At 63.3% G+C, this 176,065-nt stretch carries 152 protein-coding genes, 5 tRNA genes and 1 pseudogene; 88 read left to right on the forward strand and 70 right to left on the reverse strand.

All coding sequences use genetic code 11. The features are described 5' to 3' along the window. The 5 genes from PTE30175_RS15675 to PTE30175_RS15695 form a co-directional block, all read left to right on the forward strand. A partial coding sequence (locus tag PTE30175_RS15675; RefSeq protein ID WP_150698003.1) for an NAD(P)(+) transhydrogenase (Re/Si-specific) subunit beta occupies positions 1 to 141 on the forward strand: 141 nt, incomplete at its 5' end. Between the two features lie 238 nt (positions 142 to 379). Further along, the gene (locus tag PTE30175_RS15680; RefSeq protein ID WP_150698004.1) at positions 380 to 670 is read left to right on the forward strand and encodes a hypothetical protein; all 291 of its coding nucleotides are present in this window, start codon (positions 380 to 382) and stop codon (positions 668 to 670) included. 50 nt (positions 671 to 720) lie between these two features. Further along, positions 721 to 1,881, forward strand: coding sequence for a mandelate racemase/muconate lactonizing enzyme family protein (locus PTE30175_RS15685; protein WP_150698005.1), 1,161 nt, complete (start codon positions 721 to 723; stop codon positions 1,879 to 1,881). Positions 1,882 to 1,905: 24 nt separating this feature from the next. Next, the gene (locus PTE30175_RS15690) at positions 1,906 to 3,021 is read left to right on the forward strand and encodes a M24 family metallopeptidase (protein ID WP_150698006.1); all 1,116 of its coding nucleotides are present in this window, start codon (positions 1,906 to 1,908) and stop codon (positions 3,019 to 3,021) included. A gap of 11 nt (positions 3,022 to 3,032) precedes the next feature. Then, positions 3,033 to 4,463 (forward strand): amidohydrolase family protein, encoded by a 1,431-nt coding sequence (locus PTE30175_RS15695; protein WP_150698007.1) that lies wholly within the window; start codon positions 3,033 to 3,035, stop codon positions 4,461 to 4,463. Between the two features lie 78 nt (positions 4,464 to 4,541). On the opposite strand, the gene PTE30175_RS15700 is transcribed toward PTE30175_RS15695, so the two are convergent. From PTE30175_RS15700 to PTE30175_RS15740, 9 genes are all read right to left on the reverse strand, one after another. Further along, positions 4,542 to 5,639 carry a CobW family GTP-binding protein gene (locus PTE30175_RS15700; RefSeq protein ID WP_191629094.1) on the reverse strand — a complete coding sequence of 366 codons (1,098 nt, stop codon included), beginning with the start codon at positions 5,637 to 5,639 and terminating at the stop codon, positions 4,542 to 4,544. A gap of 7 nt (positions 5,640 to 5,646) precedes the next feature. Further along, complete coding sequence (locus tag PTE30175_RS15705) at positions 5,647 to 6,114, reverse strand: RidA family protein (RefSeq protein WP_150698009.1); 468 nt, start codon at positions 6,112 to 6,114, stop codon at positions 5,647 to 5,649. Positions 6,115 to 6,178: 64 nt separating this feature from the next. Beyond that, on the reverse strand, positions 6,179 to 6,940 hold the full coding sequence (locus PTE30175_RS15710; RefSeq protein ID WP_150698010.1) for a GntR family transcriptional regulator: 762 nt from the start codon (positions 6,938 to 6,940) through the stop codon (positions 6,179 to 6,181). Positions 6,941 to 7,730: 790 nt separating this feature from the next. Next, positions 7,731 to 8,768 (reverse strand): patatin-like phospholipase family protein, encoded by a 1,038-nt coding sequence (locus PTE30175_RS15715; protein ID WP_150698011.1) that lies wholly within the window; start codon positions 8,766 to 8,768, stop codon positions 7,731 to 7,733. 127 nt (positions 8,769 to 8,895) lie between these two features. After that, on the reverse strand, positions 8,896 to 9,510 hold the full coding sequence (locus PTE30175_RS15720) for an HD domain-containing protein (protein ID WP_224788801.1): 615 nt from the start codon (positions 9,508 to 9,510) through the stop codon (positions 8,896 to 8,898). Between the two features lie 29 nt (positions 9,511 to 9,539). Further along, on the reverse strand, positions 9,540 to 10,757 hold the full coding sequence (locus PTE30175_RS15725; RefSeq protein WP_150698013.1) for an adenylate/guanylate cyclase domain-containing protein: 1,218 nt from the start codon (positions 10,755 to 10,757) through the stop codon (positions 9,540 to 9,542). Then, a complete protein-coding gene (locus tag PTE30175_RS15730; RefSeq protein ID WP_191629095.1) occupies positions 10,754 to 13,234 on the reverse strand; it encodes an ATP-binding protein in 2,481 nt (826 codons plus the stop codon). Before PTE30175_RS15730 ends, PTE30175_RS15725 begins: the two co-directional genes overlap by 4 nt. A 125-nt stretch (positions 13,235 to 13,359) precedes the next feature. After that, a complete protein-coding gene (locus PTE30175_RS15735) occupies positions 13,360 to 14,349 on the reverse strand; it encodes a substrate-binding domain-containing protein (protein WP_224788802.1) in 990 nt (329 codons plus the stop codon). A gap of 413 nt (positions 14,350 to 14,762) precedes the next feature. After that, on the reverse strand, positions 14,763 to 15,794 hold the full coding sequence (locus PTE30175_RS15740; RefSeq protein ID WP_150698015.1) for an AraC family transcriptional regulator: 1,032 nt from the start codon (positions 15,792 to 15,794) through the stop codon (positions 14,763 to 14,765). A gap of 185 nt (positions 15,795 to 15,979) precedes the next feature. On the opposite strand from PTE30175_RS15740, the gene PTE30175_RS15745 reads away from it, so the two are divergent. From PTE30175_RS15745 to PTE30175_RS15770, 6 genes are all read left to right on the forward strand, one after another. Then, on the forward strand, positions 15,980 to 16,960 hold the full coding sequence (locus PTE30175_RS15745; RefSeq protein WP_150698016.1) for a quinone oxidoreductase family protein: 981 nt from the start codon (positions 15,980 to 15,982) through the stop codon (positions 16,958 to 16,960). 26 nt (positions 16,961 to 16,986) lie between these two features. Further along, the gene (locus tag PTE30175_RS15750; RefSeq protein WP_150698130.1) at positions 16,987 to 17,835 is read left to right on the forward strand and encodes a TauD/TfdA dioxygenase family protein; all 849 of its coding nucleotides are present in this window, start codon (positions 16,987 to 16,989) and stop codon (positions 17,833 to 17,835) included. 31 nt (positions 17,836 to 17,866) lie between these two features. Next, a complete protein-coding gene (locus PTE30175_RS15755; protein WP_150698017.1) occupies positions 17,867 to 18,922 on the forward strand; it encodes a beta-keto acid cleavage family enzyme in 1,056 nt (351 codons plus the stop codon). A gap of 149 nt (positions 18,923 to 19,071) precedes the next feature. After that, a complete protein-coding gene (locus PTE30175_RS15760) occupies positions 19,072 to 20,382 on the forward strand; it encodes an MFS transporter (RefSeq protein WP_224788811.1) in 1,311 nt (436 codons plus the stop codon). 37 nt (positions 20,383 to 20,419) lie between these two features. Next, the gene (locus PTE30175_RS15765) at positions 20,420 to 20,983 is read left to right on the forward strand and encodes an RBBP9/YdeN family alpha/beta hydrolase (protein ID WP_150698019.1); all 564 of its coding nucleotides are present in this window, start codon (positions 20,420 to 20,422) and stop codon (positions 20,981 to 20,983) included. 41 nt (positions 20,984 to 21,024) lie between these two features. Next, positions 21,025 to 22,152 carry a porin gene (locus PTE30175_RS15770; protein ID WP_150698131.1) on the forward strand — a complete coding sequence of 376 codons (1,128 nt, stop codon included), beginning with the start codon at positions 21,025 to 21,027 and terminating at the stop codon, positions 22,150 to 22,152. A 3-nt stretch (positions 22,153 to 22,155) separates the two neighbouring features. Here PTE30175_RS15770 and PTE30175_RS15775 read toward each other — a convergent pair whose 3' ends face one another. After that, a complete protein-coding gene (locus tag PTE30175_RS15775) occupies positions 22,156 to 23,061 on the reverse strand; it encodes a LysR family transcriptional regulator (protein WP_150698132.1) in 906 nt (301 codons plus the stop codon). Between the two features lie 107 nt (positions 23,062 to 23,168). Here PTE30175_RS15775 and kdgD point away from each other — a divergent pair, with 107 nt between their 5' ends. From kdgD to garD, 6 genes are all read left to right on the forward strand, one after another. Further along, a complete protein-coding gene (kdgD, locus tag PTE30175_RS15780) occupies positions 23,169 to 24,101 on the forward strand; it encodes a 5-dehydro-4-deoxyglucarate dehydratase (protein WP_150698020.1) in 933 nt (310 codons plus the stop codon). Further along, on the forward strand, positions 24,092 to 25,669 hold the full coding sequence (locus tag PTE30175_RS15785) for an aldehyde dehydrogenase (NADP(+)) (protein WP_150698021.1): 1,578 nt from the start codon (positions 24,092 to 24,094) through the stop codon (positions 25,667 to 25,669). Before kdgD ends, PTE30175_RS15785 begins: the two co-directional genes overlap by 10 nt. Positions 25,670 to 25,796: 127 nt before the next feature. Beyond that, complete coding sequence (locus tag PTE30175_RS15790) at positions 25,797 to 27,143, forward strand: MFS transporter (RefSeq protein WP_150698022.1); 1,347 nt, start codon at positions 25,797 to 25,799, stop codon at positions 27,141 to 27,143. 81 nt (positions 27,144 to 27,224) lie between these two features. Continuing rightward, positions 27,225 to 28,613 carry an enolase C-terminal domain-like protein gene (locus PTE30175_RS15795; protein ID WP_150698133.1) on the forward strand — a complete coding sequence of 463 codons (1,389 nt, stop codon included), beginning with the start codon at positions 27,225 to 27,227 and terminating at the stop codon, positions 28,611 to 28,613. A 76-nt stretch (positions 28,614 to 28,689) separates the two neighbouring features. Then, positions 28,690 to 29,991 carry a glucarate dehydratase gene (gene gudD / locus PTE30175_RS15800; protein WP_420819651.1) on the forward strand — a complete coding sequence of 434 codons (1,302 nt, stop codon included), beginning with the start codon at positions 28,690 to 28,692 and terminating at the stop codon, positions 29,989 to 29,991. 42 nt (positions 29,992 to 30,033) lie between these two features. After that, a complete protein-coding gene (gene garD / locus PTE30175_RS15805; protein WP_224788803.1) occupies positions 30,034 to 31,632 on the forward strand; it encodes a galactarate dehydratase in 1,599 nt (532 codons plus the stop codon). A 46-nt stretch (positions 31,633 to 31,678) separates the two neighbouring features. On the opposite strand, the gene PTE30175_RS15810 is transcribed toward garD, so the two are convergent. From PTE30175_RS15810 to PTE30175_RS15835, 6 genes are read right to left on the reverse strand one after another with little or no spacing between them, the layout of a single operon-like run. Continuing rightward, on the reverse strand, positions 31,679 to 33,151 hold the full coding sequence (locus tag PTE30175_RS15810; protein ID WP_150698025.1) for a flavin-containing monooxygenase: 1,473 nt from the start codon (positions 33,149 to 33,151) through the stop codon (positions 31,679 to 31,681). A 4-nt stretch (positions 33,152 to 33,155) separates the two neighbouring features. Then, a complete protein-coding gene (locus PTE30175_RS15815) occupies positions 33,156 to 34,580 on the reverse strand; it encodes a long-chain-fatty-acid--protein ligase (protein ID WP_150698026.1) in 1,425 nt (474 codons plus the stop codon). A gap of 18 nt (positions 34,581 to 34,598) precedes the next feature. Continuing rightward, positions 34,599 to 36,062, reverse strand: coding sequence for an acyl-CoA reductase (locus PTE30175_RS15820; RefSeq protein ID WP_150698027.1), 1,464 nt, complete (start codon positions 36,060 to 36,062; stop codon positions 34,599 to 34,601). After that, positions 36,062 to 37,288 (reverse strand): alpha-hydroxy acid oxidase, encoded by a 1,227-nt coding sequence (locus tag PTE30175_RS15825; RefSeq protein ID WP_150698028.1) that lies wholly within the window; start codon positions 37,286 to 37,288, stop codon positions 36,062 to 36,064. Before PTE30175_RS15825 ends, PTE30175_RS15820 begins: the two co-directional genes overlap by 1 nt. 9 nt (positions 37,289 to 37,297) lie before the next feature. Continuing rightward, positions 37,298 to 38,914 carry a thiamine pyrophosphate-binding protein gene (locus PTE30175_RS15830; protein ID WP_150698029.1) on the reverse strand — a complete coding sequence of 539 codons (1,617 nt, stop codon included), beginning with the start codon at positions 38,912 to 38,914 and terminating at the stop codon, positions 37,298 to 37,300. Positions 38,915 to 38,935: 21 nt separating this feature from the next. Then, positions 38,936 to 40,471, reverse strand: a complete 1,536-nt coding sequence (locus tag PTE30175_RS15835; RefSeq protein ID WP_191629096.1) for an MFS transporter — start codon at positions 40,469 to 40,471, stop codon at positions 38,936 to 38,938. Between the two features lie 234 nt (positions 40,472 to 40,705). Here PTE30175_RS15835 and PTE30175_RS15840 point away from each other — a divergent pair, with 234 nt between their 5' ends. After that, complete coding sequence (locus tag PTE30175_RS15840) at positions 40,706 to 41,887, forward strand: helix-turn-helix transcriptional regulator (protein WP_150698031.1); 1,182 nt, start codon at positions 40,706 to 40,708, stop codon at positions 41,885 to 41,887. A gap of 190 nt (positions 41,888 to 42,077) precedes the next feature. Here PTE30175_RS15840 and PTE30175_RS15845 read toward each other — a convergent pair whose 3' ends face one another. Beyond that, positions 42,078 to 43,016, reverse strand: coding sequence for a DUF6708 domain-containing protein (locus tag PTE30175_RS15845; RefSeq protein WP_150698032.1), 939 nt, complete (start codon positions 43,014 to 43,016; stop codon positions 42,078 to 42,080). Then, complete coding sequence (locus PTE30175_RS15850; protein ID WP_150698033.1) at positions 43,013 to 46,105, reverse strand: T6SS effector BTH_I2691 family protein; 3,093 nt, start codon at positions 46,103 to 46,105, stop codon at positions 43,013 to 43,015. Before PTE30175_RS15850 ends, PTE30175_RS15845 begins: the two co-directional genes overlap by 4 nt. Before the next feature lie 843 nt (positions 46,106 to 46,948). Between PTE30175_RS15850 and PTE30175_RS15855 the strand changes: the two genes are divergently transcribed. Both PTE30175_RS15855 and PTE30175_RS15860 read left to right on the forward strand, forming a co-directional pair. Next, entirely contained in the window at positions 46,949 to 47,293 is a 345-nt protein-coding gene (locus PTE30175_RS15855; protein ID WP_150698034.1) for a hypothetical protein, read from the forward strand. A 306-nt stretch (positions 47,294 to 47,599) separates the two neighbouring features. Beyond that, positions 47,600 to 48,403, forward strand: a complete 804-nt coding sequence (locus tag PTE30175_RS15860; protein WP_150698035.1) for an SDR family NAD(P)-dependent oxidoreductase — start codon at positions 47,600 to 47,602, stop codon at positions 48,401 to 48,403. Between the two features lie 239 nt (positions 48,404 to 48,642). On the opposite strand, the gene PTE30175_RS15865 is transcribed toward PTE30175_RS15860, so the two are convergent. Beyond that, positions 48,643 to 51,033: a cytochrome P450/oxidoreductase gene (locus PTE30175_RS15865; RefSeq protein WP_150698036.1), complete on the reverse strand. Its 2,391-nt coding sequence runs from the start codon at positions 51,031 to 51,033 to the stop codon at positions 48,643 to 48,645. A 171-nt stretch (positions 51,034 to 51,204) separates the two neighbouring features. Here PTE30175_RS15865 and PTE30175_RS15870 point away from each other — a divergent pair, with 171 nt between their 5' ends. After that, the gene (locus tag PTE30175_RS15870; protein ID WP_150698037.1) at positions 51,205 to 52,797 is read left to right on the forward strand and encodes an ABC transporter substrate-binding protein; all 1,593 of its coding nucleotides are present in this window, start codon (positions 51,205 to 51,207) and stop codon (positions 52,795 to 52,797) included. Between the two features lie 232 nt (positions 52,798 to 53,029). Here the strand turns inward: PTE30175_RS15870 and PTE30175_RS28985 are convergent, their stop codons facing one another. Next, the gene (locus PTE30175_RS28985; protein WP_191629097.1) at positions 53,030 to 53,668 is read right to left on the reverse strand and encodes a hypothetical protein; all 639 of its coding nucleotides are present in this window, start codon (positions 53,666 to 53,668) and stop codon (positions 53,030 to 53,032) included. Here PTE30175_RS28985 and PTE30175_RS28250 point away from each other — a divergent pair. From PTE30175_RS28250 to PTE30175_RS28255, 3 genes are all read left to right on the forward strand, one after another. After that, on the forward strand, positions 53,625 to 54,146 hold the full coding sequence (locus PTE30175_RS28250) for a hypothetical protein (RefSeq protein WP_191629098.1): 522 nt from the start codon (positions 53,625 to 53,627) through the stop codon (positions 54,144 to 54,146). The two genes, PTE30175_RS28985 and PTE30175_RS28250, sit on opposite strands and share 44 nt — an antisense overlap. A 483-nt stretch (positions 54,147 to 54,629) precedes the next feature. Continuing rightward, positions 54,630 to 55,439 carry a MetQ/NlpA family ABC transporter substrate-binding protein gene (locus PTE30175_RS15880; RefSeq protein WP_150698038.1) on the forward strand — a complete coding sequence of 270 codons (810 nt, stop codon included), beginning with the start codon at positions 54,630 to 54,632 and terminating at the stop codon, positions 55,437 to 55,439. A 171-nt stretch (positions 55,440 to 55,610) separates the two neighbouring features. Then, positions 55,611 to 55,772, forward strand: a complete 162-nt coding sequence (locus tag PTE30175_RS28255; protein WP_191629099.1) for a hypothetical protein — start codon at positions 55,611 to 55,613, stop codon at positions 55,770 to 55,772. Positions 55,773 to 55,819: 47 nt separating this feature from the next. Here PTE30175_RS28255 and prpR read toward each other — a convergent pair whose 3' ends face one another. Next, positions 55,820 to 57,883, reverse strand: a complete 2,064-nt coding sequence (prpR, locus tag PTE30175_RS15885) for a propionate catabolism operon regulatory protein PrpR (protein WP_150698039.1) — start codon at positions 57,881 to 57,883, stop codon at positions 55,820 to 55,822. 312 nt (positions 57,884 to 58,195) lie between these two features. Between prpR and prpB the strand changes: the two genes are divergently transcribed. From prpB to PTE30175_RS15910, 5 genes are all read left to right on the forward strand, one after another. Then, entirely contained in the window at positions 58,196 to 59,086 is an 891-nt protein-coding gene (prpB, locus tag PTE30175_RS15890) for a methylisocitrate lyase (protein ID WP_150698040.1), read from the forward strand. Between the two features lie 26 nt (positions 59,087 to 59,112). Then, on the forward strand, positions 59,113 to 60,276 hold the full coding sequence (gene prpC / locus PTE30175_RS15895; protein ID WP_150698041.1) for a bifunctional 2-methylcitrate synthase/citrate synthase: 1,164 nt from the start codon (positions 59,113 to 59,115) through the stop codon (positions 60,274 to 60,276). Positions 60,277 to 60,387: 111 nt separating this feature from the next. After that, positions 60,388 to 62,985 carry a Fe/S-dependent 2-methylisocitrate dehydratase AcnD gene (acnD, locus tag PTE30175_RS15900; protein ID WP_150698042.1) on the forward strand — a complete coding sequence of 866 codons (2,598 nt, stop codon included), beginning with the start codon at positions 60,388 to 60,390 and terminating at the stop codon, positions 62,983 to 62,985. A 75-nt stretch (positions 62,986 to 63,060) separates the two neighbouring features. After that, on the forward strand, positions 63,061 to 64,251 hold the full coding sequence (gene prpF / locus PTE30175_RS15905; protein ID WP_150698043.1) for a 2-methylaconitate cis-trans isomerase PrpF: 1,191 nt from the start codon (positions 63,061 to 63,063) through the stop codon (positions 64,249 to 64,251). Positions 64,252 to 64,330: 79 nt separating this feature from the next. Beyond that, positions 64,331 to 65,770: a bifunctional 2-methylcitrate dehydratase/aconitate hydratase gene (locus PTE30175_RS15910; protein ID WP_150698044.1), complete on the forward strand. Its 1,440-nt coding sequence runs from the start codon at positions 64,331 to 64,333 to the stop codon at positions 65,768 to 65,770. 26 nt (positions 65,771 to 65,796) lie between these two features. On the opposite strand, the gene PTE30175_RS15915 is transcribed toward PTE30175_RS15910, so the two are convergent. Beyond that, positions 65,797 to 66,960 (reverse strand): glycerate kinase, encoded by a 1,164-nt coding sequence (locus tag PTE30175_RS15915; protein WP_150698045.1) that lies wholly within the window; start codon positions 66,958 to 66,960, stop codon positions 65,797 to 65,799. A gap of 300 nt (positions 66,961 to 67,260) precedes the next feature. On the opposite strand from PTE30175_RS15915, the gene PTE30175_RS15920 reads away from it, so the two are divergent. The 4 genes from PTE30175_RS15920 (at position 67,261) to glpK (ending at position 72,083) form a co-directional block, all read left to right on the forward strand. Further along, positions 67,261 to 67,779 carry a hypothetical protein gene (locus PTE30175_RS15920; RefSeq protein WP_150698046.1) on the forward strand — a complete coding sequence of 173 codons (519 nt, stop codon included), beginning with the start codon at positions 67,261 to 67,263 and terminating at the stop codon, positions 67,777 to 67,779. A 74-nt stretch (positions 67,780 to 67,853) separates the two neighbouring features. Next, positions 67,854 to 68,687, forward strand: a complete 834-nt coding sequence (locus PTE30175_RS15925) for a DeoR/GlpR family DNA-binding transcription regulator (protein ID WP_150698047.1) — start codon at positions 67,854 to 67,856, stop codon at positions 68,685 to 68,687. A gap of 234 nt (positions 68,688 to 68,921) precedes the next feature. Then, entirely contained in the window at positions 68,922 to 70,496 is a 1,575-nt protein-coding gene (gene glpD / locus PTE30175_RS15930) for a glycerol-3-phosphate dehydrogenase (protein ID WP_150698134.1), read from the forward strand. Between the two features lie 90 nt (positions 70,497 to 70,586). After that, positions 70,587 to 72,083, forward strand: coding sequence for a glycerol kinase GlpK (glpK, locus tag PTE30175_RS15935; protein WP_150698135.1), 1,497 nt, complete (start codon positions 70,587 to 70,589; stop codon positions 72,081 to 72,083). Between the two features lie 704 nt (positions 72,084 to 72,787). Here glpK and PTE30175_RS15940 read toward each other — a convergent pair. Together PTE30175_RS15940 and PTE30175_RS15945 are read right to left on the reverse strand one after the other, a co-directional pair. Next, positions 72,788 to 73,495 (reverse strand): fumarylacetoacetate hydrolase family protein, encoded by a 708-nt coding sequence (locus PTE30175_RS15940; RefSeq protein WP_150698048.1) that lies wholly within the window; start codon positions 73,493 to 73,495, stop codon positions 72,788 to 72,790. Between the two features lie 46 nt (positions 73,496 to 73,541). Then, positions 73,542 to 73,964 (reverse strand): VOC family protein, encoded by a 423-nt coding sequence (locus PTE30175_RS15945; protein WP_150698049.1) that lies wholly within the window; start codon positions 73,962 to 73,964, stop codon positions 73,542 to 73,544. Positions 73,965 to 74,075: 111 nt separating this feature from the next. On the opposite strand from PTE30175_RS15945, the gene PTE30175_RS15950 reads away from it, so the two are divergent. Then, complete coding sequence (locus tag PTE30175_RS15950) at positions 74,076 to 74,963, forward strand: LysR family transcriptional regulator (protein WP_150698050.1); 888 nt, start codon at positions 74,076 to 74,078, stop codon at positions 74,961 to 74,963. On the opposite strand, the gene PTE30175_RS15955 is transcribed toward PTE30175_RS15950, so the two are convergent. The 9 genes from PTE30175_RS15955 to PTE30175_RS15995 all read right to left on the reverse strand — a co-directional run bounded on the left by PTE30175_RS15955 (position 74,882) and on the right by PTE30175_RS15995 (position 85,185). After that, the gene (locus PTE30175_RS15955) at positions 74,882 to 76,441 is read right to left on the reverse strand and encodes an efflux transporter outer membrane subunit (protein WP_150698051.1); all 1,560 of its coding nucleotides are present in this window, start codon (positions 76,439 to 76,441) and stop codon (positions 74,882 to 74,884) included. The two genes, PTE30175_RS15950 and PTE30175_RS15955, sit on opposite strands and share 82 nt — an antisense overlap. Positions 76,442 to 76,452: 11 nt before the next feature. Further along, positions 76,453 to 77,595: an ABC transporter permease gene (locus tag PTE30175_RS15960; RefSeq protein ID WP_150698052.1), complete on the reverse strand. Its 1,143-nt coding sequence runs from the start codon at positions 77,593 to 77,595 to the stop codon at positions 76,453 to 76,455. Continuing rightward, a complete protein-coding gene (locus PTE30175_RS15965; RefSeq protein WP_150698053.1) occupies positions 77,592 to 78,605 on the reverse strand; it encodes an ABC transporter ATP-binding protein in 1,014 nt (337 codons plus the stop codon). Before PTE30175_RS15965 ends, PTE30175_RS15960 begins: the two co-directional genes overlap by 4 nt. Further along, entirely contained in the window at positions 78,602 to 79,564 is a 963-nt protein-coding gene (locus PTE30175_RS15970) for an HlyD family secretion protein (RefSeq protein ID WP_150698136.1), read from the reverse strand. Before PTE30175_RS15970 ends, PTE30175_RS15965 begins: the two co-directional genes overlap by 4 nt. A 297-nt stretch (positions 79,565 to 79,861) precedes the next feature. Further along, entirely contained in the window at positions 79,862 to 82,219 is a 2,358-nt protein-coding gene (locus PTE30175_RS15975; RefSeq protein WP_224788804.1) for a DNA polymerase II, read from the reverse strand. A gap of 93 nt (positions 82,220 to 82,312) precedes the next feature. Next, positions 82,313 to 82,771 (reverse strand): nuclear transport factor 2 family protein, encoded by a 459-nt coding sequence (locus PTE30175_RS15980; protein ID WP_150698054.1) that lies wholly within the window; start codon positions 82,769 to 82,771, stop codon positions 82,313 to 82,315. Between the two features lie 34 nt (positions 82,772 to 82,805). After that, positions 82,806 to 83,561 (reverse strand): glucose 1-dehydrogenase, encoded by a 756-nt coding sequence (locus tag PTE30175_RS15985; RefSeq protein ID WP_150698055.1) that lies wholly within the window; start codon positions 83,559 to 83,561, stop codon positions 82,806 to 82,808. Between the two features lie 212 nt (positions 83,562 to 83,773). Beyond that, complete coding sequence (locus PTE30175_RS15990; protein WP_420819647.1) at positions 83,774 to 84,565, reverse strand: ABC transporter permease; 792 nt, start codon at positions 84,563 to 84,565, stop codon at positions 83,774 to 83,776. Further along, positions 84,562 to 85,185: an ABC transporter ATP-binding protein gene (locus tag PTE30175_RS15995; RefSeq protein WP_150698057.1), complete on the reverse strand. Its 624-nt coding sequence runs from the start codon at positions 85,183 to 85,185 to the stop codon at positions 84,562 to 84,564. Before PTE30175_RS15995 ends, PTE30175_RS15990 begins: the two co-directional genes overlap by 4 nt. A gap of 367 nt (positions 85,186 to 85,552) precedes the next feature. Between PTE30175_RS15995 and PTE30175_RS16000 the strand changes: the two genes are divergently transcribed. The 6 genes from PTE30175_RS16000 to PTE30175_RS16025 all read left to right on the forward strand — a co-directional run bounded on the left by PTE30175_RS16000 (position 85,553) and on the right by PTE30175_RS16025 (position 92,771). After that, a complete protein-coding gene (locus tag PTE30175_RS16000) occupies positions 85,553 to 87,028 on the forward strand; it encodes an amidase (RefSeq protein ID WP_150698058.1) in 1,476 nt (491 codons plus the stop codon). A gap of 41 nt (positions 87,029 to 87,069) precedes the next feature. Beyond that, on the forward strand, positions 87,070 to 88,428 hold the full coding sequence (locus tag PTE30175_RS16005; RefSeq protein WP_150698059.1) for a spinster family MFS transporter: 1,359 nt from the start codon (positions 87,070 to 87,072) through the stop codon (positions 88,426 to 88,428). A 202-nt stretch (positions 88,429 to 88,630) separates the two neighbouring features. Further along, positions 88,631 to 89,164 (forward strand): Csu type fimbrial protein, encoded by a 534-nt coding sequence (locus PTE30175_RS16010; protein WP_150698060.1) that lies wholly within the window; start codon positions 88,631 to 88,633, stop codon positions 89,162 to 89,164. Between the two features lie 64 nt (positions 89,165 to 89,228). Continuing rightward, positions 89,229 to 89,972, forward strand: a complete 744-nt coding sequence (locus PTE30175_RS16015) for a fimbrial biogenesis chaperone (protein ID WP_224788805.1) — start codon at positions 89,229 to 89,231, stop codon at positions 89,970 to 89,972. A gap of 133 nt (positions 89,973 to 90,105) precedes the next feature. Further along, positions 90,106 to 92,307 (forward strand): fimbria/pilus outer membrane usher protein, encoded by a 2,202-nt coding sequence (locus PTE30175_RS16020; RefSeq protein WP_191629100.1) that lies wholly within the window; start codon positions 90,106 to 90,108, stop codon positions 92,305 to 92,307. Next, the gene (locus PTE30175_RS16025) at positions 92,304 to 92,771 is read left to right on the forward strand and encodes a Csu type fimbrial protein (RefSeq protein ID WP_150698062.1); all 468 of its coding nucleotides are present in this window, start codon (positions 92,304 to 92,306) and stop codon (positions 92,769 to 92,771) included. The genes PTE30175_RS16020 and PTE30175_RS16025 overlap by 4 nt, the downstream gene beginning before the upstream one ends. A gap of 7 nt (positions 92,772 to 92,778) precedes the next feature. Here the strand turns inward: PTE30175_RS16025 and PTE30175_RS16030 are convergent, their stop codons facing one another. Then, positions 92,779 to 93,813: a cyclic di-GMP-binding domain-containing protein, MshE-related gene (locus PTE30175_RS16030; RefSeq protein WP_150698063.1), complete on the reverse strand. Its 1,035-nt coding sequence runs from the start codon at positions 93,811 to 93,813 to the stop codon at positions 92,779 to 92,781. 295 nt (positions 93,814 to 94,108) lie between these two features. On the opposite strand from PTE30175_RS16030, the gene PTE30175_RS29120 reads away from it, so the two are divergent. From PTE30175_RS29120 to PTE30175_RS16045, 3 genes are read left to right on the forward strand one after another with little or no spacing between them, the layout of a single operon-like run. After that, entirely contained in the window at positions 94,109 to 96,166 is a 2,058-nt protein-coding gene (locus PTE30175_RS29120; RefSeq protein ID WP_150698064.1) for a PepSY domain-containing protein, read from the forward strand. A 41-nt stretch (positions 96,167 to 96,207) separates the two neighbouring features. Then, complete coding sequence (locus PTE30175_RS16040; RefSeq protein ID WP_224788806.1) at positions 96,208 to 97,083, forward strand: hypothetical protein; 876 nt, start codon at positions 96,208 to 96,210, stop codon at positions 97,081 to 97,083. Between the two features lie 28 nt (positions 97,084 to 97,111). Beyond that, positions 97,112 to 98,140: an ABC transporter substrate-binding protein gene (locus PTE30175_RS16045; RefSeq protein ID WP_150698065.1), complete on the forward strand. Its 1,029-nt coding sequence runs from the start codon at positions 97,112 to 97,114 to the stop codon at positions 98,138 to 98,140. 26 nt (positions 98,141 to 98,166) lie between these two features. Here PTE30175_RS16045 and PTE30175_RS16050 read toward each other — a convergent pair whose 3' ends face one another. Further along, on the reverse strand, positions 98,167 to 99,069 hold the full coding sequence (locus tag PTE30175_RS16050; protein WP_150698066.1) for a LysR family transcriptional regulator: 903 nt from the start codon (positions 99,067 to 99,069) through the stop codon (positions 98,167 to 98,169). Between the two features lie 99 nt (positions 99,070 to 99,168). On the opposite strand from PTE30175_RS16050, the gene PTE30175_RS16055 reads away from it, so the two are divergent. Genes PTE30175_RS16055 through PTE30175_RS16065 form a run of 3 tightly spaced genes read left to right on the forward strand, consistent with a single transcriptional unit; the run spans position 99,169 to position 102,185 of the window. After that, a complete protein-coding gene (locus PTE30175_RS16055; protein WP_150698067.1) occupies positions 99,169 to 100,473 on the forward strand; it encodes a CitMHS family transporter in 1,305 nt (434 codons plus the stop codon). A 31-nt stretch (positions 100,474 to 100,504) separates the two neighbouring features. Beyond that, the gene (locus tag PTE30175_RS16060) at positions 100,505 to 101,866 is read left to right on the forward strand and encodes an acyclic terpene utilization AtuA family protein (protein ID WP_150698068.1); all 1,362 of its coding nucleotides are present in this window, start codon (positions 100,505 to 100,507) and stop codon (positions 101,864 to 101,866) included. A 1-nt stretch (position 101,867) separates the two neighbouring features. Continuing rightward, positions 101,868 to 102,185: an AtuA-related protein gene (locus tag PTE30175_RS16065; protein ID WP_150698069.1), complete on the forward strand. Its 318-nt coding sequence runs from the start codon at positions 101,868 to 101,870 to the stop codon at positions 102,183 to 102,185. A gap of 22 nt (positions 102,186 to 102,207) precedes the next feature. Here PTE30175_RS16065 and PTE30175_RS16070 read toward each other — a convergent pair whose 3' ends face one another. The 3 genes from PTE30175_RS16070 to PTE30175_RS16080 all read right to left on the reverse strand — a co-directional run bounded on the left by PTE30175_RS16070 (position 102,208) and on the right by PTE30175_RS16080 (position 104,497). Continuing rightward, a complete protein-coding gene (locus PTE30175_RS16070; RefSeq protein WP_150698070.1) occupies positions 102,208 to 102,675 on the reverse strand; it encodes a nucleoside deaminase in 468 nt (155 codons plus the stop codon). Between the two features lie 276 nt (positions 102,676 to 102,951). Continuing rightward, complete coding sequence (locus tag PTE30175_RS16075; RefSeq protein ID WP_150698071.1) at positions 102,952 to 103,440, reverse strand: GlcG/HbpS family heme-binding protein; 489 nt, start codon at positions 103,438 to 103,440, stop codon at positions 102,952 to 102,954. A gap of 274 nt (positions 103,441 to 103,714) precedes the next feature. Beyond that, complete coding sequence (locus tag PTE30175_RS16080) at positions 103,715 to 104,497, reverse strand: IclR family transcriptional regulator (RefSeq protein WP_150698072.1); 783 nt, start codon at positions 104,495 to 104,497, stop codon at positions 103,715 to 103,717. 285 nt (positions 104,498 to 104,782) lie between these two features. Here PTE30175_RS16080 and PTE30175_RS16085 point away from each other — a divergent pair, with 285 nt between their 5' ends. The 5 genes from PTE30175_RS16085 to PTE30175_RS16105 all read left to right on the forward strand — a co-directional run bounded on the left by PTE30175_RS16085 (position 104,783) and on the right by PTE30175_RS16105 (position 109,185). Next, positions 104,783 to 105,460 (forward strand): 3-oxoacid CoA-transferase subunit A, encoded by a 678-nt coding sequence (locus PTE30175_RS16085; RefSeq protein WP_150698073.1) that lies wholly within the window; start codon positions 104,783 to 104,785, stop codon positions 105,458 to 105,460. A gap of 39 nt (positions 105,461 to 105,499) precedes the next feature. Further along, positions 105,500 to 106,141: a CoA transferase subunit B gene (locus tag PTE30175_RS16090; RefSeq protein ID WP_150698074.1), complete on the forward strand. Its 642-nt coding sequence runs from the start codon at positions 105,500 to 105,502 to the stop codon at positions 106,139 to 106,141. 41 nt (positions 106,142 to 106,182) lie between these two features. Continuing rightward, positions 106,183 to 107,385 carry a 3-oxoadipyl-CoA thiolase gene (gene pcaF / locus PTE30175_RS16095; RefSeq protein ID WP_150698075.1) on the forward strand — a complete coding sequence of 401 codons (1,203 nt, stop codon included), beginning with the start codon at positions 106,183 to 106,185 and terminating at the stop codon, positions 107,383 to 107,385. Between the two features lie 225 nt (positions 107,386 to 107,610). Then, complete coding sequence (locus tag PTE30175_RS16100; protein ID WP_150698076.1) at positions 107,611 to 107,943, forward strand: hypothetical protein; 333 nt, start codon at positions 107,611 to 107,613, stop codon at positions 107,941 to 107,943. Between the two features lie 639 nt (positions 107,944 to 108,582). Then, a complete protein-coding gene (locus tag PTE30175_RS16105) occupies positions 108,583 to 109,185 on the forward strand; it encodes a hypothetical protein (protein WP_150698077.1) in 603 nt (200 codons plus the stop codon). Here the strand turns inward: PTE30175_RS16105 and PTE30175_RS29245 are convergent. Beyond that, on the reverse strand, positions 109,178 to 109,573 hold the full coding sequence (locus tag PTE30175_RS29245) for a type II toxin-antitoxin system ParD family antitoxin (RefSeq protein ID WP_420819648.1): 396 nt from the start codon (positions 109,571 to 109,573) through the stop codon (positions 109,178 to 109,180). The genes PTE30175_RS16105 and PTE30175_RS29245 overlap by 8 nt on opposite strands. Before the next feature lie 151 nt (positions 109,574 to 109,724). On the opposite strand from PTE30175_RS29245, the gene PTE30175_RS16115 reads away from it, so the two are divergent. From PTE30175_RS16115 to PTE30175_RS16130, 4 genes are all read left to right on the forward strand, one after another. Further along, positions 109,725 to 111,116, forward strand: coding sequence for an MFS transporter (locus tag PTE30175_RS16115; RefSeq protein WP_150698078.1), 1,392 nt, complete (start codon positions 109,725 to 109,727; stop codon positions 111,114 to 111,116). 71 nt (positions 111,117 to 111,187) lie between these two features. After that, positions 111,188 to 112,171: a LysR family transcriptional regulator gene (locus tag PTE30175_RS16120; protein WP_191629102.1), complete on the forward strand. Its 984-nt coding sequence runs from the start codon at positions 111,188 to 111,190 to the stop codon at positions 112,169 to 112,171. Beyond that, entirely contained in the window at positions 112,164 to 113,576 is a 1,413-nt protein-coding gene (locus PTE30175_RS16125; RefSeq protein ID WP_150698080.1) for an aspartate ammonia-lyase, read from the forward strand. Before PTE30175_RS16120 ends, PTE30175_RS16125 begins: the two co-directional genes overlap by 8 nt. A 369-nt stretch (positions 113,577 to 113,945) precedes the next feature. Beyond that, positions 113,946 to 114,170 carry a tyrosine-type recombinase/integrase gene (locus PTE30175_RS16130; protein WP_150698139.1) on the forward strand — a complete coding sequence of 75 codons (225 nt, stop codon included), beginning with the start codon at positions 113,946 to 113,948 and terminating at the stop codon, positions 114,168 to 114,170. A gap of 82 nt (positions 114,171 to 114,252) precedes the next feature. On the opposite strand, the gene PTE30175_RS16135 is transcribed toward PTE30175_RS16130, so the two are convergent. Next, positions 114,253 to 114,342, reverse strand: a tRNA-Ser gene (locus PTE30175_RS16135). 407 nt (positions 114,343 to 114,749) lie between these two features. On the opposite strand from PTE30175_RS16135, the gene PTE30175_RS16140 reads away from it, so the two are divergent. Beyond that, positions 114,750 to 116,483, forward strand: a complete 1,734-nt coding sequence (locus tag PTE30175_RS16140) for an acyl-CoA synthetase (protein ID WP_150698081.1) — start codon at positions 114,750 to 114,752, stop codon at positions 116,481 to 116,483. On the opposite strand, the gene hemW is transcribed toward PTE30175_RS16140, so the two are convergent. From hemW to rph, 3 genes are read right to left on the reverse strand one after another with little or no spacing between them, the layout of a single operon-like run. Then, positions 116,480 to 117,697: a radical SAM family heme chaperone HemW gene (hemW, locus tag PTE30175_RS16145; RefSeq protein WP_150698082.1), complete on the reverse strand. Its 1,218-nt coding sequence runs from the start codon at positions 117,695 to 117,697 to the stop codon at positions 116,480 to 116,482. The genes PTE30175_RS16140 and hemW overlap by 4 nt on opposite strands. After that, positions 117,694 to 118,302 carry an RdgB/HAM1 family non-canonical purine NTP pyrophosphatase gene (rdgB, locus tag PTE30175_RS16150; RefSeq protein ID WP_150698083.1) on the reverse strand — a complete coding sequence of 203 codons (609 nt, stop codon included), beginning with the start codon at positions 118,300 to 118,302 and terminating at the stop codon, positions 117,694 to 117,696. Before rdgB ends, hemW begins: the two co-directional genes overlap by 4 nt. Before the next feature lie 2 nt (positions 118,303 to 118,304). Beyond that, positions 118,305 to 119,042: a ribonuclease PH gene (gene rph, locus PTE30175_RS16155; RefSeq protein WP_150698084.1), complete on the reverse strand. Its 738-nt coding sequence runs from the start codon at positions 119,040 to 119,042 to the stop codon at positions 118,305 to 118,307. Between the two features lie 261 nt (positions 119,043 to 119,303). Here rph and PTE30175_RS16160 point away from each other — a divergent pair, with 261 nt between their 5' ends. The 4 genes from PTE30175_RS16160 (at position 119,304) to PTE30175_RS16175 (ending at position 123,714) form a co-directional block, all read left to right on the forward strand. Next, entirely contained in the window at positions 119,304 to 120,233 is a 930-nt protein-coding gene (locus PTE30175_RS16160) for a YicC/YloC family endoribonuclease (RefSeq protein ID WP_191629103.1), read from the forward strand. A gap of 6 nt (positions 120,234 to 120,239) precedes the next feature. After that, positions 120,240 to 120,905 carry a guanylate kinase gene (gmk, locus tag PTE30175_RS16165; protein ID WP_150698085.1) on the forward strand — a complete coding sequence of 222 codons (666 nt, stop codon included), beginning with the start codon at positions 120,240 to 120,242 and terminating at the stop codon, positions 120,903 to 120,905. A gap of 145 nt (positions 120,906 to 121,050) precedes the next feature. Then, the gene (rpoZ, locus tag PTE30175_RS16170; RefSeq protein ID WP_150698086.1) at positions 121,051 to 121,254 is read left to right on the forward strand and encodes a DNA-directed RNA polymerase subunit omega; all 204 of its coding nucleotides are present in this window, start codon (positions 121,051 to 121,053) and stop codon (positions 121,252 to 121,254) included. Between the two features lie 54 nt (positions 121,255 to 121,308). Next, the gene (locus PTE30175_RS16175; protein WP_224788807.1) at positions 121,309 to 123,714 is read left to right on the forward strand and encodes a RelA/SpoT family protein; all 2,406 of its coding nucleotides are present in this window, start codon (positions 121,309 to 121,311) and stop codon (positions 123,712 to 123,714) included. 32 nt (positions 123,715 to 123,746) lie between these two features. Here the strand turns inward: PTE30175_RS16175 and greB are convergent, their stop codons facing one another. Beyond that, on the reverse strand, positions 123,747 to 124,307 hold the full coding sequence (greB, locus tag PTE30175_RS16180; RefSeq protein ID WP_150698087.1) for a transcription elongation factor GreB: 561 nt from the start codon (positions 124,305 to 124,307) through the stop codon (positions 123,747 to 123,749). A gap of 172 nt (positions 124,308 to 124,479) precedes the next feature. Between greB and PTE30175_RS16185 the strand changes: the two genes are divergently transcribed. From PTE30175_RS16185 to PTE30175_RS16225, 9 genes are all read left to right on the forward strand, one after another. Then, complete coding sequence (locus PTE30175_RS16185) at positions 124,480 to 125,367, forward strand: pirin family protein (protein WP_150698088.1); 888 nt, start codon at positions 124,480 to 124,482, stop codon at positions 125,365 to 125,367. 66 nt (positions 125,368 to 125,433) lie between these two features. Continuing rightward, positions 125,434 to 126,285, forward strand: coding sequence for a thioredoxin (trxA, locus tag PTE30175_RS16190; protein ID WP_150698142.1), 852 nt, complete (start codon positions 125,434 to 125,436; stop codon positions 126,283 to 126,285). A gap of 15 nt (positions 126,286 to 126,300) precedes the next feature. After that, positions 126,301 to 126,888, forward strand: a complete 588-nt coding sequence (locus tag PTE30175_RS16195; RefSeq protein WP_150698089.1) for a P-loop nucleotide/nucleoside kinase family protein — start codon at positions 126,301 to 126,303, stop codon at positions 126,886 to 126,888. Between the two features lie 17 nt (positions 126,889 to 126,905). After that, on the forward strand, positions 126,906 to 129,320 hold the full coding sequence (locus PTE30175_RS16200) for a sensor histidine kinase (protein ID WP_150698143.1): 2,415 nt from the start codon (positions 126,906 to 126,908) through the stop codon (positions 129,318 to 129,320). Then, positions 129,313 to 130,023, forward strand: coding sequence for a two-component system response regulator KdpE (gene kdpE / locus PTE30175_RS16205; protein WP_150698090.1), 711 nt, complete (start codon positions 129,313 to 129,315; stop codon positions 130,021 to 130,023). The genes PTE30175_RS16200 and kdpE overlap by 8 nt, the downstream gene beginning before the upstream one ends. A 198-nt stretch (positions 130,024 to 130,221) precedes the next feature. Next, on the forward strand, positions 130,222 to 130,539 hold the full coding sequence (sugE, locus tag PTE30175_RS16210) for a quaternary ammonium compound efflux SMR transporter SugE (protein ID WP_150698091.1): 318 nt from the start codon (positions 130,222 to 130,224) through the stop codon (positions 130,537 to 130,539). A 125-nt stretch (positions 130,540 to 130,664) separates the two neighbouring features. Beyond that, on the forward strand, positions 130,665 to 131,261 hold the full coding sequence (locus PTE30175_RS16215) for a DUF4126 domain-containing protein (RefSeq protein ID WP_150698092.1): 597 nt from the start codon (positions 130,665 to 130,667) through the stop codon (positions 131,259 to 131,261). Further along, entirely contained in the window at positions 131,248 to 133,782 is a 2,535-nt protein-coding gene (locus PTE30175_RS16220; protein ID WP_224788808.1) for an ABC transporter permease, read from the forward strand. The genes PTE30175_RS16215 and PTE30175_RS16220 overlap by 14 nt, the downstream gene beginning before the upstream one ends. A gap of 40 nt (positions 133,783 to 133,822) precedes the next feature. Then, a complete protein-coding gene (locus tag PTE30175_RS16225; RefSeq protein WP_150698093.1) occupies positions 133,823 to 134,263 on the forward strand; it encodes a group II truncated hemoglobin in 441 nt (146 codons plus the stop codon). Here the strand turns inward: PTE30175_RS16225 and PTE30175_RS16230 are convergent. The 11 genes and pseudogenes from PTE30175_RS16230 to PTE30175_RS16280 all read right to left on the reverse strand — a co-directional run bounded on the left by PTE30175_RS16230 (position 134,260) and on the right by PTE30175_RS16280 (position 142,696). Then, complete coding sequence (locus PTE30175_RS16230; protein ID WP_150698094.1) at positions 134,260 to 134,772, reverse strand: DUF2062 domain-containing protein; 513 nt, start codon at positions 134,770 to 134,772, stop codon at positions 134,260 to 134,262. The genes PTE30175_RS16225 and PTE30175_RS16230 overlap by 4 nt on opposite strands. A gap of 143 nt (positions 134,773 to 134,915) precedes the next feature. After that, complete coding sequence (locus PTE30175_RS16235; protein WP_150698095.1) at positions 134,916 to 135,500, reverse strand: LOG family protein; 585 nt, start codon at positions 135,498 to 135,500, stop codon at positions 134,916 to 134,918. Continuing rightward, positions 135,500 to 136,165, reverse strand: a complete 666-nt coding sequence (locus PTE30175_RS16240; RefSeq protein ID WP_150698096.1) for a TetR/AcrR family transcriptional regulator — start codon at positions 136,163 to 136,165, stop codon at positions 135,500 to 135,502. Before PTE30175_RS16240 ends, PTE30175_RS16235 begins: the two co-directional genes overlap by 1 nt. A 133-nt stretch (positions 136,166 to 136,298) precedes the next feature. Continuing rightward, positions 136,299 to 136,691: pseudogene (locus PTE30175_RS16245) on the reverse strand (diacylglycerol kinase); the annotation flags it as partial. A gap of 66 nt (positions 136,692 to 136,757) precedes the next feature. Next, positions 136,758 to 137,795, reverse strand: coding sequence for a glycosyltransferase family 4 protein (locus PTE30175_RS16250; RefSeq protein WP_150698098.1), 1,038 nt, complete (start codon positions 137,793 to 137,795; stop codon positions 136,758 to 136,760). Positions 137,796 to 137,925: 130 nt separating this feature from the next. Next, positions 137,926 to 138,894 (reverse strand): UDP-2,3-diacylglucosamine diphosphatase, encoded by a 969-nt coding sequence (locus PTE30175_RS16255; protein ID WP_420819649.1) that lies wholly within the window; start codon positions 138,892 to 138,894, stop codon positions 137,926 to 137,928. A gap of 141 nt (positions 138,895 to 139,035) precedes the next feature. Then, positions 139,036 to 140,010 (reverse strand): esterase/lipase family protein, encoded by a 975-nt coding sequence (locus tag PTE30175_RS16260; protein ID WP_150698099.1) that lies wholly within the window; start codon positions 140,008 to 140,010, stop codon positions 139,036 to 139,038. A gap of 19 nt (positions 140,011 to 140,029) precedes the next feature. Beyond that, positions 140,030 to 140,605, reverse strand: coding sequence for an RDD family protein (locus tag PTE30175_RS16265; protein ID WP_150698100.1), 576 nt, complete (start codon positions 140,603 to 140,605; stop codon positions 140,030 to 140,032). 241 nt (positions 140,606 to 140,846) lie between these two features. Beyond that, a complete protein-coding gene (locus PTE30175_RS16270; protein ID WP_150698101.1) occupies positions 140,847 to 141,677 on the reverse strand; it encodes a DUF3106 domain-containing protein in 831 nt (276 codons plus the stop codon). A 24-nt stretch (positions 141,678 to 141,701) separates the two neighbouring features. Then, positions 141,702 to 142,130 (reverse strand): DUF3619 family protein, encoded by a 429-nt coding sequence (locus PTE30175_RS16275; RefSeq protein WP_150698102.1) that lies wholly within the window; start codon positions 142,128 to 142,130, stop codon positions 141,702 to 141,704. Beyond that, positions 142,127 to 142,696 (reverse strand): RNA polymerase sigma factor, encoded by a 570-nt coding sequence (locus tag PTE30175_RS16280; protein WP_150698146.1) that lies wholly within the window; start codon positions 142,694 to 142,696, stop codon positions 142,127 to 142,129. Before PTE30175_RS16280 ends, PTE30175_RS16275 begins: the two co-directional genes overlap by 4 nt. 436 nt (positions 142,697 to 143,132) lie before the next feature. Here PTE30175_RS16280 and PTE30175_RS16285 point away from each other — a divergent pair, with 436 nt between their 5' ends. From PTE30175_RS16285 to PTE30175_RS16320, 8 genes are all read left to right on the forward strand, one after another. After that, on the forward strand, positions 143,133 to 144,899 hold the full coding sequence (locus tag PTE30175_RS16285) for an acetolactate synthase 3 catalytic subunit (protein WP_150698103.1): 1,767 nt from the start codon (positions 143,133 to 143,135) through the stop codon (positions 144,897 to 144,899). 78 nt (positions 144,900 to 144,977) lie between these two features. Further along, complete coding sequence (gene ilvN / locus PTE30175_RS16290; protein WP_150698104.1) at positions 144,978 to 145,469, forward strand: acetolactate synthase small subunit; 492 nt, start codon at positions 144,978 to 144,980, stop codon at positions 145,467 to 145,469. Between the two features lie 20 nt (positions 145,470 to 145,489). After that, positions 145,490 to 145,735: a DUF4282 domain-containing protein gene (locus PTE30175_RS16295; protein WP_150698105.1), complete on the forward strand. Its 246-nt coding sequence runs from the start codon at positions 145,490 to 145,492 to the stop codon at positions 145,733 to 145,735. Positions 145,736 to 145,809: 74 nt separating this feature from the next. After that, entirely contained in the window at positions 145,810 to 146,826 is a 1,017-nt protein-coding gene (gene ilvC, locus PTE30175_RS16300; RefSeq protein ID WP_150698106.1) for a ketol-acid reductoisomerase, read from the forward strand. Positions 146,827 to 147,109: 283 nt separating this feature from the next. Continuing rightward, the gene (locus PTE30175_RS16305; RefSeq protein WP_150698107.1) at positions 147,110 to 147,745 is read left to right on the forward strand and encodes a phosphatidylserine decarboxylase; all 636 of its coding nucleotides are present in this window, start codon (positions 147,110 to 147,112) and stop codon (positions 147,743 to 147,745) included. A 74-nt stretch (positions 147,746 to 147,819) separates the two neighbouring features. Continuing rightward, entirely contained in the window at positions 147,820 to 148,716 is an 897-nt protein-coding gene (gene pssA, locus PTE30175_RS16310) for a CDP-diacylglycerol--serine O-phosphatidyltransferase (protein ID WP_420819650.1), read from the forward strand. Between the two features lie 60 nt (positions 148,717 to 148,776). Continuing rightward, the gene (lysM, locus tag PTE30175_RS16315; protein WP_150698109.1) at positions 148,777 to 149,262 is read left to right on the forward strand and encodes a peptidoglycan-binding protein LysM; all 486 of its coding nucleotides are present in this window, start codon (positions 148,777 to 148,779) and stop codon (positions 149,260 to 149,262) included. Between the two features lie 387 nt (positions 149,263 to 149,649). Then, entirely contained in the window at positions 149,650 to 151,194 is a 1,545-nt protein-coding gene (locus PTE30175_RS16320; RefSeq protein WP_150698110.1) for a 2-isopropylmalate synthase, read from the forward strand. 106 nt (positions 151,195 to 151,300) lie between these two features. Here the strand turns inward: PTE30175_RS16320 and PTE30175_RS16325 are convergent, their stop codons facing one another. Beyond that, entirely contained in the window at positions 151,301 to 151,846 is a 546-nt protein-coding gene (locus PTE30175_RS16325; RefSeq protein ID WP_150698147.1) for a hypothetical protein, read from the reverse strand. Positions 151,847 to 152,019: 173 nt separating this feature from the next. Here PTE30175_RS16325 and PTE30175_RS16330 point away from each other — a divergent pair, with 173 nt between their 5' ends. From PTE30175_RS16330 to PTE30175_RS16360, 7 genes are all read left to right on the forward strand, one after another. Beyond that, entirely contained in the window at positions 152,020 to 153,291 is a 1,272-nt protein-coding gene (locus tag PTE30175_RS16330) for a branched-chain amino acid ABC transporter substrate-binding protein (RefSeq protein WP_150698111.1), read from the forward strand. Positions 153,292 to 153,552: 261 nt separating this feature from the next. Further along, on the forward strand, positions 153,553 to 153,822 hold the full coding sequence (gene rpsO / locus PTE30175_RS16335; RefSeq protein ID WP_044456177.1) for a 30S ribosomal protein S15: 270 nt from the start codon (positions 153,553 to 153,555) through the stop codon (positions 153,820 to 153,822). A 283-nt stretch (positions 153,823 to 154,105) separates the two neighbouring features. Beyond that, complete coding sequence (gene pnp / locus PTE30175_RS16340) at positions 154,106 to 156,268, forward strand: polyribonucleotide nucleotidyltransferase (RefSeq protein ID WP_150698112.1); 2,163 nt, start codon at positions 154,106 to 154,108, stop codon at positions 156,266 to 156,268. Between the two features lie 178 nt (positions 156,269 to 156,446). Continuing rightward, positions 156,447 to 156,522, forward strand: a tRNA-Ala gene (locus PTE30175_RS16345). 171 nt (positions 156,523 to 156,693) lie between these two features. Continuing rightward, positions 156,694 to 156,769: transfer RNA gene (locus PTE30175_RS16350), tRNA-Glu, on the forward strand. A gap of 100 nt (positions 156,770 to 156,869) precedes the next feature. Further along, positions 156,870 to 156,946: transfer RNA gene (locus tag PTE30175_RS16355), tRNA-Asp, on the forward strand. Between the two features lie 110 nt (positions 156,947 to 157,056). Further along, positions 157,057 to 157,133 (forward strand) — tRNA-Asp (locus PTE30175_RS16360). Positions 157,134 to 157,420: 287 nt separating this feature from the next. Here the strand turns inward: PTE30175_RS16360 and PTE30175_RS16365 are convergent. From PTE30175_RS16365 to wrbA, 10 genes are all read right to left on the reverse strand, one after another. Continuing rightward, complete coding sequence (locus PTE30175_RS16365; RefSeq protein WP_150698113.1) at positions 157,421 to 158,776, reverse strand: MATE family efflux transporter; 1,356 nt, start codon at positions 158,774 to 158,776, stop codon at positions 157,421 to 157,423. A gap of 3 nt (positions 158,777 to 158,779) precedes the next feature. Then, the gene (locus PTE30175_RS16370) at positions 158,780 to 160,510 is read right to left on the reverse strand and encodes an ArnT family glycosyltransferase (RefSeq protein WP_150698114.1); all 1,731 of its coding nucleotides are present in this window, start codon (positions 160,508 to 160,510) and stop codon (positions 158,780 to 158,782) included. A 142-nt stretch (positions 160,511 to 160,652) separates the two neighbouring features. Continuing rightward, on the reverse strand, positions 160,653 to 160,913 hold the full coding sequence (locus PTE30175_RS16375) for a type B 50S ribosomal protein L31 (protein ID WP_150698115.1): 261 nt from the start codon (positions 160,911 to 160,913) through the stop codon (positions 160,653 to 160,655). A gap of 165 nt (positions 160,914 to 161,078) precedes the next feature. Continuing rightward, positions 161,079 to 161,918 (reverse strand): M90 family metallopeptidase, encoded by an 840-nt coding sequence (locus tag PTE30175_RS16380; protein WP_150698116.1) that lies wholly within the window; start codon positions 161,916 to 161,918, stop codon positions 161,079 to 161,081. Between the two features lie 115 nt (positions 161,919 to 162,033). Beyond that, positions 162,034 to 163,605 carry an MFS transporter gene (locus PTE30175_RS16385; RefSeq protein ID WP_150698117.1) on the reverse strand — a complete coding sequence of 524 codons (1,572 nt, stop codon included), beginning with the start codon at positions 163,603 to 163,605 and terminating at the stop codon, positions 162,034 to 162,036. Continuing rightward, the gene (locus PTE30175_RS16390) at positions 163,602 to 164,096 is read right to left on the reverse strand and encodes a MerR family transcriptional regulator (RefSeq protein WP_150698118.1); all 495 of its coding nucleotides are present in this window, start codon (positions 164,094 to 164,096) and stop codon (positions 163,602 to 163,604) included. Before PTE30175_RS16390 ends, PTE30175_RS16385 begins: the two co-directional genes overlap by 4 nt. Before the next feature lie 107 nt (positions 164,097 to 164,203). Continuing rightward, positions 164,204 to 164,548, reverse strand: coding sequence for a hypothetical protein (locus tag PTE30175_RS16395; protein WP_150698119.1), 345 nt, complete (start codon positions 164,546 to 164,548; stop codon positions 164,204 to 164,206). Positions 164,549 to 165,013: 465 nt separating this feature from the next. Beyond that, complete coding sequence (locus PTE30175_RS16400; protein WP_150698120.1) at positions 165,014 to 166,444, reverse strand: FAD-binding oxidoreductase; 1,431 nt, start codon at positions 166,442 to 166,444, stop codon at positions 165,014 to 165,016. Positions 166,445 to 166,502: 58 nt separating this feature from the next. Continuing rightward, positions 166,503 to 166,880, reverse strand: coding sequence for a DUF2069 domain-containing protein (locus tag PTE30175_RS16405; RefSeq protein ID WP_150698121.1), 378 nt, complete (start codon positions 166,878 to 166,880; stop codon positions 166,503 to 166,505). Positions 166,881 to 166,976: 96 nt separating this feature from the next. Next, positions 166,977 to 167,564: an NAD(P)H:quinone oxidoreductase gene (gene wrbA, locus PTE30175_RS16410; RefSeq protein WP_150698122.1), complete on the reverse strand. Its 588-nt coding sequence runs from the start codon at positions 167,562 to 167,564 to the stop codon at positions 166,977 to 166,979. Positions 167,565 to 167,681: 117 nt separating this feature from the next. Between wrbA and PTE30175_RS16415 the strand changes: the two genes are divergently transcribed. Next, a complete protein-coding gene (locus tag PTE30175_RS16415; protein WP_150698148.1) occupies positions 167,682 to 168,962 on the forward strand; it encodes a YihY family inner membrane protein in 1,281 nt (426 codons plus the stop codon). A 62-nt stretch (positions 168,963 to 169,024) separates the two neighbouring features. Here the strand turns inward: PTE30175_RS16415 and PTE30175_RS16420 are convergent, their stop codons facing one another. From PTE30175_RS16420 to PTE30175_RS16430, 3 genes are all read right to left on the reverse strand, one after another. Then, positions 169,025 to 169,351: an Mpo1-like protein gene (locus tag PTE30175_RS16420; protein ID WP_150698123.1), complete on the reverse strand. Its 327-nt coding sequence runs from the start codon at positions 169,349 to 169,351 to the stop codon at positions 169,025 to 169,027. A gap of 101 nt (positions 169,352 to 169,452) precedes the next feature. Further along, the gene (locus PTE30175_RS16425) at positions 169,453 to 170,268 is read right to left on the reverse strand and encodes an alpha/beta fold hydrolase (protein ID WP_150698124.1); all 816 of its coding nucleotides are present in this window, start codon (positions 170,266 to 170,268) and stop codon (positions 169,453 to 169,455) included. A 21-nt stretch (positions 170,269 to 170,289) separates the two neighbouring features. Beyond that, positions 170,290 to 171,582, reverse strand: a complete 1,293-nt coding sequence (locus tag PTE30175_RS16430; RefSeq protein WP_150698125.1) for an O-acetylhomoserine aminocarboxypropyltransferase — start codon at positions 171,580 to 171,582, stop codon at positions 170,290 to 170,292. Between the two features lie 234 nt (positions 171,583 to 171,816). Here PTE30175_RS16430 and PTE30175_RS16435 point away from each other — a divergent pair, with 234 nt between their 5' ends. The 3 genes from PTE30175_RS16435 to aroC all read left to right on the forward strand — a co-directional run bounded on the left by PTE30175_RS16435 (position 171,817) and on the right by aroC (position 175,559). Next, on the forward strand, positions 171,817 to 172,272 hold the full coding sequence (locus PTE30175_RS16435; protein WP_150698126.1) for a CBS domain-containing protein: 456 nt from the start codon (positions 171,817 to 171,819) through the stop codon (positions 172,270 to 172,272). Between the two features lie 195 nt (positions 172,273 to 172,467). Beyond that, on the forward strand, positions 172,468 to 174,378 hold the full coding sequence (locus tag PTE30175_RS16440; RefSeq protein ID WP_150698127.1) for an MFS transporter: 1,911 nt from the start codon (positions 172,468 to 172,470) through the stop codon (positions 174,376 to 174,378). A gap of 77 nt (positions 174,379 to 174,455) precedes the next feature. Then, on the forward strand, positions 174,456 to 175,559 hold the full coding sequence (aroC, locus tag PTE30175_RS16445; protein WP_150698128.1) for a chorismate synthase: 1,104 nt from the start codon (positions 174,456 to 174,458) through the stop codon (positions 175,557 to 175,559). Positions 175,560 to 175,605: 46 nt separating this feature from the next. Here aroC and PTE30175_RS16450 read toward each other — a convergent pair. Beyond that, positions 175,606 to 176,065 (reverse strand): 4Fe-4S dicluster domain-containing protein (locus tag PTE30175_RS16450; protein WP_191629104.1); only part of this gene is annotated, 460 nt, incomplete at its 5' end.

The following is a 176,065-nucleotide window of genomic DNA, read 5'->3' on the forward strand; positions in this document are numbered from 1 at the left end:
AAGACGATCATCGTGAACAAGCGCTCGATGGCCGCCGGCTACGCCGGGCTGGACAACGAACTGTTCTATCTCGACAAAACCATGATGGTGTTCGGCGACGCGAAGAAGGTCGTCGAGGATATGGTGAAGACCGTCGAATGAGAGAGGGCGGCCGGCGAGCCGTTCGCGCCGGCACGACTTCCAGGCCGGCGAGACAGTCGCGGCGCGACGTTGGCGGGGAAACGCCAAGGCAGCTCGGGAGCATCCCATGACCCTCGCGAACGCTACGTGTTGGGCATATCACAGCCAATGATGGAGGAGACAGAATGAGACGAGCGACAAGGGCACCGGCGCGGGTACGTGCATCGACCTGCAGGGTCCGCAGGTGGACGCGGGGCGGATGCATGCTCACCGTGCCGGCCATTGCAGCGATCTGCATGCCGGCGATCGCCACGGCGCAGACATTGGTGACGATGTTGTCTCCAATGTGCCGACCGACCCCTTCGTCCCCAATACGATCGCCGACGCCAACGGCTATGCCCTGTCCAAGCGCACCGAACTGTACGCGCTGGCCTCGTTTCTGCGTAACAACGCGGGCTGGATCTACAACTATTCGACCGACAGCGTGGGGCCTATTGGGCTCGGCGCGCGACTTAGCGGCTTCGGCGCCGGCATCGTGCATACGTCCTAGCGCGTTCCGGCATCGGAACGCAGCCGTCCTTTCATTGATGGAGAGCTATCTTGAGCAAAATCGCATCGCTTGAAACCATGCTCGTGCATTTGCCGACACGGCGCGAACACAAGTGGACCGGTCTGACAGAACCGATCGGCCGCTACGTCCTCGTGCGGCTGCGCGACGACGCAGGCAACGAAGGTTGGGGCGAGGCGCCCGCGCTAAAGGATTGGGGCGGAGAGTTCGGCCGTTACTTCGGCGAGTCGCCGGCGATCGCTCGGCTCGTCATCGAGCAATACCTCGCGCCTTCCATCCGGGGTCTTGAGGTCGGCAATATCGCCGAACTGCATCAACGCATGGACCGGGTGATCAAGGGCTATCCGTACGCGAAGGCGGCGGTGGACTTCGCGGCCTACGATCTCGCCGGAAGGCGTTTCGGTGTGCCGGTGCATACCCTCCTCGGAGGCCAGTCGCGCAAGCGCGTGGCTGTCACGCATTCGATCGGCCTGATCGAGATCGACCAGGCCGTCCGCGAGGTGGCGCAGGTGGCCGCCGAGGGCATTCGCACGATCAAGATCAAGGTCGGTGTCGATCCGAAACGCGACATCGAGATGGTCCGCCGCGTGCGCGAGGCGGTCGGGCCGTCGGTCGAGCTGTGCGTTGACGCGAACGAAGGCTACGAGACGGCCGGCTTGGCGATCCGCACGATTCGCGAGATGGAAGCCTACGGACTCAAGTACGCGGAGCAGCCGGTGATGGGCATTGAGCGGCTTGCAGAAGTCGCGAGGGCGATCGACACCCCCGTGATGGCAGACGAGAGTGCGTGGAATGCTCACGACGTGATCCAGATCATCGAGCGGCGCGCCGCCGAGATCGTCTCAATCTACACGACCAAGCCGGGTGGCCTGTATCGCGCCATGGAAGTGGCGGCGGTCGCCCGTGCCGCAGGCATCCTCTGCAACGTCAACGGCTCGGTCGAGACCGGTGTCGGCAATCTCGCCAACATCCATCTCGCGTCGGCGGCGCCGGCGGCCACCCTGTCTTGCGTGGTGCCGCTATCGACCCGTGCCGAGGACCTGGCGGGCCGCGTCGGCGGCATCTACTACAAGGACGACCTGATACGCACGTCGATGCGTATCGTCGACGGCGCGATCGAAGTGCCCGAAGGGCCGGGCATGGGGATCAACGTCGACATGGACAAGATCAACCAGTACCTCGTGCGCGATTGAGCGCCTAAGACAAGGAGAAGACACATGCGTGCAGACATCATCGCCCGGCAGGTTCGCGTGATGCAGGCCGAGGGCCTTGACGCCATCGTCGCGTCCTCGCCGGAGAATTTCGCGTACGTCACCGGCTTCGTCGTGCCGTCGCAGCCGCTGCTGCGCCATCGTCACGCCATGGCCATCGTGACGGCCGACGGTGGGGCGCAATTGTTCGGCGTGGACATGGAGGAGACGACGATCCGGCGCCAGGCGCCTGAGACGCCGCTGCGCGTCTGGGGCGAGTTTACCGATGACGCCATGGCGGTGCTGGCGTCGCAACTGACCGGCATGGGACTCGCCGCCGGGAAGATCGGCATGGAGATGGACTACTTGCCGGCCGGCGATTTCGCACGCCTGCAGGGATTCCTGCCCGGCGCCCGCTTCGTCGCGGTCGAACAGCGGCTCGCTCGCCTGCGCCAGTTGAAGACGCCGGACGAGATCGCGCGCCTTCGATCGCTATCGCGCATTGCCGACCAGGCCATCACGGATGCCTTCGCCTCAGTTCAGGCGGGCAGCTCGGAGATGGATATCGCCGCCGCGCTGACGCGTGGCGTCTATTCGCTTGGCGCCACGCACTTCAAGTTGATGATCGTGGCAACGGGCGAGCGCAGCGAGTTGCCGAACGTCGGGCCGTCGGAGCGGCGCTTGCAGCGCAAGGATGTTTGCCGCGTCGAGATCTTCGCCGTCAAGGACGGCTACCAGGCCGGCGTGTGCCGGACCGCTGTCGTGCAGGAAGCGCCTGAGCATGCGGAGGAGATCTGGGCCAAGCTGGTCGAGTGCAAGTACCAATTGCTCGACATGATCAAGCCCGGTGCAAGTTCCCGCCGGATCTACGAGGCCTTTCTCGCCAAGATGGCTGAGCTCAAGCTGCCGCCGATTTCGTTCGTCGGGCACGGCATCGGCCTGCATCTGCACGAGGACCCCTACCTCGGCATGTATTCCGACACCCCGCTGGAGGCCGGCATGGTGCTGGGGATCGAACCGCTTGTCTACCGCACCGGCTACGGCTATGGCATGCAGAACAAGGATATGGTACTAGTGACCGACACCGGTGCGGAACTGCTCTCCGATTACGCGAATACGGATCAATTGTTGCTTGTTCGATAACGAGGTTGGCAATGCGTACACTGCTTGAGAATCTGGAGTTTGCCCTGACGGTCGACCGACACGACACCGTGCTGAAACGAGCATCGATGGTGGTCGAGAACGACCGTATTGCGGCGCTTGGCCCGGCGGCGGAGATTGCCTCGCGCTATCCGCGCGAGGCGTTCGACGAGATCATCGATGCCAGCCGCTACGGCGTGGTGCCGGGGTTCATCGACGGTCATGTGCACCTGTCGGAAACACTCTCGCGCGCGGTCTTTCCCGACAACCTCAACACACGCGCCTGGGTTTTTCACTGGGCCAAGCCGTTCTACGCGCACGTCAACGGCGAGGACGAAGTGGTGGGGGCGAGGCTCGGCATGGCGGAAATGCTGCGCAACGGGACCACGTGCTTTCTCGACATGGGGGCGCAGAACGATGTCGGCGGCGTGGCGCGCGCGATCGACGCGATCGGCATGCGCGGCATCACCGGACGCCACGCGGCCGACGTGCGGCCCCAGCAGGTGCCGCACGGCTGGACCGAAGAAATGATGGACCACCATTTCTTCCCTGACGCGCAGACCGCGCTTTCCGTGCTCGAAGACACCGTCAAGGAGTGGCACGGGCGTGCCGGCGGCCGCGTGCGTTGCTGGGTCAACATCGAAGGCAAGGAGCCGTGCAGCCTCGAGTTGCACGTGGGGGCACGTGCGCTGGCGCAGAAGCTCGGCGTCGGCACGACCTATCACCTGGCCACCAGCGTCGAGGAAATGCGCGTGTCCGAGCGCAAGTACGGCAAGACGCCGGTGCAGCGGATTGGCGACGCGGGCGGCCTTGGGCCCAATCTCGTCATTGCGCATGCGGTGGCCGTCACCGAATACGAGATCGAGCAGATGGCCGAGCACGGTACCTCGGTCGCGTTCTGTCCGGCCACGTCGCTCAAGCTCGGCAAAGGCGCTGCCTCGCCCGGCGGGCGTTACCCCGAGCTGATCGAGGCGGGCGTGACGGTCGGCTTGGGCACCGACGGCGTGTCGGCCGGCGGTAACCTGAACTTGATGCGGCAGATGTACGTGGTCGCGGGCCTGTTCAAGGACGCGCGCGTCGATGCGACGCTGATCGGCGCGCGCAAGGCGCTGCGGATGGCGACGATCGAGAATGCGCAGATGCTCGGCTGGGACGACGAGATCGGCTCGCTCGAGGTGGGCAAGAAGGCAGACTTCCTGCTGTTCGATCTCGACCATTCGGAATGGACGCCGTATGGCGATCCACTGCAAGCGCTCGTCTGGTCGGCGAGTCCCGCCTCGTTGGCCCAGACCTGGGTCGACGGGCGCGCGCTGTATCGCGACGACCGGGTGACCACCATCGACGAGAAGCCGCTGCGCGCCGAGGCGCGAGAGCGTGCGGCACGCATCGTTGAGCGGGCGGGGTTGGGCGACGCCACACCGGTGGTGTCGACGACCTACGATTGAGACGGCTGGACAGAAGCAACAAAGGCCCGGGGTGATCCGGGCCTTTGTGCTTTTCCGCGTGGCGAATCCAGCGGGCAACTAACGCAGGATCGTGGCACGCACGTCGGTGAAATCCTCGAGCGAGCGTGCGATCGCTTGTGCATGCAGGCCGGTGGTGATGAAGACCAGTCGCGATCGTCGATCGTCCGATGGCCAGTCAGGTAAGCATTGTGGTGGATAGAAGACGTGATGGATTCCGTGGATCACCGTTGCGCCCGGCCTGCCACTGACGTCGAGCAAACCTTTGATGCGCAGGATGTCCTTACCGCGACTTACAAGAAGCAGACTTAGCCATTCCTCAAAGCGAGGCCAGTCGACCGGCGCGTCCAGCATGACGCAGAAGCTGCCAACGCGCATGTCGTGCCGCAGATAGCGCCCCTGCGCCGCATCGGGGGCGGCAGAATGGTCATTGTTGCCGATCGTGGCGTCATCCGAGTGCTTGGCAGCGTGACGCTCGGCTGCGAGCCACGCGAGCGCCGAGCCGCGTTTCGCATCCAAGGAAAAACGCAATGTCCCAAACAACGCGCGCGGCGAGGGCGGGGTCGACAGGGTGCTGCGATGTTGCACGGCCGACGGGTTCAGCGCGGCAAGCCGCTCTGCCAGCGTGTCGATGCTTGGCGCGGGCATGCAGTCGGTCTTGGTAATCACGATGACGTCGGCAAGCGCGGCCTGCTTGAGTGCCTCGGCATGCGTGTCGAGCTGCAATTGACCGTGCTCGGCATCGGCGGTAGCGACGAGACCGGCCAATGCGTAGTCGCGCGTGACCAGTTCCTCGGACATCAGTGTGAGCAGGATCGGCGCGGGATCGGCCAGCCCGGTGGTTTCGACGACGACGCGCGAGAATGGCGGGATGTCGCCGGCCCGGCGCCGCGCCGCCAGGTCGATCAGGGTCTGCGTGAGGTCGTCGCGCACCGCACAGCACAGGCAGCCCGACTTGAGCAGCACGATCTCGTCGGTCAATGCCTGTACAAGCAGGTGGTCGATCGCGACTTCGCCGAACTCGTTGATGAGCACGACCGTATCGTGCATGGCCTCGTCCGCGAGCAAATGCTGCAGCAGGGTCGTCTTGCCGCTGCCGAGGAAGCCGGTCAGGATGTGGACGGGCAGGCGGGCGCCCGGCGATGCCGTATCGGACATGGCGGACTCAGTCGATTTCGAAGATCGCATCGACTTCCACTGCGACGTTGCGCGGCAGGGCCGCGACGCCGACCGCCGCGCGCGCGTGCTTGCCGGCGACGCCGAGCACGTCGACCATCAGATCGGAGGCGCCGTTGATCACCTTGGGGTGCTGGTCAAAGGCGGGCGTAGAGTTGACGAAGCCTCCGAGGCGCACGCAACGCCGCACGCGCGAGGCGTCCCCTTCGACCGCGTCGTTCAGGTGCGCGAGGATATTGAGCGCGCACAGCCGCGCAGCGGCTTGTCCGTCCTCGATGCCGAATTCGTCGCCGAGCTTGCCGATATAGGCATCTTCGCCGTCGCGCTTGGGAACCTGCCCGGAAATGAACAGCAGGTTGCCGGTGCGTACCCACGGCACGTAGTTGGCGGCGGGCGTGCTGCAGTCGGGCAGTTGGAGGCCGAGGCCTTGCAGTCGGGCGGCGAGCGTATCGGACATGATCGGATCCAGTGGAGGGTCCGCGGCGAACCGCGGGAATTACCGAAAGCCGGACAGGCGCTGATCAGTCGTTCAAGCGCAACTGCATGATCGGCCCGCTTTCGGCGCGGAAAATCGACGACTGAAGCAGGTAGCGCGCCGTGCCGGCGATGTCCTTCTCGACGGCCTGACGAATGGCCACCGGGTCTTTCGCGGCGAGCGCGGCGAGGATTTCCTCGTGTACGGACGCGTCCCAATTGGTGTCAGGCGCCGACAGCGAGAAGTACATGATCGGGCCGGCCTGCAGCCAGAGCGTTTCGATTAGCGGGATCAGGACTTCGGACGGGTAGGCCCGGTACAGCGTGAAGTGGAATTCCTGGTTCTTCGACAGGCAGCCGAGGATGTCGCGCGTCTTGATCGCGTTCAGCAATTCCTTGTTGATTCGATCGAGCTGCTTGATCAGCTTGCTGCTTGAATACGCGACCGCCTCGGACGCCGCCATGCCCTCGAGCGATTTGCGCACGAGCGTGATTTCATTGAAGCGGGCCTCGGTCAGGCGCGGCACGCACACCGAGCCGTTGGGCTGGATCTCGAGCACGTTGGCGGTGACGAGCTGAGCGATGGCCTCGCGCACCGGCATTGGGCTGGTGCCGAGTGTCTGGGCGAGCTTGCGCAGGGTGATTGTCTGCCCGGGCACGAACGCGCCGATCATCAGGCCATGCTTCAGTTGGGTGTAGACCTTGTCCTGCAAGCCTTTGCGCCGCTTCTGCGGCTGCGCTTCCACGGCGGAGGCGGCAGCCGGGTCAAGCGACATTTCGCTGGTGGCGGTATTGTCAACGTGCGGCATGTTGGCTCTCGAGGATCAGTTGGGGTGCGACGGGTAGCCGCAGGCAAGACGAGTTCGCGAGGTGGGACGGGCAGCGCATTCAGATCAGACTGGCGTTTATTGTGATCACACATAGTAATCACAAAAATTCCGGTTGTCAATTCGAGGGAGGCCGCGCGCGGCCATCGCGCAACGCGCCCGATCGTCTATTTTGGGAATGCAATAGGAATTTCTCGTCTTCTGTGAGAAGAGTAGACGGCGCGTTCTCACAAAAGATGGCTAACCCGCTGCAATGCGGGGGCACTCTATTCTGTTGCATCCATCGGTTGAACCAGCAGTCGCAAGCAGACGTCGATTGACGGTGAGCCGATCCGCCGCTACAGGTACCTTTTGTCCGCGCTTTGCGAGATCCAGAACAGGCCTCGGAGGTCGTGGCTGAACGCCGTGAAATGGTTCATCTCGGGCGCGACCGAAATTTGTGATTCCGTGGCTTGCATCGGTACACATGCAGTACAGACGTCAGTTTTGCCAAACTTCGCTAAGTTACTGAAATCGCTGCTTTTTATTGCTACAGACTCCTCTCGCGGGCGCTTGATTTCTCTAGGCATAGCGCGTTACGGCCAAACTCATAATCCCTTGGTCGCTGGTTCGAACCCAGCACGGCCTACCATGCAGTACGAAAGCCCTTGGCGGTTGCGCCAAGGGCTTTTTTTATCAGGACAGGACTCAGCCCTTGATGGCCACTTAACCTTACCCGTCCAACTTTTTTAAGGTCAGTTCATTTCTGATTGGCATTTTTCGACGACTCTGCTCAAAGAAACGTCTTGGTAATGTCCGTGGACGACCGCTGCCCCAGCGCATCGAAATTCGCCTTCAGCCACGCATCAGCCCGCTCGCGACCGAGTGCGAAGAGTTCACATATGAACTTCCGATCGGCACTGAACTTGCTCGATACCCCCAACCGCGCCATTTCCTGTTCCGCATCGATGCTGTGAATGAACATGCGCCGGTATTGCGTGCGGTCCAGCGCGCCTTCGTCGATCAGGCGCGTAACGAAGTCGACGGCTCGCATCTCACGCATCAACGAGGAATTGAAGCTCAGCGTGTTGACGCGATCAAGAATCTCCTGTGCCGTGTTCGGCACATCAGGAATGCGAATCGGATTGAGGCGGATGATCAACACATCATTGGTGTCGGTTTCATAAATAAGCGGATAGATCGGCGGATTGCCCATATAGCCGCCGTCCCAATAATATTCGCCGTCGATCTCGACCGCCTGGAACAGGTGCGGCAAGCAACTCGACGCCATCACCGCCTCGATGCCGATCTCGCGATTAGTGAAGATGCGGATGCGACCTGTCAGCACGTTGGTCGCGCACAGAAACAGCTTGATGCTCGAACTGTTTTGCAACACGTTGAAATCGACTGTGTTCGACAGCATGTCGCGCAGCGGGTTCACGTTGCACGGGTTCAACTGGTACGGCGAAAAGAAGCGGGTGAGATAGTCGAACATCAGCCACATCGGTGACAGGTTCATATTGCCTCGCCCCATCATCCGGTCCATCCAGGTCGGTTGCAGCGGGCTGAACCGCGCCCATTCGGCAAGCTTGTGCCAGAACGCTTCGAGCGCGCGGCGCGCCGCTTCGCGTCCGCCGGAAGCGAGTCCGTAGGCCAGTACCGTGGCATTCATCGCGCCGGCGCTGGTGCCGCTGATGCCGTCGATCTCGATGCGGCTGTCTTCGAGCAGGCGGTCGAGCACGCCCCACGTGAACGCGCCGTGGCTGCCGCCGCCTTGCAGCGCGATATTGATGCGGCGGATCGAGTTCGAGGACGATGGCGTCGGCTTCATTCCGGTCTCCTCCGGGGGACGGTCCAGCGGCCCGCGACCGCGTTGGCCGCTGCAGTAAGCGTAGCGCTTGCAACTCTGACGTTGTGGGGCATGAGCGATTGATTCCTCGGCGATTTGCAGTGGGCGCTCAGCGCACTGCCGGCAGGGAGAGCCGCCAGGTCAGATTGCGACGGGCGCGGGCTTCGAAGCGGTCACGGAATATGTCGGTATGGTAAATCCGGGGGCGCTTCAGCAGGGCGCTCAGGAAGGAACGCTCGCGGGTGTCATAGGCGATATCGTCCAGATCGGTGCGCTCGGCCCGCAGGTGCGCCTCATCCCGTAAAAAACGCACGCGATCGTTCCCCAAGACCGCCAGGTCGATGTCGACAGTAAAGCAGGTATCGAGATCGGTTGGCGCATACAGATGCGTGGTCGCCTCGATCATCCCGGCGATATGCCCAGCCGCGGCGATGCCGCCCGCCGCCCGGCGCTCGAACCATTCGGCGCTGCACCGCTCGTTGTCCTTCGCGCCAGGGCGATAGACCACATCGTGGCACCACAGCGCCAGTTCCACGGCGTCGGGGGCGGGGATCGCCGCGCGCGCCCAGTCGAGGTCGCGCATGCAGCGACGCACGTGATGAAGGGTGTGATAGTGGCGCGTCGGCTCAGCGTAGTGAGCCGCCAGTTCGGCGTAGACATCATTTGCGTCGCTCCCGCCGCAGCGCGACCACAGCGCCAGGAAGCGCGCCTGGGTCTGGCTCACAGCCCCGCCGACGGATCGCGTGCCGGCGTTCATCGCGCCAACGCGCCCGCCCGGCCGACGAGGAACCAGGTGTGCAAGCGGCCCGCGCCCTTGGCCGCGATGCTGCCGCGCTCCTCGAGTTCGAACGCATCGCCGAGCAATTGCCGCGTGATCTCGGTGACCTGCACGCGCCCGGCCACGCCATGCGACTCCATGCGGCTGGCGATGTTCACCGCGTCGCCCCACAGATCGTAGATGAACCTGCGCTTGCCAATGACACCGGCCACCACCGCGCCGCTGTTGATGCCGATGCGCAGCTGCAGATTGAACCCGTTGCGCTCATTGAAGCGCGTCAGCGCGTCGATCATGTCCAGCGCCATGTGCGCCGCCCGCGCCGCATGGTCGGCCGCGGGGAAGGGCAGTCCGGCGGCGGCCATATACGCATCGCCGATGGTCTTGATCTTCTCGAGGCCGCGCATGTCGGCGATGCTGTCGAAGTCGGTGAAGATTTCATTGAGCAGCGCCACCAGACGCTCCGGGCTCATCCCCGCCGAAAATCGGCTGAATTGCACGATGTCGGCGAACAATACCGTCACTTCCGGAAAGCTGTCGGCGATGACTTGCAGGGAGCGGCCGGCAACTTGCTCAGGCAGCGCCTTCAGCCGCTGCGCGATCGGCGACGGCAGCAAATTGAGCAAGAGCCGCTCCGAGACCGCTTGCTCGACGACGATCTTGTCGTAGAGCGCCTTGAGCTCGTCACGCTGGCGGCGAATCATCTCATGGCTTGCGTCGAGCGCTTCCTCTGCCTGCCGGCGTTCGACGATCTCCCGCTGCAGTTGTGCGTTTTGCGCTTCCAACTGTTTTTGCATGCCGTGCAGATTCAACTGCGTGCCCACTCGCGCGATGACCTCGTCGATCGCCAACGGCTTGGTGACATAATCGACCCCGCCCGCCTTGAAGCCGCTCAGCTTATCTTCCGTTTCCGTCAGGGCCGTCATGAAGATCACCGGAATATCCCGCGTGCCGGGCAGCGCTTTCAAGCGCCGGCAGGTTTCAAAGCCGTTTAGCCCCGGCATCATCACGTCCATCAGGATGAGATCCGGCTGCGCGAAGGCGGCACGCTGCAACCCTTCCTCGCCGTCCTGCGCCACGATGACCCGGAAGCCGTGGTCCTGCAGACCTTCGACAACCACGCCCAGGTTGGCGGGCGTGTCGTCCACGATCAGAATAGTGTGGGCGGCGGGTGCGGGGGGCGAGGTCGCTGTCATGATGCCGCTCTCCGTTCCAGGAACTGTTCGATGAGGTTAAGGATGGCTTTGGACTGATACGCCTTGGCCAGCGCGCTCAACTGGTCCGCGAAGGGGCGATACTGCTCGCCGAGAGCGGGCAGGTGAGCGGCGCGCTGCGCGATGTCGCGCATGCTGCCCAGCAGGGCCAGGCGGTGCAGGATTTCCATCTCCTGTTGTGGAGGCGCGACCAAGGGCCCGTTCGTTTGCGCCCGCGCAGACGGCTCGGCCATCGGCACGTCGTAGGTCCAATCGAGCTTCAACAGCATGGCGATCTGCGACAAAAGCCTGTCCATGTCGATCGGTTTTGGTTGAAAGGCGTTGGCGCCGGCCGCCAGGCATTTCTCCTCGTCGCTGCCGGAAGTGCTCGCGGAGACGGCGATGACCGGTACCGCCTTGAAATCCGGTAGTTGGCGCAGGCGGCGCGTGGCCTCCAGCCCATCCATTTCCGGCATCACACTGTCCATCAGGATCAACGCGGGCCGCACGGCTTGGGCCTTCTCCAGTCCGTCGCGGCCATTCACCGCCTCGATCATCTCGAAGCCGAGCTGGCTCAACATGTCGACTGCCACGGCCCGATTCTCCGCGACGTCATCCACGACCAATAGGGTCTTGCGCGCACCCTTGTAGCCGGTCACGGCCCATACGGGCGGCGCCCCCGACACTTCGCCCGCGACGATCGGCACGTCCAGTTCAAACCAGAAGGTGCTGCCGACGCCTGGCTGGCTCTCGACGTGGATGTCGCCCCCCATCATGCGCACAAAGCGCCGGCTGATCGCCAACCCCAAGCCTGTGCCCCCGGGCCGGTGCCGCGTGTGTTCGACTTGCTCGAAGGGCTCGAAGATGAGATCCCAGTGCGCTTTATCGATGCCGACGCCGGTATCACGCACCTCGAATCGCACCCGGGCCGGCGGCAAAAAGCTGACGCGCAGACTCACACTACCGCGTTCGGTGAACTTGACGGCATTGGATAACAGGTTGAGCAGCACTTGGCGCAGCCGCCGCTCGTCGGCCTGTATCCCGTTGGGCAGGTCCGGCGCCATGTCGCAAGTGAACCCCAAACCTTTCTGGACAGCCTCGATGCTGACGATGTCGGCAATCACCCGCAGGAACCTGGGCAGTGGGATGCCGGTCGGATTGAGCTCCAGCTTTCCAGCTTCGATCCTGGCAAAATCCAGGATGTCGTTGATGAGCGCCAGCAGATGTTCGCCGCTTCGCTGGATCACGCCGAGCCCCTCGATTTGCCGTTCGTCCAGCGCTTTGTCGCGCCGCAGGACTTGCGCGTAGCCGAGGATGCCATTGAGCGGCGTGCGCAGTTCATGGCTCATGTTTGCAAGGAATTCGCTCTTCGCCCGATTGGCCGCTTCGGCCGTGAGCCGCGCATTCCGTTCTGCCGCAGCCTGTTTGCGTTCGGTCTGGTCGAGCACGAACGCCACGCCATGCCGTTGCGATCCCTCGAAAAATGTACCGCCGACCAGCACCGGGACGCGCGTGCCGTCCTTGCGGATGTATTCCTTTTCATACGGGGTGGAACCGCCGGTGCGCAGCACTTCCTCGATCGCCCGGGCGTCGGCCGCACGGTATTCGGGCGGGGTGAGATCCTTCCAGCCGATTTTCCCGGAGAGAAGATCTTCCCGGGAGTAGCCGACAATGCGCAGGAACGCATCGTTCGACTCGGCGACGTTGCCGTCGGTGTCCCAGAAGAACACGCCGATGATGTTCGATTCGACAAGCCGCCGAATGCGTGCTTCCCGCTCGCGCAGCGCCTGTTCCGCGGACTGCTGTTCCTCGGTGCGCTGCTGGACCCTCGCGCTCATCGCATTGATGCCTTCCTGCAGATGTCCGATCTCGTCGAGAATCGGCACGACGGGGATGCGCGCGGATAATTCCCCTTGCTCGATCCGGTTGACGCAATCGAGCGTCGTTCTGATACGCGTCACCAGACGTCGTCCATAAAGGCTGACGAGAATTGCGTTGAGGCAAAGGAGAATAAAGGCGATGCCGCCGATGGCGCGCAAAAAATCGGATCGCCGCGCCAGCATCTCCGTTTTGTCGACGGACAGACTGATGACCCAATCGATGGGATCGATCGTTGTGAAGGTAGCGTAGTACGACATGTCGCCCTGGGTGTATTCCATGACGCCCTCTTGCCGGCGAACCATTTCATCGATGAACGGGTGGTTGAATCTATCGCCCGGGTGAAGCACGGGATGGTAGACGACCCGGTTATCGGGGATTTCAACGATCGTCAACTGAGCACTTTTCAAGCCCTCTTTCTGCAGGAGCTGGCTTTGTAATTCGGCGGCCATTTCGGTGGCCGCTCGCACGCCGGCGCTATTCAACTCGCGCAGCAACGCCTGCCGTGCATTCGCCAATTCAAGCCGCAAGACCTGCTCTTGAGATTTGTAGAGAATGTCAGTGACGATAAGCGTACCCACGCCCAATACCAATGCTGTCATGATCAGCACAATCCCAAAAGACATGAGATTGAACCGAGTCATTATTTTCATGCGAAGACCTCGCCGTTTGTGTTCCGGGCAATCGATCCGGAGCTAGGGATATTCACACAAATAACAAACAGGCCCTAAAAGTGGTACTTGTCCACGTTCTCCTTGGTGAAGATCATGACCGGCAGCGCGATTTGCATATTGAAAGCGTCTTTGACGGGCATGAAGGTTCCCAATCTTCCCGCCTTGATCGCAACGCCGGGCTTCAATGCGCCGGTCGCCATTCGATAGGCGCAATAAGTCGTCAGATAGCCATGGTCGCGGGCGTTCCAGAGCACGACTGTCTTTACGGTGCCATCCTTGAGATAGTTGCGCATCAGATTCGGCGTGGAATTGCCGACCACCGCGATCTTGCCCGCCACGCCGGCATCCTTGACGGCCTTGGCCACGCCGGGGAGATTCGGGACCCCCAGCGCGATAATCCCCTTTAGTGACGGATAGGCTTTCAAGTAATCCTGGGTTATCCGGTAGGACTCCTCGGTGCTTTCGCCGGCGGGGCGGATATCCACGAGCTTGAGCCCGGGATACTTCAGGTAGATGTGCCTCTTGATCGCCTGAATCCAGCTCGACTGATTCGGTGCCGCGAAGGACGTGGTGACGATGGCGATTTCGCCATTCGGCCCGACCTCGTCTTTCATGGCTTCGACAATCTGCTTGCCGAATTCGTCGAAATTGACAAGATTGACGAAGAATTCGCGAAATTTCGTGTCGCCATCCCAGCTCATGACGTGGATGCCGGCCGCCCGGGCCTTCTTCAATACCGGGGCAATGGCGACGGGATCATTGGCCGCCACGGCAATCACATCCGGCCGGGTCGGGATGATTTTCTCGATCATCTCGATCTGCTTTTCCACCTGATTCTGGGACGGCCCGGACCAGATCACCTGCATCTGCGGAAGCTCGCCCGCGGCCTCATCGATCCCTTCTTTAACCGCGTCGTAATAGCTGATGCCGACCAGCTTGGGCATGATGACGACGCGATACTTTGCCTCGGCGGACGCCGTAAGCGGCACGCAGGCGGCCATCAACAGGAGCGCGGTGGCAAGCGCCTTCAGATATCTGCTCATTTCTCACCGTCCGTGGGTCCGCTCGCGTTCCGGGTTTCACGCGTCCTGCGGGCATGCCGGCGCGATCGACGCGGCGGTCGCGGTGGGGACTTGCGTCGCGATGTCTGGTGGCGGGCATATCGATGAGCGCTGCCGCCCCTCGGGCGCTTACGCTAACGTATTGAATGTATAGTACTTTCCGCCGCGGTTGTTTATAGGCGTTTCCCTTGAGTCCAATAAACCATCGATTTTCAAAAGGGGGTTCGTCTTCGGATGGCGGGGTCGAGCACTGCGGGCGTATTCGGGCGGAACGCGGGATTCGCTCGGTTCGGTACAGTAGCGGTACACTCGCTACGTGTCGCAGGGTGAGGTAAGTTTTCGTAAGTAATTGATATATAAGGTAGTGTTGCCTTTGCGGTGGGCATTTTTTTGCCCTATGTCCGGTGTGGCGGCGTCTGGGCAACGATTTCGCATGCGTCGGTGCGCCACTGTTTGGGGGGGCGACCATATTCACGCTTGAACCAGCGCCCAAATGCACTTTGGCTGGTATAGCCCAGCAGGATTGCGACATGCTCGACAGAGTATCGCTTGTTCATCAGATAGCGAACGGCGAGATCTCGTCGCAGCGTGTCAACGATATCCGAGAAGGACATCGCCTCGTCGTCAAGCCTGCGCTGCAAGGTCCTTACGCTCATGTGCAGGTGGTCGGCCACCTGGTCAATGGAAGCACGGCCCACAGGGAGAAGAAGCACAATCGCTTGCTGTACCGCAAGGGTGGTTGAATCGGGTTTGACATGCAGTCGCGCCTGAATACTCTGCTCAAGCTGCTCGACCATGAACGGATCGGCCAGCGGATTCAGGCCGTCCAGATCGCTGCTTGAACACGTGAACCCATTGAGCTCACTATCGAACTCCAGTTCACAGCCAAACACACGGTTGTGGAGCATCAGGTCCGAAGGGGACGAATGGGTAAAGTGCACCGACATGGGATGCCATCGTGCACCGAGCAGCATCCTGCATGCGTTGACCAACACCCCCATCGCAAGCTCCGTCGCCTGACGTGAGTATCGGCCAATCACGGGTAGTACCTCCTGACGAACGAGCACGACATTGCCGTTGTCCGTGATGTCGGTCACCAGCATCTCATTCAACAGTTGCCGATATTCGATCAGCGTCTCGATCGCGTCACGCAGCGTGCGCCGGTGCGGGAGAAGCATGCCTACGACGCCCAGCCCGGACGCTTTTCGCTCGTCAGCCATTCGCAGTCCGAAGTTTATTTTTCCTGTCCGCCTGGCGGATTCTTCGAGAAGCCAGACCATTGCTTTTGCCGGAACCAGTTGTTCTGGCGTCGCCAAAACAGTGGGGTTGATACCGGCCTCGCGCAGCAAGTCACGAGGACTGAAGTGAAGTGCCTGGGCGACTTCAAAATAGCCGGTAAGCGTCGCCGCACGAACGTGCAAATCCATTGCAAGACTCCTGGCATCAGTTACGCCACTTGTCGTTATACGGCTGCCGTCTACGAATCATGGCATGAAATGTCGAAAATATGGCGCCAAAAGTATAGCTCGCTTTTGCCGTTCGCGTAAGCTTCCTGGTAATCGCTACCGCGGCTTTCCATCCGGTAGCCCGGAAATATCCAGAGGAAGATGCCATGGCTCATATTGTTCGCTTTCACGAAACCGGCGGCCCGGAGGTCTTGCGCTATGAAGCGCGTGAAGTGGGGGACCCCGGTCCGGGCGAGGTCAGGGTGCGCCACGTTGCGGTGGGCCTCAATTTTGCCGATATCTATTTCCGTACCGGTCTCTATCCTGCGCCCTTGCCGTCAGGCATCGGTACTGAGGCTGCGGGCATCGTCGAAGCCGTCGGTGAGGGGGTAACGCATGTCGCCGTCGGCGATCGTGTGACCTACACGGGGGCCTATAACACCTTGGGCGCTTACAGCACCGAGCGGCTGATCCCGGCCGCGCCGTTAATCAAGCTTCCCGAAACGATCACGTACGAGACCGCAGCCGCAATGACCATGCGGGGCCTCACGTCAGCCTACCTGATGCGGCGCATCCATGACTTCATGGAGGGTGACACCATCCTGCTGCACGCCGCCGCCGGCGGTGTCGGCCTGATCGTCTCGCAGTGGGCCAAGTTGCTCGGTCTTACCGTCATTGGCACCGTGTCGAGTGAAGCCAAGGCCGAAGTCGCCCGCGCTCACGGTTGCGACCACACGATTGACTACAGCCGTGAAGACGTCGCGAAACGAGTCCGCGATTTGACCAACGGCGTGGGCGTCAACGTGGTGTTCGACAGCGTCGGCAAAGACACATTTGACGCTTCGCTCAATTCGCTAAAGCGCCGCGGACTGATGGTCTGCGTAGGAACGGCATCCGGCCCCATCGCACCGTTCAATCCCCAGATCCTGGCCATGAAGGGCTCTGTCTACCTCACCCGTCCGGCCCTGGCAGACTATATCGCCGATCCGTCGGAAAAGGCCGCGTTGGCAGAGGAACTCTTTGACCATGTGGGGGCAGGGCGCATTCGGATCGAAATCAACCAGCGCTACGCGCTTCAAGACGCGATGCAGGCTCACCGTGAACTTGAGTCACGAAAAACAACCGGTTCGTCGATTTTCGTGATTTGAATCCGGCCACGAGGAGCGACCAAACCATGCAAATTGAGCAATTAACCGCTTCGATCGGCGCCGAGTTGGTCGGCGTCAACCTGGCCGATGCCGTTCACGACGACGGCCTGTTTGCCGAAATCCGCGCCGCGTTGGTCAAGCATCGGGTTCTGTTCCTGCGCGACCAGGACTTTACGCGTGCGGCACATGTCGCTTTTGCCCGTCGGTTCGGAGACCTGGAGGATCACCCCGTGGCGGGGAGCGACCCGGAGCACCCCGGTCTCGTGCGCATCTACAAGACACCTGACCAGCCCAACGACCGCTACGAGAATGCCTGGCATACGGACGCAACGTGGCGCAACGCGCCTCCCTTCGGTTGTGTGCTGCGCTGTGTCGAGTGCCCGCCGGTCGGCGGCGACACGATGTGGGCGAACATGGTACTTGCCTACGAGAACCTGCCTGAGGACATCAAGCACCAGATCTCGGATCTACGCGCTCGCCACAGCATTGAGGCCAGCTTCGGCGCGGCCATGCCGATCGATAAGCGGCTCGCGCTAAAAGCGCAATTCCCGGATGCCGAACACCCCGTGGTACGCACCCACCCCGATACCGGCGAGAAGGTTCTGTTCGTCAACGCTTTCACCACGCATTTCACGAACTACCACACGCCCGCGCGGGTGCGCTTCGGTCAGGACGCCAATCCTGGCGCCGGTCTGTTGCTCAACTACTTGGTCAGCCAAGCCTGCATTCCCGAATACCAGGTGCGCTGGCGTTGGAAACAAAACAGTGTCGCCATCTGGGACAACCGCAGCACACAGCATTACGCCGTGATGGACTACCCGCCGAGCCACCGCAAGATGGAACGTGCCGGGATCATTGGCGATATTCCTTTCTGACCTTCGACCAGGCATGCGCCAGGAGTAAAATATGCAGTTTTTTGACGATTCCCTGCACCCCGAAAACCAGGACAAAGTGGTCATCACCGTCGCGCCTTACGGTCCTGAATGGATGCCCGCCGATTTCCCGGAAGACATCCCCGTCTCGATGGATGAGCACGTTCAGAAGGCCGTGGATTGTTACGACGCGGGTGCCACGGTGCTTCACCTCCATGTCCGCGAGCTGGACGGCAAGGGGTCCAAGCGCCTGTCCAAGTTCAACGAGTTGCTCGACCGGCTGCGCGTTGCCGTGCCGGATATGATTCTGCAAGTGGGCGGCTCCATTTCATTTGCCCCGGAAGACGACGGCGCGGCTGCCAAATGGTTGTCCGATGACACCCGGCACATGCTCGCCGAGTTGATGCCGAAGCCGGATCAGGTAACCGTTGCGATTAACACGGTGCAGATGAATATTACGGAGCTCATGAATCGTGAAGACATCAAGGGGACGTCGCTGAACGAACCCACCTACTGGGAAGCGTACCGGGAAATGACGGTCCCGGCCGGACCCGGCTGGGTTGAGGAGCATCTGAAGCGCCTGCAGGCCGCCGGCGTTCAACCGCATTTCCAGTTGACTGGCATGCATGCGCTCGAAACGCTGGAGCGCTTGATTCGGCGTGGCGTGTATCTTGGGCCACTCAATGTCACTTGGGTTGGCATCGGAGGTGGCTTCGACGGACCGAATCCCTATAACTTCATGGAATTTATCCGGCGTTGCCCGGACGGGGCCTGCATCACGCTCGAATCGCTGATGAAAAACGTCCTGCCGATCAACACGATGGCGATGGCCCTCGGACTGCATCCGCGCTGCGGCATCGAAGACACGATCATCGACCAGCATGGTAACCGCATGACGTCCGTGCAGCAGATTGAGCAGTGCGTGCGTATCGCACACGAATTGGGACGTGAAGTGGCCAACGGAAAGGAAGCAAAAAAGATCTACAAGATCGGAGAGCAATACCGGACCGTAGACGAAACGTTGACCAGGCTCGGCCTGCCGCCTAACCGCAAGTCAGGTGAAAGGAATGTACCGCTGCGTTCCTTGTGACATTGTGATTGTGGCGCCAGGTGCGGCAGATGTTGCCGCGTGACTAGAAGACTCCCCGGCAAGCACAGGAAGCGATCCGCTGTACTCGCGTGCAGAAGAGAAAGCCCGGACGCCGGAACGTGGAGGAGACGATTTTGGACGCTCATTGCATTGAGCCCGCTACGGGCAATTTCTCTGTCGCACCCGCAGTTCCGCGCACTTACGCCTGGGTTGTTTTCGCGCTGACCTTTGGCTTGCTGCTGTCGGACTATATGTCGCGCCAGGTGCTCAACGCGGTCTTCCCGTTACTCAAGAGCGCGTGGGGTCTCTCGGACACCCGGCTCGGCTCGTTGAGCGGCGTGGTGGCCCTGATCGTCGGTTTGCTGACGTTCCCGCTGTCGGTGATCGCTGACCGTTGGGGGCGCGTCAGAGGCATCGTTGCGATGGCGGCGGTCTGGAGTCTGGCGACGCTGGGTTGTGCGCTCGCGACGAACTTCGGTGAGATGCTTGTGGCACGCGCATTTGTGGGGCTTGGCGAAGCGGCTTATGGCAGTGTAGGCGTTGCGCTGATCCTGAGTATCTTTCCGATGCATCTGCGTTCCACCCTGACTGCGGCATTCATGGCGGGCGGCGCATTCGGCTCCGTGCTCGGCATGTCGCTCGGTGGCGTCGTCGCAGTACATCTTGGTTGGCGATGGTCGTTCGGGACGATGGCGTTGCTTGGCATTCTGCTAACTGCGGCGTTCTGGCTGGTGGTCACGGAGAAGCGGATCTGTTCGGACCATCGGAACGCCCATGAGCGAAGACCGAACGGGCAAGGCGTGTGCAGCAGTTTGCGCATGTTGGTCGCCGGACTCTTCTCCACGATATCAGTGGTATGCGCATACGTCGGGAGCGGCCTGCAACTGTTCATTCTTGGATCCCTGTTCGTATGGATGCCGAGTTTTCTCAATCGTTACTACGGCTTGGCACCCGACAAGGCGGGTGCGGGCGCTGCGATGTTCGTCATGATCGGCGCGGTCGGGATGGTCTTGTGCGGCATCGTGACCGATAGGGTCAGCCAGACGGTGCCGGCGCGCAAATGGGGGACCGCAATCGCTTATTGCCTGATTTCGTTCACCTTGCTCCTGATCGGCTTCCACGTGAAACCCGGCGCATTGCAACTGGTGTTGATTGGCGTCGGCATGCTTGTTGTTGCCGGGACATCCGGTCCCGCCGGCGCGATGGTTGCGAATCTCACGCCGTCGACGATTCATGCCTCGGCTTTCGCCACCTTGACGCTCGCAAACAACCTGCTTGGCTTGGCACCGGGTCCCTTCGTCACCGGTGTCGTTGCCGACCGGGTCGGCCTGCTTGGGGCACTGCAGTGGATTCCGCTGATGGCGCTTCTTGCTGCGGTGGCGTTTGCGATCGGCAGGTCGAACTACTCGAACGATTTGCGTCGCCTCGACGCGCTGCGTCGCGCGGCAAAAAAGTCATGACGGCGGCCAGGACACACGAATTCATAAGAGACGAGCGATGAAGACCCCGGTTTCAACCCCCACCATCCTGATAGTTCCAGGCTTGCGAGACCACGTAGAGGATCACTGGCAAACGCATCTGGAGCGCGCGCTGCCCAATGCGCGGTCGGTGCCCCCGCTGGAACATGACAAATTGTGCCGTGCATCGCGAGTTGCCGCGCTGGACGCCGCTGTGGCGCGGATCGAAGGTCCGATCATTCTTGTTGCGCACAGCGCCGGGGTGATGATCGTCGCGCATTGGGCGATACAGCACGACCGCGAAATCGCCGGTGCGTTACTGGCGACGCCGCCGGATTTGGAAGTGCCGATGCCCGACGGCTACCCGCGTCTGGATGATCTGCGTGAGCAGGGCTGGTTCCCGATTCCGCGTCAGGTTCTGCCGTTCCCGAGTATTGTCGCTGCCAGTACGAACGACCCGCTGGGACGCATCGAGCGCGTTGCGGAACTGGCAGACGCGTGGGGTAGCCGTTTTGTTGACCTCGGCGCCGTGGGGCATCTGAACCCGGCCAGCGGGTACGGCGTATGGCCGCGCGCCACCGAGTTAATCGCCGAACTACCGTGAGACAACGGAAAAGTTCAAATAAGTGGAGACAAGGAGGAGCGATGAGGTTGAAATGGTTTGTGGTACCAGCGATGGTTGCAATGGGGAGTGCGGCGTACGCGCAATCGTCGGTGACACTGTATGGCAACGTCGATGCCGGGGTGTTGTATCAAAGTACGGCCGCGGCAACGTTCAGTCCGGTCGCGACAAACCAGGGGAAACTCTATCGGTTCAAGGATGGCGGCATTTATGCGAGTAATTGGGGCATCAAGGGAACGGAGGACATTGGTGGGGGCTACCATGTCAATTTCAAGCTGCAGGGTTCATTCGATACCGGAACCGGCAAATTCGGCCTCGCTGACACCACGGGCGGGACAGCGATTTTCAACCAGGTAGCCACCATCGGTGTCTCCGGTCCGTTCGGATCCGTCAATGCGGGTCGACAGATTGTGCCGATGGCTTGGGCCATGGCGGAAACCGACGTTCGTTCAGCGCAGTACTTCGGAAGTATTCTGACCGCATGGCTGGGCATGAACCAGGCGGCGGGTTGGGCCGGCACCAACACCAACGCGCCGATCGGTGCGCTGTACGACAGCAACGCGATCGTCTATGAATCGCCGAAGTTCGGCGGCGTGTCCGCCGTGGTCGAATACGCGCCGGGCGGCTCGCCGGGCCACTTCCAGGGTGGCACGCGCGAGTCGGCCATACTCAAGTACTCGAATTATGGACTTGCAGTGTCAGCCGTCTACTACAACGCACATGACACCAACCCCGCAACCGGCTCACCGCTGATCGGCGTCGCCAACAACCGCTTCGTCTATCTGGGGGCCAAATATACGATGCAGAATGGTCTCTCGGCGTCCGCGTCATACAGCAACGGCAAGAATCCTTCGAATGCAAATGCAGTCAACATCGACATGTATTCGGCGGGATTGGGCTATCAGATCACGCCTGTGTTGCAGGTCACCAGCGGGCTCTATTACCTGAAGGACAAGAATAATTCGGCCAACCGCTCGACCGAGGTCGCGGCCGGAGCCGAATACCGCTTCTCCAAAACCACCATGATTTATGGCCAGGTGGGGCACGTGAATAACAAGGGGACGATGACCACGACGATTACCTACGGTCAGCCCGTCGCGCCTGGCACGGGGACAACGGCAGTCATGCTGGGCATGCGCCATTCCTTCTGATGATCAAGCGCGCCTCTCTACCCCCGCAACCGATTTGTACAGCACATCCTTGAGCGCGCCGAACGCCGGATTGTCGTTGTCCTTGCGGAACGTGAAGCACAGTTCGACCGGATGGGCCGGGCTGGTTCGAACGGGCCGATAGACCACGCCTTCAAACCGCAGCGTGGCGGCGGCAGCGGGAATCAGCGCGACACCCATGCCGGCGCGCACCAGTGCCAGCATCAGGTGGATCTGGCTGACGTATTCCACGATGTCTGGCTGCACCCCCGCGCTCTCGAAAAGCCGGGTGACGAGCATGTGAAAGTAGCGTGCCTCGTAGGGCGAGTACATGAGGAAGGGCTGGCGGTCGAACGCCGCCAGCGTCGGCGTGTCAGGCCAGTCCGTCGCCATCGCCTCCGGCAGCGCGAGCACCAGCGATTCCTGTGAGCACGGCAACACGGTGAGTTCCCCATGTTCGACCGGCGGGCGCAACAGGCCGAGATCGATCTGACGCGCGTCCAGCGCCTCAAGCTGCGCGCCGCTCACCATCTCCTTCAAGACCAGCCGCACCCCAGGGGAACGCGTGCGCACCTCGCGCACGAGCGATGGCAGCAAACCATAACCCACCGAGGCCGTAAACCCGATCGCCAGAGATCCGGCCGCGCCGGCGGCAACCCGCCGCGCCGTGGCGGCAGCTTCGTCCGCCAGGCGCAGGATGCGCGCCGCATCCGGCAGAAAGCTGCGGCCTGCCATGGTCAGCTTGACCGATCGGCTGCTGCGCTCCAGCAATTGTGCGCCCACCTGGTGTTCGAGCAGGCGGATCTGCCGGCTGAGCGGCGGCTGGGTCAGGTGCAGGCGCTCGGCTGCGCGGCCGAAGTGCAATTCTTCCGCCACGGCAACGAAGCAACGGAGTTGGCTGAGGTCGAACATCGATTCAATATATGTATTAATCAAGTCATTCGTTATCTTGGACTTGAATCGTTCCAGGTGCAAGAATCTATTCACGTTTTGACCACCGATGCCACCACCGAATATCCATGTCACGCTATACACCTACCGAATTCGCCCGCCAGATCGGCACTGGCCTGCTGTCGTTCCCGGTCACGCATTTCAAGGCCGACCTGTCATTTGACGAGGCGGCTTACCGCGCCAACCTCAACTGGCTGTTCAGCCACGACGCTGCGGGGCTGTTTGCCGCAGGCGGCACGGGCGAGTTCTTCTCGCTCACGCCGACAGAGGTCGACCGCGTGGTGCGTGCGGCGGTGGAGGAAACCGGCGGACGCGTGCCGGTGATCGCCCCGGCGGGCTATGGCACGGCCATGGCTCGCGAATACTGCAAGGCCGCTGAAGCCGCTGGCGCCGATGGCATCCTGCTGCTGCCGCCGTATCTCACCGAAGCCGCCAGCGACGGCGTGGCCGCGCACGTCGAGCAGGTGTGCAAGTCCACCCGACTGGGCGTGATTCTCTACAACCGCGCCAACCAGGTGCTCGACGAAAACGCACTGGCCCGCCTGGCCGAGCGCTGCCCGAACCTCGTCGGGTTCAAGGATGGCGTGGGCGACCTCGAACTGATGACGCGCATCTACGCGCGCATGGGCGATCGTTTCACCTACATCGGTGGCCTGCCCACCGCGGAAACCTTCGCGCTGCCGTATCTGGAAATGGGCGTGTCGACGTACTCGTCGGCCATCTTCAATTTCGTGCCGCAATTCGCGCTGGACTTCTATCAGGCCGTGCGTGCGCGCGACCATGCCAAGGTATTTGCCATGCTGAAGGCGTTCGTGCTGCCGTACATCGCGTTGCGCAATCGCAAGCGGGGTTATGCGGTGTCGATCGTCAAGGCCGGCATGAAGGTGGTGGGCCGCGATGCCGGCCCGGTGCGCACGCCGCTTACCGATCTGACCGAGACCGAGATCGCCGAGCTCGCGGCGCTGGTGTCCCGCGTGGCTGAGGTCGAAGCATGTCTCTGAGCGGCAATCTTCTGTTGGGCGAAGCGACGGTGCCGGGCGCTGCTGGTGCGCTGTTCGCCGTCAATCCCGCGACCGGCGAATCGCTGGAACCGGCCTTCACGCTGGCGGACAAGGCGAATGTCGCGCACGCTTGCGCGCTTGCCGCGTCCGCTTTTGACGCATACCGTGAAAGTGCGCCCGAGGCGCGCGCGGCTTTCCTGGAAACCATTGCAGCAAACATCGAAGCCATTGGCGATACGCTGATCGAACGAGCCATGGCGGAGACCGCGCTGCCGCGCGCGCGGCTCGAAGGCGAACGGGCACGCACCTGCCATCAACTCCGGCTGTTTGCGTCCGTCGTGCGCGCGGGGGATGCCACGGGCGTGCGGATCGATCCCGCGCTGCCCGAGCGCAAGCCGCTGCCGCGTGCGGATCTGCGCCAGCGACGGATTGCGCTGGGGCCCGTCGCGGTGTTCGGCGCGAGCAATTTCCCGCTGGCGTTTTCAGTGGCGGGCGGCGACACGGCGTCCGCGCTGGCGGCCGGATGCCCGGTGGTGGTCAAGGCGCATCCGGCGCATCCGGGCACGTCGGCGCTGGTGGGGCGGGCGATACAGGCGGCGGTCGCGGCATGCGAGCTGCCCGAAGGCGTGTTCTCGCTGGTGTTTGCGAACAACGACGTGGCTGGCACGCTGGTGTCCGATCCGCGCATCCAGGCTGTCGGCTTTACCGGCTCGCGCGCGGGCGGGCTGGCGCTGCTGAAAATGGCACAGGCACGTCCTCAGCCGATTCCGGTCTACGGCGAACTGAGCGCCGTCAACCCGATCTTTCTGCTGCCCGGTGCCCTTGCCAAGCGCGCGGGCGATCTGGGCAGGCAGTTCGCCGCATCGTTGACGATGGGCGCGGGCCAGTTCTGCACCAACCCGGGCCTGCTGCTGGCGGTCGATGGCCCGGATGTGGATGCCTTCATTGCGGCGGCAGGCGAGGCGCTGACCGCCTGTGCCGCGCAAACGATGCTGTCGCCGGGCATTCACGCGGCCTACGAGCAGGGGGCTGCCCGGCTCGCGGCGCATGCGCAGGTCGCCTGTGTGGCGCGCGGCGTCGAGCCGTCCGGCCCCAATCGCGGCCGCGCCGCGTTGTTTACGACCGATGCCGCCAGCTTCCTTGCCGATCCGGCTTTGCACGAAGAGGTTTTCGGCGCGAGTGCGCTGCTGGTACGCTGCGCCGATGCTGCCACGCTGCGGGCCATCGCCGAATCGCTGGAGGGGCAGTTGACCGCCACCCTGCATCTGGACGCGGCTGACGCCGCGCTGGCGCGCGCGCTGCTGCCGACGCTGGAACGCAAGGCGGGCCGGATTCTGGCTAACGGCTGGCCCACCGGCGTCGAAGTCTGCCATGCGATGGTGCACGGCGGCCCGTGGCCCGCGACAACGGATGCACGCACCACGTCGGTCGGCACGGCGGCGATTGAGCGTTTCCTGCGCCCGGTCTGCTATCAGGATTTGCCGCCCGAACTCCTGCCTGCTGCGCTGCGCGACGATAATCCGCTGCATCTGCGCCGGCTGGTGGACGGCCAATGGAGTGCACCCTGAGCCAGTCGCATTGACAGCAGGGCAATCCGTATGCGTGTGAAACAACACTGAAAAGCCGGGCCGATCAGAGCCCGGCGGTCAGCAGCCCGCGCGTGTGACCGCACCGCGGCGTGAACAGGAGGAGACGATGGATATCAAAGCCCCCGCAGTGGGTGGACAAAGCGTGCCGCGCACCGAGCGCATGAGCCGCGCCCGCTACATGATTCTCGCGATGTTGTTTATCGCGACGACGATCAACTACGCCGATCGCGCCACTATCTCGATCGCCGGATCGGCCATGCAGAAGGAGATGGGTATCGACGCAGTTGCGCTCGGTTACATCTTTTCCGCATTCGGCTGGGCGTATGTGATCGCGCAGATTCCGGGCGGCTGGCTGCTGGACCGCTTCGGATCCCGGCGCGTGTATGCGCTGAGCATTTTCTTCTGGTCGCTGTTCACGCTGGCGCAGGGGGCGGTCGGCTTCTTTACCGGCGCTGCGGCGATTGCCGTGGTTTTCTGCCTGCGCTTCCTTGTCGGCGCGGCCGAGGCCCCATCCTTTCCCGCCAACAGCCGCATCGTTGCCGCGTGGTTCCCGGCCGACGAGCGCGGCACGGCTTCGGCGATCTTCAATTCGGCGCAGTACGCCGCCACGGTGTTCTTCGCGCCGCTGATGGCGTGGCTGGTGCACAGCTTCGGCTGGCACACCGTGTTCGTCGTGATGGGCGTGGTCGGCATGTTGATGGCGCTGGCATGGAAGGTATTCGTTCACGATCCCAAAGACCACCCGCGCGCCAACCGCGCAGAGCTTGATTACATCGAAGCGGGCGGTGCGCTGGTCAACATGGATCGCGGCGGCGCAGCCAAGACGCAAGGGCCGAACCTCCGCTACATCAAGCAGTTGCTGAAAAACCGCATGATGATGGGCATCTACATTGCCCAGTACTGCATCAATGCGCTCACTTATTTCTTCATCACCTGGTTCCCGGTGTACCTGGTACAGGCGCGCGGCATGTCGATCCTGAAGGCAGGCTTCGTCGCCTCGGTGCCTGCGGTGTGCGGCTTTCTGGGTGGCATTCTCGGCGGCATCCTGTCCGATGCGCTGCTGCGGCGCGGCGCCTCGCTGTCTTTGGCGCGCAAGCTGCCGATCGTGCTGGGCATGCTGCTGTCGATGAGCATGGTGATCTGCAACTATGTCGATGCGCAGGCGCTGGTGGTCGCCATCATGGCGCTGTCGTTCTTCGGCAAGGGGCTGGGCGCGCTGGGCTGGGCGGTGAATTCCGATACCGCGCCCAAGCAGATCGCGGGCCTCTCCGGCGGGCTGTTGAATACCTTCGGCAATCTCTCAAGCATCACCACGCCTATCGTCGTTGGCTATATCGTCAATCAGACCGGGTCGTTCAACGGCGCGCTGGTTTATGTCGGGGCGCATGCGCTGGTGGCCATCGTCTGCTATCTGTTCATGGTCGGTGACATCAAGCGGGTTGAACTGAAATAAACGGTCGAAATCAGGAGTCTGGAAGTGGTATTTGAAGAAACAGGCGGCGGCACCCGAGCGGAAACGCCGGTGCTCACCGAGATGCAGGTGATTCCGGTGGCGGGGCACGACAGCATGCTGCTGAATTTGTGCGGCGCGCATGCACCGTTCTTTACCCGCAATATCGTGATCCTGAACGACAACGCCGGGCGCACTGGCGTGGGCGAGGTACCGGGCGGCGAAGGCATCCGGCAGACGCTCGAACGCGTGAGGCCGCTGGTGGTGGGCCGCGCCATCGGGCGCTACAACGGTATCCTGAACAGCATTCGGCACACGCTGTCGGGGCAGGGGCGCACGGCGCACCAGGCCACCGTGCATCAGGTGACGTCCGCGTCGGAGGCGGCGGTGCTGCGCCAGCCGCACGAGATCAACCTGCGCATGGACAACGTCATCACCGCCGTGGAAGCGGCGCTGCTGGACCTCCTTGGCCAATACCTCGACGTGCCGGTGGCCGAACTGCTCGGCAACGGACAGCAGCGCGATGCCGCACGCATGCTGGCGTACCTGTTCTACGTGGGCGACCGTCGCAAGACGGATCTGCCCTATCTCGACGGCTCGGGTACGCCGGACGGTTGGCTGCGGTTGCGCCACGAAGCCGCGCTCACGCCGGCTGAACTCGTCCGCCTGGCGGAAGCCGCGACGGACCGCTACGGCTTTGCCGATTTCAAGCTCAAGGGCGGTGTGATGGCCGGCGCCGACGAGATGGAGGCTATTGCGGACATCAAGGCGCGTTTCCCGCAGTCGCGCGTGACGCTGGATCCGAACGGCGCGTGGTCGCTGGCCGAAGCCATTGCGCTATGCAAGGGGCAGGGGCATGTGCTGGCCTATGCGGAAGACCCCTGCGGTCCCGAGGCGGGCTATTCCGGCCGCGAGGTGATGGCCGAGTTCAAGCGCGCGACCGGCATTCCGACGGCGACCAACATGATCGCCACCGACTGGCGCCAGCTCGGGCATGCGGTGCCGCTGCAGGCGGTCGATATCCCTCTGGCCGATCCACATTTCTGGACCATGCAGGGCTCGGTGCGTGTTGCGCAGCTGTGCGACGAATGGGGCCTGACCTGGGGCTCTCACTCCAACAATCACTTCGACATCTCACTGGCGATGTTCACCCACGTGGCCGCCGCTGCGCCCGGCGAGATCACCGCGATCGACACACACTGGATCTGGCAGGAGGGCGAAGCGCGCCTGACGCGCGAGCCGTTGCGTATCGTGAACGGCGAGGTTGCCGTGCCGCAGCGGCCGGGGCTTGGCATCGAGATCGACATGGACCGCGTGATGCAGGCCCATGCGTTGTACCAGCAGCTCGGTACTGGCGCCTCCCCCAAGGGGACTTCCTTCGGGGCGCGCGATGATGCGATGGCGATGCAATATCTCGTGCCGGGCTGGACCTATGACCCCAAGCGGCCCAGCCTCGGTCGTGCACCGGCCTGACAGACACTGCATCATGAAGGAGACAATCTTGAGCCAAACCCCCTTGAACCACGGCGACACGCCCGTGGTCACTTCAATGCGTGTCGTGCCGGTGGCCGGCCACGACAGCATGCTGCTGAACCTGAGCGGCGCGCATGGCCCGTTTTTCACGCGCAACATCGTCATTCTCGAAGACAGCGCCGGCGGCACCGGTCTTGGCGAAGTGCCCGGCGGCGAGAGCATCCGCCGCACGCTGGAGGATGCGCGAGCGCTCGTGATCGGGCAGCCGCTCGGGCGCTGGCAGGATGTGCTGGGCACCGTGCGCCAGCGTTTTGCCGACCGCGACGCGGGCGGGCGCGGCCAGCAGACCTTCGACTTGCGCATCGCCATTCACGCGGTCACGGCCATTGAAGCTGCCTTGCTCGATCTGCTCGGCCAGCACCTGAACGTGCCGGTCGCCGCCTTGCTGGGCGAGGGCCAACAGCGCGACAGCGTGGCAATGCTCGGCTACCTGTTCTACGTGGGCGACCGCAAGCGTACCGATCTTGCCTATCGCAGCGAGGCCGACGCCAGCGACGACTGGTTCCGCCTGCGCAACGAAGAAGCGCTGACACCTGAAGCCATCGTGCGTCTGGCGGAAGCCGCCCACGCCCGCTACGGCTTCCAGGACTTCAAGCTCAAGGGCGGCGTGCTGCGCGGCGAGGACGAGATCGCCGCGGTGACTGCGCTGGCCGAGCGCTTTCCCGATGCACGCATCACACTCGATCCCAATGGCGCCTGGATGCTGGACGAGGCGATCCGCCTGTGCAAAGGGCAGGGCCACGTGCTGGCGTATGCGGAAGATCCGTGCGGTGCCGAAGGCGGCTACTCCGGCCGCGAGGTCATGGCCGAATTCCGCCGCGCGACCGGCCTACCGACGGCGACTAACATGATCGCCACCGATTGGCGGCAGATGGGGCATGCCATCCAGCTGGGGTCGGTCGATATTCCGCTGGCCGATCCGCATTTCTGGACCCTGCGCGGCTCGGTGCGCGTCGCCCAGATGTGTGCGGAATGGGGCTTGACCTGGGGCTCGCACTCGAACAACCACTTTGATATTTCGCTGGCCATGTTCACGCACGTGGCGGCGGCTGCGCCGGGCAATATCACTGCCATCGACACACACTGGATCTGGCAGGACGGCCAGCGCCTGACGCGCGAGCCGCTGCGCATCGTGGGGGGGCGGGTTGCCGTGCCGCAGCGACCGGGGCTGGGCATCGACATCGATTTCGACGCACTCGACGCCGCACACCAGCTATATTGCAAGCACGGTCTCGGCAGCCGCGACGACGCGGCGGCGATGCAGTACCTGATCCCGGGCTGGATCTTCAACAACAAGCGTCCGTGCCTGGTGCGCTGAGCGCTGCCGCCATTGGACCCAGCGAAAACTACGGAACGTATGATGTCGATTGATTCCCCCGTAAGCGGCGCCACCGGCGTGGAGCGCGCGCTTTCCATCCGCGTGCATGACAGCGATAACGTCGCGATTGTCGTCAATGCGCGCGGCCTGCCGGCGGGCACGGCGCTGGACGACGGTACCGTGCTGATCGAAGGCGTGCCCCAGGGCCACAAAGTCGCGCTGCAGGCGATCGCCGAAGGGGCCGCCGTGGTCCGCTATGGCGAAATCATCGGCTACGCGGTAAGGGATCTGCCGCGTGGCGCGTGGGTGAACGAGCACGCGGTGCGCCTGCCATCCGCGCCTGCGCTGGGCGATCTGCCTCTGGCCACGCGCGCCGCGCCGGAACTGCCGCCACTGGACGGCTACACCTTCGAGGGCTATCGCAATGTCGATGGTACGGTCGGCACGCGCAACGTGCTCGGCATCATGACCAGCGTGCAGTGCGTGGCAGGCGTGACCGACTACGTGGTCGCGCGCATCAAGCGCGAACTGCTGCCGCGCTACCCCAACGTGGACGACGTGGTTGCGCTCAATCACACCTACGGCTGCGGTGTCGCCATCAACGCACCGGCGGCCATCGTGCCGATCCGCACCTTGCAGAACCTCGCGCTCAATCCGAACTTTGGCGGCGAGGTGATGGTGATCGGGCTGGGCTGCGAGAAGCTCGTGCCGGAGCGGCTGGTGCCGGAAAAGCTCGCGCCCGGCGGCCGTATTCCGATTGAAGTGGCGGGCACCGCGGAGTCGCCCGTGCTGCGCTTGCAGGACGAAGCCTTTGATGGCTTTGGCGGCATGATCGATGCCATCCTCGACATGGCGGAAAACCGGCTCGAGCACCTGAACCGGCGGCGCCGCGAAACCTGTCCGGCATCGGACCTCGTGGTGGGCGTGCAATGCGGCGGCAGCGATGCGTTCTCGGGCGTGACCGCCAACCCGGCGGTCGGCTTTGCGGCGGACCTGATCGTGCGGGCCGGCGGCACGGTCATGTTCTCCGAAGTGACCGAAGTGCGCGATGCGATCCACCTGCTGACGCCGCGCGCGATCAACGAAGACGTGGGCCGCGCCCTGCTGCGCGAGATGGCGTGGTACGACGACTACCTGAGCGGCGGTCAGGCAGACCGCAGCGCCAACCCATCGCCCGGTAACAAGAAGGGCGGGCTGTCCAACGTGGTGGAGAAGGCGCTGGGCTCCATCGTCAAGTCCGGCACCAGCCCGATCGTCGATGTGCTCAGTCCGGGCGAACGCATCCGACGCAAGGGCCTGATCTTCGCGGCGACGCCGGCCAGCGATTTCGTGTGCGGCACGCTGCAACTGGCGTCGGGCATGAACCTCCAGGTGTTCACCACGGGGCGGGGCACGCCATACGGGCTGTCCATGGCGCCGGTCATCAAGATGTCGACACGCAAGGCGCTGAGCGAGCGCTGGCATGACCTGATCGACCTCGACGCGGGCCGTATCGCTACCGGCGAGGCGACCATTGCCGATATCGGCTGGGAGCTGTTCCACCTGATCCTGGACGTCGCAAGCGGACGCAAGCAGGTGTGCGCCGACAAGCTCGGATTGCACAACGCGCTGGTGCTGTTCAACCCGGCGCCGGTGACCTGAGGCGCACGCCACTGCTCAGGCGCGCTTGCGCGCCTGAGTACCGCAGTTACTTGCGCATTTCAAAGGCATCCAGTTTGGGCGCCTTCATCGCATTCCTGAAGCGCTCGTAGTTCCATGGCCAGGTGGCGGGCACACCTTCAGCGTCCAGGTACCAGCTATTGCAGCCCGACCCGAAGATGGTGTTTTTTGCTGCAGCCAGGCGGGCCTGCTCGTATTCATCCAACGCGGCCTGCGTGACCGTGATCTCGCGGCACTCGCCGGAACTCAGCGGTTCGAGAAGCTGGGCAATATAGCCCCACTGGTTTTCCGCGACGTCAATCAGTGAGAAGTTCCCGACGGGACTCGTGGGGCCGTTGAGCATGAAGAAGTTGGGGAACTGGGGGATGGCCACTGCGAGATACGCATTCGGCCGCTTGGCCCACGCATCGTTGAGCGATTTGCCATGGCGTCCGATCACCTGCATCGGGCGCATGAACCGGTCTGCGTGGAAACCCGAGGCGAGGACAATGACGTCCAGCTCGTGCAGTTTGCCGTCGCGCGTCAGCACGCCATTCGGCGTGATCGTCTCGATGCCGTCGGTGACCAGCGCCGCATTCGGGTGCTGAATCGCCTGATAGTAATCCGGAGAAAAGATCAACCGCTTGCAGGCGGCGCGGTAATTGGGGCGCAGCTGCTCCCGCAGGACCGGGTCTTGTACGCTGCGCTCGAGGTTTTCCCGCACGATGGCTTCGATTGCCGCCATTTCGGGCGACTCGGCGTTGGCGACGGCCGTGGTGAAGCGTTCCACATTGGCCATATACGTTTCATCGTTCTGCATGCGCTTGAGCAGCGCCGGATCATCGCGTAATGCCTGCTTCTGCGCTTCAGTGAATGCGGGATTTTCCACCGGCATGATCCACTGGGCGGTTCGCTGAAAGTGCTTGAGCTTGCTGGCACGGCGCGCCAGTGCCGAAACAAGCTGCACACCGGTGGAACCATTACCCACGATGCCGATGCGTTTGCCATCCAGCGCTACGCTGTGGTCCCATCGTGCGCTGTGGAGCAGGCTTCCTTCAAATGTCTTCAGCCCGGGGATGTCGGGGTATCGCGGGTGGTGGAGAACACCGGTCGCGGCAATCACGACGTCGGCTTCGTCACGCAGTCCATTTTTCGTTTCCAGATGCCAGCGCCCGTCGACGAATTCGCAACGCGTGACTTCCTGATCGAACCGGATCAGCTCATCCACTTTGTACTTCTTGACGGTACGCTCGAAGTAGTCCTGCACTTCCGCGCCCGGGGGTAACTGGTGACTCCAGTCCGGATTCGGCTCGAATGAGTAGGTGTAGGCGTGGGACGGCACATCGCAGGTCAGGCCCGGGTACGTGTTTTCTCGCCACGTGCCGCCCGGCCGGGACGCCTTTTCGTAGATGGACACGTTGGTATAGCCGGCTTCCCGCAACTTGATGCCGCACAAGATGCCTGACATGCCGGCGCCGAGGACGACAACGCGCAGGTGCCGATTTGAAGGGGTAGGGTGCATTACGTTATCCATTTTGTGTTGAAGACAGGAGAAACTCGACCGCTCGATCATGTGCCTCGGGCGCACCCGCACAATTGATCTTGTCGACCCCTCCTTGCTTTTCGCTGTAGCGGCGTACGGTGCCGCTCAGGTAGGGGCCGTGCCGGCCGCATTCACACGGCGTATCCCAGCCGCTGATGGTGACCTCGTCGCCGCTGACCAAGCCGCCCCAATACGAATCGGGCAACAGGTCGAGATAGGCAAAGCGGCCGGTTTGGGTGCCCTCGCGCGGCAGTGCGCGGCCAGTGTCGGGATCGAGCACGAATGGCACCAGCACGGGAGGGATGTGATAATGGCCGTGCTCGCAACGAGGGCAACTCACCATCAGTTCGCTCATGCTGTAGAACTCGAACACTCGCTCGAAGCCGAGGAACGAGAAGATCTGCTCACGGTAGTCGTCGGGCAATACACGCCCCTTGCTGCCGCCACCGCTCATGAGGATGCTGCCCGGCCCGAAGGCCCGGCGCACACCTTTGGCCAACGCTTGCTCCGCCCATTCGAACAGAAGCGGCCACACCGCGAACAGGCAGATGTCCGAGCCGCCAAAGCGTTGCAGGGCGGCCTCCAGAAATTGCTTCATGCGTTCCGGGCGCTGTTGCTCGCGCGCGGCAAATTCTTCACGACGTGCCAGCAGCGACGCGGAGAGTTCCAGTTGGCCCTGCTCGCCGCGGGATTCGGCCGCGCGCAGACGCCCGGCCAGCGACGCGATATCGGCGCTGAAGTATTCGTTCGGATAGAGGAACAGGGCATTGGCGTCGCCCCCGGCCCATTGCGTCACCATCTGTTCCACGCCGCGGTAGGTGGCGCCGGCGCCGAACCGGTAGCCCGGCTGTACCATCGGCATGCGTGCGCTGAACAGGTCGGGGCCCGAACCCGGGCCATGCCAGTCGCGCACGCAGTGAGCGGTCAGGCGATTCGCCTCCACCCATTGCCGGGCGGTGCGCGGCACGAAGGAAAGCTTGCCGCTGGTGCCGAAGGTATGCAGCAGTCTCAGTTCGGTGCTGTCATCGAGGCGCTTGATCCAGCTGTCGATGCTGTCGATGTCGCCGTGATCCACGCCACTGAGGTCGCACGCAGTGAGGCCGTTCAGCCAACGTGTCAGGCGCTCGAAGTGCCCCCGCTCGATGATGGAGAACGGATAGGACTTATAAACCGTATGGGGAAACAACAGCGGCACGACGTCGTCCAGCGAATGAATCGCTGTCACGCCTTGTTCTTCGGCGAGTTTGCGCAGCACCGGGATGCGGTCACGCAGCATCTCGAAGCGCTGTCGCGCCCCTGTCAGGTGAACCGCTTCGAGTTGCTCGCGGGTGAGACGGTAGCCCGCATCGTAGTTGGCTTCGATGTACGACTTGGGGTCCAGCAGCAAACTGTCGGCAAGGGTAGGCATGGGTGGCTCCTGTGGCGCTCAGGTACGCGTGGCGAGTGCTTCGAGCATGGACGCGTCAGACGTCTGCTCGACGATCCACTTGCACATGCGGCGTACGGGCTCGATGCCGTCCTGAGGTGTGGCGGCATCTTCGAAGATGGCGGCGGCGCCAAGTGAAACGAGGCGCTGGGCGCCCTGATAGGCGAGGCGGTCGCGCAAGCGGATTTTCAACGTCTCCGGGAAGATCCCGATGGTCTGCGTGTATGCATTGACCGACCTGACGGCGACCTCGACGTCGTCGATCGGAACCAGATTGGCGACGCGGCAGGCGAGGCTCCGTGCGAAGTCCACGGGCGCATCGGTCCGTGAGACGATGATCGCGCCCTCATCACGTTTGCCGCCGAACACGACGTATTCGTCGCTGGCATAGCGCAGGCCATCGATTTCGTCCTTGAGCGCCGGATCGAACGCCTTGTGTGGTGTGCTCAGATGCTCCGGCAGTGCCTGCAGCGCCTCGAACGTCAATCGGCCGAGACGCTCGATGCGCCCGAGTCCGGCATCGTCGGTGCCGGACACGACGTAGACCACGCGCGCATTGACGCAGCCCTCCTGATTCATCGCGCCAATATCGAGTGCCAGCCGCTTCGCGACATGGTGCAGCGATTCATCGCTCGCAAACGCTTCGGGACCGATGAGGGTCGCGCTGTGCTTGGGATCGAGCGTGATCAGGTCGAGACCCGGCTGGAGGTACCCGCTGACATGCTTGATGCCGGCGAAGCCGCCCCACGCAACAATCTTGTCGATGGCGCGCGGATCGTAGATTTCACGTTCGACAACTTCATCTCCGCCTTTCCAGTACACCGCGCTGAGGTGGCGCGTCAGCGGATGATCGGGGGCCATGTCCACCATTGTTCGCGCGATGGCGATGGCCGTGAGCGGATCGTTGGACGGTGTCTTGATGATCGCGTCGGAGCGGGTGAAGGCGTTGCGGATCACCGTACCCACTGCCACCATCGGCACATTCCCGGCGATGACATGCACGCAGCGCGCGCCAAAGGCACGGATGCGCGTGGGCTCGCCGCTGTGCACGCGGGACGGCTGCGGCACCCATCCCTCCAGATAATCGATGCCGACGAGGCGGTCCGCAGTCTCCCGCACGACAGCCGGCAGGAAAGAAGCCGGAATGGATTCGTAGAAATAGCGCAGAATCGGCGCCGACAGCCCCGAGGTCCGGCACGACAACGCAAAGGCCGCCTGCAGATGCGCGTTGCGGTGGATGTCCAACTGCTCGCCCAGGCGCGCGAGGTAGTCGACAATGTCGTCGAAACGCAGGGCATGCAGATCCGCCATCTGCGAAGGGTTGCGCAGCAACAGGCTGGCCAGGTGCGGTCTGATGTCGGGAACTACGAAGCGCACGTCGTCGTGGCGGCCGCCGAATTCCACATTGCAATCTTCCAATACCCGGCCGCGGATGACGACGGGTACGCGAACAGTGGCTTGCATCAGGTGACTCCTTGAGAAAGTTCGCGCCGCAACGGCGCAAATCCGATAGGGGTTCGGCCGGACAAGACGCGTTCATCCAGCGCGTTGATATCCGGCACGCCGAGCAGGGCCTGCGCGCGGTCTGTTTCCTGACGGATGATGTCGAGGGCGCGCAGCGCGCCGGCCTCGCCGGCAACGGCCACGCCGTAAAGGCAATTGCGTCCGGTCATGACGGCGGTTGCGCCGAGCGCTTTCGCCTTGATCACATCCACACCGCGGCGAATGCCGCCATCGACCAGGATCGTGGCGTCCGGACCCAGCGCGTGGCGCACCGCCGGCAGAGTCTCCAGCGCACTGATGGCGCCGTCCAATTGGCGGCCCCCGTGATTGCTCAGGATCACGCCGTCGGCACCATGGGCGATGGCGCGTTCAGCGTCGGGCACCGAGAGGATGCCCTTCACCAGAAGACGGCGAGGCCAAATCGAGCGCAGCCAGCGCAGGTCGTCCCAGTTGCATGCGGGGTCCATATTGCGCCCCAGGGTCATCATGTCGTCGATCACCGTTCTTGCGTCAGGGGGGGCCAACTCGCGGATATTGGCAAAGCGCGGCGGGCCGCCTTCGCGGAGCATGTGCCACAGCCATCGCGGATGGGCGAGCACGTCAAGCTTGTTGCGCAGCGAGAGTTGCATGCCTGCGCGGTAGTTGCGGCGGTCCCATTCACGGCCGCCGGAGACCTGCACGTCGCTGGTAAGCACCAACGCTTCGAAGCCCGCCTTTTCAGCGCGTGTGACGAGGCTGCGGATGAAGTCGCGATCGCGCACCCAGTAGAGTTGCATCCATAGCCTGCCGCCGGCATCCGTGGCGACGTCTTCGAGCCGCACGTTGGCCGCCATGCTGAGCGTAAACGGAACGCTTGCCTTGGCGGCGGCGCGTGCAAGTGCGACATCTGCGCGTTGGCTGAGCATGCCGTTAAAGCCCGTGGGCGCAATCACCAGGGGAGCGGCCGCCGGCCTGCCGAGCAGTTCGACAGCTTGCGTGCGATTCGAGACGTCCACCAGCGTCGATGGCTGGAGCGTGTGGCGGGCGAATGCATCCCGGTTGCGCCGCAAGGTGAGTTCGTCCTCGGCGCCCCCATCCACATACTCGAACAGGAAACGCGGCAGGCGCTTGCGCGCCATTTGGCGCAGATCGTCAATCGTCACGGCACGGGAAAGATCGCTGCCGGCATACAGGCGTCTATGTGTCATGTCATCGCCTCAACCGAACATGCGGATAGGGGCGAGGCTGTTCAGGTCAATCTCGATCAGGTACGGACCGTCCGTCGCGAGCGCCGTTTCCAACGCTTGCGCAAAGGCCTCCGTCGAGCGGACCAAACAGCCCGGCATGCCCATGGCGCCTGCCACCGCGACAAAGTCCGGGGTGTGCAGGTCTACCGCGTAGGGTCGGCCGGTCGTGACTCGCTGCAGGCCCTTGAGCACGCCGTAACCCCCATCGTTAAATACGCAGAGAATGATCGGCGCGCGGGTCTCGACGGCCGTCGCGATTTCGGCAAGGTTGAGCATGACGCCGCCGTCGCCGTGGATGACCAGTGTCTTGTTGCCGGTGCCGATCGCGGCACCGATACCCAGCGGCAGGGCGGGGCCGATGGCAAGTCCCGTGCTGTAGTGGCCGATGCGCGGGCCGCGGATGGCAAGCAGATAGTTGCCCCAGGTGTTCGCGGTGATGGTCGCGTCGCACACCACAGGGCTATCGGCCGGCAACAAGGCTTCGATGGTGCTGACAATGCGCTGATGATCGGGGCCGATCATTCGTTGCAGCGTCGTTGTGAAGGCGCCGCGAATGTCCTGCGCAAGCGCGATGAACTCGCTGTCGGCCGCATGTGAGGGAAGGCGTTCAAGCAATCCCTCCACCGCCAGCCGGGCGTCCGCCACCACCGACAACGCCGGTGGATAGTTACGTCCGATGACACCGACGTCCGCATCGATGTGGATCAGGTTCCGCGGCATCGGCTGCTGCCAATACTGGCTCGCCAGCGCCTGGAAACGCGTGCCGATGGCGAGCACGAGATCGGCCTGCGCCAACAAATCGTTGAATGCGGGCAGGTGGGTCTGGCAACCGGCGTAAAGCGGATGCCCGGCGGGCAGTACGCCACGGCCGTTGACGCTGCTTACGACCGGGGCGCCCATACGCTGCGCCAATCGGCGCACGGCATCGGCGGCATTGGCGCTGACGCAGCCGCCGCCGACCCAGATGAGCGGCCTGCGACTGTCGCGAATGCGCTGCGCGACGTTGTCCAACGCGGCGCCATCGGCGGGCAGCGGCGCTGGAGGGTCGTACACATACGTTTGTTGCGGCAGCGGTGCGAGCAGCAGATCCGTCGGAATTTCCACGGCACCCGGTTGCGCACGCCCGCAATGGATATCGCGCATCACACCGTGCAGTGCCGGCGCAATGTCGCGCACGTGCAGTACCCGTTCGCTGCGCCGCGTCACCGTGCGCAGCATCGTCAGTTGTTGATCGGCGTCGTGAATAAAACCCTTGCCGCGGCCGAGATACCGCGTGTCTATCTGGGTCGTGATCAGAAGCACAGGTGACGAGGCAAAGGCCGCTTCGTAGAGGCCGTTGATCGTGTTGACGGTGCCGGGGCCGGTGCTCGCGATCGCCACGCCGAGTTTGCCCGTGGCCCTCGCGTAGCCGTCGGCGGCGTGCACGGCGCCTTGTTCGTGCCGGGTGCCGATGACCCGAATGTCGCCGTGACGGCAAAGCGCGTCATAGAGGCCGAGATTGTGCTGGCTGGGGATGCCGAAGACGCACGTGACGTCGGCTGCCTTCAGGGCTTGGTAGACGGCATCGCCGCCGGTCATGGTGGACATGAAATCGATCCTTTGCAATGGTTATTCCGGGAGCTGTTCACGCGCCACGTGACGGGCGGCGAACACGAAGCACAGGCAGGCAAGCGCGGCCGTGACGCAGGCCTGCGAGAGGATGGCCGAGCCAAGGTTTCCGAGGGCGTCCGACAACTTGCCGACGGTGTAGGGCCCAAGCGCCATGCCGACATAGGTCACCACCAGCAGATAGAAGGCCGACGCCGTCGCACGCGCATGAAGCGGCGTCAGTTCCTGTACGCTGGTCGAGCCGGCGGCCACCCACAAGGTCGCGAACAGGTTTGCAAAGAAGAGCCAGGAAACCGCGCCAACTGCTGTGGCCGCGTGAATGCTCAGCCACAGGAACGGCAGGGGAAGCGCAGTGGCGAGCGTGGCGACATGGATGCGTCCGCGCGGTGTAATTTCGCGCAGGCGGTCCGCGGCCACGCCGCCAATAATCACGCCCAGCCAGCCCGACGCCGCGAATGCCACGCCCAATTGCCACCCCGCCTGGGCAATGTTCAATCCGTAGGTGCGAATCAGGAACGGGGCCATCCACATCGCGGTCGCTGCATTGATCGCGCTGGCGAAACCGCAGCCGAGCGAGAGGAACGTCAATGTGCGCCGGCGAATGAACAGGGCGGCGACCTGTGGTTCGCTGCGGTTCAACAGTTGCAGCCAGGTACCCGCGGCATAGACGCCCAGCGCAAGCAGCAGCCACTGCACCCAATCGCCCGACCAGCTTGCGATGCCCGAGGCCAGCACTGTAAGCGCGGCCATCAGGACAAGGTTGTCCCGAAGCAGCGCGCCGTCGCGCTGTTGCAGGACCGCAAGACAATTTAGCGGGGGCACTGCCAGCCGCATCTCACGCCAGACGAGTGGCGCGAGCCGGGCGTCTCGCAGCCGCGGCGCGTGGCTGCGCAGCGTGCGTACCCATAGCGCCAGGCATAGCCCGGGGGCGCCGGCGGCGAAGAACGCCACCTGCCAGCCGCGCAGATTCAGCGGCGCGGCGCCGGCGAAGTGCATGTCCCACGCGTGAGCGACCGCGCCGCCCAGTGCGAGTCCGAGACCGGCGCCGACAAACGCACCGCCCGAATAGACCGCCAGCGCCGTGGCCCGGCGGCGCGCGGGAAACCATTCCGCCAAAAGCGAGAACGCAGCGGGGGAGGCTACCGATTCGCCAATGCTCACGCCCATGCGTGCCGCCAGCAATTGCCAGAAGTTGCCGGCAAGGCCATTGAAGCCGGTGATCGCGCTCCAGGCCACGAGCGCGGCGGCTATCAGGCGCTGACGGCTCCAACCGTCGGCCAGGCGCGCCAGCATCAGACCGAACAACGCATGGAAGACGGCGAAAGCCGTGCCGAACAAAAAACCCATCTCGGTGTCGGTGAGGCCGAGGTCATGCTTGATCGACTGGGCCAGGATGGAGAAGATCTGCCGATCGAGTGCGCTGACACACGATACCAATGTCAGCACCAGCAGCACGTAGATCGGATAGCGGCGCCCGTGGGCCGGCCGGGCGGGCGCTTCGGTCGTGTCGGTCGTCGAGCGTTGTTCTATCAGCATGGCGTTTTCCCATCCGTGGTCGGTGCCGGGCTTGTCGGAGATCACAGCGTGCCAGCGGGCCGTGCGCGGCACATCGGGCAAATGCACTACGCGGGCGAACGGGCGCCCTAGGGGAAGCGTGTAATGCATACGGGTGATGAGGAATGGAGAAGGAACGGCGAAGATACGTGTTCATCATGCAACCGGAAGGACGCAAGACGTGTTCAGGATCGAACAGATGCCCGGCGCCCTGGCGTGCCAACTGTCGTTGCGTCCGTCGTTGTCAGCGCACATCACCGGCTGCCGATGAGAACGCCGTCGGCATCGCGTGGCCTGATGCGTCTCATCGACGCATTGTTTGCCTGCACTTTGGAAAACCCGCCATGGGTGAGTTTCCTGGAGGCGATGGAGCAGTACATCCCTTGTCACCACGCCACCCTGGTGCTTCGCAAGCCGCGCTCGGGCGATCCGGGCGTGCTCGTGACGCTGGAGGGGCACGCGGACGCCATCGTGGCATTACAGGAACGGGTGTTCGAGGCGTCGCCGTTTCTGGAATTGCCGGAAGGCGAGGTGTGCATTCTCAGCCGCATGATGAGCGAGGCGGAGCTGGCCGATCGGCATCCCGGGTATTACGAATACCTGCACACGTACGGTCAGGTCACCGATCTGATCGGGCTTGATTTGGCGGAGCCGGTGACAGGCATGATCTTCAGGCTGCGCGGCGCCCGGCGGGAGGGAGAGCCTCGATTCGGCGAGCGCGAACAGAAAATACTGGAGGCACTGGCGCCGCGCCTGAGGACCGCCTTTGCGATCTACGCACGATTCGCCCATCAGCAATACCAGTTGAGCGTGCTTGACGATGCCGCCGAACAACTGGCGGTGGGATGTCTGGTACTCAGTCAGGACGGCCGGGTGTTGCTGAAAAATGCCGTGGCCGATCGCTGGCTGGCGCAGCAAGACGGCTTCCGACTATGGAACGGCGTTGTCCGTTGCCTCGACCCCCAGAGCGAACGACTGTTGCGCACAACGCTGGCGGCGGCTGCCGCAAGTGAAGGACCCGGCGACGCCGCCCGGTCATTCCGGATTCGTCGCGGCGGGGAGCGCCATTGGAGTGTGCTGGTGCGGCCTTACGGTGTGCGCGCGGCGTTGGGGGAGAAAACGGCATCCGCAGTGCTCCTTCTTGTGCGGGACGCCGACCAGAAGCCGGAAGTCTCTGCGGGCGTGCTGGTGGAGCTTTTCGGCTTGACGCGAGCCGAGGCCGTACTCGCCGCACGTTTGACGAATGGGGAAAGCCTCACGGAAGCGGCGCAGTCGTTGGACATTTCCCGCTACACCGCGCGGGCCCAACTCTCGGCCGTATTTGCCAAGACGGATACCCATCGCCAGCCGCAACTGGTGAGCCACATACTGAATACCGTGAACAGCGTCTGGGCATGACGCAACGCGGGGTGAAGCGCCGCGGCGTCCTCACTCGATCATACGATGCGGAGAATTTTTGATCGCTGGCTCGGGGATTGCGAGGATCATGCTGTGGCAGACGGTCCGTTCGTGATTCGGCTGGCCCGGCAGGCGTCGGCGGGGTGTTGGGATTTCGCGAAACAACGGCGTCCGACCATCGATTACCTTACTATCGATACCCCACGGGATTCGTGCTCGAATCTCGCACATATTGGTCCCACGAATCGATTTCGCATGCGGCTTCCACGTTTGCCGGCCATAGTGGCACCTTGCACGTCAGGTGGCGCACCTGGCGGCCGATGATGAACAGCAGGCGGAAGGGCAGAAAGAGGAGCGCGACGGTTGGCCGCCCCTCGTATGTGCTCCGCAATGCTATCCAGCCCTGATATAGCGTTTCGCGCTTGTCCGCGATCGGTAGTGGGTACTTGAAACCTGGTGCAGCCATCACCGCCTGGGGGCCTTCTTCCATGTAGCGACGAACAAATTCCCAGTTGTCGATGCAGTCCTGCTTGCACGTCGATGCGTAACCGAACAAGAACGTTTCCTGGACATTTTCCGGGTCCTTCAATACCAGGCCGCACATGGTGAACACACGCACGTTGAGCACTTCCCTATTCACCCGCAGGGCGAAATGCACGTCATCCCATGGGACTTCCAGCACGGTGCTATCGCCGCGAAAAACGTAGACCATCCGGTTTCGACGGCTAAAACGTATTGGGTAATGCGTGTAGCCGAACCATTCGCCGATTTTTCGGTTGAGGACAACGACCCCGGTAATGCTTAGTGACAACAAGACGGTCGCAAACGCCATGAACACAAGCATTTCCGTTTCATCGCTGCGATTCCACTTCGGATTCAGGTAGTTCAAAAAGATGACGACGTACAAACTGAAACTCAAGAAACCTGCGCACATCCCAATAGCCCAAACCCCGGCTGCACTCATCATGCCGCGATCCGCGTGCGACACGTCCACCAGTTCCAGGTAAGTGGAATTCATCCGGATGAGTTGCCCCGACGCGTGCGGATTCTCGTGCCGCACATCTATCGGCTGGTGCCATTCACGGTCCTGCTCACTCAGCGGTCCATGCTTGCGGATTGTTGCGCTCATTGCGCCTCCTGCATCGCCAGTTTGAAATCGGCCAGTTCCGTGTCAGGCTTGGCATAGCGTTCGGAAGGCAGCGTGCCCCAATAACCGCGCTCCAGCCACTGTGCGAATTTGTCACCCTTGACGTAGTCGATCGCCATGCCCAAGGCAGCTAGCACCATAGCTGCCACCAAAAGCCATCCGGCGACCACGCTCGCAGCAATCGCGCCTGTGAAAGCCGCCCAGAACGCAAGAATCGCCCCAGCCCCGCCAGTCACCCCAGAAACCAGTTGAAGCCCACCTAGCGCCCATCGCTCGTGCAGGAGATTCTTGGCCCCATCCACCAAATCCAGTACCCCCATCACGGCCGACAACGCGGCCGTCAGCATCGACGCTCCTTTCAAGACGGTTCCGGCGCCTTTGGCGATCTTCTCGCCCATGGCTCGTCCACTCATTCCGGTCGCATGCACATTGCGCCACGTGCCATGGATGTTCACGACACGAGCTAGCGCTTCCCCGAGCGCGGCCACATATAGCGCGCCGCCCAGCGTGACGCGCGCGTCCTGCTCCCGGGACTTCTCGAACGACAGCGCCTTCGCCTCGGCCTTGAGCATCTGTTCCCAGCCCGTGCACTTGCCAATCACGTCGACGGCCGTCACGATGCCCTGCGCCACCGCACCGGCCACGGGCGCGCGCCCCACCTTCAGCACGGCATACTCGTGCAGACTTTTCGGCGTCGTCACCGACTCGACGAGCTTCGCCACCTTCTTCGACGGGTCCGGGATGGCTGCTATCTTCTCGTGCATGTCGTCGGTAATGAACACGGCAAGCTTGGCTTTCACCCCGTTTCCCAAGGACGCCGTTTCAAACGCGCCAATATTGCCGCTCGCATAACTCCCCACCACCTGCCGCTCGGCGTACCTGGTCTGCTGCCGGATCTGGCTGTCCGACCACGGCTTGCCGTTTCGCTCGCCCGCCGCCGCAAGATTCTGCACAAGGGTCTTCGCCAGAAACTTGGTGGTGTCCGCCACCTTGCCGGTGACCACGACCACCCCCACCGGGGTTCTCAGCGTTACCCCCATGATCGCCATCCAGCGTGCCACTGCCTTTTCCGCTGCGTTGTTGTTGAACTCGCGCAGCGCCGCAGCGATGGGGCCGCCCAACTGCGCGAGCAGCATCGACACCGAGTCGGGCGTCTCCTTTTTTCCCGCGTCGCGCTGCGCCTCAGCCTGCTCGCGCGCCGCCTGCACGCGTGCATCGGCCGCCTCCAGTTCAACCCGCATCGGATGATTCGACGGCAGTAAGGCGTGTCGCTCATATCCCGTCGCGTTGATGAAGTCCTTGAGCGCTGCGGCTTGCTCGGCCTTGGCCTGCTCGAAGGCCTCCTGCGCCACGCGCATGTTGACCCGCGCGTCCAGCGACGGCTTGAGCAACGGCGCCAGGTGACTGGCGTACTGCTCGAACAGCGCCTCCCACGGCAAGCTATCCGGGTGCAGCGGTGCCGCCGCCATCGCGCCGATCAACTCATCCTGGCGCAACACCAGCGCGCGCAACAGCAGATTCGCCCGGTCGGTGATATCCCCCTTGAGCCACTGCAGATACACCGCCGCGCACCCGTCGATGTCCTGGGTCGGTCCGATGCAGCGCTGCAGGGTTTCCGTGTAGGCGTCGCCGCTGAGCACAACCTTGCCGTCGTGCGTGCTGTCGAGCTTGTTGGCCAGCAGGTTGCTCTGCATCCATGCGGCATGCGCCCGCGCCAACGGCTCGATATGCTGTTTCTCCAGGGCATCCGTGGCCGCCCGATATTCGGCCTTCCATGCATCGTACGGAGCGGTCTTGATCCGCTTCTGGTATCCAGCCCAAGACGCCTGTTGCGCAGCCTGGATCGCCTGCGGCGTCGGATTTCGGTTCGCGGCGTCAAGCAGTGCCAGCATTTCTGCGGATTCGGCGGAATCCTGGTTGGCGAAGACACTGGCGACCGGGTTGCGCCTTGCCTCGGCGGGCATCATCCTCGCGTACGCCGCGCCTCGAGCGATAGCGACGTTCCGATACCCCTGAAGTTGGTCGGCGTGGGCCTCTGTTTGTCGGAACACCTGCTTCTTGACCTTCTCGTCATGGGTCGTGCGCAACAACTGAATCGCGCCGTCCAGCGCCGACAGGTGCCGATACGTCGTGGTATAGGGGCCGTACCCGCTCGCCTTGTCGTACTTCCCCCGCTCCACGCGCGTGTCGCGCAGGCGCTCGCCGTGCCAATCGATCAGAGCGGCGAGATCCTGGGCGACGCCTGCCGCGTCGTCCAGCACGACGACGGCGGCCGCCATGCCGGGGCTGCGCCGGCGGCAGGTATCCTGCATGCTCTCGGCTTGCCCCATGCGCAGATGAAACGCCGGCGCCGAAGGCGGCGCGAAGGGGTTGGCCCTGCCCCTGATATGCATCGACACCGGGGCGTACTCGGCCACCGTGCTCGCCAGCACGTCGAGACTCACCGCGTGCGGGGTGCTGCCTCGGGAGCTACTGAGGCTTTTACTGCCGGTGCTGGCTTTGGTGCTGGTTGTAGCGCCGGATGGCGCGCCATGGGCCTTGAGCCACGCGCCCGCATCGAAGGCACGCATGTGCAGTTCGCGCAGCGCCTTGCCGGCAGGCCCGCGGTGCGCATCGATGACGACCTTCGTCCACTGCACGTCGGAAAATCCCAGCCAGAGGGTGCCGACCCGCCCGGCATCGGCGATCGCGATACAGCCGGCCAACTCCTTATGTCCGGCGTAGGCGCACGGCGTTATCGACTTATCCTGCTCCGATATCGTGGCCCCCTCCAGTAAACGCAGGTAGTAACCTTCCTGCGAGATCCAGTACGAGGCCATCGTGTCATTTTTTTCGTCGTACACGTACAGGTAGCCACAACGCAGCAAGCGCGTGGTGTATTGCGCGCTGCCGTGCAGCGTCAGGTCCTGCTTTTTACCCTTGCCGACGCCGCGTGCGGCATCCTCGACTTTGAGTGGCGCGGCCACCGGCGGCAGGCCCATGTCGAGCGGTGCGATCGCATAGCGAGCGGGCATGATGAGCAGGCCCTGTTTGTCGCATACGCGGCATTTCGGTTCGCTTGCAGTGGACATCGGTATCGCGTCTCCAGGTTTCGACGGTTCGGGAATTCGGCGGGCGCACACGCCTGCGCGGAATCTGCGGACTGCCGCGCGAGGGCGCTATGTGTCTGCAGCGTCAGCAGGGCGGCACGTTCCGAGCAACGCCCAAGGGGGCGGCGAAAAGCAAGGGTCTCGAAGCAAAAGGAGACGCGCTTTGCGCGACGCAAAAGCGCGGTTTTATCAAACAAAGCTTAGAAATACGACAAATCACAGTGAAAAATGGGATTTACCCCATTCTGGCGGCGAATCCGGGTGTATCTGTCTGCCTGCGAATAGGTGTTGCGGTCCGGACAACGACGTTTCGTGGCGTGAAGAACCGCCAGACGTGCAGTTGAGGGCGCGATCTCGTGCGGAAATGAGGCCGTGCGCGAAGCGCAGGTTCGGGTGCTTACCGACTACGCCCCGCGGACAAGTTGTCCAAATTTCGCACCTTCCGACCGTTGAATCGACCACATCCCATTTTTCGAATCGGACAATTCCGATAATCGTCTGAAACGCTAGAATTGCCTTGTACTCGGCGGAGTGGGCTCGTAAGCTTTTCCTGTCGCGACCCAATCGCGATTCGGGAGTGAGATCCCGATGGACTAATTAGGGGCACACGGCCGCGCTCGCGCGTGGTCCGTCGTGCTACGGCCTTTCGTACCGATTCATCTTCGGGCGGGCGCAGGTTGGGCGGCCTTCGGGCCGGCCGTCAATCCCTATGGTCCACGGTATCTCACCCCGGCTTGATGCCCGCCCACCCGTTCGTCACGGACAGGTTTTCTCATGCGACAGCGCAAAGCGGGCGCGATCTACTTTGCTCTTTGGAGAAGACATATGTCGGACACTCAGCGTCAACTCCCCCCGGAAGACGAAGCGATTAGCAAGTGCCGGAAGGCGCAGGACGAGCGCGCCATGGAATTGCGCTACCTCACGATTCGCATCCAGGCGATGGCAGCCATTGGCGGTCAGGGTGCGATCGATTCCCTGGATGAAGATCTCATCCACGCTTATTTCAGCCAGATAGAAGATCTTGCAGCGGAAGCAAATACCATCGTTCTGGAGATATTCGATCAGCGGCACAACATCAGCGGCGGTCCGAACGACGGCTGTCCAGCCGCACCCCTTGGCAGTTCGAGACCAGCGGGCTCTGCAGCATCACGACGCGCCGATATCCGATAGCCGGCACCCCTTTTGCCCGGATGTCAGTTCATCCGGGCATTTCGCGTGCGTAGGCATGGGCCCACTCCAGCGAAGGCATAACGCGACGAGCGGGCCACGCTCGGGGCAACGTCATACTTTCCTGCGGAGGACGTCAATTCGGGTTGCCCATCTCCCCGGCGTTAATCAAAACTGACGATGCGTTAGTGCGCGAGTGCGCGCCAGAATCCGTGCGGGATCGACCGCGCGCCGGCATATGATGGTGCTAACGCGGCGCTTGCCTCCGGGTGGAGGCTACCCATCCTCCAACGAATCAGGGAACACCGTATGACGACCGAAAACGCAAAGCTTCAGACGACTGAATTCTCGGTGCGACTGCAATTGCCGGCCAGCGGCGTAGTGATTACCGGCGGTGCATCGGGCATCGGCGCCGCATCTGCGGAAGCCCTGGCGGCCGTCGGGCGGCCCGTCGCCATTTGGGATCTGCAAGCGGAAAAGGCGCATGCGGTGGCCGCATCGTTGGCTGACCGCTATGGCGTCGCGACCGTCGGGCTCGGCATCGATCTGCGTGATTCGAGTGCCATCGAGGCCGCGCTGGCCACCACGCGTGCCGCACTGCCGCCGCTGGGTGGCATGGTCCACGCCGCGGGCGTCGTCGATCAGTCCGGTATCGAAGGGCTTTCCGAAAGCCGCTGGGATGCCGTGCTCGACATCAACCTGCGCGCTTTTGCGCTGCTGGTGCAGGCCATGCTGCCCGATTTCCGCGCACAGAAAGGCTCGGCCATTGTGGGCATCGCCTCGATCAACGCCACGCTCGGCAACGGCTTGATCCCGGCCTATTCGGCCTCCAAGGGCGGCATGCTGTCGCTGGTGCGCTCGATGGCCGACGGCCTGGGCAATGACGGAATTCGCATCAACGCCGTCTCGCCCGGGCAGATTCTAACGCCCATGATCCAGCAGGTCGTCGACACGTTGCCCAAAGGCACGTTCGAGCGACGTATCATGCTGGGCCGCCTGGGTGCGCCGTCGGAAGTGGGCGCCGTCGTTCGCTTCCTGCTCTCGGACGAAGCCAGTTATGTGAGTGGCACGGAGATCGTCGTGGACGGGGGCAATATCCCGTCGCAGCGGTAAGCACCCAAAAAAAATGGCCAGCGCGGGGCTGGCCATGAAATCCACCAGGAGGAGGTGGAGGAGACAGGTGTAACTATATCAGGGAAATCCCTAGAAGGGTTAACGCGAAACAAAAATTTTTGTAAAAAATCGACAGGACGTGACGCTTCCCAGTCTGCATTCACTCGAATCCGGCAATGAAATGCCGTTTTTCCATCATGCATGACATGAAATGCAGGAAATCCTGAGGCGGTGGGGCGTCACAGTTCCAGCACGAGGCGTTTGCCGCAGGCGCGCGAGCAGCACGACATCATCTTCGTATTGGCGTCGCGTTCCGCACGCGTGAGAACGACGTCGCGGTGATCGACGTCGCCTTCGAGCACGCGGACCTCGCACGACCCGCACAAACCTTCCTCGCAGTCGCTCTGCACGTCGATATTCGCGGCGCGCAATGCGTGCAGCAAGGTCTGGCCGGCCGGCACCATGACGGTAATGCCGGAATCCTTTAACGCCACCTCGAACGCGTGCTCCTTGTTCGGATCGAGCGTGCCCAGGGTCGACTGGAAATGCTCGACGCGCAGCGTGTCGTCCGGCCATGCGGCACAGCATTCGGCCAGCGCGTCAAGCATGCGCCGCGGGCCGCACGCATAGACCTGCGTGCTCGCGTCAGGTGTGCCCAGAATCGCGGCGTAGTCTGCGCGGCGGCCTTCATCCTTCGCCCACACCTGCAGGCGGTCGCCGTGCAGCGCGATCAAGTCGTCGAGCAGCGCCATCGACTTGCGGCTGCGGCCGCTGTAATGGAACGTGTAGTCGATACCAAGCGCCTTCGCCCGGCGCGCCATCGCGCTGACCGGCGTGATGCCGATGCCGCCCGCGATGAAGATCGCGCGCTCGATGGTTTCGTCGAGACGGAAATGGTTGCGCGGTCCGCGAATGCGCAAGCGGTCGCCCGACTTCACATGCGAGTGAATCCACGCTGAGCCGCCACGGCCATCCAGCTCGCGCAGCACCGCAATCTCGAAGGCGCAGGCGTCGTCAGGATCGCCGCACAGCGAATACTGACGCGACAGTCCCGTGTCGCCGCATTCCACGTCGATGTGCGAGCCGGGCGCCCAACGCGGCATCGCGCGGCCATCCGGCGCCGTGAGGCGCAGCTTGACGATGTCCGGCGTCACCGCCGTAACGCTTTCCACAACGACGGGACGGTTGACCGCATGGCCCGACGGTTCGCCGATGCGCACTGGCGTTTCGCCTTCGAGGACGGACGGGTCCGTCCGTTCGGGGTTTTCTGATGGGTCCCATTCCACCCACACGTGCTCGGGGCCGCGAAACGATGTGTTCGGCACATACGTGAACGACTGCACCGCCAGGCGCATGTGCGGCAGGCGGCGCGTGAACTCGTCGAGGAAGATCTGCATCTCCATGCGCGCCAGGTTCTTGCCCATGCACTGATGCGCGCCATAGCCGAACGTCAATTGATCGCTGGCGTTCTCGCGCCGGATATCGAACAGGTCGGCGTCGGCGAAATGGCCTTCATCATGGTTCGCCGACGACGTCACGATCAACAACTTCGCGCCCGCCGCGATATCGACGCCGCCGATCCGGACGTCCTTCGTGGCCAATCGCCGCCAGGCGGCAACAGACCCGTTGTGGCGCAGGCATTCTTCCACCGCGTTCGGGATCAGCGAGCGGTCCTCGCAGATTTCGCGCCAGACGTCCGGATGCTGCAGCAGCAGCTTGATCGCATTTGCCGTGGCGTTCGCGGTCGTCTCATGGGCCGCGACGATCCCCGCCATCATCATCGAATGCAGATACGAATCCGTGACCACATCGGGATGGTCCTTCTGCTTGCGAAGGCCGTATTGCATCCAGCCCGGGGCATCCGGATTCTGGCGCATCTTGTCGAGGATCTTGCCGGCGAGCTGCCAGAAGTTGCCGACGGCATGCGCCACGGCCACTTGTTCCTCCGGCTTGGGGCGTCCCCACGTATTGACCGTGTGCGCGATGGAATACTTCCGCAGCATGTCCATGTCTTCCTCCGGCACGCCGAGGAAGTGCAGGGCGACCGTGAGCGGGACTTCCCACAATATTTGATCGACGAGATCGGCGCGGCCGTCATTGATGAAACGGTCGACGTATTCGCGCGCGAGACGCCGCACCATCGGCTCATGGTGCTTCAGTTCCTCCGGCGTGAAGGGTTCCATCAGCACGCGGCGGCGCGGCATATGCGCCGGTTCGTCTTCATTGACGAGCGTGCGGTTCAGCGCGAATCCGTAGGAGGCGAGCACCGCGTTCGCCTCCGGGCCGGTCGGCGTGATTTTTTCCAGCGCGATCGACGGGCTGAACGTGATGTTGTCGCGGAAAATGGCCTTGATGTCGTCGTAGCGGGTTACGACCCAGTAGCCGAGCTTCGGGCTGTAGAACACGGGCTCTTGCTCGCGTGCCCAACGCACATACTCGGGCGGGTCCTGCTGATAGCCGTCTTCGAACGGATCGAAATCGGCGGCGCGCGCACTTACCGGGCAGCCATTGGGGGCGTGTGCGGCAGACGGCGCGGCAGCCTGGCCATGAGGAAACGGGCAACCTTGTGTGGATGCCGCTGCGGGCGCCGTGGATTCGGGGGTGTTTGTCTCGGGGTTAACTTGGCTCATGGCATAAATATATATGCATTGTCACTGGCGTGTCCGCTACGCGCCCTGCGGGCCCCGGGGAGGGCGGTGACGGCCAACGTGCGTGTCGGGTTCACGGAGACGGCCGCCACGATCGGCAGCATTCCTGAATTTAGGCTATTCTGCCTCGTTGTCCCTCTCGGAGAATCGCCCATGCGCCGTCATGTCCTCGCCGCCGCACTTCTGGTGCCTTTCGCGCTCGCCGCCAACGTTGTTCACGCCAAGGCGCTTACCGTCTGTACGGAAGCCAGCCCCGAGGGCTTCGACGTCGTGCGCTACAACTCGCTGACGACCACCAATGCATCTGCGGATCCGGTCTTCAACCGGCTGGTCGAATTCGACGCGGGGAAAGCGGCGGTGGTGCCGAGCCTGGCCGAGCGTTGGGAGATCAGCCCCGACGGGTTGACGTACACGTTCACGCTGCGCAAGAACGTGGCCTTTCACGCCAATGCCGATTTCAAGCCCACGCGCCCGTTGGGCGCGGATGACGTGGTATTCACGTTTGAACGCATGCTCGACACCAACCAGCCGTGGCACAAGCTCACGCCGTCGGGTTTTCCCCACGCGCAGTCGCTGTCGCTCGGCAAGCTGATCAAGTCGGTGCAGAAGGTCGATGCGCAAACCGTGCGCTTCACGTTAAGCGAGCCGGAAGCCACGTTCCTGTCGACGTTGACGATGGGCTTCGCCTCAATATACTCGGCCGAGTATGCCGCGCAACTGTTGGCATCAAACAAGACCGACCAGCTCAACGCGCGTCCGATCGGTACCGGACCGTTCGCGTTTCGCCGCTACCAGAAGGACAGCCTCGTTCGCTTCGACGCCAACCCGGCCTATTTCGGCGGCAAGCCGTCCATCGACACGTTGATCTACGCGATCGTGCCGGATGCCGCCGTGCGCGCGCAGAAGGTCAAGGCAGGGGAGTGCCAGATAGCGCTCTCGCCGAAGCCGCTCGACGTGAAGGCGGCGCGCGGCGAGAAGTCGCTCAAGGTGGTGGAAGCGCCCGCGTTCATGACGGCCTTCGTGGCCATCAACGCACAGCATAAGCCGCTCGACGACAAGCGCGTGCGCCAGGCGTTGAACCTGGCGTTCGACAAGAGCAGTTATGTCAACAATGTGTTCGAAGGCACCGCCACGCCGGCGGTCAATCCGTATCCGCCCAATACGTGGAGTTATGCGAAGCGTGTGGCGGACTACCCGCTCGACATCGTGCGCGCGAAAAAAATGCTCGCCGACGCGGGATTTCCGAACGGCTTCGAAACGACGATCTGGACGCGTCCCACCGGCAGCCTCCTCAATCCGAATCCGCGCGTCGGTGCGGAAATGTTGCAAAACGATCTGGCGAAGATCGGCGTGCGCGCAAGCATTCGCACGATCGAGTGGGGCGAGCTGATTCGTCGCGGCAAGGCTGGCGAACATGACCTGCTGTTCATGGGCTGGTCGGGCGACAACGGCGATCCGGACAACTTCCTGACGCCCCAGTTCAGCTGCGCGGCGGTGACATCGGGCACGAACTTCGCGCGGTTTTGCGATACGGGACTCGACAAGCTGATTGCCGACGGCAAGCGCACGAGCGATGTCGCGACGCGCACGACGCGTTATGAGGCCGCACAGAAGATGATCAAGGATGATGCATTGTGGATTCCGCTCGCCCACCCGACGGCGGTCGTGATTACACGTGCGAACATTACCGGTTACGCGGTCAGCCCGTTCGGGCGCCAAAACTTTGCCGGGGTGCAGGTGAAATAAGCGTCACCGCGTCCCCACGGCGCTCGGGCCGGCTTGCCGCGTTGAACGTTCGCGGCAAGCCGGCCCGATTCGTTTGTACGCCAGCATTGATTTTCCTCGTGCCGATGCGCGCCCCATGAGGTGTGCCTGCCGGTTTCGACGGTTCGTTCTGCAGAGGTTTCTCCAGGCGGATCAGGCTGGCGTTTCATTCGCGAAACGTTTTTGGATGCGGGCGCAGCGACCGCTCAAGTGTCTAAGTATTTTTTTCATATAAATCAATTGCTTGGATGGTCTGGCACGGAATTCGCGTGATGCATTCGTGAATGGCAGGTGCCAGATCGATTTTCCGAGGGGCATGCAAGGAAGGGTGAACCTTTGCGTTTGCGCAAAGGCGGGGCACTCTTTTGCCCTCGAAAAACGTGAGGCCTCGGCCGTGACGGCGCGCCAGGGGGGCGGCCGTGTTGTATCGGCAAACCCAGCGCAGGAGGGGGCCATGAACAAGAACAAGATCAAGACCACACTCATCGGGGCGGCGGTCGCAGCGCTTCTGACCGGACTCGCGATCGACGTCAGTTACGCAGGCGCAGGTGGCGGGCGGGGCGGTGGCGGCGGCGGTTTCGGAAATGGTGGCAGCAGTGGGGGAATCGGTGGTGTTGGCGGTACCGGCGGCACTCGCGGTAACGGCGGGGCCGGTGGTTGTGGTTGCGGTAGCGGTAGCGGTAGCGGAGGTCAGGGTGAGGGCGGTGGTCACGGTGGCGGTAGCCACGGCGGTGATGGTGGCAGTCACGGCGGTGACGGTGGCGGTCACGGCGGTGATGGTGGCGGTCACGGCGGTGGTGGTGGCGGTCATGGCGGTGATGGTGGCGGTCACGGCGGTGGTGGTGGCGGTCATGGCGGTGATGGCGGGGGGCACGGCGGCGATGGTGGTGGTCACGGCGGTGATGGTGGCGGTCATGGCGGTGATGGCGGGGGGCACGGCGGCGATGGTGGTGGTCACGGCGGTGATGGTGGCGGTCACGGCGGCGGTGGCACAGGCGGCACGGGTGGCGGAACAGGCGGCACGGGCGGTGGAACAGGCGGCACGGGTGGTGGAACTGGCGGTGGAATGGGCGGCACAGGTGGAGGCACGGGCGGTGGAGCAGGCGGTACAGGCGGCACGGGCGGCGCTACAGGCGGCACGGGTGGTGGCACAGGTGGAACAGGCGGCACAGGCGGCACAGGTGGAACAGGCGGCACAGGCGGCACAGGTGGCGGTGGCGTTGCAGGGCTTGGTGGTGGCGGTTTCGGCAGCAGCGGCTCGGCAAACGGACCTGGCTTGGGCCCGTTCGGCGGCCCGGCAGGCATCGGCGCCGGCGGCGGTAGCGACCTAGGGCGATTTGGCTGCGCCATGTCCGGCACGAATGGCGATGAAAAATGCCTTTGACGCGCGATTAGTCCACTGAATCATTGAAATCGGACGGCGCTGGTCACGTGAGGCGGGCGGTCCGGGGCGTTGTCCCCTACGGGGACTTCCTTCGGGGCGCGCGACGTAATGGTTTTCTCGCGCCGGTGCCTGACACAACCGGCTTGAGGTTCAACGGGCCGGGCCACCCCCCGGCAATGGCGTCAGGGATCTCGTTCCGGCGACGACGCCCCTTCGGTTTTCGGAGGGGCTTTTTTGTTTTTGCGGCCGCGCCGACAGGTTCCTGCTTCGCGACCCGCCCAAATCCTGATATTCAAATGCCGATTAAGTATTTCTCGTAAACCCTAGGTTGTGGCAGCATCCGGGTTCGGGATTCGTCAGCCGAAACGGCGGCGAACCGGTGGCCCCTGGCGACCGGCCTCCCCAACGACCATGAAGGAGAAGAAAACCCATGCTGTCCCGCACCCTGATCAACGTGTTCCTCGGCGCCACGCTAACCGTCGCCTCGCTCGGCGCAACCGCCCAGACGGCCGCCAAGCCGCTTCGCGTTGGCACGATGGCCGGCTCGGACGCGCAGATCTTTGAAGTCGTCCAGAAAGTCGCCAAGAAGCGCGGCCTCGAAATCAAGCTGATCGAGTTCAGCGACTACGCACAGCCGAACGCCGCGCTGGACGCGGGCGATCTCGATGCCAACGGCTTCCAGCATCGTCCGTTCCTCGACAGCCAGGTCAAGGACCGCGGCTACAAGCTCGTCAGCGCGGGCCTGACCTATGTCTCGCCGCTGGGCTTCTATTCGAAGAAGTACAAGTCCCTCAAGGATCTGCCGAATGGCGCGAAGGTCGGTATTCAGAACGATCCGTCCAACGGCAACCGCGCGTTGCTCCTGCTGCAAAAGGAGGGTCTGATCAAGCTGCGCGCCGGCGCGGGCGTGAACGGCAAGAATGCCACACCGCTCGACGTTGCGGAGAATCCGAAAAAGCTCAAGCTTGTCGAACTTGAAGCCGCGCAGTTGCCGCGCGCCTTGCCGGACCTCGATGCCGCCTCGATCAACACGAACTTCGCGGCGCAGGCGGGGCTTGTGCCGCAACGCGATGCCATCGCGATCGAAGACCTGAAGGGGCCGTACGCCAACCTGATCGCCGTGCGCGCTGTCGACAAGGACAAGCCGTGGGTCAAGCAACTGGTCGACGCCTACCATTCGGACGAGGTGCGTGAATTCATCAAGACGCAGTTCAAGGGCGCGCTGATTCCGACGTTCTAAGCGTCGTACGTCTGCGCGCCGGCCGATGCCGGCCGTTGTGCCGACCGCCGGGGCCAATTCACCGTTGGCTCCGGTTTTTTTCATGCGTGCCGCAGAGACTGCGATTGGCGCATCCCGACGGGCAAGGCTTGACTACAATGAAAGCGTGACCTTCGCCTGCAGGAGGCGCGTATGACCATGGTGTCGTTTTCAATGATCGCCGTGGCGTTGCTTGTCGGCTTCGCCATCGGCATGCTCGTGGATCACTTCTGGGTGACACATCACGATGAAGCCCCTGCGCACAAGCGCATGGACTGGCATTCGATGTGGGACCGCATCCGTCACGGGCATTGAGCGCGGCCGTCCCGCGCCAGACGGACTGATTGCCGGCCGTGAACGCGTTATGCCGGCTGGCGGAGCTTGCGCCAAAGCGTCGAGCGGCTGATGCCGAGTTGCCGGCACGCCGCTTCCCGGTCGCCGCCGCACGCTGCGAGCGCGGCGTGAATACGTTCGAGCGCCTGCGCCTCGCGTAGCCGTTTGCCCGAAAGCGCCTGCATGGGTGCAACCGTTGCCAGCGCGCCAGCTGCGGCGCGCGGCAGGGATGCGTTTTCGCGCATTTTGTCCCCCGTCTCATCCCGCATATCGTCGATCGCGAACTCCGGCGCGATCTCCAGCAGGCGGGTCCGGTCGATCTCGCGGGGATCCTCCAGGTCGGCGCAGACCACGGCCACCCGCTCCAGCAGATTCTCCAGCTCCCGCACATTGCCGGGCCATCGATGCGCGCTCAGCACTGGCATCAGGGCGCGCAGCATCGCATCCGTGCCGAGCCGCGCACCGACCCGCGCCAATGCCCGGCCCAGCAGCAGACGCGCCAATTGCGGCAGGTCGTCGGCGCGATCGCGCAATGGCGGCAGTGTCAGCCGCAGGATGTTCAACCGATAATAAAGGTCCTCCCGGAAGGCGCCGGCCGCCACCTGGGCGCGCAAGTTGCGGTGCGTGGCCGCGATCACGCGCACGTCGCACGGCACCGGTTCGTTCGCGCCCAGACGCAGGACTTCCCGTTCCTGCAAGACACGCAGCAAGCGGGTTTGCAGCGGCATCGGCATCTCGCCGATTTCGTCGAGAAAAATGGTGCCGTTGTGGGCCGTCTCGAAGAGGCCCGCCTTGCCGCCGCGCCGCGCGCCGGTAAATGCGCCTTCCTCGTAGCCGAACAGCTCGCTTTCCAGCAACGTTTCCGGAAACGCCGCGCAGTTGATGGCCACGAACGGGTAGTCGCGGCGCGGACTTGCGTTGTGAATGCCCTGGGCCAGCAGCTCCTTGCCGGTACCGCTCTCGCCATGAATCAGGACGGTCGAGTCCGTCATGGCATAGCGGCGGGCGAGGGCGCGCGTTTGCGTCATGGCGGGGGACAGGCCCACGAGATCTTCCAGCCGGTAGCGCGCGACCAGATGACGCGGACGATGACGCGAGCGCAACGTGCGGTCCACGCGTGCAAATGCCTGCGAGTCCTGACAGGTCAACAGCGCGCCGCTCAGCGTGCCCTGGTCGAGCAGGGGAATGCGGTTGACGACGTATGTCTTGCCGGCCACGGTCACGATGCTTTCCAACTCGGGCTGGGCGCTTTCCAGCGTATCGGCGATGCCGAGGCCCGGCGCGACCTTGTCGAGCGCCAGGCCGACGACATCGGCAGGCGCGACGCCCAGCATGCGGGCCATGGACGCGTTGATCGCCTCGATGCGGCCGGTCAGGTCCACGGCCACGACGCCGTCACGCAAGTGACGCAAGACCGTGTCGAGACGCTCGCGGCGCTGCGCTTCGATGCGGCCGAAGCGGGCGACTTCCAGCGCCGTATCGAAGGCGGCGCGCACGGAGTCCTGCGAGTAGAGAAAGAAGCCCGTCATGCCGGCACGTTCGGCAAGTTCAGTCACCAGACCGGGCCCGACGACGGCTTCGATCCCTTCGCCGCGCAAGGCCAGCACGAGATCTTCGGCATCATGGGCATCGCGATAGGTGTGCTGCTCGACGTCGAGGCCGAAGGCCGCCTTGAAGCGCTCGAACTCCTGGGCCGGCCGTTCGAACGAAACGAGTGCGATACGTGACGACACGCGGCGCGCGCGCGAAAGCGCCTGCATGACGTCGAAACCTGTCACTTTGACGAGTACGACGGGCAGCGCCAGCCGTTCGCGCAGATATGCGCCATTGGAGCCGGCGGCGATCACGCCGTCGACAGTGCCGGGCGGCAGTTTCGACAGCGCCTCGACGGCGGCGTCGAAACCTTTGTCTATGATCTGAATATCGGCGTGGGCGGCATAGTCGGGCACGATGTCCTGATAAAGCTCGCCCAGTTTGCTGATGCCCACGGCCAGGATGACGGGCTTGCGGGTCGAAGCCAACGTTGCGCCGCCTGGAAAAACGCGTGGCGGTGTAGCGCGTACGGAAACGGGGGGCAGGGCGTTGGCGGACATGGCGTCTCGGCAGAACAGGGCGGTAGCGGGGGGGGCGACGGCCGTCACCCGGACCGTCGCGCGATGTTTCATCTTAGCACGTCGCGTTTCATTTTTTGTTTCATGTTTCAAAATGAAATGACGGTTGCGACATCCGGTGGTGTTTCGTCCTCGTCATGCCTGTCGCGTTCCGCTCGGCCGGACGTGAATTTCGTCAACAAAATGAAGGCGATAGCGTTTGTCGGAGGCGTGCGCCTGCGGGATTTTGCCGGGCTGGCATACCTCTTGCATATTGATACGCAATTTTCGACTCGATCAGACAGGGGAATTATCGTGACAACACAATTTCGCTCGGCGGGCGCCGCGTTCCGCGAAGCGGTCAAGACGGAGCAGCCGTTGCAGGTGGTCGGCGCGATCAACGCCAACCATGCACTGTTGGCCAAGCGTGCCGGTTTCAAGGCGATCTACCTGTCGGGTGGCGGCGTTGCCGCAGGCTCGCTCGGTCTGCCTGATCTCGGCATTTCCACGCTCGACGACGTACTCACCGACGTGCGCCGTATTACCGACGTCTGCGACCTGCCGTTGCTGGTCGACGTCGACACCGGTTTCGGTCCGTCGGCCTTCAACATTGCGCGCACGGTCCAGTCGCTGATCAAGTTCGGCGCAGGTGCGATGCATATTGAAGACCAGGTCGGCGCAAAGCGCTGCGGCCACCGTCCCGGCAAGGCAATCGTCTCGCAAGGCGAGATGGTCGACCGTATCAAGGCCGCTGTCGATGCCCGCACGGATGACGATTTCGTCATCATGGCGCGCACCGACGCGCTGGCCGTCGAAGGCTTGCAAGCGGCCATCGACCGCGCCTGTGCATGTGTGGAGGCGGGCGCCGACATGATCTTCCCGGAAGCGATGACGGACCTGACCATGTACCGCCAGTTTGTCGACGCCGTGAAGGTGCCGGTGCTGGCCAACATCACCGAATTCGGCGCTACCCCGCTGTTCACGACCGACGAGCTGCAGGGCGCGGGCGTGAGTCTGGTACTGTACCCGCTGTCGGCATTCCGTGCGATGAACCGCGCCGCCGAGAACGTCTATCAAGCGATCCGCCGCGACGGTACGCAGCAGGCGGTCGTCGATACGATGCAAACGCGCGCGCAACTGTACGAAAGCATTGGCTATCACGATTACGAACAAAAGCTGGACGCCCTGTTCGCCCAGCAAAAGTAACGATTCAACGATTCTTGGAGGAAAGCATGAGCGAGACGAACGAGACCAGCGCAACCGGCTTCAAGCCGAAGAAATCCGTGGCCCTGTCGGGCGTGACCGCGGGCAATACGGCGCTGTGCACGGTGGGCCGGTCGGGCAACGATCTGCACTATCGCGGCTATGACATCCTGGATGTGGCCCAGACGTGCGAATTCGAAGAAATCGCCCACCTGCTGGTGCACGGCAAGTTGCCGACGGTGGCCGAACTGGCCAGCTACAAAACCAAGCTCAAGGCCCTGCGCGGCCTGCCGGAAGCGGTCAAGGCGGCGCTCGAATGCGTGCCGGCCGCCGCACACCCGATGGACGTGATGCGCACCGGCGTGTCGGTGCTCGGCACCGTTCTGCCGGAGAAGGACGATCATGCCCTGCCGGGCGCGCGCGACATCGCCGACCGCCTGATGGCGAGCCTCGGTTCGATGCTGTTGTACTGGTATCACTTCAGCCACAATGGCCGCCGCATCGAAGTGGAAACGGACGACGATTCGATCGGCGGACACTTCCTGCACCTGCTGCACGGCGAAAAGCCGTCGGAGATGTGGGTCAAGGCGATGCACACGTCGCTGAACCTGTACGCCGAGCATGAATTCAACGCCTCGACGTTTACGGGCCGCGTCATTGCCGGCACCGGATCGGATATCTACTCGGCCATTACCGGCGCGATTGGCGCGTTGCGCGGCCCGAAACACGGCGGCGCGAACGAAGTCGCCTTCGAGACCCAGAAGCGCTACGACTCACCGGACGAAGCGGAAGCTGACATCCGCCGCCGCGTGGAGAACAAGGAAGTCGTTATCGGCTTCGGTCACCCGGTGTACACGGTCAGCGATCCGCGCAACAAGGTGATCAAGGAAGTGGCGCGCGAGCTGTCGCAGGCGCAGAGCAACATGAAGATGTTCGACATTGCCGAACGCCTCGAAACGGTAATGTGGGACATCAAGAAGATGTTCCCGAACCTCGACTGGTTCTCGGCAGTCAGCTATCACATGATGGGCGTGCCGACTGCGATGTTTACGCCGTTGTTTGTGATCGCGCGCACTTCGGGTTGGAGCGCGCACATCATCGAGCAGCGCATCGACAACAAGATCATCCGACCGAGCGCGAACTATACTGGCCCGGACGATCTGAAGTTCGTGCCGATCAAGGATCGCAAGTAACCGAGCCGGCTGCCGGTTTGCTCCCCTGTATCGCCTGTGGGAGAAGGGGGGCATTGGCCGCAAAGCACGGCCGATCCCCCCTTGATCATTTCTACCTTTATTCCCTACGTCATGAACACTGCAAACCGCAAACCGCTGCCCGGCACACAGCTGGATTTCTTCGACACGCGTGCCGCTGTCGAGGCGATCGCGCCGGGCGCGTATGACAAATTGCCTTACACGTCGCGCGTGCTGGCCGAGAACCTCGTGCGCCGCTGCGACCCCGCCACGCTGAGCGCATCGCTCGCGCAAATCATCGAACGCAAGCGCGAGCTCGATTTCCCCTGGTTCCCCGCGCGCGTGGTTTGCCATGACATTCTTGGCCAGACCGCGCTGGTTGACCTCGCCGGCCTGCGCGACGCGATCGCCGCCGAGGGCGGGGATCCGGCCATGGTCAACCCGGTCGTGCCGACGCAGCTGGTGGTGGACCACTCGCTGGCCGTCGAGTGCGGCGGCTTCGATCCCGACGCGTTCGAGAAGAACCGCGCCATCGAGGATCGCCGCAACGAGGACCGCTTCGATTTCATCAATTGGACCAAGAAGGCGTTCAAGAACGTCGACGTCATTCCGCCGGGCAACGGCATCCTGCACCAGATCAACCTCGAGCGCATGAGCCCGGTGGTGCAGGTCAAGGACGGCGTGGCCTTCCCGGATACCCTCGTCGGCACCGACTCCCACACCCCGATGGTGGACGCGCTGGGCGTGATCGCCGTCGGCGTGGGCGGCCTGGAAGCCGAAAGCGTGATGTTAGGCCGTGCCTCCTGGATGCGTCTGCCGGATATCATCGGTGTCGAGCTGAGCGGCAAACCGCAGCCGGGTATCACCGCAACGGACATTGTGCTGGCGCTGACCGAGTTCCTGCGCAAGGAAAAGGTCGTGTCGTCCTACCTCGAGTTCTACGGCGAGGGCGCCTCCCACCTGACGCTGGGTGACCGCGCGACCATCGCCAACATGGCGCCGGAGTTCGGTTCCACCGCCGCGATGTTCTACATCGACGAGCAGACCATCAAGTACCTCAAGCTCACGGGCCGCGACGACGCGCTGGTCAAGCTCGTGGAAACCTACGCCAAGGAAACCGGCCTTTGGGCGGACAGCCTGAAGCATGCCGAGTACGAGCGCGTCTTGCGCTTTGACCTGTCGAGCGTGGTGCGCAACATTGCCGGTCCGTCCAATCCGCACAAGCGCGTGCCGACCTCGGAACTGGCTGCGCGCGGCATCAGCGGCAAGGTCGAGAACGCGCCGGGCCTGATGCCGGACGGCGCCGTGATCATCGCCGCCATTACGAGCTGTACCAACACCAACAACCCGCGCAACATGATTGCCGCCGGGCTGCTGGCGCGCAACGCCAATCAGCGCGGCCTCACGCGCAAGCCGTGGGTGAAGAGCTCGCTGGCGCCGGGCTCCAAGGCCGTTACGCTGTATCTGGAAGAGGCGACGCTGCTGCCGGAACTGGAACAGTTGGGTTTTGGCGTCGTGGCCTATGCCTGCACCTCCTGCAACGGCATGTCCGGCGCGCTCGATCCGGTGATTCAGCAGGAAATCGTTGAGCGCGATCTGTACGCCACCGCCGTGCTCTCCGGCAACCGGAACTTCGACGGCCGTATCCACCCGTATGCCAAGCAGGCCTTCCTGGCTTCGCCGCCCCTGGTGGTGGCCTACGCCATTGCCGGCACGATTCGTTTCGATATCGAGAAAGACGTCCTCGGCATCGATGCCGACGGCAAACCGGTGACCCTCAAGGATATCTGGCCGTCGGATGAGGAAATCGACGCCATCGTCGCCGCCAGCGTGAAGCCGGAGCAGTTCCGCAAGGTGTACGAGCCGATGTTCGCCGTAACGGCCGACACGGGCGAGAAGGCCAGCCCGCTGTATGACTGGCGCCCGATGAGCACCTACATTCGCCGTCCGCCCTATTGGGAAGGGGCGCTGGCAGGGGAGCGCACCCTGAAGGGCATGCGCCCGTTGGCGGTGCTGCCGGACAACATCACCACCGACCACCTGTCGCCGTCCAACGCCATCATGCTCGACAGCGCTGCCGGCGAATATCTGGCGAAGATGGGCCTGCCGGAGGAGGACTTCAACTCCTACGCGACGCACCGCGGGGATCACCTGACCGCCCAGCGCGCCACCTTTGCCAACCCGAAGCTGTTCAACGAAATGGTGACGGAGAACGGCAAGGTCAAGCAGGGCTCGCTGGCCCGCGTCGAGCCGGAAGGCAAGGTGATGCGCATGTGGGAAGCGATCGAGACCTACATGGAGCGCAAGCAGCCGCTGATCATCGTCGCCGGCGCCGACTATGGGCAGGGCTCGTCGCGTGACTGGGCCGCCAAGGGCGTGCGCCTGGCCGGTGTCGAATCGATCGTCGCGGAAGGTTTCGAACGCATTCACCGCACCAACCTGGTCGGCATGGGCGTGCTGCCGCTGGAGTTCAAGCCCGGCGTCAACCGCACGACGCTGGCCATCGACGGCACCGAGACTTACGATGTGATCGGCGAGCGCAAGCCGCGCGCCGACCTCACGCTCCTGATCCATCGCAGGAATGGCGAGCGTCTGGAAGTGCCGGTGACCTGCCGCCTCGACACCGCGGAAGAAGTGTCGATCTACGAAGCCGGCGGCGTATTGCAGCGTTTCGCGCAGGACTTCCTCGAATCGTCGGAAGCGGCAGCTTAAGTCAGCGCAGACTTCGTGTCCGGGCGGTACAGTGACGTATCGCCCGGACGCGCGTCTCATCAGGACAATATTTCGATGGCTCACGTACCTCAGATCAAGATTCCCGCCACCTACATGCGTGGCGGCACCAGCAAAGGCGTGTTCTTCCGCCTGCAGGACTTGCCCGAAGCCGCACAAGTGCCCGGCGCTGCGCGCGACGCACTGTTGATGCGCGTCATCGGCAGCCCCGACCCCTATGCCAAGCAGATCGACGGCATGGGCGGGGCGACCTCGAGCACCAGCAAGACGGTCATCGTCGCGCGAAGCAGCAAGCCCGATCACGACGTCGATTATCTGTTCGGCCAGGTTTCCATCGACCAGGCGTTCGTCGACTGGAGCGGTAACTGCGGCAATCTGTCCGCTGCGGTGGGGCCGTTCGCCATCAGCGGCGGACTGGTCGACGCCAGCCGTGTCCCGCAAGACGGTGTTGCCACCGTACGCATCTGGCAGGCGAATATCGGCAAGACCATCATTGCGCACGTGCCCATGACTGGAGGCGCCGTGCAGGAAACCGGTGATTTCGAGCTCGACGGCGTGACGTTCCCTGCTGCGGAAGTGCAGCTCGAGTTCCTGGATCCGGCGGCCGAGGAAGATGGCGCCGGCGGTGCGATGTTCCCCACCGGCCATCTGGTCGACGATCTCGAAGTGCCGGGCATCGGCACGCTGAAAGTCACGATGATCAATGCCGGCATCCCGACCATCTTCGTGAACGCGGAAGCCATCGGCTACACGGGCACCGAGCTGCAGGACGCCATCAACGGCAACCCGGAAGCCCTGGCGAAGTTCGAGACCATTCGCGCCTACGGCGCAGTGCGCATGGGCCTCATCAAGCACATCGACGAGGCCGCGACGCGGCAGCATACGCCGAAGGTCGCCTATGTTGCCAAGCCGGCCGCTTACACGGCGTCGAGCGGCAAGGCGGTTGCGGCAGGCGACGTCGACCTGCTCGTGCGCGCCCTGTCGATGGGCAAGCTGCATCACGCCATGATGGGCACGGCCGCCGTGGCCATCGGCACTGCCGCGGCGATACCGGGCACGCTGGTGAATCTCGCCGCCGGCGGCGGGGCGCGCGACGCGGTGCGCTTCGGCCATCCGTCCGGCACGTTGCGCGTCGGCGCGGCCGCCAGTCAGGCCGATGGCGAATGGATCGTGACCAAGGCGATCATGAGCCGCAGCGCTCGCGTGCTGATGGAAGGTTGGGTGCGTGTTCCCGGGGACGCATTCTGACGAACAGGCCCGCGGGCCGGGCAACGCGAGCCCGATATTAGCGTGAGCCGGCCCCGGGCCAGCGTGGGAGATCGCCATCATGTCTGCCAAACACACCGGTCCGGACCAGGTTCTGGTCGACATTGCGGACTATGTCACGCGGTACAAGATTGCGAGTGAACTGGCCTACGACACGGCCCGCAACTGTCTGATCGACACGCTCGGCTGCGGCCTGGAAGCCCTGTCGTTCCCGGCGTGCACCAAGCTGATGGGCCCGATCGTGGCGGGCACGGTCGTGCCCAACGGGGCCCGGGTGCCGGGCACGCAGTTCCAGCTCGATCCGGTCCAGGCTGCGTTCAACATCGGCGCGATGATCCGCTGGCTGGACTTCAACGACACGTGGCTGGCGGCCGAATGGGGCCACCCGTCGGACAACCTGGGTGGCATCCTGGCGACCGCCGACTGGCTCTCGCGCAACAACGTCGCCGACGGCCGCAAGCCGCTGACGATGAAGGACGTGCTCACCGCGATGATCAAGGCCCATGAAATCCAGGGCTGCATCGCGCTGGAAAATTCATTCAACAAGGTCGGCCTGGACCATGTCGTGCTGGTCAAGGTCGCAACGACTGCGGTGGTCACACAGATGCTGGGCCTGTCGCACCACGAGATCGTCAACGCTTTGTCGCTGGCGTGGGTCGACGGCCAGAGCCTGCGCACGTATCGTCACGCCCCCAACACCGGCAGCCGCAAAAGCTGGGCCGCGGGCGACGCCACCAGCCGCGCGGTGCGCCTGGCGTTGATTGCCCGGACCGGTGAGATGGGCTATCCGTCGGTGCTCACGGCCAGGACCTGGGGCTTCTACGACGTGCTGTTCAAGGGCCAGCCGTTCAGGTTCCAGCGTCCCTACGGCACGTACGTGATGGAAAACGTGCTCTTCAAGATATCCTTCCCGGCCGAATTTCACGCGCAGACCGCCGTGGAAGCCGCCATGGCGCTGCACGGACTGCTGGCCGAGCGCGGCAGGACCGCGGCCGACATCCGCAAAGTCACGATCCGCACGCATGAAGCGGCAATTCGCATCATCGACAAGCAGGGGCCGCTGGGCAATCCGGCGGACCGCGACCATTGCATCCAGTACATGGTGGCCGTGCCGCTGATCTTCGGTCGCCTCACCGCCGGGGATTATGAGGACGATGTCGCGCGTGATCCGCGCATCGACGCGCTGCGCGACAAGATTGTCTGCGTGGAAGATCCGCAGTTCACGGCCGACTATCACGATCCGGAAAAGCGCTCGATCGCGAACGCGTTGACGGTCGAGTTCAACGACGGACAGACGTTAAACGAAATCGTCGTCGAGTACCCGATCGGCCACAAACGGCGCCGCGCAGAGGGCATTCCGCTGTTGGTGGAGAAGTTCAAGACCCATCTGGCGCATCGTTTCCCGCCGCGGCAGCAAGCGCACATTCTTGAAGTGGCGCTGGATCAGCGCAGGCTCGAAGCGATGCCCGTGCATCACTTCGTCGACCTGCTCGTGATCTAGGGCCTGTTCACGAACAGGCCCTGGTCCTATGCCTTGTGGCCTTGCGCGCTGAGGTACTTGAGGCGGGCCATTTGTTCCGCGCTATCGGTGAGCAAGCTGGCCGCGTCGGCGATGCACTTTTCCAGCGTGGTCGGCCCGAACGTCAACGAGAAGCAGCCCGAGAACACGCGCGAGAGGCTTTCCAGTGCGCTGCGGTCGATCGCGCCCGACAACAGCGATGCGCTCGCCCCCGCCTTGATGGCGACCTGGGCCGCGATCATCGGCGTCTTGCCCGACAGGGTTTGCCCGTCGCTGCGGCCTTCGCCCGTGATCAACCAGTCGGCGCCTTCCACGGCTTGCGGCAGACCGACGCGTTCGGCCACGACCTCCGCGCCCGAACGGAACTGCGCGCCCAACAGGTGCAGCGCGAAACCAAGGCCGCCGGCCGCGCCCGCACCGGCGCGGCTCGCCGCTTCGCTCGCCCTGAACGCGGCCTGCGCCTTTTGCGCAAAATGGGAGATGGCATGATCGAGCGGTTCGACCTGTGCCGGAGTCACGCCTTTTTGCGGCCCGAAGATCGCCGTCGCGCCTTGCGTGCCGCTCAACGGATTGTTGACGTCCGACATGGCGATGATTTCGCAGTCTTTCAGGCGGGCATCGAGACCGGCCAAGTCGATCGACGCGACGCGATGCAGCGCGGCGGGCACCGGCGACACGGCTTCGCCGTTTTCGTCGAGCAGACGGGCGCCGAGGCCGACGAGCAGGCCTGCGCCGCCATCGTTCGTGCTGCTGCCGCCCAGGCCGATCAGTACGCGGCGCGCGCCGGAATCGAGCAGCGCGCGCAGCAGTTCGCCGAGACCGACCGTGGTGCGTTCGGCGACGGGCGTTTGCATACCGACGGGGTCGGTGATGCTGACGACGTTCGCCGATTCCAGCACGCCGGTGCCGTCAGGCATGACGCCGAATTCGGCCGTGACCGAGGCCTGACCCGCGCCGCGCACCGACAGCGGCACACGATGGCCGCCGGCCGAAAGCAGGGCGTCGAGCGTGCCTTCGCCGCCGTCGGCCATTGGCCGCAGCCGAAGGTCGGCCTGTGGCAGGGCGCGGGCGATGCCCTCGGCGATGGCCTTGGCCACCTCGGGAGCGGTCAGCGAACCTTTGAAGGAATCGGGGGCGATGACGACGACAGGCGCAAGCACGTTACTGGACATGGCAATCGGGACACGGCAAACAGAGTTGAAAGGGTACGCGGCGGCATGGGCCGTCGCGCCAGGCAGTGTGACAGAAACCAGCAATATACGCGATTCGGGGCAGCGCGCATTGCGCGAATTGCCATGCTGTGAATAACACGGTTAAGATGAGCGCCCAAAGACATCCATCGGCGTGCACGGGGAAAGTGCTGCGTGACGGCGCCCTGCGGGGGCGCGCCGGCAGGAAACAGGTCGGCAGCGAGGTCGTTTTGCAACGCGGCAGAGCGTCGTTGGCGGACCGATAAAAAAAGTGGAGCGGGCATGAGATCAGCGGATAACGGGGTGGGGTACGGACCGCAGGCCTGGGCGACGCACGGCCGTTGGCGGCAGGCAAGTCTTGGCGCACGCCATGCCGCCCTCGGGCTGGCGCTGACGGCGTTGCTTGCCGCCTGTGCGCCCGCGTGCGGGCCGAAAGCCGCCGATGAACCGCCGGGCACGCCCACATCCACCGAGGCCGGTGTCGTGACCGAAACCCTGCCGCCCGAGCGCGACTCCGTCGCAGATTTGCGCGCGCTTGGCCCGCGCTGGCAAGGCGTGGCCGCCAAGCCGGTCGCACGTATCGCGTCCTGCACGACTCGCGCCTGGAAGCAAAGTGTGCCGGGCGCTCGGGTGGAGCCGGTGCCGACGGCCGCGGGCCAATCCTTGCACCTGAGCTCGGCAGATGACGGCGTTCTCGCGGTACTCGACCTCAAGACGCGCCGTGACGGCAGCGAGAGCGTCCTGTTCGTCGGCGGCGCCGCACCCGAGTCGATTCTCTCGAGCCTGCGCAGTTGCCTTTGACCGCAGTTGCCTTTGACGATCCGCCCGGGCACGATGTTCGCATATCCCGTCCATCTCTCATACCGAACGTCTCGATGCCGAACGCCGAAACTCATGCCACCGCCGTTGCCAGCGCTTCCGAGCTGCCGGGCGATGCGGATATTGCCGCAGGCCTGAATGTTCGCCAACAGGCGTTGTTCGAAGCGGTACGGCGCGACGGATTTCTCACGGTCGAAAACCTCGCGGTAAATTTCGACGTTACGCCGCAGACGATCCGGCGCGACATCCATTTGCTGGCCGAGCGCAAGCTGGTACGCCGTTATCACGGCGGCGTCGGCCTGCCCGGCGGCGCCGAAAACGAAGCGTACGATGCCCGCCAGTCGTTGCTGACCGACGAAAAGCAGCGTATTGCGGCCGCGCTGGCCGCACAGATTCCGGACCACGCATCGCTGTTCATCAATATCGGCACGACCACCGAAGCGGTGGCGCGCGCACTGTCGCGCCATCGCGGCCTGCGCGTGATCACCAACAATCTGCATGTGGCCGCCATGATGAGCGGCTATCCCGACGCGGAAGTCATCATCGCCGGCGGCGTGGTGCGCGCACGCGATCAGGGGGTGACCGGCGAGGCGACGCTCGATTTCATTCGTCAGTTTCGCGTCGATTTCGGCATCATCGGCATTTCCGCCATCGATCCGGACGGCACGTTGCGCGATTTCGATTACCGGGAGGTGCGCGTGGCCGAAGCGATCATCGCCCATTCGCGTACGGTCTATCTTGCTGCCGATCATTCCAAATTCGGACGTTCGGCGCTGGTGCGTCTGGGACACCTGTCGCAAGTGGACGCCCTGTTTACCGATTGTCCGATACCGCCCGAGATGGCCAGCGTGTTGCAGGATGCCGGCACGCGGGTATTTGTGGCGACCTGACCGGATGGCGTGCGCGGAGCGCCGTGTCATTCGATCTGGTTTGTTGTAAAACGAACATTTCCGAGGGTTTTTATTCGAAATCGAAGTCGTATTTTCGTATTTTCTGTTAAAATCCGCGTACATGTTCGAAATCGAACATTCCAACCTGGCCCGGCGTGATTGTGCCTCCCAGTCCGACGCGATGATCCGGCGGGGGCGCCCGTGCGGGGCATTGACTGGAGCGATATCTTGCAAATCCCCGAGACGTCTGGCGATCCGCTTGCCAAGGGCGCCGGCCCTTACGATCTGCTGGTCGTGGGGGGCGGCATCAACGGCGCCGGCATCGCGCGCGATGCCGTCGGCCGCGGCCTGTCGGTGTTGCTGGTCGAACAGGATGATCTCGCCGCGCACACATCGTCGGCGAGTACAAAGCTGATTCATGGCGGCCTGCGCTACCTCGAGTATTACGAATTCGGCCTGGTGCGCAAGGCACTGCAGGAGCGCGAGGTGTTGCTGCGCCTGGCGCCGCATATCATGTGGCCGCTGCGTTTCGTCATGCCACACATGCCCGACTTGCGTCCGGCATGGCTGATCCGCGCTGGACTCTTCCTCTACGATCATCTGGCGCGCCGCGAACGGTTGCCCGGGTCGCGCGGCATCGATATGCGCCGCCATCCGGCCGGCGCGCCGTTGCGCGGCGATATTCGGCGCGGCTTCGTTTATTCCGACGGTTGGGTGCAGGACGCGCGTCTCGTGGTGCTCAATGCGCAGGATGCCGCGGAACGTGGCGGCACGGTGCTTACCCGCACGCGCCTCGTTGGTGCCGAGCGCGGCGAGGCGTTCTGGACCGCGCAACTGCAGGCGTCCGAAGGCGGTCCGGTCCGCGAGGTGCGCGCACGCGCGATCGTCAACGCCGCAGGGCCGTGGGTCGGTCATCTGCTCGGCGACGTGTTGCGCCAATCCGCCGCGTACAAGGTGCGGATGGTCAAGGGCAGCCACATCGTCACGCGCAAGCTCTTCGACCACGATCACGCCTACATCTTCCAGAACCGCGACAAGCGCATCATCTTCGCGATTCCGTTCGAGTCCGAATTCACACTGATCGGCACGACCGACATCGAGTACGAAGGCGATCCGGCGCAGGTGCGTATCAGCGATGACGAGATCCACTATCTTTGCGCGTGCGCCAGCGAGTACTTCACCCGGCCGGTCACGCCGGAGGATGTCGTGTGGACGTATGCCGGGGTGCGGCCGCTGCTCGAAGAAGAAGTGGCGAATCCGTCGGCGGTCACGCGCGACTACAAACTTGAACTTGACGCACCGGGGACGCGCGCGCCGCTGTTGTCGGTGTTCGGCGGCAAGATCACGACGTACCGCCGGCTGGCCGAAGAAGCGTTGTCGCTGCTGCGCGAACCGTTGGGAATCACGAAAACAGACTGGACGATGGCGGCGCCGCTGCCGGGGGGCGACATGCCGGGCGCCGACGCGGCACGGTATCTTGACGCACTGCGCAAGCAGTATCCTTGGCTGCCGGAGACACTGGCGCGCCGCTACACACGCACATACGGCACCCGTACGGCGGTGTTGCTCGCTGACGCCCGCGCCCTCGGCGATCTTGGCGCGTGCCTGTTCGGCGACCTGTACGAGGCGGAGTTGCGGTATCAGGTGCGTCATGAATGGGCGCGCGCGGCGGAGGATGTGCTGTGGCGCCGCACGAAGCTCGGCTTGCACGCCGGCGCAGAGGGCGCGGCGCGCGTGCAAGCCTGGCTCGACGCCCATCGCCGCACGGATTCCGTGCACGCGCCCGCGACGCGATCCACGCCGGCTTGAGCGCCGGGGCGGCCCGTGCGTCAACCGTGACGGACGACAACAGAAGACAACGACATGGCGAACGTCGTGGGTTCGCCGGGAGACAGCCGTATGCCGGGACCCTATATCCTCGCCTTCGATCAGGGCACTACCAGTTCGCGCGCTTTGTTGTTCGACCGTACAGGTGCGGTCGTGGCATCGGCGCAGAAGGAATTTCGCCAGATCTACCCGCATCCGGGATGGGTCGAACATGATCCCCGGGAAATCTGGTCGACGCAGGCCGGCGTCGCTGCCGAGGCGCTGACGCGCGCGCACGCCGGCGGCCGGGACATCGCGGCGATCGGCATTACGAACCAGCGCGAGACCACGATCGTATGGGACCGCCGCACCGGTGAGCCGGTGTACAACGCGATCGTCTGGCAGGATCGGCGCACCGCCGACTTCTGCGACCAGTTAAAGGCGCGCGGCGCCGAGGCTTTGGTGCGCGAGCGCACCGGCCTGATCGTGGACGCCTACTTCTCGGGCAGCAAGATCCGCTGGATCCTCGACAATGTGCCGGGCGCACGCGCGTTAGCCGTTGCCGGGCACCTGGCGTTCGGCACGGTCGACACGTGGCTCGCCTGGCATCTGAGCGCCGGCAAGCTGCACGTCACCGACGTCTCGAACGCTTCTCGCACGATGCTGTTCAACATCCATACGCTCGATTGGGATGACGAACTGCTTGCGCTGCTCGATATCCCGCGGTTGATGCTGCCGACGGTCCGTTCGTCGAGCGAGGTCTACGGACATACCACGACGCAGTGGCTGTCGGCCAACGTGCCGATCGCGGGCATCGCCGGCGATCAGCAGGCGGCATTGTTCGGCCAATTGTGCCTGCAGCCCGGCATGGTCAAGAACACATACGGCACCGGCTGCTTCATGGTCATGAACACGGGCGGTGCGCCGCAGATGTCGGGCCACAATCTGTTGACGACGGTCGCATGGAAAATCGGCGAGCGCGTCGATTACGCGCTCGAAGGCAGCATCTTCATTGGCGGCGCCGTTGTGCAATGGTTGCGCGATGGTCTCGGCATCATCCGCCACTCGCGCGACGTCGAGGCCTTGGCGACCACGGTGCCCGATGCCGGCGGTGTCGTGCTCGTGCCGGCGTTCGCCGGGCTTGGCGCACCGCATTGGCAGCCGCGTGCGCGAGGCACGCTGTTCGGTGTGACGCGCGGCACGACGTCCGCGCATATCGCGCGCGCGGCGCTCGACAGTATCGCCTTCCAGACACTCGATGTCCTGCGCGCAATGGAGGCCGATGCGGGCCTGCATGTTTCAGAATTGCGCGTCGATGGCGGCGCGGCGGCGAACGATCTGTTGATGCAGTGGCAGGCCGACTTGCTTGGCAGCGATGTGGTGCGCCCGAACGTGATCGAGACGACGGCGCTTGGCGCGGCGTACCTCGCGGGATTGGCCGTCGGCTACTGGCCGGACCTCGCCGCGTTGCAGGACCAATGGCAATTGCAACGCCGCTTCGTGCGGCAATTGCCGCACGAAGCGGTCGATGCGGCTGTCAAAAGCTGGCAGCGCGCGATTCGCGCGGCCAAGGCGTGGGCCGAGGACTAGCGCGAACAGGCCCTAACGCGCGCCAGTGCAACGATGCACGCGACGCCCGACCAGCACGGCGCGCGGTTGCGCAATTACGGCGCTGTGCTTGCGGTGCCGCCAGCTCGCGCAGCGAACACGTTGTGGCCGGACCGCCGAAAGTGCGCGATCGCACGGACTTCTGACGCAGGGCCCCGTTTGGCGCATTTGCATGATGCCCCCCCACGTAATATTGGACTGCCGAATCGGCAGGCGGATGAAGAAGTGCAATCCGTCCGCGTCCGGGGCGCGTCCTGATGAGATGTGAATTCGGGCGTGCCGAGCCATGTGGCGTGCATGGCGATTTTCCCGAAGTCTTTTTGCCCTACCGGCGTTCATCCCGGGGCGGACGGTTTGCACGAGAGATAGTGCGAGAAGCGTGCCAGCGCAGCTAAGCGCTTGAATTTCCTGGTTTTGTCTGGAAGCGGTCGTGCGGCCTCCGGTGCGGAAGCACGGAAACGTTTCACCTTTGATATGGGGTGGGGGCGAGCGCGGGGCGGCCATCCGAAAATTCTCTTCGAAATTCTGACCGCAAAATAGGCAAAGCTCTTGACAGCCTGTGCCGGCGGGGGTTTCCGGTAGGCGGGGGGGAGTTATTCAAAGGGTTATCAACAGCGCTTGTGGATATCCGGGCGCGCCGCGCCGCCGGCGCGGGCCGCGGCCCGGAAAAAACATAGCGATCCTGATCAGCGCGCGGCAGGCCTGGCGCCGATCGTGAACGCAATCTCACCGACGCCGACGACGCCGCCGGCAATCTTGTCGCCCGGTTGGAGCGCGCCGACGCCGGCGGGCGTGCCCGTAAAGATCAGATCGCCGGCTTCCAGACGCACGCTGCGCGAAATTTCGACGATCAAATCGGCCACCGGCCAGATCAGTTCGTCGAGGTCGCCATGTTGACGCGGTGCGCCGTTGACGTCGAGCCAGATGCGCCCGCTCGCCGGGTGGCCGATCTGCAGGGCCGGGCGTAGCGGGCCGCACGGCGCGGAGGCGTCGAATGCCTTGCCCCAGTCCCATGGCCGGCGCGTGTCCTTGGCTTCCTGCTGCAGATCGCGGCGCGTGAGGTCGACGCCGACGCCATAGCCCCATACATGTTTGAGCGCGTCACCGCTGTCGATGCCGGCGCCGCCCTGGCCGATCGCCACGACGAGTTCGATTTCGTGGTGCAGATCCGACGTGAGCGGCGGATAAGGCAGCGTACCCGCGGCTGCGACAACCGCGTCTGCCGGCTTCATGAAGAAGAATGGCGGTTCGCGATCCGGATTGCTGCCCATTTCACGCGCATGCGCGGCATAGTTGCGGCCGACGCAGAATACGCGGCGCACGGGGAAACGAGCGTCGCTGCCCGCGATGGCGACGGATGCCTGAGGTGCGGGTTCAAATACGTATTGGCTCATGTGAACACTTGGTTTTGGAGAGGAAGCGGAATCGTTTGCGGGCGCACTATTTCGCAAATACCTGGGAAAAGTCGTTGAACGCCTTGAATTCGAGCGCGTTGCCTGCGGGATCGAAAAAGAACATCGTCGCCTGTTCGCCGACCTGCCCGGCGAAGCGCACATGCGGCTCGATCTCGAAGCGCGTGCCGGCCGCCCGCAGGCGATCCGCCAGCGCAAGCCACGACGTCATGTCAAGAATAACGCCGAAATGCGGCACGGGCACATCGTTGCCGTCGACTGGATTGGACGTGCGAACCTCCGCGCGCGGCGCCGTCAAATGCGCGACCAGTTGATGGCCGAAGAAATCGAAATCAATCCAGTGATCGGCACTGCGGCCCTCGGGGCAGCCCAGCACGCCGCCGTAGAAGCGGCGGGCGGCGTCGAGGTCGTCAACGGGAAACGCGAGGTGGAACAGCGGCTGCGTGGACATGGAAGCTCCGTGGGGTGGAAAACATTGTCAAAGGTTCCAGTGGATTTTATCCATCAATAAAATTAATATAAAACGAATAATTTGGCGGCTGAGCCACAGAATTTTCGATCGATGATCCGATATCTCAAAACCTTTGTGACGGCGGCCGAAACGGCGTCGTTTTCTGCAGCAGGGGCGCGGCTGGGTCTGACGCAGTCTGCCGTCAGCGCACAGATCCAGCGGCTGGAAGACGATCTGGGCTGCCAGTTGTTCGAGCGCACCGGGCGCGCGGTCACGCTGTCGGACGACGGCCGGCGGCTGCTGGCGCAAGCCCGCGGGATCGTGGGCGCGTATCGTGCGATGCGGGGCGAGGCGGGGCAGCACGGCGTGCAGGCAGCGGTGGCGCCGATCGATCTCGGTGCGATCCTGACCGTCCAGATGGGGGTGCTGCCGGGGGCGGTGCGCCGCTGGTGGGCACGGGGGGCGCCGCCGCATCTGAACATCGTGCCGGGGATGTCGGTGCAATTGCTCGGGCAGATCGATGCGCGCGAACTTGACGTTGCTGTCGTGATCAAGCCGCGTCTCGGGATTCCGTCCGACTTGAAATGGCTGACGTTGATGCATGAGCATTATGTCGCCATTGCGCCGAAATCCGCGCGCGGCGAACTCGGCGACTGGGCGCGCGACCTGCCGTTCCTGCGTTATAACCGGCGATCCTACGGCGGGTATTTGGTCGACACATTCTTGCGCCGGCACAAGGTGTGGGTGCGCGATGGTGTCGAACTGGACGAGCCGGAGGTGATCCTGCGCATGGTGCGTCAACGGTTGGGATGGTCGATCGTTCCGTCGTCGCTGATCGGCGCAGCGCGGGCGGCAGGCGTGCGCTCGCTGCCGTTGCCCGGCGCACCGCTTTTGCGCGAGATTGGCGTGCTGGCGCGTCAGTCTGCGTTGAAGCGGGCGCCGGTCGCGTCGCTCGTGGAATGCCTGGTCGAGGAGGCGGGGGCGCTCGCCGCCGGGTGATCCGTCTCCTGCCAGCCGCCACCGAGTGCCTGGAACAGCGCAGCCGTATCCGCAAGCCGTGCACCTTGCGCCTCGCGCTGGGCGCGTGCGGTGTCCAGCGCCTGGCGTTGCGCATCCAGCAGGGCGAGTTGGCTGATGCCGCCGGCGCGATAACGGGCCTCCGAAATGCGCCATGCGCGATCCGCGCGCGTGGCGGCCTCGCTACGCGCCTGCAGCGTTTGCGCGTCGGATTCGAGCGTTCGCAGCGCGTCAGCCACCTGCACGAATCCCTGCAGCACGGTCTGTTGATAGTTGGCGAGCGCGGCGTCGTAGGCGGCCACGGCACTGCGGCGCTCGGCGCGCAATTGGCCGCCACGGAAGATCGGCTGCAACAGGCTCATGCCAATGTTCCAGACGTTCACGCTGTCGGCCAGATCCGCCGCCCGGGTGCGCTGCGAACCGAAGCTGCCGGTCAGCGTGAACCGCGGGTAAAGATTCGCCGTAGCGACGCCGACGTCGGCCGACGCCCGGTGCAGCAGCGCTTCGGAAGCCCGCACATCGGGACGGCGGCGAGCGAGCGCGGACGGCAGGACAAGCGGCAGGTCCTCCGGCAGTTGAAGCGAATGGAGCGTCAACTCAGGAGAGGCAAAGGTGCCGGGCGGTTGCCCCAGATACAAGGCGAGCTGGTGGTCGAGTTGCGCAATCTGCTGCCGCAGGGCGGGCAGCGTCGCCGCTGTTTGCGCAACGAGACTTTGCTGGTTCTCTACATCGAGTTGCGCGACGCCGCCGGCCGACAACCGTTCTTGCGTGATCGACAATTGTTGTGTCTGGGCGGCCAGCGCACCCTCGGCGGCGCTGAGTTGTGCACGCAGCGAAGCCCGCCGGATCGCCGCGGTCACGACATTGGCCGCCAGCGCGAGGCGTGCCGCTTCCCATTGAAAGCGCGCGTAGTCGGTCTGGGCGGCCAAGCCTTCAAGTGTGCGCCGGTTCGCGCCGAAAATGTCGAGCGTGTACGACACGTCGACGGATGCGTTGTACAGCGAAAACGGTCCGGGATTCGGCACGCTCGTGATGCCGAACGAGGCAAGGTCGACCTGCTGCCGCTTGGCTGACAGGTTCAAATCGGCGGATGGCCACCGGGTGCCGCCGGCGCGCGCGGCGTAATCTTCCTGCGCCTGGCGCAATTTGGCAACGGCTGCTACGAGCGTCGGGCTGGCGGCGAGCGCATCGGCGACCAGGCGGTCGAGCCCGGGGGAGCCGAAGCGCGTCCACCAGTCAACGGGGACCATCGCCCCGGCGTCGAAGCGTTGCGCGGCGCCTTGCGGACTGTCGGCGGCGGCCGTCCCCGGAGGTTGCGTGCCGGCCGTGTATTGCGCGACGGACGGGGCGGCCGGCGTGTGGAAGTCCGGACCGACCGCGCAGCTGACGAGGGCTGAGAGGGCAGGGAGGGCAGTGAAGCCGATGGCGAGACACCGGGCCCATCGTCGCAACGAATCCATTGCCTGTCCCCTCAGTCCAGCGTGCGCCGGTAGAACTTCACGGCGATACCCATGACGACCGTCGTGAAGACCAGCAGCGGCCACAGGTCATGCCATGCGTCGGCCCAGCCGTTGCCCTTGAGCAGGATGCCGCGAATGAGCCGGTTGAAGTAGGTGAGCGGCAGCACATTGCCAATGTACTGTGCCCATGTCGGCATGCCGCGAAAGGGAAACATGAAGCCGGAGAGCAGCAGATTCGGCAAGAAGTAGAAGACGGTCAATTGCATCGACTGCAACTGATTGCGCGCGAACGACGAGATCGTGATGCCGACGGTCAGGTTGGCCGCGATGAACACCAGCGCGGCGAGGTAGATGGCGATGACGCTGCCTTCGAACGGCACATGAAAAACAAAGCGCGCGGCGAGCAGGATGATACTCGCCTGCACGAGCCCGATGGCGATATACGGCACGATCTTGCCGGTCATGACTTCGATCGGCAGGACCGGCGTCGCGAGCAGATTTTCCATCGTGCCGCGCTCGCGTTCGCGCGTGATGGCCAGACCGGTCATCATGGCGAGCGTCATGCTCAGGATCACGCCCATCAGCCCCGGCACGATGTTGTACTGGGTGATGCCTTCGGCGTTATAGAGCCGGTGTACCTGCACGTCGAAGGCGGGCTTGCCGCCGGCGAGCGGCGCGAGCGGGCCGACGAGATCCTTTTGCGCGACGGACTGCGCCAACTGCTGCACGGCGGCGAGTGCGGTGCCGGTGGCCGTCGGGTCGGTTGCGTCGGCTTCGATCAGGATGGCGGGGCGTTCGCCGCGAACCAGTCGGCGCGAAAAATCCGGCGGGATGTTGAGCACGAACTGCACGCGTCCCTGCGCGAGGGCGGCGCGTCCGGCCTCCTCGCTCGCGAGATCCTCGGTGAACCGGAAGTACTCGGCATTCTTCATCGCCGCGACGAAGCTGCGCGAAAATTCGCTGTGATCCTGGACGAGCGCGGCCGTCGGCAGGTGTTTCGGGTCCGTGTTGATCGCGAAGCCGAACAGCGTCAGCTGCACGAGCGGCACGCCGACGATCATGGCGAACGTGACCCGGTCCCGGCGCAATTGCAGGAACTCCTTGCTGACGACGGCCCACCAGCGGGTGAACGAGAAGGGCATCAGCCGCCTCATGCCTGGCTCCCGAAACTGTCCTTTGAACGATTCATCATGTAGATGAATGCGCCTTCGAGACTCGTGTCGATCGGCGCAATCTTCAGATGACGTTCGATTGCGGCCCGGCGCAGCGTACGTTCGAGCTGCGCCGCGTCTTCGCCGCTCACATGCAGCGCGCTGCCGAAGGCGACGGTTTGCGCCACACCGGGTTCGCCGCGCAGCGCCTGACCGAGTTCGACGAGGTTGTCGCCGTGTACCGCCCACGTGCTCAGGTGCTGGCTCGCAATCACTTCGGCGGCTGTGCCATTGGCGAGCAATGTGCCATAGGCGATATAGGCCAACTTGTGGCAACGCTCCGCCTCGTCCATGTAGTGGGTGCTGACGAGCACTGAAATGCCCCGCGCGGCCAGGACATGCAAGGTTTCCCAGAAGTCGCGCCGGGCGGTCGGATCGACGCCTGCGGTGGGTTCGTCGAGCAACAACAGCCGGGGTTCGTGAAGCATGCTGGCGGCCAATGCGAGCCGCTGTTTCCATCCCCCTGACAACGCGCCCGTCAGCTGCGATGCGCGGCTCGTGAGACCGAGGCTCTCCAGTGCCCGATCGACCGCCGCGCGGCGATCTGCCATGCGATACACGCGTGCCACGAAATCGAGGTTCTCCCGAATCGTCAGATCTTCCCAGTACGAGAAACGCTGCGTCATATAGCCGACGTGCCGCTTGATCTGTGCGCTGTCGCGCCGGATGTCGTAACCGAGGCACGTGCCGCTTCCCGAGTCGGGCGTGAGCAGGCCGCACATCATGCGGATGCACGTGGTCTTGCCGCTGCCGTTCGGGCCCAGGAAGCCGAAGATTTCCCCGTGTCTGACCTGCAACGAGACATCTTTGACGACGTGCTTGTCGCCGAAGTGCTTGTTCAGCTTTTGCACGTCGATGGCGAGGCCGTTGCCTTGTCCGGCCGCGGATGTTTCGTCATCCGTCGCAAGCTTGGCGCTGTCGCGTGTGGCGGCGTCCTGGCGCGGGTCCGTCATGGCAGCGTGACCTGCACGGGCTGGCCGGGGTGAAGTTTCATGGCATCGGCGCCGCCCGGATACGCCTCGACGAGATAGACGAGCTTGCCGCGGCTGTCGTTGCTGTAGATCACGGGCGGCGTGTATTCGGCGTCGTTGGCGATATACGTGATTTTTGCGTCGATGGCGGCGCAACCGTCGCAGCGAATGCGAACGCCTTGCCCGGTCTTCAAGCGTCCCAGCACCGCTTCGGGTATGAAGAAGCGTACCTTGACGTTCTGCGGAGGCAGCATGCGCACGACCGGGCTCCCGGCCGGCACCCATTCTCCTTCTCGGTACATTGTGTCGTACACGCGTCCGGCGCGCGTGGCGGCGACGCGCTTCTGATCGAGTGTCCAGTCGGCCTGCGCGAGCGCGGCGCGCGCGGCCGCGACTTGCGCGGCCTGCGCCTGGCGCTGTGCCTCGCGCCCCGGCAGCCGTGCGACCGCGAGGCTGCTCTGCAACTCGCTCACGCGCGCGGCACTCGTGCGTGCGTCCGCGCGGCTGGCCTCCAGCTGTTCTCGCGATATGCCGCCGGCGGCGTATTGGACTTCGTCGCGCTTCCATTGGGTTGCGGCCCTGTCGCTCGCCGCGATGGCCTGGGCCAGTTGTGCGCGTGTGACGTCCAGTTCGGCCGGCCGCTTGCCGGTTTCGATGTCGTGCAGTTGCGCTTCGGCCGCCGCAAGTTGATCGCGCGCCTGCTGTTGTGCGGCGGCGTCATAGGTCGCTTCGAGGGCGAAGAGGGGGGCGCCGGCCGCAACGTCCTGCCCGCGCTTGACGGCCAGGCGGTCGAGCCGCCCCGCCTGCGACGTGGCGACATACACGAACTCGCCTTCCACGTAGCCCTGATAGACATTGTCCGGCTTCGGGGCGCAGCCCGCCAATGCGAGACCGATCCCGACAATGACCGGGAGTGGCGCATTGCCGACGACGCGAACCATGATGGCGGTGATGCGCCATCGCGGGACGTCGTCGCGCGTGACAATCCGGGAAATCCCCGCCATCGTTGCCTCTTCTCGGTTGCGATGGGCGATGCCGCGAAGCCGTTGCCGCGGCGGCGCCGTCCGTCATAAGCCGTCCGGGATTCATCTGCGATGGACGTTCGGCCGTCGCCGGCGGCGTTCATCATCCATATGACGCAACGATAGCGCATTTCGGCGGGAAGCGGGGTAGCCGAGTGGCGGTATGGCGGGTCGCGCGAGCCAATACCGGCAAGGTCGGCGACGTTGCCGCTGCGCTCAGAAGAGGCCGAGTTGCGTGGTCACCAAGGTGTCGAACTGATCGTGCACGAACGGCAGGATCGCATCGGCCACCGGTTTCAACTGACTGTCCAGATAGTGCTGATAGTCGATTGTCGAACGGCGCGCCTCCAGCGGCTCGGGGCCGGCGGTTGTCATGACGTAGCTGATCCAGCCGCCGTTCTGGTACTGGAGCGGCCGGCCCTGCGCGCGGTTGAAATCGTCGGCCAGACGCGCGGCGCGAACGTGCGGCGGCACGTTGCGCTGATACTCGTCGAGATTTCTTCGCAAACGTTTACGATACACGAGCAACGCGTCGAAATCGCCGCTCAGTGTGTGTTGAACGTACTCCCGTACATAATCCTGATACGGCTCGTGTTGAAACACGCGGCGATAGAGCTCCTGCTGGAACTTCCGGGCAAGTGGCGACCAATCGGTACGGACCGTCTCGAGGCCCTTGAACACGATCTCGTCGGTGCCGTCGGCTTGCCTCACCACGCCGGCGTAGCGCTTCTTGCTGCCTTGGTCCGTGCCGCGGATCGTCGGCATCAGGAAGCGGCGGAAGTGCGTGTCGAATTCGAGTTCGAGCGCGCTTTCCAGGCCGTACTGCAGTTGCAGATGCGACTGCCACCAGTGATTGACATGCTGAACCAGCGACGTGGCGATGGCGGCGGCTTGCGCTTCGGTCTGTTCGTCCCCCAGCCAGACGAAGATTGAGTCCGTGTCCCCGTAGATCACCTCGAACCCCTGCGCTTCGATGAGCTCGCGGCTCTTGCGCATGATGTCGTGCCCGCGCAAAGTGATCGACGACGCCAGGCGCGGATCGAAGAAACGGCACCCGGTGGAGCCGAGGACACCATAGAACGCGTTCATGATGATCTTCAAGGCCTGCGAAAGCGGCGCATTGCGTTCACGCTTGGCAACGTCTCGTCCTTGCCAGATCCGATGCACGATCGCCGGCAGGCAATGTTTGCTTCGCGAGAAACGTGCGCCACGAAACCCCGGCACCGAATCGGCGTCGTCCGGATGCTGGAGGCCCTCGACCAGGCCGACGGGATCGATCAGGAAGGTGCGGATGATCGACGGGTAGAGGCTCTTGTAATCGAGCACGAGCACGGATTCGTAGAGACCCGGGCGTGAATCCATGACGAAGCCGCCGGGGCTCGGGGCGCCGGTGATCTCGCCGAGATTCGGCGCGACGTAGCCTTGGCGGTGCATCGGGGGCAGGTACAGATGAGTGAAGGCGGCGACCGATCCGCCGCTGCGATCCGCTGGCAGGCCGGTGACGGTGGCGCGCTCCAGCAGGAACGCGAGCAGTTCGGTCTTCTCGAAGATGCGCGTGACCAACTCGCAGTCTTTCAGGTTATAGCGCGCCAGCGACGGCTTGTCTTCGGCGAACATGCGATCGATTTCCGCCATCCGCTGGTAGGGGTTGTCGATCGATTTGCCAACGCCGAGCAACGATTGGGCGACGAACTCCAGACTGAACGAAGCGAAGCTCCACGTGGCGGACTTGAGCGCCTCGATGCCGTCGATGATCAGGCGGCCCTCTGCCCCGGCGAAAAAGTGATTGCGGTGCTCGCGCCATTCCAGCACATTGCCGCAGCGGCCGAGGCGTAGCGGTACCTGGAAACGCTCGGCGCTCTCGTGCAGCACCCGCAGGTCGAACTGAACCAGGTTCCAGCCGATGATGGCGTCCGGGTCGTGGCGGGCGAGCCAGTCGTTGAATTTTTCCAGCAGTTGCGCCCGTGTGGCGCAATATTCGAGCGCGAAGTCGAGTGACCCGGCGTCGCCGTTGGCGGGGCCGAGCATATACACCTGACGTTGGTCGCATCCTTCCAGCGCGATGGAATACAGGTCGCCGTGCGCGGTCGTCTCGATGTCGAGCGAAACCAGCTTGAGTGCTGGACGGTAGTCCGGCGCGGGCTTCATCTGCGTGTCGACGAGCAGGCCGCCGTCGGCCGGGGTCCCGGTGAACTGGACCGGCGCGGTGATGAAGCGTTCCATCAGGTAGCGCTCGGGCGGACGGATATCTGCCTCGAATACATCGACACCGCCGTCGGCGAGCATGCGCTCGAACTTCAATAGCTGGCGTTGGTGCGGGCTGTACAGCCCGAGGACGGGGCGTTGATGAAAGTCGCGCAGCGCCAGCGGGCGCAGTTCCCATTGGCGTTCTGCGCGCAAGATGTGCTCGATCCGTGCCTGCTGTTCGGCAGGAACGAAGGCCACCGACGGTTGATGCGGCAGACGGACCCGGCGCGGGCCGTCATCTGTCGCCAGCCAGAACTCGACTTCCGTGCCGGCCGGGGTATCGCGCCAGTGCCGAGTGAGAAGAAAACCATGCGCCAGTTCCGCCACGTTGCTGCCCTATAAGCCTTGCTCTCCGGGCATTTTACTTGGCCTCGGGCCGGATGAGGATTGGCAACCATTGGTGAACGAAGGCGTTCGCCGCTACGACTTCACCGGTCCGGCGCTTACGGATGCCGGCACGTTGTGCTCGTAGCACTTTTCTTCGACACGCTCGGACATGCGCCAGCCCTGCGGCGTACGGACGAATTTGTCGATATACCAGAGGCCCAGGAACATCACCTGCGAGCCTCCCTGGTGCAGGGGCACCTCCATCGGATTGAAGCAGATGGTGCGCGCTGACGCTGCGTCACCGATGACGCGAATCGACATATTGCCGACCATGTGCTGACGATTGGGAAACGCCGTCATCACTTCCTTAAGCCAGGCTTTGACCTCGGGAAACCGCCCGTCGATGCCCCCCATGGCACGATAATCGATGTAGGCGTCCGGAGTGAATACGTCATCGAGCGCGTCGAACATCTTTTGATCGATGGCGGTGGAATAATCCACCATCAATTGCTGGATCTCGAGCCGGTCGGAGATTTCTTGCAAAGTCAGCATCGTCGCTTCCTGTCAGGACAGAGGTGCCGCTGCGTTAGCCGTAAGTGGCGCCGGCCAGCATGCCGCCATCGACGATAAACTCGCTGCCCGTGCAGTACGTCGACTGATCCGAGGCGAGGAACAGCACCATATTGGCGACTTCTTCGGGGCGGCCGATGCGCGGGATCGGCAGTGCCCGATAGGCGCCGGACGTTTCAAGACCGGCGAACTCCGGTGGCCGGGCCATCACGGTATCGATGCCGCCAGGATGCACGGAGTTGACGCGGATATTGTGGTGGCCGAACTCGAGGGCGGCGACCTTGGTCATGCCGCGAATCGCGAACTTGCTGGCGACGTAGGCCGAGCCAAGGGCGACGCCTTCCATGCCCGCGGTGGAGGAAACGTTCACGATGGCCCCCCCTCCGGCCGCCTTCATGGCCGGCAGCACCGATTTCATGCCCAGCCAGGAACCGACCTGATTGACGTCGATAACCTTGCGGTAGTCCTCCAGGGACAACGATTCGATGGGCGACAATTTGAGGATCCCGGCATTGTTGACCAGGACGTCGAGCTTGCCAAAGCGTGCCTGCGCGGCAAGCACGGCCGCGTGCCAGTCGTCGGGCTGCGTTACGTCGAGGTGAACATACATCGCCGCCTCGCCCAGTGCGTCCGCCAGGCGTTGGCCGTCCTGGTCGAGCACGTCTGCGATCACCACTTTCGCCCCTTCGGCGGCGAACAGTCGGGCTTCCGCCTCGCCCTGGCCGCGTGCGCCGCCGGTAATCAATGCCACCTTGCCTTCCATTCGTTTCATCGCTGACCTCGGTTGGATATCAAGCTGATATGCGCCCATGCCGGGCGCCGATAAGCGAATCCAGTGTATCCATGAGTCTGCAGAGATTGCCTCATCCATTTGAACTATGCGATGCTTCGGCGGGCGGGTATTGCGTCGTTATATGGTTTGTATAACGAACCATATTGGTGCCATGGAGGTTCCGGACCCGCTCGCCGCCGTGGGATGCGGCGTCAATCGTGAGCGAGCCGGTCCAGCCGCAAGCGGGCCCGATGGTCGACAAGCTGGAACATGGCCAGGTACGCCGCCCCGACTGCGGCAAAGCCGCTGGCGCCCGATAGCAGGAACATGATCAATATCTGATACTTGACGGCTTCGACGGGGTCCATGCCGGCGATGATCTGGCCTGTCATGATGCCGGGCAGGGTGATGATGCCGGCCGCCGACATCTGATTGATGCTTGGCACGATACCGCGCCGGACTGCGGCGCGAAGCAGCCCAGAGAAGGCTTCATGCGCCGTGGCGCCCAACGAGAGCTGCGCCTCGATGGCGTTCTTTTCCCGCCGGACGGTTGACAATACGCTATCGAGCGCAAGACTTGCCGCATTGAGTACGCTGCCGAGCACGATGCCCACGAGCGCGATGACGTATCGCGGATCGTACCAGGGGTCGGGGCGGACCGCCGTGTTGAGAATGAACAGCGCCGTGATGACGGTTGTCGCGCCGACCGTGATCGCGCCCGTCCATGCGTTGCCCAGGTGGGCAAGACGCGCGGCGGGGCGAGACGCCACTTCGCGCGCGGCCAGCGCCATCATGAGCGTCACGACCAGGCCGGTAATCAGCGGCGAGGCATGCGCAAAAACAAGCCTGAGCAGGTGGCCCACCAGCATCAACTGGACCACGGTGCGGACGGCGGACCACAGTATTTGCCGTTGCAGGCGCAGTTTCAGGACCAGAGCAATCAGCGCGCTGATGGCGACAAGGCTGGCGGCGATCGCCAAATCAGAGAACGTCAGTTGAATCATGGCCACAGCGGTTCCATTTTTCCTGCCTGCATACGCCAGGCGCGATGCGCCAGCCGCCGAGCCTGTATCTCGCTGTGCGTCACCAGCACGATCACGCAACCGGCATCGCGAAGGCGCACGATTTCCGCTTCTACGCGCAGCGTGGACGCTTCGTCGAGCGCTGCGGTGGGTTCGTCCAGAAGCAGGACCCGGGGGGCGGTGAGAAAGGCGCGCGCCAATCCCAGGCGCTGGCGTTCACCGGTCGAGAGGTCGTGGACCATGGCATTCAGCACATCGTCACGCAGGCTCAGCCGTTCAAGCATCGGGGGAACGCCGGCCAATCCGTCGAAATGAGGTGCGACCCGGTGGTCCCACCACCCGGGCTCCGGCTGGCAGTACCTGACTTGCTTGCGCCATGCGGGCGCACTGAGCCCGGATCTGGGTGTGCCGTTGAGCAGGACCTCGCCCCGCCCGGGGTCGAGGTCGGCAATCTGCCGCAGCAACAGCGACTTCCCTGATCCGGAGGGCCCGAGAATGGCATGGCATTCGCCGGCAAACATGTCGCAATCGAACGGATCAAGCCGGTCGCTCGCCACGCCGAGCAGCTGGAGGGAGGGTCTGGCGTCAACGGCGGGATTCATTTCCTGGATGGACTGAAAGTTCAGGGCGTTGCACGGCCCCCATTCGGGATCCGGCGATCGTTGGCAGTCACGGCGAGCATTATGCCATCTCGCTCGCCGCGGCCTGCACAGCAATACCTCGAGAAATGTGGTCAATACTGACAGACGGTGGATATCCCTGGTGCCACCTTATTGTGGACATCACGCCGGGCGTCGTCCGAATGAGGTAGGTGAGGTCGTCAAAAAAAAAGAATGATGATGATTCGCACCGTTTTACAAGCCCCGTCGATCCGTCAACAGGGCGACGCGAGGGGCAAAGACGCCACATGAGGCACGCCAACGGTCCGATGCGTGCCGGGAAAGCACGTGTATTCACGGAGACAGGGAAATGGGACGAACGTACGCCGGTGCCGGCGAGACAATTTCGCAGGATGACTATCGCAATCTCGACGCCACCGGCATGGCTGAGGCCGTGCGGCGCGGGGAGGTCACGCCGGAGGCATTGTTGGCGGCGGCGCACTCCCTCAGCGACGCGATAAACCCGCGCATCAATGCGGTGGTGATGCGTCATGATGAGCGCGCGCGCGACCTGGTGGCCGCGCGCCGCCTGCATGGGCGCGACCGCGAGGGGGCGCTCGCCGGCGTGCCTACGCTGATCAAGGACCTGAACACGTATGTGGCGGGCACGGCGACAACCAATGGATGCCGCTTCTTGAAAGAAGCGGAGCCCGCGACGCGCAGCAGCACATTGGTCGAGCGCTACGAGGCCGCCGGCATGGTGGTGTTCGGCAAGTCGTCGTCACCCGAGTTCGGTTTGACGGCGACGACGGAATCCCTGCTTTGGGGCAAGACGCGAAACCCATGGGACCTCTCGCGAAGCGCGGGCGGATCGTCGGGAGGCGCCGCAGCGGCGGTGGCTGCGGGCATCGTACCTATCGCGCACGCGACGGATGGCGGCGGCTCGATTCGGATCCCCGCGTCGTATTGCGGTCTTTTTGGCCTCAAGCCCACGCGCTACCGTACGCCTAATGGCCCGGATCGCTTCGAAGGCTGGTTTGGCGCCAGCGCTGCGCATGTGGTTTCGCGCAGCGTGCGTGATTCGGCCCTTGCACTCGACGTGAGCCACGGGCGCGAACCTGGCAGCGCGTATTGGACTCGGCCGGTGACGCGCCCCTTCACCGAGGAAGCTCAGCGCGACCCGTCTGCGCTGCGAATCGCTGTCGTGACGGAATCGCTGACGGGCATGTCGGCGGATCCCTCGATTCGCGCGGTGCTCGAAACCACCGTCGGACGCCTCGGCGATCTTGGGCACGCGGTAGAAGCGTCACGCTTTCCCGTCGACGCGAGTGTGATGTTCGGCGCGCATGGGGCAGTCACCGGGACGGCGCTCGTCAAGATGGTGCGCGATCGCGAAGCGGCACTCGGCCGGTCGGTGACCGATGACGATCTGGAGCCGATCAGCCATTACATCCTGAAGAACGCCATGTCCCTCTCGGCGGAAAAGCTTTATCGGGCTCGCGAGACCTTTGAGTTGGTCTCGCGCCAGATGGAGGCGATGTTCGAGCGCTACGACATCATCCTCTCGCCCGTTACGGCGACGATGCCGGCCGAACTGGGCCGGCTGGGCCTGGACCGGCCGTATGACGAATTCGTCGGCGGCATGATGGGCTGTTCCTCGTTCACGGCAGTGGCCAACGTCGGCGGCCAGCCATCCATGTCCGTGCCGTGCGGCATGAGTGCCGAGGGCCTGCCGATCGGCATGATGTTTACCGCTGCGCTGGGTGCGGAAGGCGTGCTGTTCCAGTTGGCAGGGCAATGGGAGCGTGCATGGCCGTGGGCCGCGCACCGGCCGCCGCTACGTTGATGTCAACGGTTCGAAGTTGGGCGATAACGATCGAGATAGCCATGAATTCTGAAATTTCCCGCATACGCCGGCATTACACGCTGCTGCTGTTGTTTTTTGTCAACGCCGTCAGCTTGATCGACAGGCAAATCATGGGTGTCCTGGTCGAACCGATCCAACGTGAATTCGGCGTCTCGAACACAGCGATGGGGCTGCTGACCGGCGTCGCATTTGCATTCGTCTACTGCATCGTGGCGCTGCCTTTTGGGCGCTACGCCGACCGCGCCAACCGACGCAACTTTATCGGGTGGAGTTGCGGCGTCTGGAGCCTCATGACATTGCTGTGCGGTCTCGCCACCCAGTACTGGCATTTGGCGATCGCGCGTATCGGTGTGGCGGCCGGTGAATCGGGCAGCGGGGCGTCGTCCATTTCGATCATCACCGACCTTTACCCTCCCACCGCCCGTGCGCGGGCCATGAGCCTCTATATGCTTGGCGCGCCGATCGGCGCCGTTATCGGACTGGGGGTCGGCGCACGCATTGCCTTCGAACACGGCTGGCGCGCCGCATTCATCTGGATGGCGATACCCGGCATCATGTTTGCGCTGCTGATACGGCTGACCGGTGTCGAGCCGCGGCGCGGCGTTCAGGACCCGGGTGCTGAACCCGGGGCGCAGACGGCGGCGGGCGCGCGCGTCAAAAACGCCACGCAGAAGACGGACGAGCCGCTTGCCGTCGTGCTGCGCGATGCATTCCGTTCGCGGCCGTTCATGGGCATTGTGCTTGCGGGCACGCTGTTGTCATTCTCGGGTTACGCGTACTCAATTTGGGGCACGGCTTTCCTGATGCGCACGCACGGCGTATCGCTCAAGGACGCCGGCCTGCTGATGGGGCTGGTGGGTGGCGTGGGTGCGATCTTCGGCTCGTTGTTCAGCGGGTGGCTGTGTGACCGCCTGGCACAACGCGATTCGCGCTGGCAACTCGGCGTGCCGATCATCGGCATGCTGATCGCCCTGCCGATGGCAATCGGTTACGCGCTGTATCCGGCTGGACATCCGTGGCTTATTGGCGGCGTTGTCGTGCCACGCATGATTGTGTTCGTGCTCGGCCTGTCGGTATTTTCCGTCTGGTGGCTCGCACCGACCTATGCGGCCATTGCTCAGATTGTGCCCGCCCACCGGCGCGCTACGATGGTGGCGACCTACAATTTCGGAATCCTGGCGATCGGCGCCGGGCTCGGGCCATTGGCCGTCGGCGTGTTGAGCGACGTGCTTACGCCTGTTGCCGGCGGGCACGCAACAGGCTTGGCGCTGGCGGCGTCGGCCTGCGGCTATCTGCTTGGTGCGCTTGTGCTCATCAGCGTGGTGGGCGGTTACGCGCGTTCGATCAACGCGACACCCGCATACGTTCTGTCGCATTGAGTGATGTGCGGCCGCGCGTCATTGATACCAAAATCTGGTGTAGGGAAAGTTTTGTGCGAAAATAGCGGGTTTGGCGAATATTGAACCATGTTCGACGAAAATATCCCGGTCTTGATAGGGAAGGGACCTGCGCGGTTTCCCTGTTCCCGGTCAGGGTTGTACCCCGTTCAGTCGACCTCGCTGACACCCACCAGAAAATTTCATGAAACACACGGTTTTCGGAATCGGTGCACTTGTTTGTGCAGTTTTGTGCCCCAGCGCCGCTTTCGCTGGCAGCAGCAACGCGAATCTCGGCGTGACGGCCAGTGTTGCGGCCAACTGTTCCATTACCACCACGCCCGTGTCGTTCTCGGCCTATGACCCGGTGACAGCCAATGCCACCGCCCCACTCAACGCCACCGGCACGGTGTCGATCGCCTGCACCAAAGGTGCAGCGCCCACCATCGCACTGGGTCTGGGAGGCAATGCATCGGGCTCGGCCCTGCGAATGATTGGCGCCAGTTCATCAAACCTCTTGTCCTACGCGCTCTATCAACCGTCAGCCACCTCGCCTGGCGCCGCGTGCAGTTACTCCAGCCCCACGGTCTGGGGCAGTAGCGGCAGCAACGTCTTCAATCCCGGGCAGGCGACAAGCAAGGCCTCGCGCACTTACAACGTGTGCGGTCAAATCGCTGGCGGACAAGACGTCTCGGTGGACAGCTACTCCGATACCGTCGTAGCAACCGTCAATTTCTGACGCCCCTCCCGAATGACAAGGCCACCCCGATGCGTCGGGTTGGCCTCAGCAATGGAATACGTCGGTGGCAAACAATTTCTGGCGCCCCGCATGGTTCATCAGCTTGATTCTGATGGCCGTCATCATCCCCGCGTCGGTCAAAGCCGCCGGATTCCAGGTGTCGCCAATTAGAGTCACCCTGTCGCCAGAGGACAAAGGCGCTGCGCTCACGGTTCGCAACGATGGCGAACAACCGGTCATCGTTCAGGTGCAAACCATGGAATGGACTCAGTCCGACGGGCGTGATGTCTACGCGCCGACCGAAGACATTCTTGCGACGCCTCCCATTTTTACGGTTCAGCCCGGCAAGGTGCAGATTCTTCGAGTCGGATTGCGCCGCGTCCCGGATCCGCTCAAGGAACTGAGTTACCGAATTTATCTGCAGGAGGTTCCTCCCGCGGCCCAACCAGGATTTCAGGGCTTGCAGGTGGCGCTGCGTCTTGGTTTGCCCGTGTTCGTACAGGCGCAACAACCTGCGAAGGCAGCGCTCAAATGGTCCGTCGAAACGCTTGACCGAGGGCGGCTGAAAGTTCGCGCCATGAATGAGGGGACGGCACATATGCAGGTCACCGATTTCGCCTTGACCCTTGTGGGCGATGACCGGCCGGTCGCGGCTCAGCAAGTTGCCGCCTACGTTTTGCCAGGACAGGCTCACGAATGGGTGCTGCCGACCGACCCCGCCAAGAAGTTGAGCGGCAGAAAAGTACGCCTGAAAGCCTATACAGATGCGGGAAGCGCCGACGTTGAAATTGCCGTGGAGAAAAAGTAGCGCCGCATGGATCGCGCTTGCGCAGCTGCTTTTGTTCGCGAACTCAGCCGCCGGCAAGACCCCGCCAAATGGCTTGGCTGACCCCGTGAATTCCCCGGCACAAAATGACCAGCCATTGCTCCTGGACATTGAGGTGAACCGTCAGGGCAGCGCGGGAACCGCACTCGTCCTGCGAGATGTTCGCGGCGACTTGTGGGTCTCCGAAAGCGACCTGTCACGGCTGCGCTTGATAAGCCCTCACGCAGCGCCGATCGTCCGGCAGGGTGCGCGGTATTACCCGCTTTCCAGCTTGCCCGGCGCGAAATACACGGTAGACGAATCCACGCAAAGTCTGGCATTGCAAGTCAATGCCAGTGCATTCGCTACCACCGAAGCCAGTGTGGATCGCGCGCCGATATCGCCTCCCACGCCTTCGCCTCCCGGGCTGTACTTCAACTACGACATCTTCGCCGAACAGGCGGCGCAAGCCAATACACAGTCAGGATTGTTCGAGGTGGGGGCGTTCAACGCCCTGGGCGTGGGCACGACGACCGTTGCGATGCAAAACGGTGTTGCGACCCGTCGCGCTGTCCGGCTCGATACGACCTGGACAACGGACCGGCCCGACGAGATGGCCAGCCTGCGCCTTGGCGACAACGTGACAGGCGCTGCAGCCCTATGGGGACGCGCCGTACGTTTCGGCGGTATTCAATACGCCACGAATTTTGGGACGCGGCCGGGCTTTGTGACGGTACCCACGCAGACATTCGCCGGGCAAGCGGCCTTGCCCTCCACGGTCGACGTGTACGTCAATAACATCCTTGCCACGCGCAAGGATGTGCCACCCGGACCATTCTCCATCAACGCGCTTCCGATTGTGACCGGTGACGGCAACGTTCAACTGGTCATCAAGGACGTTCTCGGAAGAGAGCAGATCGTGAGTCAGCCGTTTTATGCGAGTAATAGTCTCCTGCGCCCGGGCTTGCAGGATTATTCGTTTGAGCTCGGCGGTGTTCGACAGAACTATGGGCTGACCAGCTTTGACTACGGGTCCGCCTTCGCGTCTGGCACCTATCGCCGCGGCATCACGAATGCCCTGACCGGCGAGGGCCACCTTGAAGTACAAGGCAGCAACCGGGCGACAATGGGCATCGGCGCAGTCTATCTCGCGCCATTGCTGGGCGTAACCACCGCTTCCCTTGCGCTAAGCCGTAGCGCCATGGGGGTGGGGCACCTATGGGCGCTGGGGCTGGTTCGGCGCAGCGAATATCTCAGCTTCAGTTTCCAAACGCAGGCGGCTGACGCGACATTTCAGCAACTGGGTGCTGACGCGAGCTTCCCGGCGCCACGTCGGCAAACCAGCGCCAACCTGGGTTTCGCGCTGAGCCGATATGGCTCGCTTAACCTGACCTATCTGGCACAAGCCATCTCGGGCAACCCCGGCTTTGCCGTTGGGGGTATCAGCTATTCCTTGCAGATAAAGCGCGTCGGCCTCGTCTCGATTTCAGCATTTCGTGCGTTGAGCGGTTCAGCGTCGAATTCCATCAATATCAGCCTGGTCTTGCCGCTGGGTGGCGGCGGACCGAGTGCGAGCCTGACGCATACGTCATCGGACGGTGCGCCGGCACAATCCCTGCTGCAAGTGCAAAGAAATCTGCCAGCCGGTGAAGGATACGGCTACCGCTTGCAAGCCGCCGTCAACGCGCCCCAGCAGGCCAGTTTGTACCTGCAGAATCGGATTGCCACCTATACGCTCGAAGGCGCCGAATTTGCCGGACAGTCAGCCGCACGCGCGGGCGTCTCGGGTGGCGCAACCGTGATGGGCGGTTCGGCATTTCTCAGTCGCCATATCGATGGCAGCTTCGGCCTGGTGCAATTGCCCAACTTGCCCAATGTCAGGATTTATGCCGACAATCAGCTGGTGGGTCGCACGGACGCGGATGGCAATGCCTTGATTCCTCGCTTGCGGCCGTACGAAGACAACCCGATTCGGATCGAGGAGCGAGACCTGCCGTGGGACACTGCCATCGATAGCCTGAGCGCCAATGCCGTACCGTACTATCGGAGTGGCATCGTGATTCGCCCGCCCGTTCGACAGTCTTATGGTGCAATGATGCGTATCGTGACGCCGGACGGCAAACCCTTGCCCCCGGGGGCGCAAGTGCATATCGCCGGACAGACAGTTGCATTTCCTGTCGCGCTCGAGGGGGCACTATTTCTCACCGGGCTCGACTCGACCAATCGTCTCTACGCCGAATGGGACAAGCACAGTTGCCAAGCCGCACTGAACTTGACGAAGTCCGCAGACGCCTTGCCTCACCTGGGCGACGTCATTTGCCTTGAGGCTCAACCATGAGGAAGGCATGTCGCGATCTATGCTGTTGGCTACCTGTCGCTGTCGCGATAAGCACTTACGCGTGCATTTCCCATGCCGCATCGGCAACGTGCTCGGTGACGAGTTCCTCGGGCATTAACTTTGGCAGCTATGATCCGCTCAGCGGCACGCCGGTGAGCGGGGCGGCAACGGTCCAGGTGGCGTGCGATAAGAATGCGACAGTGACGCTTTCCATTGACGGTCAATCGGGCTTGGGACCTCGTCAGATGACGGGCGCAACCGACGTCCTCAGCTATCAGTTGTACACCGATGCGGCCATGCGTACGATTTGGGGCGACGGAACGGGCGGCACGCAGACCGTGACGCTCACCCTGCAAGGCAGTCCGCGATTTGGATTGTTTACGATATACGGGCAAGTGCCTGGCGGGCAGGACGTCAGCGTCGGGACGTACAATGCCACGCTGATCATGACCCTGTCCTTCTGAACAGGCCCTAACCAGCCCCGTCAGCCGGAGCGGCACTGAGGACGAGAGGCCATGCATAAGTGCCTGGCCGAACGCCCTTCGACAGGTAAAAGCGGTAACCCAATGTTAGCGTCTTGCGCACGCGCCCGGCTTCGCGCTGCGTGACGGTTCCGCCGTCAGCACCCAGCCTGGCCGAGCCATTCAGGCCCACGATGTCGACCGCGCTGAAGATGGGCAAAGCAGTGTCGAACGATAACGTAAAGCCTTGGCTGGTCAGCGCAGCGATATCGACGACAGACGCGGCAGGAATGTCGATGTAGCCCCGTTCCAGATCTGGCGATGTCACCGTGAGTTCCGGCATCTGCTTCTGGACATTCATCCGGACGCTCGGCAGCACCACTGCCGTGACGGCGAGGACATGCGTGGGCCCCTCGGCGAGCGCGGGCTCGATACCCGCGGCGCCCAATGATGAGAGCAAGAAGACCAGGGACGCCTTTATCAGACGACGTTGCAAACGGAGACTGCGCGAAACCTGCCCTGGATTGACATATCCTGCGTCCACCAGAACTTCGCCGAGTTTCTTGGGTGACGTTTTTTGGCGCGTAACGGCATCGTCCAGCTGTTGCCGGCTAATGCATCCTGCCGCGAGCAGCAGCTTTCCCAAGCGCAAAGGGCCATCATGGCCGACCTGACCCGCCTGAAAAGCGAGAATGGCATCCCGCTCCTCATTCGTTATCCATCCTTTTTGGGTCAGAAGATGCCCGAGTCTCTCTCCGGTTGCGCATTGCTCCGATAGTGCGTCGGCAAGCTGATCCGGCGTGATTTTCCCCCCAAGCACCAACAATTCGCCAAACCGTTCCCGCTCGCCCGCCGCCGCGTCAAACGCATTCGCGGTGTGCGTCGGCAGCCACTTTGCCAGCGCGCTTTCAATGTGCACTTCAGTGGTGCCCCAATCATTCATTTCACCGGGTACCGACAGGCCGCTGCGTTGCGGGCGCTGCGTCGACAGGTCAGGCAACGTCGATGCGGGCGAAAGCCCCACGCAGTTGGCGTCATGTCCCATCGCGCGAAATGTCCTCATTATAGAAACGCACTCGTCAGACGAAGATGGTTGAACCTTAGGGATGCGCAAGGCGTAACCGCAGGATATCACTGCCGTTAACGGCAGTGACATGTCGAACTTTAGCGGACTTGCATCGGGTGCTCGCGAACGCCGGGGGCAGCGTTCGCTGTTCGGCGCTTTTGCGCATCCTGTGCGATCAGCTCGGGATATACCCCAATAAAGGGCGCGAATTCAGTTTGCGTTCAGGTTGGGGTGCCAAAAATGGAGCGTCATCGGTTGCCACAACAATTACGCCATGAAGCCGACCCTTCGTACAGTCATTTTGCAGGCGCATCGCTGGACCGGTCTGACCGTCGGTTTGGTGGTTGTGCTGATGGCGTTGACCGGCGCTGCCATCGTGTTCCGTCCGAATCTGGAGCCTGTGCTTAATCGTGACCTGCTAACGGTGCCGGCTTGCACGGCACACGTGCCGCTCGATACGCTGGCCGCCAATGCTGCCGCGATGCGCCCGGCTGCCACGCTCGATTACGTCAGGATCATTGCGGCCCACGACAATGCTGTGCGCATGCCGGCTGCGATGGTTCGTTTCACCGATCAGCATTTCATTTACCTCAATCCTTGCACCGGCGCCGTGTTGGGAGAGCGCGCCCGTTACGGTGGCGTATTGGGTGTCATCGAGCAGGTGCATCGCTTCCGGTTCATGAAACACGGCAGCCTGATCACAGGCACCAGCGCGATCCTGTTCGGCGTGGTGCTCATCATTGGCGGGATTGCGCTATGGTGGCCTCGCACGTGGTATGGGTTGAAGCGCGCCGCCAAATTCACCTCTGGTGTCGGCGGCGTGGCGAACACCCGTCACGTGCACAAGACGGTCGGACTCTATGTGAGTCTGATCGTGCTGTCGTGCGTTCTCACCGGATTGCCGCAGGCTTTCGACTGGTACGCGCACGGTATCTATACGATCGCAGGGTCACCACAACCCGCCAAGCCTCCCAAGTCGACCGTGCCGGCCGGCGTCAGGCGCTTGCCGTTGGAGACGCTCTGGCAAACTGCCAAGTCACTCGTGCCGGCGCCACAAGACGCGTTGATGCATATTCCTCACAAGCCGCGCGACTCAGTGGAAATGTACCTCATTGACCATGATGCGCCGCATCCGAACGCGCGCACGATACTGTTCCTCGACGCATACACTGGCAAGATTCTGAGGTTCACGCCCTATGCCGATAGCAGTCCGGGGCACAAGGTGTATTTCTGGACGCTTTCATGGCATACCGGCGCAGTGGGCGGCATGTTCGGGCAACTGTTGTTGCTCCTGGGGGTGCTGGCTGTGCCCGTGCTTGCATACACAGGCATCAAGAGTTACGTGCGCCGGAGCACCCGGCCATCAGCGGCGGATGCGGGTCTGACGGTGCGCGTAGTCAGGAAATCCGGCGAAGGCGCGGGTATTTGCACGTTCGAGCTTGCCGAGCCGTCCGGAAAAGCGCTGCCGCCGTTCACCGCCGGGGCGCACATCGATGTGCAGGTCGGCCATGGGCTGTTGCGGCAATATTCCCTGTGCAACGACCCGCGGGAAACGCACCGCTATCTGATCGCAGTGTTGCGGGCGCCTCAGTCGCGCGGCGGTTCCATGACGTTGCACGATACGCTTGACGAAGGCGATCTCCTTGAGATCGGCGTGCCGAAGAATCACTTCCCGCTGGCGAGTTCAGCTCGGCGCTCCCTGCTGTTGGCGGGGGGAATCGGCGTGACGCCGATTATTTGCATGGCAGAGCGGCTGGCTTGTCTTGGTGCCGACTTCGAGATGCACTATTGCACGCGCTCGCGTGAACGTACGGCCTTCGCCGAACGCATTGCGCAAGCTGACTACGCAAACCGCGTGACGCATCACTTCAGCGACGGCCCTGCCGAGCAACGACTCGATCTCACAGCCGTGCTTGATGGCCAGCCACCGGGTACGCATCTCTATGTTTGTGGCCCGTCCGGCTTCATGGATACGGTAATCAGTACGGCGCTGCAACGAGGCTGGCCGGCGGCGCAATTGCATCGGGAGTATTTCGCATCGGCCTCACGCGAGCCGGCGCCGGCACGTGCTTTCGATGTCAAGCTCGCCAGCACCGGAAAGGTCTATCGGATTCCGGAGCACAAGACGATCGTCGCGTCGTTGGCCGAATGCGGTATCGAGATCCCGACATCGTGCGAGCAGGGCATTTGCGGCACCTGTGTCACTCGGGTCATCGAAGGCGATGTCGAGCACCTCGACAGCTTTTTGACCGCTGCCGAGCGTGAGAAAAACAACCAGCTCATGCCCTGTTGCTCGCGTGCGAACAGTGCGTTGCTGGTGCTTGATTTGTAGCGCCGCGACGAGATCAAATTCCGATCCGCTTCGACCGCGTGATGAGCGTTTTATTCAACCGGCTGGAAACGTGGGGTGCCAGGAGATGGCGCCGAAGAGCCAACGTTTATAGGCACATTCAAATGATGAGAATCAGACCGCTTCAACTATTCCGCTGGATGCTCGCGGTGTCTGCCGTGCTGATGGGCACGCAGGTTCACGGCGTGGCAAGTGCCGCCGAACCGCCCGCCGACGGATCGTTATCGCTGATCATCACTTATCACACAGCGCCAGCCAACCGGCCGGCGTTACACCGCGAACTGGCGCAGTCTGTTGTACGCGAGGTTCAGCGCTGGAAGCGTGACGGACGCATCAAGCGTTATCGTGTGTTGTTCAATCGATATGCCGACTCCGACAATTGGGATGCCATGGCACTGCTGACATTCGCGACTTCGAGCGATCTATATCGCTGGCGGACGATCGAGCAGACAACGCCTGCTGCCCTGTCCAGAAAGGGGCTGGCACTGACTACGGCAATTCATACCGCGCCGGTCGATCTGATTCGCACGGACAGCGCGGCAGACACATCGCAGAACGCCGTTTACGTCGTGATTCCATACAAGACGCTGGTCTCGCCGAGCGATTACGTGAACTATGCCGACGGTTATGTGATTCCCCAGTTCAAGGGATGGATGGAGGAGGGCGTGCTGTCTCGATACGCTCTGTACACCAGCAGTTTTCCGGCGGGGCGCCCTTGGACCGCGATGGTGATCCTCCAATACAAAGATGAGGCCGCGCTCAGTGCGCGCGATGCGGTGGTTGCGAAGGTGCGAGAGCGATTGAAGCACAACCCGGAGTGGAAGGCGATCAGCGACAGCAAAAAGAGCGTGCGCACGGAAGAACAAGTGGTGATTGCCGATCCTGTCGCAGTGAATTGACGTAAGACTGATCAACATTGGGTGCCCTATGAACAAGCTCGCTTTCGCGCTCTCATCGATTTTTCTACTGGCTGGCCATACGGTGGCCGCCGAGCTCGCGCCGACCCACGATGGTGCGGCATCGAACCGTATCGTGCTTCTGGTCGACGAAATCAAGGCAATACGTAACTTTCCTGTAGTGCTGGCCGAACGCCTCGGCTATCTGAACGACGGCAACGTGACCGTGACCGTGATGAACACCCGTGACGACATGCCGCATGCCGAGATGCTGATGGACGGGCGGGTCGACGCGGTGATGGCTTACTACCATCACAACGTCGTCAACCAGGCGCATCGCATGTCTACCGAGGCGATCGTCACGCTGGGGGTAACGCCGGGCGCCAAAGTCCTGGTGGCCGGCCAGGCAAAGGACAAATACAAGACCTTGGCCGATTTGAAAGGAAGCCGTTTTATCGCGGGTGGCGCGGGTTCTTCGAAGAGCACGGTGGCAAACGCGCTGATGCTTGAGGGCGGCAATCAAATCAGCGATTACACGCGATTGGGGACGGACGGAAAGGAGAGGAACGTTGACGCCATGCGCAACGGGGCAGCCGATTTCGTGGTCGCCCCCACGCCTGACGGGGATTTTTACGAGTCGAAAGGTGTCGCTACGGTGTTTGCCGACCTCACCACGGTCGAAGGCACGCGCAAGCAATTTGGCACGCTGTTTCCATCGAGCACGGTCTATATGTCAAGCGCGCGCGTAAAAGCCCATCCGGAGATCGCCCGGCATCTGGCGAATGCGTTTGTCCGCACCTTGCAGTACATCAATTCCCACACGCCGGAGCAGATCGAGGCCATCATTCCGCAGGAGATCACCGGCAAAGACCGTGCCGCTTATCTGAAGGTGCTCAAGGAGGAAATACCGATGTTTGCCACTGATGGCCGGATGCCGGCAGATGGCGCGGCCAAGGAGTGGCGTGTGCTGTCGGAGTTCAATCCTGCCTACAAGTCGGTGAAGGTCGACCAAACGTACACCAACACCTTCGTGGATGAGGCGCTCAGGAAGCTTCGCTAGCGCTTTTATCCGGTGCCGCTTGCCCCCTAAGCCTGCGGCGCCGGATCGATTTTCTGTTTCATCGCGGCGACAAATCGTTCCGTGACTTTCGGCAGCGTACGGCCGCGCCGTTTGATAAGCGCAATCGGACGTACAAACGCAGGATCATTGATCGGTCGGACAATGAGCCCGGGCTCTGCACGGACCTCCCGCGCGGTGCCAGGCAGAATGGTCACGCCGAGTCCGCCGCGTACCATCGCAACCGCCGTCATCATGTACATCGGCTCGCAAGCCACTTCGGGCGTACAGCGGGCGTCGGAGAAAGCCGCGTCGACGACAGCCCTCACGCTTGTGCCCTGGGCCGTCAGCACAAGCGGCACGCTGGCGAGGTCCGTCAGGCGGATGTGACGCATCCGCGCTAACGGATGTGCCTTCGGACATACGGCGACGAGCCGATCGACCCCGGTATGCAGGACATCGAATGCCGCGTCCGCCTGACCGCCTCCCGTCAATCCAATGTCCACTTCCTCGTTGCGGACCAGCTCATTGACCTGGCTCGCTACCACATCGCGGATATGGAAGCCGGCGCGAGGCACGTCCTTTCTCAGATCCTGAATCAGATCGGGCAGGAGACTCGCGGCGAATGTCGGCAGGCAAGCAATTCTCACGACGCCCCAGGAACCCTCTCCGAGGGCCCGGGCATCGATCAACACGTGCTCCATGTCATTGAGCGACTTCTGCAGGAGCGGCAACAGATCGCGGCCGGCGGGCGTCAACGCCACGTTGCGGCTGTCCCGGTCGAAGAGCCGCACGCCAACGATTTCCTCAAGCCGGCGAATCTGGACCGTCAAAGCAGGCTGGGACAAGTGCAGGCGCGCTGCCGCTCGCGTGAAGTTACCCGCGTGTGCGACGGCCACGAACGCCCGGATATCGCGAAGATTGAGATCCATTACGATTATTGATTGCTGCTATCAGATCATTTCAATTGCATTATCACTGGATCAAAATTACGCTGGTTTGCATGAGAAGACAAGAACGGAGACAAGCTTATGCTGCCATTTCTCGGGTTGGCCACCATCATCGTCCTGCTCGCGGCGATTCTGTCGAAACGCATGTCGCCGCTCGTGGCGCTGATCATTGTGCCCATTGCGGCCTCGTTGATCGGCGGCTTCGGGTTGCAGACCAGCAAGTTTGTGATTGACGGGCTCAAGAGCCTGGCGCCGGTCGTCGGCATGTTCGTATTCGCCATTCTCTATTTCGGCACGATTACGGATGCCGGTACCCTCGATCCCATCATTGACCGCATCCTGCGCGCCGTCGGCACGCGGCCGACGCGCATTGTCGTGGGCTCGACGCTGCTTGCGCTGTTGATCCACCTCGACGGTTCCGGCGCCGTATGCTTCCTCGTCACGATTCCCGCGATGCTGCCGCTCTACGATCGGCTGCAGATGGATCGCCGCGTGCTGGCCGCTGCCGTATCGATGGCGGCTGGCATCAACTTCCTTCCCTGGACCGGGCCGATGATTCGGGCATCCGCGTCGCTGCATCTGCCGGTCTCCACGCTTTTCAACCCGCTGATTCCGGTGCAGCTCACCGGTCTCATATTCGTGTTCGGCACGGCATACTGGCTCGGCCGGCGCGAGGAAATACGCCTGGGCCTGACGGGCGGCGCAGGCGACATTCCCATGCCGAAGCGTGAATTGACGGCCGAGGAACAGGCCCTGCGCCGCCCGAAGCACTTCTGGTTCAACATCGTCCTGACGCTGATCGTCCTCGGCACCATGGTCGTGATGGGTGAGAAGGTGCCTCCGGCGCTGATGTTCATGGTCGGGCTGTGCATTGCGCTGATGGTGAACTATCCGAACGTGGAAATGCAGCGCAAGCGCATCGATGCCCATGCGCGTGCTGCGCTGATGATGGCCGGCATCCTGCTCGCTGCCGGCGTGTTTACGGGGGTGATGCAGGGCAGCGGGATGCTCAAGGCGATGGCGCAGGCGGCGGTCGGCTTCGTGCCACCGGCGATGGCCGCGCACATTCCGGCGGCGCTGGGCCTCGTCTCGATGCCGCTCAGCATGCTGTTCGATCCTGACTCGTTTTATTTTGGCGTGCTGCCCGTGGTCGCCGAGGTGGCGGGGCAGTTAGGTGTGCCGGCTGTGCAGGTGGGCCAGGCTGCACTACTCGGGCAGATGACCACAGGCTTCCCGGTGAGTCCCCTTACGCCCGCGACGTTCCTGGTCGTAGGGCTGTGTGGCATCGACCTTGCCGATCATCAGAAATTTACATTTCCGCTCTTGTTCGGCGCTTCGATCATCATGACGGTCGCATGCGTTGTGCTTGGCGTCTTTCCATTGTGAGTTTGCGCATGATTGCGCGGGAGCGACAGACATGACGACAACTCAGGGCACGCGCCGCGTGGTGCGCCTCGGTGCGGGCGCGGGCTACTCCGGCGACCGCATCGAGCCGGCCGTCGAACTGGCGGCGCACGGCGCGCTCGACTATCTCGTGTTCGAATGCCTGGCCGAGCGGACGATCGCGATTGCCCAGCAGGCGCGACGTGCCAATCCCGATCTTGGCTACGACCCGCTGCTGGACGCGCGCATGCGCGCGGTGCTGCCCATCGCGGTGGCGGGGGGCGTGCGCATCATTTCAAACATGGGCGCGGCCAATCCGTTGGCTGCCGCGACAAAGACCGCGCAGATTGCGCGCGAGCTCGGGCTCGGCGGGCTGAAGATCGCGGCTGTGACCGGCGACGACGTGCTCGACGTGGTGATGCACGGCGACTTCCGCTTCGAGGAATCGGGCGAGCGCGTTTCGGCATACGCGGGCCGTCTTGTGTCGGCCAACGCCTACTTGGGCGCGGCACCCATCGTCGCCGCGCTGGCGGCGGGCGCCGACATCGTGCTGACGGGGCGTGTCGCCGATCCGTCGCTTTTCACCGCGCCGCTGATTCACGAGTTCGGCTGGGACATGGACGATTGGGCGGCACTGGGGCAGGCGACCGTCGTAGGACACCTGCTGGAATGCGCAGGACAGGTGACAGGCGGCTATTTCGCCGATCCCGGCTTCAAGGACGTGTCCGATCTCGCGCGTCTCGGCTTTCCGATAGGAGAGGTCAGCGCCGACGGTTCCGTCGTTATCACGAAAGTGCCCCAGGCTGGCGGCCGCGTGACCGAGGCGACGTGCAAGGAACAGCTTATCTACGAGATCCACGATCCCCGACGGTATCTGCAGCCCGATGTGGTTGCGGACTTCACGCAAGTCAGCGTGCATGAGGAAGCGCCGGATCGTGTGCGGGTCACGGGAGGCCGCGGCACGGCCCGTACGGACACGCTGAAGGTAACGGTCGCATACACCGACGGCTATATCGGCGAGGGCCAGATTTCGTACGGCGGGCCGGGCGCAGTCGCACGCGCGCGGCTCGCGCTGGACATCGTGCGCGAAAGGCTCCGACTGACGGGCGTAGAGACGAGCGAACTGCGCTTCGATCTGATCGGCGTGAGTTCGCTCTATGGCGAAATGATCGCTGCGGGTACACCTGAGCCGTGCGAAGTGCGCGTGCGCGTGGCTGGACGCACCTTGTCGGCTGCGCAGGCCGCCCGGATTGGCAATGAAGTCGAGGCGCTCTATACGAACGGTCCGTCCGGCGGTGGCGGTGCGACAAAGGCGGTACGCGAGGTCCTTGCAGTGCAGTCAGTCCTGTTGCCGAGGGCGGAGACGAAGCCTGCGTTCCAGTTCGTGGAGGTATGAGATGAAATTGAGAGACCTGGCACATGCGCGAACCGGCGACAAAGGCAACACGCTCAATGTGTCCGTTATTTGCTACGACGCGCGCGATTACGAACGCCTGCGTCGTGCGTTGTCGGTAGAACGTGTGAAAGCGCATTTGAGTGACGTTGTCCGGGGCGACGTCGTGCGGTATGAGCTCCCAAAACTTGCTGCGTTCAACTTCGTTCTGGGGCAAGCACTCGGTGGCGGCGTGACGCGCTCCCTCGCCCTCGATGCACATGGCAAGTCCCTGAGTTCGGCATTGCTGAGCCTGGAGATCCCCGACGCGGGTGAGCGATGAGGGGCGAGTGACGGGGCACCGCTCACTTGCCCTGCTGCGCGTTCCAGGCCTCGTACAGATCCTGGCCCTGGTCGCGGGCTCGCACGTAGGTCAACTTCATCTCCCGCTGCTCAAGTGGTTTGGCCAGCTCCACATAGCCACGTTCCGCAGATAGATCAAAGGGCGCGCCGTCTTCGTTGGAGTACGCGTAGTAGACCTGGCTCACGCCTGCCAGGTACATCGCGGACAAGCACATTGAACAAGGGTATCCGCTGGCGTAGACCGTGCTTCCGCTCAAGTCGGTAGTCCCCAGGGACTTGCTGGCAGCGCGCACCGCCTGCATTTCCGCATGCGCGCTGGGGTCGCAGGTTGCGTCAACCTCGTTTACCGAGCGGGCCAGGACCTTGCCGTCCTTTACGAGCACGGCGCCGAAGGGCCAGGTCTTGCGTTCGCGCACGTTTTCCATCGCAAGCCGGATGGAATCTACCAGGTAGGTTTCAGTGCTTGACATATAGTCTCTCCAGAACGGCTGTTGCCAAGCCGATGTTGTCGCAAACATTGCGATGCTGACGGCGCACCGAGTCGCGTTTTCGTTAGGATAGATGACCATATCCCAGGAGAACAGGCTCACATAGCTGTGAGCTGTTATAGGGCAAATAACAAATGTCGGATCAGGGCGGCTTGTCGGGGCTGCAGCGGACGAACCGGGCAGTTGGCAGGCCTCGGTCCCAGGCCATGCCTCGTGCCGGAGAACGCCTCCGGCACGGAGCTTGTGAGGCGCAGCGGCTTATTTCAGCCTGGACTGAACCTTCTCAATGGCTTTTGCCGCGCATGCCTCGTCGAGGTTGCCACTGGGTGTACCGCCGACGCCGACCGCACCGATCACCTCATCTCCCACTTTGATGGGAACGCCCCCGCCGAGTATCAGGAAGCCGTCGACTGCGGTGAGTTGGGCCGATGCCGGATTCTTCTGGATATTCTCGACGATCCGGCTGGTGGGATTGCGGGTGGAAGCAGAGGTATAGGCCTTTCGGCGCGCGGAATCGACGGTATGCGGTCCGGCATTGTCTGCGCGCATAAGCGCACGCAATACGCCCGACCGGTCCACGACGGCAGCCGTAACGTTGTAATGATCCGCAGCACAGATATGGACTGCCTGCTGCGCGATTTCGACTGCAGCTTCGAGTGAGACATTCTTCTCCTGAAGCAACTGCGCCGAGGCCGCAGTGGAAAGTGAGGCTGCGGCAATCAAAGGAAGGGCAGAGCGGATGATCATGCGGACTCCTGGGATGAGTGACCGAAGCGCTGACCAACGAAGGTTGGCGAGCCAGGGAGGGTGTCTCTCCACTTGCGGGCTGTGCTCGTCCTACGCGGAAAATGTGCGTGGACGGCGGGGAATAAACCGCCTGCCGGTAATGCGGGTGCCGGCTGTCCAGCGACTTGCGGACCGAATGTGGAGATCAACCGGTGATCATGATAGAGGTGGACTCGCACTCAATACAATGAAATTGTGCGATTGAGGCGGCGCGACCGCTATTGCCCGCACTCATCTACACGACCAGACTCGATATACGGTCAGCCGTACGCCGAAGCGGTTCAAGGAAGGACTTTTCCATCTGTGCGGGCGACGTCCGGTTGGCCTGGCCGCTGATGTTCATGGCCGCGACGACGTGACCCGCACGATTGCGGATGGGGACCGCCAGCGAGATCAAGCCCTCTTCCAGTTCCTGATCGACTAACGCCCACCCCTGTTGCCGCGCTTTCATGACGCTCGATTTGAGTTGCTCCCGATCACGCACTGTCTTCGCAGTGTAGTGATGAAGATCGGCGCGGCCGACGGCCTCGTCGAGCTCGCGGTCGGACAACGCCGCCAACATCACGCGGCCCATCGACGTACACCACGCCGGCAGGCGGCTGCCGATGGACAGGTTGATCGACATCACCTTACGCACGGGTACCCGCAGTACGTAGACGATGTCGTCGCCGTCGAGCACCGATGCCGAGCAGCTTTCCTGCACCTCCTGTACGAGTGCCTCCATGAACGGCTCGGCCAGATTCCATAGCGGCATCGATGTCAGGTAGGAAAAGCCGAGGTCCAGGATCTTGGGCGTGAGGCGGAACAGCCGGCCGTCACTGCGCACATAACCCAATGTCTGCAGCGTGAGGAGGATGCGGCGGGCGCCGGCACGCGTGAGCCCGGACGCCTGTGCGACTTCTGTCAGCGTTTGGGCAGGGTGCTCGGCGTTGAAAGCCTTCACGACGGCCAGGCCTCGCGCGAAGGATTGCACGTACGAGTCGCTGGACTTCTTCTCTGCGCTATCGGATGAGGTCATGTCGTCTATGAATCGGGCCGGTTGAGGCTTGCACGCGCTCCCGGCGCAAACGCCAAGGGTAATGGATTTGCGCCGCGTCAGCTACCTGAAGACCGCGCTGTCCACCGAAGTCCCTTGACAGGGCGCATCGACATTCCTATCCTATGTTCATGTAGCGAATTCATGTTCGCACAGCGAACGTCGAGGGTAACAAGAAAGGCGTCCCGTTCGGCGGCATGGGCGATGGGGTTGATGATTTGCAGTGAGTGCACCCCATAAGGGGGGGCGCAGGCACCGGGAGGTTGTGTGATCAACAAGATTTACGATTCGCTGGCGGCGTCGGTCGCCGACATCCGTGATGGCGCGACCATCATGATCGGCGGCTTCGGCAACGCCGGCATGCCGTCGGACCTGATCGACGCGCTGATCGCGCAGGGCGCACGCGACCTGACGATCGTCAACAACAACGCGGGCAACGGCGAGACCGGACTCGCTGCGCTACTGGGGACCCGCCGGGTGCGCAAGATCATCTGCTCGTTTCCGCGCCAGACCGATTCCCAGGTATTCGACGGCTTGTACCGCGCCGGGGAGATCGAGCTCGAACTGGTGCCTCAAGGCAATCTTGCCGAGCGCATTCGCGCCGCGGGGGCAGGCGTCGGCGGCTTCTTCACGCCGACCGGCTACGGCACGCCGCTGGCCGAGGGCAAGGAAACGCGCGTGATCGACGGCAAGCCGTACGTGTTCGAGACCCCGATCCATGCCGATTTCGCGCTCATCAAGGCGCTCAAAGGCGACCGCTGGGGCAACCTCGTGTACCGCAAGACGGCGCGCAATTTCGGCCCGATCATGGCGAGCGCGGCGAAATGCGCCATCGCACAGGTCAGCGAGATCGTCGATCTGGGTGAACTCGATCCCGAGGCCGTCGTCACACCGGGGATCTTCGTGCAGCGTATCGTCGCGACCCCGTCGCATCCGGCTGCCTGAGCGCGCATCAGCACGCCCCACGCTCTTACTGGAATTGCCATGCAACGACTCACCAGAGACCAGATAGCCGCCCGTGTCGCGGCCGACATTCCCGACGGCGCCTACGTCAACCTCGGCATCGGCCTGCCGACGGCCGTCGCCAACCACCTGCCTCAGGACCGCGAAATCATCCTGCAAAGCGAGAACGGCGTGATCGGCATGGGCCCGGCACCGGCGCCTGGCGAGGAGGACGAGGACCTCATCAACGCCGGCAAGCAGCCCGTCACGCTCAAGCCCGGCGGCGCGTACTTCCATCATGCCGACTCGTTCGCGATGATGCGCGGCGGTCATCTCGACTACTGCGTGCTCGGGGCGTTCCAGGTATCGGTGCGCGGCGACCTCGCCAACTGGCACACGGGGGCGCCCGACGCGATCCCCGCCGTGGGCGGCGCGATGGACCTCGCCACCGGCGCGAAGCAGGTCTTCGTGATGATGGAGCACCTGACCAAGCAGGGTCAGAGCAAGATCGTCGAGGCCTGCACCTATCCGTTGACCGGCGTCGGCTGCGTCACGCGCATCTACACCGATCTTGCCGTGCTCGACGTGACGCCCGACGGCCTGCGTGTGCGCGACATCGTCGACGGGCTCGATTTCGACGAACTGCAGCGGCTTACCGGCGTGCCGATGCTGCCGGCGGCCTGAACGCTACCGGCCAGGTTTTGCCCATTGGAGATAGATCTACGATGTTTGAAGCATTCATTTGCGATGCCATCCGAACCCCCATCGGCCGCTACGGCGGCAGCCTGTCCACCGTGCGTGCCGACGATCTCGGCGCGATCCCGCTGGGGGCGCTGATGGCGCGAAATCGGGACGTCGACTGGAGCGCCGTCTCGGATGTGATCTTCGGCTGCGCCAACCAGGCCGGCGAAGACAATCGGAACGTGGCGCGCATGTCGGCGCTGCTGGCGGGCTTGCCGGAAAGCGTGCCGGGCTCCACCGTCAATCGCCTGTGCGGCTCGGGAATGGACGCCACGGGTAGTGCTGCACGCGCCATCAAGGCAGGCGAGGCCGGCCTGATGATCGCAGGCGGCGTCGAGAGCATGAGCCGCGCGCCGTTCGTGATGGGTAAAGCGACCGCCGCATTTGCCCGTCAGGCCGAGATCTTTGATACCACAATCGGCTGGCGTTTCGTCAATCCGCTAATGAAGGCGCAATACGGCGTTGACGCGATGCCGGAGACGGCAGAGAACGTGGCGGTGGAATTCAACGTCAGCCGGGAGGATCAGGACCGGTTCGCGCTGCGCAGCCAGGACAAGGCGAGCCGTGCGCAAGCCGATGGCACGCTGGCGCAGGAAATCACTGCCGTCACGATTGCGCAGAAAAAGGGCGATCCGATCGTCGTCGAGCGGGATGAGCATCCGCGCGCCACGAGCCTTGAGGCGCTCGCCAGGCTCAAGGGCGTGGTGCGGCCCGCCGGCAGCGTCACTGCCGGCAACGCCTCGGGCGTCAACGATGGCGCCTGCGCGCTGCTGCTGGCCGACGAAGCGCATGCGAAGCGGTTCGGTCTGACGCCAAAGGCGCGTATTCTCGGCATGGCGACGGCAGGCGTCGCGCCACGCATCATGGGCATCGGCCCGGCGCCGGCGACGCGCAAGCTGCTTGCCCAACTGAACATGACGCTCGACCAGTTCGACGTGATCGAGCTCAACGAGGCATTCGCAAGCCAGGGGCTGGCGGTGCTGCGGCAGCTGGGCGTGGCGGACGACGATCCGCGTGTGAACCCAAATGGCGGCGCAATAGCGCTCGGCCATCCGCTCGGCATGAGCGGCGCGCGACTTGTGACAACGGCAATGTATCAACTGCATCGCACTGGCGGTCGTTTCGCGCTATGCACGATGTGCATCGGCGTGGGTCAGGGCATTGCCCTCGCGATCGAAAGGGTGTGAGCTGTTGCCGGGCGCTTCTGCGCGGTCCAACGAGATCCTGCTCAAGCCATGCATATGTGGCATACCGAATGGCATACCGAAACGCATCTTCAGTCGAATGTGTGGGACTACGCGCCGCCACCTCGCGGTGAATGGCGCGACGTTGCTGTTTTGCGTCAACGCATTGGGTGCTCGGGCGTTTATTTGCATAAGGCGCTATGCCTTACATTCGAGGAGGGTATCGTAATGAACAAGCTTCTTGCGGCAACGATAGCAGCATTACTTTGCGCCGGTACGGCCTTCGCCCAGACGGCGGCGCCGGCGCCCGGTGCCCAGCCGGCCGTTTCGGCCGCGGCTCAAGCGGGAGCGTCCAACTGCGAGGCGCAAGCCGTTGGCAAGAACGGAAAGCCGTTGGCCGGGGCTGCCAAGGCGGCATTCATGAAAAAGTGCGAGAGCGGCAATGGCGCTTCCGCCTCAGCGGCCTGCGATGCGAAAGCGGTTGGCAAGAATGGTAAGCCGCTCGCCGGTGCGGCAAAGACCGCATTCATGAAGAAATGTGAGGCCGATGCGGCGAAGTAATCCGACGCTCATCAAAAAGAGCCGGCGCGATGCCGGCTCTTCTAATTTGGCGCGCCGCAACGATTCACGACGCAAACGTTTGTGACGTCAATTCGGATATCGCAACGGCGGCGTGAGGCTGGCAAATGCCTTGGTTCCGGCAGCAGTCCACGGACGTTTCACTTAAAAATCTCAGAATACTGTCCGAAAAAGCGCGGCCAACGCTCATGTAAGTAAATGTTAACAGGCTGGACGCTGCGTGGCCCGAGCTTTTATGATCGGTTCACCCCTTTTGGCTCGGGCGCCTATACCGCGGTAATACAGCGTCGCGCCCACACCGCCATCCGGCGTCTGCCTGTGCGTGCAGATGCCCAGGCAGCTCCCCTCCATCTTCGGCAACTTACCTGCAGACCGATGCTTGGGGAACCTTTGTTTGCGAATTTTCCAATTCGACCGCGCATGGCTCGGCATTCTTCTGCCGATAGAAGCAGTGCCCGTGTCGTGCACAACCCTGTTATTGCGCACCACACCATTCTCACATTGTCAGTGGTGAGAACTATCGACAACGTTCTTTATAACTAACCTTGTAGGGGGTCTTCGTCGATTAATTTTATTAATCGATCCAAAGCCATAAAGGCTGCTTTTTCGGAGGAAATTTCGATGGAATTTGTACGACTTGGTATTGTTTATTTTCACCTGATAGCGTGTTGCGTTGCTGTTGGACTGGTGCTGACCAGTGATTTAAGGATGATCAGGCAACTCTGGACCGGAGACTACGGGAATCAGCATGATGCTGACGAACTCACCGGTCTTCAGTCTACGATTTCAAAAGCCTTGATTGTTTTGTGGATCACAGGCGCCGCGATTATCTGGATTGACGTCGCTGCCAAGAGTTTCACGTACTTCAACAATCCAAAGATTCAGGCCAAGATCGGAATGGTTGTGCTGTTGACGCTGAATGGCGTGGCACTGCATTCTGTCGTGATGCCGGCATTGAAGCGCGTCGGTTCGTTGCTCCGGTTGACGTTCAGTGCGCGCATGTTGGCGATCTTTTCTGGCGCGATCTCTGCCGTATCCTGGTTTTATGCCGCGTTGCTGGGCGTAGGCCGGCCGCTGGCGTGGAAATACTCATTGGTTCAATTGCTGGCAGCCTATCCTTTCCTCGTCGCAGCTGGATTTATCATGATGGCAGCGCTGACTGCCCGGGCGAAGATCCGTGACGGCGGTGTAGGATTCGAGCGCAGCCTGCAGTCATTTAACTAAGTCGTTTTAGTGCACACAGGCAGAGCGCTCCGCCGAGGGCTCTGCCTGGCTCTGTCAAGTTGAGCCTCACGGTCTGTATAAGTCTCACGCCTTCGCGCAAAACTTCGCTTTTCGAGCCGTAACGGCCTGATTCAACCAGTTTTGTGACGTAGGTCTCAAGTTGCTGCCCAAGGTCGGCACTAATCATCGCTCTCTCCTCAATGTGCCCATGATGTGGCCATCCCATGTTTGCCACAGCCGGGAACACCCGGAAGGCCGAGCGCATTTGTGCCCATCTCGCCGCAAGCACCTCCGCTCGCCCTGCCGCCCCCCGACAAATACAAGAATACGGACGCGGGGGGCCGACACGCCGACGTCGTTCATCCCCGAATCGCGTGAGGTTGTGCATTCAACTTCAGCCGCCACGTGACATAGTATTAGATTCATTAATACTGTCATTGGATATGCTGCTTTCTTGAAGTTGACGCTCTACACTGGTTTTTAAGGCAGCGGAGACGCGCCGGGTGTGATAACCAGAGTGACAGGAGACGAAAGTGAGTATGCAGATATTGTTGGAGGACCTTCCTCTGCGCCGCTTCCATTTGCGGGTGGCATTCAGTGGGACGGGCGGGCAGTTCAGCGACGGTTTCGTACTAGGAATCATCGGTATTGCCGTTAGCATGGCTGCCGGCCCACTTCATTTGAACGCGCTCTGGATGGGCTTGCTTGGTGCGGCATCGCTCGCGGGCCTTTTTTTCGGAAGTATGTTCGCCGGTCCGATTGCTGACAGATACGGCAGACGTACCATCTTCGCCTTCGACATGTTGCTGTTCGCGGTCATCTCGGCCGCACAATATTTCGTGAATTCTCCGACACAACTATTGGTCCTGCGCGTGCTGTTGGGATTGATTCTTGGTGCCGACTACGTAGTAAGCAAGTCACTCGTAACAGAGTTTTCGCCGCGTCGATACCGTGGGCGTCTGCTCAGCGTGCTTGCCGCCGCGTGGGCCGCAGGCTATGTCGGCGCCTACCTCGTGGGGTTTGCCATCCATGACATCGGTCCCGACGCATGGCGCCTCATGCTTGCCGCAAGCGGTGTGCCAGCACTACTCATCCTCCCATTCCGAATCGGCGTGCCGGAATCACCGATGTGGTTGATGAAGCGCGGGCGGGGTGATGAGGCACTCTCGATCATGCGTCGCAAATTTGGCCCGGAGGTCATCCTGTCTGCACCGGCCGCAGGGCCTCAGCAACGTCGCGGAACGTGGCCGGAACTGCTCTCGCCACGCTGGCGCAAGAACACACTGGTAGGCTGTGTGTTCTATACGTGTCAGGTCATCCCATATTTTGCACTGGGTACGTTTTCCCCGAAGGTGCTGCAGGCCTTGCAGGTCAAAGATAACTTTGTTGGCGGTCTCGTCTACAACGTGCTGCTCTTTGCCGGAGCCATCGTCGGTCTTCTGATCATCGACAGACTGTCGCGCCGCGCATTCCTGATCGGAACGTTTTACCTTGCGGCGCTAGGGCTCGCCGTGCTTGCTTATGCGGGGTTCGGTCCGATAGGCACCATGATTGCGTTCGGCCTCTTCGCCTGTATCCTTTCCGCCGCCGCCAACCTCGAGTTTGTGTATCCGCCCGAGCTCTTCCCGACTCACCTGCGTGCATCCGGCGTGGGGCTGGCTGTTGCCTCGAGTCGGTTTGGTTCGGCAATAAGCACGTTCCTTCTGCCTTTGGCTGTGCAACACGTTGGCATTCACACGGCACTCGGGGTGTGCGTCGGAGTATTGGTGTTCGGTGGCGTCTTCTGCCATGCGCTCGCGCCGGAGACAGGTAGCGAAAACCTTTCGGACATGAAGTCCGTTCAAAGTGGCGAACGCGAGTCTGAAGCCGAAGGCGAACATGGCGCCACGCTCGCCCCTTCGTCACACGGAAACAGGAACGCCGACATCTGAAGCTCCGACGCGACGTTCAGTCTGGCGTAGTCTGCGGCATTATGTACTGACAACGATTGCAAAGGCCCATTATGTCGTCAAACAAGCCAGTCGATATGCACGCGGTACAGGTCTTCGTTGCCGTCGCCGAAGAAGGCAGCATGTCGGGGGCCGCGGCGCGGATGGGCATTTCTCAATCGGGTGTCTCGCAGATCGTCCGACAGTTGGAAGACGAACTGGGTGTAGTGCTCGTCAATCGAACCACCCGTCCTCTGGCGCTGACGCCGTTCGGCATAGCGTTGAGAAACCGCGGGGCGATATTGAGCGAGGAAATCGCAAATCTGAAAGCCCAGGTCGTCGAAGCGGGGCGAGGAATCAAGCCGGACCTCCGCGTCGGACTGGTCGACTCGTTTGCTGCTACGTGCGGATCGGTCTTTACAAAACGGCTTTTGGGCAAAGTCTCACAACTGTCGATACGGACGGGACTGAGTCCTCAACAGGGCGAGGCGTTGCTGCGCCGCGATCTTGATCTCATCGTTACGAGCGACGCGCTGATGGACGCCAATGACGTGGTGCGGTACCGGCTCTTTTCCGAGACGTACCTCGTCATTACGCCAAGGGATATGCACAAGTCTGTCCGGACTGTCGACGACATTCGAGCTTTGGCAAACGCTCTTCCAATCGTGCGCTTTAACCGGAAATCGCAGGTTGGTATGCAGATCGAGCGCTATTTGCGGCGGATCGAGGTGCGTATGCCAAACCGGCTGGAACTCGACAATGCCGATGCCCTGACCTCGATGGTTGCCGAAGGCATCGGATGGGCTGTGACGTCGCCGATGTGTCTGCTCCAAGGCGCAGCTTACGCAGGTCAGGTTGCCACACATGTGGTCGACAAGTTGGGACTGGAGCGGTCGCTTTATCTCGTGGCGCGTCGTGACGAGTACAGCGCGTTCTTTGAAGATGCGTGCGACACAGCGCGCGAAGTTATTGAAACGTCCTTCTTGCCGAGGCTGAAAGCGTTAGGTCGGGACATTGAGCAACTGATTATTGTTGGTGACAGGAATTCACATGAATAAGCTTACTCACGCCGAAACACGCACGGAACGTGACTACGTTGGTGAAGTCGCAATTCCCGGCGACAAATTGTATGGCGTCAACACGGTGAGGGGGGTAGACAATCTCACCGTGTCCCCGCTCAGCATCGCACACTATCCGGAGTTCCGGGTGGCATTTGCACAATGCAAATGGGCTGCCGCGTTAGCGAATCGCGATAACGACGTGGTGAATGCGCGGCAGTGTGATGCGATCGTACGCGCGTGTCGGGAAGTCATCGAAGGGCAGTTTGATGATTCGCTCGTTGTCGATCTTCTGGAGGGGTCAGGCGGAACGTCGACGAACATGAATTTCAATGAGGTCATCGCAAATCGGGCGCAGCAGCATCTGGGGCATGCACCCGGGTCATATGACGTGATTCACCCCAACGACCACGTCAACCGTTCGCAGTCCACGAATGACGTTTACCCGGCTGCGCTGAAGATCGCGACGCACGCGATGCTCGGACCACTGATCACGGAAGTAGAAAAACTGGCTGCGCAATTCGACAGCAAGGCCATGGAGTTCGCCGACGTCCTTCACCTTGGTCGCACGTGTCTGCAGGATGCACAGCCGATGCGCCTCGGGCAACTTTTTGGCGGCTACGCGTCGCTTACCCAACGTCTTGCGGAGGAACTCGCGGCTGCACGCGACAAGCTTCGCACGCTCCCGCTTGGCGGCACGGCGATCGGCACCGGCTTCGGCGCACCCGCAGGATATCGGCGGGCCGTCTATCGGCACCTCTCAAGTATCGCCGGCGTGGAATACATGCCGCCGTCGAACTCATTCGACGCGATGCAGAATATGGATGTGTTCTCGCGCGTTTCGGGCGAACTTCGTACTTGCGCGGCGTCTATCGCGAAGATAGCGTCGGACCTGACAGTGCTGTCATCCGGCCCGGTGGGTGGACTGGGGGAGCTGCGTCTTCCTGAAGCGCAAGCCGGCTCGTCGATCATGCCGGGCAAGGTCAATCCCGTCCTGCCGATGGCCATCATCCAGTTGAGTTTCGCTGTCATCGGCAATGACGTCGCGGTGGCGCAGGCCGTCCAGTACGGCGAACTGGAGATCAACCACTTTGAGCCCGTGGTGGCGTCCCGAGTGTTCGACAGTATCACGCTGCTTACCAACGGCATCCGACGGTTCTCGCAGAAGTGTGTTGCCGGTATCAGCGCCGATGTCGCACGCAATGAGCAACACTTGATGGATTCGATGGCGGTCGCCACCGCGCTCGTACCCGAACTTGGATATGCTCGCGTGAGCAAACTGGCACGGCAGTCGGTTGCGGAAGGTCGTCCGCTGCTGACTATTCTGGATGATTCCGGCCTGCTTCCCCGGGACGAAACTTTGTCGGCAATCGACAAGGCATCGCATCCGGTATTCAATGCGTAAAAGGCATTAGTCGACGATACTGGCCGGCCGGAAGCTTTTTCGGCCGTTGCGAGAACATTGAGCAGCAAGCGTCTTTCGTTCGCGTCCGCCGAGCTTCGCATTGGTCGTTGAACGCAATGCCACGGGCGGCCGGGCGTTACTCCGGCTGCTATGTCCGCGCCACTGTGTCGGGCGATTTTTCCGACCGTACGCTGGCGAGTGATGCGCACCTTTACACCTGCAGTGCAGGCACCCGTGGGTTTGATCATTGTGCCGTATTCGCGCCAGCATGGCACGGACGGTGGAGCGGCATGACATCACCCCATTCATCTGGCGGGACGGCGAACGCGAGGACTTCATCAATCGTACGCCGACCGCTCGCATCAACGCATTTTCAAATCCTTTGCCGCGACCAGCTCAGACGCGCGGAGCGCGGCGGGACTGCCCGTCGGGAAATACCAGTTCCGTGACCTGCGCGCGAAAGCCGGAACTGACAAAGCGGAGGGCTCAGGCGACATCCGGGCGGCGCAAAAGCAGCTCGGCCACAGCAGCATCACGATGACCGAACGCTACGTTCGCAACCGTCGAGGCGCCAAGGTCGGGCCGACAAAGTGACGGTTTTTCGGAGCAGGGTACTAAAAATTGCGGAGCAACCGCGCAACTTGTGAGCAGTCACTAACGCTGCAACGCTGATTTCTGGCGGAGGCGGTGAGATTCGAACTCACGGAAGGGTTTCCCCTTCGCCGGTTTTCAAGACCGGTCCATTAAACCACTCTGGCACGCCTCCCGGCGGGTGCGCGTGAACAGGATCACGGCGGTTGCGGACGTTACCGTCCTTGGGAGATGCGCGCGGGCCGGGACAAATCGGCGCCAGATTTCCGGCACAGGCCCGGGTCCACGCGGCAGCCGGCATTATACCCGTGCTTGCCGTGCTGTGAAGCACTCCTTCCGTCCAAATCCCGCCCGATGCAAAAATTCCCGTGCGCCGTCCCCGTCAACACGCTACAGCGCCCGCATACCTGCACAATTTCCATCATCTTCGCGCACGCGGCACTTGTCTTGCTCCGTCCCGGCATGCATCATGCTTCTAACGCGTGCCGCCCGCAGATCGGGATCGTCCGGGGCTTTGCCTCCCGGATGCGCCATCGCGCAGGCGTATCCGCACATGACGGAGACACTCGACGGAGACAGAAGATGGACGCCGATACCCCTCGTAGCGACGCCGCTGTCGAATCACCCCCCACCGCCGGCTTCGCCTGGCAAGTGCCGATGCTCTTCAACATCGGCGTCGACGTCTGCGACAAGTGGGCCGACGGTTCGCACCGCCTGGCGCTTATCCACGAGCGCGCCGACGGTGCCGAGATCCGACTGTCCTTCGACGATCTCAAGCGCCTGTCCAACCAGCTTGCCAACGAATGGCGCGCCCAAGGCGTGCGTGCCGGCGACCGCATCGGCATCTTCCTGCCGCAATCGCCCGCCACGCTCGTTGCCCACGTCGCGGCCTACAAGCTCGGTGCCATCGCCGTCCCGCTCTTTACCCTGTTCGGCCCGGAAGCGCTGGCCTATCGCCTCCAGAATTCCGGCGCAACCGTGCTGGTGACCGACCTCGATAGCCTCGCCAAAATCGACGAAGTCCGTGCCGACGTGCCCGAGTTGCGTCTCGTGTACGTGGTTCACGCCGATATGCCGGGCATGACGTACGGCGGCACCAACGAAGAGGGCGTCCACGATGCCGACGAAGACGAAGACTGGGGGAGCGCGGAAGAGGGCCTGCTTGCGCTCTGGCCGGCGATTGCCCACCGCGAAACCGATTTCCTGCCCGTCGAGACGCGCGCGGATGCGCCCGCGCTGATCATCTATACCTCCGGCACCACCGGAAAGCCCAAAGGCGCGCTCCACGCCCATCGTGTCCTGCTGGGCCATCTGCCCGGCGTGGAGATGTCCCACAACGGCTTCCCCCTGCCCGGCGACCTGATCTGGACGCCGGCAGACTGGGCCTGGATCGGTGGCCTGCTCGACGTCTTGCTGCCCGCGCTTCACCACGGCGTCCCGGTCCTCTCGCGACGCTTCGAGAAATTCGAGCCGTCCGCGGCATTCGACCTCATGTCACGCCACGGCGTGCGTAACGCCTTCCTGCCGCCCACCGCGCTGAAAATGCTGCGCACGGTCCCGTCGCCGCGCCAGAAATGGCCGCTGCAACTGCGCTCCGTCGCCAGCGGCGGCGAAACGCTCGGCCCGGAATTGTTGGCGTGGGGCCGTGAACACCTCGGTGTCGACATCAACGAGTTTTACGGCCAGACGGAATGCAATATGGTCGTCTCGTCGTGCGCGGCCGCATTCCCGGCGCTCCCTGGCGCGATCGGACGCGCGGTTCCTGGCCACAAGGTGGCGATCGTCGACGACGAGGGGGTTCCGCTCCCGGCCGGATCGGTCGGCAACATCGCCATCCTGCGCCCGAATCCGGTGATGTTCCTCGGCTATTGGCACAATCCCACGGCGACGTTGGACAAGTTTCGCGGCGATTATCTGCTGACGGGCGATGCAGGTTTCATCGACGAAAACGGTTACGTCACGTTCACCGGCCGCTCCGACGACGTGATCACCAGCGCCGGCTACCGCATCGGCCCCGGGCCGATTGAAGACTGCCTGATCAAGCATCCGTCCGTGCAATTTGCGGCCGTCATCGGCGAGCCGGATCCGATGCGCACGGAAATCGTGAAAGCGTTCGTGGTACTGCGCGAAGGTGTCGAGCCGACGGACGCCCTGGCTGCCGAGATTCAGCAGTTCGTGAAAACGAGACTCGCCGCGCATGAATACCCGCGCAAGGTGGTGTTTCTCGAGGAATTGCCGATGACGGTCACCGGCAAGATCATCCGCCGTGCGTTGCGGGAGATGGGGCAGGGCGTGCGGCCAAGCGCCACGCCCTAACCTGGCGCGAGCAGGAACATGGCCTGCAGATCGTTGAGGAAGCGCTGGCCGAGTTCGGTCGGCGCAATGCGTCCCGGATCGCGCACCAGCAGGCCTTTCTCGACCGCCTCGGCGAGCGGCTTGGCAAGCTTGGCCATCGGCAGCCCGGTGCGATCGGCGAACGTTTCCGTGGGGACCCCGTCCGTCAATCGCAGCGCATTGAGCATGAACTCGAACGGCAGATCACGCGCGCTGACTTCGTTCTCGTCCTGAATGGCGTTGCCGGCGGCGGCCGTCTCCATATACCGCTGCGGATGCTTGTGACGAATCTGACGAATAATCCGCTCCGGAAACGACAGCTTGCTGTGCGCGCCGGCGCCGATGCCGAGATAGTCGCCGAATTGCCAGTAGTTCAGATTGTGCTTCGCCTGGCGATTCGGCTTGGCGTACGCCGATACTTCGTAGTGCGCGTAACCGGCCGCGGCCGTGCGCTCGATGATCCAGTCCTGCATGTCGGCGGAAGTGTCCTCGTCGGGCACGACCGGCGGATACTTGTGAAACTGCGTATTCGGTTCGAGGGTAAGGTGGTACAGCGACAGATGCGGCGGCGCAAAACCGATCGCCGTCTCGACATCCGCCTGGCACTGGGCCAGCGTCTGCCGCGGCAGCGCGAACATCAGGTCGAGGTTGAAGTTGTCGAAGTGCGTCTGCGCGATCTCGATGGCCCGGCGGGCTTCGTCGCCATCGTGAATGCGCCCGAGCGCCTTCAGATGCTCGCTGTTGAAACTCTGGATGCCAATGGACAGGCGATTCACGCCGCTTTCCCGAAAGCGGCGGAATTTCTCGGCCTCGAAGGTGCCCGGATTGGCCTCCATCGTGATCTCGGCATCCGCGTCGAGCGGAAGCAGGGCGCGGATATCCGAAAGCAGGCGATCCAGGCCGTCGGCCGACATCAAGCTCGGCGTGCCGCCGCCGATGAACACGGTGTGCACCTGCCGTCCCCAAATATTGGGCAAGGCCTGTTCGAGATCACTGCGCAGCGCGTCGAGATACATCGTCTCGGGAAACGCCTGACTGCCGCCTTCGCCCTTGAACTCGTGCGAATTGAAATCGCAGTACGGGCACTTGCGCACGCACCACGGAAAATGCACATACAGCGACAATGGCGGCAGCGCCGGCAGACGAATCTGGCCGGGCCGCAGGAAATTCTGTACGGGCAGGACGTTCGGACTCATGCTTCGCGGCTCAGTTTCTCAAGCAGTTGCTTCAACGCACGTGCGCGGTGGCTGTGCGAGTTCTTCACCTCCGGGTCCAGCTCCGCCGCCGTCTGGCCAAGCGAGCGGATCAGGAAATGCGGATCGTATCCAAATCCATGCGCGCCGCGTGCCTCGTCGATGATTTCGCCGTCCCAGCGGCCTTCGGCGATCATCGGCTGCGGATCTTCGGCATGACGCACCAGCACCAGCGCCGCAAAGTAGTACGCGTCGCGGTAGTTCGGTCCGACATGCCCGGCCAGCTGTTCGATCAGATGACGGTTGTTCGCGGCATCCGACTTTGCATGGCCGGCGAGGGCGGCATAGCGTGCCGAATACACCCCGGGCGCGCCGCCCAGCACCGGCACGCACAGGCCAGAATCGTCGGCCAGTGCCGGCAGGCCCGTGGCGGCGCTGGCATGGCGCGCCTTGGCCAGGGCATTTTCGATGAAGGTGACGTGCGGCTCGTCCGCTTCCGATACGCCGAGCATGCCTTGCGGCACCAGCTCGATGCCGAGCGGTTCGAACAGCGACGCGAATTCACGCAGCTTGCCCGGGTTGTTCGAGGCAAGAACGATTTTCTTCATTGTCAGACCCCCAGCGCCTGCTTTTGCGCGGCGACGAGTTGGGCGATGCCGTCGCTCGCGAGATCGAGCAGCATATTGCTTTGCTCGCGCGTGAACGGCGCGCCCTCGGCCGTACCCTGAATTTCGACGAATCCGCCGGCGCCGGTCATGATGACATTCATGTCGGTGTCGCACGCCGAATCTTCAGCGTAGTTCAGATCGAGCACGGGCGCGCCCTCGTAAATGCCGACGGACACGGCGGCGACGTGGTCGCGAATCGGCGAGGCGGTCAGCTTGCCGGCCGCCAGCAGGCCCGACACCGCGTCATGGGCCGCGACGAACGCACCGGTGATCGACGCGCAGCGCGTGCCGCCGTCCGCCTGGATCACGTCGCAATCGATCTGGATCGTGCGCGGACCGAAGGCTTGAAGATCGAACACGGCGCGCAGCGAACGGCCGATGAGGCGCTGAATCTCCTGCGTGCGGCCGCTTTGCTTGCCGCGCGCGGCTTCGCGGTCACCGCGCGTGTGCGTGGCGCGCGGCAGCATGCCGTATTCGGCAGTCAACCAGCCCTGACCGGAATCGCGCAGGAATGGCGGCACCCGCTCTTCGACGCTCGCCGTGCAAATCACCTTGGTATCGCCGCACTCGACCAGCACCGAACCTTCGGCGTAACGGGTGTATTGGCGGGTGATGCGCACCGGGCGCAGCGCGTTGAAGGCGCGGCCATCGGGGCGTGCGAGGTTGGCAAACGTGCTCATGGATATGTCCTGCGAGGAATGGGGGACGAATGAAAAAGGCCGGGATGTCATGCGGCGATACCCCGAATGGTATCGCTAAACGCCGATCGTCTGCGGATTCCCGTTGACGACAAAGGGCGCGCGCCGGTGACGTTGGCGTTCGGATGTCCCGGAAAATGCGATAATCCCATTTCATCCATGCATGCGAAGCCGTGCGGGGCCACCCATTACGCAAAGTTCTGCCCGATTTGCATCGTAGGGCGCCCCCCGCCGGAGACCCTGATGAAAGACAACAACATATACAGTATGACCGGCTACGCCAGCGTCACGCGCGAGATCGCGCTGGGCGAAGGCGCCGCAGGCGCGAGCGTGTCGGTGGAATTGCGGACTGTCAATTCGCGATTCCTCGACCTCGCGTTCCGAATGCCTGAAGAGGCGCGTGCCTGCGAACCCACGCTGCGCGAAACACTGATGGCCAAGCTGTCGCGCGGCAAAGTCGATATTCGCGTCAATGTGCAGCGTCCCGAAGCGGGCGTTGCGGGCGCGCTCAATACCGAATCGATTCGTCAACTCGCTGCGCTCGAAGCGCAAGTGCTCGATATCTTCCCCGGCGCGGAACGCATGCGCACCGGCGAGATCCTGCGCTGGCCGGGTGTGCTCGGCGAACAGTCCGTGACCGCCGAAGCCCTGCGCGAAGCCGTGATCGACGGCGGCCGTGCGGCCATCGCCGAACTCGTCGAGGTGCGCAAGCGTGAAGGCGCGCAATTGAAGGTCAGCCTGATCGAGCGCATTGCCAGCATGGAAGCGATTCTCGCGCGCCTGCAGCCGCTCGTGCCCGATCTGATCGCGCGCCATCAGCAGAAGATTGTCGACCGTCTGCAAGAGGCGCTCGGGATCGTGCTGTCGGAAGGCGCTGCAGCCCCCGGCAAGGAAGAAATCGCAGAACGCATCCGTCAGGAAGTGACGATGTACGGTGTGCGGATCGACGTTGCCGAAGAACTGACCCGCCTCGACGCGCACCTGAAGGAAACGCGCCACATCCTCGACAAGGGCGGTCAGGTCGGCAAACGCCTCGACTTCATGATGCAGGAGCTCAATCGCGAAGCGAATACGCTCGGCTCGAAGGCGGCCTCGAAGGAACTCGCGGATGCATCGATGGAGCTCAAGCTCTTCATCGAGCAAATGCGTGAGCAAGTGCAGAATCTGGAGTAAGCAGGAATGAGTTCCCCCCACCCCACGTTGCATGCCGAGTATCCGGGCAACCTGTTCATGGTGGTCGCGCCGTCCGGCGCCGGCAAGTCGACGCTCGTCAACGCCCTGCTCGCGCAGGACAGCGAGATCCGTCTGTCCGTGTCGTGCACCACGCGCGCACCGCGCTCGAATGAACGTGACGGCGTGAATTATCATTTCATCTCCGTCGAAGACTTCCTCCAGCGTCGACGCGCCGGCGAGTTTCTGGAAAGTGCGGAAGTCCATGGCAACTACTACGCCACGTCGCGCGTGTGGATCGAGGACCAGATGCGCGACGGCCACGACGTGTTGCTGGAAATCGATTGGCAGGGCGCGCAGCAGGTTCGCAAGCGTTTTGGCAATGCCGTGGGCATCTTCATCCTGCCGCCCTCGATCGCGGCGCTCGACGAGCGTCTGAAGAAGCGGGGCACGGACGAGGCGAACGTCATCACGCGCCGTTTGCTGGCCGCCGGCGGTGAAATGGCGCATGCGCCGGACGCGGATTTCATCATCATCAATGAAGATTTCCAGCGTGCCCTGTCCGAGCTGCAAGCGGTGGTGACGGCGACACGCCTGCGCTTCGCTTCGCAGCGAGCGCGCCACGAAAACCTCTTCATCGAACTCGGCATTCATTCGCCGCAGGAAGAAGAATAGCCCTGCAAAATACGCGGCGCGGCAAGGCCTGGTCAGTGGCCCAAGCGCGCGGCAAGCAGTGCTTCGCGTGACGCAAGAATACGATTTGGCGCGCGTTCTCTCCGGCTGCGCTAAAATACGTTTTATATTGAGAAGGAATACCCATATGGCCCGTATCACCGTAGAAGATTGCCTGAAACAAATCCCGAACCGCTTCGAGCTGGCGCTCGCCGCCACGTACCGTGCGCGTCAGCTGGCGCAAGGCCATACGCCGAAGCTCGAAAGCAAGGACAAGCCCACCGTCGTCGCACTGCGCGAGATTGCCTCCGGTCAGGTTGGCATCGAAATGCTGAAGAAAGTGCCCCTCTGAGAGGAACGCACTTATGCGATGTGACGCCACGGGCCGCTCGATGCAGGTGCAAGCATGAGTACCGCAAAATCTCCGGCCCCGTCCATCGCATCGGGTGAGCACAAACCAGAGCGGAAAAAGAAGAAAAGCGAGAGTGCCACCCGGCAATACATAGATGCGCTGCTCGAGCAGTCGTACCGGCATTTGTTTGGCCCGACGGCCACGCCGGAGCAGCCGCGCAAACATGAGGTCGTGTCCATCGCCCGCCTCAAGGGGCTGTTGGCCGACTACCTGAAGGAAGGCGACCTCGCGCAAATCAAGGAAGCGTTCCAGTTCAGCGACGAAGCGCATCTGGGCCAATATCGCCAGAGCGGACAGCCCTACATTACCCATCCCGTTGCCGTTGCCGAGATCTGTGCCGAGTGGAAGCTCGACGCGCAGTCGATCATGGCCGCCCTGTTGCACGACGTGATGGAAGACCAGGGCGTCACCAAGGCCGAATTGGCCGAGCGCTTCGGCGCCAAGGTGGCGGAACTGGTCGACGGCTTGTCGAAACTCGACAAGATGGAGTTCCGCAGCCGAGAGGAAGCCCAGGCCGAGAGCTTCCGCAAGATGCTGCTGGCGATGGCGCGCGATGTCCGCGTGATCCTCGTCAAGCTGGCTGACCGCCTGCACAACATGCGCACGCTCGGCGTGACGTCGATGGAAAAACGCCGCCGCGTGGCGCGCGAAACACTCGACATCTACGCACCTATTGCGCACCGTCTCGGCCTCAATAATACCTATCGCGAGCTGCAGGACATGAGCTTCGCGAACTACCACCCGCGCCGCTATGCCGTGCTCGACAAGGCCGTCAAGGCAGCGCGAGGCAACCGCCGGGAGGTGGTGGGCAAGATTCTCGATACGGTCGAACGCTCCCTGAAAGACGGGGGCGTCGACGCCAACGTGTTCGGCCGCGAGAAAACGCTCTACAGCATCTACAACAAGATGCAGGAGAAGCAGTTGTCGTTCTCGCAGGTGCTCGACGTGTATGGCTTCCGGGTCGTGGTTGAGTCGAATGCGCAGTGCTATCTCGCGCTCGGGCTGTTGCATGCGCTGTACAAGCCCGTGCCCGGCAAGTTCAAGGATTACATCGCCATTCCGAAGGTCAATGGCTACCAGTCGCTGCATACGACGCTGGTCGGCCCGTTCGGCACGCCAATCGAATTCCAGATCCGTACGCGCCGCATGCACGAGATCGCCGAAGCCGGGGTGGCTGCGCACTGGCTGTACAAGAACGGCGGCGCGGACATGAACGACGTGCAGAAGCACGCGCACCAGTGGCTGCAGTCGTTGCTCGACATCCAGAGCGAGACGGGCGATTCGACGGAGTTCCTGGAGCACGTCAAGATCGACCTGTTCCCGGATGCCGTGTACGTCTTCACGCCGAAAGCACGCATCATGGCGCTGCCGCGCGGCGCTACCGCCCTCGATTTCGCCTACACCGTGCACAGCGACCTGGGTAACCAGTGCGTCGCGGTCAAGATCAATAACGAACTGCTGCCGCTGCGCACCGAACTCAAGAACGGCGATATCGTGGAAGTGATCACGGCGCCGTACTCGAAGCCGAATCCGGCCTGGCTCGGCTTTGTACGCACCGGCAAGGCGCGCTCGGCGATCCGGCACTACCTGAAGACGATGCGCTTCACGGAATCGGTGCAACTGGGCGAGCGGCTGGTCGAGCAGTCACTGAAGGGCTACGGCCTTTCCATGTCGGAGATCAGCGAGGAAATCTGGGAAAAGCTGGCCCAATGGACCGGCAACAAGGATCGCCAGGACATTTTTGCAGATATCGGCCTCGGCCGGCGTGTCCCGGCGGTCATGGCCAAGCGCCTGGCGGTCCTGCTATCGGGCAAGGAAAGCGACAACGAGGGCGACAGCCCCGACGATGCGGCGTCGCCGCGCGCGGACGAGCCCGTCGGGCCGCCGGTGCTCATCACCGGCACGGAAGGGATGTCCGTGCAGTTTTCGCCGTGCTGCCGTCCGATTCCGGGCGACGGCATCATGGGCTATATCGGAATCGGGCTCGGAATGGCGATCCATACCACCGACTGTACGGTCGCGCGACGCATCCACCGCAAGGATCCCACGCGCTGGATCGACGTGGCGTGGGCGCCGCAGCCGGGGCGTCTGTTCGACGTCGGCATCAAGGTGCTGGTACACCACAACCGCGGCGTGTTCTCGCGCGTGGCGGCCGATATCACGGCCTCGGACGCGAATATCGTCCATATCGGCATGGACGACGTGGTGCCGGAGGAATCGGCCACGTTGCGCTTCCTGATCCAGGTCAGCGACCGCGTGCATCTGGCCAACGTCATGCGCCGCATCCGCGTCAATCCGGATGTCATGCGCGTTGCGCGCGAGCGGCCGAGCGAGCGGCACCAGGAAGAGATTCACGCCGCGCATACCATGCGCATCACGCGCGAGCGCGGCAACTATTGATCCGATGCGCCGCCGGGCGCATCGAACCGCACTCATTCTGAAGGCAGGTAACGCACGTCCAGAATCTCGATCTGCTCGACGCCGGCTGGCGTACGCAACGGCACCGTATCGCCGATGCGCGCCTTGGTGATCGCACGTGCGATGGGCGAGATCCAGCTCACGTGCCCACGGTCGAGATCGACTTCGTCGATGCCGACGATCGTGATGACGTGCTCATCGCCCGCGCTGTCGGCATACGTGACTTCTGCGCCGAAAAACACCTGATCAACGTTTTCCTGGCGGCGGGTGTCGACGACTTCCGCATTATCCAGGCGCTTTGTCAGGAAACGGATGCGCCGGTCGATCTCGCGCAGGCGGCGTTTGCCGTAAATGTAATCGCCATTTTCCGACCGGTCGCCGTTGGACGCCGCCCACGAGACGATTTTCACGACCTCGGGACGATCATTGTCGATCAGATGGAGCAGCTCGTCCTTGAGACGGCGATAGCCTGCCGGCGTAATGTAATTCTTGCTGCCGGGCGGAATTTCGGGGACTGCGGCGGCGAGATCCTCGTCATCATCACCGGCGTCTTCCTTGACGAAAGCTTTGTTCATGTCAGCCTGACGGGCCGCAAGGCCCGGCGTCGATCCATTGTATTCAGTCGTTTCATTATAGAAGCGATCGGCGCCGATGAGCCATGCGGCAGTATGATATGCCGCCGGCGCCGTCATGCTCTACAATCGACCGGCGTGCAATTTCGCACTATGCCCGTCAACGGAGATCGTCATGGCAAGCCCTTTCCTGGCCGTTCTCAAGCCGCACACCAGCGATATCGGTGCATTTCTCGTGCAGCGCAGCCTGCCCAGCGCGCAGTTCCAGACCATTGGCCCGTTCATCTTCTTCGACCATATGGGACCGGCGATGCTTTCGCCGGGGAAAGGCATGGACGTGCGCCCGCACCCGCACATCGGACTGGCGACCGTCACCTATCTGTTCGACGGGGAGATCATGCACCGCGACAGTCTCGGTAATGCGCAGCGCATTACGCCGGGGGCCGTCAACTGGATGACGGCAGGGCGAGGTATTGTGCACTCCGAACGGTCGCCCGACGACTTTCGCGAACGCGGCGGACCGGTGCACGGCATCCAGACCTGGGTCGCGTTGCCGAAAGCGGATGAAGAGACCGAACCCGCGTTCGCCCATCATCCCGTTGAAGCACTGCCGGAAATCACGCTGCCGGGGGTGAAGCTGCGGCTGATTCTCGGCACCGCATTCGGCAGGGAGTCGCCGGTCGTCGTCTTTTCCCCGATCTTTTACCTCGCCGGCGAGCTGGCGCCGGGGGCATCGTTTACGTTGGCGCCCGAACACCGGGAGCGTGCGGTGTACGCCCTGGATGGCGAAATCCACGTGGACGGCGAGGTGCTGCCCGCACAACGCATGGGCGTGCTCGCGCCGGACACCGACGTCAAGATCACGGCGGGCGATGCGCCGGTCAAGATCATGTTGCTCGGCGGCGCGCCGCTCGATGGCGACCGGTTCATCTTCTGGAATTTCGTATCGTCGAGCCGTGAGCGCATCGAAGTCGCCAAGGCTGCCTGGATGGCGCAGGAAATGGGCCAAGTCCCGGGTGAGACGGAATGGATTCCGCTGCCGGAGCGAAAACCGGCGAAATAGGCGGCACCACCGGATGGATGTGCCCCCCGTGATGTCGTTCCCCAATTACCCTGGATACGCCCTATGATCGATACCAATCTCGCCAGCTTTGACCAGGATGTCCTGGCTTTCTCGCATCAAGTACCGGTCCTTGCCGATTTCTGGGCGCCTTGGTGCGGTCCGTGCCGCGCGCTTGGCCCGTTGCTTGAAAAGCTCGAAGCCGAGATGGGCGGGCGCTTTCGTCTGGTCAAGATCAATGCCGACGAGAACCAGCAGCTGAGCGCCGACTACCAGGTGCGCAGCCTGCCGACGGTCATCGCTTTCGTCGAAGGCGAGCCCGTCGATCAGTTCGTGGGCGCGTTGCCTGAGGGCCAATTGCGCGCCTTCATCGAGCGCCTTGCCCCGAATCCTGCCGAACTGGCGCGCCGCGAAGCGCATACGGCGTTGGCCGCGGGCGAGCCGGAAGCCGCGTGCGAGGCCTTGCAGGCGGCGTTGGCGCTCGATCCGGGGCATGACGACGCGCGTGTCGACCTGATCGAAGTCCTGCTTGGCATCGGCGATCTCGCCGGTGCGCGCAATGAATTCGCACTGTTGACGCATCGCCTCGTGGCGCTTGGCAATGCACGTGTGAATGCGCTGAAAACGCGGCTCGACGCGGCCGAGCAGGCGAGCACGTTGCCGCCGGCGAGCGAGTTGGCGCAGCGCGTCGCCCAGGCACCCGACGACTTGCGTGCGCGGCTCGATCTGGCCAATCGCCATCTGGCCGATCACCATTTTGACGAAGCGCTCAGTGAGTTGCTGATCATCGTGCAGCGCGACCGGACCTTCGAGGACGGCGTCGCGCGCAAATCGATGCTCGCCATCTTCGAGACGCTGGGGGCCGTCGATCCGGCACGTGTCGCGGCATGGCGGCGCAAGCTCAGTGCCGCCCTCAACTGAACGGACCACGCCCGCATGACGCGCCTCGTTTTCTTTTGCGGCCACGCCGGGGCCGGCAAGACCTCCCTGGCCAAGCGCTTGATCGGACCGCTGATCCGGCAAAGCGGAGAAGCGTTCTGCCTGCTCGACAAGGACACCGTGTACGGCGCGTACAGCGCGTCCGTCATGCAGGTGCTCACCGGCGATCCGAACGACCGCGACAGTCCCGTCTATCTGCAGCATCTGCGCGATCCGGAATATGCCGGTCTGATGGAAGTTGCTCGCGAAAATCTCGCGTTGGGCGTGAACGCGCTCGTCGTCGGTCCGTTTTCGCGCGAAATTCGCAGCGGTGCGCTGTTCGACCGCGCATGGCTCGGCATCGGCGATGACATCGGCGTGCACGTCGTGTGGGTCGACCTGGACGAGGACGACGCACGTGCGCGCATCGTCGCGCGCGCCAATCCGAACGACGCTTACAAATTGGCCCACTGGGACGATTACCGCCTGCGCCGCTTCGTGCCGGCGGCAGCGTCGTATCCGGGGCTGATCCGCTTTGACAATACGGCTCCATGCCCGGACGACGACGCGGCGCTGCTTCAGGCGCTGCTGGCGCGCACGCGCTGAGTATGACTTCCCCAGGCATGGAGCGCCCCGATCCCGACGCATTGCCCGGCAAACCGCTGCGTGACGAAGCGCCCAGTCAACGCGGCCGCCTCAAGATATTCTTCGGCGCTTGCGCTGGCGTAGGGAAGACGTATGCCATGCTGCAGGCAGCGCACAAGTTGCACGAGGAGGGGGCCGACGTGGTCGTCGGTGTCATCGAGACGCACGGGCGTGACGAGACGGCGAGCCTCTCTGAAGGGCTCGACGTATTGCCGCAACGACTGGTCGAGTATCGCGGCCGCATGCTGCGCGAGTTCGATCTCGACGGCATGTTGGCCCGCGCGCCGGCGCTGGCGCTGGTTGACGAACTCGCGCACACCAACGTATCCGGCGCGCGCCATGTGAAGCGCTGGCAGGATATCGACGAACTGCTGGCAGCAGGCATCGACGTGTACACGACGCTGAACGTTCAGCACCTCGAAAGTCTCAACGATGTCGTTGGACAAATTACGGGCATCCGCGTGTGGGAAACGTTGCCCGATCGCGTGTTCGACATGGCAGACGAGGTCAAGCTCGTCGATCTGCCGCCCGATGAGTTGCTTGAGCGGATGCGCGAAGGCAAGGTGTACCTGCCTCAGCAGGCGGAGCGCGCCATGCGGAATTTCTTTCGCAAGGGCCATTTGATCGCCCTGCGAGAGGTGGCGCTGCGGCGCACGGCCGATCGTGTCGATGCGCAAATGCGCGAGTATCGGGCAGACCAATCCATCGGTCATGTCTGGCGGGCACGCGAACGTCTGCGCGTGGCCATTGGTCCGGGGCCGGCCTGGCGCGACTGGCTCGATGCCGCGCCGGCCAACGGTCTCGCCGGACCGTTGCGCGGGTATGCGTGGGCAGTGGCGATCTGCGGCGTTGTGACGCTGGCGGCAGCCGAGCTGGTGGTATTCCTCGATCTCGCGAACATCGCCATGCTGTATCTGCTCGGCGTGATTGCCGCGGCGATGTGGCTCGGGCGCGGGCCGGGCGTGCTGGCGTCGTTCCTGTCTGTCCTGGCGTTCGATTTCTTCTTCGTGCCGCCAACGATGTCGCTGTCGGTCGCGGATACGCAATATCTGCTGACCTTCGCCGTCATGCTGACGGTGGCGCTCCTCATCAGCCATCTGACCACCAGCTTGCGGTTTCAGGCACGTCTGGCGACCTGGCGCGAACGGCGGACCGGCGCGGTGTACGCGATGGCGCGCGAGCTTGCCGCCGCGCTCGCCACGGCGCAGATCCTCGAGATCGGCGCACGGCATGTCCGCGAAGTCTTTCAGGCGCGCGTCGCGATTTTGTTGCCGGACGGGCACGGTAAGGTGCGTCAGCCGGTCGACGACGCCGATTCGCTCGGCTTGCCCCCGCAGATCGACAACGACGTGGCGCAATGGGTGTACGACCAGCAGCAGCCGGCGGGTCAGGGCACGGCGACGCTACCGGCCGCCGAGGCGTTGTACCTGCCATTGCGTGCCCCGATGCGAACGCGTGGCGTGCTGGTCGTGAGCGCCGGCGCGCCATCCCCTGCCACGCCCGAACAGCAGCGGCTGCTCGATACGTTCGCGGCACAGATCGCCCTGGCGCTCGAGCGCGTGCATTACGTCGAAATCGCGCAAGACGCGCTCGTCACGATGGAGTCGGAACGATTGCGCAACTCGCTGCTTTCGGCAATTTCCCATGACTTGCGCACACCGCTGACGGCGATCGTGGGGTTCGCGAGCGTGCTCGCGCGCGACGAGAACCGGCACGAGGTTCCCGCGCCATTGCGAAGGGAAATGGCCGAGGCCATTCACGAGGAAGCGCAGCGCATGACGGGCCTTGTCACGAACTTGCTCGACATGGCGAAGTTGCAGGCCGGTAGTGTGCAATTGAATCGTCAATGGCAAATGCTCGAAGAGGTTGTCGGCACGTCACTGCGCGCCTGCAGGCGCGTGTTGACCGGGCATCAGGTAACGACACATCTGCCCCCCGACCTGCCGTTGCTTCGCTTCGATGCGGTGTTGATGGAACGCCTGTTTGCGAATCTGCTGGAGAACGCCGCCAAGTACACGCCGGCGGGCAGCCATATCGCGATATCCGCTGAACGCCGGGCGGACGTCGTGGAAGTGTCCGTCGAGGACGACGGGCCGGGGTTGCCGGCAGGCATCGAAGACCGTCTCTTCGAGAAATTCATGCGGGGCGAAAAAGAGTCGGCGAAGCCGGGCATCGGCTTGGGACTGGCCATTTGCCGCGCCATCGTCGAGGCGCATGGCGGTAGAATCGAGGCCGTCAACGTGGCGCACGGGCACGGCGCGCGTTTCGTCGTTACCCTGCCGGTAGAGACGCCGCCCCCGGAGGCCGACGTTGACGACGCGGGTGGCTCGCCGGACGCCCCGGACACGCCCGACCTGCCGCGAGATCCCTCTGCCAGAGCGCAACATGAGTGAACCTGCCGTCACCCTGGTGGTGATCGAAGACGAGAAGACCATTCGCCGCTTCCTGCGTACGTCGCTGGAAGCGGAGGGCATGATCGTGCACGAAGCGGAAACGGGGCGGCAAGGGTTGATTGAGGCGGCTACGCGCAAACCGGATCTGCTGATTGTCGATCTCGGGTTGCCCGACGTGGACGGCGTCGAAGTGATCCGCGAATTGCGCGGCTGGACGGACATGCCGGTTATCGTCCTGTCCGCCCGTAACGCCGAGCACGAAAAGGTCGTGGCGCTCGATGTCGGTGCGGATGACTACCTGACGAAGCCGTTCGGCGTCTCCGAATTGCTGGCGCGCATCCGTGCGCAACTGCGGCGTCATCATCGCGGCGGCGGCACCGATACGCTCGACGAATCGTTTGCGTTCGGCGACGTCCATATCGACCTGTCGCGGCGCAAGGTGACGCGCGGCGATGACCCGGTGCACCTTACGCCCATCGAGTACCGCCTGCTGGTGACGTTGGTCCGACACGCCGGGCGCGTGCTTACCCATCGTCAATTACTCAAGGAAGTCTGGGGACCCTCGCATATCGAGAGCAACCACTACCTGCGCATTTACATGGGCCATCTTCGCCAGAAGCTCGAGGCCGATCCGGCGCAACCGCGGCATATCCTGACAGAGACCGGTGTCGGCTATCGCCTGGAGACGGATGCGGCACCGTAGCCGCGCAGCCAGGGCCCGATGCCTGGGCCATCCAATCCGACCGTAGTCTGCAAGATCTTTGTCACTTTGGTAAACTTGTCACGTCAATATGACGGTGACACTTTTGCTGTCGCCGTTTTTTTGTTGACCCGCTACGGGACGACTTGTAGCGCGCTGCCTTCCGCGGGGACGACCCCGACCTCCACATCGAAGTCACTTATGCCCTGGATTCTCCTCGTTTTCGCAGGCCTGCTTGAAGTCGCCTGGGCCGTTGGCCTGAAATACACGCACGGGTTCACCCGCCTCTGGCCGTCTGCCTTCACGCTCGCCTCCATGATCGGCAGCGTCTGGCTGCTGGCGCTCGCCGTGCGCGCATTGCCGCTCGGCACCGCTTATGCGATCTGGACCGGCATCGGCGCTGTCGGCGCTTTCGTTCTCGGTATCTTTCTGTTCGGCGAGTCAGCCTCTGCTGCGCGCATTGCCAGCGTTACCCTGATCCTTGCCGGGCTCGTCGGCTTGAAGCTCTCCGCGGTCTAGCGTGCGTGCCGGCCGCAAGCGCGGCATAATGGCCCGGTGACCGGCGAAATTGGCCGGTACCGCGCTTTTCTTATTTTTGCGTGTGACGGTGCGACGCGGCCATTTCGGCGGCAGGCGAGGTCATCATGCTGGAAACCATTGCTTTGGGCGCGGGACTGTCGTGGGCGAGCGGCCTGCGGCTCTACCTGACCGTTTGCTTCGCCGGCCTGGCGGCCCGACTCGGCTGGCTGCATTTGCCGCCGTCACTGGCGATTCTGGCGTCCACCTGGGTCATTGCGACCGCAGGCGTGCTGGCGGCGATCGAGTTCTTCGCCGACAAGATTCCGTTCATCGATTCCGCCTGGGATGCCGTGCATACCTTCATCCGCATCCCTGCCGGCATCCTGCTCGCGGCGGGTGCGTTCGGGCAGATGGACCCCGCGGTGACCGTGCTGGCCGGTCTCGCCGGCGGCGCGCTTGCGGGCACGGCGCACCTGGCCAAGGCCGGCAGCCGTGCGCTGATCAATACATCGCCGGAACCTTTTTCCAATGTGGCGGCCTCAGCGGGCGAGGATGTGTCTACCATCGGCGGCCTGGCCATGGCGTTTTTCCTGCCGGCTGTCTTTCTTGTCATGCTGCTCGTGTTCGTGCTGCTCGCCTGGTGGTGGCTGCCGCGCGTGTGGCGCGGCTGGCGTTCGTTGCTGGCACGGGTGAAGGGATTGCGTAACGATGGCGTTCGGTGATGTGTGCCGCCAGGCTTGGCGGATGTTTCTGCGCGACTGGCGCGCGGGTGAATTGCATCTGCTGCTGGCGGCGCTGTTGCTGGCCGTCGGGGCGCTTTCGAGCGTCGGCTTCCTGTCTGACCGCATGCAAGGCGGGCTCGAACGCGACGCGCGCCAAATGCTGGCCGCCGACATCGTCGTGCGAAGCGACGCGCCGCTTGCGCCAGATTTCATGGCGCGCGCGCAGGCCGACGGGCTGCGCACTGCCCAAACCGCTGCGTTCCCCAGCATGGCCAGCGCGCTGGGCGCCGACGGGCAGGCGCGTGCGAGCCGTCTGTCGTCGTTGAAGGCCGTTTCCGATGGCTATCCGTTGCGCGGCCGCGTGCGCGTGGCGGGAAGCCGCGACCCGTCCACCGTCGATGCCCCCGCCGTCGGCATTCCCGCGCAGGGTACTGTCTGGGTCGATCCCGCGTTGCTCGATGCACTGCAGGTCAAGGTCGGCGACAGCATTCGCGTCGGGCATCGAACGTTGCGCATCGCGCAGGTCATCACGCGCGAAATGGACCGCGGCTTCGGCTTCGGGGTTCTCGCGCCACGCGTCATGATGCGGTTCGACGAACTCCCTTCGACGGGACTCGTGCAGTTCGGCAGCCGCATCACCTATCGCCTGCTGGTGGCGGGCGCGGACGCCCCGGTCGCCGCCTATGCCGCGTGGGCGCGCGCTGAGGCCGGTGCGCTGCGCGGCGTGCAGTTCGAATCGCTCGACGACGGTCAGCCGCAGGTGAGGCAGACGCTCGATCGCGCCGCACGTTTTCTGTCGTTGGTGGCGTTGCTTGCGGCCGTGCTCGCGGCCGTCGCGGTCGGTATTGCGGCACAGCGCTATAGCCAACGGCATCTCGATGCGTGCGCCGTGATGCGTTGTCTCGGCCTCGGCCGCAAGGCGCTGCGCGGCATGGTCGCGGTGGAGTTTCTCGGACTGGCGGTCGTTGGGGGCGTGCTGGGCGTTGCCTTGGGCTTTGGCGCGCATGAAGTCCTGCTGCGCCAACTCGGCGGCGTCGTGCCGGAGGGTTTGCCGGCACCGACGTGGCGGCCAGCGGCGTTCGGTCTGGCGAGCGCGCTCGTGCTGCTGCTCGGGTTCGCATTGCCGCCGTTGTTGCCGTTATCCGAAGTGGCGCCGCTGCATGTCTTGCGGCGCGAATGGGGGACGGCGCGGCGTCGCGGCTGGCTGGCGTACGGCGCAAGTGCGGCGGCGTTTGCGGTACTGCTGGTCTTCGCGGCACGCGATTTGACGCTCGGCGCCATGGTGGCAGGCGGTTTTGCAGCGGGCGCGGCGGTGTTCGGCGCGCTCGCGTGGCTGGCGATCCGTGTGCTTGCCGCGTGGGCGCGGCGTCGCGGCGCGGGCGGCGGGGTGGGCTGGCGTTATGCGCTCGCCGGATTGCGCCGGCGCGGGCTCGGCAGCGCACTGCAGGTCGTCGCCCTCGGCCTGGGCCTGATGGCGCTGCTTCTGCTTGCCATCACCCGCAACGACCTCATCGCGGGCTGGCGGCAATCGAGTCCGCCCGATGCGCCGAACCGGTTCGTGATCGATATCCAGCCCGGGCAGGATGCCCCGGTGCTGGCGAGCCTGCGTGCGGCGGGATTGTCGGACGCGCAGTTGGCGCCGATGATTCGGGCGCGGCTGACCGCGATCAACGGCCGCCCGGTGACCGTCGATCGTTATACGGAGGAACGGGCGCGCCGGCTGGCCGAACGCGAGTTCAACCTTTCCTATGCGGCGCGTTTGCCGGACGGCAACCGCGTGACCGCAGGGCAATGGTATGGCGCCACGGCGACCCCGCAGATCTCGATGGAGGCAGGCATCGCCAAGACGCTCGGCCTGAAGCTTGGCGACCGCCTGCGCTTCGAGGTCGCGGGGCAATCCGTTGATGCGCCGATCACCAGTCTGCGCAAGCTCGATTGGGGTTCGATGCGTGTGAATTTCTTCGTGGTGATGCCGGCAGCTGCGCTGCGCGATTTCCCGGCGACGTGGATTACGTCGTTCCATCTCGACCCGGCCCAGCAGCATGTGGCGGACGATCTCATGCGGCAGTTCCCGAATCTGACGATCATCGACACGGGGGCGCTGCTGGCGCAAATCCAGCAGATCCTGTCCCAGGTGATCAGTGCGGTACAGGCGCTGTTCGTCTTTACGCTTGCTGCCGGCATGCTGGTCTTGTACGCGGCGCTGGCGGGCACGCGCGACGAGCGTATGCGCGAGTCGGGCATCCTGCGGGCGTTGGGGGCATCGGCGCGGCAGTTGCGCGACGTGCATCTGGCCGAACTGGTGACGGTTGGCGCGCTGGCCGGGTTGCTGGCGGCCGCCGGCGCGGGCGCATTGGGCTGGATGCTCGCCCGCTACGTATTCGAATTCTCGCTCGGCTTCAATGCGTGGTTGCCGGTCATTGGCGTGTCGGCGGGCGTGCTCTGCGCGCTGATCGGGGGATGGAGCGGTTTGCGCGCGGTGTTGCGGCAATCGGCCGCGCGCACGCTGCGCGAAGTCTAACGCATCGCACGCCGCGCCCGGCTCAGGCACAATAGTGTCCATGACAACCGAAATTTCATCTCAAACGCAGGGCGTGGACACGCCCGACGACGCCGACACGCAACCGACCGCGTTCGCCCTGTTGGGCGGTGAGTCGGGCGTGCGTGAACTGGTGGACCGCTTCTACGATCTGATGGATCTCGAGCCCGAATTCGCCGGCATTCGCAGCCTGCATCCCGAGACGCTGGCGGGTTCGCGCGACAAATTCCACTGGTTCCTGTGCGGCTGGCTCGGCGGCCCGAATCATTACATCGAGCGCTTTGGCCACCCGCGTCTGCGTGCGCGCCATTTGCCGTTTCCGATCGCCACGAGCGAGCGCGACCAATGGCTGCGCTGCATGGCCTGGGCCATGCAGGATGTCGGGATCGACGCCGCGTTGCAGGAGCGCTTGCTGCAGGCGTTCTACGGCACGGCGGACTGGATGCGCAATCGCGCCGGTTAGGCGCGCGGTTGCCGCCGTTGACGGATCGCGATGACAGCAAATCCCAGCCCGTAGGCGAGCAGGGCGCCGGCGATGGCGCACGTCGTCAGGCCCACGAGCAAATGCATGGTCGCGGCGCCGACGTCAAAACGGCCGAGCGATGCGATGGCGGCCTCGCCGGCGCGCGCTGCGGCGGCAACCGTCGCTTCCAGGTCCCCGGGGCGCCACCAGGACATCATCCACCCGCCGAGTTTGTGCGCACCGATATAAACGAACGGTAACGTAAGCGGGTTCGTGATGAATGTGCCGGCAGCGGCCACCAGCAAATTGCCGCGCAGCATGGCGGCGGCGAGCATTGCCACAAAAATCTGACCGACCGGGATCAGGACACCGAAGAACACGCCGCAGGCAAGTCCGAGCGCGACCGCGCGCGGCGTAATCTGCCAGAGACTGCGGCGCAACAATGCGCGGGCGTGCGGACGCAGCCAACGCGAACGCAAGAGCCGCATCGGGCGCAAAATCTTCAGCATCGGGTGTTCCTGACGATAGACGAGGGACCGGCGGCCACCAGGCCGGCGCGTCGGGCGCGCTCAGCGCCGTCGTCAGTATCTGATCGGTGAGGGCGGCGAGAGTTCACTACGCCGCCCGGGAGGTCCCGCGCGGGCCGCTCGGATCAGATCTGGTCGCGCTGCTGGGCCCAGCGGTCGACCAAGGCCGGTTGGCGCTGAACCAACGTATCGAGGATCGCCTCGGGTGCGGTTTCGACCACCAACTGGTCGACCTGGGGGGCCTTGAGAAATTGTTCCTGCACCATGTGGCGCAGGAAACCGAGCAGCGGATCGTAATACTGCTCGACGTTGAGCAATCCGATCGGCTTGGCGTGGTAGCCGATCTGCAGCCACGTAAATACCTCGAACAGTTCCTCGCAGGTGCCGATGCCGCCCGGCATGGCGATGAAGCCTTCGGACAGGTCGGCCATCATCTGCTTGCGCTCGTGCATGTTCCTGACGACGTGCAGTTCGGTCAGTCCGCGATGACCGACTTCCCGCTGCATCAGCGCTTCGGGAATGATGCCGATCGCTTCGCCGCCGTGCGCCATCACGGCATCGGCAATCACTCCCATCAGGCCGACCTTGCCGCCGCCGTAGACGAGGCGAATGCCCCGCTCGGCCATGCGTTGCCCCAGCACACGTGCGCCGTCGGCATAGGCGGGACGCACGCCGCTGGCGGCACCGCAATAGACGCAAAGCGAACGCATTACCTGGCTCCCTGCGACGACTCGTGCGCAAGCTTGTCATAAAGCTCGCGTGAACGGCCCTTCAGATACGGCGCCATTTGCGAAAGAATGTGATAGCTGGCCTGGTGCAGACCTGCGCCGATTTCGGCGGGATCGTTGTACTTGCGGGGATTCATGACGAACTGGTAGGAAAGCCAGTAGGTAGACAGCACCACCATGTTGGTCGTGACGATATCGATCTGCTCGGGAGTGATGTCCATTTCCCCGTCGGCGACGAGCATGTCGCACATCTCGCGGGCAAAACGCTTCTTGTGCCCGACGATCTGCTTGAAGTGCGTTTCCAGCGTACGGTTGCGTGCCAGCAGGTCGTTGAGATCGCGGTAGAGAAAACGAAAGCGCCACAGGAACTCCGACATGTACTGGAGATAGGTCCAGACTTCGTCGAGCGTGGGTTTGTGATCGTCGGGCAGCCGCAGGCGGCGTTCGATTTCCTGCTCGAACTGCGCGAAGATGCTGTTGATAATGTCGTCTTTGTTGCGGAAGTGGTAATACAGATTACCCGGGCTGATTTTCATCTCCTCGGCAATCGTGGTGGTCGTGACGTTCGGTTCGCCGATTTCGTTGAAGAGTCGAAGCGAAACCTCGAGAATTCGTTCGCGGGTGCGGCGTGGCGGCTTTGCTTCCATGTCTGTCGGCCCCGGTAGGCGGCAAGCTCGGCGAGGAGTTGGTCCGCTTGCGTTTATGGAATAGGTCTATCGCGCCGATTATACCCGGCGCGTTTCCCGTGCCAAGCGGCGCGTCAGCGCAATTCCGCCGTCGTCACAGGAAGGCGCGGACCAGTCCGACAATGACGGGGCCGGCGAGCGAGCCCCAGGTGAGCAGACAGAGCGCAAGGGCGACGAGGACGGCGGCGCTGCCGAAGTCCTTGGCCCGCTTGGACAGTTGATGATGCTCAAGGGAGATGCGATCGATGGCGGCCTCGATGCTCGAGTTGATCAGCTCGACAATCAGCACGAGCAGCACCGAGCCGATCAGCAGCACGCGTTCGACCGCGCTGACCGGCAAGAGGACGGCAGCCGGCACGAGCACGATCGCCAGCGCCAGCTCCTGCCGGAATGCGCTTTCCTCGAAAATGGCGAAACGAAAGCCGGACAGCGAGTATTTCAGCGCCCGCCACGCGCGCAGCAACCCCCGATTGCCTTTGTAGGGATTGGGCTCGTCGTCACGCGGTGGCGGTTGGTCAATGAACAAAACGTAAGGTCCTCGCCGCGAAGCGGCTCAGGTCGCGTGCGCGAGCGGCGACGGCTCGGGTACACGCGGGTGGAGGTGGGCGACGAACTCGGCGGAGGCCGCCTGCCACGAAAAACGCTCGGCCCAGGCGCGCGCACTCTCGCGCGAGACCTTGAGCGCGTCGAGGCAGGCATCGCGCAAATCCTCGCGCAGTGCGCCACCTTGGCCTTCGGGGCAACCGTTGAGAACGTCGATCGGACCGGTCACCGGATACGCAGCGACGGGCAGGCCGCATGCCATGGCTTCGAGCAGCACCAGGCCAAACGTGTCTGTGCGGCTGGGAAACACGAAGACGTCGGCGGAAGCGTACACCTTGGCAAGTTCGGCTTGCGACAGCATGCCGAGATAATTGACATCCGGATAGCGCGACCGCAGTTCCGCAAGCAGGGGGCCTTCTCCGGCGACCCATTTCGAACCGGGCAGGTCGAGTTTCAGAAACGCCTCGATGTTTTTCTCCACCGCAACGCGTCCCACGTACAGGAAGATCGGATGGGCCGAATTTAACACATGTGCCGGCTGCGGATGAAAGATGTCCAGGTCGACGCCGCGCGTCCAGAGCACGACGTTGCCGAAGCCGTTGGCCTCCAGGTCGCGCTTGACGACCGGGGTCGGCGCCATCACCGCGCTCGAGCGCTTGTGGAACCAGCGCAGAAAGCGATAGGTCGTGGCCAGCGGCAGACCGAAGCGGGCCTGCACGTATTCCGGGAAACGTGTGTGATAGGCCGTCGTGAACGGGAAATTGTTGCGGATGGCCCAGCGGCGCGCGGCCATGCCGAGCGGGCCCTCGGTCGCGATATGCAGCGCGTCCGGGGCGAAGGTTTCGATGCGGCGCGCGACCTTGCCGCCCGCGAAGAATGCCAGCCGGATTTCCGGGTAGGTCGGACAAGGCAAGGTCCGGAATTCAAGCGGCGTGAGCAGGTCGACGCGATGGCCGCTCGCTTCGAGCTGGGCGCGCGTGTTCTTGAGCGTGCGGACCACGCCGTTGATCTGCGGGTCCCAGGCATCGGTGACGATCAGGATTTTCATGGTGCGCTCCTTGCGCGGATGTCAGAGGGAACAGCAGGGATGAAACAGGGATTCGGGAAGCGGGTGCGGCAACCGGCGGGCGGCGGGCCACGGCGGCCGTCCCGTTCCGGCATGCCGCCCGAGGCAATCGTCATGCAGCGGTGGCGGTGGTGGCGGAAGTGGCCGGCGTCTTGACGAGTTGCGCGGCGCGCTTTTGCGTCCAGTACACGATGCGCAGGTCGCCGTCTTCCGTTTCGACGAGCGCCGACAGGCTCTCGACCCAATCCCCGTCGTTGCAGTACAGGAGTCCGTCGATGTCGCGGATCTCCGGCTTGTGGATGTGGCCGCAGACGACGCCGTCACAGCCTCGGCGCCGGGCTTCCTCGGCCATCACATGTTCGAATGCCGAAATGAAGTTGACGGCGTTCTTGACCTGATGCTTGAGGTACTGCGACAGGGACCAGTACGGAAAGCCGAAGCGGGTCCGCACGCGATTGAACCAGCGGTTGAGCAGCAGGGTGAGGGTGTAGAGCGAATCGCCCAGGTAGGCAAGCCAGCGCGCATGCTGGATCACGCCGTCGAACAGATCGCCGTGGGTGATCCACAGCCGCTTGCCGGTCAGCGTCGTGTGGAACGCCTCATCGCGCACCGCGATGTCACCGAACGCGAGCCCGCAGAACTGACGGGCGGCTTCGTCGTGGTTTCCCGGCACATACACGACCTGCGTGCCTTTGCGTGCGCGGCGCAGCATCTTCTGCACGACATCGTTGTGCGCCTGCGGCCAGTGCCATCCCTTGCGAAGGTGCCAGCCGTCGATGATGTCCCCGACCAGGTACAGGTAATCCGACTCGTGGTGGCGCAGGAAATCGAGCAGATAGTCGGCCTGGCAGCCTTGCGTGCCGAGGTGAATGTCGGACAGCCAGATCGCCCGGTAGCGGGTGACGCCGTCGGGCGGTGCGTCGAGCGGGTCGGCGGGCGGTTCGGGCGGAACGCAAAAACCTGGCGGCAATGTCGCGGACAGACCTGGCGCCTGTGCGCGTGCCGGGGGCGTCTCGACATCGTGGCCGGCACGGGCAACGGGCGATGGGAGCGGGCGCGGGAAAGCGGGTGTCGTGGTCATGCGGGTTCGTCCGTCGCATTGAACATGGCAGCATTGCGCCACGGTTGCGTGAAAGGACGATGACAGTCACGGAACTGTCTGAAACTGTCGCACGCCCGCGACGACGCGCTTCAGGACCTGCCGCGGTACAGCTGGAAGGCGTCAGGCGACGCGGGCGATGCCCGTGCCGACTCTTTCGAGCGTTTGCAGGACGATGGCGCATGAGCGCGGATGGGTGCCCAGCGCCACGTGCCCGAGTGCGGACAGGGGAATCATGTGGGCGCCGACGAGCGCGCAGGTGCGTGCCGGATACACAACATTGTCGTGATACGAATAGATTGACGTGAGCCGGCTGCGCGCAGCTTCAGTCTCGCTGCGGCCGAGTTCGGCCAGCCATTCGCTGCCAACAGCCATTTGCGCAACGTTGTCGCCGATGCCGAGGCGCGCGTGCAGGGTACCCAGGTGCGGCGAGCCCAGCGTGATGGTGTGCAGCACCGGGAGCGTGGGGTGCGCACGCAGACAGGCCCGCGCCGCGATGCCGCCCATGCTGTGGCCGAGCAGCACCACAGGCCGGCGTGTGCGGCTGGCTAGCCGCTCGACGGCAGCCGCGATTTCGTCGGCGTAACCGTCGATGCCGCCGAGCAAGGGTGCCAGGTTGATGGCGTCGCTTTCGTACCCCGCTTCGGCCAGATGGCCCTGAAAGCGCAGCCAGAACGCCCGGTTGCAGCCATAACCATGCAGGCACAGGACGGCCACAGGACGCGCAGGCCCGTCCGCAGGGCGCGGCCGGAAGGCACTTCGCCACGGCTGGCAAAGGTCGAGCAGCAGAATCGACGCACAGCATTCATAGGCCCACACGCCGAACTGCATGCCGAAACCGCCGGCGCGCCGCTCCGGTGTGGGATCGCTTCTCGCGGCCATCGAGAATCCGGCGGCCAGCCCGGCGGCGTGGGCCAGAGGCAACCAGAGCAGCGCCCAGAGGAGGCTGATCCAAACGTAATGCCAGAGGCTGTATGTCACACCGGCCACGACCACGGAAAACGCGACCTGTGTTGCAGCGTACGCAAGGTGCGGGCGTGACGGCCGCACGGGATCGGCGGCGTTAGGCGGATGCACGATGCGGACTGGCGGGGCCATGGCGGCGGGGCTCAGCCGGTCATTTCCCGAGCACGCTGACGAGCCGCGTGCCGGCAAGACGGTCGTGCAGAAACTGATGGTCGCGGTCGAACCGCATGGTGGAGGCCCACAGGGTCAGCCAGCCGACCAGCACCGCCACGCTTGCCCACCCGGTCAACCCCAATGCCCAGTCGAGCGCAGCCGCGGGCAGCACCCACAGCCAGGCAAGCAGATAGCGGCCGATGGCGCGTCCGGCCGACGGTGCACGGCCGTGCGTGTCGACCAGCCGAATCTTCCATGTCTTCATCGCGAGTGTCTGTCCGCCATGACACCAGAACCAGACAAAGTATGCGCCCAGCACCAGGAAAAGCCACGCCTGCATGGCATGGCGGTACATCAAGGCATTGCGTTGCTGCGTGAGGGCGCTGAACAGGTAGCCGGCGAGAAACAGTACGCCGAACAGGAGCAGCGATTCGTAGATCATGCTGAGTCCCCGTCGGCGCAGCGTCGGCGCGGGCCACGCCTGGGGCGCGCGCGATCCGCCGACATCTGCGGGGACGGGGGATGCGCAGGACGTGGCTGCATCCTGGCGGGTAGGCGTCACGGAATCGGTCATCGGTTTCACGGACCGCACCGGGCAAGCAGCCGGCGGCGGCAAAAAAGCCGATCGGACAGTCGCGCCGATCGAACGGGCAAAGGAGACGAACGAGAAACCGCCGGCGTCACCGGCTGGACGCCATTATGCGCAACTTTGGCCGGGCCTGCCAGCCATCGGCAGCGGCGTTGGACGAAAAAACAGGAGCGGCGGGGGGGGCGTTGGCGCTTGCGGAGGCCGGACCGGATGGACCGCGCGGCGGTCAATTGTGGTGATAGATCTCGGAATTGAACACCGACGGGCTGTTGACGTCGGTGCTGGCGCCGGCGGCGCTACCCGGCGCGGCAGCGCCCGGTGCGCCCTGCGCGGGCGCCACGGCGGGTGCCGGGGCGGACGCCGGGCTGGCCGGTGCGCTGCCGGGTTTCGTGTCGGCGCGTTGTGCCTCCACGGGATTTTGCTTGCGATGGACGGCACCGTACGGATTCTTGACGCCTGTCTTGCCACTCGGCGGGGCGCTCACGACGCTGGGCCGGTTGCGCGACTTCTCTTCGGCGGCGAGCTTTTTCTTTTGCTCTTCCGGAAGTTGCTGATATTGCTCCCACGCCTCGAATTTCCGGCCCGGCGGGAGGGTTTTGGCGTTCAAGTAGCTTTCGCGGGCCAACTGCCGCTGCTCGGGTGTCAAGCGCACCCAGTCGGCCATGCGTTCATGAAGACGTTTGCGGGCATCCGGCGACAGCTTGTGGTAACGGCTGGCGATCTCGATCCATTTCTCACGTTGACGCTCGCCCATCGCATTCCAGCTTTGTGCGAGCGGCGCCAGCGCGGCCTGTTGACGCGGTGTCAGCTTGGCCCACGCGCCGCCCGGCGACGGCAGGGCGGCCACGGGCGCCGATGCCGGGCCGGCGGCGCCAGGTGCAACTGCGGCCCCGGAAGCACCTGATGGCATGTCCACCGGCGGTGTCGAAGCGGCGGGTGCGGCTTCGAGCGTATCGCCGGGTAGGTCAGGCGCCGGACCGCTGCGCCACAGCGCCGTCCCGGCAAGGGCGGCGGCGATCAAGGCGGCGAGCAGGATGAATGCGTTGCGTCGGGTCACGTGCAAGGTGTGGTCAGGGGGCGGCTACTGGGCGCGTTTCAGGTAGGCGTTGAAGCCATGGTCGGCATAGGCGGAGAGCGGCAGTTCGTCGCTCAACACGGCGGCGTCGATGTCGGCCAGATCTTCAATATGCTGCTGATGTTCCCAATAGGCGATGCCTGCCAGACCGACAATCAGCGCGGCCAGCGGCCAAAGCAGGCCCAGGCGGCCGAGCTTTTCCAGCCGGCCCGGACGGCGCGGTGCGTGGTCGGCAGCTTGCCCGGCCACGCCTGCATAGGCGAGCGCCGGCGCCAAAGCCGTCTGCGGTTCGGGCTTCTTGTGGGCAACGGCGACGCGGCGCGCTTCGGCGAGGCGTGCGGCGATGCCCGGCGGCAATTCACCCGAAGATTCTTCGAGTGCTTGCCGCACACGGTGTGCGAATCGGATTTCCCTCGTATCCAGATCGTGACTCATAATCTGATCCCTTTTGCCTTGAGCGCGTTTGCGAGCGAATGGGTGGCTCGCGAGCAGTGCGTCTTCACGCTGCCCTCCGAGCAACCCATGGCAGCCGCGGTTTCGGCGACGTCCATATCTTCCCAATAACGCATGAGGAAGGCTTCCCGTTGACGTGCGGGTAGCTTATGAATCTCTTCTTCGATCAGGTTCAGGACTTCCGCGCGCGACACCTGGTCTTCGCTGCTCTCGCAAAGCACTGACCCATCCTGGGCCAACAAGGTTTCCAGCGGATCGTAATCGTCGTCGTCGCTGCTGCCGCCGCCGAGATTGGAAAACAGCGTCACCCACGTATTCCGGACCTTCTGGCGGCGGAAATGATCGTGTATGGTGTTCTGGAGAATGCGCTGAAACAGCAATGGCAGGTCGGCCGCCGGCTTGTCGCCGTACTTCTCGGCCAGCCGGATCATTGCATCCTGAACGATATCGAGGGCGGCCTCGTCGTCGCGGACGGCATAGACGGCCTGCTTGAAAGCGCGCCGTTCGATGCCCGCGAGAAAGTCCGCCAGTTCCTTGTCAGATGCCATCCGGTGGGGTAAGCGTGGCTTGTGAGCCACATTGCTGAAATGCGATATATAAGCGTAAATGCCGCGTTTTGACTGCCGGGCCGCCAGATTGCGCGAATGAAGGGCCTGCAGAAAACGCAGATGCGGTGCGGATGCTAGCAAAAAACGTCCGACATGTAACGGCTTTTGCTCATTTGCCACACCCCGGCGTCGAATCGTCCCAATTTTGCACCAATTTGGCGCGTCTTGGCGCCATTCATGAATTTCTTGATAACCGGCTTGACCATTCCGGTGCAAACCTATATCGTCCCAAGTTCGCAATATGATGTGATTGTCTTAATATCGGCACTGCCTATCCGGATTGCCCATCATTCAGACGCGCCGCTTGATCCCGGGCCACAAGCTCGCGGGGAGAGCACCCGATCAAATTTTTTGCCGAAAACTTGAAAGGTCGACGATGAACATGCCAAGCGCGGAATTTTCCGAAGCGGACGCTTCTCGCCATTCCCCCTCCGATGAACTGATCGGCGCCGAAATTCTCGTGCGCGCGCTTCAGGACGAGGGTGTCGAGCATCTCTGGGGCTATCCCGGCGGCTCGGTGCTCTACATCTACGACGAACTCTACAAGCAGGACCGCATCCAGCATATCCTGGTGCGCCACGAGCAGGCTGCCGTGCATGCGGCCGACGCATATTCGCGTTCCACCGACAAGGTCGGCGTGTGCCTCGTGACGTCCGGCCCGGGCGTGACCAATGCCGTGACCGGCATCGCCACCGCCTATATGGATTCGGTGCCCCTCGTGATTATCACCGGACAGGTGCCGACGGCCGCGATCGGCCAGGACGCCTTCCAGGAATGCGACACGGTCGGCATCACGCGTCCCTGCGTGAAACATAACTTCCTGGTCAAGGACGTGCGCGATCTCGCCGTCACGATCAAGAAGGCGTTCTACATCGCCAAAACCGGCCGTCCCGGCCCGGTGCTGGTCGATATCCCCAAAGACGTGTCGAAGGCGCGCGCCCGTTACGAATATCCGAAGACGGTGTCGCTGCGTTCGTACAATCCGGTGACGAAGGGCCATTCGGGCCAGATCCGCAAGGCGATGAGCCTGCTGCTGTCAGCCAAACGCCCCTATATCTACACCGGCGGCGGCGTCATTCTCGCCGATGCGTCGAAGGAACTGAACCAGTTCGCCGATCTGCTCGGCTATCCGGTGACCAATACGCTGATGGGCCTCGGCGGCTATCGTGCCAGCGACAAGAAGTTCCTGGGCATGCTCGGCATGCATGGCACGTACGAAGCCAACATGGCGATGCAGAACTGTGACGTCCTGATCGCCATTGGCGCGCGTTTTGACGATCGCGTTATCGGCAATCCGGCCCACTTCGCGGAATCGCCGCGCAAGATCATTCATATCGACATCGATCCGTCGTCGATTTCCAAGCGAGTCAAGGTCGATATTCCGATCGTCGGCGACGTGAAGGAAGTCCTGCGCGAAATGATCGAGAACCTGCAATCGGCCGAGCACGGTCCGGACACGGCGGCGCTGGCCGAATGGTGGAAGCAGATCGAGGAATGGCGCGCACGTGATTGCCTGGCATTCGACCGCAATAGCGAGATCATCAAGCCGCAGCACGTGGTCGAAACGTACTGGAAGCTGACCAATGGCGAGGCCTACGTGTGCTCGGACGTCGGCCAGCACCAGATGTGGGCGGCCCAGTACTACAAGTTTGACAAGCCGCGCCGCTGGATCAATTCCGGCGGCCTGGGCACGATGGGTTTCGGCCTGCCGGCCGCGATGGGCGTGAAAATGGCCCACCCGGACGCGGAAGTCGCCTGCATCACCGGCGAAGGTTCGATCCAGATGTGCATTCAGGAGCTGTCGACGTGCCTGCAGTACGCGACGCCGGTCAAGATTCTCTCGCTCAACAACCGCTACCTGGGCATGGTGCGCCAGTGGCAGCAGATCGAATACAGCAAGCGCTATTCCAGTTCCTACATGGACGCGCTGCCCGATTTCGTGAAGCTGGCCGAGGCTTATGGCCATGTGGGCATGCGGATCGAGAAGTCGGCGGATGTCGAGCCGGCGCTGCGCGAAGCCTTGAAGATGAAGGACCGCACGGTGTTCATGGATTTCCAAACGGATCCCACCGAGAACGTCTGGCCGATGGTCCAGGCGGGCAAGGGCATCAGCGAGATGCTGCTCGGTTCGGAAGATCTGTAACACGGCCAGCGCGCGGGTGCCGGCGACGCCGGCCCGCGACGCGCCGTGTCAATTGACAAGGACAATCCGGGATACACCATGAGGCACATTATTTCTGTTTTGCTTGAGAACGAACCGGGAGCGCTGTCGCGCGTGGTCGGCCTGTTCTCGGCGCGTGGTTACAATATCGAAACCTTGACCGTGGCCCCCACCGAAGACCGTTCGCTGTCGCGGATGACGGTGGTGACGACGGGGTCGGACGACGTGATCGAACAGATCACGAAACACCTGAACCGGCTGATTGAAGTCGTGAAGGTGGTCGACCTGACCGAAGGCGCGCACATCGAACGTGAGTTGATGCTCATCAAGGTGCGCGCGGTGGGCAAGGAGCGCGAGGAAATGAAGCGGATGTCGGATATTTTCCGCGGACGCATCATCGACGTGACGGAGAAGACCTACACGATCGAACTGACGGGCAATTCGGCGAAGCTCGACGCGTTCATCGAAGGGCTCGACCAGGCGTCGATTCTCGAAACCGTACGTACCGGCGGTTCGGGCATCGGGCGTGGCGAGCGCATCCTTAAAGTCTGACCTTCTTAATGAGAGTCGCCATGCGGGACTGGTTCATGTTCGACAAGATGATCACGCCGATCCTCTTGCGCATCGGTTTCGTGCTGGCGGTGCTGGGCGCATTGGCGGCCGGCATTGCGAGTGCGGTGAACGGTGAAGTCCTGCGCGGCATCGGTATTGCGGTATTCGGCATCGTCGGTGCGCGGATTTCCAGCGAGTTGTTGATCCTTCTTTTCAGAATCCACGAGAATCTGGTGGAGATCAACCACAGCTTGAAAAGCAAGTGAAAGCGGGACACTGCGGCACTACGCCCCTTTTTCGATTTTGATTCAGTAAATTTTTAGCAATTCGGGATATTTCCATGAAAGTTTTCTACGACAAAGACGCAGACCTCTCGCTCATCAAAGGCAAGCAAGTCACCATCATCGGCTACGGCTCGCAAGGCCATGCCCACGCCCTCAACCTGAAGGACAGCGGTGTCAACGTCACCGTCGGCCTGCGCAAGGACGGCGCGTCGTGGAACAAGGCTGTCAATGCCGGCCTGACGGTCAAGGAAGTGTCGGAAGCCGTGAAGTCGGCCGACATCGTCATGATGCTCCTGCCGGACGAGCAAATCGCCGACGTCTACAAGAACGAAGTGCACGCCAACATCAAGAATGGCGCCGCGCTGGCTTTCGCTCACGGTTTCAACGTGCATTACGGTTGCGTGATCCCGCGCGCTGACCTCGACGTGATCATGATCGCGCCGAAGGCCCCGGGTCACACCGTGCGTTCGACGTACTCGCAAGGTGGCGGCGTGCCCCACCTGATCGCCGTGGCGCAGGACAAGTCGGGCGCCGCCCGCGACATCGCGTTGTCGTACGCGGCAGCCAACGGCGGTGGTCGTGCCGGCGTCATCGAAACCAACTTCCGTGAAGAAACGGAAACCGACCTGTTCGGCGAACAAGCCGTGCTGTGCGGCGGTACCGTCGAGCTGATCAAGGCCGGTTTCGAAACGCTGGTGGAAGCCGGTTACGCGCCGGAAATGGCCTATTTCGAGTGCCTGCACGAGCTCAAGCTGATCGTCGACCTGATCTATGAAGGCGGCATCGCCAACATGAACTACTCGATCTCGAACAACGCCGAGTACGGCGAGTACGTCACGGGTCCGCGCGTCGTGACCGAGGCGACGAAGGAAGCGATGCGTCAGTGCCTGAAGGACATCCAGACCGGCGAATACGCCAAGAGCTTTATCCTGGAAAACAAGGCCGGCGCACCGACGCTGATCTCGCGCCGCCGCATCACCGCGGAACACCAGATCGAGCAAGTCGGTGGCAAGCTGCGTGCGATGATGCCGTGGATCGCCAAGAACAAGCTGGTCGACCAGTCGAAGAACTAAGTTTGCGTCCGTGCGCGGCGGTGCCAGCATCGCCGTGCACAGCAAGCTTCCAAGCCGTCCGGGCGCCGATGCTGGCGTGTCGGGCGGCTTTTTCTTTGCGGGGGCTTTGGGGAAAAAAATGCCGCTCCCATGGCGGCATTGTTACAATGCCGCCACGCCGGGCACTTGCCAGCGGGATGCGTCGCTTTTGCGACGGCATGGCCGCCGGGTAGCGTGACCCTTGCGCCCCGGTTTTGCCGGGGCCCGATTTTCACTGTTTTCGCAAAGGACGCGAGTCATTCGCATGAATTATCCTCACCCGATCATTGCCCGAGAAGGCTGGCCGTTCCTGGCCGGCGCCGTCGCCATTGCGCTGGTGGTCCATTTCCTTGCGGGCGTGCTGTGGGCCGCGCCGCTGTGGGTGATCGCCTTGTTCGTGCTGCAGTTCTTCCGCGATCCGCCGCGCCCCGTGCCGCAACTGGCGGGCGCCGTGCTTTCGCCGGCCGACGGCCGCATCGTCGCCATCGAGACGACGCAGGATCCCTATGCAGGCCGCGAGGCGCTGAAGATCAGCGTGTTCATGAACGTTTTCAACGTCCATTCGAACCGCGCGCCCGTTGACGGCACGGTGACCAAGGTGGAGTATTTCCCTGGACGCTTCTTCAATGCCGATCTCGACAAGGCATCGCTCGAGAACGAGCGCAACGCGCTTGTGATCGACGTGGGCGGCCAGATCGTGACCAGTGTGCAGGTCGCAGGCCTGATCGCGCGCCGCATCCTGTGCTACGTCAAGGCGGGCGATTCGCTCACGCGTGGCCAGCGTTATGGCTTTATCCGCTTCGGCTCGCGCGTGGACGTCTACCTGCCGCTGGGCTCGCGTCCGCGTGTGGCGATCGGCGACAAGGTATCGGCCACGTCCACCATTCTGGCCGAACTGTAATCCGCCCTGCGGTTCCCTACGACATTCCGCCCCGAATCGGGGACTGAGCGCTCAAGCATCGCAAGGAGTCCATGATGCCGGAAAATCATCGGCGCCGGCTGCACGACTTGTTCACGCATTGGCCGGCAGGGCGGATCGACAAGACATCGGACGCGCGTTCCGACCAGACCACGGACCAGCCCATGAGTGAAGAATTCGAGCACGAGGCAGACGAAGCCGTCCCCGTGCCCCGGCGCAAGCGCGGCATTTACCTGCTGCCGAACGCCTTCACGACGGCCGCGCTGTTTTGCGGCTTTTTCTCGATCGTGCAGGCGATGAACAACCGCTTCGAGTACGCGGCGATCGCCATTTTCGTCGCCATGGTGCTTGACGGCATGGACGGCCGCGTCGCCCGCATGACGAACACGCAAAGCGCGTTCGGCGAGCAGTACGACAGCCTGTCCGACATGACGTCGTTCGGCGTGGCCCCCGCGCTCGTCATGTACGAGTGGATCTTGCGCGATATCGGCAAGTGGGGCTGGCTGGCGGCGTTCGTATACGTCGCCGGCGCGGCGCTGCGCCTTGCGCGCTTCAATACGAACATCGCGGTCGTCGACAAGCGCTTCTTCCAGGGACTGGCGAGTCCGGCGGCAGCGGCCCTGGTCGCCGGATTTGTCTGGCTGACGATCGACAACAAGCTGCCCGTCAATGTGTTCTGGATGCCCTGGGTGGCGTTCGGTCTCACGATCTATGCGGGCATGTCGATGGTGTCGAACGCGCCGTTTTACAGCGGCAAGGCGCTCGACGTCCGGCATCGTGTGTCGTTCGGCGTGGTGTTGCTGTTCATGGTCGGGTTCGTGCTGGTGTCGTCGGATCCGCCGCTGGTATTGTTCGGCGTGTTCTGCGCGTATAGTGTGTCGGGTTACGTGCTGTGGGCTGCCCGCGCCGTGAAGGGCCGCCGCTCACGTATCTTCGGTGACGACGACGAGTAGGCCTGTGGGTGCGCCGGCGTCTCGCCATCCGGTTGTTTGGACAACGATGAAGGAGAAAGCATGGGCATTCTGAATTTCATCAAGGAAGCCGGCGAGAAGCTGTTCGCCACTGACGCCAAGGCCGATCCGGCCCCGCCGGAAGGCGTCGACGTCGACGCCGCCAACCGCACGGCGGCCGAAGCCATCGAAACCTACATCAGGAGCATGAATCTCGACGCCACGGGGCTCACCGTGACGTTCGACGGTGCCAGCCGGACCGTGACCGTGTTCGGCGTGGCGCCCGATCAGGAGACGAAGGAAAAAATCGTGCTGTGTTGTGGCAACGTCAAGGGTGTCGAGGCGGTCGAGGACAAATTGTCTGTCAGTACCGCGTCGGCCGAGTCGCAGTACCACACGGTCGAGTCGGGCGATACCCTCTGGAAGGTCGCGGAGAAGGCTTACGGCAACGGCAGTCAGTACCCGGACATTTTCGAGGCCAACAAGCCGATGCTGTCCGATCCGGACAAGATCTACCCGGGGCAGGTCCTGCGTATTCCCGCCGTCTGACGCGGCGGCGTGCGCGCCTGGTGCCGGGTGGGGATGGCTGCGGATAGCGCCGGTGCGATGCCGCCCAAGTGAGTTGCGCCCGTGGTCATTGCCTGGCGGCGGTGATCCGGGCGTCCATGCGCCGATCGTTGCGCATTTTTCCGATTACGTCTATATTGGCGCAATGAACTCAGGTTCCGCCCGCCATATGGGCATTCCCCTCGCATCGCTATTTCTAGCCAGCTCGCACCTACGCGAGCTAGGTCTGCTATCGCGCCCCGCGCGCTGATACCCCCCGGTTTTCTCGCTGGCAGTGCACTCGGTTCCGCGTCCTGACACGCTGTCCCGACCGCATCCGGCAACCCGCGAATACCCGAAAAGTAACCCGAATCCCCACAGGAGAAAGTCATGGCCGACAAATTGATCATATTCGACACGACCTTGCGCGACGGCGAACAGTCGCCGGGCGCATCGATGACGCGCGACGAAAAGATCCGCATCGCTCGCCAACTGGAGCGTTTGCGCGTCGATGTGATCGAAGCCGGTTTCGCGGCGAGCTCGAACGGCGATTTCGAATCGATCAGGGCGATCGCCGGCATTGTCAAGGACAGCACGGTGTGCAGTCTCGCCCGCGCCAACGACCGCGACATCGCGCGCGCCGCCGAAGCGCTGAAGGGCGCCAATTCGTCGCGGATTCACACCTTCATCGCGACGTCGCCGCTTCACATGGAAAAGAAGCTGCGCATGACGCCGGACCAGGTGCTGGAGCAGGCCAGGCTGGCGGTGCGCTACGCTCGCCAGTTCACCGACAACATCGAGTTTTCGCCGGAAGACGGCAGCCGCTCGGACCTGGACTTCTTGTGCCGTGTGCTGGAAGCCGTGATCAGCGAAGGGGCGACAACCATCAACGTGGCCGATACGGTCGGCTACGGGGTGCCGGAGCTTTACGGCCAACTGGTGCGTACGCTGCGTGAACGGGTGCCCAATTCGGACAAGGCGGTCTGGTCCGTGCATTGCCACAACGACCTCGGCATGGCCGTCGCCAATTCGCTCGCCGGCGTCAAGCTGGGCGGTGCGCGCCAGATCGAGTGCACGATCAACGGTCTGGGCGAGCGCGCGGGAAATACCGCGCTCGAAGAAGTCGTCATGGCGCTGAAGACGCGCAAGGACTACTTCGGCCTCGAACTCGGCATCGATACGACGCAAATCGTGCCGGCGTCGAAGCTCGTCTCGCAGATCACCGGTTTCACGGTGCAGCCGAACAAGGCGGTGGTGGGCGCGAACGCCTTCGCGCACGCGTCGGGGATTCACCAGGACGGGGTGTTGAAGGCGCGCGACACGTACGAAATCATGCGTGCGGAAGACGTAGGCTGGACGGCCAACAAGATCGTGCTGGGCAAGCTGTCGGGCCGTAACGCCTTCAAGCAGCGCCTGCAGGAGCTCGGCATCGAGATGGAGTCGGAGTCCGACGTCAACGCTGCGTTCGCTCGCTTCAAGGAGTTGGCGGATCAGAAGGCGGAGATCTTCGACGAGGACATTCTGGCGATCGTCTCCAACGAAGCCCAGGCCGAACGCGGCGAGCATTTCTACTTCGTGTCGCTGTCGCAGCGCTCGGAAACCGGCGAGCGTCCGCACGCGCGCGTCGTCTTCACGGCCGAGGACGCGGAGCATGTCGGCGAAGCGGAGGGCAACGGCCCCGTTGACGCCACGCTCAACGCCATTGAGTCGCAAGTCTCCAGCGGCGCAGAGTTGTTGCTGTATTCCGTCAACGCCATTACGACAGGCACGCAGTCGCAAGGCGAAGTGACGGTGCGGCTGTCGAAGGCCGGCCGTATCGTCAACGGCGTGGGCACCGATCCGGATATCGTCGCGGCCTCGGCCAAGGCGTACCTGTCGGCGCTCAACAAGCTGTTCTCGAAGGCCGAGAAGCTGAACCCGCAACTGACGCCGTAAGCGCGAAGACACCGCGCCGAAGCCGGGCGGATGTGCACCGAGCAAAAGCCCCGCAGTGCGGGGCTTTTGTTTGGCCGCCAAGGCGGGATCAGGGACCCGTCGCCGCTCAGAACAGGCCGTGACTCTCCTTTTGCTTGAGCGGATCGGGGCTGATCTGTGTCATGCGGACAATGCCTTGCGGATCGAAATAGAAATTCATCATCGAATCCCAGGCTTCATCCTGCTTGAAGCGGTACGTCCACGCCTCCCGCTTCATGAGCGGGAAATAGGACGTTTCCACGGGTTTGCCGAAATGGTGAAGGATGTCGTCCTTCGTCCATTTGCCGACTTCGACCTTGGCGAATTCCTGCATCGACAACACCTGCTTGACGCCGACGACGCGGCCTTGCGCGTCGATGTCCGCGGCAATCGTCTGCTGGCCGAACGGCTGGGTCGGGTAAAGCCAGCGGGTGACGCCGCCGCCGAGCGGGTACGTCTCGTGCGGCCGGCCGAGTTTTGACTGGACTTCCGCTTGCGGCGCGTTTGCCGGGATCGTCTGCCAGCCGGGAGTGTAGCATGCGGCAAGGGGCAGGACGCCAAGCAGTGCCGCGGCGAGGGGGAGGGTGCGACGCCAGCTGCGGCGGAATCGGGGGCGGGGCGGCGATGCGGTCATCGTGCGTTGCCTGGACGCGTGCCCCGAAGTGGAGGACGTTGTGCTCATGCGCTGTCTCGAGAGTGGAGGGTTGCCGTGTGGCGGCATGGAAACAGGCCCTATACGTTCCGTTTGCTTGCCCGCCGGTCTGCCAGCACGTTATGATGCGCGCCGGGATAGTCCCTGGGGTACTGATGAAATTTTCCTCGCTGCTGGTCCACGCGTGTGTCACGACAGTTTTGACCGTGAGCGGCGCAATGAGTGCCGCACACGCCGCGCCGCCGATTCGGCTGGCGCTCATCGAAGGCATGAGCGGGCCGTTCGGCAACGCCGGCGCCATGGTCGAGCGTAATCTTCGCTTCGCGATCGAGCGCGTCAACGCGCGTGGCGGCGTGAAGTTGCGAGACGGCGCGCATCCGCTCGAGTTGTCCGTCTTCGACAGTAAGAACGCAGTGGAGGACAGCCTTGTCCAGCTCAAGGCCGCAGGCGATCTCGGCATTCCTTTCGTCATGCAGGGCAACAGTTCGGCCGTGGCGTCGGCGCTGATCGACGCGATCAACAAGCGCAACGCGCGCGAACCCGGGCAGCGTATGCTGTTCTTCAACTATTCGGCGGTTGATCCCACGCTGACGAACGAGCAGTGTAGCTTCTGGCATTTCGCCTTCGACGCCAATGCGGCCATGCGCATGCAGGCATTGACGGAGGCGATCAAGGAGGATGGGGCGATCCGCAAGGTCTATCTGCTCAATCAGGATTACAGCTTCGGCCGTCAGGTCTCGGGTCTCGCGCGGCAGATGCTGACGCAGAAACGCCCCGATATCCAGATCGTTGGCGATCAGTTTCATCCGATCGGCCGGGTCAAGGATTTCGCCCCGTATCTGGCCAAGATAAAGGCCGCGGGCGCCGATACGGTCGTGACGGGGAGCTGGGGCAACGATCTGACGCTACTGGTCAAGGCGGCGCGGGAACAAGGGCTTGAGCTGAAGTTCTACACGTTCTACGGCAACGCCCTCGGCGCGCCGGCGGCGCTGGGCGAGGCCGGTGTCGGCCGCGTGTTTGCGGTCGCCGAATGGCATCCCAATGTCGGCGGCGAGACTTCGGACGGCTTCTATCGCAGTTTCCGGGCCCGTTATCCGGAGGCGAAGGACGATTACCCGCTGCTGCGCATGACCGTAATGGTCGACATGATCGCTGCAGCGCTGGAGCAGGCCGGCACCGTCGACGTCGTGACCGTCGCACGGGCGCTCGAGAACCGCCGGGTGCGTGACGGGCTGGTCGACGCCTGGATGCGTCCCAACGACCATCAGATGATCGAGCCGCTCTACGTTTCCGTCATGCGAAAGGCCGGTGAGGCCGGGGTGAAGTTCGATAATGAAGGCTCCGGCTACGGTTTCCGGACGGCGATGGAGCTCGCGCAGCAGCGCGTGGCGCTTCCGAGCACGTGCCGCATGATGAGGCCGCGCTGACACGTGCGATCGAGCCTGCGGACTGCCCCTGGGGTGCGGGATAGCCGCAGGATTGCGCGAGCCGCCGGGCGGGGCGGGTGAAACCATGGCGTTTTGCCCGGTTTTGCCATATAATCCTGCACTTGCAGTTTTGGTAAGTGCGTCGAAGCCGGCTGACGGTCGAAGTGGTCACATGTGGCCGGCCAGTGGTGTGGCGCATGTTTTTGTAAGTTCACGGCACGGCCTTTCTTCCGTGACCGCATGTTTCCTCAAGGAAAATAAATGTCCAACGCAGATATCAAGAAGTCGGAAGTCGTCGCGCAATTCGCGCGCGCTGCCAACGACACCGGGTCCCCCGAAGTCCAAGTCGCTTTGTTGACCACCCGCATCAACGAACTGACCCCCCACTTCAAGGCGCACATGAAGGATCACCACAGCCGCCGCGGTTTGCTGCGTATGGTGAGCCGCCGCCGCAAGCTGCTCGATTACCTCAAAGGCAAGGATGCTGACCGCTACCGCGCCCTGATCGAGAAGCTGGGCCTGCGTAAGTAAGCCGTCAAGATTGCGACGAGATGCCTGTATCAGCGTGCTGATGCAGGCATTTTGTTTTTTGGGCCAAACCCGAAATTTGCGCGAAATGGCGTGATTTCGGACCACAGGTTACGGGTCCTCGCCGATAAACAGGGTTTGTGTCATTCCAGGGTCGCATGACCCGTTCCGTCGTCCGGACGCGCGGTGTCACGCTGGAATGGCATAACACTCCCCCCTGTGATGCGTCGGGAACGCCCGGCAGCGTCGTCGCGCCGCTGCTGCAATCGCGCGATTCGATATAGGAGTGCAAATGTTCAACAAAGTCGTCAAGTCGTTCCAATGGGGACAAAACACGGTTCGCCTCGAAACCGGTGAAATCGCCCGCCAGGCCTCCGGCGCGGTGCTCGTCGACATGGACGACACGGTGGTGCTGGCCAGCGTCGTGGGCGCGAAGAAGGCCAAGCCCGGCCAGGATTTCTTCCCGCTGACCGTCGACTACCTCGAAAAGACCTACGCCGCCGGCAAGATTCCGGGCGGATTCTTCAAGCGTGAAGGCCGTCCGTCGGAAAACGAAACGCTGACCTCGCGACTGATCGACCGACCGATCCGCCCGCTGTTCCCCGAAGGCTATTACAACGAAGTGCAAGTCGTTGTACAAGTCATCTCGCTGAACCCGGAAGTCCCGGCGGACATCCCGGCGCTGATCGGCGCCTCTGCCGCCCTGGCTGTGTCGGGCCTGCCGTTCAACGGTCCGGTGGGCGCCGCACGTGTGGCCTACATCAACAACGCCTACGTCCTGAACCCGACGCGCGCGCAAATCGCCGAGTCGCAGCTGGACCTCGTGGTCGCCGGTACGGAGCAGGCCGTGCTGATGGTGGAATCGGAAGCGCAAGAGCTGCCGGAAGACGTGATGCTGGGCGCCGTGGTGTTCGGCCACGACCAAATGCAAACGGCCATCAACGCCATTCACGATCTGGTACGTGACGGCGGCAAGCCGGAATGGGACTGGGCCCCGGCGGCGAAGGACGAACCGCTTATCGCCCGCGTGTCGGCCCTGGCCAACGAAGCCCTGAAGGCGGCTTATCAAACCCGCGACAAGCAGGCACGCACGCAGCAGTTGCGTACCGTCTACGCGGATGTGAACGCGAAGCTGGCCGAAGAGGCTGCCGCTGCCGGCACGACGGCGCCGAGCGACATTGACGTCGGCAACATCCTGTTCGATCTGGAAGCCAAGATCGTCCGCGGCCAAATCCTGGCAGGCGAGCCGCGTATCGACGGCCGTGATACGCGTACCGTGCGCCCGATCTCGATCCGCACCGGCGTGCTGCCGCGTGCCCACGGTTCGGCGCTGTTCACCCGCGGCGAAACGCAGGCCCTCGTGGTTGCCACGCTGGGTACCAAGAGCGACGAGCAGATCATCGACGCGCTGCAGGGCGAGTACCGCGACCGCTTCATGCTGCACTACAACATGCCGCCGTTCGCCACGGGCGAGACGGGCCGCGTCGGTTCGCCGAAGCGCCGCGAAATCGGTCACGGCCGTCTGGCCAAGCGTGCACTGATTTCGTGCCTGCCGAGCCAGGAAGAGTTCGGCTACACCATGCGTGTCGTATCGGAAATCACGGAATCGAACGGTTCGTCGTCGATGGCTTCCGTGTGCGGCGGCAGCTTGGCGCTGATGGACGCCGGCGCTCCCATGAAGGCGCACGTGGCGGGTATCGCGATGGGCCTGATCCTCGACGGCAACAAGTTCGCCGTGCTGTCCGACATTCTGGGCGATGAAGATCACCTGGGCGACATGGACTTCAAGGTGGCAGGTACCGCCAATGGTGTGACCGCGCTGCAGATGGACATCAAGATCCAGGGCATCACCAAGGAAATCATGCAGGTCGCGCTGGCGCAGGCCAAGGAAGGCCGTCTGCATATCCTCGGCGAGATGGACAAGGCTCAGTCGGGTGTGCGTACGGAAATGTCCGAATTCGCGCCGCGCATGGTCACCATCAAGATCAACCCGGAAAAGATCCGCGACGTGATCGGCAAGGGTGGTTCGGTGATCCGTGCGTTGACGGAAGAAACCGGCACGAGCATCGACATCTCGGACGACGGCGTCGTGACGATCGCCAGCCCGAGCAGCGAAGGTATCGCCGAAGCGAAGCGCCGTATCGAACTGATCACGGTGGAAGTGGAAGTCAATCAGGTGTACGACGGCACCGTGCTCAAGCTGCTCGAGTTCGGTGCGATCGTGAGCGTGTTGCCGGGCAAGGATGGTCTGCTGCATATCTCGGAAATCGCCAACGAGCGCATCAAGGACATCAACGAGTGGTTGAAGGAAGGCCAGCAGGTGCGAGTGAAGGTGATCCAGCAGGACGACAAGGGCCGTCTGCGCCTGTCGGTCAAGGCGCTATCGGCGGATGAGGCGGCGGGTGCGGCCTTGGTCAAGCGCAGCGAGGCTGATCAGCCGGCACAGTAAGCGTCTGACGCAAAGCGCCTTGGCAAGCAAGGGGCTTTGCTTTGTGACGGAATGGAAGACGGCGAGCCCTGGCTCGCCGTTTTTCATTTGTGCATGGATCGTTGAATTAATGCGGAAAAAATGCGGCAAGGGTATTTACATTTAGAGGGTTTATCTTTAGAATTCACTTCTCTGTTCGGGGGGTATAGCTCAGCTGGGAGAGCGCTTGCATGGCATGCAAGAGGTCAGCGGTTCGATCCCGCTTACCTCCACCACGAATACGGAAGCTTTGTTTTTAAACAGTCTGAATCATGAAAGAATGTTGAAAATAGAGCTTCACAAGTGAAGAAAAGTTGTTTAGAATAGCGTTCTTCGCGAATTGCTGCAGAAATAAAACTGCAGCAGCAGCGAAACGGACAAAAGCTGGACAGCGTTGTGAAGATTTTGTCCCCTTCGTCTAGAGGCCTAGGACATCACCCTTTCACGGTGAGTACAGGGGTTCGAATCCCCTAGGGGACGCCAGGATTTATGCCGGTAGCGAGTCGGTGAAGTTCTGAATAAGCCACGCAGCTTGGTGGCAAAAAAAGCCCGCTAGCAGTTTGCGGGTTTTTTTATCGGTTTTGGAGCGGTAGTTCAGTTGGTTAGAATACCGGCCTGTCACGCCGGGGGTCGCGGGTTCGAGCCCCGTCCGCTCCGCCAAAACCTGAAAAGCCCGGCTGGCCCGGGCTTTTTTATACGCATGACAGCCAAGGGCGGCCAATCGCAGCTGCCCGATCCTGAGGGTGACACGTCAGGGTGGCAAACAGTTTGGAGCGGTAGTTCAGTTGGTTAGAATACCGGCCTGTCACGCCGGGGGTCGCGGGTTCGAGCCCCGTCCGCTCCGCCAAATGAAGCCCAGGCCTTGCGCCTGGGCTTTTTCTTCCCCGGATGTCAGCAGCGTTCGCTGCCGAATCGACACCCATTCCCCGCTTTGATGGATCCGCCGCAACATCGGCGCAAACGCATTGCAAGTCTCAAAATCGGTTTGCGGCAATTTCGCGTGAATATCGAAAAACACGCGAGTTTGCCGCGAGCAATGGCGGGTGGTTTCCCCTGCGGTTAATGGGGCAGTCTCAAGGGGGGCATTCGCGCGCGATACCGCCTGTGAGCCGTGTGCGCGCCCGCCGTCCTGCGTCAATACGCCTGGCGCGTCACCCAGCGAAGATAAGCGAGCAGCCCGGCCGCAGCGACAGCGAGGCTGAGGCTGTTGGCGAACCAGAAGCCCGAGGCGCCCAGAAGGGCGGCAGGGGTCACGCCAAACGTATTGAAGCCAAGCACGTAGCCGCCGCCCAGGCCGACGCCCCAAAGCGAGAGGGCGTAGATAACGGTCGGCACGATGGCGACCTTGTAGGCCCGCAATACGAATACGGCGGTGATCTGGAGCGCGTCGAAGACGTGATAGAACGCAGTAAACGCAAACAGTGGCGCAGCGATGCGAACGATGGCGGGATTTGGCGTGTACATCGCGACCAGCAGCGGCCGCGCGAACCAGATGATCCCTGCGAGTCCGACGGCCAACATCGCCGCAAACTGAATGCCGTGACGGCCGGTGCGGTGCGCGGCCGTATAGTCGCGCGAACCGATCGACTGCGCGGTCAATGTCGCCGTCGCGATCGCAATCGACATCGGCAGCATGTAGACGAACGCACTCAGGTTGGCGGCGATCTGGTGTCCGGCGAGGGTTTCGGCACCCAGGCGTGCGATGAAGATCGCCATGAACGAGAAGGCCGTCACTTCAATCAGGTAGCTCAGGCCCATCGGCACGCCGAGCTTGAGCAGCGCACGAATCGCATGCCAGCGCGGCCAGCAGAATCGTCTGAAGACGCCGAAGGTCTTCAGGAACGGATGACGCGCCATCAGGAGCAAGCCGAGACTGCAGGAGACCCAGTTGATCAGCGTCGTGGCGATCGCGCAGCCGCTGCTGCCGAGGGCTGCGATGTGGAAGCCGAAAATGTCCCCGCCGTAGATCAGCGCGAGATTCAGCGGCACCTTGAGGGCGAGCCCCGTCAACTGGATCGCCATGACGATGCGCGGCCGCGCGACGGCCGTCGACAGCGATGAATACACGCGGAACAGCAGTGCAGCCGGAAGACCCAGTGCGAGAATCCGCAGGTAGGCCGAGGCCCGCGCCTCCAGTTCGGGCGACGCCTCCGAAAGCCGCAGGATGAACTGGGGGTGCAGCAGAAGGGCGCAGCCGGGGATAGCGAGCGCGAGGGCGAGCCACAGGGCTTGGCGCACCGCTTCGCCGATTTCATCCTGGCGGCCGGCGCCGAACAATTGGGCAGCGATAGGCGACAAAGCCACCAGCACCCCCATCAGTCCTACATACACCGTAATGTAGATGGACCCGCCCAGCGCCAGCGATGCCAGGTCGAAGGCGGAAAAGCGGCCGACCATCGCCGTATCCATCACGCCGAAGGCAATGGCGGCCACCTGGCCGATCAGCACTGGCCAGGCGAGGCTGGCGATCCGTTTGACGTCAGGCCACATGCGTCAGCGGCGCGAAGGTTTGCGCCATGGGCGCTCCTGCAGCACATAGAGACGGAATCGTTCATCGCGATCAGCGGCGCGGCGGCCTTCCCACAACAGCCGCCATTCGTACGGCGCCACCGACAGCGGTGCGCCGTAGTCCTGCGTGTCCTGGCGCAGCAGCACATCGCAGTCGTCGTCGGATGTGCCGAAACGCATCTTCCCGAAGTAGGCGAACGACGCGAGCTGCGCGTCGCCGACACGCGCCGTCCGGATGCACTGATAGTCGGGCGGCAGATGCGCGGCGATTTGCGCGGCCACGTCGCGGTAGGTCCGGCCGTAGTTGACCACGGGCAGCCACAGCGTCATCAGCAGGACCCACATGAGCGTTGTGCCGCCGCCGGACAGCACCACACTGCGCCACAACACCTTCGGGCTGCGCGACACGCGCCAAGCCACGAGCGCAACCCAGGCGCCGGTCACGAGGATCGCCGAGATCAACGTGATCCAGCTGAATTCCGGCTTGAAGCCGGGGACGAGGCGGTACAGATTGCGGGTCGTCGAGGCAGGAAAGCCGGTCAGTCCCGCAAGCCAGACGACCCACACGAAGCCGGCGAGCACCGTGAAGCTCAACACCGCGAACCAGTCGATGGCATTGACGGTGCCGCGTTTGAGCGTCGGCAGGCCAAAGGCGGCGACGATCGACAGTGTGGGGAGCAGCAGCATGTACAAGCGGTTGCCCTGGTGAGCCTGCAGCAGCACGAGGACGAAGACCGGCACGGCCAGCGCAATCGGAATCGCAACGTGGGGTGCCCGGCGCAGGCCGCGCCACGTATAGAGCGACCACGCTGCCAGCGGCCAGGCGGGCCAGGCGAACAGGGCGAAATTCTTGGCCGTGTAGGCCAGCGATTCGAAGCTCGGGCCGCTGAAGCTGTCGACGCCGACATCGCCCCATTCGCCGAGCCACTGACGTGCGCCGGGCGCCCATTGCAGCGCGGCGGCGGGCCAACTTGCGGCGATGAGCGCGGCAATCGGCGTGCTGACCACGGCGATCAGGCGTAGGGGCAGCGCGCGGCAAAGCACGGCCGCCGCCAGGCCCGCGATCCACAGCGTCAGGGTGACAAGCGGTGTCGAGGCCAGCGCGAGGCCGCCAATGGCCACACCGAACCAGGCGGCGCCCTGGCGCGGTTTGTCCAGGCTGCGCACGAGGCCGTAAGCGGCCATCGTGACCAGGGTCAGTTGCCCGACGCCGGCGGTCGTTTCATGGCCGCGTTCTGCCAGCCCGAAGCAGGCGAGCAGAATGAGCAGCGCCCCGTCGGCGAGCGTGCGGCCGTAATCGCGGGGTTCGGGCTCGCCGCCGAAGGCGTACTTGAACGGCTGGACCTCCGGCCGGCGGCCAAGCAGATAGGTGCCATACCAGACGAATGTGCATGTTGCGTAGAAGCACAGGCCGGTGACGATGCGCGCGGCGTCGGGGGCGTTCACCCAGCGGTCGAGCAGGCGGATCACGAGGGCGCCCAGCCAGAAAATGAGCGGGCCGTTTTCGAAGGCCGGCTTGCCGGCGATGTTGGGCAGCAGCCAATCGGAGAACTGGCCATGCGCCATGGTCCACATGACGCCGAAGCCGGCGGCGTCTTCGTTCTTCCACGGGTCACGTCCAAACAGCCCGGCCAGAACGTAGATCACGCAAATCGCGATCAGCAGGGATCGCGGTAATGCGCTGGTGGCGGAGGCTGTGATACGAACACGTTTCATGGGGCGCCGGTCGGTGAACTAAGGGAAAACGCGAAAAGACGACAGTATGACAGTAACGCGCGCTGCGAACGCGGAGCGCAGGAACAAAAAAGGGCAGCCGAAGCTGCCCATTTTTTGCTGTCCGGGAGACCCCGGGCAAGACTTACGCGGGGACTTTGCCTGCGCGGTTGCCGAACTTCTGGCGGAACTTCTCGACGCGGCCGGCCGTGTCCATGATCTTTTGCTGACCCGTGTAGAACGAGTGCGATTCCGACGACACTTCGATCTTGGCGAGCGGGTAGGACTTGCCATCCTTCTCGGCCGTTTCCTTGGTCTGGATGGTCGAGCGGGTCACGAACTCGAAGCCGTTCGACATGTCGCGGAACAGGACTTCGCGGTAATTCGGGTGAATGCCTTCTTTCATGATCGTACCTGAGGTTTGTCGGTAGCCAGTTTGCGCGGGACCTTCCCGCTAGCGCCACGGACCACAAGATTCGAGTCCCTGCATCTCGCCACTTGCGACGCGCGCCAACCACTTGCCGGTGAGTAAAACGCGCATTATGCCAGAAAAACAACGGCTTGCGCAATCTCAGCCGTGGCGTTGCTGCGGTGGCGCAAGGGCTGTCGCCGGATCCTGCAGGAAATAGCGGGAAAACAGGTTGTACAACGCCGGATATTCGTTTCGAAACGCCAAAGGCGCGACGAAGAATGCCTCTGCGCAGACCGCGAAGAACTCCGATTCGTGCTCCGCGGCGTACGGGTCGAGCAACGACGTTTCGGCGAATTCCTCCCATTGGGCATCCGGAACATTGGATACATGGTGGCAGAACTCCTCGTAAGCCGGGTCGAACACGGCGCACCACGCGTCCTGATCGAGCTCGCCGTGCAGGCGGCGAAGCAATGGCGGTACGCCGTCCGCCTCACCGTTTTCCATGTCGATCTTGTGCACGAATTCGTGAATCACGACGTTGTACGCCAGTACCGGCTCGCTGGGCTGGACGTCCTGCCACGACAACAGCACCGGGCCGCCTTCCCAGGCTTCGCCGCTGGCTTCCTGCGCGACGTCGTGGACGACGCCGTCTTCATCCTGAACGGTCTTGCGAATCAGGAACTCGCCCGGATACAACACGATGCCGCGCCAGCTTCGATAGAGCGCAATGGGCAGGTGAAGGATGGGCAGACAGGCCTGCGCGGCGACCGATGCGCGCATCGCTTCGGTCAGCGGGAGATTGTGCGCTGTCGAGAAATCCTTGTCGGCCAGGAACTTCGTGGCCAGTTCGCGCAGTTTCGCGCGATCCTCCGGGGAGCGGCGCGCGATGAACGGCAGTTGGTCCAGCACGGCCTGCCAGACGGCATCGTCGATGGCGTGGCGGGCAAGGTGGCGTGTCTCTCGGGCGCGGCGCAGACGGGACCAGACGGTTTTCAGCATGGTTGTGCGGTATGGCGGATGCGGCCCGGCGGGCCGTGGCGTGACCGGGTGCGGCGCGTGTGCCGCTCGCCCTGATTTTAGCGTGAATAGGCCTTGGTCAGGTTTTGGTCTGGCCTTAATTCAGGCGCTGCTGGAGCGCTGCGAATATTCCGCCACACAGCGCCACGATCGCCACGAAATGGAAGCCGTCGATGAACGTGAGGAAGGCGGCTTGCCGCTGGATGATCTGGGCAATCTGCGCCAACGCCGCGCCATGCGCTTGCGAGACTGCGACACCGGCGTGCGTGAGGGCGGCCGTCAGACTGTCGAGCGTTTGGGAAAACGCCGGGTTGAACGGATTCGTGGCCTCGCTGAGCCGCGTGCGGTGCAGGGCGTCGCGATGCTGTTCGAAGGCGACGATTGTCGATACCGCGAACGACCCTGACAACTGGCGCAGGATATTCTTCAGGCGGTATCCGTGAACGAAGCTTTCATGGTCGAACGTCTTGAACGTCAGGTTGGCCACCGGCAGCACGACAAAAATGCCGAACACGCTTTTGAGTGCGAGGATACCGTAGAGTTGGGCCTGTCCGGCGTCGGGCGGCAGGGCGCCGAGCCATACGCACGTCACGATCGTCATCGCGAAGCCGCTGATAATCAGATACTTCTTTTGTGTGATGAACTTCGCGAAGCGAAAGTAGGCGATCAGCAGAAGGACCGTCAGCAACGACGAATACCCGAGCAATTGCCCGGTGTGCTCGATCGTGAAGCCGAAGCCCTGTTCGAAAAGGCGGGGCAGCAGATAGCTTTGTGTGTTTGCAAGGTAGTAATAGAACACAAACAGCAGGAGGCCGACCTGAAACTCGCGTCGGCGCAGCGATTGCAGTTGAATGAACGGTGCTGGATGTTCCCACTGGTGATATGCGAACCAGACTAGCGCGCCGACTGCGGCGGCCGTCAGCAGCGGCAGCCACGGGGTTTGCAGCCAGAGCGAGTAACGCATTTCCTGGAGCACCACCTGCAATCCGCCCATGGCGAGCGCGAAGGCCATGAAGGGCAGGAACGGGTAGCTGCCGCCACCGGTTTGCCGGTCACGCAAGCGGCCGATGTCCGGCACCGAGAACCATGCAAGCGCGGCGAGCATGACGGCCAGCGGTGCGGTGCACAGGAACAGCATCCGCCACGTGTAGCGCGCCACCAGCAGACTGCCGACGAGCGGCGCGGCCGCCATGCAGGTGAACAGCATCAGCGCGAAGGTCTGCACGGCTTTGCCGCGCCGTTCGGCCGGGAAGCTGACTTGGGCGAGGATCCGGCATGCGCTCATCCAGCTGCCTGCGCACGCGCCCTGGAGTGTGCGTGCGACGACGAGCTGCGTGACGCTCTCCGTGGTGCCGGCCACCACGGCGCCACACGCGTACAGTAAGAGCGACACGGTGAGGTAGCGCCGATAGCCGATGCGTTCCACGAGCCATTGTTGCTTGAGGATGGCCAACACGCTCGCGATGCCGTAGGCGGTCGTCATCCACACGAATTCCTTGGGCGAGGCGTCGACGCCCCCGGCGACATACGCCGCGAAATAGACGAGCAGCGCGTTCTCGAAAAACTCCAGTCCCGGAATCAGGCCGATGGCGTAACGATAAGCGTCGAGCCTTACGGGGCGCAGGCCGGGTGAGGGGGCGTTGGCGGGCATCGTGCGCGGGGCGGTCAACGGGCGCTGCGGGACTTCGGTGCGGTCTGGCGGGCGCGCTCGGCCAGCAGGTCGTCGGCCGGCACCCCTCGAAGACGCTGCTCAACGTATTGAAGATCGCGGGTGAGTTGTGCTTCAAGTTTTTCAGCCTCACGCAACTCCTTGCGCACCTGCGCTGTGCGGGCCCGCAGCGTTTCGAGCTGCGACGCCAATGCGGAGTGCACTGCCGTCAGGTCCGACGCGGCCAGACGATTCTTGCCAGGTTCGACGACGACCATCGGCCGTTTCAGCATTTCCGTGATGGCCGTGATCGAGAATCCGAGGGAGCGCATGCGCAGTATGCGGCGGAAGGTGTCGATGTCCGCTGCGGCGTACATCCGATAACGGCCTTCGCTGCGTCCGGGGACCACGAGACCGAGTTCTTCGTAATATTTCAACGTGCGGGCCGTGACGCCGAGTGCCTGCGCCGCCTGACTGACGGTGAGAAGGTTGGGGTCTGACTCGGTGCGCATGATGGATCTCCGCGTGACGCGGATCGCGATGCATGGCGCGATCCCTGGCCGATGGCGCCATTATACACAAACGTGCACGTATACGTACAGGTTGCGGATTTGCTGCATCAGGCTGCCGGGGCCGTTTCCCAGCGGATCGCGCGCACGCCTGCGGTGTCGCCGAGGCGAGTCACAAGATGCACGAGCGCTGCGCGTTGGCCTTGCCCGCAGCGAAGCGTGTACGACAATTCGGCCAAATATCCGCCTGCGCGCGCCGTGGTGACGGGCGCCTGTACCGCGAGACGGCTGCCATGCAGCGATGTGCGAACGAGTTCATCGATCCGGGACGCTTGCGACGTCAACGCGACGACAACGATGCGGTACTGCGGCGGTTGGGGCAGCGATGCCGTCCGGGGCGTGGTGCGCACCCGCGTGCGCCCGAGCAGGGCGGGAAAGAAAGTCTGCAGCGTCATGGTGTCCTCCAGATGCAAGGGCCTGGACGATGTTTGCCGCGGGCACGGCGGCGCTTGCGCGCGGCAGCGTGCCGCCGCGCGTGGCGCGATGGAGCGTCATCGAAAATTCGTCCTGCACGGGACGCGCCTTGGGCGTGTCTACCGGCTGGATGTCGGCGCGGGGGCGGGGGAATACCGCCGCTGTGGCGTGAGGACGATCGTCAGGCGATCGTATCGGCCGGCAGCGGCAGTCGGATCTGACTGCGGGTTACCGGGCCGACGCCAAGCCGGCCAATGCCGATGCTTGCGTTTCGTTGCTGGAGCAACTGCCCACGGAAAACTCCGTCTCTGATGGAAAGCCCGGAGTGTAGGCCGCGACGCCTGGGTTGTAAAGGCGATTGAGGCGCAAAAACCACAGCGCCGCGCGCCGCGCGGGTACGCTGACATGCACCCCGAGCGCTTTCAGATATATCCCAAATCACAAATTCAGTCGGGCAGCACCTTGCCCGGATTCATCACGCCATTCGGATCGAAGGCTATTTTCAGCCGCCGCATGAGCGCGACCTCGACCGGCGACTTGTAGTGCGCGGCTTCGTCGCGCTTCAATTGCCCCAGTCCATGTTCGGCGCTGATGGTGCCGTGATGGGCGTGGACGCTGTCGAAGACCGCGCGCGTGACGGGCGCTTGGAACTGGCGCAGGAAGGTATGTGCATCAACCCCTTCGGGGGCCATGACGTTGTAATGGAGGTTGCCGTCGCCCAGATGGCCGAACGTCACCATGCGCGCCCCGGGGGCAATACGCTGAACGATCGGATCGGTGGCGTCGATGAAGTCGGCGACCCGCGACACCGGAACGGCAATGTCGTGCTTGATATTGAGGCCCGCCTCGGCTTGCGCGAGCGGTATGCTTTCGCGCAGATGCCAGAGCGCTTGCGACTGCTGCAGGTTCTGCGCAACCACGGCGTCCTCGACAATGCCGCGCGCAAATGCCGTTTCCATCAACCGTTCAAATAATTGGCGCGCGTGGGTCTCGCTTTCGTTGTCCGACAGTTCGAGCAACACCGCTTGGGCGTGAGGCTGGGCGAACGGGTACCGTTGCGCGGGAAAATGATGCGACACGAGTTGCAGGCAAAAGTCCGAGATCAGCTCGAAGCCGGTCAGCAGCGGCCCGGCGACCTCCTGCGCCAGATTCAGCAGCGCCAGCGCGGCCGCCGGCGTCCGGACTGCGGCCATCGCGGTCATTCGCGCCGCGGGCCGCGGAAACAGTTTGACGGTCGCGGCGGTGATCAGGCCGAGCGTGCCCTCCGCACCAATGAACAGGTCGCGCAGATCGTATCCGGTATTGTCCTTGCGCAGGCCGCGCAGGCCGTCCCACAAGGCGCCGTCCGGCATGACGACCTCCAGGCCCAAGCAGAGCTCACGTGCGTTGCCGTAGCGCAGCACGGCCGTGCCGCCGGCGTTGGTCGACAGGTTGCCGCCCAGCGTACAACTGCCTTCGGCGGCAAGACTGAGCGGAAACAGGCGCCCGGCGTTCTGCGCCGCTTGCTGGACGTTTGCGAGCAGGCACCCCGCCTCGGCGGTCAGGGTGTGGTTGGCGGCGTCGACTTGGCGTATCCGGTCGAGACGTCGCAAGCTGATGACGACCTGCCGGCCGCTGACGTCGGGCGTTGCGCCGCCGGCCAACCCCGTATTGCCGCCCTGCGGGACCATGGCGATGTCATGTTCCGCGCATAGCTTGACGATGGCAGCCGTCTGTTGGGCGTCCGCCGGCCGGAGCACCGCGAGTGCGCGGCCTGTGTAGCGTTTGCGCCAGTCAGACAAATAGGGCGCCATGTCGTGCGCTTGGTCGGCGCCGCGCAGCACATGCGGGGCGCCGATCAGCGCGTCGCAGGCTCGCAGGAATTCGTTGTCGTTCATCGGTACGCTCCGGCCGCCTGGGCGGGATGCACGGCCGCATGCAGCGGTATCGCGCGGCTCAGGACGATTTCGTGTGTGCGACCCGCGTGCGGGCGGCGCGCTTGAACGGCCGCAGGTAGAGGATCGTGCACAGGAAGAATAGCACCGAGAGCGCCGTTTCGATCCAGGCGAGCACGCTCGACGGGCCGCTGTCGCTCATGCCGCGCACGATCCCTTCGGCGACGAACAGGAGGATGAACATGCTCGACCACTGCATGGTGTAGAGGTTGCGTTTGAGCAGGCCGCGCAGCGGCAGCCACAGCAGCAGCGCTTTGAGCACCAGCCAGGAGCCGCCCGGGCGTAACGGCGCGAGCCAGAGCTCCCAGGCAACGCACAGCACGATCAGCAGAAGCAGGCTGATAACGCAGATTCGGTGCAGCAAACGCGATCCGTTCATGGCGATTCGGCAAGGCGAACGACCCGCGAGGGTCGTCAGGTTCGTGAGTGTGACCAGCGCGCTACGGTCACTCGGGCAGGCACGCTTGGTGCGCGGTCAGGCCGCCAGTTTGCACGCGGCGCGCGCGAGTCTTGCGCCAAGGGCGACAGCCAATTGGCGCTCGTCGGCCGACAGCGCCTGTCCTTCGTTGGCAAAATGCGTGGCCCCGTAAGGCGAGCCGCCCGTGCGCGTGCTGGTCAGCGCCGGTTCCGTATAGGGCAGGCCGAGCAGCAGCATGCCGTGATGCAGCAGCGGAATCATCATCGAGAGCAGTGTGCTTTCCTGGCCGCCATGCAGGCTCGCGCTCGACGTGAACACGCACGCGGGTTTGCCTGCGAGGGCGCCCGATAGCCACTGCGGCGTCGTACCGTCCAGGAAGTACTTGAGCGCAGCGGCCATGTTGCCGAAGCGCGTCGGCGAGCCGAGGGCGAGTCCGGTGCATTCTTCGAGGTCGCGCAACTCGACGTAGGGCGGACCGCTGTCCGGAATGTCCGGGGCACTGGCTTCGCAGACGGTTGACACGGCCGGCACGGTGCGCACGCGGGCTTGCGCGCCGGGTACGCCGTCGATGCCTTGCGCGATGCATTGGGCCAGTTGCGCCGTGGTGCCATGCCGGCTGTAGTACAGGACGAGGATCTCGGTCATAGAGCAGTCGCGAAAAGAGCGGGTATTATAGGGGCGTTCCGGCCGGAGCGGCGGCAGCGGTGCGGCTGGCGCGATTCCGGCATTCGTCTTGTTCGAAGGGAGTCCGATTTGCTTAAACTGCCCCGCATCGACTGGAATACCGCCCGTCAAGTCATGCGTTTTGCGCTGCTGCGCGCCCAGGAAGACCGGATTCCGCAAGTCGCTGGCAGTCTCACATTCACCTCTGTACTGTCAACGGTGCCGCTGTTCGCGGTGGCCTTCGCCTTGTTCACGGCCTTTCCCATTTTCAACGCGTTTCGTGATGCTCTGCAGGGTTTCCTGCTCGAGCACCTGATGCCGGAGAGCGTCAACAGCCAGATATTCCGTTACCTGAACCAGTTCGCATCCAAGGCGAAAGGCATGACGGCCTTTGGTCTCGTCGGCCTGCTGCTGACGTCGATTGCGACCTTGATGACCATCGAATCGGCCTTCAACGTCATCTGGCGTGTCCCGCGCGCACGCCCGCTGCCGCAGCGCGTGCTCGTGTATTGGGGGCTGTTGACGCTCGGGCCGCTGTTGTTTGGCGTGAGCCTGACGATCAGTTCGTACATCTTCTCGCAGTCGATCTCGCTGGTCAGTACGCTGCCCGCCAGCATGGCCGGGGTGCTGAGCCTGATTCCGCTCGTACTGACGATCCTTGCATTCACGCTGTTGTACATGTACATGCCGAACTGCAAGGTCGATTGGCATGACGCATTGGCCGGCGGCGTGGCGGCGGCGCTGGCGTTCGAATTGGCCAAGCGCGGCTTCGGCCTGTACATCCGGCACTTTCCGACCTATACGGCGGTCTACGGCACGTTTGCGGCGCTACCGATTTTCCTGCTCTGGATCTACCTGAGCTGGTTGGTGACGTTGCTCGGCGCAACGGTTGCGTCGATATTGCCCTCGCTCAGGCAGGGACACTTCCAATACCCCCGCTTTCCGGGCAGCGATCTCCTCGATGGATTGGCGCTGCTGCATTTGCTCAACCGTGATCGCGAGCGCGGCGCACCCGGCAGCACGCAGATCGAGCTGGCGCGTCAATTGCACACGAGTCTCGAACACACCGGCGTGCTGCTCACGCGGCTCGAGCGGATGCAATGGATCGGACGGCTGTCGACCGAGGGACCTCGGGAGCGCTGGGTGCTGCTGGCGAATCCCGATAGGACGCCGCTTGCGCCGCTGGTGGGACAATTGGCGCTCGATGTCGACGAGATGTCGCGGCAGCTCACGCGCCATGCGCTTGACGGTGAACGCGTTGCCGCGTTGCTCAGGGAGGGCCAATGGAATGCCCCTCTCTCCCATGCGCTGTCGGCCGTCGCGCCTGAGGCGGCCCAACCGGCCCCGCTGGAATCGACGGACGAGATTGCGCCGCGCTGATGCCCGATTTCCGGGGCCGCCGGCTGGCCGGATTGCCCGCGGATCGGTTCGCCGGTTTGCGCTTACAGCCGGATCCGGCCGCGGCAGATGTCGCGAAACATCGCCCAGTCGCCGATCAGGCTGTAGATCGGGTGTGAAAACGTGGCAGGGCGGTTCTTTTCGAAAAAGAAGTGGCCCACCCACGCGAATCCGTAGCCGCAAACGACCGCGCCGGCCAGCCACCACGGATTGCCCGTGATCGCAAACGTCACAATGCAGGCGATCACGCCCCACGAACCGATGAAGTGCAGGCGCCGGCAGGTGGGGTTGCGGTGCTCGCCCAGATAAAACGGATAAAAGTCGGCGAAGGACGCGAAGGGGGGCTTTTCCGGCGGATGCGGCGCTTGCATGGCGTCTCCTTCAAATGTCTCGCGCTGTCGCTTCGCGCACGCCAGCCTGCGACGCCGCCGTTGATGTGTGCGCGAACCGCGGCGAAGGTATCTCCTGAATATCAGTGTCGCACGAATGCGAGCAACGCATCGAGTAGCGCGTCGGGCTGCTCTGACATGATGGCGTGGCCGGACTCGAGCAGCGTGGTGGTGACCGGCGCGCCCGTTTGCCGGAGGGCATCGAGCAGCGCCGCGGCGGCCCGCGGCGGCGTCATCTGGTCCTGGCGGCCTAACACGGCCAATACCGGGCAGCGGACGTTCGCGGCGGCGGCGAAACCGCCGTCATAACCATTGCATGCCGCGAAGTCAGTCAGGAATACCTTGGCGGGATTGCGTTGGGCCACGCGCTCCATCAGCCGCTGATTGACGCCCAATGTCCAGAACCCGGGGCCCGGGGCTGACGGCTTGGCGGCGATCGTGCTGTGCGACCACATGTTCACCATGGCGATGGCAGCGGGCTCCTGTTCCGCCGCTGACCGCAATAGGGTGTCGGCGACGCGCATCGGATACGCACTGGCGATCAGGGCAATGCGCTCGACCCGGTCCGGATGCCGGCCGGCGGCGTCGAGGGCGATCATCGATCCCATGCTGTGGCCGACGAGCGTTGCACGGGCCACGCCCGCCAGGTCAAGCAACTGGACAACCCAGTCGGACAATGCGCCGACGGTTGTCAACGGCGCACCGTCACTGCGATGGTGGCCCGGCAGGTCGACCGCAAGCACATTGAAGCCGTGGTGCGCAAGATAGCGGCTCTGCAAACCCCAAACGCTATGGTCGTGCTGCGCGCCATGGAGAAAGACGATCGTGGGGAGCCCGGCATCGATGGTTTTCCCGCCGGTATACGCGTACGCGGTGTGTCCCGCGATCTGAAAATTCATGTTGTTGTCTCCCGGTGCGGCTCAGCGTTTTTGCGAGGCCTTGAGACCGCGCTTGAGATCATCGATGAGGTCGTCGGCGTCCTCGAGCCCGATCGACAGGCGGACCGTGCCCTCGCCGATGCCAGCCGCGGCAAGCGCATCGGCATCCATGCGGAAGTGGGTGGTGGAGGCCGGATGGATGACGAGCGAGCGCGCGTCGCCCACATTGGCCAGGTGCGAGAACAGTTGAAGGGCCTCGATGAATTGCCGGCCTGCTGCGCGATCGCCTTTGAGATTGAAACTGAAAACCGCCCCGGCGCCCTTCGGCAACAGCGTTTTCGCAAGCGCATAATCAGGATGGGATTCGAGTTCGGGATAGGCCACCGACGACACGGCATCATGCCCAGCCAGGAAGTCCACGACACGGCGTGTGTTGTCGATATGCCGTGCCATGCGCAGCGGCAGCGTTTCCACACCCTGGAGCAATTGCCAGGCGGCTTGCGGGTGCAGGCATGCGCCGAAGTCGCGCAGACCTTCGCGGCGCGCGCGCAGCAAGAAGGGCGCGACCGAGCTTTCCTCGGCAAACACCATGCCGTGAAAGCCGTCATACGGTTCCGTGAGTTCGGGAAACTTGCCGGACGCATCGAAATCGAACGTACCGCCATCGACCAGCACGCCGCCGATCGTGGTGCCGTGCCCGCCGAGAAATTTCGTGGCGGAGTGATACACGAGATCGGCGCCGTGCGCGAAGGGCTGGAGCAGGTAGGGCGTAGTGAAGGTGCTGTCGACGAGCAACGGCACTCGTGCGTCGTGCGCGAGTTCCGCGACGCGCCGGATATCGAGCACATCAAGCCCGGGGTTGCCCAGCGTTTCGCCGAACAGCAGGCGCGTATTCGGCCGAATGGCCGCTCGCCATGCATCGATGTCGCCCGGCCGCACGAATGTCGTCTCCACGCCGAACCGGCGCAGCGTATAGTGAAGGAGGTTGTGCGAGCCGCCGTAAAGGGCGCTGGACGCGACGATGTGCGCGCCGCTGCCCATGAGCGTGGCGATGGCCAGGTGAAGGGCGGCTTGGCCGCTTGCGGTGGCGATGGCGCCGACGCCGTTCTCGAGCGCGGCGATGCGCTCCTCGAAGACGGCGTTGGTCGGATTCGAGATCCGCGAATACACATGTCCTGCGCGCTCCATGTTGAACAGCGCGGCGGCGTGGTCGGCGTCCTTGAACACGAACGATGTGGTCATGTACACCGGTGTGGCGCGGGCGCCGGTCACCGGGTCCGGGGCGGCGCCGGCATGCAAGGCCAGCGTATCGAATTGCGCGTTGGGCGAGGCCATGGAGAAATGCGCCTTCGGGCGGCAAAGTGAGTGTGATGGCCATCGTAGCACTCGCCAACCGACACCGCGAGCCGGCATGCGCAAATCGCGGTGCGGTCCGGGGTTCCGGATGGGAAAGTCCCGGGAATCGCCGCACATCCGCGCCAAATCGCCTGCTTTGCCTTTATTTTTATGGGACTTTCCGCTAGCATCCAAGCGAAAACATAGTCTGCGCATCACAATGAGGAGTGTGCCATGCGAGTTGTCGATATTCTGAAAGTGAAGGGCAACACGCTCTTTACCGTTACGCCGGATACGCCGTTGGCGGAGGGCGTCAACACGATGGCCGAACATGACATCGGGTCGCTGGTCGTCATGGAAAGCGGCGAGCTGGTGGGCATGCTGACCTTCCGCGAGATCATCAAGACGATCAGCGCGAACGGCGGCACCGTCGGCACCACGTCGATCCGGCGGGTGATGGATGACCACCCGCTTATCTGCACGCTCGAGACCGACGTCAACGAAGTGCGCCGCATGATGCTGGAGCGTCATGCGCGTTACTTGCCCGTCATGGACAATCGCACGCTGATGGGGGTGATCTCGTTCTACGACGTGGCCAAGGCCGTGGTCGAGGAACAGCAGTTCGAGAACAAGATGCTCAAGGCCTATATTCGCGACTGGCCGGCCGAGGAGGCCGAAAAGGCGGATTGACCGGATTGTGTGATGCCGGGTTCGGGGCCACCTGATCCGGCGTTCGTCGTTTGTCAGCCTTGGCGAAGTGTCGCCCCGGACGCGAGGCCGCATTTGCGCGTGCTTCGCGAGCCCATCTTCATTGGGGGAATGCTCCGATTTCCCTGGTTTTGGCGCGCGGCAAGCGCGCCTTTTCATATCAGGTCCTCGCGCCGCATGAATCCTCAAGAACACGACACCGGAAGTCAGTACCGCCTGTTGCGCCAACGCCGGTTCGCGCCGTTTTTCTGGACCCAGTTTCTGGGTGCGATGAACGACAATGTCTTCAAGATCGCGTTCACGTCGCTCGTGACCTATCACGCGGCCCTGTTCGACGGCGTTGACGGCAAAACCGCCGCGTTTCTCATTTCGGCGATTTTCATCGCGCCGTTCCTGCTGTTCTCCGCAACCAGCGGGCAGATCGCCGACAAGTGGGACAAGGCGAGACTGATCCGCCTTGTCAAGACGGTGGAAATCGGCATCATGTGCGTCGGCGCGGCAGGTTTCTATTGGCACAGCGCGCCGCTGCTCTACGTGTGCACATTCCTGATGGGGCTGCACTCTACCGTGTTCGGGCCCGTCAAGTATGCCTATCTGCCGCAGCATCTCGACAATCGCGAACTCGTCGGCGGCAATGGCCTCGTTGAAATGGGCACCTTCGTGGCGATCCTGATCGGCACGATCATCGGAGGCGAGATTGCCGGCTTCGGCCGGGCGGCACTGCCGTGGCTGGGGGCCGTCTGCATTGTCATTGCGCTCGCAGGCCGCCTTGTCTGTGCCGGTGTGCCCGTGAGCCCCGCCCCCCAGCCCGATCTGCGCATTAACTGGAATCCGTTTTCGGAGACTTGGCGCAACCTGCGGATCGCACGTACCGAACGCTCCGTTTTCCTGAGCCTGCTCGGCATTTCGTGGCTCTGGTTCCTGGGCGCCACGTTTCTCGCATCATTCTTCAACTTCGCCCGCGACGTGCTGTCGGCCGACCCGAACGTCGTGACCTTGCTTTTGGCGATGTTTTCCATCGGCATCGGTACCGGGTCGTTGCTCTGTGAACGCCTGTCCAGCGGGCGCGTGGAAGTCGGCCTGGTGCCGTTCGGGTCAATCGGCATGACGGTCTTTGCCGTCGACCTGTACTTTGCCAGCCGCGGTCTCGGTGCTTCCGTGGGCGTTTTGCAGGACGTGCCGGCGTTCGTGGCGCATCCCGCGCACTGGCGGGTGCTGGCGGACCTGTTTCTGCTGGCAATGTTCGGCGGGTTCTACAGCGTGCCGCTCTATGCGTTGATCCAGAGCCGCAGTGCGCCGACCCACCGTGCCCGCATCATTGCCGCCAACAACATTCTCAACGCCTTGTTCATGATCGTCTCTGCGCTCATGGCGATGGCGCTGACCAGTGCCGGCTTCACGATCGATCAGTTGTATCTCGTCATCGGGATCCTCAATGCGCTCGTCGCGATTTATCTGTACGCGCTGCTGCCGGAATTCCTGATCCGTTTCATCATGTGGCTGCTGATTCACACGGTGTACCGCGTCGGGATAAAGGGCGCGGAGCGTGTGCCCGAGACGGGGCCGTGCGTCCTGGTCTGTAATCATGTGAGCTTCGTCGACGCAGTCGTGATCGGTGCGATGATTCGCCGGCCGGTGCGCTTCGTCATGGACCATCGGATTTTCAAGATGCCGGTGCTGTCGTGGTTTTTCCGCACGGTCAAGGCCATTCCGATTGCGCCGGCGCACGAGGATCCGGCCATGCTCGCCGCTGCCTACGACCGGATTGCTGCCGAACTCGCCCACGGCGAGGTGGTTTGTCTGTTTCCGGAGGGAAAGCTGACGTCGACGGGCGAACTGCAAGCCTTCCGGCAAGGCATCCAGAAAATTCTCGATCGCTCGCCGGTGCCCGTGGTGCCGATGGCGCTGCGAGGATTGTGGGGCAGTTTCTTTTCCCGTCACGGCGGCACTGCGATGACACGTCCGTTCAAGCGCGGCATCCTGAACCGGCTCGAACTGGTGATCGGCGAGGCAGTTGCCGCCGAGTCGGCGACGCCTGATTTATTGCGTGAGCGCGTGCTGGCATTGCGCGGGCCGTGGCCCGTCTGATCGACCGTTTCAGGGGCGGGAAGGGCGGAACGCTGGCATAATGTGGCTTTCCCGTCCTTCCCACCCAAGTTCCGCGTATGGCTGGCAACACGCTTGGCACCCTGTTTACCGTTACCACTTTCGGCGAGTCGCACGGCCCGGCCATCGGCTGCGTTGTCGACGGCTGTCCGCCGGGATTGGCATTGACCGAAGCCGACATTCAGACGGAACTTGATCGTCGTCGTCCTGGCACGTCGCGGCACGTGACGCAGCGCCAGGAGCTCGACGCCGTCGAAATCCTGTCCGGCGTGTTCGAAGGCGTCACGACGGGCGCCCCGATCGCGCTGCTTATCCGGAATACCGATCAGCGCAGCAAGGACTACGGCAATATTGTCGAGACGTTCCGCCCTGGACATGCCGACTATACCTATTGGCAAAAGTACGGCGTGCGCGACTATCGCGGCGGTGGCCGTTCATCGGCCCGCCTGACGGCCCCGGTCGTTGCCGCCGGTGCGATCGCGCGTAAATGGCTGTTCGAGAAGTACGGTACGCAGATTCGCGGTTACATGTCGCAACTGGGCGATATCGAGATTCCGTTCACCGACTGGTCGCATGTCGCGGAGAATCCGTTCTTCGCGCCTGACGCTGACGTGGTGCCGAAGCTCGAAGCGTATATGGACGACCTGCGCCGCGAGGGCGATTCGGTCGGTGCGAAGTTGCGCGTGATCGCCACCGGCGTGCCGGTCGGGCTGGGCGACCCGCTGTTCGACAAGCTCGATGCCGATATTGCATTTGCAATGATGGGCCTGAACGCCGTGAAGGGTGTCGAGATCGGCGCGGGCTTCAAGAGCGTGTCGCAGAAGGGTTCCGAGCACGGCGACGAACTCACGCCGGCAGGTTTCGTCGGTAATAACGCCGGCGGCGTACTCGGCGGGATCTCAACCGGCCAGGACGTCGAAGTCGCCATCGCCATCAAGCCGACGTCGAGTATTCGTACGCCGCGCCGCTCGATCGACAAGGCGGGTCAGCCGGCAACGGTCGAAACGTTCGGACGCCACGACCCGTGCGTGGGCATTCGTGCCACGCCGATCGCGGAAGCGTTACTGGCGCTCGTGCTCATCGACCACGCCTTGCGTCATCGTGCGCAATGCGGCGACGTATCGGTGGATACGCCGAAGATCGCCGCGCGCGCGCCGGAATAATGGCTCACGCCGCGGCGCGATACCCCGCGCCGCGCGTCCTTTCCCCTTACATCCCCGGATAATTCGGCCCGCCACCGCCTTCGGGCACGACCCACACGATATTCTGCGTGGGGTCCTTGATGTCGCAGGTCTTGCAGTGCACGCAGTTCTGGGCGTTGATCTGCAGGCGGTCGGTGTTGTCTTCGTTCTTCACGAACTCGTACACCCCGGCCGGGCAATAGCGCTGCTCGGGCCCCGCATACTCGGCCAGGTTGACGCCGACCGGCACGCCCGGATCCTTCAGCGTCAGGTGGATCGGCTGGTTCTCCTCGTGGTTCGTGTTGGAGATGAACACCGACGAGAGGCGGTCGAAGGTGAGCTTGCCGTCGGGCTTGGGGTAGTCGATCGGCCGGCACTGCGCGGCCGGCTTCAGGCACTCGTGATCGGCCTTGGTGCGATGGATCGTCCACGGCATCTTGCCGCCCAGCAGCTTCTGCTCGATGCCGGTCATGAGCGTGGCGACGGTG

Source organism: Pandoraea terrae, assembly GCF_902459695.1.
Taxonomy (GTDB): Bacteria; Pseudomonadota; Gammaproteobacteria; order Burkholderiales; family Burkholderiaceae; genus Pandoraea; species Pandoraea terrae.

Excerpts from the sequence above, each read along its gene's own strand:
- PTE30175_RS15680 (WP_150698004.1), top strand. The coding sequence starts at position 380 with ATGCATGCTCACCGTGCCGGCCATTGCAGCGATCTGCATGCCGGCGAT.
- PTE30175_RS15690 (WP_150698006.1), top strand. The coding sequence starts at position 1,906 with ATGCGTGCAGACATCATCGCCCGGCAGGTTCGCGTGATGCAGGCCGAG.
- PTE30175_RS15695 (WP_150698007.1), top strand. The coding sequence starts at position 3,033 with ATGCGTACACTGCTTGAGAATCTGGAGTTTGCCCTGACGGTCGACCGA.
- PTE30175_RS15700 (WP_191629094.1), bottom strand. The coding sequence starts at position 5,639 with ATGTCCGATACGGCATCGCCGGGCGCCCGCCTGCCCGTCCACATCCTG.
- PTE30175_RS15705 (WP_150698009.1), bottom strand. The coding sequence starts at position 6,114 with ATGTCCGATACGCTCGCCGCCCGACTGCAAGGCCTCGGCCTCCAACTG.
- PTE30175_RS15710 (WP_150698010.1), bottom strand. The coding sequence starts at position 6,940 with ATGCCGCACGTTGACAATACCGCCACCAGCGAAATGTCGCTTGACCCG.
- PTE30175_RS15715 (WP_150698011.1), bottom strand. The coding sequence starts at position 8,768 with ATGAAGCCGACGCCATCGTCCTCGAACTCGATCCGCCGCATCAATATC.
- PTE30175_RS15725 (WP_150698013.1), bottom strand. The coding sequence starts at position 10,757 with ATGACAGCGACCTCGCCCCCCGCACCCGCCGCCCACACTATTCTGATC.
- PTE30175_RS15730 (WP_191629095.1), bottom strand. The coding sequence starts at position 13,234 with ATGACAGCATTGGTATTGGGCGTGGGTACGCTTATCGTCACTGACATT.
- PTE30175_RS15735 (WP_224788802.1), bottom strand. The coding sequence starts at position 14,349 with ATGAGCAGATATCTGAAGGCGCTTGCCACCGCGCTCCTGTTGATGGCC.
- PTE30175_RS15740 (WP_150698015.1), bottom strand. The coding sequence starts at position 15,794 with ATGGATTTGCACGTTCGTGCGGCGACGCTTACCGGCTATTTTGAAGTC.
- PTE30175_RS15745 (WP_150698016.1), top strand. The coding sequence starts at position 15,980 with ATGGCTCATATTGTTCGCTTTCACGAAACCGGCGGCCCGGAGGTCTTG.
- PTE30175_RS15750 (WP_150698130.1), top strand. The coding sequence starts at position 16,987 with ATGCAAATTGAGCAATTAACCGCTTCGATCGGCGCCGAGTTGGTCGGC.
- PTE30175_RS15755 (WP_150698017.1), top strand. The coding sequence starts at position 17,867 with ATGCAGTTTTTTGACGATTCCCTGCACCCCGAAAACCAGGACAAAGTG.
- PTE30175_RS15765 (WP_150698019.1), top strand. The coding sequence starts at position 20,420 with ATGAAGACCCCGGTTTCAACCCCCACCATCCTGATAGTTCCAGGCTTG.
- PTE30175_RS15770 (WP_150698131.1), top strand. The coding sequence starts at position 21,025 with ATGAGGTTGAAATGGTTTGTGGTACCAGCGATGGTTGCAATGGGGAGT.
- PTE30175_RS15775 (WP_150698132.1), bottom strand. The coding sequence starts at position 23,061 with ATGTTCGACCTCAGCCAACTCCGTTGCTTCGTTGCCGTGGCGGAAGAA.
- kdgD (WP_150698020.1), top strand. The coding sequence starts at position 23,169 with ATGTCACGCTATACACCTACCGAATTCGCCCGCCAGATCGGCACTGGC.
- PTE30175_RS15785 (WP_150698021.1), top strand. The coding sequence starts at position 24,092 with ATGTCTCTGAGCGGCAATCTTCTGTTGGGCGAAGCGACGGTGCCGGGC.
- PTE30175_RS15790 (WP_150698022.1), top strand. The coding sequence starts at position 25,797 with ATGGATATCAAAGCCCCCGCAGTGGGTGGACAAAGCGTGCCGCGCACC.
- PTE30175_RS15795 (WP_150698133.1), top strand. The coding sequence starts at position 27,225 with ATGCAGGTGATTCCGGTGGCGGGGCACGACAGCATGCTGCTGAATTTG.
- gudD (WP_420819651.1), top strand. The coding sequence starts at position 28,690 with ATGCGTGTCGTGCCGGTGGCCGGCCACGACAGCATGCTGCTGAACCTG.
- garD (WP_224788803.1), top strand. The coding sequence starts at position 30,034 with ATGTCGATTGATTCCCCCGTAAGCGGCGCCACCGGCGTGGAGCGCGCG.
- PTE30175_RS15810 (WP_150698025.1), bottom strand. The coding sequence starts at position 33,151 with ATGCACCCTACCCCTTCAAATCGGCACCTGCGCGTTGTCGTCCTCGGC.
- PTE30175_RS15815 (WP_150698026.1), bottom strand. The coding sequence starts at position 34,580 with ATGCCTACCCTTGCCGACAGTTTGCTGCTGGACCCCAAGTCGTACATC.
- PTE30175_RS15820 (WP_150698027.1), bottom strand. The coding sequence starts at position 36,062 with ATGCAAGCCACTGTTCGCGTACCCGTCGTCATCCGCGGCCGGGTATTG.
- PTE30175_RS15825 (WP_150698028.1), bottom strand. The coding sequence starts at position 37,288 with ATGACACATAGACGCCTGTATGCCGGCAGCGATCTTTCCCGTGCCGTG.
- PTE30175_RS15830 (WP_150698029.1), bottom strand. The coding sequence starts at position 38,914 with ATGTCCACCATGACCGGCGGCGATGCCGTCTACCAAGCCCTGAAGGCA.
- PTE30175_RS15835 (WP_191629096.1), bottom strand. The coding sequence starts at position 40,471 with ATGCTGATAGAACAACGCTCGACGACCGACACGACCGAAGCGCCCGCC.
- PTE30175_RS15845 (WP_150698032.1), bottom strand. The coding sequence starts at position 43,016 with ATGAGCGCAACAATCCGCAAGCATGGACCGCTGAGTGAGCAGGACCGT.
- PTE30175_RS15850 (WP_150698033.1), bottom strand. The coding sequence starts at position 46,105 with ATGTCCACTGCAAGCGAACCGAAATGCCGCGTATGCGACAAACAGGGC.
- PTE30175_RS15855 (WP_150698034.1), top strand. The coding sequence starts at position 46,949 with ATGTCGGACACTCAGCGTCAACTCCCCCCGGAAGACGAAGCGATTAGC.
- PTE30175_RS15860 (WP_150698035.1), top strand. The coding sequence starts at position 47,600 with ATGACGACCGAAAACGCAAAGCTTCAGACGACTGAATTCTCGGTGCGA.
- PTE30175_RS15865 (WP_150698036.1), bottom strand. The coding sequence starts at position 51,033 with ATGAGCCAAGTTAACCCCGAGACAAACACCCCCGAATCCACGGCGCCC.
- PTE30175_RS15870 (WP_150698037.1), top strand. The coding sequence starts at position 51,205 with ATGCGCCGTCATGTCCTCGCCGCCGCACTTCTGGTGCCTTTCGCGCTC.
- PTE30175_RS28250 (WP_191629098.1), top strand. The coding sequence starts at position 53,625 with ATGGCGGTGATGGTGGCGGTCACGGCGGTGGTGGTGGCGGTCATGGCG.
- PTE30175_RS28985 (WP_191629097.1), bottom strand. The coding sequence starts at position 53,668 with ATGACCGCCACCACCACCGCCGTGACCGCCACCATCACCGCCATGACC.
- PTE30175_RS15880 (WP_150698038.1), top strand. The coding sequence starts at position 54,630 with ATGCTGTCCCGCACCCTGATCAACGTGTTCCTCGGCGCCACGCTAACC.
- PTE30175_RS28255 (WP_191629099.1), top strand. The coding sequence starts at position 55,611 with ATGACCATGGTGTCGTTTTCAATGATCGCCGTGGCGTTGCTTGTCGGC.
- prpR (WP_150698039.1), bottom strand. The coding sequence starts at position 57,883 with ATGTCCGCCAACGCCCTGCCCCCCGTTTCCGTACGCGCTACACCGCCA.
- prpC (WP_150698041.1), top strand. The coding sequence starts at position 59,113 with ATGAGCGAGACGAACGAGACCAGCGCAACCGGCTTCAAGCCGAAGAAA.
- acnD (WP_150698042.1), top strand. The coding sequence starts at position 60,388 with ATGAACACTGCAAACCGCAAACCGCTGCCCGGCACACAGCTGGATTTC.
- prpF (WP_150698043.1), top strand. The coding sequence starts at position 63,061 with ATGGCTCACGTACCTCAGATCAAGATTCCCGCCACCTACATGCGTGGC.
- PTE30175_RS15910 (WP_150698044.1), top strand. The coding sequence starts at position 64,331 with ATGTCTGCCAAACACACCGGTCCGGACCAGGTTCTGGTCGACATTGCG.
- PTE30175_RS15915 (WP_150698045.1), bottom strand. The coding sequence starts at position 66,960 with ATGTCCAGTAACGTGCTTGCGCCTGTCGTCGTCATCGCCCCCGATTCC.
- PTE30175_RS15920 (WP_150698046.1), top strand. The coding sequence starts at position 67,261 with ATGAGATCAGCGGATAACGGGGTGGGGTACGGACCGCAGGCCTGGGCG.
- PTE30175_RS15925 (WP_150698047.1), top strand. The coding sequence starts at position 67,854 with ATGCCGAACGCCGAAACTCATGCCACCGCCGTTGCCAGCGCTTCCGAG.
- glpK (WP_150698135.1), top strand. The coding sequence starts at position 70,587 with ATGCCGGGACCCTATATCCTCGCCTTCGATCAGGGCACTACCAGTTCG.
- PTE30175_RS15940 (WP_150698048.1), bottom strand. The coding sequence starts at position 73,495 with ATGAGCCAATACGTATTTGAACCCGCACCTCAGGCATCCGTCGCCATC.
- PTE30175_RS15945 (WP_150698049.1), bottom strand. The coding sequence starts at position 73,964 with ATGTCCACGCAGCCGCTGTTCCACCTCGCGTTTCCCGTTGACGACCTC.
- PTE30175_RS15950 (WP_150698050.1), top strand. The coding sequence starts at position 74,076 with ATGATCCGATATCTCAAAACCTTTGTGACGGCGGCCGAAACGGCGTCG.
- PTE30175_RS15955 (WP_150698051.1), bottom strand. The coding sequence starts at position 76,441 with ATGGATTCGTTGCGACGATGGGCCCGGTGTCTCGCCATCGGCTTCACT.
- PTE30175_RS15960 (WP_150698052.1), bottom strand. The coding sequence starts at position 77,595 with ATGAGGCGGCTGATGCCCTTCTCGTTCACCCGCTGGTGGGCCGTCGTC.
- PTE30175_RS15965 (WP_150698053.1), bottom strand. The coding sequence starts at position 78,605 with ATGACGGACCCGCGCCAGGACGCCGCCACACGCGACAGCGCCAAGCTT.
- PTE30175_RS15970 (WP_150698136.1), bottom strand. The coding sequence starts at position 79,564 with ATGGTTCGCGTCGTCGGCAATGCGCCACTCCCGGTCATTGTCGGGATC.
- PTE30175_RS15980 (WP_150698054.1), bottom strand. The coding sequence starts at position 82,771 with ATGCTGACTTTGCAAGAAATCTCCGACCGGCTCGAGATCCAGCAATTG.
- PTE30175_RS15985 (WP_150698055.1), bottom strand. The coding sequence starts at position 83,561 with ATGAAACGAATGGAAGGCAAGGTGGCATTGATTACCGGCGGCGCACGC.
- PTE30175_RS15990 (WP_420819647.1), bottom strand. The coding sequence starts at position 84,565 with ATGATTCAACTGACGTTCTCTGATTTGGCGATCGCCGCCAGCCTTGTC.
- PTE30175_RS15995 (WP_150698057.1), bottom strand. The coding sequence starts at position 85,185 with ATGAATCCCGCCGTTGACGCCAGACCCTCCCTCCAGCTGCTCGGCGTG.
- PTE30175_RS16000 (WP_150698058.1), top strand. The coding sequence starts at position 85,553 with ATGGGACGAACGTACGCCGGTGCCGGCGAGACAATTTCGCAGGATGAC.
- PTE30175_RS16005 (WP_150698059.1), top strand. The coding sequence starts at position 87,070 with ATGAATTCTGAAATTTCCCGCATACGCCGGCATTACACGCTGCTGCTG.
- PTE30175_RS16010 (WP_150698060.1), top strand. The coding sequence starts at position 88,631 with ATGAAACACACGGTTTTCGGAATCGGTGCACTTGTTTGTGCAGTTTTG.
- PTE30175_RS16025 (WP_150698062.1), top strand. The coding sequence starts at position 92,304 with ATGAGGAAGGCATGTCGCGATCTATGCTGTTGGCTACCTGTCGCTGTC.
- PTE30175_RS16030 (WP_150698063.1), bottom strand. The coding sequence starts at position 93,813 with ATGGGACATGACGCCAACTGCGTGGGGCTTTCGCCCGCATCGACGTTG.
- PTE30175_RS29120 (WP_150698064.1), top strand. The coding sequence starts at position 94,109 with ATGAAGCCGACCCTTCGTACAGTCATTTTGCAGGCGCATCGCTGGACC.
- PTE30175_RS16040 (WP_224788806.1), top strand. The coding sequence starts at position 96,208 with ATGAGCGTTTTATTCAACCGGCTGGAAACGTGGGGTGCCAGGAGATGG.
- PTE30175_RS16045 (WP_150698065.1), top strand. The coding sequence starts at position 97,112 with ATGAACAAGCTCGCTTTCGCGCTCTCATCGATTTTTCTACTGGCTGGC.
- PTE30175_RS16050 (WP_150698066.1), bottom strand. The coding sequence starts at position 99,069 with ATGGATCTCAATCTTCGCGATATCCGGGCGTTCGTGGCCGTCGCACAC.
- PTE30175_RS16055 (WP_150698067.1), top strand. The coding sequence starts at position 99,169 with ATGCTGCCATTTCTCGGGTTGGCCACCATCATCGTCCTGCTCGCGGCG.
- PTE30175_RS16060 (WP_150698068.1), top strand. The coding sequence starts at position 100,505 with ATGACGACAACTCAGGGCACGCGCCGCGTGGTGCGCCTCGGTGCGGGC.
- PTE30175_RS16065 (WP_150698069.1), top strand. The coding sequence starts at position 101,868 with ATGAAATTGAGAGACCTGGCACATGCGCGAACCGGCGACAAAGGCAAC.
- PTE30175_RS16070 (WP_150698070.1), bottom strand. The coding sequence starts at position 102,675 with ATGTCAAGCACTGAAACCTACCTGGTAGATTCCATCCGGCTTGCGATG.
- PTE30175_RS16075 (WP_150698071.1), bottom strand. The coding sequence starts at position 103,440 with ATGATCATCCGCTCTGCCCTTCCTTTGATTGCCGCAGCCTCACTTTCC.
- PTE30175_RS16080 (WP_150698072.1), bottom strand. The coding sequence starts at position 104,497 with ATGACCTCATCCGATAGCGCAGAGAAGAAGTCCAGCGACTCGTACGTG.
- PTE30175_RS16090 (WP_150698074.1), top strand. The coding sequence starts at position 105,500 with ATGCAACGACTCACCAGAGACCAGATAGCCGCCCGTGTCGCGGCCGAC.
- pcaF (WP_150698075.1), top strand. The coding sequence starts at position 106,183 with ATGTTTGAAGCATTCATTTGCGATGCCATCCGAACCCCCATCGGCCGC.
- PTE30175_RS16100 (WP_150698076.1), top strand. The coding sequence starts at position 107,611 with ATGAACAAGCTTCTTGCGGCAACGATAGCAGCATTACTTTGCGCCGGT.
- PTE30175_RS16105 (WP_150698077.1), top strand. The coding sequence starts at position 108,583 with ATGGAATTTGTACGACTTGGTATTGTTTATTTTCACCTGATAGCGTGT.
- PTE30175_RS29245 (WP_420819648.1), bottom strand. The coding sequence starts at position 109,573 with ATGCACAACCTCACGCGATTCGGGGATGAACGACGTCGGCGTGTCGGC.
- PTE30175_RS16115 (WP_150698078.1), top strand. The coding sequence starts at position 109,725 with ATGCAGATATTGTTGGAGGACCTTCCTCTGCGCCGCTTCCATTTGCGG.
- PTE30175_RS16120 (WP_191629102.1), top strand. The coding sequence starts at position 111,188 with ATGTCGTCAAACAAGCCAGTCGATATGCACGCGGTACAGGTCTTCGTT.
- PTE30175_RS16125 (WP_150698080.1), top strand. The coding sequence starts at position 112,164 with ATGAATAAGCTTACTCACGCCGAAACACGCACGGAACGTGACTACGTT.
- PTE30175_RS16140 (WP_150698081.1), top strand. The coding sequence starts at position 114,750 with ATGGACGCCGATACCCCTCGTAGCGACGCCGCTGTCGAATCACCCCCC.
- hemW (WP_150698082.1), bottom strand. The coding sequence starts at position 117,697 with ATGAGTCCGAACGTCCTGCCCGTACAGAATTTCCTGCGGCCCGGCCAG.
- rdgB (WP_150698083.1), bottom strand. The coding sequence starts at position 118,302 with ATGAAGAAAATCGTTCTTGCCTCGAACAACCCGGGCAAGCTGCGTGAA.
- rph (WP_150698084.1), bottom strand. The coding sequence starts at position 119,042 with ATGAGCACGTTTGCCAACCTCGCACGCCCCGATGGCCGCGCCTTCAAC.
- PTE30175_RS16160 (WP_191629103.1), top strand. The coding sequence starts at position 119,304 with ATGAAAGACAACAACATATACAGTATGACCGGCTACGCCAGCGTCACG.
- gmk (WP_150698085.1), top strand. The coding sequence starts at position 120,240 with ATGAGTTCCCCCCACCCCACGTTGCATGCCGAGTATCCGGGCAACCTG.
- rpoZ (WP_150698086.1), top strand. The coding sequence starts at position 121,051 with ATGGCCCGTATCACCGTAGAAGATTGCCTGAAACAAATCCCGAACCGC.
- PTE30175_RS16175 (WP_224788807.1), top strand. The coding sequence starts at position 121,309 with ATGAGTACCGCAAAATCTCCGGCCCCGTCCATCGCATCGGGTGAGCAC.
- greB (WP_150698087.1), bottom strand. The coding sequence starts at position 124,307 with ATGAACAAAGCTTTCGTCAAGGAAGACGCCGGTGATGATGACGAGGAT.
- PTE30175_RS16185 (WP_150698088.1), top strand. The coding sequence starts at position 124,480 with ATGGCAAGCCCTTTCCTGGCCGTTCTCAAGCCGCACACCAGCGATATC.
- PTE30175_RS16195 (WP_150698089.1), top strand. The coding sequence starts at position 126,301 with ATGACGCGCCTCGTTTTCTTTTGCGGCCACGCCGGGGCCGGCAAGACC.
- PTE30175_RS16200 (WP_150698143.1), top strand. The coding sequence starts at position 126,906 with ATGGAGCGCCCCGATCCCGACGCATTGCCCGGCAAACCGCTGCGTGAC.
- kdpE (WP_150698090.1), top strand. The coding sequence starts at position 129,313 with ATGAGTGAACCTGCCGTCACCCTGGTGGTGATCGAAGACGAGAAGACC.
- sugE (WP_150698091.1), top strand. The coding sequence starts at position 130,222 with ATGCCCTGGATTCTCCTCGTTTTCGCAGGCCTGCTTGAAGTCGCCTGG.
- PTE30175_RS16215 (WP_150698092.1), top strand. The coding sequence starts at position 130,665 with ATGCTGGAAACCATTGCTTTGGGCGCGGGACTGTCGTGGGCGAGCGGC.
- PTE30175_RS16220 (WP_224788808.1), top strand. The coding sequence starts at position 131,248 with ATGGCGTTCGGTGATGTGTGCCGCCAGGCTTGGCGGATGTTTCTGCGC.
- PTE30175_RS16225 (WP_150698093.1), top strand. The coding sequence starts at position 133,823 with ATGACAACCGAAATTTCATCTCAAACGCAGGGCGTGGACACGCCCGAC.
- PTE30175_RS16230 (WP_150698094.1), bottom strand. The coding sequence starts at position 134,772 with ATGCTGAAGATTTTGCGCCCGATGCGGCTCTTGCGTTCGCGTTGGCTG.
- PTE30175_RS16235 (WP_150698095.1), bottom strand. The coding sequence starts at position 135,500 with ATGCGTTCGCTTTGCGTCTATTGCGGTGCCGCCAGCGGCGTGCGTCCC.
- PTE30175_RS16240 (WP_150698096.1), bottom strand. The coding sequence starts at position 136,165 with ATGGAAGCAAAGCCGCCACGCCGCACCCGCGAACGAATTCTCGAGGTT.
- PTE30175_RS16250 (WP_150698098.1), bottom strand. The coding sequence starts at position 137,795 with ATGAAAATCCTGATCGTCACCGATGCCTGGGACCCGCAGATCAACGGC.
- PTE30175_RS16255 (WP_420819649.1), bottom strand. The coding sequence starts at position 138,894 with ATGACCACGACACCCGCTTTCCCGCGCCCGCTCCCATCGCCCGTTGCC.
- PTE30175_RS16260 (WP_150698099.1), bottom strand. The coding sequence starts at position 140,010 with ATGGCCCCGCCAGTCCGCATCGTGCATCCGCCTAACGCCGCCGATCCC.
- PTE30175_RS16265 (WP_150698100.1), bottom strand. The coding sequence starts at position 140,605 with ATGACCGATTCCGTGACGCCTACCCGCCAGGATGCAGCCACGTCCTGC.
- PTE30175_RS16275 (WP_150698102.1), bottom strand. The coding sequence starts at position 142,130 with ATGAGTCACGATCTGGATACGAGGGAAATCCGATTCGCACACCGTGTG.
- PTE30175_RS16280 (WP_150698146.1), bottom strand. The coding sequence starts at position 142,696 with ATGGCATCTGACAAGGAACTGGCGGACTTTCTCGCGGGCATCGAACGG.
- PTE30175_RS16285 (WP_150698103.1), top strand. The coding sequence starts at position 143,133 with ATGAACATGCCAAGCGCGGAATTTTCCGAAGCGGACGCTTCTCGCCAT.
- ilvN (WP_150698104.1), top strand. The coding sequence starts at position 144,978 with ATGAGGCACATTATTTCTGTTTTGCTTGAGAACGAACCGGGAGCGCTG.
- PTE30175_RS16295 (WP_150698105.1), top strand. The coding sequence starts at position 145,490 with ATGCGGGACTGGTTCATGTTCGACAAGATGATCACGCCGATCCTCTTG.
- ilvC (WP_150698106.1), top strand. The coding sequence starts at position 145,810 with ATGAAAGTTTTCTACGACAAAGACGCAGACCTCTCGCTCATCAAAGGC.
- PTE30175_RS16305 (WP_150698107.1), top strand. The coding sequence starts at position 147,110 with ATGAATTATCCTCACCCGATCATTGCCCGAGAAGGCTGGCCGTTCCTG.
- pssA (WP_420819650.1), top strand. The coding sequence starts at position 147,820 with ATGCCGGAAAATCATCGGCGCCGGCTGCACGACTTGTTCACGCATTGG.
- lysM (WP_150698109.1), top strand. The coding sequence starts at position 148,777 with ATGGGCATTCTGAATTTCATCAAGGAAGCCGGCGAGAAGCTGTTCGCC.
- PTE30175_RS16320 (WP_150698110.1), top strand. The coding sequence starts at position 149,650 with ATGGCCGACAAATTGATCATATTCGACACGACCTTGCGCGACGGCGAA.
- PTE30175_RS16325 (WP_150698147.1), bottom strand. The coding sequence starts at position 151,846 with ATGACCGCATCGCCGCCCCGCCCCCGATTCCGCCGCAGCTGGCGTCGC.
- PTE30175_RS16330 (WP_150698111.1), top strand. The coding sequence starts at position 152,020 with ATGAAATTTTCCTCGCTGCTGGTCCACGCGTGTGTCACGACAGTTTTG.
- rpsO (WP_044456177.1), top strand. The coding sequence starts at position 153,553 with ATGTCCAACGCAGATATCAAGAAGTCGGAAGTCGTCGCGCAATTCGCG.
- PTE30175_RS16365 (WP_150698113.1), bottom strand. The coding sequence starts at position 158,776 with ATGTGGCCTGACGTCAAACGGATCGCCAGCCTCGCCTGGCCAGTGCTG.
- PTE30175_RS16370 (WP_150698114.1), bottom strand. The coding sequence starts at position 160,510 with ATGAAACGTGTTCGTATCACAGCCTCCGCCACCAGCGCATTACCGCGA.
- PTE30175_RS16375 (WP_150698115.1), bottom strand. The coding sequence starts at position 160,913 with ATGAAAGAAGGCATTCACCCGAATTACCGCGAAGTCCTGTTCCGCGAC.
- PTE30175_RS16380 (WP_150698116.1), bottom strand. The coding sequence starts at position 161,918 with ATGCTGAAAACCGTCTGGTCCCGTCTGCGCCGCGCCCGAGAGACACGC.
- PTE30175_RS16390 (WP_150698118.1), bottom strand. The coding sequence starts at position 164,096 with ATGCGCACCGAGTCAGACCCCAACCTTCTCACCGTCAGTCAGGCGGCG.
- PTE30175_RS16395 (WP_150698119.1), bottom strand. The coding sequence starts at position 164,548 with ATGACGCTGCAGACTTTCTTTCCCGCCCTGCTCGGGCGCACGCGGGTG.
- PTE30175_RS16400 (WP_150698120.1), bottom strand. The coding sequence starts at position 166,444 with ATGAACGACAACGAATTCCTGCGAGCCTGCGACGCGCTGATCGGCGCC.
- PTE30175_RS16405 (WP_150698121.1), bottom strand. The coding sequence starts at position 166,880 with ATGAACGGATCGCGTTTGCTGCACCGAATCTGCGTTATCAGCCTGCTT.
- wrbA (WP_150698122.1), bottom strand. The coding sequence starts at position 167,564 with ATGACCGAGATCCTCGTCCTGTACTACAGCCGGCATGGCACCACGGCG.
- PTE30175_RS16420 (WP_150698123.1), bottom strand. The coding sequence starts at position 169,351 with ATGCAAGCGCCGCATCCGCCGGAAAAGCCCCCCTTCGCGTCCTTCGCC.
- PTE30175_RS16425 (WP_150698124.1), bottom strand. The coding sequence starts at position 170,268 with ATGAATTTTCAGATCGCGGGACACACCGCGTACGCGTATACCGGCGGG.
- PTE30175_RS16430 (WP_150698125.1), bottom strand. The coding sequence starts at position 171,582 with ATGGCCTCGCCCAACGCGCAATTCGATACGCTGGCCTTGCATGCCGGC.
- PTE30175_RS16435 (WP_150698126.1), top strand. The coding sequence starts at position 171,817 with ATGCGAGTTGTCGATATTCTGAAAGTGAAGGGCAACACGCTCTTTACC.
- PTE30175_RS16440 (WP_150698127.1), top strand. The coding sequence starts at position 172,468 with ATGAATCCTCAAGAACACGACACCGGAAGTCAGTACCGCCTGTTGCGC.
- aroC (WP_150698128.1), top strand. The coding sequence starts at position 174,456 with ATGGCTGGCAACACGCTTGGCACCCTGTTTACCGTTACCACTTTCGGC.